The following is a 228,176-nucleotide window of genomic DNA, read 5'->3' as shown; positions in this document are numbered from 1 at the left end:
ACTATTGGCATGCACCGGGCAAGACGGCCTTTTCGCCCGGCCGCGCTCTCTGCGGGCCGCGTACCGTCGCCGTCACCGAGGACGGCAGGGGCTGCTCGGGTCCATTCCGACACCCGCGAGAGCCATGTAACGCGAACATGGCAGCCATACGAAGTCGTCATTGCCGCCTTCCGGAAAGGCGAACGCGCGCTTGACCCTTTCTTGGCGTCGTGGGTAGCTTCAGCGGCATGCCGACCTCTTCGCGGTTCACGCAGCGGCGCCCTGTCGATCTGATGCGCCTCACCGTCGCGCTGTGTAGCTGAACTCCAGTAGCGAACACGCCTCACTCGCGACGAATTCCGCCCCGCGACATCAATTGACTTCCGTACGCGCCGATGCCGTACGCCCTGCACCCGGGAACCCGTATGCCCAGGCACGCCCCGCTCATCCTGACCGCTCTGACCTGCACCTCGTTGCTGGTCGGCTGCGCCGAGAACACCACCTCACCGACCACCGCCGATAGTAAGAACCTCGCCCATATCAAGATTCCGGAGAAGGTGAAGGCGAATACGTCGATTACGGTCGGTGCGCCGGACACGCAGGTGGCACTGAAGCTCTCGGGGCAGATCGACAAGCTGCCCTTCAAGGTCAAGTGGGCCAATATCAGCGGCGGTCCGCAGTGCTCGGAGGCCTTCCGCGCGCATTCCCTGGATCTGTGCTCGTCGGCGGAGATCCCGTCGATACACGCCCACTGGACCGGTCTCGATACAAAGCTTGTGGCGGCGGAATTTCGCAAGGACCCGTTGCAGCACCCCGTCTACGAGCTCGGAATCGCTCCCGGTACGGACGTCGACACCCTGGCGGACCTGCGCGGCAAGAAGATCGCCTACAGCCCGGGGCAGGCCCAGGGCGCGCTCGTGTTGCGCATCCTGGCCAAGGCGGGGCTCACCAAGAACGATGTGCACCTGGTCGAGCTGCCCAGCACCGGGGATGTGTATCCGACCGCGCTCGGCAGCCGTCAGGTGGATGTCGCGCCCCTCGGCGGCGTCAACATCAAGCGCTATCCGGCGAAGTACGGCAAGGACGGCGGGAAGACCATCCAGCACGGCCTGCGCGACGATCCCGCGCATCTGTGGGCGCCGACCGAGTCCGTGAGCGACCCGCAGAAGGCCGCGGCCATCCGGGAGTTCATCACCTTCTGGGCGCGGTCGGAGGTCTGGATCGACCAGCACCCCGAGCAGTGGATCGACGGCTATTACGTCAAGGACCAGGGTCTCACTCGCACGGACGGGGCATACCTGGTCGAGCAGGCCGGCCACCCGGACATTCCGGCGGACTGGACGCCGGCCATCGCACGCCAGCAGAAGACCGTCGACCTGCTGGCGAAGGAGACGGGCCAGGAGAAGTTCGACGCGGGAGTCCTCTTCGACCGCCGGTACGAGTCTGTTGCCGCCGACGCGGTCGCGGAAGCGGGGCAGCCGCGATGAGCACGGACACCACCGGCGAGCGGCTGTCCCTCGTCACAACGGCGAAAGACGCCCCGGCGCCCCCAACCGTCCGGCGCGGGCGGGTGCGCCGCCGCCTCGGCCCCGGCCGGCCCATCCCGTACGGCAGGGCGATCGGCCCCGTTCTGCTGCTCGCCGTCTGGTCGGCCGGATCGGCCACCGGCCTCATCGACGCGCGCAACCTGTCCGCCCCCTGGACGGTGGTGACCACGGCCGGTGACCTCATCGCGGACGGCAGGCTCCAGTCCAACGTGTGGACCTCCGCCGTGCGGGCCCTGTCCGGCCTGGCGTACGGGACGGCCGCCGGGCTCGTGCTGGCGCTGATCGCGGGGCTCAGCAGACTCGGCGAGGGGGTGATCGACGGCCCGGTGCAGATCAAACGAAGCATTCCCTCCCTCGCTCTCATCCCGTTGCTGATCCTGTGGTTCGGCATCGGGGAGTCCATGAAAGTCATCACGATCGCCCTCGGTGCCCTCGTCCCGGTCTACATCCACACCCACAACGCGCTGCGCACCATCGACAGCCGGTACGTCGAACTCGCCGAGACGCTGGGGCTGAGCCGCCCGCGCTTTCTGCTGCACATCGTGCTGCCGGGCGCGCTGCCCGGCTTCCTCCTCGGGATGCGCTTCGCCGTGACCGCCGCCTGGCTGGCCCTGGCCGTCGTCGAACAGGTCAACGCCACCAGCGGGATCGGCTACATGATGGGGCTCGCCCGGACGTACGGGCAGACCGACATCATCATCGTCGGCCTCGTCGTCTACGGACTTCTGGGGCTGCTCTCCGACGGACTGGTACGGCTCGTGGAGAGGAAGGCCCTGTCATGGCGACGTACGCTGGCGGGCTGACGGTCACCACCCCGGAAGCCGGGGCGGCCGTCCGCATCGAGGGGCTCGTACGGGCCTTCGGCACGCGCAAGGTGCTGGACGGGCTCGATCTGAGCCTGCGCGCCGGGGAGTTCGTGGCCATGCTCGGCCGCAGCGGCTCCGGCAAGAGCACCGTGCTGCGGGCGCTCGCCGGAGTCGACCACGACGCCGGCGGCGAAGGCGTACTGAGCGCGCCCGCCCATGTGTCGGTGGTCTTCCAGGACGCCCGGCTGCTGCCGTGGAAACGGGTGCTGGCCAATGTCGCACTGGGGCTCACGGGCGCGGACGCCGAGGAGCGGGCACGCACCGCGCTCGCCGAGGTGGGTCTGGCCGGACGGGAGGACGCCTGGCCGGTGGAGCTGTCAGGCGGTGAGCAGCAACGGGTCTCGCTCGCCCGCTCCCTGGTGCGTGAGCCCGAACTGCTCCTCGCGGACGAGCCGTTCGGCGCGCTCGACGCGCTCACCAGGACCCGTATGCATACTCTTCTGGCCCGCCTGTACGAGCGGCACCGTCCCGCCGTGCTGCTGGTCACCCACGACGTGGACGAGGCGATCGCACTCGCCGACCGGGTCGTGGTCCTGGACGGGGGCCGGATCGCCGCCGACCTCGCCGTGGACGTTCCGGCGCCGCGTCGGCCCGCCGGTCCCGAATACGCCGCGCTGCGCGAGCGACTGCTCGCCCGGCTGGGCGTGGACCCGCCCATCGAGCGGGAGGAGACGGGTACGGCGTGACCGGGCCGACCGGGTCCGGTCATGACAGTCGCCCCCGTCGCCACCGGTCGGGCCGGGGCAACGGGGGCGGCGAGCTTTCCGGCGTCCGCTCGGGTACCGGTGTGCGGGATCAGTCGCCCGCGGCCGACCGGCGGCGGGTGGCCGGGTCGGTGAGCGACGGCGGCTGGTAGCCCTCGTCCGCCGGGCTGATCGTGGTGCCGGGCGGCACGATCTCGTCGATCCGGTCGAGCACGTCCTGCGAGAGACGGACGTCCGCGGCGCCGAGCTGGCTCGTCAGGTGCTCCTGGGTGCGCGGGCCGATGATCACTGTCGACACGGCCGGGTGTTCCAGCACGAACGCCAGCGACAGGTGGATCAGCGACAGGCCCGCCTCGTCGGCCAGCTCGGCGAGCTGTTCCGCCGCCTCGCGCTTGCGCTTGTTGGCCGCCAGCTCCGGATCGTGCCGGTGCGGCTGGCGCTCCAGACGGCTGGACACGGCGGGTGCCGTGTCCCCCTTGCGGTAGCGACCGGACAACCAGCCACCGGCCAGCGGGCTCCACGGCAGGACACCCAGCCCGTACCGCTCGGCGACGGGCAGCACCGCACGCTCCGCCGCCCGGGCCAGGATGGAGTACGGGGGCTGCTCGGTGACGGGACGCCGGAGGCGCAGTCGCTCGGCGATCCACTGGCCCTCGACGATCTGGTGGGGCTCGAAGGTCGTGGTGCCGAAGTAACGGATCTTGCCCTGCCGTACGAGGTCGTCGAGTGCGCCGAGCGTCTCCTCGAAGTCGGTGGCGGGGTCGGGTCGGTGGGCTTGGTAGAGGTCGATGTAATCGGTGCCCAGGCGGCGCAGGCTGTCCTCGACGGCCCGGTAAATCCAGCGACGTGAGTTGCCCTGGTGATTCGGGTTGTCGCCGATCTGGCCGTGGAACTTGGTCGCGAGGAACACCTCGTCACGGCGGCCGTCCGCGAGCGCCTTGCCGACGATCTCCTCGTTCTCGCCCTGGGAGTACACGTCGGCGGTGTCGATGACGTTGATCCCCGCGTCGAGGGCCTGGTGAATGATCTTGATGGCGTCGTCATGGTCACGGTTGGCCCAGGCGCCGAAGTTCATCGCGCCGAGCGTCAGGGGGCTGACCTTCACGCCGGTGCGGCCGAGGGTGCGGTACGTGGTCATCTGATCTCCTCTGAGGAAGCCCCGCCCTTCAGGGTGGGGAGGAATCGGGCTCTGGCGGAGTAGGGCAAGGAAAGCCGGTTCGTCGCCAGGGCGGACCGGCGTCCACCCCCAACACCCAGGCGTGGGCGCTGCGGCAGGAGCGGGTGAACTAGTCGCGGAAGAAGTCCCGCAAGTCGGCGGAGTACACCGCCAGCGCGTTCCGGTTCCAGGACGGGAAGCTGACTCGGGCGAAGATGACGGAGCCGCTGGCCATCGTGTGGTCCCGCCCCCTCCCAGAAGGGGCCGCGGCGGTCGGCGTGGACGCCGGGCTGGATCACCTGCTGACCCTGTCGACCGGGGGAAAGATCACCAACCCCCGGCACGAGCGGCACGACCGTGGACGGCTGGCCAAGGCGCAGCGGGAACTGGCCCGTAAGGCCAAGGGCGACGGAGCCAACCGGGCCAAGGCCCGCCGGAGGGTCGCCCGCCTTCACGCCCGGGTCGCCGACCGGCGCCGCACCTGGACCTGCGGCAGTTGTGGCGTCACCCACGACCACGAGGTGAACGCGGCGCGGAACATTCTGGCCGCCGGGCTGGCGGTGTTGGCCTGTGGAGCCGGTGTAAGACCTCAACGGAGTTCTCCGGGCGGGCGGTCGGCGATGAAGCAGGAACCTCTACGGCGCGAGCCGTAGGAATCCCCCTCCTTCCGGAGGGGGAGAAAGTCAACTCTTCGGTGTCTTCCTGTTCTTTCGGGATGTTCAGGACGTTCGGGACGTTCGGAGGAGAAGGGAGAGGTCGGGCCAGCAGAGGAACCCTGGGCGCGTTCAGCTCGCGAGTTCCCCCAGGAGCGCCCATGTGCGGCGCCGGGCGATGTCACCGGCGGCATCCGTCCCCGCGAACACCACCTCCGTCGCCCCGGCGTCCCGGTAGCGCCGCACCTCGGCGGCAACGGTCTTCTCATCGCCGATCACGGATACATCGACGGCCCGGGTGCCGCCGGAGAGTCCGATGACCCGCGCGTAGGAGGGGATCTGCTCGTAGAACGCGAGCTGTTCGGCCACCCTCTCGCGTACCGCGTCGGCCTCGTCGGTGACTACACCGTGTACGAGCGCCACGATGCGGGGCGCGGGACGGCCGGCGGCCTCCGCCGCCACGGTGACGGTGGGGACGATGTGCTCGGCCAGGGCGCGGGGCCCGGCGAGGTACGGCAGGATGCCGTCGGCCAACTCCCCGCTGGCCCGCAGCGCCTGCGGGCCCATCGCCGCGACGAGTAGCGGCACGCCGGTCTCGGCACCCGGCACGCGGGCGGGGATCGGCGTGGTCGCGGTGAGCAGTTCGCCGTGGAAGTCGGCGGCGCCGGTCTCGGTCAACTCCCGCAATGCGGTGAGGAATTCACGCAGGCGGGCGATGGGCCGTTCGAAGGGGATGCCGAAGCCCGCCTCGGTCAGGAGCTTGGTGCCGAGAGCGAGTCCCAAGTGGTATCGGCCGTGCGTGGCCGCCTGTGCGGTCTGGGCCTGGCTGGAGACGAGCAACGGGTGACGCCCGAAGACCGGGATCGCGGATGTGCCCACGTGCAGATCCGGTACTTCGCGCCCGACGATGGCCGCGAGCTGGGGCGAGTCGGCGCCGAAGGTCTGCCCGAACCAGGCGGACCGCAGCCCGGCGGCCGAGGCTTCCCTGGCGAGGCGCACGGTGGCATCGATCTGGTTGTCCGCATCTGCCGCGGTGAGTGCAACTCCTACAGTCATGTCTGCGCAAACTCCCCGGGTCGGCCGCACATTTCCGTTCGTATATGACGGCCATGTGTCGGCGGTGTTCTTCAGCGCGGTGCGTGCGCCACGGTGGCGTACCGTCGCTGGCCATTGGCCGCCGGGATCCGGGTGCCCACGACCAGGGCTCGGTGGCCGGGGCGTTCGGGATTCATCGTGAGACCTCGCTGAGGTGGCTGGTGGCTGGTGCGGGGAGCCGGGGCCCACCGCGCAGCGTGAGCGCGGGCTCAGAAGAACCCCGTCAGCGGCGGTGGTTCGGCGTTGAGGAGGTAGTCGCCCACTACACGTGCCTTGTGGGCGATCGGATTGTGGCTGACCAGGGTGCGGGCGTTACGCCAGTGGCGGTCGAAGTTGAACTCGCGCCGGGTGGCCGAGGCCCCGCCCACGTCGTACAGCCGCTCCGCGGCTCGCAGGGCCGCCTGGGCGGCCACCACCTGCGCCTGCGCCACCTCGGTGGCCGCCTCGGCGAGCGCCGGTTCGCCGCCCGCGATGCCGTCCTCGCCGCGGGGGCCGGCGAGGGCACGGTCGATGGCGGCGGCCGCGCGCAGCACGGTGGCCTCGGCCCCGTACCCGAGCGCCGCGATCTCGCCCACGGTGTGCTGCACGAACGGGTCCTGGACCGCGTGGTCGACGCCGCTGTGCCGGACCGCGCGGGCCCGGTCGCGCGCGTAGCCGATCGCGTCGCGGACCGCGTTCTTGGCGATGCCGGTCTCCACGGCGGCGAGGAAGAGCTGGTGGTACGCGCCGAGATGGGTCCGGCGCACTCCCACGGCCTCGTCCACGACGACCTCATGCGGGTACACCTCCACGTCGTCCAGCTCCGTGGTGCCGCTCGCCGTCATGCGCTGGCCCATGCCGTCCCAGTCGTCGATCAGCCGAAGCCCGGGGCGGCCGTGGGGGAGCACGACGCGGACGCGCTGGTCGAGGTGGTTCTTCGCGGCGATGACCACCCAGTCGGCGAACAGGCTGCCGGTGCTGTAGTACTTCGTGCCGCTCAGCCGGTAGCGGTCGCCGTCGGGCACCAGCGCGGTGTGGATGTCGCCGGGGTGCTTGGCGGTGGTCTCCCCGGTGGCGTTGCCGAAGAGTTCGCCCGCCAGCGCCGCGGCGAACCACCGCTCGCGGTCCTCCTTCCCACCGTCGCTGATGAGCTTCTCGAGGAAACCGAAGTGCGGGCGGAGCGCCTGTGCCACATTGGAGTCGGCCTCCGCGAGGTCGATGACGGCCCGGAAGACGTCCACGAGGCTCGCCCCCGGGCCGCCGTACGCGGCCGGGACCCGCAGACATCCGATGGCACTGGTCCGCACCGCGTCCATGGACCGGTACGGCAGTTCCCGCTCGGCCTCGCGGCGCGCCGTGTCGACGCAGAGGGAGGCGGTCAACTCCGGTACACGGTCGAGGACTTCCCGTACCGTGACGGTCCGTGCGGCCGTGGTGGTGTTCATCGGGCCGTGGCCCCTTTCCGTTCGGAAGACTCGTATGACGGTGCCGGTACGGGGAGTCCCAGGTGGTCGCGGAGGGTCGTGCCCGTGTAGCCGTGGCGGAAGACGCCGCGTTCCCGCAGGATCGGCACGACGTGGTCGACGAAGGTGTCCAGGCCGTCGGGCAGCGCGTCGGGCAGCAGGGTGAAACCGTCCACCAGACCGGCCGACCACCAGTCGGTGATGTCGTCCGCGATCCGTTCGGGGGTGCCGATGACCGACCGGTGGCCGCCGATGGTGCGTGCGGCGAGCCCGGCCAGAGACAGTCCCTCACGACGGGCGATCTCGGCATGGGTGCGGAAGAACCCGGTGGGCAGCCCGTCAGGCGGTGGCCCGGACAACTGGGCCTCGGTCAGTGGGGCTTCGGGGTCGGGGGTGGCGGGGTCGAGGCCGAGGGTACGGGCCACCCGGGCGATCTGCCGCGCGTCCTGGTGTACGCCCGCCTCGAGCGCGGCGAAGCGCGCGCGGGCCTCCGCCTCGGTGCTGCCGATCACCGGGGTGAGGCCGGGCAGCAGCCGGATGCCGGACAGGTCACGTCCGTACCGCCGCGCCTGTCCGGCCAGCCGGGCGCGGTAGTCGCGCGCCGCCTCGTGGTCGAGGAGCGGGGTGTAGACGGCCTCGGCGAAGCGTCCCGCGAGGGCCACGCCCTGTGGCGAGGCCCCGGCCTGCACCGTCACGGGACGGCCCTGCGGGGAGCGCGGCACATTGAGCGGCCCCGCGACGTCGAAGAACTCGCCGGTGTGGCCGGCGGAGTGAATCCGGCCGGGGTCGGCGAAGCGCGCGCCGTCGGTGTCCGCGATGAGCGCGCCGCCCTCCCAGGAATCCCACAGCCGGTGCACCAGGCCGATGAACTCCTCCGCCCGGCGGTAGCGGGTGCCGGGGTCGGGCACGGTGTCGAGACCGAAGTTCCGCGCCGCCCCGGGGAAGAAGGTGGCGACCGCGTTCCATCCGGCGCGCCCCCGCGAGGCGTGGTCGAGAGAGAGAACCCGGCGGGCGAGGTTGTAGGGCTCGTTGAAGGTGGTGGACCCGGTGAAGACGACCCCGATGCGCTCGGTGGTGGCCGCGAGGTAGGTCAGCAGCATCGAGGGTTCCAGGCCCTGCCCGGGGCCCTTGCCGATGTCGCCGTAGAGAGCGGGGATGTCGGCCAGGAACACCCCGTCGAGAGCGCCGCGCTCGGCGGTACGGGCCACCCGCAGATGGTGGTCCGGGTCGACGTAGGCGTCCGGAGCCCGGTCGGGCAGGGTCCAGGCCCCGGGGTGGTTTCCGACGCCGGTGATGTTCACCAGCAGACTGAGTCGGCGTGTCATCGGACCAGAACCTCCGCCGTGTCGGGTGCGTGCCGGGCGACCGGCGGCCGGGCCAGGCCGAAGTGGTCGCGCAGCGTGGCGCCCGCGTACTCGTCCCGGAACAGTCCCCGGCGGCGCAGCTCGGGGATGACGTGTTCGGCGAAGGCCGCGAGGCCGCTGGGGAGCACGTCGGGCATCAGGTTGAAGCCGTCGGCCGCCCCTGAGGTGAACCACTCCTCGATGGTGTCGGCGATGTCGGCCGGGCCGCCCGCGACGACGCGGTGTCCGAGTCCGCCCCCGAGCCGCCGGATCAACTGCCGGGCGGTCAGTCGCTCGCGCCGGGCGAGGTCGGTGGTGACGGTGAAGAAGGTCTGCAGCCCCTGGACGTTCCCGGCGGGGCCGATGAGGTCCCACGGCAGCTCCGCGTCCGGGTCGAGGGCGTCGGCGTCGATGCCGAGGAGGGCGGCCAGCCGGTCCAGGCCGTAGCGGAGCGGGATGAGGTCCTGGAGGCTGTTCAGCCGCTCCAGCGCCTCGTCGCGGGTGGCGGCGACCACCGTCGACAGGCCGGGCAGCACCACGATCCCGTCGGGGTCGCGGCCGAGCGCGGCGGCGCGGGACTTGACGGCCCGGTAGTACGTCTTGCCCTCGTCGAGGGTCTGGGCCGCGCTGAAGACGGCCTCGGCGTGCGCGGCGGCGAGTTCGATGCCGTCGGGCGAGCCGCCCGCCTGGACGAGGACGGGGCGGCCCTGCGGCGATCGTGGGGTGTTCAGCGGCCCCCGGACGCGGAAGAACTCGCCCTGGTGGTCGATGGCGTGGATACGGGCCGGGTCGGCGAACACACCGCGCGCGCGGTCCCCGATGAGCGCGTCGTCGTTCCAGCTGTCCCACAGTGCGCCGAGGACGCCGACGAACTCGCCGGCGCGCCGATAGCGGTCGCGGTGGGCGGGCGCCTGGTCAAGACCGAAGTTGCGGGCGGCGGCGGGACCGGCCGTGGTCACCGCGTTGAACCCGGCACGGCCCCGGCTGAGGTGGTCCAGCGCTGCGAACCGGCGGGCGATGTTGTAGGGCTCGTTGTAGCTGGTGGAGGCGGTGGCGATGAGGCCGATTCGGCTGGTGTGGGCCGCGATCCCGGCCAGGATCACGGTGGGTTCCAGGGCGTATTCGGGGCGGTGGGCGATATCGGGGGTGAGGACGGGGGTGTCGGCGAGGAAGACGGCGTCGAGCTTCGCGGCCTCGGCGATGCGGGCGGTGGTGATGTAGTGGTCGAGGGAGAAGGCGGCGCGCGGGTCGCCGTCGGGGGCGCGCCACGCAGCCGCGAAGATCCCGGACTGGAAGACGTTGACGTTGAGGTGCAGGTGTCGCCTGCCGGACGAGAGGGTCATGGGGCGGCTCGCTGACGCTGGTGGGTGGGGATCTTGGCGGGCTGGGTCTCCACGTCGAGGTTGTGCTTGATGAACCGGGCCACCCGGGGGTCGGCGAACGCGGCCTTGAGCCGTGTGATGGCGGGGTCGTCGGAGTAGGCGTTGCCGACGACGAGCTGGATGGCGAAGCGTTCGTCGGCCGGGGGAAGCAGGATGCGCCGCTTGATCGGGATCTTGGCGACCCGGAACTTGTAGGCGTAGTTGATGGCGGCGTCGACATCCGGGAGGGACCGGGCGATGGCGTCCAGGGACACCTCGTGCCAGTGGAAGTCGTGCGGGTTCTCGGCGATGTCGCCCAGCTGTGCGGTGAGCGGGTCCACCTCCTTCTTGAGCTTGATCAGCCCCACCTTCTGGAGGACCAGCAGCGCCTGGGTCTGGTTCGCCGGGTCGTTGGGCAGAGTGATCCGCGCACCGTGCGGGAGTTCCCGCACGCTGCCGTACTTCTGCGAGTAGAGGGCGAACGCCTGGGTGAAGACGGGCTGGACCGCTCTCGCCTGGTAGCCCTCGTTGGCCACGATGACCTTGAGCCACTCGGCGTGCTGGGTGATGTTCGCGGCGAGCTTGCCGTCCGCGGTCGAGCCGTTGACCTGGTTGGCGTCGTTGACGGGGTACGGCTTGACCGTGATGGCGTGGTCCTGGTCGACCTTGTCGGCGATGTACTTCACGATGGCGCTCTGCGGAATGCTCCCCTGGTTGTAGCCGACCTTCAGGGTCTTTCCCAGGGGCGGGTGGTCCTCGCCGCCCACCCGCGCGGCGGCCAGCGAGCCGACGGCGAGGGCGACGGCGCTGATCGCGGCCGTGACGGCGAGGCGGCGGGGCAGTCTGGACTTCAGCTCGAAGCCGTGGTCATGGACGAAAGGCATGAGTGTTCCTCGATGGGATGAGGAGGTTCGGGGGCGTGGCGGCCTCAGTGGCCTCAATGGGCCAGATGGCGCACGACGCGGTCGCCGGTGAACTGGATCACCTGCACCATGACGACGAGCGTGACGATCGTGGCGGTCATGACCGTCGTGTCGAAGCGCTCGTAGCCGTAGCTGATGGCCAGGTAGCCGATGCCACCGGCCCCGATGGTCCCGGCGATGGCGGAGAATTCCAGCATGCCGACAATCGCGATGGTCAGGCTTCCCGCGAGCGCGGGCAGCGCCTCCGCCAGTTGCACGGACACGATCACCTGAAGGCGTGAGCCGCCCGCGGCGCGCCCCGCTTCGGTGGCCTCGCGGGGCACTTCCCGCAGAGCCGTTTCCACCAGCCGTGTGAAGTAGGGGATGCCCGCGAGCGACATGGGCACGATCGCGGCGGACACCCCGATGGTCGTGCCCGCCACGTACCGGGTGAACGGAATGATCGCGGCCATCAGGATCAGGAACGGCAGCGAACGGCCCAGGTTGACCACCCAGCTGAGCGTGGCCCGCAGGGCCCGGTGCGCAAACAGCGCGCCGGGCGAGCAGTTGTGGAGCACCACGCCCACGGGAGTGCCCACGGCGACGACGATGAGCATGACGGCCGCGACCATCTGCAGGGTCTGCCCGATCGCGGGGAAGAGCAGCGGCCAGAGCTTGTCGAGGTCGGTGCTCATACGACCGCCTCCGCGACCGCTTCCGTGACCGCCTCGGACGCGCGTTCGTGGGGTGCCGGTTCTTCGGCCGGGGCGCTGTGGTCCCAGGGCAGTGGTTCGGCGTGGATGCCCCAGCCGTCCAGGGCGGAGGTCAGCTCGTCCGCCCGGTCGTGGCTGACCGCGACGGTCGCACGGCCCGCGGTCCGCCCGGCGATCTCCTCCACCGTCGCGGACAGCAGATGGACGTCGAGCCCGTGGTCCGCACCGAGCCGCGTCAGCCAGTCCGTGGGCACCGCGTGTCCCTGATAGGTGAGCCGCCATGTGCCGTGCCCCGGCCGGTCCAAGGAGACCGGCCGGTCGGGAAGCAGCGCGTTGCCGAGCGCGGAGTGCGGGTCGGCCACCAGCTGGTGGACGGGACCCGACTCGACGACGCGCCCCTCGCGCAGCAGGGCGGCGGTGTCCGCCACTTCGCGGACCACCTCCATCTCGTGGGTGATCAGGAGGATGGCCAGATCCAGGTCGGTGCGCAGCTCGCGCAGCAGGGCGAGGACGGACCGGGTGGCGGCGGGATCGAGACCGGAGGTGGCCTCGTCGGACAGCAGCACCTTGGGTCGCAGCGCCAACGCCCGTGCGATGCCCACGCGTTGGCGCTGGCCACCGGAGAGCTGGGCCGGGTAGTAGTCGGCCCGGTCCGTGAGACCGACCCGCTCCAGCAGTTCGGCGACGCGGAGCTTCTCCTCCCGCGCGGTCACGCCGAGATACCGCAGTGGCATCGCGACGTTCTCCGCCGCCGTACGCCGGCGCAGCAGATTGGCCGACTGGAAAACCGTTCCGATGGCCCGCCGCGCATGGCGCAGTTCACGTTCCGGGAGGTCCGTCACTTCGGTTCCGGCCACCAGGACCCGCCCGGATGTGGGGCGTTCGAGCAGATTGACGCAGCGGGCCAGGGTGCTCTTCCCCGCGCCGCTGGGGCCGACGACGGCGCCGATGGTGCCCTGCGCGATGTTCAGGCCGACGTCATGGAGCACCGGCCGCGCACGGGTACCGGTACCGAAGGTCTTGTGCAGTTTCTCTACACGGATCACCGTGTGTACTCCTCGACGCTCTGGGGAGGGTGCGGGCGGGCGCGCCGAAGGAAGGAGACGGGCCGGCCCCGAGCGGGAATGAGATCAGTGAGAGAAACAGGCGGCACTGGTGATCACCATGTGATCGACCGTGCGGCGGCGCGTGCAGAAGAGGGTCCGCGACATGGGATGGGATGCTCACACCGCTGTCTGCCGAGGTCAACAGCGGACCGCATGGTGAGATGCGCGGTGCGCCCGGCGGCCGTCCACCGTTCCGCACGCTGGTCGCTACTTGACCAGTACACGAATGCCGGTGTTGAGTGGCGCCCATGGCCTCCACGCTTCTGGTGCACCGCCACCACATCGACCTCGGTCGAGTGGTGAGCGCGCAGTGTTGTTGAGGCATTGACGGCTGCCCGCAGGGGCGCCTTCTCCCATCTGTTTCTCGCGTGTGATCCGTCTGCCCGTACGGGGCCGTAGTTCCGTGCGCCGTGGCGCATGACGGGTCGTCAACTTGCCTGCGTCGGCGTCGAAGAGCCCACGCCCCCCATGAGGAAACCACCGTGACCGACACGTTCCCGCGGGAGCTACGCCAAGCCCTCGCCGAGACCTCCGCACCACTGCTCGACGGAGCGGACGTCCTGCCGTACCTCGACGACCGCTCCGGAGCGGCCGGGGGCCGGGCGCTCGGCGTCGTACGCCCCGGCGACGCGGCCGAGGTCGCCACCGTCCTGAAACTCGCCCACCGGCATCGCGTCCCCGTGGTGACCCGCGGCGCGGGCACCGGCCTTTCCGGTGGCGCGACCGCCGTCGACGGCTGCCTGGTGCTCAGCACCGAACGGCTGAACCGCATTGTGGAGATCTCGCCCGAGGACGAGGTGGCCGTCGTCCAACCCGGGGTGATCAACGCCGATCTCAACACCGCGCTCGCCGGCCACGGCCTGTACTACGCGCCCGACCCGGCCAGCCACGCCATCTCCACCATCGGCGGAAACATCGCCACCAACGCGGGCGGGCTGCGCTCCGCCAAGTACGGCGTCACCCGTGACTCCGTGCTGGCGCTCGATGTCGTGCTCGCCGACGGAACCGCCCTGCGCACAGGCCACCGCAGCGTCAAAGGGGTCACCGGCCTGGACCTGACCGCCCTGTTCGTCGGTTCCGAGGGCACCCTCGGAGTGATCGTCGGCGCCACCGTGCGGCTGCGTCCGCTCCCGGTGGCCACCGCCACGGTCAGCGCGTACTACCCGTCCGTGCGGGCCGCGCTGGACGGCGTACGGCAGATCTCGCGCACCGGCGTCGTCCCGGCGGTCGCCGAACTGATCGACCACCCCAGCCTCCGCAACATCGACGAGAACAGCGGCTCCCGGCTCACCGACGGCGGCCATGTCCTGCTGCTGGTGCAGACCGATGGACACGCCGCCGTGGCCGAGGCCGAGGACACCGTCACGGCGCTGCGCCACACCGGCGGGGACGCACGCCGGGTCACCGATGAGGCGGAGGCCGAACGGCTGTGGGAGCTGCGCCGTTCCGGACGCGGCCGCACCCGCCCGCTGTGGACGGTTGGCGAGGACGTCGCCGTACCCAAGTCGAAGGTGGCGCGGATGTACGAGGAGGGGGAGCGGATCGGGCGACGGCACGGGCTGGACTTCGCGTCCGTCGCACACGCGGCCGACGGCAATCTGCACCCGGTGCTCTCCCGGCCGGTGCCCGAGTCAGTCGCCGCCACGGCCCCCGCGCCACCCGAACTGGACGCCGCCGCCGATGAGTTGGTGCGCGCGGCGCTCGCCCTCGGCGGCACCATCACCGGCGAGCACGGAGTGGGTGTCACCAAGCGGCGTTGGCTGGAGGACGAGCTCGGCGCGGCCGGACTCGCCCTCCAGCGCGGCATCAAGGCCGTCTTCGACCCGCTCGGCATCCTCAACCCCGGCAAGGCCCTCTGAAAACCGCCCGCCGAACCCGCCGACAGGCGCTCCGGCCACCCACCGACACACCCATCTGTTCTCTGGAGACACACCTCATGGCCCTCTCCCGCCGCGGTGCCGACACCACCGCCCTGGGCGGCTTCGGCGACCCGCCCCCGACCGGAGTCCCCGGTTTTCTCCCGCTCACCAGCGGCACCCCCGCCGCCGAGGCGCTGCCGGTCAAGGAGCTGGCCGAGGCCGCCGCCGACGTGCTCGGCGGCCCCGCGGCGGCCGATGCGCTCCAGTACTCCGGTGTGGAGGGGACACCGGAGCTGCGCGAGTGGATCGGCCGCCACGAAGGGGTCGCCGCGGAGCGGGTGCTCGTCACCAACGGGGCACTGCACTCGCTCTCCCTCGTCTTCGACGCGCTGCTCGACCCCGGCGACCTGGTCGCCGTCGAGGACCCGGTCTACCCCCTCGCGCTGCGCGTCCTCGGCCGGTCCCACGTCGGGTATCTGCCCGTCCCCACCGGACCGGACGGCCTCGACATCGACGCCCTCGCAGGGGCACTCGAAGGCGGCGCCCGCCCCAAGGTCCTCTACACGGTGCCCGACTTCCACAACCCCACCGGTGCGACCCTGCCCGCCCCCGCCCGGACACGGCTGGTCGAACTCGCCGAGACCTACGGCTTCACGATCGTCGCCGACAGTCCCTACCGCGAGCTGCGGTTCTCCGGCGAGCAGGTACCGCAGCCGAGCGCGGACAGCGATGCGGTGATCCGCGTCAACAGCTTCTCCAAAACCCTCGGCCCCGGCCTGCGCCTCGGCTGGATCGTGGGTCCGCGCCGGCTGCTCCCGGCGGTGACGCGGCTGCGCGCCAACCAGGACCAGCACTCCTCGACCTTCACGCAGGCCATCGCCGCCCGGCTGCTGACCACGCCCGGCTTGTTCGACCGCGTCACCGCCGACGCCCGGGCGCTGTACGGGCGCAGGGCTCGATCCCTCCACGCGGCGCTGCACACCGCTCTCCCGGGGCGCATCGAGGCCGCTCTGCCGGAGGGCGGGCTGTTCCTGTGGGCGAAGGTGCTGGACGACGATCCGGATCTGCACACGGCGCGCACCCGCGCCCACGCGCTCGGCACCGACTTCGGCGTCGGCGGCCACTTCTCCCCGCCCGGCGGAACCGGCTCCCCGGGCCACATCCGCCTCGGCATCGGCGCGGTGCCCGAGGCCGACGTGGCCACGGCGGTCGGCCGGCTGGCCGAGGCACTGCACCCGGAGACGGCCCGATGACCCATCCGCCCACCCCCGCCGCCGCACCCACCCCCGTGCTCGCGCCGGACGGACCCGTCCGCTGGGCGGCCCTGGGCTGGGACCATCCCGCCGCCGCCGAGCTCCGGGCCCTGATGGACGCGGAGATCAAGCCCCGCTATGCCGCCTACGGGCCGCGTCCGCATCTGCCGCCCCCGCCCGCCGCCGCCGAGATAGCCGTCACCTGGATTGCCTTCACCGGACCCGGTGAGCCCGTCGCGACGGCCTCACTGCACGCGCTGCCCGGCGACCGGTGGGAGATCAAGCGCGTCTTCGTCCGTGCCGACCACCGCGGCCGCGGGCTGGCCACGGCGGCCCTGGCGGCCGTCGAGGCGTCCGCGGCCGAACGGGGCGTCGTGGAGCTGCTGTTGCAGACGGGCGTCCGGCAGCCGGAGGCGGCCGCCCTCTACGCACGCGAGGGCTGGTACCGCATCCCGCCCTACCCGCCCTACTCCCGCGACCCGTACAGCGTCTGCTTCGCCAAACGGCTGCCCGCCACCGGCGGTGCGGAGCGGGGGAGCCATGCGTGACCCCCGGCGTCTGGCTGCCGTCGTGATCGCCCCGCTGCTGCTGGCCGGATGCGCCCCCTCCGGTGCCGGATCCCGCACCTCGGCCTCCGGCACCTCGCTGACCTGGGGTGTCACCACCGAGCCGCAGTGCTTCGACCCGCACCGCTCCACGCAGCAGAACGCGTTCATCATCATCCGCAACTACGTCGACTCCCTCGTCTCGAAGAAGCCGGACGGCACCTTCGCACCCTGGCTGGCCACGCGCTGGAAGATCTCCAAGGGCGGCACGGTCTACACCTTCCGGCTCCGCGACGATGTGACGTTCAGCGATGGCACCCGCTTCGACGCGAAGGCCGCGAAGGCCAATCTCGACTACGTCGCCGACCCGGCGAACGCCGCGGACGCCGCCAGCCTGCTCGTCAACTACAAGCGCAGCACCACGCCCGACCCGCGCACGCTGCGGGTCGAGCTGAAGAAGCCCGACTCCTCGCTCCTGGAGTCGTTCTCCAGCGTCAAGCTGGGCTTCCTGTCGCCCGCCTCGCTGAAGAAGGGCGACACGCTGTGCGACGCGAGCCCCTCGCTCGTCGGCACCGGCCCGTTCACCATCGACGGCTACACCCGTGGCCAGTCCGTACGCTTCCGCAAGAACCCCCGCTACGACTGGCCGCCCGGCTACTCCGAGCACCGCGGTCCGGCGTATCTGAACACCGTCACCTACCGCTTCCTACCCGAGTACTCCACCCGCGCGGGGGCCCTCTCCTCCGGACAGGTCGACGCGATCGAGGGCGTACAGCCCCTGGACGTACCGCTGTTCAAGGACACGAAGGGTTTCCAGTACCGCACCGGACCGTCCCGGCAGACCTCCTTCACCCTCAACGTCAACTACACCCGGGGCCCGGGCGCCGACATCCGGGTGCGGCGGGCGCTGCGCGACGGCGCCGACCTGGACGCGGTCGTGAAGGCCGTCTACCGGGGCACCGTGTCCCGGGCCTGGTCCAACATAGGCCCCGACAACTCCGACTACGACGCCTCGCTGAAGGGAAGCTGGGGCAACGCCCCCCAGAAGGCCAACCGGCTGCTGGACGAGGCCGGATGGACCGGACGCGACAGCGACGGCTACCGCACCAAGCACGGGAAGCGGCTCACGCTGGAGGTCGGATACCCCCAGCCATATGTGCGTGACAACCGCGATGTGCTGATCGAGGCGCTCCAGGCCGAGCTGCGGCAGAACATCGGACTCGACCTCGACCTGAAGATCAACACCGCCGGGGAGTTCACCGACCAGAAGGCCCACGGCACCTGGACCATCTACCCGAACACGCTCAACCCGCTGGACGCGGGCATGGAGCTGCGACAGGTCCTCGGCAGCACCGAGTTCCTCTACGGCAACGTCCGCGGCTACGACAGAAAGCTCGACGGCATGATCAACCGCGCCCTGGCCACCACTGACCTGGACAAGCGCCGCCCGCTGCTGGCGAGGATCCAGCGGCGCGCCGTGGACCGGGCGTACATCGTGCCGCTGTTCGCCCCGCACTACCAGATCGCCGCCACCGACAAGGTCCACGGCCTCGGCTTCGAGACCCAGCTCGACTCGCCCGCCAACAACTACGCGATACGGGTCGGCCGATGAGCGCCGCCACCGCCGCGGTGGAGCCCACCGGCGCCACGGGAACCCGAGCGAGCGCCATCGTGGCCTTGCGGCGGGCCGCCGCGCGCGTCGCCACCGGCATCGGCGTGATGTGGGCCGCCGCCACCACCGCGTATGTGGTGCTGCACACCATGCCGGGGAAGATCGAGGACATCCTGGTGGGCGACCAGACCTATCCGGGCGCGCAGGAGGCGGTCGCCGCGGAATGGGGCCTGGACCGGCCGCCGGTCGTGCAGTACCTCGACTATCTGTGGCGGCTGCCGCACGGCGATCTCGGCACCTCGTACGCGATGCGGCAGCCGGTCGCCTCCGTCGTCGGCGACCAGCTGTGGCCGACGGTCCAGCTCACCCTGGCGGCCGCGGGGGTGGCCGTCGGCCTCGCGCTGGCCGTGGCCGTCGGCACGGCGGGCCGGGCCCGACCGCTGCGCGCGCTCGCCTCCGTGGCCGAACTCATCGCCACCTCCATGCCGGTGTACTGGCTCGGCATTCTGCTGCTGATGGTGTTCTCCTTCGGCCTGGGCTGGTTCCCGCTGACCGCCGACAGCGGTGCGGCCTCGCTGGTGCTGCCCGCCGTCACCCTCGGGCTGCCCATGGCCGGGCTGCTGTCGCAGGTGCTGCGCGAGTCCCTGGAAGCCACGCTGGAGCAGCCGTTCATCACCACCGTCCGCGCGCGGGGTGTCGGCGAGACCATGGTGCGGCTGCGCCACGCCCTCAAGCACGCCATGGCGCCGGTGATCAACCTGGGCGGCTGGATGATCGGTTCCCTGCTCGGCGGGGCCGTCATCACCGAGACCGTCTTCGGCCGTCCGGGGCTCGGCGCCGTCACGCTGACCGCCGTGACCAACAAGGACGTGCCGGTCGTGCTCGCCGTCGTCCTGCTCGCCGCGTTCGCGTACGTGGTGATCTCCACGCTCGTCGACATCGTCAACCTGCTCATCGACCCGAGGCTGAGGACCCGATGACCACACGTCTTGGCCTGCTGCGCCACACCGGCACCGCCCTGTGCGCCGCGCTCATCGCAATACTGCTGCTCGCCGCCGCCTTCCCCGGTCTCTTCGGCGACGTCGACCCGCTGCGCTCCTCGATGCCCGAATCCCTGCAGGCACCCAGCGCGCGGCACTGGTTCGGCACCGACCTGCTGGGCCGGGACGTGTTCGCCCGGGTGGTGCACGGGGCGCGCTACTCCCTGCTGCTCGGGGTGGCCGCCATGCTCATCAGCCTGGTCCTCGGCCTGCTGACCGGTGTCCTCGCCGGGCTGTCCGGCCGGGCGGCCGACGAGGCCGTGGCGCGGCTGCTCGATGTGGTCTCCGCGTTTCCGGGCGTGCTGCTGGCGATGCTCGTGGTGGTCTTCACCGGGCCCGGTGTCCTCAACATCGCGGTGGCGATCGGCATTTCGGGCGTACCGAAGTTCGCCCGGGTGATCCGTGCACAGACCCGGACGGTGAAGGACGCCGGATACGTCACCCACGCCGTCGTGCAGGGCCGCTCCCGGGGCTGGAACCTGGCGCGCCACATCGCCCCCAACGTCCTGACCGCCGTGCCCGTCATCGCCACCATCGACATCGGCACCTCGATCGTGGCCGTGTCCGGGCTGAGCTTCCTCGGCCTCGGACCGCAGCCCCCGGTCCCCGAATGGGGCGTGATGCTCTCCGAGGGCCGCGACATCCTCCGTACCGCCTGGTGGGCCGGGCTCTTCCCCGGTCTGGCGATGACCCTGACGGTGATCGCCTTCACCGTCGTCGGCCGCAGGCTGCAACTCCTCCTGGAAGGCAGGACCCCATGACCGCACGTGACGCGGCGGCACATCGGCCGCTCGTCGAGGTGGACTCGCTCAGCGTCGCCTTCCGCGGCCGTACGGGGGCCGTACGGGCCGTGGAGGACGTCTCCTTCGCCGTCCATCCCGGCGAGTGCGTGGCGATCGTCGGGGAGTCCGGCTCCGGCAAGAGCGTCACCGCCCGGTCCCTCGTCGGGCTGAACGGCCGGGAGGCGATCCCCGCGGCCGCCGCCCTGCGGGTGGACGGCCGGGACGCGCTCGGCTTCTCCCAGCGGGACTGGCGGGCCGTGCGCGGGCGGTTCGCGGGGCTGGTCCTGCAGGACGCGCTGGTCTCGCTCGACCCGCTGCGCACCGTGGGCCAGGAGGCCGGCGAGGCCATCCGCCACCACCGGCTGGAGCCGCGCGGCCGGGTGCGGGACCGGGTGCTGGGCACCTTGCGCGCGGTGGGCATGCCGGACCCCGAACGGCGGATCGACGCGTATCCCCACGAACTGTCCGGGGGGTTGCGGCAGCGCGCGCTGATCGCCTCCGCCATCGCCGCCGAACCGCGGCTGATCATCGCGGACGAGCCGACCACGGCACTGGATGTGACCGTGCAGCGGCAGGTCGTGCAGGTGCTCGCCGATCGGGTGGCCGACGGCACCGGACTGCTGCTGATCAGCCATGACCTGGCCGTCGTCGCGGACATCGCCGACCGCGTCCTGGTCATGGAGCGCGGCCGGGTGGTGGAGGACGGGCCGGCGCGCGAGGTGCTGCGGCACCCCAGTGCCCCCTACACCCGACGACTGCTGGCGGCGATCCCCACGGCCGCCTCGCGCGGCGCACGGCTGACCGGCGACCGCCCGGCGACAGCGGCGTCCGCGACGTCCGCCACCGTACGCCGCCTTCCGCCCGGGCCCGGCGACGACGTGGTCCTGGAGGCGAGGGGCCTGACCAAGACCTACGCGGTGCGCGGCCCGAGCGGTGCGGGCGGCCGGCAGCGGTTCACCGCCCTGGACGACGTGTCCTTCCGGCTGCACCGGGGAGAGGCGCTGGGCATCGTCGGGGAGTCCGGCTCGGGCAAGACCACCTGCGCCGACATCGTGCTCGCCCTCACCCGGCCGGACTCCGGCGAGGTGCGGCTGCACGGCCGCCCCTGGAGTGCGCTGACCGAGCGGGAGCGCAGGGCCTCGCGCCGGCTGGTCCAGTACGTACCGCAGGACCCGCTGAGCTCCTTCGACCCGCGCTGGACGGTGGGCCAGGTACTGGCGGAGAACATCCACAGGGAGAATTCCCGCGCCCGGCGGCGCGATCTGGCCGTCGCCGCCCTGGAACGGGTGGGTCTGAGCGCCGGCCACCTCACCCGCCGGCCCCGGTCGCTGTCCGGCGGCCAGCGCCAGCGGGTGGCGATCGCGCGGGCGCTGATGGGCGAACCGGAGATCATCGTGTGCGATGAGCCGGTGTCCGCCCTGGACGTCCTCATCCAGGCCCAGGTGCTCGACCTGATCGCGGACCTGCGGGCCGAACTGGGCACCTCCCTGCTGTTCATCTCGCACGACCTGGGCGTGGTGCACCATCTCACCGACCGCGTCCTGGTGTTCAAGGACGGCCGGGTCGTGGAGCGGGGCGATGTCGACGAGGTCTTCACGGCGCCGAGCCATCCCTACACACGCGAACTGCTCTCCTCGCTCCCGGGGCAGGAGCTGCGGGCGTCGTGAACCGTATCCGCCTCGCGGCGGTCCGCCACGGCGGGCCGTCAGGCCCCGACATCCGTCTCGTCATCACCGGGAGTCCGGCATGACCAAACCCGCCAAGCAGGTGCACCTCGGGGCAGCCTTTCCCGGGGTGAACAGCCACACCGTCTGGAGCGATCCGCACTCGGGCAGCCAGATCGACTTCTCCTCCTTCCGCCATCTCGCGCGGACCGCCGAGCGCGGAAAGTTCGACTTCTTCTTCCTCGCCGAGGGGCTTCGGCTGCGCGAGCACCGCGGGAAGATCTTCGATCTGGACGTGGTCGGCCGACCCGACACCCTGCCGGTGCTGAGCGCGCTGGCGGCCGTCACCGACCACATCGGCCTGGCCGGGACCGTCAACGCCACCTTCAACGAACCCTTCGAACTCGCCCGGCAGTTCGCGACGCTGGACCACCTCTCCGGCGGGCGCGCCGCATGGAACGTGGTCACCTCATCGGACGCCTTCACCGGCGCGAACTTCCGCCGGGGCGGCTTCCTGGACCACGCCGACCGGTACCGCCGGGCCGCGGAGTTCGTCGAGGTCGCCCGCGCGCTGTGGGACGCCTGGGCCCCGGACGCGGTGGTCGCCGACCCCACCGCCGGGGTCTTCGTCAAGGACGGGGCAATCGCCGAAGTGCGCCACCGGGGCCCGCAGTTCGACATCACCGCGCGTCCGACGGTGTCGCGCGGCCCTCAGGGCCACCCGGTACTGATCCAGGCCGGAAACTCCCGCGACGGCCGTGAGTTCGCCGCCGCGACCGCTGACGCGATCTACACCATCCACGCCGAACTGGCGGCGGGCCAGACCTTCTACGCCGACGTCAAGAGCCGACTCGCCACGTACGGCCGTGCTCCCGGGGATCTGAAGATCCTGCCCCAGGCCACCTTCGTGCTGGGCGACACCGAGGCGGAGGCGCGTGAGCGCGCCCGCCACATCCGCCGCCAGCAGGTCTCCCCGCAGGGAGCGATCGCACAGCTCGAACAGGTATGGGGACGCGACCTGTCCGGCTACGACCCCGACGGACCACTGCCCGACGTCGAACCACGCGCCGATGCCGTCGGCATCACCCGCGGCCGGGCACGTCACCACCACGACCCCCTCGCGGTGGCACGCCACTGGCGTCAGGTCGCCGAGGCGAAGAAGCTCAGCATCCGCGACCTGGTCATCGAGCTGACCGGCCGCCACGCCTTCGTCGGCACCCCGGCCCGGGTCGCCGAAGAGATCAACACCTATGTGCACAGCGACGCCTGCGACGGATTCATCATCTCCGGGCACCTCACCCCCACCGGCCTGGACGAGTTCGTCGACACCGTGATCCCCGAACTCCAGGACCGCGGGGTGTTCCGCTCGGAATACCACGGCACCACCCTGCGCGATCACCTGGGCCTCGGCCCCGCACCCGCCCCGGTCCGATGAGCGACATCCGCATCCGCACCGCCCGCGCCCAGGAGCACGAACAGGTCGCGGCTCTCACCGTCGACGGCTTCCGCAGCCGCAACAGCGCACCCCGCCCCGAACGGCTGGCCCTGCTGAGCGATGCGCCCGGCCGCGCCGCCGCCGGAGATCTGCTGGTGGCCGTGGACGAACCGAGCGCCACACTGATCGGCACCGCGAGTCTGCTGCGTCCCGGCACCGCGTACGCCCGCCTCGCCCTGCCCGACGAGGCGGAGCTGCGCCTGCTGGCCGTCCTGCCCGAACACCGTGGTCGCGGAGCCGGCGGTGCGCTCCTCGCCGAGGGCATCGAGCGCGCCCGCTCCTGGGGCATGCGCGCCCTGGTCCTGGACACGGGCCGGGACAACCTCGTCTCCCAGCACGTCTACCAGCGGCTCGGCTTCGTCCGTCAGTACGCCCGCGAGGAGCGCGAGAACCGGCACAGACCGGTGAAGACCGCCGTCTTCTCCCATGACCTCGGCCGGGGCCGGGCCTGATGGCCGCCACCCGCTTCGACACCGGCCGACGCCGAGTGATCGCCGTCTGCATGGCCGCCGGAACGACCACCCTGCTGGACAACTCGGTTCTCAACATCGCGATACCCGCGCTGCGCGCCTCCCTGCACGCGGGCCCCACCGAAGTGCAGTGGATCGTGGCCGGGTACTCCCTGTCCTTCGGCCTCACCCTCGTACCCGGTGGCCGCCTCGGCGATGTGCACGGGCGCAAGACGCTCTTCCTCGCCGGTCTCGCGACGTTCACCGCGGTCGGTGTGGTGGCCGCCGTCTCCACCCACCCGTGGACGGTCATCGCGGCACGACTGCTCCAGGGCGCGGCGGCGGGCCTGGTCAACTCCCAGGTGATCGGCACCATCCAGGACGTGTTCAGCGGCCAGGACCGGGCCCGTGCCCTGGGCCTGTACGCGGTGACCAGCGGAGTGGCGGCCGCGCTCGGTCCGCCCCTGGGCGGGGCGCTGATCGCGGCCGCCGGGCCGGACGTCGGCTGGCGGCTCACCCTCCTGCTGACCGTCCCCTTCGGGCTGGCCACGCTGGCGCTCGCCGTACGGTATCTGCCCGCGCCCCGGCCGAACGCCGGCCACACCGACCTGGATCCGGTCGGCCTCGTCCTGGTCGGGGTCCTGGCACTGGTGGTGATGGTGCCGTTCATCCAGATCCCGTCGAACGGGGCGGCGGTGGCGGCCTGGGCGGCCACGGGCTGCGTCGTGGCCGGACTCATCCCGGTCTGGCAGCGCCGCTTCATCCGCTCGGGAGGCCGCCCGCTGCTTCATCCCTCGCTCGCGGGGTCCGCGCCGTTCGCGCTGGGCACGGCCGTGGCGATGGCGCAGTTCGGTGCCTCGATCGCCGGATCACTGGTGCTCACGATGTTCCTGCAGGACGGCCTCGGGCTGCCCGCCGTGGCCGCCGCCGTGGTCACCCTGCCCTCGGCGGTGGCGATGGGCATCTCGTCCGCACTGGCGTGGCGCATGGTGCGGCGATTCGGCCGGCACACGGTGACGCTCGGACTCGCTCTGGGCGCGTGCTCCTTTCTGACGAGCGGCCTCGCCGCGCTGCGCGCCCCGGCCTCCGCCCTGCCGGTGATCCTCGCGCTGACCCAGTTCTGCGCGGGCGCCGCTTCCGGGCTGATCGTCTCCCCGAACCAGGCGCTGGTGCTGCGCCATGCCCCGCGGGAGGCCGCCGGGGTGGCGGGAGGGGTTCTGCAGATGTCCCAGCGCATCGCGGCCGCCGTGGGTGTCTCGGCCATCTCCGGTCTCTATCTGCACACCGCGGCGCGGGGGACCGCCCACCACCGGTCGGCCTACTGGCACGCGAGCCTCACCTGCGCGGGCGTGCTGGCCGTCGCGCTGGCGGTATCCGCCCTGCGCGGCCGGCGAACGGACGACGGCGCACCCGACCCCCTCGAGCCGGCCCACGACGCCACGCCGCGGGCGGGGACATGGGGGAGACCGCAGCCCCACCCGTAGCCCGGCCCGTATCAGTGGCCGCGGCGGCTTGCGATGCCACGGTTCGTATGCGCGGTCGGTTATGTCCGTTTAGATGGGCAGTCCCACATTTTCGTCGGATGACATAGGGGCGTCGAGGAATATGCCGCAGCCCCGTCCGAGTTGACGATTGCGTGAGGTCACCGACCTCACGTAGCGTTCCGAGATATCACCCAGGGCCCGAAGGCCCGTCGAGAACGGGAACGGGAGGCGATGGTGTCGCGGCCGATGACCTGCCCGCCCACGCCGGCTCCGGCCCTCCGCGAGGGCGTCCGCCTGTACTCCCGGCACCACATCGACCTGTTGCGCGTTGCCGGCGCACTCTGTCGCCGCTGACCTGATCACCTCAAGTACACCGCGCCCTCCCGATGAGGTGCGGTGATCACCCATGGCCGACCAGGGAGGCACCCTTCGTGTCCGCGTCCTCATTCACGTCCTCATCCACACCCCTGCATCTCGCCGTCGCTCTCGACGGGGCGGGCTGGCATCCGGCCGCATGGCGCGAGCCGCACGCCCGGCCCCGGGAGCTGTTCGACGCCGCGTACTGGACCGATGTCGTCACCGAGGCCGAACGCGGTCTGCTCGACTTCGTGACCTTCGAGGACGGGCTCTCGCTCCAGTCCTCGCACCGCACCGAGCCCGACGGCCGTACCGACCAGGTGCGCGGGCGGCTGGACGCGGTGCTCATCGCCTCCCGGGTCGCACCGGTGACCCGGCACATCGGGCTGGTGCCGACCGTTGTCGCCACCCACACCGAGCCGTTCCACATCTCCAAGGCGATCGCCACCCTGGACTACGTCAGCACCGGCCGCGCGGGGCTGCGGCTCCGGGTGTCCAGGCGGCGCCACGAGGCGGAACACTTCGGCCGCCGCACCCTTCCGCGCTTCGGCCCCGAGGATCTGGACACCCCGGTGGTCCGGGAGCTGACCGCCGAGCTCTTCGAGGAGGCCGCCGACTACATCGAGGTGGTACGACGCCTCTGGGACAGCTGGGAGGACGACGCCGAGATCCGGGACGTCGCCACCGGACGCTTCATCGACCGCGACAAGCTGCACTACATCGACTTCCAGGGCAGGCACTTCAGCGTCAAGGGCCCCTCGATCACGCCCAGGCCACCTCAGGGACAGCCGGTCGTCAGCGCACTGGCCCATCAGAGCGTGCCCTACCGGCTGGTGGCAACCTCCACCGACATCGGCTACATCACCCCGCACGACACGGACCAGGCCCGCGCCGTCATCGCCGAGATCCGCGCCGCCCAGGCCGCGGCGGGCCGCGCGGCGGAGCCCGTGCACCTCTTCGGCGACCTGGTGGTGTTCCTCGACGACGAACCGGGTGCCGCGGCCGCCCGGCTGGAGCGCCTGGACGCCCTCGCGGGCTACCCGTACACCAGCGACGCCAAGGTGTTCACCGGGACCCCCGCACAGCTCGCGGATCTGCTGCTGACCTGGCAGCGGACCGGACTGTCGGGGTTCCGGCTGCGCCCCGGTGTGATCGGCCACGACCTCGAGGCGGTCACCCGCGGTCTGGTGCCCGAACTCCAGCGCCGGGGCGCCTTCCGCCGGTCCTACGAGGCCGACACCCTGCGCGGGCTGCTCGGCCTCGCCCGGCCCGCCAATCGCTACGCCACCGTCTGAGCGGGAAGGACCACCCGACCATGAGCACACCGCTCAAGCAGATCCACCTGGCGGCCCACTTCCCCGGTGTCAACAACACCACGGTGTGGAGCGATCCGCAGGCGGGCAGCCATATCGAGTTCAGCTCGTTCGCACACTTCGCGCGGACCGCCGAGCGTGCCAAGTTCGACTTCCTGTTCCTCGCCGAAGGGCTTCGGCTGCGTGAACAGGGCGGCAAAATCTACGACTTGGACGTGGTGGGTCGGCCGGACACCTTCACCATCCTCACGGCGCTGGCCGCCGTCACCGAACGGCTGGGCCTCACCGGCACCATCAATTCCACCTTCAACGAGCCCTACGAAGTGGCCCGCCAGTTCGCCAGCCTGGACCATCTGTCGGGCGGGCGCGCCGCGTGGAATGTCGTCACCTCCTGGGACGCCTTCACCGGGGAGAACTTCCGCCGTGGCGGCTTCCTCCCACAGGACCAGCGGTACTCCAGGGCCAAGGAGTTCCTGGCCACCGCCACCGAGCTGTTCGACTCCTGGCGTGGTGACGAGATCGTCGCCGACCAGGCGTCCGGCACCTTCCTCAACGACGCGCGGGCCGGTGCCTTCGCCCACCAGGGACAGCACTTCGACATCGCCGGGCAGTTCAATGTCCCGCGCAGCCCGCAGGGCCGCCCGGTGATCTTCCAGGCCGGTGACTCCGAAGAGGGCCGGGAGTTCGCCGCGGCCGGCGCCGACGCCATCTTCAGCCGGTACAGCACTCTCAAGGAGGGGCAGGCGTTCTACACGGACGTCAAGGGCCGCCTCGCCCGCCACGGCCGCACCCACGACCAGTTGCTGATCCTGCCCGCGGCCACTTTCGTCCTCGGCGACACCGACGCCGAGGCGCGGGAGCTGGCCCATGAGGTACGCCGCCAACAGGTCAGCGGCGCCACCGCGATCAGACACCTGGAGTTCGTCTGGAACCGGGACCTGTCCTCGTACGACCCGGACGGCCCGCTGCCCGACATCGACCCCGACCTCGGTGAGCACACCATCGCCCGCGGCCGTGCCCAGGTGCGGATGTACCGCGATCCGCTGGCCGTCGCCCGGGAGTGGCGGGAGCTGGCGGAGGCGAACAAGTGGTCCATCCGTGACCTGGTCATCGAGACCGGCAACCGCCAGTCGTTCATCGGCTCCCCGGCCACGGTCGCCGAGGCCATCAACTCCTTCGTCCAGGCCGATGCCAGCGACGGCTTCATCCTCGTCCCGCACATCACCCCCGGCGGCCTGGACGCCTTCGCCGACACCGTCGTCCCGCTGCTGCAGGAGCGCGGCGTGTTCCGCACCGAGTACGAGGGCGCGACCCTGCGCGACCACCTCGGACTGGCCCACCCCGGCACCGGGGCGCACCAGGAACGGGCCGCGTCATGAAGTTCCTGGCCATCACCCTCATCGTGCACGCCCCGGACCCGGTGACGGGGATACAGAAGCCGACCGGTGAGCGCTTCCGCGAGGTGATCGACAACGCCCTGCTGGCGGAGGAGCTCGGCTTCGACGGCTTCGGCGTCGGCGAACGCCACGAGCGTCCGTTCATCTCCTCCTCACCACCGGTCGTGCTCAGCCACCTCGCCGCGCTCACCTCCCGGATCCGGCTGTTCACCGCGGTCACCACCCTCAGTCTGCTCGATCCGGTGCGCGCCTACGAGGACTACGCCACCCTGGACCACCTCTCCGCCGGCCGCCTCGAGCTGATCATCGGCAAGGGCAACGGCACCGCCCAGCGCGAGCTGTTCCACGTCACTCCCGAGGACCAGTGGGACCGCAACGCCGAAGGCTACGAGTTGTTCCGCCGCATCTGGCGGCAGGACAAGGTGACCGCCTCACCGCGCTTCCGGCCCGCGCTGACCGACGCCGAGGTGTGGCCGAGGCCCCTCCAGCGGCCCATCCGGGTCTGGCACGGCAGCGCCACCAGCCGGGAGTCGGTCGACCTCGCCGCCCGCTACGGCGACCCGCTGTTCTCGGCCAACGTCACCCACCCCATCGAGCCGTACGCCGAACTGATCCGCCACTACCGGGAGCGCTGGGAGGCATACGGCCACGACCCCGCCCGCGCCGTGGTCGGCGCCGGGACAGCGGGCTACTACGCGGCCCGCACCTCGCAGGAGGCCATCGCCGTCTACCGCCCGGTGTTCGAAGGCCATCTCGCCTTCCAGAAGCAGCTCGGCCTCGAACCGGTGTTCCCGACCCTGGAGGACTTCGTCGAGCGCAGCTCGGCCCTGATCGGCAGCCCCCAGCAGGTCATCGAGAAGGTGCACCGCTACCACGAGGAGTTCGGACACACCGTGCTGCACCTGCACGCGGACGCGGGCGGGCTCACCGACGCCCAGCACCGCGCCTCACTCGAACTCTTCCAGTCCGACATCGCGCCCGTACTGCGACATGACATCCCGGATCCGCCCTTCGACTGGGCCCCGGTGCTCGGCACGCCCGAACCCGCCTCCCCGTCCGCCGACCGCTGAGGAGAACCCCGACCGTGTCCGGCATCCCCCTCGCCGTCCTCGACCTCGTGCCCATCTCCGCCGGCTCCACCGCCGCCGAGGCACTGCGCAACAGCATCGACCTCGCCCAGCAGGCGGAGCGGTTCGGCTACGCGCGCTACTGGTTCGCCGAACACCACCTCAACCCGGGCGTGGCCGGGACCTCGCCCGCCGTCGTCCTGGCCCTGACCGCCTCCGCCACCTCCACGATCCGCCTCGGCTCCGGTGCCGTACAGCTCGGTCACCGCACCGCCCTGTCCACCGTCGAGGAGTTCGGCCTGATCGACGCCCTGCACCCCGGACGGCTCGACCTCGGACTCGGCCGCTCCGGCGGACGCCCCACCGAGCGCACCGGCGACGCGCCGCCCACCACGACACCTGTCATCGACGGACGCACCCCGAACGGCCTGCGCATCCCACCCAAGTTCTCCTTCCAACGACTGCTCGGGTCGCCACGTGTCGCACTCCAGCGGCGGCTCCTCCAGCAGCCAGGCGCGGAAGCGCAGGACTACGGCGAGCAGATCGACGACATCCTCGCGCTCCTGCGCGGCGACTACCGCTCCGCCGACGGCGTCGAGGCACACGCGATCCCCGGCGAAGGCGCCGATGTGCAGGTGTGGATCCTCGGCAGCAGCGGCGGGCAGAGCGCCCAGGTCGCGGGCCGGGGCGGCGTGCGCTTCGCCGCCAACTACCACGTCAGCCCGGCCACCGTCCTGGAGGCCACCGAGGCGTACCGCGCCGCGTTCCAGCCATCCGACGTGCTCGACAAGCCGTACGTCAGCGTCTCCGCCGATGTCGTGGTCGCCGAGGACGACGCGACCGCCCGCGACCACGCCACCGGCTACGGTCCGTGGGTCCGCAGCATCCGCACCGCCGAGGGCGCCATTCCCTTCCCCGCCCCCGAACAGGCCCGGGCCCACGTCTGGTCCGACGCGGACCGGGAGCTGGTCGCCGACCGCGTGGACACCCAGTTCGTCGGCTCACCCGCGCGCGTCGCCGACCAGCTCGAACAACTCCAGGAAGCCACCAGCGCGGACGAGTTGCTCATCACCACCATCACCCACCGCCACGCCGACCGGGTGCGCTCCTACGAACTGGCTCGCAGAGGAATGGCAACGCCGCTGAGCCGAAGAGGCGGGGGCCGTAGAGCAGCCACGATCCGCACGGGGAGAAAGGCCGGTCACGGGGCGGAATCACGCAGCAGGGGCAGCAGTTGATCACCGATCCGGTTGATCTCCCGCTGATAGGGGGTGTCGGACAGGACGAAGTGGGTGATGCCGAGCTTGCGGTAGCCGTGCAGCGCCCGGGCCACGTCGTCGGCGGAGCCCACCAGCCAGGTGGTCCCCGCTCCGCCACCGCCGAACTTGCCCGGGGTGGTGTACAGGCAGGTGTCGAGAACCTCTCCGCGCTGGGCGAGATCGAGGAGCCGCTGCTGTCCGACCGCCGTCCTGCGATTCCCCGTCCACACGGTCTCGCCTGCACCGGACGCCATCTTCGCGACCTTCTCCTCGGCCGCGCTCCATGCTTCGTCGGTAGTGTCGCGCACCAGCGTCGTGATCCGCAGCCCGAACTCCAACGGCTTGTGCCGTCGGCCCACCTGCTCGCTCAGCGTTTTGAGCCGGTCGATGCGTCCGGCGATCCCGTCGAGTGGTTCACCCCAGAAGAGCTGGACATCGGCCTCGGCCGCCGACACCCGTTCGGCGGCCGAGGACGCGCCGCCGAAGTAGAGCGTCGGATGCGTCCTCTCGCCGGTGGGGTACGGGCGCGGCGCGACCGTTGAGCCGGTGACCTGGAAGTGCTCGCCGTGGAAGGTGACGTCCTCCTCGGTCCACAGGCGCCGCAGGAGATGCAGGAACTCCTCGGTGCGGGCGTACCGTTGTGGGGGTTCGACGTTGGTGTCGCCGTACGCGGCCGGGTTGTCCAGTCCGCTGACGATGTTGACGAGGACGCGTCCACGGCTGAGCTGGTCGAGGGTGGCCGCCGCACTGGCGAAGTTCGCCGGGTGCCAGTAGCCGGGACGGATCGCGATCAGGGGCTTGAACGTCGTGGTCCGAGCGGCCAGGGTGGTGGCGACGGTGAAGGTGTCCGGGCGTCCCCATCCGGTGCCGAGCAGCGCGCCGCCCCAACCGTGCTCTTCTGCCGTACGGGCAAGGTCGGTCGAGTACTCGATGGACCCCCAGCCGGATGTCGTGTCGTCGCCGCGGTGGCCCGGTTCGACGGTGTTGGGGATGTACCAGAGAAATTCCAGGCTCATGATGGATCCGATCGCTGCTTGGCTTGGGTGGGCACGACACGAGCCGGGCCGGTCATGGAGGGTGGGGGCCTGCGGGCGGACAGATCGAGGCCGGTGGCCCGGGCGAGGTCGGCGCCGCCGTATGTGAAGGTCCTTGAGGTCACCCATTGCAATCGTGTGCAGCCGGGCTCCGTGTCGCTTGCACGACTCCCCGATTCCGCCACGGCCGCCCGCCGGGTGGGGCCCGGCGGGCGGCAGGTGTGATCAGCGGCGGTCCGGTGCGCCGATCAGGGTGTCACTGCACGATCTTGAGCAGCTTGTTGGGGGAGCCCGAGCCGATGCCGGAGAGCGCCCCCGAGGTGGCCCCGTCCACCAGCGCGCTCCCCACCTCGGACGGGGACGCGGTGGAGTGGCCGGAGAGGTAGATCGCCGCGGCGCCCGAGACGTGCGGGGCGGCGAAGGAGGTCCCGGAGCCCGTGTACGTCGCGGTATCGGAGGTGTTCCAGCCGGCCGTGATGTTCGAGCCCGGGGCGAAGAGGTCCACGGTCGAGCCGTAGTTGGAGTAGCTGGCCCGCGCGTCCGTGTTGGTGGTGGCGCCGACGGTGAGGGCGGTCGGCACCCGGGCGGGGGAGTAGTTCGCGGCGTTGGCGTTGGAATTGCCGGCCGCGATGGAGTAGGTCACGCCGGACGCGATCGACTTGGTCACCGCGTTGTCGAGGGAGGTACTGGCGCCGCCGCCCAGCGATACGTTGGCGACGGACGGGCCGGAGTGGTTGGCGGTGATCCAGTCCACGCCCGCGATGACACCTGCCGTGGTGCCGGACCCGTCGTTGCCGAGCACCCGGACCGCCACGATCTTCGCGTTCTTGGCCACGCCGTAGGTGGTGCCGGCGGCGGTCGTGGCGACGTGCGTGCCGTGGCCGTAGCCGTCCTGCGCCGTGGTGTCGTTGTCCACGAAGTCGTAGCCGTATGACGCCCGGCCGCTGATCTGCGTGTGGGAAATCCGCACACCGGTGTCGAGGACGTAGACGGTCACACCACTGCCGGCACTGTCCGGATAGGTGTACGTGCCGCTGAGCGGCAGGCCGGACTGGTCGACGCGGTCCAGACCCCAGGGTGCGTTGGTCTGGGTCGCGTCGGCGTGGACCTTCTGGTCCTGCTCGACGGAGGCGACCGCCGGATCGGCGGCGAGTCTCCTGGCCTCGGTGGGCTCGAGTTTTGCCGCGTAGCCGTTCAGCGCGGCGGTGAAGGTCCGCTTCACCTTGCCGCCGTATCCGGATATGAGGTCCTTGCCCCGGGTGGATGAGGCTGTGAAGCCGGCGGTCTTCTTCAGGGTGACGATGTAGCTGCCCGGCACCGCTTCCGCGGCTTGGGAGTTCACAACCGTGCCTTCGGCCGGGGCGGCGTGGGCCGGGAGCACCGTGGCTGCTCCGATGGCCGCCGCGGCGGCGATTCCCGCGGCGATCCGCCGCTTGGTGGTACGCATCACTGCCATCGCGAGGGAGTCCTCCTCGGTCGGTGGCGCGCTGTGGCGCGTGCGCGCTCTGCGGGGTGTGGGCTTACGGGCTTACGCAGTTCGCGGGGAGCGCGTGGGTCACGCTTCCGGCTCGTTGAGGATTCGCCGGGTCGTGCAGGGGAAGCAAGAGATGGCATACGCATGACATGCACATGTTGCGGTGCGTCATGCGCCGTTACGGACGGTCAAACGCGTGCAATGACACGTACATACAGGGCACGCAGATCCGCGACGGCGCTTTCCGCGTGGTGTCGGTCGTCGAACTCCGAAGGTTGGTAACCCCGTTGCGGGGCTACCGAGAACGGTGATGGGCGCCAAGATCCGCCGCGCGGCGGGGGCGACCAGCGTGCGCACTATCCCTCTCCGGCGGGCTCTGGCCAGGGGCCCCGTGCGCGCTGACGATGCACCGCATCGGCCGCTCGATGCGGCGTACCGCCGGTGCGCGGGCCATGCCCTCAGCTGCACCACTGCCCGGGAAGCCGGGCACTCGCCGGGTACCGGCTGCGCAGCCGGTACGGGAGGCTGGGCACCGACCGCGCCGTCCGGTTCGGCGGCCTCGGCCCGCGGGTACCGGACCGCGCCCGGAAGACAGACCGACATGGCTGCGCCGGGGTGAGCGTTCAGGTGCCGCTCGGCAAGAGAGCCGTCGCGGAGGACGCGAGGGCGTTCTGTGTGTTCCGCGGCTGAAGACTCACGACGGCTGCCGGGCGTCGTACTCCTCGCGGGCCGCCAGGATGTCGTTCATCGAACCCTCCACACAGTGGATGAGGGCGAGCAGCCGCTCGGCGACCTGGCGGCCCAGGGGAGTCAGGTCGTAGTCCACGCGGGGCGGATTGGTCGGCTGGGCCTTCCGGTGCACCAGGCCGTCGCGCTCCAGCGCGTGCAGGGTCTGGGACAGCATCTTCTCGCTCACCCCCTCGACGCGGCGGCGCAGCTCGTTGAAGCGCAGCGGGCCCTCGTAGAGCGTGCCGAGCGTCAGTCCGCCCCAGCGGCCCGTGACGTGCTCCAGCGTGCCGCGCGACGGGCATCCCTTGTCGAACACGCTGTACGCGAGGTCGATCTGCTCCTGCTCCTCGGTCATGCCGCTCATGACGCAAGCGTACGCGAACGCAGCGCTATCGACCAGGTTGCGCTATCTGAAAGTTAGTGCTTTCCTGTGGTCACTGCTTTCGAGCTGCCCGTTCGGGCTATGCGAGTGCCCCCAGAGGAGTAATTCACCGTGACCACCCCTGTAGTGTCCATCGCGTACCACTCCGGCTACGGCCACACCGCCGTGATCGCCGAGGCCGTCCGCGCCGGCGCCGCCGAGGCCGGCGCCGAGGTGCACCTGATCAAGGTGGACGAGATCACCGACGAACAGTGGGAGACGCTGGACCGCTCCGACGCGATCGTCTTCGGTTCGCCCACCTACATGGGCACCGCGTCCGGCGCCTTCCACGTGTTCGCCGAGGCGTCCTCCAAGCGCTGGTTCCAGCTGGCCTGGAAGGACAAGCTGGCGGCGGGCTTCACCAACTCCGCCTCGAAGAGTGGCGACAAGCTGCACACCCTGCAGTTCTTCCAGATCCTCGCCGGCCAGCACGGCATGCACTGGGTCAACCTCGGCCTGCACCCCGGCTGGAACAGCAGCACGGGATCCGAGAACGACCTCAACCGCCTCGGCGTCTTCGCGGGCGCGGCCGCCCAGACCAACAGCGACGAGGGCCCGGAAGCCGTGCACAAGGCCGATGTGGCCACGGCCGGACACCTGGGACGCAGGGTGACCGAGACGGCCAAGGTGTTCGCGCGGGGGAGCGTCGCCGCGTAGGCGGGCCGCGGGTCCGAGCTGATCCCGGAGCTGTTCTCGTGCGCGATGCGCGCACATCGTCGTGACGCGCGCGCCGGCCTGGCGAGCGCGTCACCCTTCCGCTGCCGTCCCGAGCGGGCGCTGGAGCGTGCAGCATGTGCCCGCGCCCGCCGGAAGGAGGAGATCGCACCACCGGCCGCCCCCGGGGCCGAGGCGCTGGAGGCGGCCGATGAACTGGGCGGTCACGCGCCGGCCGTCGGGCAGTTCGACCCACACGGGCGGGCCGGGCGTTTCCGGGTGCGGGCTGTCGGGGGCGAAGGCGTAGGTCACCGCTACGCGGCGGGTGCGTGGACCGTGGGTGTGACGTGGAGGTGCTTGAGCATCGTCCGTGCGGTGACGCGGTCCGGGCCCTCCAAGGTGCTCCAGAAGGGGTGCGTGGCGATGTACTTGGCGGGCGCGCCGGGGGGCTTTCGGCCTTGGTCAAGTGATGGTTGGGCTGCGGCGTTCGATGAGGACGACGTCGCGCCAGGCGCCATGGTGGCGACCGATGCGTTCGCGGGTGCCGATGACGCGGAAGCCCGCCCGCTGGTGGAGGCGGAGGCTGGCGGTGTTCTCGGGGAAGATGCCGGACTGGATGGTCCAGATCCCTGCCGCTTCGGTAGACGCGATCAGTGCGTTGAGGAGGGCGTCCCCGACTCCTCGCCGACGGGCTTCGGGATGAACGTAGACGGAGTGCTCCACCACGCCCGCGTAGGCGCAGCGGTCAGAGACCTTCGTGGCGGCGATCCAGCCGAGGACCTGCCCGTCGGTGTCGAGCGCGACGTGCCGGTGGTCGGGGAGTTTGGCTGCGTCGAACGCTTCCCAGGTGGGTGCGGTGGTCTCGAAGGTGGCGTTGCCCTCGTCGATGCCGAGCTGGTAGATCGCCAGCACGTCTTGAGCATGCTCGGCGGTCAGCTCGGTGATCCGGAGGGTGCCGGTGGTCGCGGTCATGCGCGGTCACCTGGAGCGAGTTCGTTGATCAGGTTCTGGACGCGGGTGCGGATGTCGTCGCGGATCGGTCGCACCGCCGCTGTTCCTTGTCCGGCTGGGTCGTCGAGTTTCCAGTCGAGGTAGGTCTTGCCGGGGAAGACGGGGCAGGCATCGCCGCAGCCCATCGTGATGACGACGTCGGATGCTTGCACGGTCTCGGTGGTGAGGACCTTGGGGATTTCGGCGGCGATGTCGATGTCGACCTCGGCCATGGCCTCGACCACTGCGGGGTTGACGGTGTTGGCGGGGGCGGATCCGGCGGAGCGGACCGCGATGCGGTCGCCCGCGAGGTGGGTGAGGAAGGCGGCGGCCATCTGCGAGCGGCCCGCGTTGTGGACGCAGACGAACAGCACCGAGGGCTTTCGGGAGTCAGACACGGGCGGAACCTTCCGGAGCGGCGGCCGGGTCAAGGGTGTTGGTGGCGGGGGCGGGGAAGAAGCGGCGTGCGGCCAGGGCGACGTAGACCAGGCCGATCAGCACGGGGACTTCGATCAGCGGGCCGACGACTCCGGCCAGGGCCTGCCCGGAGGAGGCGCCGAAAGTCGCGATGGCGACGGCGATGGCGAGTTCGAAGTTGTTGCCCGCCGCGGTGAAGGCCAGCGTGGCCGCCCGCGGGTAGTCCAGTCCGACCGCCCGTCCCAGGGCCATGGATCCGGCCCACATCAGGGCGAAGTACACCAGCAGGGGCAGCGCGATGCGCGCCACGTCGACGGGCCGCGAGGTGATCGCCTCCCCTTGGAGGGCGAACAGCACGACGATGGTGAACAGCAGCCCATACAGGGCGAACGGTCCGATGCGCGGGATGAGCGTCGTCTCGTACCAGGTGCGCCCCCGGGCCTTCTCGCCCAGGCGGCGGGTGAGGAACCCGGCCAGCAGCGGGATGCCGAGGAAGATCAGGACGCTGCGGGCGATCTCCCACACGCTGATGTCGAGCCCGGTCTGTTCCAGGCCGAGCCAGCCGGGCAGGACGCTGAGGTAGAACCAGCCGAGCGCGGAGAAGGCGATCACCTGGAACACGCTGTTGAGCGCCACCAGGACGGCGGCGGCCTCGCGGTGGCCGCAGGCGAGGTCGTTCCAGATGATGACCATGGCGATGCAGCGGGCCAGGCCGACGATGATCAGGCCGGTGCGGTACTGCGGCAGGTCCGGCAGGAAGAGCCATGCCAGGGCGAACATCAGCGCTGGTCCGGCGATCCAGTTCACGGCCAGGGAGGGGATGAGCAGGCGGCGGTCGCGGGTGACGGTGTCCAGGCGGTCGTATCGGACCTTGGCCAGCACCGGGTACATCATCACCAGGAGGCCCAGTGCGATCGGCAGGGAGACACCGGTGATGGTCACCTTTGCCAGCGCGTCTCCCAGGCTGGGAATGAGCCGTCCCAGGCCGAGGCCGGCGGCCATCGCGAGCAGGATCCATACCGCCAGGAATCGGTCCAGGAACGACAGCCGGGCCGCCACCGGCCCGGTCTGCGGTGCTGGGGCGGTCACGACGCGGCCCCGGCGATGGTCTTCCCGGTCCGCTCGGGGAGCGGTGTTCCTGCGGGGCGGGTGAGGATGCCGGCGAGCCTGTCGGTCATCTCCGGCAGCAGCCAGTAGTACACCCACGTCCCCCGGCGCTCGCAGTCGATCAGTCCGGCCTGTCGCAGCAGCTTGAGGTGGTGGGAGATCGTCGGCTGGGACAGGTCGAAGGCGGGGGTCAGGTCGCAGACGCACACCTCGCCACCGGCCCGGGAGGCGATCATCGACAGCAGCCGCAGCCGGATCGGATCGCCCAGGGCCTTGAACACCTTCGCCAGCTCCACCGCTTGGTCCTCGTCCAGCGGGGCGGTCAGCAGTCCGGGGCAGCAGCCCTCGACCCCGTCCTGGCCGAGTACCTCAAGCTCTTGTTTCGACATGCTTCTATGTTGACGTTCTTCGATTCAAGATGCAACCTTGAATCGACAGGCATCGATACAACAAGGCCAGGGGGATCGTTATGTCCCGCGTTCAGCTTGCCCTCAACGTCGCCGACCTTGAGGGATCCGTCGCGTTCTACTCCCGACTCTTCGGCGTCGAGCCGGCCAAGCGCCGTCCGGGGTACGCCAACTTCGCCATCAGTGAGCCGCCGCTCAAGCTCGTCCTGATCGAGGGTGAGCCCGGCCAGGACACCCGCTTGGACCACCTCGGTGTGGAGGTAACGTCCACCGATCAGGTCTTCGCGGCCGCAGAGCGTCTGAAGGACGCAGGGCTTGCCACGTTCGAGGAGAACGACACCTCGTGCTGCTACGCGCTCCAGGACAAGGTCTGGGTCCACGGCCCCGGCAAGGAGCCCTGGGAGGTCTACACCGTCAAGGCCGACACCGAGCAGATTGGCCAGAGCCCTGCCATCGAGAACGGCTCCGGCGGCTGTTGCGGCGGGCAGGAGGACGGCGATAAGTCCGACGCGGTCGGTGCGGGCTGCGGGTGTGGCGCCTGAGGAGCGGTCTTCGGCCGATTCTGAAGACCGTCGATGATGGGTCCGCGGTCAGGTGTCGAGCTGCGCGATGAGCTGGCCGCGGTACTCCTGGAGTGCGGCATGGCCAAGCTGGTGAATCGGGCGGTGGCGTGCGCGCCGGTGGTCGGGGTTCTCTAGCCATAGGGATTCGCAGACGGCGGCATCCCGCACCTGTGTGGCCAGGGCCGCGCTGGCCACGGCGTCTGGTGGCGGGGCGTCGAGAGCCCGGAGGGTGGAAGCACGGTGGCCGCCCTGTTGGCGTTTGCTCACCGCTGTCAGGCGCTCTTCGACGTGTGACGCGATGACGTTGAGCTGGGGTGCGTCGGGGAACAGTTCCGCTGCGGTCGGCCAGGTACCGCAGATCAGCAGTGTGATCGCGCGGAGGTTGTTGAAGTTTGCTTCACCATGACCGTTGATCCGGCTGCGGCACTGGGCGGGGTGGAGGTTCGCCAGTGGGCTGGGCTGGCCGGACGCCATCGGCCCGCAGTACCGATGCCGGTGGAGAAGGCAGGATTGCCGAAGGCGGGGCAGTGCCAGTCGAGGAATCGGTGGTGTCGCAGGCAGGCGAAGGTCATAGGAAGCCGCCAGGTGCCGCTCCAGCAGCTCGCCGTGGCGGTGTCGTCTATGTCGCCCAGGCACTCGGGGCGGTAGCGGCTGAAGCGGGTGCACACCCATCCTTCGTTGACCACCGCCTCGAAAGGGCGCCCGGTGCTGAGGTAGTTGGGGTGCGGGGGCGGGAATCCGGGTGCTTGCCCGGCGAGGGTCAGGTTGTGGACCTCCTGGACGGACGGGCGGCAGATGCCCGCGATGTGGGCCGTGAGCTCGGGGGTGAGTCGCAGAAGATGACGGGGCGAGATGACGTTCCCTGTGCGGGGGACTAGGGTCCTTCTGACGGATCTCCGTGGGCGAAGGAGCGGCGTCCGGTGCGTGCTCTCGGCGTGCCGCGCGGAGGTCCTCGTGGCGGAGCTACTATCTACCTCCGCGGGCAGCAAGACCGGACCATCGCGACTCCGCTTCCGGACCGCTTCGCCGGGCGTTGCTCTCGCACGGAAATGTGGGACACCAGCCACTCGCCCTACCTGAGCCGCCCGGCCGCCGTGGCCGACCTGATCCAGCGTCAGCGAGCGGGCGACGGCAATTGAGCCCGAACCGAGGTGTCCGCCGCGACCACCCTGGACCTGTCTCCAGCCGCCCGGCCTCGTCAGCACAGACGCGGTACGGAACCAGAAGATCATCCAGTCCACAGGTGTGCGACCACACCGGCCCGAGCTCGACCTCGCAGGTACTGACTGACGGCCCCATGCAACCAGCACAGCGCTCACGGAACACGCGGTTGCCGATTCGCCCGAATCGGGAGCAGAGCCATGGTCCCGGCGCTACCCTGCCCGCCAACTAAGGCGCTCAGACTCGCCAACTACGGCGTTCAGTCACAGTCGTGTGACTGAGCGCTTCGCTTGGCGGGTTAGCGGTTTAACTGGCGGGTCAGAGCGCTTCAGCCGGCGGATTGCGACTTTTCCGGGCAGTGACACCTGGCCGCGATGGTTGGCGCCGGAGGTTGCCGGTGGCCCCGTTTCGAGGGAGCAGGCACTCACTCACCTCGGCCAGGAGCTCTGCGACCATGGGTCGAAGGCGGGTAGCGAGTGCGGAATCGGTTCGTTCCAGCTCGGCCACCGCGTGCGACGTTCATTCATAGTCGGCCATCCACCGGCGAAGCCGCCCAAACCTTGGCCGATGCGTTACAACCAGGGCATAACGCCCTACTGTCGTCGACATGACGGAGCCAGTGGCAGAGACGCACCCACACGAGAACGACCCCGGCGCGGCACGCTTGATCGTTCTGTCTGACGGCATCTACGCCATCGCGATGACACTGCTCGTCATCAACGTGGCGATCCCCGCACATCTGGAAGACGCCGCATTCCACAAGGCCCTGGGCGATGCGCTTCCCAACCTCGGCGCCTTCGCCCTCAGCTTTGCCCTCATCGCCGGATTCTGGCGTGACCACCGCCGCATCCTCACCGCACTGCCAACCGAAACGGCCGTGGTCACTCGCCTGATTCTCCTCGGCCTCGGCCTGGTCGCCCTGCTGCCCTTCCCCACCGCGCTGCTGGCCGAGTACGCCTCTCAGCCCGAAACCGTCGCCCTCTACGCGGGTGCCATGGCCGCGATCCATGCGGTGCACGCAACGCTGCTGGTGCTCACGCAACGCCAGGTGCACCCCTCGCCCGCATCATCCGCTGCCGCGGCCCGCCGCCTCTTCACCGCCCAACTCGGTTCCAGCGTCCTGATCTTCGGCCTCTCCGTTCCCTTGGCCTTCGTCAACACGGAAGCAGCCATGTGGTTCTGGCTCACGCTCATCCCCGCCCACTACATCCTCGGCCACCACCTCCGCCGACTCCCGCAACAGTGAACCGCCCGGTCCGGGCCTGAGCGCCGTATCTGGCGAAACCCGCCAACTACGGCGCTCAGTCACAGCCCTTTGCACCGCTACCTGAAGGGGTAGCGGCGCAGGGAGCCGGGGTGGCCGTCGCATACCTGCTATCGGCCCGTTCCCAGAGTCGTTGGGGCCCGAAGCCACCGCGCTCGCGGTCGGCTCGATTCGGCTACGCGTCGCGCCTGTGCAGCAGCAGGCTGCCGACCAGCAGCGCGGCCGCGGCCCACGCCGCGAGCACGCCCAGGCCGGCCCATGGGCCGATGGGCAGCTCGTGTAGATGGACGGTGGCTTGGACCGCGAGTCCGGCGGTCATGGGCGAGATCTGCTGGAGGTGGTGCTGCCACTCCGGGTCGTTGACCACCTGGGTGACGACCGGGAAGAGGTAGAGCAGCCCGAGCACGATCCCGATGGCGGTCGCCGCCTCCCGTACCGCCGTCGCCACGCCGAGGCCGATCAGGGCGATCAGGACGAGGTAGAGGACCGAGCCCACGGCCGCGCGCGGGGTCGGGCCGTCGGCCAGGGACAGCGGGGCATAGCCGTGCGCCTCGGTGAATCCGTTGCCGGGCAGGATGTAGCGGCCGACGAGGAGGGAGGCCAGGACGGCAGCCGTCCCGGAGGCCAGGACGACCGTGGTGAGGACCGTCGCCTTGGCGGTGAGGACGGTGAGCCGGTTCGGCACCGCCGTGAGCGTGGTGCGGATCATCCCGGTGCCGTACTCGCCGCTGACGGCCAGCACCGCGAAGATGGCGATGACCGCCTGCCCGACGGTGACGCCGGTCAGGGCGAGCTTGACGGCGTCCTGGCCGCACCCCGCGTCCGGGCACTTCACGGCCTTGGCGGTGCCGCAGCCGACGGCCACGGTCAGCGCGACGGCGAGCAGGAGCAACCTCCCCATTTCCCCTGCGGTGCGCAGCTTCGTCCACTCCGCGCGCAGGGCGCGGCCGAAGTCCCCTCGCCACGCGCCGTCCGCCGTGCTCGTGAGTCGTGCACCGCTCAGGAGACTCATACGTCCCTCCCGCGCAGCCGCACCACGGCCAGACCAAAGGCGAGCGCGGCGTATCCGCACAGCACGGCGAGGCCGGCCCATGGCGCCAGCGGGTAGTAGCCGGTCGACGGCTCGTACACGCTGAGCACCTGCGCGTACTGCGGCAGGGTCTGCTGGATGGCGAAGCCCGCAGACGGGGTCACCCGCAGCAGCCACTCCGAGACGCCCGGGGGCAGTACGCCGGAGGTGGCAAGCAGGAAGGGCAGCACGATCGACGCGATGACCAGGGCGACCGCCGTGCCGCTGCGCCGCAGCAGGGCACCGACGCCGAGAGCGAGCACGGCGGCGGCCGCGCAGAGCAGGCCGGTGCCGACCATGACGCGCACTTCGGTCGCCGACGTGACGGGGAAGACATGGAAGCCCCTGCCGCGCGCGCTGCGTTCCCCGATGGGAATGGTGATCGTGGCGGCCACCAGGCCGATGGCGAACGCGACGCCCCCGGCCACCAGCGCCTTGGCAGCAAGCACCCGGCCGCGCAGGGGAGTTGCCGCCATGGTCGTACGCAGCAGACCGCGCCGGTACTCGCCGGTGATGAACACCGTGCCCACGGCGATCACCACGATCAGCCCGGCGAAGGTGCCGACGAGGAAGTTCTCGACGGAGAAGCCGACGCCCATGACGGGCCCGCCGACGACCGGTGCGATGTCACCGGCCCCGGTCACGGTGAACCCGCCGTCGGCGGTCTGGGTGAAGCCGCCCTTGGTGGTGTTCGTGTAGCTGCCGGAGGTGCCCGCATCGCCGCCCACCTGTGTGCCGCTCCACGCGCTCTGGGACCAGCCGCCGGTGAGGCCGGGACGGCCGAAGGTGCCGGTGGCCACGGCGGGGCTGAAGCCCGTGCCCGCCGCGGTGTCCTGCTTCGCCTCCGGTGACGTCGCGAAGAGCCCGGCCTGCACGGTGCGCGCAAGCCCCGGCAGCTTCGCATGGCCGACCTTGGTCCAGTGGGAGCCGTCGGTGGAGGTGGAACCGGTGAGACTGTCACCGGAGCGGACCAGGCGCAGCCAGCGCGGGGACTCCTGGGAGACATTGCCGGAAGGGACCGCCGTGTCGTGCGTGTAGTCGTACTGCATGCGCACGCCGTGGCCGCCGGTGGCCATGACCGCCGCGTACGGGGATCCCTGGGTGAGGCTTTCCTTCACGATGATCCCGGCCTTCGCCCAGGGCTGGGCGCTCTGGGCTGTCTTTCCGGTCCCGGTGTCGGCCACACCAGTCAGCGACCGCAGGGGAACGGTGAGGGTGCCGTCGCCGGTGAGCGTCTTGCGGACGAAGTAGAAGCTGTCGTTGACGGCCTCGCCGCCGGGGCCCTTCGGGTACGAGGCGGAGTCGGCGCCGCGACCGCCGGGGGCGGGGGCGGCCGTGCCGAGCAGGCCGACCACGATCGTCACCAGGAGCGCCCCCGCCATGGCGAGGACCCAGCCGCGTACCGTACGGAACTTCGTCCACTCGGCGTGCAGCGTCCTGCGGAACCCGCCCCGCTCAGCGCGCCTCGTGGCCGGGGGGCGAGGGATGAGGGTGGCGGTCATCGCGTGGCCTCCCCCGCCGGGATGCCCCGGTACTCCACCGCGTCCCGGGTGAGCTCCATGTACGCCTCTTCGAGCGTTGCCCGGTGCGCGGACACCTGGGAGAACGGCACCTCGTTCCGGGCGAGCAGGGCCACGATCTCCTCGTCGGGCAGGCCCGTGACGTCGAGGGTGTCGGGGCCGGTGGCGAGAACGGTGGCGCCCGCGCCGTGCAGGACCTGGGCGGCGCGCGGAGGCGCGGAGGTACGCAGGGTGACCCGGCCGCCGGACGCCTCGGCGAGCAGTTCGGACACGCTGGTGTCCGCGACGACCCGGCCGCGGCCGATCACCACGAGATGATCCGCGGTGTCTTCGAGTTCGCTCATCAGGTGACTGGAGACCAGGACGGCGCGGCCCTGCCGGGCCAGCGACGACAGGAAGCCGCGCATCCACACGATGCCGTCGGGGTCGAGGCCGTTGAACGGTTCGTCCAGCATGACGACCGGCGGGTCGCCGAGCAGCGCCGCCGCGATCCCCAGGCGCTGGCGCATGCCCAGCGAGAAGCCGCCGGCCTTGCGCCGGGCCGCCGTGCCCAGGCCGGCCTGTTCGATGACCTCGTCCACCCGCCGGGCCGGCACGCCCTGTGAGTGGGCCAGCCACAGCAGGTGGTTACGAGCGGTGCGGCTCGGCTGCAGCGCGGAGGCGTCGAGCAGTGCCCCCAGTTGCCGAAGCGGGCGGCGCAGGGTGCGGTACGGCACCCCTCCGACCAGGGCCTTTCCCTCCTCAGCCGCGTCAAGGCCCAGGATCACGCGCATGGTGGTGGACTTGCCCGCGCCGTTCGGACCGACGAAGCCGGTCACCCGTCCGGGCCGCACGGTGAACGTCATCCCGTCCAGAGCCAACTGTGGCCCGAAGCGTTTACGCAGACCGATGACCTCGATCGTCGCCTTCGTACTCGCATTGTTCATGGGCCCCACCCTTTGACGGAGCGAGTTACAGGGGCCGAACGGCCGCTGTCATCTCGCTGTTAGGCGCCTGGGCTTAGCCTGGCCTGGTACGTGTCCTGGCGCGGTGGCGAGAGGGGAGCATGCGGATGGAATGGGGTTCGCCCCCACGGCTCGCGGGCCTGACCGCCCGGCTCGGCCTGCGCCGTGGCACTGCCCGCACCCGCTTCACCGCCTTGTACGTGACTCTGTTCCTTCTGTCGGGAACGGCACTGCTCGCCATCGCGGCCGTGGTGGCATCAGGCGGATCGCGCTCCAGCCAGACCGCCCCCGATGGCGGCACTCAGCCCGCCACGGCGGCACAGGCCCAGGGCCGCATCGATGACCTGGAGCAGCAGCTGGCTCAGGCGCACGGCACCCAGTCCCAGCAGATCCTGATCGGCTCCGCCATCGCCCTCGGCGTCATGGCTGTGATCTCGGTCGGCCTCGGCTGGTTCGTCGCCGGCCGGGTGCTGCGCCCGCTGCGCGTGATGACAGCGGCCACCCGCCGGATCACCGCCGACAGCCTGCATGAACGCCTGGCCATCGGCGGCCCCGGCGACGAGGTGAAGGACCTCGCCGACACCATCGACGACCTCCTCGGCCGCCTGGAGGGCTCCTTCGACGCCCAGCGCCTCTTCGTCGCCAATGCCTCCCACGAGCTGCGTACCCCACTCACCACGATGCGGGCCTCCCTGGACGTGGCGCTCGCCAAGCCGGGCCCTGTACCCGAGACCACGGCCACGCTGGCCGCCCGGATGCGCGCCGAACTCGACCAGGTGGACCGGCTGCTGGAGAGTTTCCTCGTCCTGGCTCGCACCCAGCACGGCGAGTTCACCGACTGGGCGCGCCTCGCCCTCGGCCAACTCGCGCTGACCGCCCTGACCGGACGGGCAAAGGACATCGCGGCCAAGGGCCTGACCGTGCGCGAAAACCGGATCGACGGCTCCGCGTGGGTGTGGGGCAGCCAGACGCTGCTGCGCCGCGTGGCCGACAACGTGGTCGACAACGCGATCGCGCACAACGACCCCGGGGGCTGGATCAGCGTCGCGGTACGGGCCGAAGGAGACGACGCGGGCGCAGTGTCCCTCGTCGTCGAGTCCAGCGGACTGGTCCTCGACCAGCAGCGGGTGGCGGACCTCGCGCAGCCTTTCCGCCGCCTTGGCGCCGACCGGACCGGCACCGGCCAGGGCAGCGGCCTCGGCCTCTCCATCGTCGCGGCCATCACCCAGGCCCACCACGGCACCCTGGACCTGCGGGCCCGCCCCGACGGCGGCCTACGCGTCACCATCACCCTCCCCCGTACGGACGGCAGGGCGACGGCGGAAGCCCTCGACACAGAGACGGGCGTGGCGCGTTGAGAGTCCTGGTGGTCGAGGACACCCGCCCTCTCGCCGAAGTCATCGCCGAGGGACTGCGCGACCAGGGCATGGCCGTGGACGTGGCCCACGACGGGCTCGACGCCGCGGCCAAGCTGGACGTCAACACGTACGACGTCGTCGTGCTCGACCGCGACCTGCCAGGCATCCACGGCGACACCCTCTGCCAGATGATCACCGAGCGGGACGGCCGCGTGATGGTCCTGATGCTGACCGCCGCCGACTCACCCGGCGACCGCGTCAGCGGCCTGATCCTGGGCGCCGACGACTACCTCGCCAAGCCCTTCCACTTTCCCGAACTCGTCCTGCGCATCCGCGCCCTGGCCCGCCGCCGCCCCGCCGCCCGATCCCGCACCCTGCGCACGGCGGGCATCGAACTCGACCCGATGCGCCACACCGCCAGCCGCGACGGTCGCCAACTCGACCTCTCCGTCAAGGAGTTCGCGGTACTCGAAGCCTTCCTGAACGCGAGCCCCGCCTTCCTCAGCACGGAGGACCTCCTCGAACAGGTCTGGGACGAACACGCCGACCCGTTCACCAACACCGTCACGGTGACCATCAGCCGCCTGCGCCGCAAACTCGGCGACCCCCCGGTCATCGCCACCACACCCGGCGTGGGGTATCGGATCATCGACCCGGCCGTCCCACCCGACTGAGCAGCCGACAGGGGCCGGCGGCCCGCGAGCGGAGGCCGTGCTCAGCACACCCGACTCCAGTCATCTGTGCAGCCGACCGCAGGTGGGCCGCCGGGCGTGCAGGTGTTTCACGAGCGATCACCTATGAAACAACCTCCGGGGGTACGAGGTCGTCCATCGCGAAGTCGGCGCCCCGCACCACCGTGTAAGGCACGGGCGCCAACAGGGATTGCCGTCGTCGGTGAGGTGGCTGAGGAGGCGGCGGCCAGGTGCAAGCCTGTGGTGGGCTTCTAGGACTCGCCGCGATTCAGCGGCCGATCCCTGGGCGCCCTTACCGCCGCGGGGTGGTCACTGATGCCGGCGGTGACGCCGTCGTTCCTCGGCGGCGTCGAGTGCGGGGATGAGTGGCGCGAGCGTGGTGCGGAGCAGGTCTGGTAGCGAGCTGGACGGCACGACGAGTCCGCCGGTCGCGCAGGGCGCGGCGGCCGTCTGCAGCCATTGTCCGAGTGCGATGCGGACCGCGGCGGCCACGCTCGCCGCGAGCACGCGGGCGGTGTGCCGCTCCGTATCGCCGAGGCGTTCGGCGATCGCGTCGGTGAGGGGATGTTCGATCGCGGTGGCGGTATCGACGAACGCGACGCGCAGCGTGGGGCTGGTGGTGATCAGCAGCAGTGCGCCGCGGCCGGGTTCGCCCGGGGCGGTGTACTGATCCACGATCGCCTCGATGACGGCGTCGGCGAGGCCGACGCCGTCGGGCCGGTCGGCCACCGCCGCGGCGACCCGCGCTTCCCGTTCGCTGGTGACGGCGGCGACGATCGCCTGCTCCCGGCTGGAGAAGTAGTTGTTGTAGGTCCTCGGTGAGACGCCGGCGGCCTCGGCGATGTCATCGACGCGCACGTTGTCCGGTCCGCGCTCAAGGGCCAGCCGCAGTGCCGCCGCGCGCAACGCCTCCCTGGTGGCCTGCTTCTTCTGCTCGCGCAATCCCGTTCGCCGTGTCGTCACCGTCTCAGCATCCCAGCTTCAATGCGTGCACGCAAACTTGCGTGCACGCATTTTTTGCTTCTACTCTGGCGCCTCACCCCGGCAGGAGGGACCAGGACCATGAGAGCCAAGGGCATCAGCTATGACACCGGCTTCGTCCGCAATGGAGAGATCTCCCGCGGGCGCTTCGACCCGGACGTGGTCAAGCGCGAGCTGGGCATCATCCGGAACGACCTGCACTGCACCGCGGTCCGCGTCATCGGAGGCGATCCCGAGCGCCTGGAGCTAGCGGCGGCGTACGCCGCCGACCTCGGCCTGGAGGTCTGGTTCTCGCCCTACCCTCTCGAGCTGACCACCGAGGAGATGCTGTCTCTGTTCGCCGACTGCGCCGAGCGGGCGGAGCGGCTCCGGCAGCGGGGCGCCGAGGTCGTCTTCGTCGCCGGCGCCGAACTGAGCCTGATGAACAAGGGGTTCCTGCCGGGCGAGACCCAGGAGGACCGGCTCGAGCTGCTGCTCAACGAGCGGGATCGCCTAGCCGACCAGGTCGGCCGGATCAGCGCACAGGTCAACGACTTCCTCGGCAACGCCGTGGCACTCATCCGCCGGCGATTCGGTGGCAGGATCACCTACGCCGCCGTACCCCTCGAACGCGTCGACTGGGCACCCTTCGACATCCTGAGCATGGATCTCTACCGGTCGGCCGAGATCGCCGATCAATTCGCCGAGGGCGTCCGCACCCTCGTCGCGCAGGGGAAGCCGGTCGCGATCACCGAATTCGGCACCGCCGCCTACCGCGACGCGGGCGACAGCGGCGGCCGCGTTCTGGAGGTCCTCGAGTTCGACAAGGACACCGGCGCGCCGCTCCGTTTGAAGGGCGAGTACGTCCGCGACGAGTCCGGTCAGGCCGCATACCTGCGCGAGCTGCTGGACATCTTCGACGCCGCAGATGTTGACAGCGCCTTTGTATTCCTCTTCGCGCTCGACAACTTCCCGCACCGCCCCGACGGCGACCCCCGCGACGACCTCGACCTGGCCAGCCCCGGCATCGTGAAAGTCCTCGACAACCGCCGAGGAAACACCTACCCCGACATGCCCTGGGAACCCAAGGCAGCCTTCACTGCCCTCGCCGAGCACTACCGCGGCTGACCACGGCACCCCCGGCAGCGAGCCCCTGCCCGCCAACTACGGTGCTCAGATTCGCCAACTACGGCGCCCAGCCACACGAGTGTGGCTGGGCGCCGTAGTTGGCGAGTGAGCGCTTTAATTGGCGGGCCCTGAGGTTTGTACTTGGCGGGCGGGGGGATGGCGGCTTCGTCTTGGTCAGGAAATGGTGAGGCTGAGTCGTTCGATGAGGACGACGTCGCACCAGGGGCGGGAGCATCGGGGTGGATGTGCCGCCTTCGGCATCGTGGGTGAGTGCGGGGTGCCGCAGTCGGTGCAGGGTCAAGCCGTCCAGGTCCTCAATGTCCTCGGGCGAGGCGAGCGGGTTGGCCAGCGGCCGGGCGATCTCCTCGAAAATGTCCTCAGCCCGGCGGTACGAGAGGCGCGCCCGGTCCGTCTCCGGGCACACGCCGAGCGTCGGCGTCCCGGCCGGTCCTCGCGGCCGGTGGGGAACAGTGGGCCACGCTGCGGTGGTCCCCTGTCAGGACGCCAGGCGAAACGCACCGTGCAGATGAGCTTTCCGCTGAGGTTGGCGTCCATCCCGGCCGGTCGGCGACGGCCTCTGCCAGACCTTAGGTTGCACCCTTGAGCCACTGCTGGGGCCTGCCTGATCTGGAGTCGAGTCACTCTTTCGCGGCATTGCCGGGACCCCCGAGCGCACGCATCGTGACGGGCGCCGTCTGGATCAACGACGGGCCACGCCTCGCCCCCGATCTGCCGTTCGGCGGCCACAAGGCCTCAGGACTCGGCGTGGAGAACCGGCGGCGGGCGTCCTCGAATACATGGACACACAGGTGCTCTGGTCCCGGACGGTCTGACCCCGCGACGGCCGCCCTCGGCTCCGGCCCATCGCCTCCCCCACGTGGCAGCGCTCACCCGCCCTGGGAACTCTTCGCGGGCTTCACGCTGGTGATGTGGCGACGGTCAGGAACCCGCGAATGTACCCGGCCACGGTGTCCAGATGGCTTTCGAGCAGGAAGTGTCCACCTCCGGGAACCAGGTGGATCTCCGCGTCCGGCAGGTCCCTTGTGAAGGCGCGTGCTCCGTCCGGGCCGAAGATCTCGTCGCCCGCGCCCCAGACCGAGAGGAGTGGAACCTGGCGTTCCCGAAAGTAGGCGTGCACCTGAGGGTAGAGGGGTGGATTGCTGGCGTAATCGCGAAACAGGGCGAGCTGCACGAGGTCGTTCCCCGGCCGGTTGACCTCGCGGTGGTCGGCGGTCCAGGTGTCGGGATCGACCAGCTCGGGTCGGTCCACTCCGTGCAGGTATTGCCAGCGGATGGCGTCGAGCGAGAGGGCGGCACGGACGGCGGGTTCGGTCTGGGGGCCCGGATTCTCGCAGTACGCCCATACGGGCTTCCAGAAATCCGGTACGAAGCCGTCCGCGTAGGCGTTGCCGTTCTGCGTGATCACCGCGGTGACCGCGTCCGGGGCGCGCAGGGCCAGCCGCCAGCCGATGGGTGCGCCGTAGTCCTGGACGTACAGGGCATAGCGGGTGACGTCGAGCTGGGCCAGCAGGGCTTGGGTGATGTCGGTCAGGGAGTCGAAGGTGTAGGTGAACGCGTCCACGGATGGGATATCGGAGTTGCCGAAGCCGAGATGGTCGGGGGCGATGACGTGGAATCGATCGGCCAGTGCCGGAATGAGGTGGCGGAACATGCGTGAACTGGAGGGGAATCCATGCAGGAGTACGAGCGTGGGCGCCTCGCGGGCTCCTGCCTCGCGGTAGAAGACGCGATGTCCCCGCACTGTCGCGTAGTGGTGGCGGATCTCAACCATGACTAACCCCTTCAAGGTCTTGTGGTGGTTATCTCTTGGCGTCCAGTAGACCGCCCTTGGAGTAACCTGTCAAACCACTTGATGGAGTTAGCTGGGAAGGTGAGGTCCGTGCTGGACGACCAAGCCCTCATGCAGGCGCTGAACAGCACCCCTGTCGTGGATGGCCGACGCCAGGACCTGTGGCGTGACGACGATGAGGTGGATAGGTGGGCGCGGGAGCACGGGGGTCTCGGCGGCGACGAGGAGCGCCGGTGGCTGCGCACCGCCCGGGACGCGCTTCAGGCGGTGGAGTCGGGCACGTCGGCGGAGCCCCGTCTGCGCCGAGTCCTCGCGGGTGTTCGCAAAGCCCCGCAGCCCAGCGCGTCCGGTATCGAGTGGCACTTGGAGGTGGAGCCGGAGCGCAGGCTCGCCGTGGAACTCGTGCTCGCGTGGGCGGACGTCAAAGAGCGCATGCCCGGCCGTCTGCGGCCGTGCGAGAACCCTGCGTGCCGCCTCTTTCTCTTGGACCGCAGCCGTGCCAACACCGCGCGGTGGTGCTCGATGAAGACCTGCGGGAACCGGCTCAAAGCCCGTCGCCACCAGGCTCGGGCACGGGAGGCCCCACGACCCGAGTAGAGCGCCGGCGAGTCGGCGCTCCCACGGGGGACTCGTGCCCGGAGCCCGGCTGCCCCGCTGTCCACGAGAAGGCCGTGCTCGAAGTCGGCGTCCACGGCGAGGGTGATCGCCGCGAGCGACAGGTGGCAGCCGCCGGCGCGGCCGAGGCGTCGCCGCCACCGGCGCCGTAGAACTGCACGTCGAGGCTATGCACTCTGCGCTGATTGCCGAATGATCAGATCGGTCAGCAGGGCCAGCGGGGGCCAGCTGTCGCGACCCCGGCGGGCGACGGCGAAGGCGCGCAGGACAACGTCCGGCGCGGTAAGCGGCACCAGGTGGACACCGGGCAACGTGGAGGTGCCCACCGGCAGCAGCCCCACGCCCATTCCTGCCGCGATCATGCCCTGTACGAGGTCGAGGTTGTCCGCCTGGTGAGTGAGGTGGGGGGTGAAGCCGGCCATGGAGGCGAGGGTCCGGATGACGGTCTCGTCACCGGTGTTGCGCGAGTTGCCGATCCAATCCGCCGTGCGGAACCAGCGGAAGACCTCCGGGGCGCCCGGCGCCGAGGGACGGGCGACGTTGTCGGGAATGCCCAGACCCCAGGGAGCGGTCCACAGCGGGGTGATCGCGACCGCGGGGTCCGGCTCGGCCGGTGCCAGGTTGTAGTCGTAGGTGAGCGCGAGGTCGGCCTCGTCGTTGGCCAGCAGATGGAGGGCTTCGGCTGGTTCGTGCTCACGGACCAGGATGCTGAGCTGAGGATGGTTCGTGGACAAACCGCTGATGATGGGCAGCAGTTGGGCTCGGATAGCCGTGGCGAAGCCTGCCACGCGCACTGTGCCGGTCGGCGGGGCGCCGGGGCTCAAGTCCCGCTGTGCGGCCTCGACTGCCGCAAGGATCGTCACGGCGTGTTCCGCCAGCCGGCGGCCCGCCGGTGTGAGCCTGACCCTGCGTCCATGCGGCTCGATCAGTGCCGTGCCCATGTCCTGAGCCAACGCGGCGATCTGTTGAGAAACCGTCGAGGTGGTAGCGCCGGTGGCCTCGGCCACCGCGCGCATCGAGCCTCGCCGGGCCAGCTCGGCCAGCATCTGCAGGCGGCGTGTTTCCATCCATCCATTGTCCATAAATTCCGAACGAATCATTCGGGATCGACACGTGGACGTGAACGGTGTCGAGGATCTGTACTGGAGCCCATGAACGCTCCCGAACCGCCTGAGGCTCTTCCTTCCCACCGCTCGCGCCATGCCGGCGCCGGGGCCGGTCTACTCATGGCTGCCACCTCGATGTGTACGGTGCAGCTCGGATCGGCTCTGACGGTTCCGCTTTTCGGACAGCTCGGCGCGCTGGGAACCGCAGGACTGCGCCTGGGCTGGGCAGGGCTGATTCTGCTGGTCGCCATCCGCCCCCGGCCTCGTGATTTCAGCTCCCGGGATCTTCTTGCCTGCATGGTGCTCGGTCTCGTGACCGCTGGAATGATGGTCTTCTTCATGCTGGCGATCGCCCGTCTCCCGCTGGGGACCGCAAGCGCACTGGAATTCCTGGGACCGCTCACCGTCTCCCTCTTCGGCCCGAGGAAGGGACGCCTCGTCTGGGCGGCCGCGGCGGCGACGGGCGTCGTGCTGCTGACCGAACCCTGGCATGGCGGCGCCGACCTTGTGGGGGTCGGGAGCGCGCTGCTCGCTGCGGGGTGCTGGGCCGCCTACATTCTGCTGACCCAACGGGTTGGTGATCGCGTCACCGGCCTGAAAGGACTGGCTGTCTCCATGCCGGTCGCCGCGGTGCTGGGGCTGGCTGTCGCTGCCCCGGACCTCGCCGAACGTCTCACGTGGCCGGCGCTGTGGACCATGCTGGTTCTGGCGGTGCTCAGTCCCGTCATCCCCTTCGCTCTCGAGTTTCTCGCCCTGCGTCGTCTGACCGCGTCCGCGTTCGGCACTCTGATGAGCCTTGAGCCCGCCATCGCCCTCATGGTCGGTCTGCTCGTTCTCGGCCAGCGCCCCGGGACGGCTGCGACACTTGGCCTGGTTCTCGTGGTCGTGGCCAGCGTCGGTGCCACCCGGGCCGGTGTCCGTCCCGAGGCATCCTCCCAAGAGGCACCAGCTTTCCGGTATGAGCCTGATCCGGAGCCTGCACGACGTGATCAGGACCGGGCTGCTGTGTGCCAAGGCAGCCAGCCGCTGTGATCCTCAGCGCCGCGGTAGCCCTGTTGCGCTTGCCCGAGTAGTACGGCCGGTCGGCGGCGATCCGGTCGATCGGCAGCAGCGTTCATTCAGGTGTCACCGAACATGGCAACCTACTCAGGTTGAACTCGTAGAGTCCGGTGGTCCGACCGCGTCGTCGAAATGTCACGTAGCGCCGCTGCTACCTCGGTTCGGCCGGCGCGCCATTGTTCCAGCAGTGCTGATCGCGGTTTGGCTGCTCCCACGACAGCGTCGAGATCGGCGTAGTGGCTGCCTGCGGCCTCTGCCTGCTTCTGCACAGCGTCGAACGCATGCTAGGGCGTCGAGTTCATCTCCTCCAGCCACCAAGTCGGGCAGGGCCAGGTCGTGCTCTACGCTGAGGCGGCCGTAGCCAACATCAGTGTCACCCTTGTTGTCGCCGGGGGCAGCACGCTGAAGATCTCCCGCTTTGCTTGGAGGGGACCATGTCCACATCCATCGGCATGCCCGCCGATCCGACGTTGAGCTACCGGGCCATCGAGAACTTGATCGCACGTTACGCCGAACTCGTGGACGACGGTGATTTCGCGGGACTCGGAGTACTTCTCGCCGAAGCCACCTTCACGGGCGTGGGCGAGCCGGTCAGCGGGCGCGACGCGATCGAGAAGATGTTCCAGGACACTCTGATCGTCTACGCCGACGGCACGCCGCGAACCCAGCATGTCACCACCAACGTTGCCATCGAGGTCGATGAACCGGCGGGCACGGCGGTCTCGCGTTCGTATGTCACCGTGTTGCAGGCGCTGCCCGACCTGCCGCTGCAACCCATCGCCGCCGGTCGGTACCGTGACCGCTTCGAGCGCCGTGAGGGGCAGTGGCGCTTCGTGGAGCGACGGGTCCGCATCAACCTGATCGGCGATGTGAGTCGCCATGCGCGCCAGGCTGCCGCACAGCGGTAGTCGCCCTGGCCGCACGCTGGAGGGGCCGCGCTCCCGGACAATGGGATCGCGGCCCCTCGCTCACCTCGACGGGCTTGGCTCGATTCCCAGCTCGCGTCGCCTCAGATCATGAGCAGCAGCCGCGTGTGCGGTATCAGCTTCCGGTTCACGCTGGTGCTCTGCACGAATATCGTGAAGTCGTCGTTGTGGTCCGGCTTCACGCGAACTTCCGTGTCGGGCAGGCCGAGCAGGGATCGGGCCTCCGGCCCCGTGTACACCCGGTCCGTCTTCTTCTCCAGCACCGCGATCTGCTTCCGCGCCTGGATCTTCTCCGATTTACTCAGCTGATAAAACGCACCACCGGTACGGTAGGTGTGCCCGCATTCGATGACCCATTCCCGGATTGCCGCTTCGCGAGCCACTGGAATCAGCTGGTACTCCGACGGATTCACCGGGGCGAGACCGGCTGCCTTGATGGTGTCCTTGTTGACCGCCTCCGCACCTGTGGAGAACACCGCCCGCGATCCCCGGATGCCCTGGGCCCGGCCCATCATAAAGTTCTCGGTGGCCTGCTGGATAACCTGCCCTGCCTCTTCCAGGCCCTGTGTGCTCGTGGCGTCCCAGATGGCGATGTTGTCCTTCGGGAAGCCGCACTGCATGGCCTCGCGCTTGCCCATCTGGTCCGGCACAAGGACGGCCAGTGTCCAGTTGTCCTCCTGCGTCTGCATCATCTTGGCCACGGCCTGAACGAGTTCGCGTGGATTTTTGGTGGGGGCATCCGGGCAGCGGTGACTCGCGTTCTCCTGGCCGTCCGTGAGTACGAACGTCAGGAAGCTGTGGTCGCCGTACAGTTGAGCAGTCTGCGCAAGCTCCCGCTGCGACTTCAGCGTGGCCGCCAGCAGAGCCGTCATTCCACCGACCTGGTAAAGCTGCTTCAGGGACGGCATACGCAGCACGTCCTTGTCGTAGATGACGCACTCCACCTTGTCCGCGAAGACGTAGACCGTGACGCGGGTTTCCTGGTCCAGTTCCTTCGACCGTCGGGCCAGATACGCAATCTGCTGGTCGGCGACTTCGACGACCTTGCCGCTCAAATGTGACATGGACGAACTCGCATCCAGCACAAGAGCAACGTGATTGATGTAGTTCTGGGCTCCGGACATGGAGGCTCCCCCTTTTCCTTTTCGATGCTCCTACCTTCTCACCCACCACTGACAATCGATCTTGGACTCCGATGCGTGCGAACGGTGCGTTGGAACGGGTGGGGCAGGCGCTGCGTGGCCGCCTCCCGGATCGCGGTGTCAGGAGGAGAAGCGCATGTAGTCGAAGCGTGCGGTCACTCCCTTACCGGCCAGGGACACGAGGCCGATGCGCGGGTCGGAGCCGGCGGGCAGATGCCAGACCCCACCCCAGATGTAGTGCTTCCCGTCCCGGCTCGTGGCCGACTGGAACCTGTGCTCGCCGGTCGTCGGATCGACGGTATGGCGCAGCCGCAGCCACATGGTGTCGGCCGACGGGCCCAGCTGCATCTCCGGCCAGCTGTCACGGTCCCGGCCGATCCACAGAAAAGCCTGCCGCGATGGGCCGGTCCGGGTCGGAGCCAGATGGATCGAGTCCTCCGGGCTCTGGAAGGCGATCAGCCCGGCCTGGCTGCGCCCGTCGGGGGCGTCGGTGATCGGGAAGTGCAGCTTGGTCTCGACCGTGTAGGTCCCGGTCGGAGCGTCACGAAGCAGCGCCGATGCCATGGTTCCCTTGCCGGAGAAGTCGGCATCCTGTGTCGGCCACACGTACTGGCCGTCGGCGACCTTTCCGTCGGCGGGGCCGAACCACGTCCAGCCGTCCAGCTGGTTGTCGTCGAAGTCCTCGTCGTACTCCGGCAGTCGGGCTCCGAGCCCAGGGTCCGGCTGTTTGACGGTCGTCGGCGTGTAGAGCCGGGTCACGCCGACGTTGTCCACCTCGCCGGCGCCGCGGGTCGAGGCGACACCACCGCGGCGCCAGTCCCTGGGTACGTCCACCTTCAGTTCGGCCAGGGGCATGTCGAGCATGGCCGAACTGACGTGTACGTGCGCCGCCCCGTCGCGGAGCTCGGCCGTGAGCGAGTGCCAGGTCTGCAGATCGGCGTTCACGTGCAGGCGAGCGGTCCGCTTCCGCACCACCTTCTGGTCCCGGGTGACCTCGACGGAGAGTGTGCCGGTGGAGTCCAGCCAGGCCACGGCGCGGTTGAACCGGCCCGCGGATGCCAGGACAAGGCCGACCCGGCCTTTGTCGTCGCGCAGCCGAACGTCTGCCTCGATCCTCACATCGCCGTCCGGGGCCCGTCGCGGCAGCAGCAGTTGCGGGACCGAGGCCCGGGACCGGCTGCGGGCGTACCGCCCCGAGTCCGGATCCGAACCCGTGGTCCAGGACCCGTGCCCGGCGGTGTCGAAGCCGGCGAGACCGTCGTCGAAGGTGCTGCCCGCGTCCCATGCGCTCGTCGGCGCGGTCTGCCGGTCCTCGCTGGTCCAAGCGCCCGCACGCACCGTCGGCCAGCCGTCGATCCAGTCGAGCCGGTCCATCATGGTGGGCCGTCCGCCCCAGTTGGGATCGGTCTCGTGGCGGTCGAATCCGTTGGTGAGGATCCAGTCCTGGCCGGACTTGTCCACGACGTTCGCCGAGTGGCCGGTCGCGACCCACTTGTTGCCGTTCGGCGCGTTGACGATCGTGCCGCCGACGTGCAGGTCGGCAAGGCCGACGCCCTCGGCGTCCTTGAACGGGCCCATCGGGTTCTTGGCCCGCCCGACGAACACCGGATAGGCGCCCTGGTCCCGGGCACAGCAGCCCAGGCCGGAGTAGAACAGGTAGTACCAGCCGTCACGCTTCACCACGTACGCGGCTTCGCCGCGCCGGGCGCCGACCACCTGCACCGGATCGCCGACCGGTGCGGTGCCCTCCTCGTTCAGACGCACCGCCTGGATTCCGCCGTCGCGGAACGAGCCGTAGTAGAGGTACTTCTGGCCGTCGGAGTCGACGAACACCGACGGATCGATCTGATTGACCGTTGTCCCGTACGGCAGTACGGGATGGCCGATGTCCTTCCACGGGCCTGCCGGATGGTCCGACGTGGCCAGCGCGATGGTGTTCTTGTCGCCGCCGGCGACCGAGTAGTAGAGGTAGTACTTCCCGTTGATGTAGCGGATGTCGGGCGCCCAGTAGTAGGTGGTTGCGAAGTCGCGCCACTCCGGGTGGTTGTCGGGCCCGAAGACGTCACCGACGTAGGTCCAGTTGACGAGGTCGGCCGAGCGCGTGATCGGCATGAAGTGCTGCGACTCCCACGGGCCTGACTGGTTGTCCCGGCGCATGCTGGTCTGGGTCGCATACGCGTACCAGTAGCCGTCCTTGCCCCGGATGATCGACGGGTCGGAGAAGGCGTCCGCGATGTTGTCCATGACGGGGTTCTGGTACGTCCCGGGCGGATCGGCGGGATCGGCCGCGGCCGATCCGGGCTGCGCACTGCCCAGGCCGAGGACCATGAGCAGGGCGAGGAGGAGGGTGCCGGGTCTGCCCCGGACCGCGCGAAATCGTGCTGACGTCGATGCCATGTCGGGAGCTCTCCTTCGTGGATACCGGATATGCCGGAGATATTGGAGATGCCGGGTCGCGGGCCGCGCCCGGAGGCAGGTGTACGGCGCGGGGGTGGGCTCAGACGATGACCAGGGCCGCGATGCGCCAGAGGCCGTTCAGCTTCGAACCGGTGATCTCCAGGTCGGCGGTGCGCCCGTCCGCTCCACCGTCGAGTCCGAAGGCGAACCAGACGAAGGCGCGGCTCGGCAGGCTGTCGTCGCCGGAGCGTCCGAGGACCGTGCCGTCCTCGGAGATGGTGGTGACACCCGAATCGGTGAGGGAGTCGCCGGTCAGCACCCACGCCGTGTGCTTGCCGGCCGGCACCGGGATGCGCAGGACGCTGGGCTTGCCCCTCTGCATGACGATGTCGCGGCGCAGGTCGTCGGCGTTGCCCCGGTCACGGGTGTTCGGCCGGTCGCCGATCCAACCGAAGCCGCGGTCGTCGGTGTAGTCGTCCTCGGGGGACAGCCTGGTGTACCCGGTCAGCAGTGGGCTGGACGGCGGGCCGGCGTCGAACGCCGTGGCCGCGTCATCGGGGTGTGGCGTGGTGACCACGGACACCGACCGGCCGCGCTCGATCTCCTCGTCGCCGCTGGTGAGCCGGATCTCGACGGTGGCGAATCCCGGAGTGGACACCGGGGTCCCGGTGACGGTCAGCTCTCGCTCGGCTCCGGCGGCGACCGTCACGGTCCGCTCAGTGCTGGACCAGCCCTCGGGGGTGACGAGGCGGGTGGTGACGTCGCGGTCCGCCGTGCCGGTGTTGCGCACCAGCACCGTGACCGGGTTGGCCCGGCCCGCCCACCACACCGGATCCGCCACCGCCCGCATGACGACGAGGGACGGCACCGGGGCGCCGGGGTCCGTGACGGCGAACGCGGACAGCCGCCACGGGCCGCCTACCCCCGTGAACGTGATGTCCGTGGTGCGGCCGGTAGCACCTCCGTCAAGGGGGAGCTCCAGCCAGGTGAAGGTTCCGCTGGGCTGCTTCGGACTGGTGGCGACGGTGGCCCCGTCCACCGCGACCCGGGTCGGCGAGGCCGTGGCACCGGTGTCACCGATCAGCACGTACCCGGTGTGCTTGCCGGCCGGTAGGGCGACGCGCAGCACCCGGGACGAGTTGTGCCAGAGGTGGTCGCGCAACAGGGGCTCGCCACCGCGGTCCCTGGCCGACGGGGCGGCGCCGACCCAGCCGTGGCCGGCCGACGCGGACCAGGCCGATTCGGGGGTCAGCGCGTCGTAGCCGGGCATCGAAGTCCCGTTCCGTGGACCGGCGTTGAGCGCCATGAGGCAGCGCCTGCCCTCGGGGGCGACGACCAGGGACGGCGGCCGGCCGTCGAGCCGGGTGAGCTTCGGCGCCACATCCAGGTCCAGGGCGGCGACGGTGCCCGACAAGGGGGGTGTGACCGGCAGCTCGAGCTCCGCGGTCGCGGCGTCGGCCGCGGACTGTGCGGCGGGCTCGGTGCGCCAGTCCGCCGACGGTGGCCGCAGTGCGACCGTGAGGTCGCGGTCCCGCGCCGAGGCGTTGGTGACGGTGACCGGCAGGAGGTTCGGCCGACCGCCGAGCAGCACCCGTGAGCCGTTCAGCGCCGCTTGCAGCCATTCCCGCTTCGCGTCGACGATGCGGCTCTTGTCGAAGAAGAATCCGACCACCGTGTCGCGCCAGAACCTCGCGTGCTCCCGCTGGGCCTCGAAGCCCGCCTTGACGGCGGCATGGCGCTGCCGGTCGATCTCCCCGGACAGCGTGCTCCACCGGGCGAGGTACCGGTCGATGCGGTCGACCCCGGTGAAGTGCGTGTCGTAGATATGCTGGATGACCGTCTTGCCTGAGCGCAGCCGATGGTCGTACGGCACCCAGTGCATGAACAGCAGCAGGTCGTCGGGACAGGTGGCCGTGGACTCGTAGTGCTTCTGCCACGGCCGCGGGTAGAGCCCGGTGAAGCCGCTGCCGGTCGCCTCGGTGCGGTCGAAGCCGGTGCCCTCGGTCGTGGAGTGGTGTGACTGGAAGAGGGTGCCCAGCGGGCTCGGGTCGAGATGGTCGCCACCGGGGTCGGTGAGATAGCCCATCCCCAGCGGCGAGGTGTAGTCCTCGTACGTCCGGCGTGAGCGCGTCAGGATGTCGGCCACGACCTCGGTGATCGCGTCGTCGTGGCCGAAGGTCAGCCCGGCCCACTCCGCGGCCAGGTCCCGGGGATCGGCGTCCGGGTTCCAGCACATCCTGCCGAAGGCGTAGGTGTTCGCCGCTCCCAGCAGATAGCCGGTCCAGTTGCGGGCATTGCCGAAGTTGCCGACCCCGGCGATGCCCGCCCGCGGCATACGGTCCGTGCCGTCCGAGAGGATGTCGGCGACGGTCGGTCCGGTGCCGGGCCCCTGCGTCGGGAAGGTCAGCACCTCCCGCCACAGCGGAGCCAGATAGGTGGTGTGGATCTCGTGGCCCGTGTACTCCTGGGTGAGCTGGAGTTCCAGTATCTGGTTCGTGTGGCGCATCGCGCCGAACAGGGGGTGTACGGGTTCGCGGATCTGGAAGTCGATCGGTCCGTACTTGGTCTGGAGGATGACGTTGTCGTCGAACGTGCCGTCCAGCGGGGCGAACACCCGGTACTGGTACTCCGCCCAGTCGCTGAAATCCTCGTGGACGAAGCTGCGCCAGACGATCTGGCCGTCGTGCGGTGCGACCATGCGGGCCAGCATGTTCGCGCCCTCGGCATGGGTGCGTCCGTAGTCGAGTGGACCGGGCTGCCCCTCCGAGTTCGCCTTCACCAGGAACCCGCCGAATCCGGGCAGGCTCTTGAAGATTTCGGCGCTCTTGTCCCGCCACCACTGCTGGACCCGTCGATCGGCGGGATCGGCCGTCGTGATCGGATCGGCGTCGTCCGCGGTCAGGATCATCGGGCCGGCGTAGTTGACGGACAGCCAGACAGAGATGCCCCACGAGTGGAGAAGCGCGGCCAGGGGTCTGAGTCTGGTCAGCATCTCGCTGGTGATGAAGTCGGCACTGGCGTTGACGTTGTTGAGCACCGAAGCGTTGATGCCGATCGATGCCATGGACCGCGCATAGTCGACCACCCGGCCGGAGATGTCCGGCAGCTTGTCCCACTCGAAGAGCGAAGTGCCCGCGTAGCCACGCTCGATCGACCCGTCGAAGTTGTCCCAGTGATTCATCATGCGCAGTGCGGTGCGCGGCCTCTCCAGGACGGACAGCTTGTGCAGCGGCCGCTCGAGCTGGAGCAGACGGATGAGATGGAAGACCCCGGCCAGCACGCCCCGATCACTGCGGGCGCCGATGACCAGTCGCCGCCTGCCCGGCGGGCCGGTCATCTCGATCACGAACCCCTGCTGGCCGATCAGGGCCAGCCGATCGGGACTCACCTGGGATCGCACAAGCGGCGACTCGTCCACCGTGCCGATGACAACGGAGGCTCGATCGGCGGGAACCCGGGCCGGTGCGCTGCCGATGAGGCCCTGGGCGGCCCGCCGCAGTTCCAGCTCGGCGTTCGCCATGACCCGGCCCTCGCCCTGACGCGCCAGGCCGGCCAGGGCCTTCCGGTACTCGGCGAGCCGCCGGGGATCGGCAGTGGGGCGGTAGCGCAGCCAGAGATCGTAGCCGTCCTCGTCGGGGATGCCCGCCGATGCGGCGAAGCCGGCCGCCGTGCCCCACGGGCTCAGCACGGTGGCGAAGGCGAGGGCGGATGCCTGGAGCACTCGGCGACGGCTGTACTCGTACTCGGATCGCGCCATTGCGGTTTCTCCTCTACGCGAGAACGAAGGGAATTGCACCGAGCCTCAGATGGCGGCGAGACCCGCTATGCACGGGTTCGGGTGAGAATTTCGCGCAGTTCGGCCAGGGGAATCTTCGGTTGGCGGTCCGGTGTGAGCAGGCCGTTGGTCTCTTGTTCCGTGTCGGTGAACTGGGTGTAGCAGAAGCCCGCGAGCCCGGAGTCCACCGCGGCGGCCACCAGGCCGGCGAGGCGATCGGCGAAGTCCTCCTTCGTGGCCACGGTGTCGTAGCCGAACCACTCGGCGCCCTCGGCCGGTTCGAAGGTCGCGCCGCCGAACTCGCTGAGGACGACGGGCTGCCCTTGGTGGCGGACGCCGTCCAGGGTCAGCCGTTTGGCGCCGGGCCACTGCTCGGCGAGCTCGCCCTGCCGCAGCGAGGCGTGGCCGTAGCGCTTGCGCAGTACGTCCCCGTGCTGGGTGTAGTCGTGGACGCCCCAGATGTCGGCGGCGGAGATCTCCCAGCCGTCGTTGGAGACGGCGGGGCGCGAGGGGTCCAGGGCCTTGGTCAGATGGTAGAGGGCGTCCATGAAGTGGCGCTGCGCGGGGACGAGCGCCGGGTTCGGCACGGACCAGGACTCGTTGATCGGGACCCAGGCGACGATTGAGGGGTGGCCGAGGTCGCGGGAGATGGCTTCGGTCCACTCGGCGATCACGCGTTCGACGGTCTGCGCGCCGAACTGGTACGCCGACGGCATCTCCTCCCACAGCAGCAGCCCGAGCCGGTCGGCCCAGTACAGGAAGCGCGGGTCCTCGATCTTCTGGTGGACGCGCAGCCCGTTGAGGCCGATCTCCTTCGCCAGTTCGACATCGCGGCGCAGTTCGTCGGCCGAGGCCGACAGATGCGATGCGGGCCAGTAGCCCTGCTGGAGCGCGAACCGGAGGAAGTACGGCTTGTGGTTGAGGAGGAAGACACCGTCGTCCCAGCCGATGTCGCGCAGACCGAGGTAGGACGTCACCCGGTCGACCGGTGTGTCCTCGGCCGCGTCGCGCAACTCCACCACCGCGTCGACCAGTTGCGGCCGCTCCGGACTCCACAGCAGGTCGTCGAGGTCCTGCCCGTGACGCAGGGCGGGCACCGCGACATCGAACTCCGCCTCCTGGCCCTCGATCAGCGTCCGCTGCTCGGCGAGCACCCGCTCGCCCCGCGTGAGGCGGGCCGTCACGGTGAGCGGGCGCCGCGGCCAGTGGCCGAGACGCAGCCGGCAGCGGACGCGGGCGTGGGCGACCTCGGGGGTCCAGTGCAGCAGCGAGATGTGCTCGGCCGGGACCTCTTCCAGCCACACCGGCTGCCAGATCCCGGAGGTGCGGTGGTACCAGATGACATGCGGATCCCGGCGCCAGTCCTGCTTGCCGCGGGGCTGCGCGGCGTCGAGTGGCTGGTCCTCGGCGCGGACGACGACGGTCTGCTCGCCGTCCCGGTCGACGGCGTCGGTCAGATCGCAGGTGAAGCCGGTGTGCCCGCCCTCGTGACGTCCCACCAGGCGGCCGTTCAGCCAGATCTCGGCCCGGTGGTCGACCGCACCGAAGTGCAGCAGGAGCCGCCGCCCGGCGGCCGGCCGGGCCACGTCGATCGTGCGCCGATACCAGAGCACGGGGTGGAAGGCGGTGTCCGCCACCCCAGAGGCCGCGGACTCGGGCGGATAGGGCACGGTGACGGTGCCGGTGAACGGTGCCGAGGTTGCCGGGTCCATCCAGCGGTCGGCGCGGCCGCGGTCCTCGTCGTCGTGGGCGAACTGCCAGGGACCGCCGAGGTCGCGCCAGTCGGGATCGCGGATCAGCTGCGGCCTCGGATGGCCTGCGGCGTTCAGGTGCGGGTGGGGCATGCGTGAACTCCGGTGGTGTGGTGCGTGGGTGGGGGACGGGGAGGTGGCGCGCTGCCGTTCAGTTCTCCTGGGAATCCGCGGGGGAGCGGAGGTCCACGACCGTGGCGGCGAACGCCAGCGGGCCCGGCAGCAGCGGAACCAGCAGCGGAATCGACCAGGCCAGGAGCCCGCTGAGGAGCACGGCACCGGCCAGGAGGAGACTGCCACGCGGGTCCGCGGCCGAGCGGAGCAGCGCCTCGCGTGCGGACAGCACGTGCGGTGTCTCCAGCGCGGTCGCCCGCAGCGCCACGACCGTGGCGCCCAGGACGAGCAGCGCGAGGGCGGGCGCCATGACGGCCGCTCCGGGCAGCGCGGCCCGCATCAGCGCGGCATCGATCAGGACGACCACCACGAGCAGCGGCGGCACCAGACCGAGGGCCGCCGACCGCGCGGACAGCCGGGCACGCAGATGAGCGCCGTACGTACCCGCCCTGACCTGAACGCCGTTGCCCGCGGCCTGCCGCAGCGTCGCGGACGCGGCGGCGAACGCGGCCGGGGCCGTGACGACCGGCAGGCAGGCGAGGCCGGTGAGCAGGCCGATGAGCAGCATGTCCGCGAAGAGGGTGAAGCCGGAGCCGAAGACCTCTCCGGGTTCCCGGCGCTCGCGCCGGGGCGCGATCGGTGCGTGAGCCATGGTGTGCCTCACCCCTTCAGTCCGGACGTGGCCATGCCCTGCACCAGGTAGCGCTGGAAGACGAAGAAGAACAGCACGATCGGCAGCACCGAGATCACCGACATGGCGAACATGGGCCCGTACGCGGAGGTGCTGGACTGGTCGACGAAGCTGCTGAGGGCGAGCGTGATGGTGTACTTCTCCGGCGCGAAGAGATAGATCATCTGCGTGAAGAAGTCGTTCCACGTCCAGATGAACGTGAAGATGGCCGTGGTGATCAGCGCGGGCCGGGCCAACGGCAGCGTGATCGACCAGTACGTACGGAAGGGACCGCAGCCGTCGATCCGCGCGGACTCCTCCAGCTCGCGCGGCAGGCCGCGCATGAACTGCACGATGAGAAAGACGAAGAACGCCTCGGTGGCCAGGAACTTCGGCAGGATCAGCGGCCAGTAACTGTCCACCAGACCAAGCCGGTTGAAGATGATGTACTGCGGGATCAGTACGACATGGTGTGGCAGCATCAGCGTCGCCACCATGAAGGCGAACATCACCTTGCTCATGCGGAAGCGCAGCCGGGCGAAGGCGTAGGCGGCCAGCGAGCAGGACAGGACGTTGCCGAGGACGGCGCCCCCCGCGATCAGCAGCGTGTTGCCGAGCAGGTGCGTGACGGTGACGCCCGAGACCCCGTCCAGGGCGGTCGTGTAGTTCGACCACTCCAGATGGCTGGGCCACAGGTCGAGGCTCGTCATCACCTCGTCGGCCGGCTTGAGCGAGGTGGCGAGCAGCCAGACCAGCGGATACAGCAGGACGAGCAGCGCGGCGGCCGAGATCGTGTGCGGCAGCCACCGCTTCGTGGCGATGTTCATCGGCCCTCCTCGTCCGCGTAGAAGACCCAGGACCGGGAGGTCCGGAACAGGATCAGGGTGATCGCGCCGATGGCGATCAGCAGCAGCCAGGCCATTGCCGCCGCGTATCCCATATGCGAGGCCGTGAAGCCGCGCTCGTACAGGTACAGCGTGTAGAACATCGTGGAGTCGGCGGGTCCGCCGTCGCCGCCGCTGATGGCGAAGGCCGGGGTGAAGACCTGGAAGGAGTTGATGACCTCCAGGACCAGGTTGAAGAAGACGACCGGGGACAGCATGGGCACGGTGATGGACATGAACTGCCGCCAGCGGCCCGCGCCGTCGAGCGCCGCGGCCTCGTAGAGGTCGGGCGAGATCTGCTGGAGGCCCGCCAGGAAGATCACCATGGGTGCGCCGAACTGCCACACCGTCAGCAGGACGACCCCGTACACCGCGAGATGAGGGTTGCCGACCCAGCCGCCGGTGTGGATGCCGACGGTGTCCAGGACGCCTGCGACGGTGCCGCCGTCGTTGAACAGCGCCTTCCACACCAGGGCGATGGACATGCTCGCGCCGAGCAGGGACGGCGCGTAGAACGCGGAGCGGTAGAAGCCCCGGCCCCGGCTGAGGTTCTTCAGCAGCATCGCCACGCCGAGTGCGAGGCCCAGCTTCAGCGGGACGGCCACGACGACGTACAGCATCGTGGTGCCGACCGACCGCCAGTAGCGGGGGTCCTCGGTCAGCATCTCCTGGTAGTTGCGCAGGCCCACCCAGTGCGGCGGATCGAACAGGTTGTAGTCCGTGAACGACAGGTACAGGGATACGGCCATCGGCACGAGGGTCAGCACGACCGCGCCGATCATCCACGGGGAGAGGAACACATAGGCGGGCCACTGCCGTTCACGCACCTGGCGCCGCTTGCTCTTGCGCGGGCGCGGATCCGTCGTGCGGACGGCGCGCGCGGGCGCCCTCGTCGTGGACACCGTGCTCATGACTCCAGCTCCCGGTTCGCCTCGTCGATGAGTTCACGTGCCGCCTCGCGCGGGGAGGCCATGCCGTAGATCATGCGCTGGTGGATGCGCTTGAACGCCGTCTGGATCGCGAGATCGCCGGGCGGCGGTGCGGTCGGCGGGATGTCCAGCCCGTACTTCTCCATCGTCTGCGCGTAGTCGTAGATCTCCCGCTCTGGTCCCTCGAGCGTCTTGGCGACCCGGGCGGCGATCTTGCGGTTGGGCGGGGTGGACCGGGAGAAGCCGAGGATGTCGCCGGCCCGTGGGTCGTTGAGGAGGAAGTCGATCAACTGGGCCGCCTCCTTGGGGTGCTTGCTCTGCGAGCCGATGCCGAGGAGCATGCTCGGCTTGAAGTACGTGCCCTGGTGGCCGCCGGTCGTGGGCACGGGGGCGAAGTGGATGTTCTCGCCGAGCAGGGCGGTGTATCCGGGGAAGGGCGCGTCCCAGGTGAAGTCGGCGGCCCCGAGGCGGCGGCCGATGGGGCTGGTCTCGGTGCTCTTGGCCTGCACGGTGTCCCGGGCCTGGGCGATGGCGCCTTCTTCGCGGAGTGTGTTGAGGAATGACCAGAAGGCGGTCAGGTCGTCCTCGGTGAAGCCGAGTTTCGTCTGGTCCGCGTAGAGGTTCTTGCCGCGGCCGCGCAGCCATGTCTCGAAGACGTCCTCGTTGCCACCGCCGTCGTTGGCGCCGGTGAAGGGACGTCCGTCGGGGGACTTCAGCCCCAGGGCGGCGATCTTCTTGTTGGCCTTCGCCCAGTCCTGCCAGGTCCAACTGGGCCCGGGCGTGGGGATACCGGCCTTCTTGTAGACGGCGGAGTCGTAGGCGTATCCGGTGATGCCACGCCCCATCGGCAGGGCGAACTGCCTGCCCTCGTAGGTGCCGGTGCGCAGGAAGTCCTTGTCCATGTCGGACGTGCGGATCGTCCGGTCCTTGATGACACCGTCCAGCGGCATGATCGCCTTGCCGCCCGCGTACTGGGAGATCTGCCGGTAGTCGAGCTGGACCACGTCGGGCACACCGCCGCCGGCGGCCTGTGTGGCCAGTTTCTGGAGATACGCGCCGAAGTCGCCGTTCGACGTGCGCACGGTGACGCCGGGGTGTTCCTGCTCGAAGAGGCGGACCGCCTTCTCGGTGCGCGCGGCACGGTCGTCGTTGCCCCACCAGGAGAATCGGAGGGTGACGCCGGACGTATCGCCGCTCGCGGCGGAGCACGCGGAGAGCGTGCCGGTCAGGGCGGTGCTGAGGCCGATGGCGGCGACGGCCAGGACGGCCCGGCGGCTCGGGCGCGGGAGCCGGCCGTCCTTGTCGCGCAGCCGGGACACGCCGACCGGCGCGGGGAAGCCGTCGTACGTCGCGCTCACCATGCGTGCCCGTCCAGGTGGGCCGTGACCTGCTCGCGGTCCCAGGCGCCGTCGGCGACGGTCACCCGGTAGCCGCGGGAGAGGGTGTCGCCGGGGGCGAGGACGAGCTCCTCGTGGAACGCCCAGGACGGCGCGACCGCGGCGAACGGGTCGCTGCGCACGAACCAGTGCGCCGGGTGCGTCCCCTTGTCACCCGTGTGGTCGTTGGCCGGGGCGTGCTCGAAGACGACCGTGGCGTGGCCGTCGCGACCGTCGTGCTCACCGACGTACGCCAGCCAGGGCGCCTGGCTGCCCATGAGGTCGCCGCCGTCCGCCTCGGCGGTGAAGACGTGGCCGTCGCGGAAGGCGCGCGGGCCCCGCCAGAACAGGCCGGTGTATCCGGCGGCCGGGCGGCCGTGGGTGGTGGGGCTGCCGAAACGCAGCGGTTCCCGCCGGCGGTTGGTGATCGCCGAGGTCCACGTCAACGACCAGCTGCCGGCCTGCGGATCGACGTCGCGCACCTCGATGCGGCGCTCCTCCTCGGCCCACAGTTCAGCGTCGTACGGATGCCAGGTCAGGCGCTCGGCGATCACGGCCCGGTCGTCCGCGGCGGCGACCTCCTCGAATGCGACGTGTGCCATCGAGCCGATCCGCTCGGGCAGCGCGACATACCCCTCGCCGTGGACATAGGTGTTCCCGCCCCACAGGTTCTGGCCCGACAGGTGGGAGGCCGTCAGCTGGAGCCCCTTGTGCCAGCGATGGTCGTTGGGGCGGTAGTCGGTGACGAGTCCGCCGGAGAGGGTCCGGACCGGGTGCAGATACGGCTTGGGGGCCTCCCACGGGGCTTCGGGGCGGTACACGTAGGCGAACAGTTCGGTGCCGGTCGCCTTGTGGGTCACGGTGATGCGGTCGCCGTGGGCATGGGTGAGTGCGAGCGTCATGCGTGGGCCTCTTCCTCGCGGGTGGTGTCCGGTGCCCAGCCCTGGGCGCCGCCGTGCAGCTCGGTGTAGTAGGGGTCGCCGGGGCCGATCTCCCCCGCGCGGACCGGGGTGTCGGTGAACGCGGACTTGTACAGGGCGGTGATGAACTCGAGCGTCTGCCGGCCGCCCGCGCCGCTGGTCGCGTGGCGCCGTCCCGCCCTGATGTCGGCCACCAGGGCATGGAGCTGGGCCAGGTGTGAGCTCGGCTCGTCCGTGCCGAAGTCGCGCCAGGCGGCCACGGTCTCCTCGGGGACACCGGGGGCCGGGGTGATGCGCCAGTCCGCGTTGCGGTAGCCGTAGAGGTGGGTCAGTTCGATCGTGGCGCGCTCGCAGTCGATGCGGATCCGGCTCACCTCGTCGGGGCTCAGCACGCTGTTGACCACGGTGGCCACGGCGCCGCTCGCGAACCGCACCTGCGCCGTGGACACGTCCTCGGTCTCGACGTCGTGCACGAGCCGCGCCGCCATTCCCCGCACCTCGCTCCAGGGCCCCATCAGGGCCAGGAGCAGATCCGTCTGATGGATGCCATGCCTCATGGCGGGCCCGCCGCCCTCGGTCGCCCACCGCCCGCGCCACGGAACGGAGTAGTAGGCGGCGTCCCGGTACCAGGTGGTCTGGCAGTGGGCGACCAGCGGGCGGCCGAACGCCCCCTCCCGCAGCAGCCGCCGCACATGGCGCGCGCCGGAGCCGAACCGGTGCTGGAAGACGATGGAGGCGTACGGTCCCGCCTCCCCGGGCTTCTCGGCGGTCTCGATGGCATCGAAGTCGGCGAGGGACGGGCACGGCGGCTTCTCGCACCACACCCAGGCGCCCGCCTTCAGCGCGGTCACCGCCTGGTCGCGGTGCACGGCGGGCGGTGTGCACAACACCACGAGATCGGGGCGCAGTTCGGCCAGGGTCGCGTCGAGGTCCGTCGAGGCGTACGGAATCCCGGCGCCATCCGCGAACGCGTGCACCGCGGCCGTGTCGACGTCGACGGCGGCGACGGTCTCCACCTCGCCCGCGTCGGCGAGCGTCCGCAGCGCGGGCAGATGGCTGGAGCGCGCGATGCCTCCGGTGCCGACCACGGCGGTGCGCAGTGGGGTGGTGGAGCGGTGCGAAGACATGCGGACCCTCTCATGAGATATGCGGTGAGCGCGGCGCCGTGGGCACGGGCGGGCAGCCCGGACCGTCCGACGGACAGCCGTCGGCCGCCCGTGTGACGCCCCCGGTAGCAACCGCTTGCTATCGATTGGTTCCAACGTTGTAACCGCGAGATCTCGCCACGGTCAACCCCTCGTCCGGAACGGGATTCCGAGCCGCCCCGGCGCTGACGGCCCGCCGAGGACCCTGCATAATGCAGAGAAACACAGGTGAGGAGGTCGGCCAGTGGCCGCGGTGACACTCAAGGACGTGGCGGAGCGGGCAGGGGTCTCGATCAAGACCGTGTCCAACGTTGTACGCAATGCTCCCCGCGTATCCGAGACCACGCGGAAGCGCGTGCTGAAGGCGGTGCACGAGCTCGGCTACCGGCCCAACCCGTCGGCCCGCCGCCTGCGCACCGGGCACAGCGGCCTGATCGGCCTCGCCGTCCCGGATCTGGCCACGCCGTACTTCGCCGAACTCGCCCAGCACGTACGGGCCGAGGCCGCGCAGCTGGGCCTGACCGTCCTGATCGAGGAGACGTTGGGCGACGCGACGGAGGAACTGCGCCTGGCCACCGGCGTCGGCGCGTCACTGCTGGACGGCGTGATCCTGTCGCCCCTGCGTGTCTCGCCCGACGAACTCGCCGCCGTGGCCAACGAGTTCCCGCTGGTCCTGCTCGGCGAGCGCAGCTACGAGCACGACCAGGTGGGGGCCGACCACGTCCTGATCGACAACGTCGCGGCGGCGCGTGACGCCACCGCGCACCTGTCCGGCCTCGGTCGTACGCGGATCGCCGCCATCGGCGTGGACCAGCAGGGGTCGGCGACCAGTCGTCAACGCCTGGAGGGCTTCCAACTCGCTCTGCACGAGGCGGGGGTGACCTACGACCCCCGGCTCGCGCCCGCCATCAAGGAGTTCGACCGGCGCAACGGCCTGCTGGCGATGCGCGCCCTGATCGCCCTGCCGGCCGGCGTACGCCCTGACGCGGTCTTCTGCTTCAGTGACCTGCTGGCCGTCGGCGCCCAACGCGCCCTGTTCGAAGCGGGGTTGAACATCCCGGACGACGTCGCCGTGGCGAGCATCGACGGCTCCGACGAGGCGCTCTACAGCACGCCGTCCCTCACGTCCGTGGTCCCCGACAAGACCGCCATCGCCTCACTGGCCGTGAAGTGCCTGGCGGCCCGCATCCGCTCGGACGTGCCCCTGCCGTTCGAGGTGCATACGGCTCCGCACTGGCTGCACGCCCGGGAATCCACGAACGGCGGGCGCCAACAGCTCTTTCCCTGATCCCTGCCGACTTTTCGCTGATCCGGACCGAGGGACCGCCAGACGAAGGACGGCCCCTCGGCGCACGAGCGCTCAGCCGGCCCTGGTGATGGTCAGGCGCCGCCCGCTCGCGGTCCCGGCGTGGCCACGTACCCCGACCGTCGAGGGCATCGGCCCCTCGCCCGGGTCGGACGCCCGCACGACGAATCCGGCCGCCGCTCCGCCGTCGATGCGCACATCGCCCGCGAGGCGGTAGTCGGTCCACCCCGTGGAGCCCGCGATCGACTTGTTCCCGCCGGTGCCCCCGCACGTCTCGGACAGGACACCGCCCGACGTCGTCCAGCAGCCCCCGTAGTCGACCCAGCCGGACCTCCCCTTCGCGAAGGCGTCGGCGTAGGGCAGAACACCGCTGTTGGCCACTGCCGTGGCTTCCATGCGGCCGGTCGGACCGGTGGCCGTGGCCGTGGCCGTGGTGAAGCGGACCGTCCTGCCGGAGGCGTCCAGGAGCAGATGCGGGCTGTAGCTCGTGCTGCAATTCTGGGCGGGGTCGACGACGGGCCCGATTTGGGCCTCGCAGTTGCGGCCCTCGCCGCAGATCTCGTACGCCAAGACCATCCGCTCGTCCGGCAGCGTGGCGACGGTCGGCATCCCCGGGCGGTCGGTGTTCACATCACTCCGGACGTCGACGACGAGGCCGGGCGCGAAGTTCGTGGAGCGGGCGGGATTCGGCATCGGGACGTCCCACCCGCGAACACCCCCGATCACCCGCGGACTGCGGCCGACCGCGGCGGGATCGATCAGCGCCCGGTAACCGCGGATGACCCCGGCTCCTCCAGCTGACGCAACACGCCGCGGGCAGGGTGACGGCGACAGCCCGACCCGGGCGGCGAGCTCGCTGTTGCTGATCCGACCGTGCTGTTCGAGCACGGCCAGAATCGACCGGCCTACTTCATCTGCGGTGGCAGATTATTGCTCCCGTGGCTTGACTACCACAATCATGCGCCTGCTCCGAGCGCAATGTGCTGCCAAAGTTGCCAAGATCCGGTCATGCGGGAGCGCCGGTCGGCCACGCTTCATGGCGTCACACCGACGGTCCACGGAAGGGCAGCCATGCCGGGCAAGAGCACCATCACCGTTCACGCCGATCGCGAAGTCCATCCCAGCCGTGCCGTGGCACCGCCCATCTACCAGACGGCGACGTTCTGGGCCGAGGACGGCGAGACGTTCGCGCAGGTCGCCGTCGACCGGCGGGGCAAGGACTTCTACACCCGCTTCGGCAACCCGAACCACGCACAGGTCGCCACCGTCGTCGCCGAACTGGAGCGCACCGAGGCGGCCATGGTCACCGCGTCCGGGATGGCCGCGCTGACAACCGCCGTGCTGGGCCTGGTGTCCGCGGGTGACCACGTCATCGGGCAGAAGTCCACCTACGGGGGCACGGCGTCGGTGCTGCTGAACATGCTGCCGCGCCTCGGCGTGTCGACCACCCTGGTGGACCAGACCGACCCGGAGGCGTTCGCGAAGGCACTGACCCCGCAGACCCGTCTGATCCTCGTGGAATCCCCGAGCAATCCGCTGCTGCAGATCACCGACTTGCGCGCCGTCGCGGACCTGGCCCGCGCGCACAACGTACTGACGATGGCGGACAACACCTTCGCCACTCCGCTGAACCAGCGACCGGCGGACTTCGGCATCGATCTGGTCTGGCACAGCGCGACCAAGTACCTCAACGGCCATTCGGACGTCTCCGCCGGAGTGCTGGCCGGGCCGGCAGAGCTCCTGGACCGCATCTGGGACGTCGGCCTGCTCACCGGTGCCACGCTCGGCCCGATCGACGCGTGGCTGCTGTTGCGCGGCATGCGCACCCTGCCGCTGCGGGTGCCGCGGCACAACGCCAACGGCCTGGCGCTCGCGGAGGCGCTGAACGAGCATCCAGCGGTGGCGAAGGTGCACTATCCCGGTCTGGCGACCCACCCACAGCACAAGCTGGCCGTCGGCCAGATGAGCGGCTTCGGCGGGGTGCTCGGCATCGAGTTCGCCGGCGGCTTCGAGACGGCCGACGCCTTCCTCGGCCGGCTGCGCTACCCCCGCCGGTCGGCCAGCCTCGGCGGCGTGGAATCGCTGGCCGTGCATCCGGCGTCCATGTGGCGCGGGATGCTCAGCGAGGAACAGATCGCGGAATCGGTTCCGCTGGGCCTGGTCCGGCTGGCCGCGGGCACGGAGGACACGGCCGACCTGGTCGCCGACGCACTCGCCGCGGCCGACGCGGTGGTCTCCACTGCCGTGGGTACCTGAGTGGATCGTTTGTGCCGTGGCCGCGTCAGGACACCGTGACAACGACCGATCTGCTGCAGGGCATGTGCTGCCGAAACGGTCCTACCCCTGTGCGACGAGAGCCCGCCCCTCGCCCACCGTGGTGAGATGATCCGTGGGGAGCGGCGTGGTGACTCCCCTCCGGCGGCGCGATCGAGATGGTCCGGCACTCACGGGGTGGGGGTGGAGAGCGTCTTCATGGTGACGTAGCTGTTCACCATGGCGACGCCGGGAAGGTCGGCCAGCCGGTTGGCGTGGAAGTCCTCATATGCGGTCAGGTCGGCGACCTCGACCTGAAGCAGGTAGTCGTAGTTGCCGGTGACGTGATGGACGTGAACCACCTCGGGCAGTTGGACGACCGCGCGTTCGAACGCGGCCACGTCGGCGCGTTTGTGCCTCATGAGCCGGACACCGGCGAAGACGCGGAGGCTGCGGCCGAGGGCCGCGGGGTCGATCTCCGCCCGGTAGCCGCGGATCACTCCTGCTTCCTCAAGCCGGTTCACGCGCCGCAGGCAGGGTGACGGCGACAGGCCGACCCGGGCGGCGAGCTCGGCGTTGCTGATCCGCCCGTGCTTTTCGAGCACGGCGAGGATGGACCGATCCACATCATCCATAGGGGCAGACTATTGCTCATTCGCCCCGCGTACCACAAGTTCATGCCCCACTCCAGCGCAATTTCCTGCCAAAGTTGCCGAGATCGGCTCACGTCGACGTGCTGACCAACAACCCTTGACCGAGTCATCAACTCGAACAGACAACCCCCTTTCACAGAGGAGTTTTCAGATGAGGATCCTGCTCACCGGCGGCACCGTGGTCAGCATGGACCCGGCCGTCGGCGATCTCGAACGCGGTGACGTGCTGATCGAGGACGGCGTGATCGTCGAGGTGGCCGAGGCGATCGAGGCTCCGGACGCCGAGACGATCGACGCGACCGACCGGATCGTCATGCCCGGCTTCGTCGACACCCACCGGCACACCTGGCAGACGGCGTTCCGAGGTATCGGCGCGGACTGGACGTTCCCCGAGTGGGCGGTGGCGATGCACGGCACGCTCAAGCCTCATTTCCGGCCCGAGGACGTCTACCTGGGCACCCTGCTCGGCCGCCTGGAGGCTCTGCACTCCGGTGTGACCACGATGCTGGACTGGTGCCACTGCGCGCAGAGCCCCGAGCACGCGGACGCCGCCGTCGCGGCGCTGCGCGACACAGCCGGACGGTCGGTCTTCTGCCACGGCGCGGGGTGGGGCACCACCGGCTCGGTCGAGACCGAGATCCGCCGTGTGCGCTCCGCACTTCCCGGGGACGGCCTGGTCACCATGTCGTTCGGGCTGCGCGGTGCGGAGGACACCTCCATGGACACCGTCGCCGAGGAGCTGAAGCTGGCGGCCGAACTCGGCCTGCGCACCAGCCTGCACGTCGAGTCCGACGGCACCCGCCGCCCGGTCGCCGACCTGCACGAGCACGGCCTGCTGCGGGACACCACGACGTTCGTACACGCCAACGGGCTCGGCGACGACGAGCTGCGGATGCTCGCCGACGCCGGCAGCTCGGTGTCGATCAGCCCGGACGTCGAGCTGAGGATGGGGTTCGGCTGGCCGATGACCGGCCGGATGCTGGCCGCCGGGCTGCGCCCGACACTCTCCATCGACGACGTCCCCTCCGTCGGCGGCGACATGTTCGCCACCATGCGCACCACCTTCGTGGTACAGCGCGGCCTGGACGGCGGCCTCAACTCCCGGGACCTGCTGGAGTTCGCCACCGTCGACGGCGCCCACGCGCTGGGACTCGCCGCCCGCACGGGCAGCCTCACCCCCGGCAAGGACGCCGACGTGATCCTGCTGCGTGCCGACGACATCACCGTGCTCCCGGTCACCGATCCGGTCGGCACGATCGTCGCGGCCGGTCACCCCGGCCTGGTCGACACGGTTCTCGTCGCGGGCCGCGTCGTCAAGCGGGACGGTGTGCTGGTGGGCGTGGACCTGCCCGCGCTCAAGGCACGACTGGTGGCATCCCGCGACCAGGTCGCAGCGGCCGCCGGCATCCCGCTCGACGGCACCTGGCGTCCACAGCCGAAGGCGGCGTAACCGCACGAACCGGAGTCCCCGCCCGCTCAGTTCCTCTCATGAAGCATGAGGCCGACCCGTGAAGCCGGTGACATTCACCGAATCCGAGCGCGTGGCGCTCGGCCGCATGGACAACGACGGCAGGGCGCCCGACCTCAGCGATGTGGTCGGCGCCCGCACGCTCCTCGAAGTCATCGACGCGTGGGAGTACCTCGGCCCCGTGATCGCCACGGCCGCCGGTCTGCCCGGCATTGGCCGGAGGCGTGGGAGACGCGTCAGGCCGGCGGGGGTGCTCTATGAGTCGTCCGGATTGAGCGTGATGGTGGCGGGTGTCGGACCGTCGGGGCGGACGGTGATCCCGAAGACGGCCGATGTCGGGACGGCGCGGAAGGAGGGGGTGAAGGCGGGCAGCAGGTGCTCCAGGAGGACGGTCATCTCGCGCATGGCGAACTGCGCGCCCAGGCAGGCCCGGGCGCCGATGCCGAAGGGGTAGTACGCGCCGTGCCGGGAGGGGCGGCGGTCCTCCTCCACGGTGGTGAACCGTTCGGGGTCGAACTGCTCGGGTTCGGGCCAGAGCGCCGGGTCGCGATGGGTGAGGTACGGGCACACGAAGATGTCAGTGCCGGCCGCGACGCGGTAGCCGGCGATGGTGTCGTCTTCGGTGGCGTGACGGGGGATCAGCCACGCCGCGGGATAGAGCCGCAGGGTCTCCGAGACGAGAGCCCGGATGGCCCTCTCGCGCTCGGCTGAGCCCGCGGCTCCCGCGCCCAGGGCCCAGTGGCGGGCTTCGGGATGGCGGTCGAGCAGCAGATACAGCCAGGACAGCGTCTTTGCAGTGGTCTCGTGACCGGCGGCGAGCAGGGTGACCAGCTCGTCGCGGATCAGCGGGTCGGTGTATTCGGGGCAGCTCTTTCCGGCGTCCACCAGGACGCGCAGCAGGCCGGGGCCTTCCGGTCCCGCCTCCCCTCGGCGGGCGGCCGCGATCGCCTGTTCGGCGACGGCGTCGATCCTCGCGAGGTCCGCGGCCACGGCGGCGCGCAGCTCGGCTGCGTCGGTGGACGCGGACGGCGTGGTCGGAAGGGCGGCGCCTACCGCCTCGACGGCGGCGAGTTCGCGGTTCGTGGTCTCGTCGAGGGGGTGGCCGGTCAGGGAACGCCAGATGGTGTCCAGGGCGAAGAAGCGCATGTCCTCGCCGACGTCGGTCGGTGTGCCGGTACGGGCGCACTGCGCCCAGTGGTCGGCGGCGCGGCGCGCGGCGCCGGCGATCCGCTGCTCGTAGCGACGGATCCCTGCGCCGGTGAACTGGGTCTGCAGCAGGCGGCGCTGACGCTTCCACGGTTCTCCGGTGGCCGAGAGCACGCCGTCTCCAACCAGCACGCGGGCCCGATGGGAGCGCTTGACGTAGCGGTCGGGATGATGGGCGAGGACGTGCTGTACCGCCTCTGGGGCGGTGACCAGCACCGTGGGGCGCGGGCCGAGGCGCACCGCGCTGACCCCGCCGAGCTCGCGCGCCTGGGCCAGCAAGTCGACCACCGCTCCCGAGGAAGAGCGCCATCGCTTGACGGCCGCCGGGTCGAGCTCTGGGGGCAGGGGCATGGCACCGGGTCCGGGTGGCGGGAGGGGGACGCCTTGCGGGGCTGCGCTGGCCAATGGGCTCTCCTGCTCGGTGACTGCATGGGCCGCGCCACGGCTGCGCCGGTGGCTCCAGGAATGGACCACCGAATGATGGCACAGCGGTCCGCCGACGCGGTTCGCCTGCCGCGTAGATGGGGCGCTTCCGGCACCGCCCGCCGGGGCCCTCCACCAAGCAGCCGCCGCCGTTCCTCAACTAAGGAGGTCACGCGTTGGGAAGGCCGGTCGCCGCGCACGAGCGCGGCCTGATCGGCGTTCAGTTCTCCGAGCTGGACGGTCGACCAGTTGCCGTTACCGTGGGGCGTGACGATGCGTCTGTATGGGTGTGGGCACGTGACCGTTGACCGCGGCACACCGGCGGGATCTGGCGAGTCGGCGCCATATGCCGCCCGACATGGTCACGGAGATGATCGCGGCCAGGCCCTGACGGTCACCCGTCCACCGGGCCATCGACGCCATCGGCCCACTGCCGCCGCTGGTACAACAGCCCTTGGATGACGCCGGGACGGTGGCGTGCCTGAAATAGGTTGTCGCGGAGGTCAGTACATGTTGCGGCTTACGGTCTCCGGGTGGATGACGATACGAACCCAGTCTGCGGGCAGGTTCCCGGCGCGGTCGTCGGCGCGGGCCGGGTCGTCGAGGTCCCAGTAGCGGGCGGCCAGGTCGTGTGCTCCGTCGGGTTCCACCGTGGTGTGTCCGGCGACCGACAGCCGGCGTTCGCGTTCACCCACGGGGGCGGTGACGACGATCGGGGCGCGGGGGTCGCTGCGCAGGTGCCGCACTTTGAGCGAGCCGGGGCCCGTGAACAGCCGGATCGTGCCGCGGCCCTGCGGGGTATCGACGAGTTCGGCACCCGGGCCGAACCGATCGCGTGCGGCGAGCACTGCGCGACGCCCGAGCGGGGCGGGACCTGGTACCGGCGCGGTTGGAACGCCCCGGGCGGGACGCCGGTGGCGGCCTCGGCGGGGACACCGGTGACGGCCGCGGTGCGACGACCCTGATCGTCGGCGCCTATCCCGTGCGCGGCGAGATCAGCCGCCGGCTGCTGGACGCGCTGCCCGTCGTGCTGCGTGTGGACGCCGGGGGCACGGCCGAGCCCGTGTTGGACCACCTCGCCGTCGACACACCGGGCCAGCAGGTCGTACTCGACCGGCTGCTGGACTGGATGATGGTCTGCACGCTGCGCGAGTGGTTCGACCGGCCCGGCGGCGAGCCCCCGGCCTGGTGGGCCCAGCGGGACCCGGTGGTCGGCGAACCCCCGCTGACCTGACTCACCCGCTGGCGCATGACGCTCACCCGCTGACTCGGCCCCGTAGGTGCCAAGCACCAGGTCCGTGCCGGGGCCGGCGGCCGCTGGCGCCGGCGGTCGCCTCGCCCGCCTGTTCCGCGGCCTGTTGGTCACAGGCCGTGCGTGGCCCGGAAGAACTCGTCGATCTCTCGACGGCCGGGGGCGGGGCGGGCGAGGGTTTCGGCGCCGGGAGCACGCAGCCCGTCCAGGAGGACGCCGATGTACCGGTCGGCCAGGTCGGACACGGGGCCGTCGTCGTCCGCCGTGTCGGTCGCGTGGCGCGGCGGGATGGAGTTGAGCATCAGGACGATGTCGTACGCGTTGACGTCGTCGCGCAGGACGCCCGCCTGCTGGGCCCGGGTCACCAGGTCTTCCAGGGCTGCCAGGAGGCGGGTGCGGACGTCGGCGAGTTCGGGCCCGGGGTCGGTGGCGCGACCGCGCGACACCGGGAAGAGCTGGCTGCTGCGCAGGCGCGTCATGTGGCGCATGACCTGGCCGAAGGCGGACCACGTGAGCGGTTCCTCGGCCAGGGCGCGCCGCACTTCGGTCAGGCTCTCCCGCATCACCTTGATCGCGATGTGTTCGACCAGGGCGGTCTTGTTGGGGAAGTGCCGGTAGATCGTGCCCATGCCGAGGCCCGAACGCCGGGCGACCTCCGCGATGGACGCCTGGTAGCCGAGGTCGGCGAAGACGGCTTGGGCGACGTCGAGGATCTGCTCGACATTCTGGCGGGCGTCGGCGCGCAACGGGCGGTCGGCGGGGGGCTTGGGCGGGCTCATTGGCTTGATGTTAGCCTCCCACAAGGTAACCGGAAATTGGCTTTCCGGTTATCGGTGTCTGATCACGTGCGCTCCCAGGAGGCCCGGCATGGCACTCTCCGAAGACCCCCACACCGACTTCCCCGACGACTTCCGCGGCACGCTGCTGCGTCCCGGCGATGACCGGTACGACAGGGCACGCGCCCTGTACCAGGGCCGCGCCGCCGACGAAGGGCCCGCGCTGATCGCGCGGTGCGCGAACGAGGACGACGTGGCGACCGTCCTGCGCCACGCCTTTGCCCGCCGTATCCCGGTGGCCGTGCGCGGTGGCGGGCACGGCTCGGACGGGTACGCCATGCCCGGTGGCACGCTGGTCGTCGACCTGTCGCCGATGAAGGCGATCACCGTCGACCCCCGCACCCGGGCGGTACGGGCCCAACCCGGTGTTCTGCTGGGTGAGCTGGACGCCGCGACCCAGCGGTACGGCCTGGCCGTGCCCGCCGGAACGGTCAGCACGACCGGTGTCGCCGGGCTGACCCTCGGCGGCGGTATAGGCCACTTGATGCGCCGCTACGGCGCCACCGTGGACAACCTGCTGGCATGCGAGATGATCGCCGTGGACGGCCGTAAGGTGCGCTGCGACGAGACCGAGAACTCCGAGCTGTTCTGGGCTCTGCGTGGCGGTGGCGGCAACTTCGGGGTCGTCACGGCATTCGAGTACCGCGCGCACCCGGTCGGCCCCGATGTCGTGGCAGGCGAGTTGATCTTCCCCTTGGACCAGGTAGCGGACATCCTCGGCAAGCTGCCGACCCACATGGCCACGGCCCCGCGGGAGCTGGGCCTGCTCGCCGCGATCGCACCCGCCCCCGCGCTGCCGGCGCTGCCCGAGGAAGCACACGGCGAACCTGTGCTCGTCCTCGTTCCCGTTTACACCGGAGACCCGGCTCAAGCCGACGAGGTCATCGAGCCGCTCACCGCGCTCGGGCGCCCGCTGGCCAACCTCGTCACGACGATGCCGTGGCCGCGTGCCAACCGCATGCTGGACGCCGCGGCCCCCCACGGCAAGCGCATGAACGCGCGCGGCGGCTATCTGCCGGCCCTGTCCGCCGAGGTCATCGACGTCCTCCTCGCGAACGCCGCCGCCGCGCCGTCCGGCCCCGGCGCGGCGACCACGATCAACCTGTGGTGCATGGGCGGCGCGATCTCCGAGGACACCGCCGAGGATGCCGTGGCCTTCGCCCGCGAGCGAGCCGCCTGGCTGTGGGAGGCGGTCGCCATGTGGAACGCGCCCGAGGACGACACGCGGTATGCCCAGTGGGCGACGGCCCTCGACGCGGATGTGCGCCCGCACTCCTTGACCAACGGCTACACCAACCTCACCGACGACCTGGGCGAGGACTGGCGCCGCACAGTGCACGGCAGCGCGGCCAAATACCAGCGGCTGCGCGCGGTCAAGGCCACCTGGGACCCCGACAACCTGCTCCGGTTACTGGCGCAGAGCAGTTGTTCCGCAGGTGTCGTATGCCTGGTCTCAGAGAGCGGGTGAATCCTCGGCTCGCTGAGCGATGCCCTGGGTTGAAGCGGACTGCTGAGCCGGTGGGGTCCATCGCGTTGCCGTCTTGATCGCTGCCGGGCCGCTGGCTAGCTTGACCGGCGTGATGGACCTCAGACCCCTCGCCTGGCCACCTGCCCCGATAAGGACCGAGCGGCTCGTACTCCGCGAGTCCGAGGGCCGGGACCGCGCAGCGGTCATGGAGCTGAACGCCTCGCCGGAGGTGGGCACCTACCTCTGTGGTCCGCGACCGCGTGCCGAGCTCGAACGCACGGTGCCCGAGGTGCCCGGGCGGCGCCCTGGCTTCTTCGTGGTCGAGCTCGATGGAGCGACGATCGGCACAATCCAGCTCGACCCGCAAGACCCCGAGCGTCCGGGAAACCGCCTGGAGGCAGGGGGGACCGAGCTCGGCTACCTGTTCCTGCCGGAGGCGTGGGGACGCGGGTACGCCACCGAGGCGTGCACAGCGGCACTCGACTGGTTTGCCGATGCGCTTCCCGGTGAGCCGGTGGTGCTCTACACCCAGACCGCCAACGTCCGCTCGATGCGCCTCGCGGCGAAGCTCGGGTTCACCGAGCTGGAGCGATTCGAGGCGTACGGCGCCGAGCAGTGGTTCGGCGTGTGGTCTTCGGTCGCGCCGCTCGCTTGAGCCTGTGCTCGACGGCGCGGATCTACGAGGCCAGGCGAATTTCTCCACTGCCGCGTACGGCGCAGTGGCGCGGATCAGCCGGGCGGGAGTGCGGGGGGTAACGGGTAGCGGGGGCGGCGCTGGGTGTATCGAGCGGGGTCCGTCGTCGCTTACACTCTGGGCGCTTCCGAAGAGCTTCAGCCGAAGCAGATTCCGCGCTTTTCCGAATATTTGAGTTCGTTCGCCACGCGACGACGAGGGGGATGACGTGTTGGGGATGCACAAACATCCAGGAAAGGCTTTATTAGCCGGTTTTGCCCTGCTTTTGCCAGTGGCTCTGGCGGGCTGCGGGGGCGACGAGAAGAGGACAGGACAGCCGACTACAAGTGCGTCCGCCACGCAGGGGGGCGGTACGGCGTCCGCATCCGGCGCGTCGGGGGCTCCTGCATCCGGGCTGCTCTACCAGGGCAAAGAAGTGACCCTGAGCAATGTCTGGGCCGTCAAGCACGGCTGCCCGACAAGTGTCTATGTCGAGTTCACCGATGGTGGGCCACGTGTTGCGACTCCCGAAGAGGGAAGCCCGCGTCACGAGGAAGGCTCGCCAGAAGAGGAAAGCCGGCCCGTTCTGGAATGGGCGCCCCCCTGCTCACGGATGAATTCCCAGATCGACTTCGACCAAGAGCCGGTCGCCAAGGTCACCGGGGAGCCGACACAGGAGAGTTGCCGGGACGCCGCGCAGGAAGCGCTCGGCAGCGGGACCACCCAGCAGGGGTACAACTCACGTGCCCTGGCGGTGGGGGACCAGTTCTGCGAGGACTTCGCACCCGGGGGGCGCGTGGTCCTCATGCAGGTGAAGAAGCTGAGCGGGACTCCGGTCGCCGAGATCACGTTGGCCATCACCGTGTGGGCGGGCCAGCCTGAAGAGAAAGGGAAACCCGCGCAGCCCGGTGAGATGGTCTACGCAAACAAGCCCTTCACCCTGGGCGATAAACTGGCCAAGGCGAACGACTGCGGTCTCGGATATGCCAACATCGCCTCCGACGCCCCGATCGTGAACTACAAGAAAGGGGTGGCATTCGGGTCATCCGAGGACATCACATACTTCCCATCCTGCCTGACCCATAACCCGAAAGTGCGCTTCGAGGGGTATGTGGCACGAGTCAAAGGCAACGCCGGCATCGACGTAACAGCCTGCCAGAACGCCGCTGCGGGGGGAGCAAGCGGCAGCCTCGACGTGCGCGTCTCCGAGCTGAAGACCGGAAGCCGGTACTGCCGGTACGACAGTCTCCTGGACAGTGTTGCCCTGGTGAAGGTGACCGCAGTCACGAGTACGTCCCCCGCCTCCGTACATTTCTCGGCGACTCGCTGGGAAGCGCCAGAGGCATCGTAGTCATGGCGCCGACGACCGCCAGAAAACCGGCCTGTAACCCCGTCGGTCCGTCGGCCAGGACCAGGGCCACCGGTCGGCGTCGCTGGGCGCGCCCCTCTGCTTATGGCGAGCAAGGCGATGTCCGCGACCGTCAAGGCCCTGCGGTCTCGAGGCCGGTTGCTCCCGCAGAAGGTCGAGGGACGAGCGCAGACGGTTCCGCCAGACGCCGACTTGTCCAGTTTCCGCTCACCCCGGCGGATGAGTGAAGACCCAGCCGTGCGTAGGCGGTGGGCGTTCACGTCAGCGGGTCGCGGCGTCCGCGAGGATTTCGGCGTGGTCGAACGCGAGGTGGGGGAGCGCGTCCAGGGGCCACCAGCGGGCGGCGGTGGCGTCGCCCCCTGCCATCGGCGGGACAAATGAGGGCAGGGTGGCCGTGTAGGTGACGCTGACGTACCGGCCGCGGGGGTCGCGGCCAGGGGCGTCGTAGGCGGCCACCTGCCGGAGGTCGGCGGTGGAGACAGTGATGCCGGTCTCCTCCTCCAGTTCGCGCGCCGCGGCGGCCAGACTGGTCTCCCCGGTGTCCACGAGACCGCCGGGCAGCCCTCAGCAGCCCTCAGCAGCCCTCATACGGGGCCCAACCCCGCTCGATCAGCAGGACGTGCCCAGCAGCAAGCAGGACGACGTCAGCGGTGCGGATCGTCTCGTCGGTGGTGTCGGTGGTCATGGGCTGGTGTCCTCTGGGATTAGGCGGCCAGACGCTGCGTGGCCGGGGAGGTCATGTAGGTGCCGGGGCTGGGCTCGAAGCCCTGGTGGCACGGGTCGCAAACGCCCTGGGTGCGCAGGGGTACTGGCGGGGAGTAGTTGCTCCTCGGCTGGCGTATTGCTTCCGAGATCGCGCGCTGGTCCTGGTGGGAGCGTCGCCGGGCCCAGCGTGTGGTGTGCTCGGATCCGATGGAGTTGATCAGCGCTGCTTGCGGCTGGCGAGGTAGTCGAGCCAGTCCCGCTTGGCGTATCCGGTCCAGCGGGTGGAGTTGCTGATGCTGGTGCCGGTGAAGTCGGCGAGGACGGATGCTGGCAGGTCGGTGGCCAGCGCGAGACGAGCACTGTTGCGGCTGGCGAGGGGCGCGATGCCGTGTCGGCGGAGCTTCAAGTAGAGGTAGGTGGCTCCGAGAGCGCGGGCGGGCTCCTGCCCGGGGAATAGCCACGGTGTTGTGCTGGCCGTCTGGTCGAGCTGCCAGCGTTCCTGGCGCTGGTCGCGCAGTGCGCGGACCAGCTGGGCGACTTCGGGCGGCAGCGGAAGACGATGACCGTCGAGGTTGAGCTCCACCACCGTGTCGTCGTCGATGACGTCGTGCACGGTGAGTTCGAGCAGTCTGGTGTGCTGCAGCCCGAAGAGGAGTGTCAGGGCGCCAGCCGTGCGGACATCGAGAGGCAGAGCATCGTCGCCGAGACACCGGTGCAGTTGTTCGGCCTGGTCCTCGTCCGTGATGAAGACGCTGGGTGCGGCGATGGGAGCTCGGGGGACTACGAGCTCGCCGACAAGGCCCCGGCCTCGCGCCCAGGTGACGAAGGCACGCACTTCACGACGCTTCTCAGCCCCTTCCTCCAGCCACATCTCGAGTTCTGGCTGTGTGAGCTCCCCAAGAGGGATGCCGTGCTCATCGAGCCAGTCGAGCAGTTCCAGGGCTCGGCGCAGTCGCGATCGCATCTGGTGCTGCGTGCTGGCGCGTATCGGGCGGTTCCGGTGGGCCCGGCGGATGCGGTGGAGCAGGTACCAATGGGTGAAGGGGGTGAGGAACTTGCGCCGGGGGAGCGGCGCCTGGGCCAGGAGAGCGTCAGCCCAGCGGGGCAGGGCCTCCAATCGGTGGTCCCGCGGTGGCAGCACCGCGGCGGCGATGAGGACGTCGCGGATGTAGCGAGTGGTCGGTGTGTTGGGCAGGTCGTCGAGCTGTTGGTGGGTGAACTTTTCATCAGAAGCGCCTAGTTGAGACAGGAGATCCGGCACTCCGTCGCGGGTGAGCCAATGCGCCACTCGGCGGGGGTGTCCGGCGGCGGCGAGAGCCGAGTAGAGATCTTGCCTCTGTGCGGGGACCGTTGGCCTTCTCCATCGAGCGCCTCGGCCAGTTGCTTCGTGGCGAAGCAGCGGGTGCACAACTGCTCGCGGAAGATCCTTTCGCTCGTGCCGCAGTGCTGGCACGCGTAGGTGAGCTCGACTCCGGCGCAGGGTCCGCAGATGCCAGTACCCGTGTCGGTGGAACCGACGAGCAGACGTAGCTGTTCGCACTGGGCGCAGGCGCCAGGGTGTTCGCGCACTGCCGCATAGCAGCTTTTGCAGACCGGGCCCATCGGCCAGCAGGCGTGGACAGGACGGTCGCGGAGACAGCGTGCGCATGGGCTCGACGGGCGGGGGTAACAGCTCTGGCAGAGCGACTGACCCGCCATCTTGCCCGCGCAAGGCCGAAGCCGACCGCAGGTGGAGCAGGCGACCGGCGGTGCGTGATAGCAGCGTGAGCACAGATCCGGTGTGCCATTGCCGCCGCGCCGGGCGACCTCGCGGACCTGTCCGCAGCTGCCGCAGCGGCGCTGGGGTTGCCGGTAGCAGTGGCGGCAGATCGGACCGTCCCCCAAGACTGCGTGAGCTGGGGCTTGGGCGCCGCAGCCGACGCAGGTGCGCTCGGGGCGTGGGTGGCACCGCTGACAGCGGACACTGCCGTCGGGCATGCGGACGCTCGCGCGGCGTACTCGCCCGCACTGCCCGCATGCGGTGGCAACGTGCTTGCCGTAGCAGGTGCCGCAGAGCGGACCGTTTGGGCCACTGGCGTTGATCCTCATCTGTCGGCCGCAGCCTGAGCAGGTCTTCGGCGGCCGCACCCGGTAAGCACAGCTCGAACAGCAGTGTCCGGCCGGGAGGCGATGCGTGAGTTCGCGCGAGGTCTTCCCGCAGCCGGCGCACGTCGGCAGGGTGATCAGGCCGTGTCCGGCGGCCGTCAGGGCATGCGCGAGCCTCACCAGATTCTGCGGAGGCGTCGGGCCCGGATTCGTCAGGGCGTCTTGGTGCTCCTGGAAATGGCGGGCAAGGCCGACGCAGGAACGTGCTGTGATCTTCCCGCGCTCCAGTGCCTCCGCCACCTGTTCGCCGGTCACCGCCGTGAGCCGGGAGGTCAGGTGGGCGACTACTTGTCGATGTGCCTCGTCGAGGCGGAGGGGAGCGGTCATTCCGGGCCTGGGCGCCGGATCGTCGTGCGACGCGCCTGCGGCCGGGACGCCGTCTGCTCGCCGGCGGTCTTGCGCACCTCAGCGTTGGCAACCTCCACCTGGATCAGGTCGTTGGGCTCACAGGCCAGGATGTCGCACAACGCGGCGAGCGTGTCCATGGACAGTCGCTGCGGTGTCTGGGTCACGAGACGAAAGACCTGCTCACGTGACAGATGCACGCCGCGTTCGGCCAGCAGCGGGACGAGTTCCGTGGTCTGGAACATGCCCTTCTCCGCCATCCGGATCCGTAGCTGCCAGTCGATACCCATCTTCCTGATCATGCTTCCTGCCCCCATAGATCGCCGTGCCGGGCTTGCAGTGAGCGTCGCAACAGCCGGTTTCGGAACTCGTCCGAGACGTGGCTGTAGATGGCCGTGGTGCTGGCGTAGGCATGGCCGACCTGGTCCTGGATTATCTTGAGTTCGCTCATGCGGCAGGCCGCTGACCTGTGTGTTTGCTTCGCGGTGGTTGTGCATGACGTAGCGGATGAGGGCACTGGGGTTCCTTTCAGCACGGGCCGATCGTTACCGACCTGGGATTGCTCGCCTCCGCTCGTGGCGGGCTTGTGCGAGTCGTTGCGGTGCGTTGTTCGCCGAGTGCGTGCGCGAGTTGCTGGCGAAGTTGCTGGTTCTCCTCGGTGAGCCGCCGGATGCGGGTGTTGGCGGCTTCGAGCCGCCGCAGCAACGAACCGTCGGAAGTGCGCTGACGTGCGGGAATGGGGGATGCGGGATCTCGACGGTGAGCTGCTCGCAGTCGCTCGATCTCCGCCCGCAGGTCCGGCTGGGCATACAGCCAGGACCGGGATACTCGGGCCCGCTTCGCGACTGTCTCGAAGGTGACCGGTTCGCCCTCTGCGTCGAGTGAACGCAGGGCCTGGACGGCCTTGGCGCGGGTGTACTCGCTGCGGCGGCGGGCGGCATCGACGATGTGCTGGCTGTTGTCAGCTCGCATCGGCGGTCCCCTCCGATTGCCCAGGGTCGGACTCCAGACCAGTGATGATCTTCTCCAGGTTTCCGAGGACTTGGCTGTTCATCTCGACCACGCGCGCTTGGCCACGGGCCTCGGCGGCGGAGACGATCTGCAGCAGCTGCTGCCGTTGCTCGCGATGCTGCGGCAGGAACTCGGGAGTGGTGACGAACATCGGGCATGTCAGGCAAGCGTTGGCATGCGGACAGACCTTTTGAACCGGCAGGCCGCAGAAGCCATTGGGCAGGGCCTGGGTCACGCGGCCGAGACGCTGCTTGGCCCAGGTGGCCTCGGCCAGCGGGCCTTCGGGATCGACGGTGACGCTCTCGCCCTTGATGTTGACCTTGCGGGCCTTCTCCCAGTGCCGGCGGACCGTGGTGTCGTGCAGCCGGGCATAGTGGGCGGTCATCTCGCCGGAAGAGTGGTCGAGAAGGACGCGTACGACTTCCTGCGGGACGTCCCGGTTGATCAGCCTGGTTCCAAAAGTGTGGCGCCATTGATGAGGCGTCAGATGGACGGCCCTGCCGTGTTCGTCACGCACGTCGCACCGCTCCAGCCAGCGATCGAGCTGCCCGCGGTAGGAGTGTGTGGTCAGCGGCCGGGTGCCATCGGGATTCATGCGGGGCGCTGGGAAGAGCCACTGGCTGCCGCCGGGCCAGCGGTCCAGGACGCGCTGCTGCTGGGCGGTGATCTCGTTCTCGACTTCCTCGTCGATCGGGACCAGGGCTTCGCGTTTCATCTTCCGGTTGAGGTAGCGCAGGTAGGCGGCGCCGTCGGCGTCCCGGATGAAGCAGTCGAAGGCCAGATTGCAGGCATCACCGACCCGCAGCCCGCAACGCATGAGGATCAAGGTCAGAACGCGACCGTCGGGATTGTGCCAGCGATCGAGGTTGGCGGGCTGCTCGACCTGGGCCATCACGTTCTCGGCCAGCCCCCGAGGCAGCCGCTTGTCAGGACGGGGGAAGTCGTCGGGATAGAAGGTCGCGTTCGCCGGGAGGCTTGGATCCCAGCCATGGCGGCGCACGGCGTTGAAGAACGCGTTCAGCGAGCCGATGTCCCGGCTGCGGGATTGGGTCGAGCGCGGATCCAAGGCCAGGTCGGCGAGGTAGCGTTCCAGCACGGTTCGGTCCACGCAGGCGGGCTTGTCGGCGGCGACGCGGGGGTCGGCCAGGAAGCCAGAGAACCGGTTGAGCGCCAGGATGTCGATGACAGCCTGGTTGACGCTGCGGCCGATGCTCAGCCGCCAGCGCACGAACCGTTTGGCCGGCTCGCGCAGCCACGGCTGGGTGATGCGGTTGAACCGCAGCCGGGCCCGGGTGCCCTCGATGCCGAGCCGACGCAGTTCCCACACGTCGCGCGGGAACTCGCTCTCCCAGCCGCTGCCGTGGACGAGGTCTTCCAGATGTGTGTACGCATATCGCAGGAAGGCCAGTTGCCCGTTCTGGCTGTGGCTGGCACCTCGCATCGCCGCGTAGTACTCGCTCCACCGCTCCATCGGCCATTCCAGCAGGGACGCGGTGCCGCTGGCGGCGGTCAGTCGGATTACCGGGGCGACGGCCGAGCTGTGGGTGTTGACCTGCCGCTCGTCGTGCCGGCACTGGAGCGCGTACTGCAGCTCCAGCCGCAGCTGCCTTTGTCTGTCCAACGGTCGGAAGTCGAACCGGTCGTCGCCGGCTGCCTCGCAGCGGCGCACGAACTCCTCGATCTCGGGACGGCCGACGGCCTGCCAGCGGGATCTGTGGTTGTGGCAGAACGGCGACTTGCCCTGGGCCCACAGGCTGCAGAACGACAGCCGGCAGACCTGGCGGCCTTCGTCTTCGATCACCGGCAGGCCCGCGGTCCAGGTCTCCTTGTCGGGCTTTCCTGCCCGCTCCCAGAAGCCCTGGTGGCTCACGCACAAGCCTTGGCGGGCCGCCCCGAAGCGGCATCCGACGATGGCGCAGGCCGTCAGTTCGGCCCGACCAACCGGGCCAGAGCCGGGATCGGCGATGAACTTTTCAACGTCCGGTTTCCCGTGTTGCTGCCAGCGGTAGTAGTGGCCGCGGCAGAGCTGGCGGGTGCGGGGCTGGCGCGGGCAGCCGGGAACCCGGCAAGCACCCAGACCGAAGATCAGTTGCCCGGGTTCGGGGATGAACACATCCACCCGAAACTCCGGCCGGACGGCAGCCATCAGCTTGCCCAGCAGCCCGGCGCCGGGAGCCGGAACGGCCGACATCGTCTCGCTCACCAGCGCACCTCCCGGCCATTCAGGAATCCCGCAGCCTCCAGAGCACGGCGAGCGTCCTCCACGGACAAGTGGCCATAGATATCGTGCGTGGTGGCGATCGAGGAATGTCCGAGCAAAGTGCTGACCACTTCGATCGGCACCCCCTGCCGCAGGAGCAAGGTCGCTCGGGTATGCCGAAACCAATGGGGATCGAAGTCGAACCCGGTGTCGCGACGCAGCCGCAGGACAAGATCGTAGACCGCCGCGTAGGTCAGCGGGCGCCCGTAGGAGCCGCCCCACAGGTTGACAAACATGTAGTCGCTGTCGAGGTCGCCGTACTCACCGTGCAGGTAGTCGGCGTAGAGCCGGACGATCTCGGGACCGACGGGAACAGTGCGGGGCGAGACGGACTTGGCCCGTGCCCGGTTGTCGTTGACACGCGGCGTGATGGTCAGCTCGCCTTCCGCCGCGGCCAGATCCTCGTGCCGCAGGCCCAGGGCCTCGCCGATCCGGATGCCGGTCTCCCACAGCAGCGCGAACAGGAACCGGTCCCGCAGCCGGGTGCAGGCGTCCAAGATCGCCTGGCCCTGGGCGGCGGTCAGGATCGTCGGATGCGTGCGGGGTGTCTTCAGCTTGATCGTGCGGCGCCGCTCCGGCTGGCCACCGGCCAGGTGGTAGAGGAACGGCTTCCAGCCCGTGCGCCGGGCGCGGACCGGCTGCAGCTCGGTGACGAGATCGCCGAGGTCCACACCGTGTCGTGCATGGAAGACGTACAGGCCGCTGACGGCGGACAGCTTCCGGTTGACCGTGGTGACCCCGCAGTGATGTTCCGCCGACGGCAGCAACGTCACACCACCATTCCGGCCCGCTGGCGGCAGCCGGAGCCAGGCAACGAATTCGCCCAAGTCCTCCAGCCGGACCTCACGCCAGTCCAGACCGCGCCGGTCGAGGAAGACGAACCAGTCCTTCAGATCGTGGGCGTATGCCTTGATCGTGTTCGGCGACCGCTCGATGTCGGTCAGGTAGGCCAGATAGCGCTCGACCGGCTCGACTATTCCGCCCTCGTCGCCGAGGACCGTCCACGACTCAAGCGACGATTCGGGCATCAGCACCCGTTGGACCAGCATCAAACCTCCTGGAGGACTGCGTGATGGACGGCGGTAGATAACCACCTCCACCACACAGATCTCCGCCCGCCCCAGGCTCGTGCTGCACGTCATGGACACGCCGCTGAGGACTCAAGAGAACCTGGACGAACTTCTCTGGATAACCGAACTCGATCAGATGGGTCACGTAGCTGTGCCGCAGCGAATGCAGATCCAGCTCCGCCGGCAGGGCGGCGGCCTGGCGTGCCGTCTCGAAGGCGCCGTTCAGCCGTCTCAGGGACATCCGGTCGCGGCGCTCGGTGATCCAGAACGCCGGGTGCTTGCCCGGCAAGAAAGCGGGGCGGACCTCGCTGACGTACTGGTCGAGAACGTCCACGATCCAGTCCATCTCCGGGACGGTCAGAACGCTGCGGCGCTTGGGAGGTCCGCCTTTGGACGCCTTGCCGTAGCGGACGAAGATCGCTCCGAAACGGCCATATTCGGCGACCTTGGGGTTCCGGCGCAGGTCGCACAGGTCCAGGCCGCACGCTTCCTGGCGCCGCAGGCCGAAGGCGTAGACCGTCTTCAAGAGCATGGCGTCACGAAGGGCCGCGAGGGAGCCCTTGCGTCGTCGTGTGCGGCCCTCCTCGACGCGGCGGCGGCGGCGTCGAAGAGGGCCTGGACTTCGTCGTAGGTGAGCGGACGGCGTTCGGCGGCTCCTTCGTACTCGCTGGAGTGGGTGATCGTGTTCCACTCGTGCAAGAGCTACAGCCGTAGGTCGTTCTGGTAGTTCCGTGCGGTCGACACCGCCAGCGGCTTTCCAGGCCGCCGGGTGCGAAGGTCGTCGAAGAAGGCCTCCACCTCGGCAGGTTCCCATTGCCACGGGTACTCATTGGTGAAGCGGGCCAGCCGACGCACCAGCGCGATCCGGGGATGGATCGTCGACTCCCTCAAGAAGCGCGTGCGCTGCTGCAGTGCCCAGCCCTCCAGCATCGCTTCCAGGACGGCGGGTTCGGGGTCCAGGTGCACGACTCCGTCGGCAAGGACCAGATGCGCGGCTCCTGGCATATCAACGACAGCACTCACGATGCATCTAACGCATCATCGTTGAGTTGGTAACGGGTGCCTGGTCCGAGCGACCCGACCAGCCACCAACCTGGCGTTAACCTGGGCCCAACTGCAGCTCAGACAGTTGGCCCAGCGCGACAAGTGTTGCATCCGATGCAATACGGCAGCCTGTCAACAAGAACATCCCCCCGGCCGGCACCGACTCCGCGACTGCCGGATGACGAAACATCGCCCCTCGGCCGCGGCGGTAACGGCGGGGCGGGGGGCGGCGGTTCAGGCCGTGGGGGCGGTCGGCACCGTGGCCATCCCGGCTGCCTGGCGCAGTGCCTCGACCATGCTGCCGGCCTCCGCCGTGCCCGTTCCGGCGATGTCGAATGCGGTGCCGTGGTCGACGGAGGTGCGGATGACGGGCAGGCCCACGGTGAGGTTGACACCCGCTTCGATGCCCAGGACCTTGACCGGGCCGTGGCCTTGGTCGTGGTACATCGCCACGATCAGGTCGTAGTCGCCGCGCGAAGCGAGGAAGAAGGCGGTGTCGGCGGGGAGTGGACCTCGGGCGTCGACGCCGTCGGCGCGCAGCTTCTCAAGGGCCGGGACGATCTTCTCGTCCTCCTCGCCGTAACCGAACAGGCCGTTCTCGCCCGCGTGCGGATTGATGCCGCAGACACCGATGACGGGGGCAGGGGTGCCGGCGCGGACCATCGCCTCGTGGCCGCGGCGCACGGTGCGCTCGACGAGGCCCGGCTCGATGCGGTTGACGGCGTCGATCAGGCCGATGTGCGTGGTGACGTGGATGACCTTCACCTTCTCGGTGGAGAGCATCATCGAGACCTCCTCGGTTCCGGTCAGGTGGGCGAGGAGTTCGGTGTGGCCGGGGTAGATGTGGCCCGCGGCGTGCAGGGCCTCCTTGTTGAGAGGTGCGGTGCAGATGGCGTGCGCCTCGCCCGCCACGGCGAGTTCGGCGGCGCGCTCGATGTACGCGTACGCGGCGCCACCCGCGACCGGCGACAGCTTGCCCCAGGGCAGGTCGGCGGGGAGCAGGCCGAGGTCGACCACGTTGACGCGGCCGGGTGTGAAGTCGGCGTCGCGCGGGTGGTCGACGGCGGCGATCTCGCAGTCCAGGCCGAGGATGCGGGCGGCCTCGCGCAGCCGCCGCGCGTCGCCGATGACGACGGGGCGGCAACGGGTCAGGACGGCGTCGTCGAGCAGGGCCGCGACGACGACCTCGGGGCCGATGCCGGCACCGTCGCCCATGGTGACGGCGATGAGGGGGAGGGGGGTGGGCATGAGAACAGCTCCTAGACGGGAGGCGGACGGTGACAGGTTCGGGTGGCTGCCGTGGAGGCGGCCAGGCGGGGCCGCAGCGCGACAGCGATGCGCAGCAGCGAGTCCTCGCCGCCATAGCTGCCGGGGCGGGTGACGACGTGGCGGCCGTCGGGGGTGCGGGAGTGGACGGCGCCGTGGTGGATCTCGCCGAGCGGTTCCAACTCCCGGATGCCCAGGGCGTCCAAGGTGGTGCGGGCGGTCTCGCCGCCGGTCAGGACGAGGTCGGGGCGGCCCGGGCAGGTGGCGGCGAGCGCACCCAGGGCGGTACTGAGGGCCCGCCCCGCGCCGGGGCGCGGGCCCGCTGAACCGTCGATGGACAACACGGTCACGGAGGGACCGGCGGCGGCAGACGGCAGACGGACCGTGCCCGCCGCCACGTCAGCCGGGTCCAGCGGCACGTGGCGCGCGCCGAGCACGGTGAGGCGCGCGATCTGCGCAACCGCGCCGGGCTCGGCGGTCCCCACGACGAAGAGCAACGGGGTGTGGTCCCGCTCGAGCATGGGCGGGGGTGCGGCGGCAGCGGGACGCGGCAGCGCGCGTCCGAGCGCGGCCGCCAGACCACCGCTGCCCAGGAGCCGGAAGCCGGGGCCGAGCCGCAGCGCCGCCGCGGCCACCGCATCCAGGTCGGCGTCGGTCTCGGCGTCCGGAGCGGGATGCGCACCGGACGCGGCGATCCGCCGGAACGCCGCGTCCAGTGCGGCGGGTGCGGACCGTACGACGTCGAGGGGGATCGTACGGACCGGCAGACCGGACAGTGCCTCGGGCAGCGAGCGGGGCGCGGACGCGCGTTCCGCGCGCCAGCCGTCCGTGTGGTGCAGTGGAACGCCGTTCATATGCACGACACCGCCGATCACGGTGCGCCGGGCCGCGGGCAGCGCGGGGGCGACGACGACGGCCTCGGCACCCTTGGCGTAGGCGGCGGCCTCCGCGGCGAGACGGCCGCGCAGCTGTGAGTCGACCTTCTTGTACAGCAGGGGAGGCGGGTCGGCCCGTGCCGCGCGCAGCGCCGTCCGCACGGCGTGTGCCGCGTCCGCGGGCGGCAGGTGCCGGGTGTCCAGGTCCACGACGAGGTCGTGCGCGGCAGCGGTCCCGGCCACGTCAGCGGCGTCGAGCGACAGACGGACGGGACCGCCGAGCGCGCGGGCGGTCTCGGCCGCGCCGGACACGTCGTCCGCGAGCGCGACGACGTACGGCAGCACGGGCGACGGGGCGGATGGAAGCGGCGGTGGGGGCGGGGAAGCCACGGGATCGAACCTCCTCGGGCGCGCCCGGCGGTAGGCGGCCCGGTGAGGATCATGACATATATTGCGTGAACTGCGCGATACATCTTGCGTGATTTACGCAACCGTGCGAGCGTTCCCATGGCGCCGACGGCCGTCACCCGTGGACCGTGGTCGCCTTCGTGGACGCGACGCGGACCGGCGCTTACACAGCACATCGCATCGCATCACACCCGGTCGCGGCGGAGCGCGTCGGCGGGAACCACCGCGGCGACCGGTCGAGGCCGGGTAGCCGTATGGTGCCACCCGCCATGCGCACATCACGCATGTGATCGCCTACGAGTACGACCGCATCACCCGCACGACCGGCACTATGCACGACCAGCACCACGCATCACCCGCAGCACCCGCACCACCCGCCTCGGAAGGAACCCGCCGTGACCGTCGGCCTCGCACTCCCGCACGTGCCCGTCCCGTTGTCCCCGCTCGTCCTCGGGACGATGACCTTCGGCGACACCGCCGACCGCGCGACGGCCGCCGCGATGGTGGACGCCGCGCTCGATGCGGGCATCACCGGCGTGGACACGGCCAACGGCTACGCGGGCGGTGAGAGCGAGCGCATCCTCGCCGAGCTGCTGCCCGGCCGCCGCGACCAGGTGGTCCTCGCCACCAAGGCCGGCATTCCGCACCCCGACCAGGGCGAGCACGCGCCGCTCTCCCCCGAGGGCCTGCGCGCCGCGCTCGACGGGAGCCTCAAGCGCTTGGGCACCGACCGCGTCGATCTCTTCTACCTGCACCAGCCGGACCGCAGGACACCGCTCACCGAGACCCTGGCGACCATCGCCGAGTTCGTACGGGCGGGCAAGGTCCTCGCCCTCGGCGTCTCCAACTTCGCCGCGTGGCAGATCGCCGAGCTGAACCGGGTGGCCGACGAGGTCGGCGCACCCCGCCCCGTCGTCGCCCAGCAGCTCCACAATCTCCTCGCGCGCCGTATCGAGGAGGAATTCACGGAGTACGCCGCCACCACCGGACTGCGCACGATGGTCTACAACCCGCTCGGCGGCGGCCTGCTCACCGGCCGCCACCGTTTCGAGCAGGCCCCGGGCGACGGGCGCTTCGGCGACTCCAAGCTGGCCGTGATGTACCGCGAGCGGTACTGGAACGAGGACTTGTTCCGTGCCGTCACCGACCTCACCCGCATCGCCTCCGAGGCGGGCCTGCCGCTGACCGACCTGGCCCTGCGCTGGCTGCTGTCCCGGCCCTCCACCGACGCGCTGCTGCTCGGCGGCTCCAAGGTCGAGCACCTGAAGGCCAATATCGCCGCCGCGTCCGCGGGCCCGCTGCCCGTGGATGTCGTGGCCGCCTGCGACGAGGTCGGCGCCCGCCTGCGCGGCCCGATGCCCGCCTACAACCGCTGACCCCGCCACCCACCTCGCAACGTCGCAAGGGAGACACCCATGGCCACCGGCCGCACCTCCGCCCAGTTCGTCGCCGCGCTGCGCAATCGCGAGCGGCTCATCGGCTACTGGTCGTTGCTCGACTCGCCGATCGCCGCCGAGCGCCTCGCCCGCGTCGGCTACGACTACCTGGCCTTCGACGCCCAGCACGGCCTCTTCGGCTACCAGGGCATGCTGCACAACCTCCTCGCCATCGACACCAAGGGCAGCACCGCCGTCGGCATGGTGCGCGTCGAGGCCAACGACCTCACCTACATCGGCAAGGCGCTCGACGCGGGCGCGAGCGCCGTGATCGTCCCGCTGATCGACAATGCCCGGGACGCCGCCGACGCCGTCGCCGCCGTCCGCTACCCGCCGCTGGGCCGCCGCTCGTACGGCCCGATGCGTGCCCAGCTGCGCATCGGCCCGAACCCGGCCGACACGCACGACCAGACCGCCGTCCTCGCGATGATCGAGACGGCCGACGGCCTGGCCAACGTCGAGGAGATCTGCGCGACCCCCGGCCTGGACGGCGTCTACGTCGGCCCGTCCGACCTGCGCCTGGCCATCGGCGGCGCGACGTCCACCGACTCCTCCGTACAGGACGAGTTCGAGCAGGCCCTCGCCCGCGTCCGCAAGGCGGCCGAGGCGGCGGGCATCGCGGCCGGCATTCACAACGCCGACGGCGAGAGCGCCGCCCGTCGCCTCGCCGAGGGCTTCACATTCGCCACGGTCGCGGCCGACGTCGTGCACCTGCAGCAGATCGCGACGTCCCACCTTCAGGCGGCACGCGGCGAGGCCCGCTGATGCCGACCACGCTCATCACCACGCCCACCTTCGCCCGGCATTCGGCGCGCCCCTGGCAGATCCTGGAGGAGGCCGGAGCGGGTCCCCTGCGGCCCCGCGAGGACGCCGCGCTGCCCACCGCCGAACTGCTTCAACACGCGGCCGAGGCGGATGCGCTGATCGTCGGCATGGACCCGATCACCGCCGAGGTGATGGACGCCGCGCCCCGCCTCAAGGTGATCGCCAAGCACGGCGTCGGCGTCGACACCATCGACGTGGCCGCCGCCCACGCGCGCGCGATACCCGTGGTGTGCGCGCCGGGCAGCAACTCGCGCGCGGTGGCGGAGTACACCTTCGGCCTGCTGCTGTCCGCGACCCGCTCCCTCGCCACCTCGCACAGCGCGGTGGCGGCGGGCGGCTGGCCGAAGCTGTTCGGCCCCGAGCTGCACGGCAAGACGCTGGGCATCATCGGCTTCGGCCGCATCGGCCGCCTGCTGGCCGGCTACGCCCGCGCCTTCGGGATGGAGCCGCTCGCCCACGACCCGTACGTCTCCGAGGCCGACGTCCGCGAGCACGGCGCCGAACCGGCCGCGCTCGACGCCCTGCTGGCGCGCGCCGATGCCATCAGCCTGCACACTCCGCCCGACCCGTCCGGCACCCCGCTGCTCGACCGCGCCCGCCTGGCGACGATGAAGCCGGGCGCGATCCTGGTCAACGCCGCGCGCGGCGGCCTCGTCGACGAACGAGCGCTCGCCGACCTGCTCGGCTCCGGGCACCTCGGGGCCGCGGCCCTCGACGCGTTCAGCACCGAACCCCTGCCCGCCGACCACCCGCTGCGCGAGGCCCCGCGCACCCTCCTCACCTCCCACATGGCCGCCTGCACGCCCGAGGCCAACCAGGCCATGGGCGCGATGGTGGCCGAGGACGTCGTCCGCGTCCTGGCGGGCGAGGAGCCGCACCACCAAGCGCGCTGAGACACCACCGCACACCGCACCACGACACGACCCCTTTTCCCCATTCCGGATACCGGCGATGGCGCCGGAAGATCCCCTAAGGATCCAATATGTCCACCACGACCGACGGTGCCACTGCGCCGCCGCCACCCGCGCAGGCCGACCCGTACGCCCTGCGCGCCGAAGACGCCCGCCCGGCCCCCGAGACCTTCCGCGGCCGAGTGCGCCACCTCGGCCCCGGGCTCGTGCTGTCCGCCGCCGTCGTCGGCTCCGGGGAGCTGATCACCACCACTTCGCTCGGCGCGAAGGCCGGGTTCGCGTTGCTGTGGCTGGTGATCATCTCGACCGCGGTCAAGGTGTGGGTGCAGATGGAGCTGGCCCGCTGGACCATCCTCAACGGCCGGCCCGCGCTCGACGGCTTCCGCGACGTAGGCCCCCGGATCGGCCGGCTGAGCTGGATCAACTGGCTCTGGATCGGCATGGACTTCGCCAAGATGTTCCAGCGCGGCGGCATCATCGGCGGCACCGCGGCGGCCTGCTCGATCCTGCTGCCGATCCACGGCGCGTCGCTGAGCACATCATCGCTGACGATCTGGGCCCTGATCGTGACCGGCGCCGCCATCCTCATCCTGCAGACGGGCAAGTACCCCGTCGTCGAGCGGGTCGAGGTCATCGGCATCACCCTCAAGACGATCATCACCGTCGGCCTTGCCCTCGCCCTGCCGTTCACCGCCTTCGGGTACGGCACCGAGCAGCTCGCCGGCGGACTGAGCTTCGAGATACCCGCGGGCACGGTCGGCATCGCGCTCGCCATGTTCGGCATCACCGGTGTCGGCGCCGACGAGATGACGACGTACACCTACTGGTGCCTGGAGAAGGGCTACGCCCGCTGGACCGGCCCGGACGACGGCAGCGAGCAGCGCGCCCGGCGGGCCGAGGGCTGGCTCAAGGTCATGCGGCTCGACGTGGGCGTCTCCTGGGTCGTGTGCACCCTCTGCACCCTGTCCTTCTACGTGATCGGCGCCTCGGTGCTCCACCCGCAGGGCCTGGTGCCCGAGGGCAACGACATGATCACCACGCTGTCGCACATCTACACCGACACGCTCGGCCCATGGGCGGAGTACCTCTTCCTGGCCGGTGCGATCGCCGTCCTCTTCTCGGTCACCGTCGCCTCGTCGGCCAGCGTCCCCCGCTTGTGGACCAACACCCTCGGTCTGCTCGGAGTGGTCGACTGGCACGACATGCGCTCGCGCACGCGCACCATCCGCATCCTCACCTGCTGCCTGCCCCCGGTGTGGATGTGCATCTTCCTGTGGGTCCAGTCCCCGGTCCTGATGGTGCAGATCGGCGGCATCGGCGGTGGCATCTTCCTGCTCGCGGTCGTGGTCGCGGTCTGGCGCCTGCGCTACACCGGCGTCCCGCCCCGCTTCCGCGCCAACCCCTGGCTGACCGCCGCCCTCGTCCTGAGCAGCGTGGCGATCGCATTCCTCGGGGTGTACGGAGTGCTCGACACGCTCGAGCTCACGCCCGGCAGCTGAACGGTGACGGGCCCTGGCCCGGTGAGGCCGGTGTGGGGCGGGCTCACGCGGCCCGCCCGGCCCGCATCGCCTCGTACAGGGCCGGGTCGTGGGCGCAGATGATCGTCAGGTCGGATTCCGCGCGCCGGTGCAGCTCGCTGAGGCGGGCGTGGTTGGCGCGGACCTGTTCCAGGTCGTACGCGACGGCTGTTTCCATGGCGCGGAGGGCCGCGGGCACGGGGGCGCGGCCGTCGAGGGTGCCGGGGTGGTAGAAGGCGTCGCCGGCGTGCAGGATCCAGCGGGTGCCGGTGTCGACCGCGACGCAGGCGTGGCCGCGGGTGTGGCCGGGGAGGGAGACCAGGACGATGCCGGGCGCGACGGAGTCGAGCTCCTTGGCGGCCGCGAATCCGCGCCACGCGTCGCCGTCCGGGCTGTGTTCGACGATGCTCGGGCCGTGGGCCCACTGGGCGGGGCGGAAGCGGAGGCGTTCGCGCCAGGAGGGGGCGTGGATCGCGCCGTGTGCCTCGGCCGCGGTGACGTGAACGGTGGCGTCCGGAAAGTCGGCGAGGCCGCCGATGTGGTCGGAGTCGAAGTGGGTGAGGACGATGTGGCGGACGTCGTCGCGGCGGAAGCCGAGCCGTTCGACCTGGCGGGCTGCGGTTTCGTCGGGGTCGAGGGCCGGTCTGATGTAGTGGCGGGCCGGGCCCACGCGGCGGCCGGGGGTGGCGGTGTCCAGGAGGCCGAAGCCGGAGTCGACGAGCACGAGTCCCTGTGCGTCCGTCTCGAGGAGGAGGACGTGGCAGACCAGCCGCGGTCCGCCGCGCAGGTGCATGGTGCCGCAGTTGAGGTGGTGGACCTTCACGACAGGTCGGTCTTCGGTGTGTTGACGAGGGCGGGGTGTGGGGTGCCGCCGGCTTCCTTGAGGAGTCCGCGCAGGCAGCGGATGGCCAGGAGCCAGTTGCGCGGATTGCGCAGGTTCAGGCCGCCGAGAAGCTGTTTCAGCAGCGTGAGGCTGTCGAAGTAGACCCGCTCGCAGATGAGGTTCTCGCCGCCGTCTCCGTCGTCGTCGAAGATGAAGTACGCGGTCATGCGGACCCGGAAGCGGTTTCCGGTGGGCGGGATCGCGCCCAGCGGGCCGAGGTGCGTGCCCAGCAGCCAGAATTCGACGATCACGGCGTCGTCGCTGTGGCGCAGGGCGATGATCTCGTGGTCCTGGTCGGGAAAGGCGTGGCGGCTGTCGCGGTAGTAGCCGCGTACGGCCGTGTCGCCGTCGTGGACCGTCATGGTGGGGATCAGTTCGTAGCGCGGATGCGGGAAGGTGGCCAGGACGTCGTCCCACTCCTGGCGGACCTCGTCGTGGAAGTGGTCCAGGACCAGCTTCTGGCGGGACGCGCGGATCTCGTCGCTGAGCACGGTGGTCATCGGTGTGTCACTGCCTTGTGGGTGAAGGTGGGGCTGGTGCCGGGGTTGGTCCAGGCGGCGGTCAGCTCGCTGGAGGGGAAGAACTGCAAGAAGCGGGGGTCGGCCTGGGAGCGGTCGACGAGCGTCTTCTCGATGACGAGCGAGTTGTACTGCTCGGCGGTCGTCTCGATGGTGTTGGCGTTCAGGACGACCTCCTGCTGCCAGGCGCGAGCCCAGCGGGCGATGCCGGGCATGCGAGAGTGCTCGGGGGTCAGGCACTCGGCGGCGATGGCGTTCTCGCTGGACGCCCAGATGCCGCTGGAGGTGTTCAGCAGGAGGGTCTGGTTGCCCAGAACGTGGCCGGGGGTGGCGATCACCGCGACACCGGGGCCGAGGAGCAGCGAGCCGTCGACGGCGAGAAAGGCTTCGGGCCGCACATCCCGGTAGGCATCGGGCTGGTAGCACGGCCGCTGAAGCGGGTGGAGCTCGGACATGGCCAGCAGTTCACGCCGTTGCACGATCACCTTGGCGTGGGGGAAGACCGGCTCGAGGGGACCGTCGCCGAAGTCCGGCTGCGGTGTGCTGGTGCCGATCCACCGGCGCAGGTCCTGGGTGTGCAGGTGGTCGAAGAGGAGATAGTCCACGTCCTCGGGCGCGATGCCGAGCCCGGCCAGATGTCCGAGGACCGTGCCGTGTTCGGTGACCATCAGGGATCGCACCGGGCCAGGTGTACGGCGGGACAGGGCGGCGAAGTACGGGGTGTTTCGGCCGAGTTGGACGTCGCTCGGCTCGAACAGGAGCACCCGTCGCCGCCCGTCGCTCTCGGTCCAGCGGACGATGAGCATGCGGTTGGTGATGGCGAGGAACGGGGCGATGGCCCGGGAGGCACGGAAGAGGCCGAACCTCGTCGGATAGGGCAGGGTCACCAGGTCGCAGGTGGTCACGCTGTCCGGGGTACCGGTCGCCGCGAACTCGGTACGCAGCGCCTTCGCCCGCGTACGGGCCCACGTGAGCTGTGCGCCGTAGCCGCCGGGTATGTCCTCGAGGCCGCCGAGCACGGTGATCGGGGTGCCGAGCGTGGGCATGTCGAGGACGTCGGTGTCCTGCCAGGCGAGCTTCAACGATCGGGTCCTTCCCTGGTCAGCTCGTGAACCCAGTGCGATCACTCAAAGTGACACTTGCACCGCACGTTTTGTGGGTCGGGACGCTAGACTTGCGACGCAAGTGATGTCAAGGGAAGGTGACGCATGACGGCGCGAGGAACCGGCCGTGGCAGGCGGCTCGGCCTGACCCGCGAAAAGGTGATCGCGGCAGCGGTGGCGATGATCGACCGCGACGGCCCCGACGCCTTCTCCCTGCGCAAGCTGGCAACCGAGCTCGACATCGAGAACATGTCGCTCTACAGCCACGTACCGAACAAGGGTGCCCTTCTCGACGGCGTCGCCGAAGCGCTGCTGGCCGGTATCGCCTTTCCCGAGCAGGAGGGCGGAACATGGCAGGAGCGGATCCGGGCCCACGCCGCCGCCTTCCGCGCCGCCGCCAAGCAGCACCCGAAGGCGTTCCCCCTGGTGCTGACCCGGCCCACGCAGTCGCCCGCCGCCCTGGAAGCCATCCGCTCCACGCTGTCCTGTTTCGACGAACTCCGCCTCGACCCCGAGGAGATGGTCCACGCCCTGCGCGGCTACACCGCCTTCGTGGTCGGCTCGATCATGCGCGATCTGGGGTACGCCATCTATCTGGGCGCCATGGACAGCGACCAGGTCCAGCAGCGCACCGAAGCCATCGCGGCCTCCGGCGACCCACTTCTGACCGCGACCGCGCCCCATCTGGCCGACAGCGATGACGACGCGGAGTTCCAGTACGGCCTGGAGCTGTTGATTTCCGGCCTGGCCGCCAGGGTCGGCGTTCCCTACGACGACGGCCGCGGCCGCCAGCTACCGTGAGGGCGGTTGCTCCTCGAGTCCCAATCCCAAGGCCATCGGTGAGGCGGGCAAGGGGCAGCACAAGCCCAAGATCAAGGTCAGCGAGGCCAAGCCGTGGAAGCAGGGGTGCCGTCGGGTTTCGGGTGCCGGACCCGGAGGCGGGTCCGGCTGCGCCCGAGGCGGTTCAGGCGGCGGCGCGGAGCGGCGCCAGGGCTCCGCTCCAGGCGACCACCTGGTCGAGCAGCGTGTTGAGCCCGTCCACGTTGTAGTCGCCGGGCTTGAAGACGCTGAAGTTCTCGAACTCGGTGATCAGTGAGAGCGCCACCTGCTGACGGACGTCGGCCATCTGCAACTCGCCGACGACAAGCCGCAGATGCTCCACGGCCCGGGCCCCGCCGACCCCGCCGTACGAGACGAAACCGACCGCCTTGTTGTTCCACTCCGCGTACAGGTAGTCGATGGCGTTCTTGAGCACGCCGGATGTGCTGTGGTTGTACTCCGGGGTGACGAAGACGAACCCGTCGAAGGAGGCGATCTTCGCCGCCCATTTCTTCGTGTGCTCCCCCTGGTACTGGCCCATCGTCGGGGGCAGCGGCTCGTCCAGATGCGGCAGCGGGTAGTCACGCAGGTCGACGAGTTCGAACTCGGTGTCGCCGCGCTGGGAGGCGATGTCGTGGACCCACTGGGCCACCTGCTCGCCATTGCGGTTGGGGCGTGTACTGCCGAGGATGATGCCGATCCTGGTCATGGGGTGTCCTTATCGGTGCGGTGTTCCGGGTTGTTACGGGGCCCTGAACCGGAGTTCAGGAAGCGCGCGGCTCTCCTGCGGGTGCCGTCAGAACGAGTGGGGCCCGAATCGACCCCAGGCCACGAAAACGGTCAGCGCCAGCAGCACCACGTTCATGGGGACCGACTTGGCCTCCCCGCGCCGGCTGTGGGTGATCGCGGCGCCGAACATGATCAGTCCCAGGCCGGAAGCGGCCAGCGGGACCAGCGCCGGGGCTATGCCGACCGCTGCGGGCAGAATCAGCCCGATCGCGCCGAGGGCCTCGAGCAGACCGATCGTCTTGATCACCCCTGGCGGGAAGTCCTCGGCCCAGCCCATGGACGGGCTGGCCAGGAGCTTCTCCTTCGGCTGAGCGAGCTTGGCAGCGCCGGCTCCGAGGTAGACCAGGGCGAGCAGGGCCGCGACAGCCCACAAGGTGACGTTCACAGGTACAGATACCTCTGGTGATCGGGTGGTGCGGAACCCGCTGGCGGGCCCACAGAGAACTAGTTGAACTATCATCCAACCTAGAAGAAGGTAGATGACACGTCAACCCGTGATCTCGGCGAGATGGGTCAGGCCGCGCGTTCGGCCGGGGTCCGTGCGCTGATCACGGCCCGTCCGCGCTCCGACTGCGGGAAGCGGTTGAGCATCGCGCGCAACTCCGCGGCGCCGACGTTGGCACCGAAAGGCTCCGTTCCCGGTTCGAGGCGTACGCCTTCGGCCAGCCCTCCGGCCGCGACGGGGTCGAAGCCGAGGGCGTCGACGAGGCGCGCCACGGTGGCGAGGTCGTCCGGATCGTCCCCGGCGATCGCGATCGCCTTGCGGCCCGGCGTGCCCGCGGGCCGGGCGCCGTCCTCGAGGTCGTGGTAGCCCATGTGGTTGAACGCTTTGACCACGCGCGCTCCCGCCAGGTACGCCTGCACGATCTCGCTCGAGGAGGTGAGCGGGTCGGTGAGGTCCTCGCGGCCGCCGTCGACCTCCCACCAGTAGTTCATCGCGTCGATGACGAGCTTCCCGCGCAGCACTTCGGCCGGGATACCGCGGTACTTGCCGAGCGGAAGCGCCAGGACGACGATGTCCGCCTTCGTCGCGGCCTCCTCGGCGGTCACCGCGGCCGCGCCGGGGGTCAGGACTTCGATGGTGAGGGCGATCTTCGCGGGATCGCCCGATCCGGCGATGAGCACGCGATGGCCGGCCGTCAGGGCCAGCCGTGCGAGCACGGTGCCGACCTTTCCCGCCCCCAGGATGCCGACGGTACGCACTGCGGTGGTGTGCATGTCTTCTCCGTTCGTGCGTCAGCCCGCGAGGATGTCGCGGACCATCGGGATCACCTTGGTGCCGTACAGCTCGACGGCGTGCAGGCGAGCGCTGACCGGCTGTGCGCCCGTGGTGTAGATGAGGTCGAACCTGCCCACGCCGAGTGCCTCGATGGCGCGGGCCATCTTTCGGGCGACGGTCTCGGACGAGCCGATGTAGAGGGAGCCGTGCTCGATCTCGGCCTCGTACTCCTCCTTGCGGATGGGCGGCCAGCCCCGCAGCGCGCCGATGCGGTCACGGATGACCTTGTAGTGCGGCCAGTGCAGCTCGCGGGCCTCCTCGTCCGTGTCGGCGATGAAGCCGGGGGAGTGCATACCGACCGGATGAGCGGTCGTGCCGAACTTGTCGGTGGCGCGGCGGTAGAGGTCGATGTAGGGCGCGAAGCGCTGTGGGGAGCCGCCGATGATGGCGATCATCAGCGGGAATCCGTACTGCGCGGTGCGGACGACCGACTGGGGTGAGCCGCCGACGCCGACCCAGGTGGTCAGGTGTCCTGACTCGGTCTTGGGGAAGACATTGGCGTTCTCCAGCGGGGCCCTCTTGGTGCCGCTCCAGGTGACGGGCTTCTCCTCGAGGAGTTCGGCGAAGAGCTCGATCTTCTCCTCGAACAGCACGTCATAGTCGGCGAGGTCGTAGCCGAAGAGGGGGAACGACTCGGTGAAGGAGCCGCGCCCGAGGATGACCTCGGCCCGGCCGTTGGACAGTGCGTCCACGGTCGCGAACCGCTGGAACACCCGGACCGGGTCGTCCGAGCTCAGCACGGTCACGCCGGACGACAGGCGGATACGGCTGGTGCGGGTGGCGATGCCCGCGAGCACGGTCTCCGGGGACGAGATCGCGAACTCCGGGCGGTGATGTTCACCGAGGGCGATGACCTCGACGCCGGTCTCCTCCGCGAGAACGGCCTCGTCGAGGACCTGCCGGATGGCCCGGGCGTCGGAGACCGGTCTGCCGGAGTCGTCTTCCGGCACATCGCCGAACGTGTCCAGTCCGAAGACGAGATCAGACATGGATGGGCTCCTTCGCAAGCAGTTCCCTCACGCGCGGGGCGACTTCGCGGCCCAGCAGCTCGATCGAGCGGGCACGGGCTTCGCGGGGCAGATTCATGACGTCGTACTTGAGGTCGAAACGGCTCAGGCGCAGATCGCGGGCCATCGTGGCGATCTTGCGGGCGACGGTCTCGGGCGAGCCGACGAAAAGAGCGCCCGTCTCGATCTCCGCCTCGTAGCGCTCGCGGGTCGGCTTGTAGAACCCGCGCTCCTGAGCCAGCCGGGCGACGGCCGGCTGCCAGTACCGCCACCAGGTCTCGACCGCCTCCTCGTCGGTGTCCGCGACGAGCCCCAGCGAGTGCTGGGCGACCGGCTGCCCAGCGTGCCCGTACTGCTCGAGTGTGCGGTGGTAGAGCTCGACGTGGCCGGCGAAGCGCTGGGGGCGGCCGCCGATGATGGCGAGCATGAGCGGCAACCCGTAGCGGGCCGCGCGCACCACGGAGTTCGGGCTGCCGCCCACACCGATCCAGGTGGGAATGCCACCGGGCGGCATCCGGGGGTGCAGTCGCTGCTCGACGAGCGGGGGCCGGAACCTGCCCGACCAGGTCACCGCCTCCTCGCGCTGGAGCCGCAGGAACAGATCCAGCTTCTCCTCGAACAGCTCTTCGTAGTCGGCGAGGTCATAGCCGAACAGTGGGAACGACTCGGTGGCCGACGCCCGCCCCAGCACGAGCTGGGCGCGGCCGTTCGAGACGGCGTCCAAGGTGGAGAACTCCTGGTACAGCCGTACCGGATCGTTCGTGCTCAGTACGGTGACCGAGGTGCCGAGCCGGATGCCTTCCGTCGCGGTGGCGATCGCGGCGAGCAGGACGGGAGTGGCGCTGTCGGTATGGCCTGGACGGTAGTGCTCGCCGAGGCTGAACACGTCGAGCCCGGCCGCTTCGGCGAGCTTGGCCTCCTCGACGAGAAGGCGAACGGTCTCGGCGTCGCTCAGCGGCCGGTCGCCGTCGGTCGCGACCTCGCCGAACGAGTTGAGCCCCACTTCGAAGGCTGTGGCCGTCATGGACCTCTCCTGATGCGCTCCCCGAGGGGATCTGGTTGACGTGTCAATCATCGATCCAATGTAATTGATATGTCAACCAAGCGGGTGGTTCGGTGCGAGGTCGGGCCCGTCGGGGCCCGTGTGGGTGTTCGGTGAACTATCAACTACGTTTACACTTTCTCCCATGGAAGAGACGGTGCGATGGCTGACGCCAGAGGAGCAGTGCGCATGGCGGAGCTTCATCCGGTTGCATGACAGGCTCCGGGCCCGGTTGTCGCGCTCGTTGCAGACGGAGTCGAATGTGTCGGCCGCGGACTTCGGAGTGCTGGTCGAGCTGACGGACGTACCGGACGGGCGGCGGAGGTTTCTGGATCTTGCCCGGGCGCTGGAGTGGGAAAAGAGCCGGATGTCCCATCACATCGCCCGCATGGTGAAGCGGGGGCTGGTGGTCCGGGACGAGTGCGCCGAGGATGGGCGTGGCGCGTTCGTCGTGATCACGGACGAGGGGCGCGCGATGATCGAGGCCGCTGCCCCCCGTCACGTGGAGGCGGTCCGCGCTCTGTTCCTCGACCACATCACGCCGGCGGAGCTGCGGACGCTGGCGCAGGTCTCCGAGCGCGTGGTGGAGAAGCTGGACGAGGAACCCTCCTGATCACGGCGACGACCGCGGACACCGTGGTCACCCGCTGGACCCTCGGCCACCTCGTCCGCGACCTGTTTCACCGCTGACCCGGCAGAATCCGGCTATGACCGGGCGTCACCACGGCGGCGCATGAGGAAGAACACCGCCGCGATCGCGACCACGAACAACCGTGGACAGACTTCCCGGAGGTCAGGGCATGCCGGGCCGGGCGCCGAACAATCCGGCTGGACGGGCGGCCCGGCCAGATGTCTCACGCGCACCACATCACCCGTGCGCGGGTGGACGATCCGGCTCCCGGCGGGAGTCATCAAGGGCTGAGGGCGGCCCGGGCGATGGTGTCGGCGTGGCGGAACAGATCGGCGTCGGCGCGCGCCCGCGCGCCGATCGCGGTGTTCCAGTGGATGCCCTCCGTCGGGATCCCGAACGCGTACAGCCGCCGGTGCGGCCGGCCGTCGGGGCGGCGCACCCGGTGCTCGGGCAGTTCGACGTCCAGGGCGCCACTGGCCGTGGCCGTCTCCGCGGCACCGCCCCGGTGCGGACGGGCCAGACCCGCGGTGAGCAGGCAGCGCAGCAGTGGGTCCGCGGTGGTCGCGAGGTCCGTGCCGGGCAGCCAGGCGTCGAGCAGCGCGCGTGCCCGCGCCGGAGGGCCGCCGGTGGTGGGGGACACGGCGTGGAAGGCGCCGTCGTCCCGGCGCACGGCCACCTCCGGGCGGGCCCCGAGGAACGTCACGACGCCCGCGTCATGGAGGGCGATCAGTTCCGCGATCCGCCGGGCCGGCGGGCCGCTGGACAGATGGGCGCCGAAGGCACGGAACCACGCCAGCGCACGATACGACGGACCGGTCAGCACCCCGGCGAGAACGACCCGCCGGACCTGCCCCTTCACCGCGGCCACCGCGGCCGCGGCGGCCTTCACGGGGCTGCGCCCGGGCGCCCGGGCCGCGTCCAGGTCCGCGCGCAGCCGCCCGGTCAGCCAGTCACCGAACGCCGCGCGGTCGTCGAACCGGAGGCCGTCCAGCGGCCGGTCGAGCGCCGACAGGTCGAAGCGGTCGGCCGGGTCGGGCACCTCCTCGTCGAGCAGCGCCGACCATGCCGCGGACCCATGCTCCACCGCCGCGTATCGCTCGGTGAACCCGGGCGCGGGCACGGCGCCGGGGCGTACCTCCAGCAGTGTCCGGTACCAGGCCGCGCCCGCCTCCTTGGCGATCAGCGGCCACACCTCGGTCATGAAGTCGACGGTGCCGGGCCGCCGCGTGGCGAGCCGCCCGACGGCGGCGCCGTCGAAGTGGCGCAGCGTGTGTCCGGCGGGCATCCGGCCGGGCTCCTGGCCCCGGGCCAGGTACGGTACGCCTCGGCCCGACCCGACGATCAGGTGCGGCTCGCGGCCGGAGGGAACGTAAGCCGGCCGGTCACCGTCGCCGGTGAACCGGCCGCCGCGCCCGGCGGTGAGCAGCGCCATGTGATCGAAGAAGTTGAGCGCCAGACCGCGTACCAGCACCGGCTCGCCCGGTGGCAGCAGATCGAGGCGCGCCTCGTGCGGCTGACCCGGTGGCAGGTGGACCAGACCCGACTCCCGTGCGCAGGAGGCGAGTTCGAGCTGATCGGGCGCGGCCCGCTGGTCGGTGTGACCGGTGGCGAGGACCACCGCGTCCACCAGCAGAGTGGTCCCGTCGGCCAGCCCCAGGCGCAGTCGGCCGCCCGCCGCCGCGTCCTCCTCGTCGAGCGCCACCGCCCGCACCGAGTGGTGGACCATGCGGACGTTCCCGGCGGCCGAGTCCACCATGCGCCGGTACGCCCAGGCCAGATAGCGGCCCATCTGCGCGCGTGCGGGATGGTCCCAGGGGCTCAGGCCCGGGGCGTGGTCGCGTGCCCAGTCGAGGAAGGCGGGTCCTTCGGTGGCGGGCCCGGCCATCCGCACACTGCGGTCGGGGAAGGCGGTGGCGTGTCCGGCGAGGGTGTTCATCAGCAGGTGCTCGGGCTGCCCGGGGTCCCACACCCGGCCGGCGCCGGGCAGGTGCGGCTCCACCACGTGCAGCCGTGCTGCCCGGTCGCCGAGGTTCGCGATCAGCCGTTCCAGGACGGCCGTACCGCGCGGTCCGGCTCCCACGACGGCGATGCTCACCGGACGTCCGGTCATGCCGCCGTGTCCCAGATGCCGGCGAGGGTCCGCTGAAGGTTGCCGCCGAGGACCTTGACGATGTCCGCGGCGGTGTAGCCGCGGCCCACCAGCAGTTCGGTGATGACGGGCAGATCGGCCGGGGTTCCCATGCCCTCGGGGTGCAGGCGGTCCAGGTCCAGGTCCTCCCCGGCCATGGGGATCTCGGGGTACAGGCGGCGCACCCGCGCCATGCCCTCACGGGAGTACTTGCGCTCGTCGCCGACGTCGGTGCCGACGATGACATGGTCGATGCCGACGAGCTCGACCAGATAGTCGATGTTGTCCGCGAAGACCTGCGCGCTCGGGCGGCGGGTCAGACCGTCCGGGTCCAGGAAACCGGACTTGGCCGCCAGCCCGAACACCCCGCCGCGCGCCGCCAGTTCACGCACCACCACGTCGCTCTTGTTGCGCGGGCTGTCGACGAAATGGGTCAGCCCCGCGTGGGTGACCAGAACCGGCTTGTCGGACAGTTCGATGGTCTCCAGCGTGGAACGCTCCCCGGTGTGCGACAGGTCGAGGACGACCCCGAGCCGGTTGCACTCCTTGACCAGCGCACGGCCGAAGCGGCTCAGCCCGCCGTTGGCGCTCTCCCCGCTGCCGTCGGCCGCGAAATTCCGGTTCTGGTAGGTGAGCCCCATGAACCGCAGACCCATCTGGTGGAAGGCCGCCAGCCGCCACAGGTCCTCGCCGACCGGCTTGCTGTCCTCGAATCCGGCGAACCAGGCGATGGAGCCGTCTGCCTTGGCCCGCGCCACGTCCTCGAGGCCGTATGCCTGGAACAGCCGCCCCCGGGTCTCGGCCAGGCGCCGCTGCCATCCGACCAGGGCGGCGGCCGCGGCGTCGTAATCCTGGGAGATGGACACCGCGTGGTTGATCGCCGTGACCCCGGAGGCGGCCAGCTTGCCGAGGTAGGTCTCGTCCGCCCAGGCCAACGGGGTGCAGTCGAGGGCGTTGAAGACCACGCTGTCGTGGTGCAGGGCGGCTGTGTCGAGGGACACGGTGGAACTCCTTGAAAGGTGAGGGGACGAGGACGTCAGCCGGAGCGCAGGGAGCGGCGCAGGCCGATCCCGCGCTCCACAGCGACGACCACGACCACGGACAACAGGACGAGCAGGACCGACAGCGAGGCGACCGACGGATCGCTGCGGTACTCGACGTACTGGAGGATGGCGACCGGCAGCGGCACGGTGTTCTGCCCGGAGACGAACAGCGAGATCACCGTCTCGTCGAAGGACAGCAGGAAGGCGATGACGCCGCCCGAGAACAGGCCCGGCCGGATCACGGGCAGCGTGATGCGCCGGAACGCGGTGAACCCGCTCGCGCCCAGCGTCCGGGCGGCCTCCTCCGCACTCGGGTCGGCGGAGGCCAGCGCCGCCGAGACGGTGCGCACGACATAGGGCACGGTCACACCGAGATGGGCCACGATCAGGCCCGGGTAGGTGTCGGTGAGCGGGATCGGCGCCAGGATCAGCAGCAGCGCCAGGCCCAGCACGATGTGTGGGACCAGCAGCGGCGACAGGAACGCCGCCTCGACGGCCGCCCGCCCGCGGAACCGCAGCCTGGTCAGCGCGAGGGCCGCCGGCACCCCCGCCACCAGGGCCAGCAGCGCGGTCGCCGCGGCCGTGACGGCGCTGACCTGGATTCCGGTGCGGAACGCGGCGTTGCCGAACACCTGCCGGTAGGCGTCGAACGTGAACCCCTCGGGCGGAAAGCGCAGATAGGTCGCGTTGTCGAAGGACTCCACCAGCACCACGAGGATCGGCGCGAGCAGGAACAGATAGAGCGCGACGAGGACCGTGCCCCACAGGATCCGGCCCAGCCGGGTCCGCCACGGCGCCCGGACTCCCGGGTGGCCGGTCATGAGCGTGCCCCCTGTGGTCCGGTGAAACGGGCTTCGAGCACCTTCTGGGCGCGCTGGTACACCACGATGACCACCCCGAACACGGCGAGCAGCAGCACGGACAGCACGGCGGCCACCGGCCAGTCCAGGGCCGTGGTGGCCTGGTCGTAGATCTCCGTGGCCAGCACGAAGACCCGGCCGCCACCGATCAGACGGGGTGTCACATAGCCGCTGAGGCTGAGGACGAACACCAGCAGCGCCGCGGTGAGTACGCCCGGCAGCGTGAGCGGCAGCACGACCCTGCGGAACACCGTGTGGCGGGGCGCGCCCAGCGAGGCCGCCGCGTGCTCCAGCTCCGGGTCCAGCCGGCCGAAGCCACTGATCATCGCGAGGATCGCGAACGGCATGTAGATCTCCGTCGAGGCGATCACCACCCCCGTGAGGTTGTTGGCCAGCCGCAGCGGCTCGTCGATCAGTCCGAGACCGGTCAGCGACTTGTTGACCAGGCCCTGGTTGCCGAGGATCGCCATCCATCCGAAGGTGCGGGCGACCGAGGAGATCAGCAGTGGGGTCACGGCCAGCGCGACCAGCAGGCCGCGCAGGCGGCTGGTGGTGCGGGCCAGGAACAGGGCGATCGGGTAGGAGACGACCAGGGTGCAGACGGTGACCAGGACGCCCAGCTCCACCGTCTGACCGATGACGTTCCACCAGTGGGCGCTGCCCAGGACCTTGGCGAAGGTGGCGAAGGACACCGTCTGCCGGATGGTGCCGCCCTGCCCCGACTCGTTGACGGACATCCGCACCACCCACAGCAGCGGCATCGCGTAGGTGAGCAGCAGTGCGACAATCCCCGGCGCGAGCAGGGCGAGAGCATGGCGTCCGGATCCGCGGGCCTTCACCGCGGCCGGAGCGGACACGGCGGGCGCGGCGGGTGCGGTCATGCCGAACCCACTACGATCCGGGGGGCCTCCGGGGCCCAGGAGAGCGCGACCTCGGCACCGGGGCCCAGTGCCTGGTGAGTGCCGGTGGGCCGTTCCACGTCCAGGACGGGCCCGTCGCCGCCGATCCGCACCCGGTACGCGACCGTCTCGCCGGCATAGGCGGCGGACAGTACCGTGCCATGGGGCGCGCCGGTGTCCGCCGAGGGCGCGAGGGCGATGCGGTGCGGACGCAGCAGCACCGTGGCCGGGCGGCCCGATTCCACCGGGCCCCCGGCCGCCGGTATCTTGCCGAGGCCCGGCAGCTCCACCACCGTGCGCTCTCCGTCGCGCCCGCGGGAGGTGCCCTCGATCAGGTTGGCCCGGCCCACGAAGCGGGCCACGAACGGGCCCGCGGGCCGCTCGTAGATGTCCTCCGGGGTGCCGGTCTGCTCGATGCGGCCCTCGTTCATCACGGCGACGGCATCGGCCATCGACAGGGCCTCCTGCTGGTCGTGGGTGACGAACACGGTGGTGATGCCGGTCTCGCGCTGGATGCGGCCGATCTCGTCCCGCATGGCCGTGCGCAGCTGGGCGTCGAGGTTGGACAGCGGTTCGTCCAGCAGCAGCACGGACGGCTCGACGACCAGGGCGCGGGCGAGTGCCACGCGCTGCTGCTGGCCGCCGGACAGCTGGGCGATCCGCCGCCCGGACAGGTGCCCGAGGCGGACCAGGTCCAGTGCCTCGCCGACCCGGCGCCTGACCTCCGCCTTCGCCAGCTTGCGCATCTCCAGGCCGAACGCCACGTTGCGGGCCACGTCCAGATGAGGGAAGAGCGCGTACGACTGGAACACCACGCCCATGTCACGTCGGTGCACGGGCACACCGGTCAGATCGTGTCCGTCGACCTCGACGTGTCCCGCGGTGGGCGTGACGAGCCCGGCGATCAGCCGCAGGGTCGTGGACTTACCGCACCCGGACGGCCCCAGGACCGCCAGCATCAGTCCGCGCTCCACGGCGAGGTCGACGCCGCGGACGGCCGCCCCGTCCGCGCCCGGATAGGTCTTGGCCAGCCCACGCAGCACCAGATGCGGTGCGTCAGCCACTGATGACCTCCTGCTTGATGCGGTCGACCCAGGCGGTGTAGCGCGTGGTGAGCCAGTCCCAGTCGATGGGGATCTGGTTCTTCCGCTGGACGTCGGACGCCGCCGTACGGTTCTTCACGGCCGGGGAGAGCCGCACGTCCCTGTTGACGGGCGCGTAGAAGGCCGCCTCGTCGAACGCCTTCTGGGCCTTGGCGCCGATGGCGTAGTCGATGAATTTCTGCGCGGCGGCGGTGTGCGGTGAGTTGCCGACCAGATTGATCGTGTTGATCTGGGTGACCGTGCCCTCCTTGGGCAGGACCGGCTGGACGACGCCCCCCGAGGAGTCCTTGTAGTACTGACCGCGGGCGTTCCAGCCCACGGCGACCTGCGCCTCGCCGGACTGGACCGCGGTGTACACGTCCGGCGAGGGCTGCCATGTCTCCACACCGGGGGCCAGCTTCTTGAGCTTGCCGATCGCCGGGTCGATGTCCTTCTTGTAGTCGCCGCCGAGGATCTTCTCCAGAGCGATGATCAGCGCGACGCCCCGGGTGTCCGCGATGGGCATCGCCAGTTTGCCCTTGTACGCCGGGTCCCACAGGTCGTTCCAGCTGGTGGGCGGCTGCTTGACCTTCTTGGAGTGGTAGAGGATCGACAGGCTGTCGAGGCTGAAGCCCGGACCGTAGCCGTCCTTGCTCCTCGCGGTGTCGACGAGTCGGCGGAGGTTGGGCACCTTCGCCGGGTCCAGCTTCGCGAACACCTTCTCCTTGTTGGCCGTCGGCGCCACGGAGCGGTCCATGAGGGCGACGTCGGCGACCGGCCGCGACTTGCTCGCCCGCAGTTTCGCCAGCACCTCGGCGGAGTTCTGGATGGGCACGTACTTGACGGTGATGTCCGGGTTGGCCTTCTCGAAGGGGTCGATCACCGTTTTGGTGAACTCGTCCTGGAAGCTGCCGTAGAAGCCCATGAAGGTGACCGTCTGCTTGCCCGAGCCGCCGCCGGAGGAGCCGGCGGGCGAGGCGGTGGAGGAGCAGGCGGTGGCCAGCAGCGCGGTGGCGGTCAGCGCGGCCGACGCGGCGAGGGCGGGGCGAGGGGAGGGCATGGCTGGTCTCCGGTGGATCCGGTGGAAGGTGTGCGGAGGAGCGGGGCGACGTCCGGCCCGCCGCAACCGTGTACGGCCGCGGGTGTCAGCCGGACGTCCCGCTACAGGACTCCCGGGCGTCGTCGGCCGGCCGCGCCGCCGGGTGGTACGGCGTTCCTTCCGACATGCGCTGGCCTCCTCACCGACAGGTCTGAGCCGACAGTGTGTCCACGAAGATGTTCGCCCGACGAGACGGGCTCATCGGCCGGAGCTGCAAGGTAGCCCGGCCCGACGCCGTGCGCAAAGCCCCTCTCGTCGGTAACGCGGCTGCTCAGAGGGCAGATGACGGGGCCTCCCGGCCTCCGTCCAGGGCGATGGCTGTTGCATCAGGTGGTCGGTGGATCGTGGCAGACTGCGAGGGAAAGCGGGTCGGCGGCCGCACTTGTTGCATCAGGCTCCGGGCGGTCCACCGGGTGGAGCCGTCCCCGTGGTCGGCCGGCCGGGCCGGACCGGCGCGAAATTTCTCGGATTCCGAGACGCTATCCAGGAAGTGAGACGGGCATGGGGGTCGCCGCCTACCGGACGGTCGCAGCCGATCTGCGCCGCCGGATCGAACAGGGCGAGTTCGCGCCGGGTGAGCCGCTGCCCTCGCGGGCCGACATCGCCCGCGCCTACGGCGTCGGCTCGAACGTCGCCGCCGCCGCGGTGCGGGCCCTGGTGGACGACGGTCTGGCGAAGGGGCGGGCGGGAGTGGGAGTCTTCGTCCGCGAGCAGCGCTCCTCGAGCACCATGGAGCGGTCCTGGACCCGTCAGCGGCTCCAGGGCAGGCTGGCGCTCAGCGAGGGCGGCCGGGAGGCGTCCGGAGCGGGCTCGGTGCGCGGCAGGCCACGGTCCCGGACGGAACCGGCCTCCCCGGAGACCGCCCGCCGCCTGGGCATCGCCGCCACGGACCCGGTGGTCCGCAGCGAATACCTCCTCACCCGGGACAGCAGTCCCGCCATGCTCTGCGTGAGCTGGGAGCCGCTGAGCATCACCGGCGGAACGCCGGTCGCGCTGCCGGGAGCCGGGCCCATGGCGGGCAGCAGTGTCATCGCCCGCATGTCCTCCATCGGGCTGCCGGTCACCCGCTCCACCGAGACCGTCACGTCCCGGTTCGCCACCCGTGAGGAAGCGGAAACGCTGGACATCGCCCCGGGCGCGCCGGTCGCGGCCATAGAGCGCACCTACTACGGGGGCGAGGGTCCCCTGGAGACGGCGGATCTGGTGATCCCCGGTGAACGCTTCCGCCTCGCCTACGAGATCCCCGCCGTGCCCGCCGACGGCCCCGGCCCGGCATGAGACGCCCGGGCACCGCCGTGGCCACCGGCCCGGCCGGGGCCCGGGGCCCGGGTGTCAATTGGGCGCCCCCGGCGGTATCCGGGGAAGCGGATCCGCCCGCACCGATGCCGCGTCGGTCAGATGGCCACGGATCAACTCAGCGGCCTCCCGCTCCTGAGGGCCGCCCACCCGCTCCAGTTCCCCGGCCAGTTGGCGCAGCACCGCCCGGATCTCGGCCCGGACCGGGGCGTGCAGCTCATCGGCGCCGAGCGTGCGGAGCAGGTGATGCAGCAGGACCCAGTTGGCGGTGTACTGGACGGCGGCACCCGCCACCACGTCCGGCGCGACCGGACCGGGCCGCCGCCAAGTGGCGGTCAGCAGCGCGTCCAGCAGGCCGGTGACGCCCGGCACGGCCGCATCGACGGCGTGCTGCCAGGCGAGGCGGTTCAGCCGCGCGGGCTCCAGCAGCGCCTCGGTCACCACCGCCGCGGCCGACCGCACCGCCGTGAACGGGTCGAAGACCCGGCCGCCGGCGGTGTCGAAGGACTGCGCGGTCCGCTCGTAGCGGATGGCCGGGGGAGTCACCGAACGCAGCGCCGCCCCGGGCAGGGCCAGTTCCTCGGCGCCCAGCAGGGATGCCAAGGTGTCCACGGCCCGCCACTGCGCGGCCCCCTCCACGGCCGTCGATCCACCCCCCGGCTCTCCGGCCAGGCCGTACGCGTAGTGGACGCCGCCGATCAGACGGGCGACGGCTGTCACCTCGTGCCGGTGGAGCAGGTACAGCAGCACCAGCCGCTCCTCCAACTCCCCGGTCTGCCTTCCGGGCGGCAGGACTCCGGGCGAGAAACCCGCCAGCGCGACGGCGCGCACGCGCAGGATGGCCGCGAGCGAGGCCAGGGCGTCCCCGTCCATGACCCACGGAACGCCCCCGGGGTGGGCCGCGCCCGGCCCACGGCCGTCCTCGTCGGTGACGTAGCTCAGCCCGGCCTCGGCGGCCTCGGCGCGCAGCCCCGCCAGCGAGCGGCCCTCGTCACCCTCCGGGAATTCGCCGTACGCGTGGGCGACGAGGAAGTGGTCCCACGGGCCCAGGCCCGGGCCGTACGCGGCGGACAGGTCCGGCTCTCCGTCCTCGGTGACGGAGATCCGCGCGTGGGGGTAGTCCATGACCGAGGGCCGGGGGTGCGATGTGCTGGCGAAGTTGTGCATGAAGCCGAGGGCGTGCCCGATCTCGTGGGCCGCGAGGTGGCGCAGCCGGGCCAGGACCAGTTCCTCGACGGCGGCGAGCCGCCGCGTCTCATCGGGGTGGCCGTAGGGGGCCAGCAGGGCCTCGCCGAGGGCGCGGACCTGTTCCAGGCGCTGTGATCCCAGCCGCACCCGCGCCGTGAGGATCTCGCCCGACCGCGGATCGGTCAGCGCCTGACCGTGCGACCAGCCGCGTCCGGCCCGGTGCACCCACACCACCGCGTTGACGTCCGGATCGTGCGGATCGAAGTCCGGCCCGCCGGCCTCCACCCGGTAGGCGTCCGGTATGCCCAGGCGGGCGAACGCCTCCCGCCACCAGTTGCCGCCCTCGATCACCGCCGCGCGGAACGGTTCGGGGATCGCCGGGTCGACCTGGAAGACGATCGGCCGCCGGACCCGGCCGGTGGCGGAACCGGTCCTCTCCAGCCGGAACCGCGGCTGGAACATGACCCGGGTGTCGCCCGTCCCGGACATCCCGTGATCGGTGTGGCCGATGCCGTAACCGCCCGATCCGGGGTGATAGCGCCGGGCGGCGAGCGGCCGCCGCGGCAGCCGGAACAGGATGAGGTGCTGGACGAAGGTCAGCGCGGACGGATCCGCGGCGACGCCCCGCACCGCCGCGCCCCGGCCGGCCCCCCGGAACGTCAGCAGGGCCGGCAGGCGGACGCTCCCGGGCCCGGTCCGCGCCTCGCCCGTCAGCGCGAGACTGGCCGAGGCGTCGAGTTCGTACTCGCCCTGTTCCCGCTCGTACAGGTGCTCCGCCAGCCGGTCGAGGTCCGTGACCACCAGGTCCGTGGCGTCCACGACGGCGGCACCCGACTCCTCGCGCAGCACCGGCCCGCTCCACAGCACGGCCGGTGCGAAGGACTCCTCACCGGCCCGCACGGCGGCCGGGTCACCCGTGGTCCGGTAGTGCTTGTTGCGCACCACGAACAGCACACGGTCACCGACCCGCCGGAACTCGGCCGCCCGTGCCTTGCCCAATCGCCCGCGGTCCAGGCCCAGCTCGCTGGAGCCCAGGCCCTGGGCGTGGGACACCACCAGAAGCAACGGGACGCCGAACTCCCGGATGCCGAGCAGCACCCGGCCGCCGTGGCCTTCGTCGCCGATCAGCACCACGGCGGCGGGATCGGTGGCAGGGAGGCTGGGCTCGGTGTCGGTCATACCGGTGTCCTCGGAAACGATCGGGTGGCCCATGGCGGGCGGGACGTGGCCGATCCTAGGGGCACGCGCCGGACCTGCGCATGGCTGTCGGACGTGGCCACCTGAAGCCCCGATGCCTCTCGTATTCCGACCGCGCCGCTCGCCCTTCCCGTGCGGGCCCAGGACCTCTCCCCGTCGCATACCGGAGAGAGGAGAGTGGTGACCGCGTGGCTTCATCGTCGGTTTTGGGCATCAAGGCCCGGTTGCCAGATAGTTCGGGCCTTGGCCCTGACGCGTGCGTTCGACGGCATCGAGACGGGCGAAGGGCGTCTCGCCCATGAGGCGTCGCCACTCGGCGAGATCATGGACGGCCCACAGGTCGTGCTCGGCCGGGTCGAGCCGGATGCGGCGCAGTTGCTCGGAGCTGAGTCGGCCGCCGTCGAAGACGAAGCCGATCTTGCCCAGTGGCCAGCGGGGGCCCGGGGGGCGGTAGTGCGTCAGCAGCAGGCGTGGTTGGCCCTGGCCGAGTTCGAGCCCGGTCTCCTCGGCCGCTTCCCGGCGTGCGGTCTCCAAAGGGTCTTCCCCGGCGTCGGTGTTGCCTCCGGGAAACTGCCACAGGCGGTCGCCGTACACGGAGCGCAGCTGAACCGGGCGATCGTGCTCGTCGCGGATGTACAGACAGCCGTACACCGTGTGATGGGGCACCGTCTGAACGTACTCCGCGGGAGTCAGGGGCATGGTGCGGCCGGGCCGTCCCGGACGGTGGTCGAACTCGAAGGCCAGGGCACCGAGGGCTTCCTTGTCCGGTGGGTAGATGCGGCGGAGGTTGGCGAGCTGCTCCTCGCGCGTGGAGCCGGAATCGATGCGTGCCGGATCCTCCGCGTCCAGAAGCTCGTCGAATGAGCTGTACGGGGTGATCCGCTTCGCGACGATGTCGAGTTCCCGCCCACTGTCCGGCTCGCGGAAGACGATTGTGTCCCCGGTTTCGACGGCCGCCCTCTTGGCTGTCCCGACGCGTACTTCGATCGTTTTGCGTCCGGATTCCACCTGGGCGTAGTAGCGCTCCCGCAGGGTGAAGTGGTGCTGTCGCGAGGTGGGCGTCGCGTCTCGGGCATTGGCGGGTGCGTGTTGCGTGTGGTTGGCCGACGGCGAGGACGGTGGCGTGGCCTCGACCGGGTGAGGGCCGCGCAGGACCACGAAGGCCAGCCCTTCGGCGTCGTGACGTTCGGTGGTGGACCAGCCGGCCCGCAGGTGGGCGAGTTCGTCCTCGTCGAGCGCGATGCCGCGCCGCTCGGCCGGAGTGTCGGCGGCGAGGGGGGTGATGACCACGATGGCGGCGCCAGGTCGCAGGCGGCTGCCGAGGGCCAGCATGGTTCGGTCGCGGTGCTCCAGGAAGGGATACACGAACCGGAGGGTGATCACGTCGTAGCCGTCGGCGTGCAGCGGCGCCCAGTCGTCCAGCTCGATGTCCAGCCGCAGCCACTGGGCGGCGTTTCCGTGCTGGGCGGTTGCCTCGGCGAGGGCGCTGTCGGACCAGTCGACGGCGTCGACGTGGTAGCCGAGCGAGGACAGGTGGGCTGCGAGTTCTCCGACCCCGCACCCGACGTCGAGGGCCTTGCCGTCGACAGGGGCGGGAAGGTGCGTGGCAAGCAGTGACCGCTCACGGTCGCTGAGCCGGCGATAGCGGCGGCCATCGGCGTAGCCGGCGTTCCATTCGTCCTGTGTGATGGACACGAGGGGTACGTCCTTCCCAAAAGCGACGGGTTCGAGGCGGTGGCGCAGAGGGTGTGAAGGGACCGGGGCGGCCGGCGCCGTGGTGGATGGGATCCTCTCCGCAGCGGAACGGGTGGGGAAGCGGGCCGCGGGCCGCGTCGGTGAGCGCGGTCCTTCGGCCGGCGCTGGTGGTCACGCGCAGCTGCCCGCCCGGCCGCCAGTGCGCTGCTGGAGTGCCCACAGGGACCTGAACAGCCGGGACAGGTTCCCGACCCGTTCTCCCCGACCAGCGCCACGATCTCGCCACGCCGCACCCGGAGGGACACCCCGCCGAGGCTGTCGTTCGCAGCGCCGTCGTACCGGTAGGTGACGTCGCGGACCTCGAACCGCTCCGGTGCCCCGGTGAGGGTCTTGGTGCCTCGGGAGGTCGCCATGGCCTGGCCGTGGGCGTTGTCGAGGAAGCTCTGCCAGTCCTGCACGTACCAGCCGGTGCGTACCAGCCGGGCCCCGCCGTTGATGATGCCGCGCACGGAGCCGGTCGCCGTTTGGAGGGCGAAGACCGCGCCGCCTCCGGCCGCGAGGTCCATACGACCGGAGGCCAGGAGCCAGAGCAGCGCGGCCCACACGGCGGCCGACGCCACGCCGCCGGCGACGGCGCCGGCCAGCCGCATCCACGCACCGGTGTCCGCGGCTTTGCGCTCTGCCGCGTTGACCGAGGCGGCGAGCCGCCGGTACCGGGTGATGAGGAAGGGGCCGGCCAGGCAGGCTCGCATCTCCTCGCTGGACTCCAGGTAGGCCATGTGCCAGCGGAGCTTGTGCAGCATCCGGCGCCGACCGGAGGTCTCCAGCGCCGCCAGGTACACCACCCGCGCGGCCCGCACATACGTGGCGGCCTGCGGCAGACACGCCAGCAGGAGCAGAGGAAGAAGTGCTGGGTGAAGCACAGTGAGAACGGTCGCGCCGGCGGCGAGCGTCGCCGTCGCGGCCAGCACATCCTGGGCCACGTCGACAAGGTCGGGAGTGGCCTGCGCGCCGCGGTCGGCGATGTCGTAGAAGTCGTTGCAGCCGGGCTTGTCGTTCGCCGCCAGCTCCGCGCCGAGCGCGGCCTCGATCATCGTCAGCATTGCCGCCCGGGCCAGTACCGGCCGCAGCCGCCCGGTCAGCCACGTCACCGAGATCCTCAGCAGGGCGCGCAGACCGGTCGCCGCGGCGATGACCGCCAGCTGCGGAGCCGCTTCCCATAGTCGCTCGGTGATCCCTCCTGCTGAGACCAGCGCGGTGATCGTCGCCGTGACCGCGAGCAGCCCCAGAGCGGCGAGCACACCTGTGCCGACCTGGCACGCCAGCAGTCCGAGCGTGGCGCCGCGGTCCACCTGCCACGCCATCTTCAGGGACCGCAGGACCAGCGCGGGCAGCCGCCGTGCCATCGTGCTGGTCGTCATCTGTGCGCCGGCCTGGAGTCTGGACTTGTCGCGGTACAGGAATTCCTCGTCCCGTGCGCTGTTCGCGTCGTCCGGCGTGCTTGTGCCCGATGTGTCGGGAGTTGGTTGTTCTTCTGTGCTGGCCGAGGTCAAGGTGGTCCCCCTTTGACGGTCGCGCGCGGCTGGCTTGTGAGGGTCAACGACCCAGCGGGAATTTCGAACACATGTGTTTCGGTCGGGCTTGAAACCCCGTGATTGAGCGCCTGCCGGAGCATGCGGATTGCACCGACCCCTGCCCTGCAAGGGCCGGGCCCGGAAGGGCGGTGGCCAAAACGCCGACGGTGCCGCTGAGACCCGCACGCCGCTCTTCGGCCGGACATGACGACCGGTGAGAGTCGGCCTGGCGCAGCAGCCGCCATACCCCGGCCACCGGCGGGCTGCTGCGGAACCTGTGCGCGATCACCGCTTGGACGGGAGCCTGCGCCGACCGTAAAGGCACGCAGTCGTATACGTCGGGCACTTCGTCCAGGCTGTCGATTGAGGCGTGGTCTCGTGCAGCTCGAGCATCTCGTCCAGGTCGATGCACTCGAACATGGCGAAATCGCTGGCCGCGACCAGATCCTCGACGGCTCGTCGCTGCTCAGCGGTGAGGGCTGTCACGAGCTTGTCCCTGGCCGTGGACAGTTCCTACAGGAACTTGGCCCGGCAGTCGGTCGGCTTCCGGGTCGTAGAAGGAGACCATCTGCTTCGGCGACGGCATCGGCGCCATACGCGCCGACGCCACTGGCCGGACGGAACGGGGGGCGCGTCGCCCACCCCCACGTTCGACCCGAACCTCTCGCTCTGAGGCCGGCCCCATGCTGCGGCCGCCGACACATACTCGCGCGTTGGCGGCCGCGTCGTGCCACCGCCCATTGCGACAGAGCGGGCAGAGCGAAGAGAACAAGCAGCAGGGCATCAGTCGCCGATGCGACACCAACGGGCGGTGGCCTGGAACGCCGGGTCTACGCCTTGCTGTCGGCGTGTAGACCGAACGCTTCGAGAGCCAGTTCCCTGTCGGTCGCCTGGGGCATGGTCGCCGACGGCTACCGCCCCGACCGCTTCGACATCATCGGCGCCCTGATCTGTCTCGCCGGAATGGTCGTCATCATGTACGCGCCCCGCGGTCACTGACCCCACCAGACGGCTCGCGAAGGCCAAGATCATTCCTTCGCGCCAACCACGGCTCCGCTGATTCCCGGACGCCGGCCAGGCTCGTGAATGCAAGGTTTCGTGAATTCAGGCTTCAGTGTACTGTCGCTGATGTGCTGACTCTCGCTGCTGACATCGAGGTGCTGGCGCGGTTCGGCCGTGCCCTCGCTGACCCGATCCGCTGCCGGATCCTCCTCGCCCTGCGCCAGGCCCCGGCCCATCCCGCCGACCTCGCCGACACCCTGGAGATCTCCCGGACCCGGCTGTCGAACCATCTGGCGTGCCTGCGCGACTGCGGCCTGGTCGTCGCAGTGCCGGTCGGCCGCCGCACCCGCTACGAACTCGCCGACGATCGCCTTGGCCACGCGCTGGACGACCTGCGCGTCGCCGTGCTGGCGGTCGAGGCCGACAAGACCTGTGTGGAGGCGGACGAGAAGGGCTGCTGCTGAGGTGACCGCCGAGATCCCTGTCGGCATAGGTCCGGCCCCGGCCCGCCGTGACGTCCTCGCCAAGCGGATACGGCTGCTGGTCGCGGCCACCATCACCTACAACGTGATCGAGGCGATCGTCGCGATCACCGCTGGGACGATCGCCTCCTCCACCGCGCTGATCGGCTTCGGCCTGGACTCCGTCATCGAGGTCTCCTCCGCCGCCGCGGTCGCCTGGCAGTTCTCCGCCCGCGACCACGCGGTGCGCGAAGCGCGGGAGAAGACCACCCTGCGGATCATCGCGGTGTCGTTCTTCGCGCTCGCCGCGTACGTCGCCTTCGACGCGGTCCGCGCCCTGGTCGGCGCCGGCGAGGCCGACAGCTCGATCCCCGGCATCGTCATCGCCGCCCTGTCGCTGGCCATCATGCCGTTCCTGTCCGCCGCCCAGCGCAAGGCCGGACGCGAACTGGGCTCCGTCAGCGCGGTCGCCGACTCCAAACAGACCCTGCTGTGCACCTACCTCTCCGCCGTTCTCCTGGTCGGCCTGGTCCTCAACGCCACCCTCGGCTGGTCCTGGGCCGACCCCATCGCCGCCCTCGTCATCGCCGCCATCGCCGTCAAGGAAGGCCGCGACGCCTGGCTGGGCAAGGGCTGCTGCGCGACACCCGCCGCCGCGGAGGTCCCTTCCGCCGGCACCGAGACAGACGCGTGCGGCTGCCGCCCCGGCTGCGACTGCTGCGGCTGAACCGACATCCGCACACGCACGCACAGGGCTCCGGCCATCACGTGACCGGAGTCCTGTGCCGTCCGCAGCCGCACGTCCGCCTCGGCGTCCGCGTCGTAGCGGACACCGGCGAGCGCGGCCGCTCGGTCGGGGATCGGTGAGTAGTTGAGGCGCGAGCCATCGCAAGAGCCGGCAGGCGAGCTGATAGATCAGACGTACCGCCACGACCCGAGGTCCGGTGCGGTTCGGCAGCGCCCCAAAGGGGCGCGGGGAACTGCGCGACCAGCCACGACGGACCCGCAGACGACGCACCGGACCTCCGGCGGAGCGCTCAGGCGTCCGTCAGCCGGGCCTCCTCCAGGTCCAGGGAGCGTTGCAGCCGACGGCGGGTCGTGTCGCTGATGCGGTGGTCGTCGTACAGGCGCTGGAGCTCGGCCTCCTCGACCGTGATCAGGTCGCGGCGGAGTTGGCGATAGGTGAGGTCGGCGGATTCCGTCGGGGTGCCGTCGCCGTTGGCCTGCGTGAGGCGGTCGCGGGCGTGGTCGAGTCGGGCCGTGAGACCGCGGCGGAGGCGGTCGAGGACGACGCTCGGGACGGCCTCCAGCTCCGAGATCTCGTCCAGGCGGCTGAGGCCGGCGTTCGCCAGGCTGCAGCGGGCCTCTGCCTCCTCGCGTTCCGTGTGGTCGGGTTCGAGGGCGATACCGGAGCGGCGTACGACCGGGGCGGAGGGTGAAGCCCTGGACGACGAGGGTGACCACCACGACCGAGGTGGTCAGGACCAGGACGAGGGGACGTTCCGTGAGCGCGGAGCCGTCGTCCGCCGCGACGGGGATGGACAGCGCGGCGGCCAGCGGGACCACGCCCCGGGTGCCCGCCCAGGTGAGGACCACCGGGACCCGCCAGTTCATGGGCTGGATGCCGCCCTTGCGCTGTACCACCGCCGACAGGGGCGCCAGCCACAGCATGCGCATGGCGATCAGGGTGGCGGCGACGGCGAGCGCGTACAGAGGCCGGGCTCTGTCGCCGTCGGACAGGGCGTGCACCTGCGCGGGCAGGGCGAGTCCGATGAGGCTGAAGACGACGCTCTCCAGCAGGAAGACCACGGTGCCGTAGACCGCGTGGAGCTGGAGGTCTCGATCTCCGGAGTGCCCGGTATGAGCGCGATGGCGAGGCCCGCGACGACGAGCAGGGAGGGGGCGGGGACGCCGACGGCGTGCGAACGTCGCCACCACTGTGGCGAGTACGACGAGGGCCAGGACCGTACCTACGCTGCGCATGCCGTCCCCTTGGTCTGAAAAGGAGACCGTGTGGCTCCCTGCCGACCAGACTTCCCGGCACACCTCCTTCACCCTATCGGGCCAGGGCCCGTCAAGGCAGTGTCAACGTCCTCGTGACCGGCGCCAAGGATGCGTCAAGGAGTGCGCAGAGCGCCTGGAACAAGCGCTTCGGTAGGGGAAGCAACCCTTCCCCTCGGGGAGTTGATCGCCAGTGAGCGGAGCGCGTCGGCTGCGATGAGTGACGTACGGACCAATGCGAGTGACGTACGGACCGTCGGGGGTGAGGTACGCCCTGGACGACTCAAGGTCTACCTCGGGGCCGCCCCGGGGGTAGGGAAGACCTACCGCATGCTCGACGAGGCGCGGCGCAGAGCGTCGCGCGGCGCCGATGTCGTGGTCGGGTTCGTCGAGTGCCACGGGCGGCCCGGCACGGAGGGGATGCTCGACGGCCTGGAGGTCGTCGAGCGAGCCTCGTGCGTCTACCGCGGCGGGGAGTTCGAGGAGATGGACCTCTCCGCCGTCCTGGCGCGCCGCCCCCAGGTCGCGATCGTCGACGAGTTCGCCCACAGCAACGTCCCCGGCGGCGACCGCAACCCCAAGCGCTGGGAGGACATCCAGAAACTGCTCGCGGCGGGGATCGATGTGATCAGTGCCCTCAATATCCAGCATCTCGAGTCGCTCAATGACGTCGTAGAGAAGATCACCAGGGTGCCGCAGCACGAGACGGTGCCCGACGAGGTCGTACGACGGGCCCATCAGATCGAGCTGGTGGACATCCCGCCCGAAGGGCTGCGCCGGCGGATGGCACACGGCAACATCTACGCACCGGAGAAGGTCGACGCGGCTCTCGCCAACTACTTCCGGCCCGGCAATCTGACCGCGCTGCGTCAGCTCGCCCTGCTGTGGGTCGCCGACCGCGTCGACGAGGCGCTGCAGTCCTATCGCTCGGAGCACGGCATCGGCGGGGTGTGGGAGACCCGGGAGCGAGTGGTCGTGGCCCTGACGGGCGGACCGGAGGGCGACACGCTGATCCGGCGGGCCGCCCGCATCGCCGACCGGTCGGCCCGCGGTGACCTCCTCGCCGTCCACGTCACGCGCAGCGACGGCCTGGCCGCCGGCGCCTCGCACGCCTCCCTGGCCCGGCAGCGGCGGCTGATCGAGGATCTCGGCGGCAGCTACCACTCCGTGGTCGGTGACGACGTCGCCACCGCCCTGGTGGACTTCGCCCGCGCCGAAAACGCCACCCAGCTCGTCCTCGGCACCAGCCGCCGTGGCCGGCTGGAACGCTTCGTCACCGGACGCGGCACCGGCGAAACGGTGGTCGAACTCTCCGGGGACATCGACGTCCACAAGGTCACGCACGAGCGCGCCGGGCGTGGCACGCTGCTGCCCTCACGCAAGCGCACGCTCTCGACCGTACGCAGCATCGCGGGTCCGGTCGCCGGTCTGCTGCTGCCGGTGGCGCTCACTTTCCTGCTGGATCTGGACGTGGCCAGGGACCGGCTCAACCTCACCAGCGAGGCCCTGCTCTTCCTTCTCACCGTGGTGGGGGTGGCCTGCATAGGCGGGGTCGTGTCGGCGGTGATCGCGGCGGTGACGGCGTCGCTGCTGCTCAACTACTGGTTCATCCCTCCCATCGGTCAGTTCACGCTCGACGATGCGAACGCGCTGCTGGCCCTGGCGGTCTTCGTGGTGGTGGCCGCCGTGGTGGCCGCTGTCGTGGACCGCTCGCTGCGCTTGTCGAGACGCTCGGCCCGCGCCACCGCCGAGGCGGAGACCATGTCCTCGCTCGCCGGCACGATCGTGCGGGGCGGCGCGGCGATACCCGCCCTGGTGGAACGTACCCGCGAGACCTTCGGCATGGACTCCGCGGAGCTGATGGACGAGTCGCCCGGAGAGGACGGCGTGACGGCCGTACCCGCGGGCCCCGGTGCCTTCCTGGTCCTGCGCGGTCGCACCCTCACGTCCTCCGAGCGGCGCGTGCTGGCCGCCTTCGCCGCGCACGTGGGGTCGGCGGTCGAGCGGGCCCGGCTGGCCGAGGCCGCCGCCGAGGTCGAGCCGGTCAAAGCCGCCGACCGGATGCGTACGGCTCTTCTACGAGCGGTCGGCCACGACCTGCGCACCCCGCTCGCCGCGGGCTGGGCGGCCGTCACCTCGCTGCGCAGCCGGGACGTGAAGTTCTCGCCCGAAGATCGGGACGAGCTCCTCGCCACCGCCGACGAGTCCATGGCCAGGCTGAACCGGCTGATCGAGAACCTCCTCGACCTCAGCCGCCTCCAGGCCGGCGCACTCACCCTCAACCTGCGCGCCACCACCCTGGAGGAGGTCCTCCCCGCGGCGCTCGCCGACACCCCCGAGGTCGAGGTGACGGACTTGGAGGAAGTTCCCGCGGTGCTGGCCGACCCACCCTTGCTCGAGCGGGTGATCGCCAACCTGGTCGGCAATGCCGCCCGCCACAGTCCCGCCGGGCGCAAGGTGCTGCTGACCGCCAGCGCCCACGCGGGCCGCGTCGAACTCCGCGTCGTCGATCGCGGTCCCGGCCTCCCACCCACCGACCGCGACCGGATCTTCGAACCCTTCCAGCGCCTGGGCGACACCGACAACACGACGGGCCTCGGCCTGGGTCTGGCTCTCTCGCGGGGCCTGACCGAGGCGATGGACGGCACCCTCACCCCGGAGGACACTCCCGGTGGGGGGCTGACCATGGCGCTGTCCCTGCCCTTCGCCGAGCGGGCGGAGCACGCCAGGGGTACGCAGAGCATAGGAGGCGGGCGTATGGGCTCCGAAGCGGCGTACGAGGGCCTGGGCTCCGAGGGCGCTGTGGTGGACGCGGAAGGTGAGGTCACGGCGTGATGACCGGCTATGCGCTCCGGGACCGGCTTGCCCTGCCGACGGGCTTCGAGGGACCGCTCCCGGTGGCACTCGTGCTCGTGCCCTTCCGCACCGCCTGTCCCGTACGAACGCCGCGCTGATTCTCCGTCGTGGCCGTTGTCGCGGTCGCCGCCCTCGGGAGCCGCGTGGCGGGCGCGCTCGCGGCGCCCGATTACGCTCGCCGATCAGACTGGCGTGGCCCTCGATGCGGCTGGACCGGTGCAGGACGGCTGATCCCGCGGAGGGGCTCCATCGGTCACTCACGGCGGCGTTTTCGGCGGACGCATACGGAACCTTGACGCCTGACCCCCACCGCATCCGGCACGGGGCCGGGATCGCCGCGCTGCACCGCGACCCGCACTCGCCTCGAACTGCTGGTGTCGGCGCACCCGGACGAGCAGACCCTGCGGGCCGCGGGAGTGCAGCGCTGGTGGCCGCCGCCACGGTCGTGGTGGGGTCAGGCCTTCACCCCGGCAGGAGTCGTGTGGGTCACACGACCGTCAAGACCGCGTCAAGGTTGAGGGCTTTGGCGCGAAGAAGCCGCAAGGAGCGGTCGGACATGGCCGGAATTGGACAGACCCTGGGGCACCGCGTATCGCCTCCCCGCCTGCGCGGGCCTTTGTCACGAAGGAGCACGTATCCCATGTCTGTCCTGACCGCCGGGCCGGGCGAGGCCCCCGCCGCCGAGGAACCGCCCGATACCGGTGAGCGCCACCGGCTCACCGCCGTCACCGGCCTGGCCGCCCTCTCGCTGGATGCCATGGCGTCAGTGGCGTATGGCCCCGAGGCGATCGTCCTCGTGCTGGCCGCCGCGGGCGCGCACGGCCTCGGCCTCACACTGCCGGTCACTCTGGCGATCGCCGGGCTGCTGGCGGTGCTGGTGGCCTCCTACCGGCAGGTCATCGCCGCGTTCCCGGACGGCGGCGGGTCGTACGCCGTCGCCAAGACCCATCTGGGGGCGAGGACGAGCCTGGTGGCGGCGTCGTCGCTGGTCCTGGACTACGTACTCAATGTCGCCGTGGCGGTCACGGCCGGTGTCGCTGCTCTGACCTCCGCCTTTCCCGAGCTGTACGGCGAGCGGCTGTGGCTGTGCCTCGTCGTGCTGGTGCTGATCACGGCGGTGAACCTGCGCGGGATCGTGGAGTCGGCGCGGGCGTTCATCGTGCCGACCGCGGTCTTCGTCGTCTCGATCCTGATCCTGATCGGGGTGGGGCTGTTCCGGTCCGCGCCCGTCAGTACCGAGGCCGCCGCGGGCCACGCCTCCGTGCTCTCGGACAACGCGACGACGGTCGGCGCGCTCCTTTTGCTGAAAGCCTTCGCCTCGGGCTGTTCGGCACTCACCGGTGTGGAGGCGATCGCCAACGCCGTGCCGTCCTTCCGCGTCCCGCGGGCGAAGCGGGCGCAGCGCGCGGAGGTGGCGCTGGGTGCGTTGCTCGGTGTGATGCTGATCGGCCTGTCCGTGCTGATCTCCCGTTTCCACCTCCAGCCGGTCGAGGGCGTCACCGTCCTCGCGCAGCTGGCCGACGCCTCACTCGGCCACAATGGGGCGTTCTACGTCATCCAGTTCGCGACCATGATCCTGCTGGCGCTGTCCGCGAACACGTCCTTCGGCGGGCTCCCGGTACTGCTGAAGCTGCTGGCCCGCGACAACTACCTCCCCCACGTCTTCGCCCTGAAGGCCGACCGCCAGGTCCACCGCCACGGCGTGCTCGCGCTGTCCCTGGTCTCCGCCGCGCTGCTGGTCTTCTCCGGCGGTGACACCAACACCCTCGTGCCGCTCTTCGCCATCGGCGTCTTCGTCGGCTTCACGATCGCCCAGGTCGGCATGGTCCGGCACTGGCGCGAGGAGCGGGGGAGGGGATGGCGGGGCAAGGCGCTGCTGAACGGGTTGGGTGCCGTGCTGACCGGCGTGTCGGCCGTGGTCGTGACGGCGACCAAGTTCGAGGACGGCGCCTGGCTGATTGTCATCGCCCTGCCGCTGCTGGTGGCCGCCTTCACGGCCGTGCACCGCGCATACGCCCGGATCGGCGAGCGCCTGGGCCTGGGCCGCATTCCCGAGCCACCGCATCGAGACCGCTCCGTGGTGATCGTGCCCGTGTCGAACCTGTCGCGGCTGACCGTCGAGGCTCTGAACGCCGCCGCCTCGCTCGGCGACGAGGTACGCGCGGTCACCGTCTGCCACCCCGACCCCGAGGACCGCGCGCAGACGCACGCCCTGGAGCGCGCCTGGGCGCGCTGGGACCCCGGGGTTCCGCTGATCCAGCTCACCTCCGAGCGCCGCTCCCTGGGCCGCCCGATCGCCGTGTACGTGGGCGAGACGGCCGCTGCCGGGCCCGGTACCCGCGTGACCGTGCTGATCCCCGAGGTCGAGCCGGACCGGCTGTGGCAGCGGCTGCTGCAGAACCAGCGGGGCGCCGTGGTCGCCCACGCCGTGCGGAAGGACACGGACGCGGTGATCTGCAGGCTGCGATTCCGCATCTGACCCCTCACCCCGGCGGCCCGCGCCTCACGGTCGTGGCCGACGGCGGCGCAAGGTCCGCAAGGGCGCGGCCGGTTCGGTCGGCGCCTGGGCCCGGGAACAAGGCGGCGAGGTGTCCGAGGATGCCGGCGCGCTCACCGACCGGATCTCCGAGGCGGGCGGTACGCCGCTGCTCGTGGCCGTCGAAGACACCGAAGGCGCGCAGGTGTTGGGCGTCATTCACCTGAAGGACATCGTCAAGGAGGGCATGCGGGAGCGGTGCGACGAGCTGCGCCGCATGGGCATCAAGAGCGTCATGATCACGGGTGACAACCCGTTGACGATGGTGTCTACGTCCATGAAGCCGCAGGCGAGCAGTGTGTGGGCCCGGGCTCGGAGGAAGGTGCGCCAGGTTTGCTGGGATGCGCGCTGTGGTGCGGGCGGTATGCCGGAGCGGCGCAGGATGCGGGGGATTGTGGCGCGGCGACCCGATGGCTGAGTCGGTGGAGTTCGCCGCACCCGCGTCGCAACGCCGTCAGTGCCCCCTCGCCGCTATGAACGCGAGTTGCCGAAGCCGGGAATGATCTTACTGGCAATGGTCGTTCCTCGCCGCGCCAGAACCGTCCCCGGAACAGTTCATCAACGCGGCACCGGCCAACCTGGTCGACTTCATGCTCGACTCGTGGTCCGAGGTGAAAGACGCTTTCCCGGCCGAGGTACGCGACGAGTACATCGAGAAATTTAGCCACCCCGATACGGTGCACGCCATCTGCGAGGAGTTCCGCGCCTCCCCGACCCTGGACTACGAGCAGGACGAGGCGGATCGCGGGAACCGGAAGATCTCCTGCCCCGTGCTCTTCCTATGGAGCCAGCAGGGTTCGGTCGCGAAACTTTACGACGATCCGCTCGCGATATGGCGGGAGTGGGCCGATGACGTTCGCGGTGGCCCGGTGCCGGTCGGTCACTTCATCCCGGAAGAGGCACCCGAGGAGACCACACGTCAACTGCTGGATTTCCTACAGTAGTGCCCTTCCGCGAATGGCTGCGGGACGGCAACGTCATGCCACTCCAGAATCAGACGATTCCGCAGACGTTTGCCGGCGTCGGTTCCACAAGAGACCGCGCCGGGCTGCCGCTCGAGGCGCGCGCGTCCCCACCCGGCAGCCGTACTCGCGCCGGGAGGTCCTGGACGGCGGCGTACAGGGTCGGGAGCGTTTGAGGGTCACCGACTGTCTCGGGCAGCACGTTGGGATTGCGGTCGAAGTCGAAGTCTTCCAGCCGTTTGGACCGGGGGAACTTCGCAGCTCTTCCTGGCCGAGGCCGGCAACCTCAGCGAGCCGGGCGCCGTCGTGCTCAGCGCCCGGCGTGACCACCGGAGGTCGTGGTCTCCTTCGTGCGCATCGGACCTATATTCCGTTGCTGCCTGAGCCCGCCTGCATGGCGGAGTTTCCGGTCATGTGGCCAGGTCCAGCCATTCCCCGACGGCCAGCACGTGTGCGCGCCGTCCGGCGTGCGTGCGGAACTCATTTTCCGGGTCGGAGACCTCGACGTAGCCCGCGATCTTGTCCGGCTGCTCCGCCTCGTAGTGGATCGGCACTGCGTACCGGGCGTCGAGGATCTCCGCGGCCGCGGCGGCCTGCCTCGGGTCCATCGCGGCGGGCAGCGGGCTCGGCGGCTGCAGGTGCGGCGCGTCGACCACCGCGCCGTTGGCGGGCAGGAACACCGCGTCGAACGGGCTGAACCGGCGCGCGATGAGCCACCAGTAGCCGTGGAACATCGTGTCGCCGCCGTGGAAGACCCGCTGCCCGTCGGCCTGCACCACCCAGTTCAGCTGCGGGTCGCCCAGCCCGTCGACGGAGGGGACAGCGGTGACGCGGAACGGCCCGATTTCGTGGGTGGACCACGCATCCACGACCTCGGCGGCCAGCCGGTGCAGGGCCAGCTCGCGCTCGGCCAGCAGCGTGGTCACGTTGTCCACGTCGTCGCCGTGGCCGGGCGCCGGTCGCAGCACCGGCGCCCCCGGCGTCAGCGCGTCCGCGAGCGCGGACGCGTCGGTGTGGTCCCGGTGCAGGTGGGTGACCAGTGCGGCGGTGACCTTTCCGCTCGGCACCGCCAGCCCCTCGCCGGGCTTCCACCCCGTGAACAGCGGTGAGAGGTCTCGCACGTAATCGATCACCAGTCGCTTGCCGCCTGCCTCGATCTCCAGTCCGGCCCAGCCCAGTCGTCGCACCCGCATCTCGCACTCCTTCGTCCCGGTGGTTGCCACGAAAGTTAGCGTACGGTCGTTCTCTAAATCAATAGCGAACGCACGTACGCTATCCTCGTCATATGTCACCACGACGCTCAGCGGCCGAAGCGCAGGCCACCAGGGGCCGGATCCTCGGCCGTGCCGCCGAGATCGCCTCCGAGGAAGGGCTGGACGGCATCACCATCGGCCGGCTCGCCGAGGAGCTGGAGATGAGCAAGTCCGGGGTGCACAAGCACTTCGGCACCAAGGAGACGCTGCAGATCTCCACGCTGGACAAGGCGTTCGTGGACTTCTGGCACCGGGTGGTCGAGCCCGCACTGGCCGAGCCGCCGGGTCTGCGGCGGCTGCGCGCGGTGTGCGACAACTCCGTGGGCTACCTGGAAGCGCCACTGCTGCCCGGCGGCTGCCTGATGACCGCGGCGCTCACCGAGTACGACGGCCGCCCCGGCCGGGTCCGCGACGCGGTGGCCGAGGTGTGGTCGCGCTGGCGGGAACAGCTGCGGGCGGACCTGACCGCGGCGGTGGAGATGGGCGAGCTACCCGGCGGGTTCGACATCGACCAGGCGCTGTTCGAGATTGTCGCCGCCGGACTGGCGCTGAACGCGGCCATGCAGCTCCAGCACGACCGGGCGGCCGCGGGCCGGGCCCGCCGCGCGATCGAACGGGCCTTGGACCAGTCCTGACCGCACGCCAGACCGGGCACCGGCCGAGCACGCCAAGCGAGAGGCCCACCCAGAGGCGATCGAGCAGGCCCCCGCCGACTTCGCCCCCCCCGGATACGAACCGCCTGCCGCGTTACTGCTGGTCAGCCCGTATCCGCCCGAAATTTCCCGAGTACTTACGGGGACCCCGCCCGGCCGGGCCGCGGAAGAGGGGCTGGCCGCCGTTGATCTGGACCTGCCGGGACGGCTGGACTTGGAAACGGTTAGCGATCCGCGACCGGCGGGTGGGGATCATCCGGGTCCACCGCGTCGGTGTTGGGCGGTGCGGGCTGCCTTGTGGGCGGCCGCCGGGTCGGTGTTTGGTCCCGGGGCTGGATGCCAGGAGCCGAAGTGGGTGATGTACATGCCTGTTTGGTGAAGAAGTCGATGAGCGTGCGGGCGATGGTGCCGGGCGCGCTCTCCATGGGGATGTGGTCTGCGTCGGGGATGCGTACGAGCGTGGTGTGCGGCATCTCCGCGGCGAACCGCTCGGCGTACGCGATCTTCTCGTAGCCGTCGTCCTCGCCCCAAAGCAGCAGCTTGGGCGTCGCCGATCGGCGCAGCGCGGGTACGAGGTCGAGGGTGTAGCGGCTGTCGGCTGCGCCCGCCAGGGCCGTCCAGGAGCGGCGTACCCGCGGGTCGGTCCACGGGGCCAGGTAGTCCGCGACGCGTTGCTCGGTGGCGGCGCCGGCCAGCGCCGCCGTCACCGCCTGTCGGCGGGCGGCGAGAACGTCCTGCGCAGTGGCACCCGGGCCGCGGAAGCGGGCCACGTGAGGCGCCGGCCAGGAGTCGTAGGTGACCGAGTTGACCAGGGCCAGCCGGGACACCTCCAGCCGGTCGTGAACGAGGAGATGCTGGGCGATGGCGCCGCCGATGTCATGGCCCGCCACGGGGACCGCTCCCCGGATGCCCACCGCGGACGCGAATCGCGCCACCCAGTCCGCGAGGGCCGGGACCGTGGCCGTTTCCGGGGTGAGCTCGCCTCCGGAGCGTCCCAGCCCGGGGAGGTCGACCGCGAGCGGCCGCAGCCCCGCGTCGGCGAGACGGGCCACCACCGGCAGCCAGACCCGGCTCCAGTACGTCCCGTGCAGCAGCAGCACGGCCGGGCCGTCCCGCTCCACGGTCAGGTAGCTGGCCGCCTCTCCGTCCACCTGAACCGCGGCCCTCAGCACTTCCGTTTCGGTGGTGTCACTCATGGGACCACTGTGACCGGGGCCGGTCTCCTTGGCCGAGAGTCCAGAAAGACGCTTACAGGTACATTCTTGCCATGAGCCTTCATCGGGTAGTGGCCCTGCTCACGGAGCCGCAGTCGCCCTTCGAGGTCGCCTGCGCCGCCGAGGTCTTCGGCGCGGACATCCCGGACGTGCCGGCCCGCTACAGCTTCGAGGTCTGCGCCGAGCGGCCCGGCCCCCTGCGGACCACCGTCGGCTTCTCGATGCTCGTCGATGCGGGGCTGGATGCCGTGCAGGAGGCGGACACCGTGCTCATCCCCGGCTGGCAGCAGCTTGCCGCGCCGGTGTCGCCGGCCGTCACCGAAGCGCTTCAGGCCGCCCACGGGCGCGGGGCGAGGATCGTCGCCATCTGCACGGGCGCGTTCGTCCTCGCCCGGACCGGACTGCTCGACGGCCGCCGCGCCACCACCCACTGGCGCAGCACGGCCCGGCTCGCCGCCGCCTTCCCCGAGGTGCGGGTGGACACCAACGTGCTCTTCGTGGACCACGGCGACGTGGCGACCAGCGCCGGCACCGGCGCAGGTATCGACCTGTGCCTCCACCTCATACGTACGGACCATGGCGCGGCCTACGCCGCCCGGATCGCCCGAAGCATGGTCCTGCCACCGCACCGCGAGGGCAGCCAGCTCCAGTACGCCACACCCCCCGTACCGGCCAAGGCGGACGAATCCCTGGCCCCGGTACTGGAGTGGGCCACCGCGCACCTCGGCACCCGACTGACCCTCGACCGCCTCGCCGAACGCGCGGGACTGTCCAACCGCACGCTTGCCCGCCGGTTCACCGAACAGCTCGGCACCAGCCCGGGACAGTGGTTGCTCACCCAGCGCATCAACGCGGCCCGGGTACTGCTGGAGCAGACCGACCTGCCGGTCGAAGCCATCGCCACCCGGGTCGGCCTCGCCTCGGCGGTCAACCTGCGCCGCCGCTTCAGGGCACACCTCGGCACCACACCCGGCGCCTACCGACGCACCTTCAGCGAAACGTGACGCTCTCGCCGCACACCTGCTCGCCCGTGTGCGCTCGCGCGTTGCTCTCGGCAGGGGATCGCCGCCCCGCAGCCTTCAAGGCAGCTGCATTGGCGGGCGCGGGCCCCCGGCCAGGGGTCCCGCCCTCACTGCCGCTCCTCGTCGAGGGTTGCCACGGCTCAGAGCCTGGAGCGAGCTGTACGCGAGCATCGTAGGGATACCTGGACTACGCGCCTTCCGGCGCGTAGTCCAGGCGCCTCGCTGTTGGCCAGTGATTCGTCCTACGAGACCTGGAGACGCCTGAGTCGGTGGCCCACCAGGGCTCCTCGTTCCCGTCAATGGCCTTCGAGGGCGCCTGATCCGGCAGGTTCTGGAAGGTGTTGCTTGCGGACGCGGTCGCCGGCCACGCGAGGTTGGTGCCGTACGTGAAGGAGTCCTTGGCGGTGTCGACGGGGCTGGTGCCGACGGTGGTGGTCCTGGTGACGTCGACAGTGCCGGTTCCCGCGGAGGGGTGACGGCGGTGAGCACCAACGACGTCCCGCTTTAAACGGCGACGTCGCCACAGCTCGCACCTGACCGGGCATCGGCCTCAAAGGCAGGGACCGCCCTTCAACGCGCCCGGCGCAGGAAGTCGACGACCAGGTCTGTCGTCGCCTGCGGCTGCTCTTCCGTGATCCAGTGCCCGCAATCCGGGATGACCGCATCCTCGACGTCATCGGCGACACACCGCAGCACCTCGCCGATCCCAGGGCCGAATGTAGCTTCGCCGCCGAAGGCCAGGACCGGCATCTGAAGCTTGCCCTGCGCGAGGAACGTCCTGTTGTCGGCCGCATCCTGGCTGAACGCCAGGAACTGGGCAAAGCTCGCTCGCATTGCGCCGGGTTGCGCATAGAGCTCCGCATAATGCGCTTCGACGAGAGGCCCAACCCACGCAGGTCGGGCGCGACAACCATGTGGTCTTCGATGAGTGCGCTTGCCAAATGACCCCACATGTCGCCCGTTGTGCCGAAGCCGTGCAGCATGACGACCGCTGGACCATGCCCGCCGACGCGTACGTGGATCTTGGCACCGTTGGTTTCGATCTCACGCGTCTGCATACCGGCCGGGAATGGGTAAATGCCATCCTGATGCCTGTTGTCGTTCATCGCTTTACTCCGGGTTTCGAAGGGAACATGGCTCCGACGGCGAGGACGGCCGGAGGGCTAAATCTGCGTTTGGGCATGGAAATCCCGCCTGGACGGCAGGACTCCCTGGCTGTACGCGCTCATGGAGCGCCTGTCTGAAGAACTGGATCAGAAGCGGTCGCGCATCCGCGCCACACCACCGAATTTAGCCGACCGGTCGACTAAATTCCGCCGCGTGCTGGACGCCGTTCCCCCTGGGCAGACCGCTGACCTGCGATGGAAGGAAGGGGCTATCAGCTGAGAGGAAGTTGGTCGTGATTTCGTCCCGCCCGGAGCTCAAGGTGACCCTCCCTATGGGCCTGGGGAGGGCCCCTATCGATCCGTCAACCGCGCGTTGTGTCCCATGCTTCTTGTGCTTGCCGGCGTAGTACGGCCGGTGGCTGGTCGGCGGCGATTCGGTGGATCGGCAGCAGTGTCCCGGCCAGGAATGCCTTGGCCGAGGCCTTCGTAATCGCCGTGGCGAGGTCGGGCGCCGGCGCCGGCAGCGCCTGGCGACTGGCAGGCAGCCGACGCCAACGCGTCCAACCGGCAGACATATCCACCAGGTTGGCCGTCGACCTCATCGCTGCGGGCTCTGTATAGGCTGGTGCGCGTGGATGTGACGGGGTGTCTTGGGTGTGACCTTCTCGCCGGGCGCCGGGAGTTGCCTGGAGGCGTCCTGCATGAAACCGCTGCTTGGGTGGTGAACCACGTCGTCGGTCCGATGAATCTCGGCACCCTGATCGTCGGTCCGCGAGAGCACGTCGTGGCCGTCGCGGAACTCGACGACACGGCAGCGGCGGAGCTGGGCCTCTTGCTGCGCGATACCGCTCGTGTCGTGGAGACGTTGTGCCGGCCCGAGCAGACGTACGTCTGCATGTGGTCGCACGGCCGCGACGCGCGCAAGCACCTGCACATCGCGGTCCAGCCGGTGACCGCGGAGGTACGGGCCCGCTACGGCGGGCTGCGCTCCGAGCAACTCCAGGCCCGGATGCTGGCGGACGGCGACGAGCCGGACATCGAGGAGGTCGGGCAATTCTGCGAGCGGGCTCGCGAGCTGTTCCGAGCGATCACCGATAGCAGTGCCGAAGACCGCAACTGATCACCGGGTGCCGGGCTGACGTCACGGCGTAGTCGGGCGAGCGCATGCAACGAAGTAGTGCGGTCCTCCCCATCACGCATCCTCAACCTGAGGTTGGAAGAGGCTCACTGACCGGATTATGGTCCGGGTGTCGTTGCGAGGGCGTTGACGCGGTTCGCGTACTCGCGGCGGGCCGGGATGCCCTGGGTGCCGTCGAGGGGCTGGCAGCGGGCGAGGAGCCCGCTATGAGCTTCCCTCCGGGGCTATCGACAGCACCGTGACGGCCGCTGAACAGAAGGCTGGGCGTGGCCATCTCGAGGTCCTGCCGTCGGTGCTTTGTGCCCGCCCGTCTCGTTCGTCACCGTGCTGTTGACGGTTCATCAGATGGTGCGAACTTGTGGTTGTCACTCGGTGGGGCCGGATGGGACGCGCATACGCTCTGTCGCGTCGTCCCCAAAGGGGGCGGCATCCGTCGGGCGCTGCCCGCGCCCCGACCGCCCCGGCCGTCCATGGGCCGGTGCGGATCGTGTTCTGGCAGTTCACATGTGGAGGGGACATGACCTCTTTGGGTCGTAAGGCTGTCGTGGTGATGGCTGCGGCGTTGGCGTCGGTGGGCGTGGGGAGCGGCGCCATCGCGTCTGCGACCAGCCTGCCGGCGGCGTCGTGCAGCGGTGGTGCGGATTGTTCCGCTTTGAAGCCGGTCAATATGGCCGCCAGTCAGGGCTCTTTGAACGTCACGCAGCTGCAGTTGGAGAACATCAGCGCGACCGTCGTCGACGCCGTCACCGGACAGCCCGTCCGCGGCGTGCAGGTCCATTTCTACGCCGCCGGCGGTCGACTGCTGGGGACGGCCTACACGAACTACAGCGGTATCGCCGCGATCGCCGCATCAGAGAACCTCGGCCCCGGCACGGTCCAGGAACTGCTGGCCGGCTACGAGGCCGTGCTGCTCGGGGACGGCGTCCACACCCCGGCCTCCGCGCACGGAGCGATCACCGTCGGAGACGACTTCGTGCCCCTCGGAAGTTTGCTTTTCAGTGACCGTACGCTCAAGCGGGACGTGGTCCCGGTCGACTGGAGCCGGTAGGGGTGTGGTTCTTCCGTCGGCGGTCCTGGGCGCCTGACCGAGGCGCCCCGGCTCGGCTTTCGGCCGAGGCGGGGGAGAGTGGCGGTGTGGCCCCGGTCGGCGCGGTCAACGGATACGCGGTCCTGCGAACCGTGGCCGCGCTGCCCGTCAGCACCTGGCGCTACCACTGGGAGCCCGAAAGCGTGCGTCACCTCGGGCCGATGGCCCAGGACTGGCACGCTGCCTTCGGCTTCAACCAGGACGACACCAGGATCCCCGTCGTCGACGGCCTCGGTGTCGCCCTGGTGTGCATCCAGGCGCTGCACCGCCGTGTGGAAGAGCTCACGGCCGAAGTGGATCGTCTGCGAGAGGCCGCGAGCGGGAACGAGCCCGAGGCCGTGCCGTAAGCGTTCGCGCAGTTCGGCGTGTGGTCATGCCGAGAGTCGGTCCCAGTGGGTCGGTCAGCCACGAGGGCAGTACAGGCACAGGGCCTCCGGTGATCAGAGAGCGTCACAACTCCATGATCGTCAGGACCTGCGCCTGTACTACTACCAGCGTCGCTCCTCACGCGCCTATCCGCGCGAGCCTAAGCAGACCAGACCAGACCAGGGCTGGGGCGAGGCTGAGGAAGGCCAGGTGGGCGGCGGTGGGGAAGCTGGTGCGGTCGCCGACGGTGACAGCAAGGTGGCGGCGGTCCCTGACCGCGACCCCCGGAATCGAGGTCAGGACCTTCGAAAGTGGGTGAGCAGGTCGCGTATCCGATTGGAGGTGCGGGTGGTCCCGGCCGCGAGATCCTGGTCGAAGCCGAATCGCGCTCTCAGTTGTTGTTGGGCAGCGGGCGCGCCACGAGCATGTGACGTCCCGTGCGTTCGGGGCGGCGTGCGGTGAGGATCAGGCGGTGGACCGCAGGACCCCATACGCGAGTGAAGGCGAGGTCAGTGAGGGATATGGTCTCCGCCTCGGCGGTGAATGCGGCGGTATCCCAGTTCAGGGCCAAGCCGCGTCCTGTCGGCGGGCTGACGGTGGCCCGGCCCTCGGGCCGCACCGACAGATCGCCGCTGATCAGCAGATGCAGGGCCAGGGATCGGGGCGTGGTCGCGCAGTGCCAGGTTTCGTCGATCTCGACGCGCTCGTCCGCGCCGCGCACGAGCCGGACGGTTCGCAGCCATGACGTGAGTTGTGCCTGCGGCGGGTAGGCGGAGCCCAGATCACACGTCAATTCATCGGTATCCGTGTTGTGGATGGCGGCCACATGGGCGGCCCGGAAGTCCGGTCCGGGCCGCTGGCCGACACCGTTGACGACGGGCACGTTGTGGTACTCGCTGGTCATCGACCAGATTCCGTAGCGGTCAGGGCTGAAGGTCTCCTTGCGGTAGGTGCCCACCCCGACGTCGATGAGCAGCGGGTGGGCGTCGATGGCGACGATGAAGGAGCCGACGTCGTTGTGGTTGTGGCTCTCGCCGTTGTGACCCGCCTTGGCCGCCACGAGCAGCCCGCGCGTGTCACCTGCCGAAGCGCGGGCCACGAGAACCTGCGTGTCCGGCAGCCAGGCGCGCGCGGGCAGCGGGAAGTCGGCGGGCCGTGTGGTGTGCCACTCGGTGTCGAACAGGGCATCCAACGTGCGGCGCAGGTCGAAGGGTTCGCCCTCGACGGGCAGTGCGGGGTCTGTGTCGGCGCGCAGGGCGCGGGCATGGGAGCTCACGTCGGGCTGGGCCGTGCGCCGGCCGTAGCGGAACAGCAGCGCCGGTGCGGTCTCCCGCGGACGGGCGGGGCCATCCGCAAAGTTGACGGCCCAGCCGTCGCCGATCCAGGTGGCCACGGGGTAACGCGCCATCGCACGGATCAGGGGGTGAGTGAACACGCCCGCGTCCATGTCCAGCAGAGAGGTGATGGTCTCCAGGCATTCGAAGAGGCTGGCTCCGGCACGCCACCAGTAGTGCGGGCCCTCGTCGCAGCCTCCGTCCGGTGGATGGGCCTTGAGGTAGTTCTCCAGGCCCTGGAGAATCCGGCACACCAGCACCGCGCGGAGGTCGGGGGACTCCTCGGTCAACGCGGTGGCCAGGAGCAACTCGGAGTGGATCCAAGGGTTCCAGTTGTTGAGTTTGGCGGTCGAGCCGTCGTACCAGCCCCATTCGTCCCGCTCCAGGTACGGGCTCAGGACGCGGGCGGAGACCTCGCGGCGCAGCCGGCGCCGCACCATCGGGTCGAGCAGGTCCAACTCGTCACCCGTGATCGCGTCGGTGAGAGCGAGCAGTACGGCCGTACCCGATGCCCCGAGGTCCAGGGTGGGGCGTTCCGGGTCGGGGAGCAGGCCGCGCCGGGAGTCCAGGACCCGGAAGTCGTGGGCGGGCCAGGCCCAGGTCGTCTCCTCGCACAACGCCCATACGCCGTCCATCACCTCGTCGAGGAAGGCCGTTCGGCGGTCGTCGGTGGTGGGACACAGGGCGGCGGCGAGGACCGCCCGGCCGAGCCGGGCCCGGCGGGCGAATACCGGTGTCTGGTAGCCCCAGCGGTCGCCGTCGCGGGCGAAGCGGGCGAACAGTGAGGCGGGCAGGTCGGGCCAGGGGCGATCGAGCGAGGCACTGGCTTCCTCGAGCGCACGGGCTCGCACACGCGGCGCGATCGCTTCCCACGCGCCGCGGTCGGTGGCAGGGGGCACAGGACTCCACTGACCTATGGGCGGCATGCGCGTGGCGACCAAGGACGGCGGGAACAGGCGTGTCAGGCGCGGGAATCCGGGGTCGGACGCGGGCTTCTCTGAGGTCATGCTCTCTTTTCCTCGGCAGGTCAGGAGCGTCTCGGCGACCTCCGCCACGGCGGCGGCCACGTCGCCTGAGGCGACACCATGTCCGGCGGTCCCCGATGCGGAGGACCGCCAGACCGTCTCAGGCGAGAGACGTCACGTGGTGATCGTGAACGTGTCCTTTGAATCGTTCTGAGTCGCGACCTGGCCCGGGCGCAGGTTCTTCACTGTGTTGTCCCGGAAAGTGCCGGTGCCGGTGACACCCGACGCGATCCAGATGCCCTGGTTGGCGGGGCCGTCGATGGTGTTGTTCGTGAGCGTCGCCCTAATGTTCTTCTTGTCGATGTACAAACCGGCACGCAGGGCGCCTTGCATCACGTTGTCGGTCATGGTGACGTTCGTGTATGCGTCAGGGAACTGTGACGTGGGGGTCGGGGAGCCGATTCGCACCCCGTGCCGGACGCCGTTCCAGCCGCCGCCACCGATCAGGACGTTGCCGCTCACCGTGGCGGACTCCAGTGCGTGCCCCGAGTCGCCGAACACGCTGATCTCCAGTGCGCTGTTCGAGGACACGCTCTTCACCAGGTTGTTCTTGAACTGGATGTCCTTGCCGCCGGCGATCCGCAGGCCGTTGGCCCACCAGGGTGCGATCGCGGTGTTGTTCAGCATCCGGGCGCCGCTCAACTGGCTGTTGTCATGGTTGGTGCCGGAGTCGGAGTACACGGCGAAGGAGTCGTCGCCGGTACCCCGGGCGAAGTTGTTCTGGACCGTGATGTTGTCGCCCTTTGTGTCCGGACCGGGCTTGTTGCTGTTGTTGATGTTGAAGCCGTCGCCGTACGAGTCCGCGGTCCGGCTGTCCCGGATGGTGCCGCCGGTGCCGGACAGCCAGTTCGCGTCGGTGTGCCGGGTCCAGATCCGCTCGACCAGCCAGCCCTTGGCGCCGCTGGCATTGATGCCGTAGTCCGCGCCGCCGGGGCCGCGGACATCTCGCCAGATGGCGTTGGAGTCGATCTGTATGTCGCTCAGCTTGGTACCGGAGCCGACCAGGATCTGTGTGCGCTGCTTGGCAGGCAGCGGGGGCCTACGGTAGATCGTCGAGTACCACATGCCGGCGCCGCGCACGGTCACGCCCGTGAAGTCCAGCGGCGCGGCCCCCTCGAAGCTGTTCGTGAGGTATGTCCCCTCCGGGATCCAGACCGGCTTGCCTTGTGCCCGGGCGGTGTCCACTGTCTTCTGGATGGCGGTCGTCGAGTCCTTCTCGAACGTCGGGTCCGCGCCGTAGTCGACGACGGAGAGCGAGTCGTCCGGCCGGGTACGCGCCGGCCCGACGTTCTCCAGGTCGACGGAGTCGACGGCGTAGAAGGTGGCCTTGTTGCCGGAGTCCTTCCGGAGCGTGACGTTGCTGCCCGCCGGGATGGGATCGCCCTTCACCCGGACGGGGAACTCGTTGTAGAAGCGGTAGGCCGCCCCGCCGGCGTTCGGGTCGTCCGGGTTGGTGCTCGCGCCCCGGTAGTTCCACGCCTGCTTGGAGCTCAACGTGATCGCCTGACGGTACGTGCCGTCGACGTAGAGGCTGAGCGAGGCGGTGATGCCGCCGCCATCCGGCGCGTCCGGAATCGAGGCACGCACCACGAGGGTGTTCGCTTGCTTGCCGGTCCTGTTCGGCATCGACACCGATTCGCCGGTTCTATCCAGCTTGGTATAGGCGTAGCCGGACGCCTCGGTCTCCAGCGTTGCCTTCGTGGGCGCTGGGTCGCCCGGCTTGATGGAGTGGATGTCGGCGCCGCCGGCCGGCTTGCCGGACTCGGTTTCGACGGTCGCAAAGGGTGTCTTGGCGCCGGCCGAGGCCGTCACCCCGGCGTTCGCGCCGATGGTGTCCGCGTGGCCTTCGGCCTCGGGCAGAACGGTCAGGGCGCCGGCGCCGAGTACGGCGGCGCCGAGAAACCAGACGGAGATCCGTCGGGTCCTGCGATGCATGTGTCACCTCTCGATACGGGATGAACGACGGGGTGGGCGTGGTGAGAGGCCCTGGTCATGCAAGGGGTGAGTGCGGGTGCACCAGTGCGGCAGCGGCAAGCGGAGCCGGGGGCTTTGCGCCGGGGACACGAAAGTCCATCGAATGGCCTTAGTCAATGCGCCGGACAAGAACCGACGTGATTTCACCGGGACTTGCCCCCTCGGGTTCATCGGCTGCGGTGCGCCGGGACCGAGGGTTCGTCCAACATATTGACAAACCGCGTTCGGCGTTCGTACGTTCACCTCGCACCGACCCCGACGACCAGCCCGAGCAGTAGCAACTCCCGCTGTTCCACGGCCGTTGGGTGCCCTCACCCCGAACCCCTACCGCCGCCCTACGCATATGCGGCGCCGATGGGAGTGTGCTTTCACCTTGACCAGCGACACCCGGCGGGCACTCGTCGTCCGTGGCGGTTGGGACGGGCACCAACCCGTGACGATCAGCGACGGATTCGTGCCCTTCCTCAAGGATCAGGGGTTCACCGTCGAGACCTCCGAGGACCTGGCGGTGTACGAGGACACGGAACGGCTCGCCGCCACCGACCTGATCGTGCAGTGCTGGACGATGGGGACGATCACCCCGCAGCAGCGCGACAACCTCGCCGCCGCGGTCCGCGCCGGCACCGGCCTGGCCGGCTGGCACGGCGGCATCGTCGACTGCTTCCACGACCACGGCTACCACCTGCTGACCGGCGGCAAGTTCGTGATGCACCCGCCGGGCTTCCACGACCACACCTACCAGCTGTCGCCCGAGCACCCCGACCACCCGATCATCGCGGGACTCGACGACTTCGCGGTCCACAGCGAGCAGTACTGGGTCCTCACCGACCCGCACATCGACGTCCTGGCCACCACCACCTTCCCGGCCGACGAGGTGCACGACCGGACCGTGGTGATGCCCGCCGTGTGGACGAGGACCTGGGGCGCCGGCCGGGTCTTCGTATCGACCATCGGGCACAAGCCCGACGACTTCGACGTGCCCGAGGTGCGCACGCTGACCGAGAGGGGACTGCTGTGGGCGAGCCGCTGAAGCCTCTGAAGTCGTCGAAACCTTTGAACATCGGCATCGTGGGCGCGGGCAAGATCAGCGGCGCCTACCTCTCGACGCTGGAGCGCCTGACGTCCGTGCGGCTGACCGCCGTCACCGACCTCGATCGGAGCCGGGCGCAGGCCGTCGCGGACCAAGCCGGGGGAGAGGTGGCCGTGGTGGCGTCCGTCGCGGACCTCGTGGCACGGGACGATGTGGACGCCGTCCTCAACCTCACCATCCCGGCCGCCCACGCGGACGTCGCCCTCGCGGCGCTCGGTGCGGGCAAGCACGTGTACGGCGAGAAGCCGCTCGCGGCGAACCGCGAAGAGGCCGACGCCGTGCTGATTGCCGCGCGCGAGGCGGGACTTCGCATCGGGTGCGCTCCCGACACGGTCCTCGGCACCGGGACGCAGACCGCGCGCAAGGCGGTCGACGACGGGCTGATCGGCAGGCCGGTCGCGGCGACGGCCTTCATGACGACCGCGGGCCACGAGAAGTGGCACCCGGACCCGGAGTTCTACTACCGGCCCGGCGGCGGCCCGCTCCTCGACATGGGCCCCTACTACCTGTCGGCCCTGGTGCATCTGCTCGGCCCGGTCGTCAAGGTGACGGGCGCGTCCTCCCGGCCGCGTACGGAGCGGGCCATCGGAAGCGGCCCGCGCGCCGGACACACCTTCCCGGTGGAGATCGACACCCACATCACCGGCGTCCTGGAACACGCGGACGGCGCCCTGTCCACACTGGTGATGAGCTTCGACATCAAGGCCGCGCGGCTGCCCCGCATCGAGGTGCACGGCACCGACGCCTCGCTGTCGGTGCCCGACCCGAACGGCTTCGACGGCACCGTCGAGATCCACCGCGGCGACGCGTGGGAGACCCTGCCGGTGTCCGCCGGTTACCCGGACGCGGGTCGGGGCGTGGGTCTCGCGGATCTCGCCGACGCCCTGGCCGACGACCGCCCGCATCATGCGTCGGCCGAGCTCGCCGCGCATGTCCTCGACATCATGCTGACCCTCATGGACGCGGCCGACCAGGGGCGCGCCCTGCCGGTGACCAGTATGTGCGAGCGCCCTGCCCCGGTGGGCGGTCACTGAGCGACGCCCTCGCCACCCCGCCCCGCTCGCAGCGACAGGAGACCCCTTTCATGCACGACGACCGGAAGCTGGTCGAAGCACGCCTGGAACGCGTCCTGAGGGAACGCATCCGGCCGGCCGTCCACCCCGTCACCACCCCCCTGACCGTGGAGATCTGGTCCACCGACGGCGAACCCGTGCCCGTGGCCGACGGCCTCGCGGCACCGACAAGCCCCATCGCCACCGGCACCCCGTGGGGCACGCCGTGGGGGACCAGCTGGTTCGAGGTGACCGGCACCGTGCCCGCCGAGTGGGCGGGCCGCACCGTGGAGGCCGTCCTCGACCTCGGCTTCACCCCGCGCACCCCCGGCTTCCAGTGCGAGGGCCTTGTGTACCGGCCCGACGGCACCCCGGTCAAGGGACTCCACCCGCGCAACAACCACGTCCGCGTGGGCGCACCCGTCGCGGGCGGGGAGCAGGTGCACTGGCGCGTCGAGGCGGCGTCCAACCCGGACCTCGAAGCGAGCGGGGTGCCGTTCCAGCCGACGCCGATGGGCGACAAGGCGACCGCCGGGGACGCACCCCAGTACGTGCTCGGCGAGATGCGCCTGGCCGTCTTCGACGAGACGGTATGGAACCTGGTCATGGACCTGGAGGTGCTCGGCGAGCTGATGACCGAGCTGCCCTTGGACGGGGCGCGCCGCTGGGAGATCCTGCGGGCGGTCGGCCGTGCCCTGGACGCCGTCGACCTGCAGGACGTGAACGGGACGGCGCAGGCCGCCCGCGACGAACTCGCCGATGTGCTCGCCACGCCTGCCGCCCCCGCCGCGCACCGCATCAGCGCCGTCGGCCACGCCCACATCGACTCGGCGTGGCTGTGGCCGCTGCGCGAGACGGTCCGCAAGGTGGCCCGCACGGCGTCCAACATGACGCAACTCCTCCAGGACGAGCCCGAGTTCGTCTTCACGATGTCGCAGGCCCAGCAGTTCGCATGGATCAAGGAGCACCGGCCCGAGGTGTACGCGAAGGTCAAGGAGGCCGTCGCGGACGGCCGGTTCGTGCCGGCCGGCGGGATGTGGGTGGAGTCCGATACCAACATGCCGGGTTCGGAGGCGATGGCCCGCCAGTTCGTGCACGGCAAGCGGTTCTTCCTGGCGGAGTTCGGCGTCGAGAACGACGAGGCGTGGCTGCCCGACACCTTCGGCTTTGCGGCCGGCCTCCCGCAGATCATCAAGGCGGCCGGGTCCAAGAGGCTGCTCACCCAGAAGATCTCCTGGAGCCGCACCAACTCCTTCCCGCACCACACCTTCCTCTGGGAGGGCATCGACGGCACCCGCATCTTCACGCACTTCCCGCCCGTCGATTCGTACAACTGCGAAATGAGCGGGCGCCAACTAGCCCACGCCGCACGGAACTTCAAGGAGAAGGGCGTTGCGACGCGCTCTCTCGCGCCGACCGGTTACGGCGACGGCGGTGGCGGCACCACGCGCGAGATGGTCGCGAAGGCGGCCCGGATGCGCAGCCTGGCGGGCGCGCCGGCCATCGAGTGGGAGGCCCCCGTCGACTTCTTCGCGAAGGCGGAGGCCGAGTACCCACAGCCTCCGGTCTGGGTCGGCGAGCTGTACCTGGAGCTGCACCGCGCTACCCTGACCAGCCAGGCGCAGACCAAGCGGGGCAACCGGCGCAGCGAGTCCCTGCTGACCGAGGCCGAGCTGTGGGCGGCGACGGCTGCCGCGCGCACCGGGTTCCCTTACCCGTACGAGGAGCTGGACCGGATCTGGAAGACGGTGCTGCTGCACCAGTTCCACGACATCCTGCCCGGCTCGTCCATCGCCTGGGTGCACCGCGAGGCGCGGGAGACGTACGCGCGCCTGGGCGGGGAGCTGGAGGACATCATCGCGGCGGCGCAGCGGGCGCTGGCCGGTGATGCCCCGGGCGGGCGGGAGCTGGTGTTCAACCCGGCGCCGCACAGCCGTGGTTCGATACCGGCCGGGGGTGCGTCGGTGCCTACGGGCGAAGGCGGGGTGGTCCCGGTCCCGCGTGACGGAGGCTACATCCTCGACAACGGCCTCCTGCGCGTCGAGATCGACGGACGCGGGCTGGTCGTCTCCGCGTACGACCGCGTCGCCGACCGGGAGGCGATCGCCCCGGGGCAGGTGGCCAACCTCCTCCAGCTCCACCCCGACTTCCCCAACCAGTGGGACGCCTGGGACGTCGATGCCTTCTACCGCAACGTCGGCAGCGACCTCACCGACGGCGCCACGCTGTCCGTCGAGGGCGGCGCGGTGCGCATCGCGCGGGCCTTCGGCGCCTCACGCGTTACGCAACTGCTCTCCGTTCCGGCCGACGCCAAGCGGCTCGACATCGTGACCGAGGTCGACTGGCACGAGACGGAGAAGTTCCTGAAGCTCGCCTTCCCGCTGGACGTGAAGGCCGACCGGTATGCCTCCGAGACCCAGTTCGGTCACGTGTACCGGCCTACCCACCAGAACACGAGCTGGGAGTGGGCCAAGTTCGAGGCGTGCAACCACCGTTTCGTACACGTCGACGAGCCCGGCTGGGGCGTCGCCGTCGTCAATGACTCGACGTACGGCCACGACCTCACCCGCACCGCGGACACGACCACTGTCCGGGCGTCCCTGCTGCGGGCGCCCCGCTACCCGGACCCGGAGACGGACCAGGGTGTGCACCGGTTCCGGCACGCGCTGGTGCCGGGCGCCACGATCGGCGACGCGGTCCGCGAGGGGTACCGGATCAACCTGCCCGAGCGCCGGGTCACCGGCACCGCCGCGGAGGTCGCCCCGCTGGTGACCGTTGACAACGATGCCCTCGTCATCAGCGCGGTGAAACTCGCCGACGACCGCAGCGGCGACCTGGTGGTCCGCCTCTACGAGGCGCACGGGGGCCGCGCCCGCGCCACCGTCCGCGTCGACGGCTTCGCGCCCGAACGGGCCGTCGCCACCGACTTGTTGGAGCGCCCGCTCGTCGACGCCGAGCCGCCCACACCGGTCGACGGCGGGCTCGTTCTCGCCCTGCGTCCGTTCCAGATGGTCACCCTGCGGCTGCCCCGCGCCTGATGGCGCGCCGCACCGGTACGGCGGCCGCCTCCCGTCTGCCGTACCGATGCGGTTCCCTGACCAGTACGTATCGAAAGAGGACCCAGGCATGACAGCCCGAGCAGAGTGCTCCGAACTCCCCGGAGCCGTATGCGTCATGAGTCCCGGTGTCGCCGATCTCGTACTCCCGAAAGAGCTCCGCGAACGGCTCGCGTCGCATGTGCGGCTCGTCTCCCGCGGCGACCGTTTCCAGGCCGGCGCGCTCGCCGACGCCGAGATCCTCATCAGCGGTTGGGGGTGCCCGCGCCTCACGGCCGACGTGCTGGCCGAGGCTCCCCGCCTGAAGGCCGTCATGCATGCCGCGGGCACCGTCAAGTCACTGGTCAGCGACGCGCTGTGGGAGCGCGGCATCGTCGTGTCCTCGGCGGCCGACGCCAACGCGGGCCCGGTCGTCTCGCAGACCCTTGCCCTCATCACGCTCGCCGCCCGGCGCACCCTGGCCATGGCGGCGGGCTACGCCGACGGCCGGCCGCCCACCGCCGACCGGCGGGGCGCCGACGGCCTCACTGTCGGCATCATCGGCGCTTCCCGCATCGGCCGCCGGGTGATCACCGAGCTGGTGCGCGCCGACGCCGGGTACGAGGTGCTGCTGTACGACCCGTACGTGACGGACGAAGAGGCACGCGGGCTCGGCGCGCACCGTGTCCCGCTGGCCGAACTGTGCCGCCGCTCACAGGTGGTGAGCGTCCACGCGCCGCAGCTGCGGGAGACGACGGGCCTGCTCGACTCCGGGATGCTGGCGCTCCTCCCCGACGGAGGCGCGCTGATCAACACCGCCCGGGGTGCGATCGTCGACACCGACGCCCTGACCCGGGAGTGTGCCACGGGTCGCCTCGAGGCCTACCTCGATGTGACGGATCCCGAACCCCTGCCGCCCGGCCACCCGTTGCTGTCCCTGCCGAACGTGCTGGTGACCCCGCAGATCGCCGGCGCACAGGGCTCCGAGATCCGCCGGCTCGGCGAGTACGCGACCGCCGAGGTCGCGCGGTGGGTATCGGGCGAGCCACTGCTTGGCGAGGTCACCCGCGAGGCGCTCGCGCGCCTGGCCTGAGCCGCTGTCGCGACGGGCCCGAAAGGGCCACATGCCCATCAACCCACGCCCCCACGGAAGCTGATTCACCTATCGCATCATCCCCATATTGCCGACCCCGAGAGGCGACCGACGGCGCCTGCCTCCCGCTGAAAGGGCCGTACACCATGACAACGCTTGATCAACCGGCCGCCTCCACCGCGGCCGAGAAGGGCAGGTCGGCGGGCCGGGGTGGACCGCGACGACCGCGTCGCCGCCGGGACAGGGCCCTGTTCTGGTTCGTGATTCCGGGCCTCGTTGTCCTGCTGCTGTTCCACTACATCCCGCTGCTCGGCAACGTCATCGCCTTCCAGGACTACCAGCCGTACATCGGCATCCTGCACAGTCCGTGGAGCGGGCTGAAGAACTTCGACGTGCTGTTCAACGGCGACGAGCAGTTCGTGCACGCGCTGGTGAACACCCTCGAACTCACCCTGATCCAGGTCGTGTTCGTGTTCCCCGCGCCGATCCTTCTCGCCCTCGCGCTGAACAGCCTGGTCAGCGAGCGCGTAAAGAAGTGGATCCAGAACGTCCTGTACCTGCCGCACTTCCTGTCGTGGGTGGTCGTCGTCGCGCTCTTCCAGCAGATGCTCGGCAACACCGGTGTGCTCAACCTGTTTCTGCAGGCCCACGACATGGGCACCTGGAACATCATCGGCAGCCCCGAACTGTTCAAGTCGCTGCTCACCTCCCAGGTCATCTGGCGCGACACCGGCTGGGGCACGATCCTCTTCCTCGCCGCCCTCTCCCGCGTTGACAGCGACCTCTACGAGGCGGCCGCCATGGACGGCGCGAGCCGCCTGCGGCAGACCTGGCACGTCACGCTTCCGGCGCTGCGCGGCCTGGTGGTTCTGCTGCTCATCCTGCGCCTCGGCGACGCCCTCTCGGTCGGTTTCGAGCAGATCCTGCTGCAGCAGGACGGCGTCGGCCTCGACAACAGCGAAGTGCTCGACACTTACATCTACAACCACGGCCTCGTCGCCGGTGACTGGGGTGTCAGCGCCGCCGTCGGCCTCGTCAAGGGCCTGGTGGGCGTAGCGCTCGTGCTGGGCGCCAACAAGTTCGCCCACTTCTTCGGCGAGGAAGGTGTCTACCGGAAATGACCACCCTCAATCCCGCGCACCCGGTGCGCCGCAGGCCGCACAGGTCCTACAGCGCCATCCCCGGCGAGACCCCCGGCTCCCCGCCGTGGCGTGTGCTCAAGTCGTTGATCCTGCTGGTCTGCGTGGTCCTGGTCCTGCTGCCGTTCCTCGCCATCATCTCGACCTCGCTCGCCGACACCGTGCAGGTCACCAAGGCCGGCGGCTACGTGATGTGGCCGGATCACCCGTCCTTCGACGCATACAAGGCACTGCTGAACGGCGGCCTGGTCTCCCGGGCCATGCTCGTCAGCGTCGGCATCACCGTCGTCGGCACCGCGCTCAGCCTCTTCTGCTCGATCATGCTGGCGTACGGGCTCAGCCGGCCCGGCTCCTACGGGCACCGGCCCGTGCTGATGCTGCTGCTGATGTCGATGCTGTTCGCACCCGGCGTCATCCCCAGCTACCTGATGATCAAGCAGCTCCATCTGATCAACAGCTACTGGTCGTTGATCCTGCCCGGCCTGATCAACGGGTTCAACGTGATCGTGCTGCGCGCCTTCTTCATGGGCATCCCCAAGGAGCTCATCGACTCGGCGCGCATCGACGGCGCCTCCGAATGGAAGATCCTCACCCGGATCGTGCTGCCGCTGTCGAAGGCGTCGGTCGCCGTCATCGGCCTGTTCTACGCGGTCACGTACTGGAACGCCTTCTTCAACGCGCTGCTGTACATCAACGACGCGGCGAAGTGGCCGATGCAGATGGTGCTGCGGACGTACGTCATCAACAACGCGCAGCTCAGTGGCGGTCAGGTCGACGTCGCGGCCGGTGCGCCGCTGCCGCCGTCGCAGTCGCTGCAGGCGGCGATCCTGGTTCTGTCGATCGTGCCCATCGTGGTTGTCTACCCCTTCCTTCAGCGGCACATGAACAAGGGCGTGATGGTCGGGGCGGTGAAGGGATGAACACCCCTATGGACGACACTCCCTTGAACAACAGCCCTCTGAGGCGACCCCTGAGCAGGCGCGGCTTCCTCGCCTCCGCCGCCGGTGTCGTGGCGGGCGTGACCCTCGCCGGCTGCGGCGACTACAAGCCTCCGTCCACCGCCGACGCCAACAAGGTGGCCCGGCTGCCCACGTACATCCCGTACAAGGGCGTCGAGACCTCGATGCCGGCCACCACGGACGGCGTCGCACCCGCCTATCTGCACTACCCGGCCGATCCGGTCACGGCATTCCCCGACGGGCCCCCCGCCAAGGGCCCGGCGATCACCATCCAGACGCTGATCTTCAACCCGGTGCCGCCACCCGTGGACCGCAACGTCCTGTGGCAGCACCTGAACAAGAGCATCGGCTGTGACCTCAACTTCGAGATCACGCCCGTCGGCGACTATCCGCCGAAGTTCGCCGTGACGATCGCGGGCGGCGATCTGCCCGACGCGATGCTGATGCTCAGGCCGGACCAGAACTCGGCGGCGACCCCGGACATGCTGGACACCCTCTTCGAGGACCTCACCCCGCATCTGTCCGGCGACAACATCCGCGACTACCCGTACCTGGCGAACATCCCCACCGCGTCCTGGGCGCCGTGCGTGCGCAACGGCGGCATCTACGCGCTGCCGATGCCGCGCCCGCTGTCCGGCGGCCCCATGTACACCCGCCTCGACCTCATCAAGAAGAGGGGCCTCGACCCGAACCCGCAGTCCTGGGACGAGTTCGCCAAGCTGTGCAAGGACGTCACCGACGCCAAGCACAACCAGTACGCCCTGGGCGACAGCGTCACCGCCTGGGAGTTCGTCATGAAGATGCTGTCGGGACCCAACAAGTGGCGTGCGGAGGACGGCAAGTTCACCTGGTACTTCGAGAGCGAGGAGGCCAAGCAGGCCCTCGACGCGGTCCGCCGGCTCACCAAGGCCGGGGTGATGCACCCGGACACCTACAGCGTCAACAACAAGTCGAAGGACTGGTTCGGCGGCGGGCAGAACGTCATGCGCCCCGACGCGCCCGCCGCGTGGAACGACTTCTACACCACCTACGCGCCCGCCACGAAGGGCTTCGAACTCGGCTACATGATGGCGCCGGGCTTCGACGGCGGCGAAGGCAGCCAGTGGCAGGGAGATGCCAACTACGCCACGCTCATCATCAAGAAGGCCCCCAAGGCGCGCATCCAGCAGATCCTGCGAGCCATGAACGCGCTCGCGGCCCCCTTCGGCACGGACGCCTACCTGCTGCGCAAGTACGGAGTGCCGGGCCCGGACCACACCATCAAGGGCACCGACCCGGTCCTCACCCCGCAGGGCCAGGCGGAGAACACCCTGCCGACGATCTTCGCGACGGACGCGCCGTTCACGCTGTACTACCCGGCCAAGCCGGACATCGTTCACACGCAGTACGCCTTCCAGAAGGAAGCCGTCAAAAAGCTGATCCCCAACCCGGCGGAGCCGCTGTACTCACCGACCGACTCCAAGAAATCCAAGCTCTTCGGCACCCTCCTGGACGACACCCGCAAGGGCATCATGCAGGGCCGCGTCCCGCTCAAGGAGTGGGACGACGCGATGAGGAACTGGCGCAAGGAAGCCGGGGACCAGATCCGCCGCGAGTTCGAACAGGCATGGGAGACCCGTACCTCATGACCCGGACCACCCGCACCGCCCGCACTCCGGCCGAGGACCGCGCCCACTGGGAAGGGACCGCGGACCGCATGCTGCTCGCCGTACGGCCCTACGCGCGCGACGGCCACGCCCTGATCGACCTGCCCGGTGTGCCGAGCCACAACGGCGTACTGAGCGACGGCCTCGAAGGCTTCGCCCGCACGTTCCTGCTGGCCGGCTTCCGGCTGGCAGGGGCGGGCGGGGCCGACCCGCATGACCTGGCCGGCTGGTACGCGGCGGGACTCGCCGCCGGAACCGACCCGGGCAACCCCGGCCGCTGGCCCACGTTCGCCGAGTCCAACCAGGCCAAGGTCGAAGCCGCGTCCATCGCGCTCGCGCTGCACGAGACCCGGCCGTGGATCTGGGACCGCCTGGGGGCGAAGGTCCAGCAGCAGGTGCTGGACTGGCTCGCCGACATGGTCGGCAACCTGATGCCCGGCAACAACTGGGTCTGGTTCCAGGGCGTCACCGAGGCGTTCGCCCGCACCGTGGGCGGCGCTTGGCTCCACACGGACCTCGACCGGACCATCGCGCTGACCGACGGCTGGTACGCGGGCGACGGCTGGTACTCCGATGGCCTCACCGGCGCCGGGCACCGCAACTTCGACCACTACAACGGCTGGGCCATGCACCTGTACCCGCTGTGGTTCTGCCGCATCCTCGGCGACGCGGCGCCCAGCGGCCTGCTCGACCGGTACCGGGCCCGGCTGCGGCGGTTCCTCGAGGACCAGCGGCTACTGGTCGGCGGGAACGGCTCGCCGCTGATCCAGGGCCGCTCCCTCACCTACCGGCACGCCGCACTCGCGTCGGTGTGGACCGGCGCGCTCTTCGACGCCACCCCACTGGCGCCCGGGGAGACCCGGGCGATCGCGAGCCGCATGCTCGACCACTTCACCGGGCACGGGGCCGCCGACGCGGAAGGGCTGCTCACCCTCGGCTGGCACCGGCCCTTCCGCGGCGTGCTTCAGGTGTACTCGGGTCCTGCCTCTCCGTACTGGGCGAGCAAGGGCTTCATCGGCCTCGCCCTGCCGCCGGACCACCCGGTGTGGACCGAGGAAGCGGTGCCACTCGCTGTTGAACAGGGCGATTTCGAGCGGGCGTTGGCCGCGCCGGGCTGGCTCGTCTCCGGCACGGCTGCCGACGGTGTCGTACGCGTCGTCAATCACGGCGGCGACCATTCCGACCCCGCCCGGCCGCACGCCGACGATCCGAGCTACGCGCGGTTCGCCTATTCCACGCACACCGCGCCGGAGACCCCCGGCGACCCCACTGTCCGCGGCGGCAGCGCGGACGCAGACCCGCTCGACAACGCGGTCGTGCTGCTCGACGAGGCCGGGCGGGCTTCGCACCGTCGCCCCGCCACAAGAATCTCCCTGGACGGCACCACAGCCGTCTCACGCTCTCGCGCGCACTGGCTCGACGACGCCACCTGGGACGTGTTCGGCGGCCCCGACGCCCCGTACGTCTTCGGCCCCTGGATCACTGTCGGCTCGGCGCTGCGCGGCTCGGTCGAGGTCCGGGCCGTACGCGTCGACCCCGCCACAGAAGACGAATCCGCCGATCATGTGCTGCGCGTCGGCGGCTGGGCGCTGGCGCTCGACAAGGCGCCGGAGGAGAGTGGGACCGCCCGGGTCCGCGGCGCGGACGGACTGGTCTCTCTTGTCGTGGGCGCGCGAGGACTGCCGCACGCCCGCACCGTCACCGGGGCCGAGAGCAACGCCCTCGGTCCCCTCTCTGCCACCCCCGTAGTGGAGACCGAGGGACCGGCAGCCCATGGCACCCTCCACGTCGCCCTGATCCACCTCGGTGGCACCGATCCGACCGCCCTGCCCGACGTCACCACCCGCGCCGAAGGCACCGACCTGCTCGCGGACGTGACCTGGCCGGACGGCGGACAGGACACCATCCGGCTGCCCGCCCCCAACGCCTGAACGTACGACCTCTGGAAGGACCACTTCCGTGCATGACGACCGCCGGATCATCGAGGCCCGGATCCGCAAGCTGCTGGACCGGGTGATCCGTCCCGCCCTCTACAGCGACGTACGCCCCCTCTCGCTCAGCGCGTGGTACGTGGACGGCGAGCCGGTCCCGGTGAGCGATGCGCTCACCGCCGACTACCAGCCGTTCACACTCGGTGCCGCGTGGGGCAGCCCCTGGGCGACGACCTGGATGCGGGCCCGCGCCGAGATCCCGCAGGAATGGTCGGGGCGCCGCGCAGAGGCCGTCTTCGACCTCGACTTCGACCTGACCAAGGGGCCCGGCGGCCAGGCGGAGGGTCTGGTCCACGACGCCCAGGGCGCGCCGCTCCAGGGCCTGCACCCGCACAGCCGCAGCGTCCTCCTCGCCGATTCGGCGACCGGTGGCGACCACGTCGACCTGCTGATCGAGCTGGCCGCCAACCCGCCCATCACCGGGAGCGCCGGCCTGAACACCCACCACGGCTCGCTGGAGACCGCGGGCGACGCACCCCTCTACCGCCTCAAGCAGGCCGAGATCGCGGTGCGCGAGGACGACGTCTGGCACCTCATCCACGACATCGAGGTGCTCGATGAGCTGATGCACGAACTGCCGCTCGGCTCCACCCGGCGCCACGAGATCCTCTACGCGCTGCGCCGGGCCGCCGATGCCGTCGACCCGACCGACGTCGCGGTGACGGCGGCCCGGGCCCGGGCACAGCTCGTCGACGTACTGTCCCGGCCCGCACATGCCTCCGCGCACACCCTCGCCGCCGTCGGCCACGCCCATATCGATTCGGCCTGGCTGTGGCCGGTGCGGGAGACCGTGCGCAAGTGCGCCCGCACCTTCACCAACATGACCACCCTCGCGCAGGAGTACCCGGAGCTGGTCTTCGCCTGTTCCTCGGCGCAGCAGTACGCGTGGATGAAGGAGCAGAGGCCAGAGATCTTCGCCCGGATCAAGAAGGCGGCGGCGGAAGGGAACTGGGTGCCGGTCGGCGGCATGTGGGTCGAAGCCGACGGCAACCTTCCCGGCGGAGAGGCCCTGGCCCGCCAACTCGTCTACGGGCGGCGCTTCTTCGCGGAGGAGTTCGGCGTCGAGCAGCGCGGCGTCTGGCTGCCCGACTCGTTCGGCTACACCGCCGCCTACCCGCAACTCGCCAAGCTGGCGGGGGCGGAGTGGTTTCTCACCCAGAAGCTCTCCTGGAACGAGACGAACAAGCTGCCGCACCACACCTTCGCCTGGGAAGGCATCGACGGCACCCGCATCTTCACCCACTTCCCGCCGGTCGACAACTACAACGCCTCCCTGACGGCACGCGAGAACGTCCACGCCGAAGCCAACTTCAACGACAAGGGGGTGGCCACCCGCTCTCTGGTTCCGTTCGGATACGGCGACGGCGGTGGCGGCCCCACTCGTTCGATGCTGGAGAAGGCCCGCCGCCTGCGGGACCTCGAAGGCTCGCCGAAGGTCGTCATCGAATCGCCCGACGCCTTCTTCGCGGCGGCCCGCACCGAGCGTGAAAGCAGTCAACTGCCAGTCTGGCGGGGCGAGTTGTATTTGGAAACCCATCGCGGCACGTACACCAGTCAGGCCCGCACCAAGCGCGGCAACCGGCGCACTGAGGCGCTGCTGCGGGAGGCCGAGCTCTGGGCCGCCACCGCCGCCGTCCGGGCCGGGGCCCCGTACCCGTACGAGCGTCTCGAATCGCTGTGGCAGCGCGTGCTGCTCAACCAGTTTCACGACATCCTGCCCGGCTCGTCCATCGCCTGGGTGCACCAGCAGGCCGAACGTGAATACGCCGAGATCGAAGCTGGACTGGAGACGCTGATCGCCGACGCGGCTGGACAGTTGCCGGGCCGGCCCGCGCTGCTCAACGCCGGGCCGTACGCGCGCCGCGAGGTCGCCGTCCTCCGTGACGGAGCCGGGGAGTTCGCCGGGGCGCAGCCCCTGTCGGACGGACGCACGGCTGTCCTCGCCGAGGTCGGTGCCCTCGCCTCCGGCGGCACGGTCGATGCCCCCCGGGGTTCTGTCACCGGAACGGCAAAGGACGGCGGCTTCGTCCTCGAGAACGGGGTCGTGACCGTCGTCGTCGACCGGCGCGGACTGATCACCTCGGTCTACGACCACGCCGCGCAGCGCGAGGCGATCGCCCCCGGCACCGTGGGCAACCTCCTCCAGCTCCACCCCGACGACCCCAACCTGTGGTCGGCCTGGAACATCGACATGTACTATCGCGACGTCGTGCACGACCTCGACGAGGCCGAGTCGGTGACGCTCATGGACGAAGGGCCGCTGCTCACGTCCGTGCGAGTCGAGCGCGTCCACGGCGAATCCCGGTTCATCCAGCACATCGAACTCGCCGCCGAGAGCCACCAGGTCACCGTCCGCAACGACATCGACTGGCAGCAGCGCGACACCGTACTGAAGGCGGCCTGGCCGCTCGACGTGCACGCGGAGCGGGAGAGCGCCGAGATCCAGTTCGGCCACGTACAGCGGCCCACGCACGAGAACACCAGCTGGGACGCGGCCCGCTTCGAACTGTGGGCACACCGCTGGGTGCACGTCGGCGAACGGCACTGGGGTGCCGCCCTGCTCACCGACTCCACATACGGGCACGACGTCCGCCGGGACACGCGCGAGGACGGCGGGGCCACCACGACGCTGCGGCTCTCCCTCCTCCGCGCGCCGCACAGCCCCGACCCGCAGGCCGACCGCGGGCAGCACAGTTTCACGTACGCGCTGCTCGCCGGCGCCGGGATCGAGGAGGCCATCGCGGGCGGCTACGCGCTGAACCTTCCCCTGCGCCCCGCACCGGCCGCGCTCGACGCCCTCGTCTCCGTCGACACCACCGACGTGGTGGTGGAGTCGGTGAAGTTCGCCGACGACCGCGGCGGCGATGTCGTGGTCCGCCTGTACGAGGCGTGCGGCGGGGCGGTCGCGGCACGGCTGTCCGCGGGATTTCCGATCACCGCCGCCCTGGACTGCGACCTCCTGGAACAGCCCCATGGGGAACTGCCCTCGTCCGACAGCGACTCCTTGGACCTCCAGTTCCGGCCGTTCCAAATCCGGACCCTGCGTCTGCGGCCTACGATGCCTCGGAAGGAGGCAAGTTGACGACGGTGAAGACCGAGAAGTGGGCAATCCGGCGCGGCACGAACCTGCCGCGCATGGGGGACTTCAACGAGTCCGTGATCCTCGACGCCATTCGCAGGCACCCGGCGGGCCTGAGCCGGGTGGAACTCGCCAAGGCCACGGGTCTGTCGGCGCAGACCGTCTCGAACATCACGCGGCGATTGCTCGACCAGGGCCTGGCACGCGAGTCGGGGAAGCAGAACATCGGCAGTGGCAAACCCCGCACCCTGCTGGAGATCGTGCCGACTTCTCGCTTCGCCGTGGGCGTCCACCTCGATCCCGCCGTGATCACCACGGTCGTGGTGGACCTCCATGGCACTGTGGTGGCCCAGTGCCACCGGCAGACCCCGAGCGGTGGTGACACCGACCAGATCGCCGCCGACATGGCGGCCTCGGTGTCCGCACTCGTGACGGAGTCGGGCATTGACGATTCCCGGGTCCTGGGCCTGGGCATCGCCGCGCCAGGCCCCATCGACGCGGCCGCCGGATGGGTGGTGGACCCACCGGAGCTGCCGGCCTGGGGCCGCTACCCACTCCGCGACCGGCTCAGTGAGGAAACCGGCTTCCCGGCCCTGCTCGACAAGGATGTGACGGCGGCGGTGGTCGCCGAACGGTGGGCGGGCGCGGCCACCGACAGCCGAAACCTGCTCTTCTTCTACCTCGGGACCGGTTCCGGTATGGGCCTGGTCGTGGAAGACACGGTGCTGCGCGGCTCCTCCGGCAACGCGGGCGAGGTCGGCGGCCTCGGCGCCGCCTGCTCGGCTCGGGCCCTCGTGGACGAGGCCATCGCCTTGGGCGTGCTCGGCGCCGAGTACACCTGTCTCGACCCGGCAGACGCCCAGCGTGGTCTGGTGCGCCTGGCGGAACTCGCTGCCGAAGGCGAGCCCCAGGCGGACGGCATCATCGAGCGACTGGCCATCCGTATCGGCCGGGGCGTCTGTGCGGCGGGGACGCTCCTGGACGTCGACACCGTCGTATTCGGCGGCCCGATCTGGCAGTTGTTGGCCGACCGTCTCCTCGCCACCATCGAGCCGATGGTGGCGCGCTCCCCGTTCGTCAGGCCCACCCACCCGACGACGGTCACGTCGACCACGCTCGGCGAAAACGTGGCCGCGATCGGCGCTGCCTCCCTGGTCCTCGATCACGCCCTCTCTGCCCAGCCGAGGTCTCTCCTGCTGGCCGACCGGGGCATTGCTGGTCAGGGCACGCGATCAGGGAGCGAGACGAGGGAGAAGTCGTCTCGGATGACGTAGTGAACGAGGTGAGGGTCTTCCGCTGCCGGCGCGGACGCCGGCAGCGGGCCCAGCCGGTCTTCCCGGCCGCCGGTCGGGGCTGTGGCAGGGCATTCTCCGGCCCGCGGCTGGGTCAGCTCCTCGACCGGACCCTCGCCGCCGTCGGGTCCACGCCGTTCAGGCGTCTGTCGGCGACGTCCTTGCGGACCCGGGCCCGCAGTGTCTCCCCGGTGGTCCCGAGGATGGTCGACTCGGTGAAGTAGCACATCGCATAAGCCGAGTCGGTGGCGTGGGCTGTTCCGGCGCCGAGGGCCAGTGCGCCGGACACCGTCAGGGGAGTGGCGGCGGCCATGCCGAGGAAGCGGCGGCGGGAGGGCTGGGGGCCGGGGCAGGTCATTGCGCTCATCTTGGTCTCCAAGGGAATTTATGAGGCGCGGAGCCGCTCGTCCGGCTCGGCGCTGTCGAATATGGCCGCACGCTTCCTGCCGGACCCGGCTGGTCCGGGCAGACCGTGCCCGGGCTGCCGCGGCCACCGGGGCCGGCGGAGGCCCTCGCGGTTGTGGAAGCGGTCGCATCCGGGTGAGGTGTCGTCGCCGGTCGGCCCTCCGGCCGAGGCGGCTCCTGGCATAGGCGGACGGAACGTGATCAGCTGGACGGGCGTGTCAAGCGCTCGGATGCTGTCGTCTGGGGTGTGACAGCCGTGCAGGGCGCTCACGGTACGGCTGTCACACCCCAGGGCAAGCCCGAGGACGCGGCCCGACCTCCGATGGAACGGGTGGACGCCTCGAAGGAGGACCATGACCGTTCATCACCGCGGGACGCGGGCGCCGGGCACGGTCGTGGTCGGCGCCGGTCTCGTCGGCCTTGCCTGCGCCCTGGACCTGAGCCGAGCTGGACGGCGGGTGGCTCTGCTGGAGGCGTCCGACGGCCATGGTCGGCCGGAGCCCGACGCGGGCACGGCCCCGCCGATGCCCTCGCGAGGAGACCCGCGCCAGGTCGTCAGGGCCGTCGCCGATGCGCCGGCGGCGGACGCCGAGCTTCTGCGTACGGCCCCGGACGGAACGCCCGTCGTCGAGCGGCGGGTCAGGTGAGCCGACGTGCCTCAGGCTTCGTCGCCAGGTCCGAAGTGGTCATTGTGGGCGGCGGTGCGGCCGGACTCAGCCTCGCGCACAGGCTGACGGAGACCGGCTCCACCACCGTGACCGTGGTGGAGCCGCCGGACGGTTCGTTGCGGCCGCCAGAGCGGACCTGGTGCTACTGGGACCGGGGCCCCGGCGACTTCGACGAAGCGGTCAGCGCATCCTGGTCCCGGCTGCGCGTCCACGGCGCCGACGGCAGCGAGGTCACTGTTGATCCGGCCCCGCTGCGCTACCGCATGTTGCGGTCCGCGCAGTTCGAGCGGCTGGTGCACTCCCGGATGGCCGGTTTCCCCGGTGGGCGTGTCCTGCGCGCGACGGTGGACGCGGTGCGGGACGTGGCTGACGGGGCGGAAGTTCACTGCACGGCACCCGACGGCCGGGCGCTGACGCTGTGCGCCCGCCATGTGTTCGACTCTCGTCCCCTGCGCGTCCTGCCGCCGGCCCGGACGCTGCTGCTGCAACACTTTCGCGGCTGGTTCGTGCGCACGGCCGCGAACCGGTTCGATCCCGCGGTCGCGGACCTGATGGACTTCCGGGTGCCGCAGCCGCGTCACGGGCTCGCCTTCGGCTACGTCCTTCCGCTGGCGCCGGACCGGGCTCTGGTCGAGTACACCGAGTTCTCCCGGTCTCCGCTGACCACCGCAGCATACGGGGCGGCGCTCGGCCACTACAGCCGCGAGATCCTGGCCCTCGGTGCCTTCACCGTGGAAGCGGCGGAACAGGGTGTCATCCCCATGACCGACGCGCGCTTCCCCCGGTGCGTCGGGGCTGCCGTCTTCCGTATCGGGACCGCGGGCGGCGCCACACGCCCGGCGACCGGCTACACCTTCGCCGCCGTGCAGCGGCAGAGCAGAGCCATCGCCGCCGCTCTGCGAGAGGGGCGCAAGATCGTGCCTCCGCCGCACGGGCGGCGTGCGCTGGCCATGGACGCGGTGCTGCTGCGGGCCCTGGACACCGGACGGATCGACGGCCCCGACTTCTTCACCGGCCTGTTCCGCCGTACGCCCCCGGAACGTCTGCTGCGCTTCCTCGACGGCGCCACCTCGCCCTGGGAGGAGTGGGGAATCGGACTGCGTACCCCCGTCGGCCCGATGCTCCGGACCGCCGTTGAACTCCCCTTTCTGCCCCGCCGCGCCCGCCCCGCCCCACGAATCGGAGAGAGGCACCCATGACACTGCTGCGCGACCACGATCTGGCACGCGCCTTCGACCACGCCTCGCACACCTACGACCGCCTCACGGCCCTCAACCCCGGCTACCGCACCGACCTCCTCCGCTCGGCCCGCAGACTACGGCTGCCCGGAGACGGAGCAGGACTCCACGTGCTCGACCTCGGCTGCGGCACCGGCGCCTCGACCCGGGCCCTGCTACGGACCGCGCCCCGCGCCCGCATCACCGCCGTCGACGCTTCGCCGGGGATGCTGCGACGCGCGCTGGCCAAGCCGTGGCCTGCACGCGTGCGCTTTCTGCATGTGACGGCAGAGGAAGTGGCGACGGCCGGGGAGGGTCCCTTCGACGCGGTCTTCGCCGCCTACTTGTTCCGCAACGTCACCGACCCGGATCGGGTCCTCGCGGCCGTCCGGGCACTGCTGCGACCGGGCGGACGACTCGCCGTCCACGAGTACAGCCTCAGCGGCTCGGCCGTCCACCGCGCCCTGTGGACGGCCGTGTGCCATGGGGTGATCATTCCGATGGGCACGCTCAGTGGTGACCGTGCCCTGTACCGCCACCTCTGGGGCAGCGTCCTCGCCTTCGATACCGCACCCGCCTTCACCGACCGTCTGACGCGTGCGGGCTTCACGGACGTGCGCGCCGTCCCCGTCGCCGGGTGGCAGACCGGCATCGTGCACACCTTCCTCGCCCGGGACGGCTCCGCCGCCGCAGGGGAGCACGCCCGGTGAGCGCCCGCCCGCACGGTAGCGCCCGGCGGGGCCGCGACCGCAAGGCCGGGGTCCTGATGCCCGAACCCGGCCGGGCCAGGTTCGAGTACGGGGACGCACCGTCCGCCGCCGTGGTCGGCGGCGGCATCGCCGGTCTCTCGGCGGCCACCCTGTTGGCCGAACGCGGCTCCCGCGTGACCCTCTACGAACGGGAGGAATCACTCGGCGGCCGCCTCGCCGGCTGGCGCACCCGTCTGGCCGACGGATCCGAGGCGACCATGAGCCGCGGTTTCCACGCCTTCTTCCGTCAGTACTACAACCTGCGCGGCCTGCTGCGGCGGACCGACCCCGGCCTCACAAGGCTCACTCCGCTGCCCGACTACCCCCTTCGGCACAGCGGCGGCCTGACGGACAGTTTTGCCCGTGTCCCGCGCACACCGCCGTTCAGCGCACTCGGTTTCGTCGCCCTGAGCCCCACCTTCGGCTGGCGGGACCTGGCCACCATGGACGTCCGGGCGGCGCTGCCGCTCCTCGACGTCCGGGTGCCCGAGGTCTACCAACGCTTCGACCAGGTCAGCGCGGTCCGTTTCCTGGAACGTGTCCGCTTCCCCGAGGCCGCCCACCACCTGGCGTTCGAGGTGTTCTCACGCAGCTTCTTCGCCGACCCGCGCGAACTTTCCGCCGCGGAATTGCTGCTGATGTTCCACATCTACTTCCTCGGCTCGGCCGAGGGCCTGCTCTTCGACGTACCGGACGAACCCTTCCCGCAAGCCCTGTGGGGGCCGCTCGGCGACTACCTCCAGCGCCTCGGAGTGGTCGTCCGCACCGGCACCTACGTGCACGACATCCACCCGTGCGACGGTGGGGGAGTCGCGTTGCGTACCGACACCGGCGAGGACCGGCACGAGGCGGCGGTGCTCGCCCTCGACACCAGGGGACTGCGCCAGGTCGTGGCCGCGTCACCCGGCCTGGGCACCGCCGCCTGGCGCGACGGCATCGCCGCTGTGCGTACCGCCCCACCGTTCCTCGTCTCCCGGCTCTGGCTCGACCGGCCTGTCCGCCCCGATCGCCCCGGATTCCTCGGCACCAGCGGGTACGGCGGCCTGGACAACATCAGTGTCCTGGAACGCTACGAGGGCGAGGCCGCCCGCTGGGCCGCCCGGAACGGGGGCACGGTGGTGGAACTGCACGCCTATGCCGTCGCTGCCGATGCGGAACGGGAGAAGGTGCAGAGCATGCTCGTCGACCGGTTGCGTCAGGTGTACCCGGAGACGCGCGAGGCGCGCATCGTCGACGCCCGGCACGAGTGGCGCTCGGACTGCCCGCTCTTCCCGGTCGGTTCCCACCACCGGCGTCCCACCGTGCGGACCCCCCACCCGTGGCTGACGCTGGCTGGTGACGCGATCCGCTGCGACCTCCCGGTGGCGCTGATGGAACGCGCCGCCACCACCGGATTCCTGGCGGCCAACGCTCTGCTCGCCGCATGGGGCGTCCGGGGCCAGGTGCTGTGGACGGTCCCTCGGACGGGCCGTTCGCCCGCGCTGCGGGCACTTGGCGCACTCGCGGGACGTTGATCCGAGCGCCGGGGAGCGCACCGTGCGACCACGGAGCCGCCGTACCCGACACGTGCCGACGCCGGACGGACCGGGCGCCCGACGGCCGGGCCGGCGCGGAGCCCGATCGGCAGACGGCCGGGCTCGGTGCTCATCCCTCGCTGGTCACCCCGGGAACCGTCCGGTGCTGCGCAGCGTCCAGCGTCGCTCGGCGTAGGCCAGGTCGTCGCGCCACAGGCGCCCGGCCGTGCGACGCATCAGCGGGCGCAGCACTGGGGCGGCGGCCCGGGCCGGCTTGAAGCCGCGCCGGTCCGAGGTGACGACGACCGCCTCGACCACGGCGGTCCGTGGCTGTTCATCGGCCTCACCGGTGAGCGGCGTGGCATGGGTCTCGACCACGGACGTCGCTCCCTCGCCGTCGGTGATGCGCATGACGACCGTACGCGGCTCCGGCGCGGTGAACTCGGCCCGGACCGGGACCACCAGACGCCCCGCCACGCGGAAGGAGACATCGACGACGAAGGCGTCATCCTCGTCACCCCGCGGCTCCCGCGCCACCGTCAGGTCGACGAACGAGTACGGATGGAACCACGAGCCGTGCCACGGGTCGAGACGGTTGGCGACCACGTCCTGCGGTTCGCACCGCCCCACCGCGGTGAACACCGCGTCCACCCCGCTGCCCATCGCGGGACGCACCGGCACCACAGGGCGCTGCGATGGTTCCTCGCCGCCGACCGCGTCCAGCCGCACCCATACCAGCAGTCCGTCGTCGTGGACGGGGTACGGCTCCCAGCTTGCGAAGGCGGTACCGTCCAGGGCCAGTCCGTGCCAGTGGCACACCAGCGTGCCGCACACCACCCGGCTGTCGCGCAGGGGAGCACCGAGATGGGGGCAGGCGCCTGGACCCGCGTGCAGCTCACCCGTATCCGAGCGCCACAGCACGACCTCGACGCCGCCCACCGTCCTGCCGCACGGGTGCCCGCCGGCGCGCACCTCCCGGGAGCCACCGACGACGAACCAGTTGCCCGAGGGACGTGCCAAGCCCCGCTTGAGTGCGTCGGCAATCAGCGCCGGCCGTGCTGCCCGCCAGGTCGGTTCCTGCGCGGCCGCCGGGCCGCGGCGCCGCCGCAACGGCGGTGTCCAGCGGGCCTTGTCCGCTCGATCGCTCACTACCCGGGCCCCTTCCACTGGAGTGCCGCGCCGCCTTCCGCGGGTGCCGGACGTGCGACGCGGGCGCGCCACCGCGCGCCGATCACCTGTACGGCTCCGGCCGCGGCGGTGGCCGCACGCCGTCCGCGTGACACCATGGCCCGCTGATGCAGCACGATGTAGTCGTGGTGCGCGATCGCGTCGAGAATGCCGCCGTACAGGGTGAACGCGGTGCGGATACAGGGGCGCACCCGTGGGTCGAGCATGTCGATGCCGGGTTCCGCCGCACGGTACACGTCCCTGGTCATGGCCTCGGCAGCGACGAGCGCCGCGCGGATCCGCGGGTCGCGGTGCCCTGTGCGGCGGCTCCACTCCAGCAGCGGCCGGTCCACGTCGTGGGCGGCGAGCAGGTCCGCCGGCAGGTAGACGCGGCCCCGGTCCAGGTCCTCACCCACGTCCCGCAGGAAGTTGGTGAGCTGGAACGCCACCCCAAGGGCCGCCGCGTGCGGTGCCGCCTCCTCGCGGGCGACGACCGTGCCGAGCACCGGCAGCATCTGCAGACCGATCACCGCCGCCGAGCCGTGCATGTAGGAGCGCAGGGCGGCGTAGGTCGGATAGTCCGTGACGGTCAGATCGCTGCGCATCGAGGCCAGGAAGTCGGCGAACAGCGTGTGGTCGATGCCGTACCGGTCGGCGGTGTCGGCCACGGCCCGGACCACGGGCTCGTCCCCGCCGCCGGTGCGCAGCCCGCGCGCGAGGTCGCTCTCCACGCGCCGCAGCAGCCAGTCGCGCTCGTCGGGTGTCCGGCGCCGGTCGAGGTCGTCCACGATGTCGTCCGCCCAGCGGGCGAAGCCGTACAGCGCGTGCACGGCCGAGCGGCGTTCCAGCGGCAGTAGACGGGTGGCCAGGAAGTAGGTCCTGCCGTGGCGGGCGTTGAGCCGCCTGCATCGGGTGTAGTCGGCGCGCAGCGCGGGATCGGTGATCCCGGCGGCGTCCAGTTCACGACGGGTCACCGGCACCTGCCGAAGCCGGGGTGTGGGGGACCTGAGCGCCGGCTGTGGTCGGCCGGGTGTGTGGTGTGCGGCTCCCGACGCAGCCGGTGACACGGGCGGCGGCGAGTTTGCCGCTGATGAGCACCGTCGGTACGCCGACGCCGGGGGTGGTCCCGCAGCCGGCCAGCACGACGTTGTCCAGCCCGCGTACCAGGTTGCGCGGCCGGAACGGGCCGGTCTGGGCGAACGTGTGGGAGACCGAGAACGGGCTGCCCGCCGCGTGGCCTTGTGCCGTCCAGTCCAGCGGAGTCACCAGGAGCTCCTCCTGGACACTGTCCGCGAATCCGTCGAGGCCCCGGCGCTCCAGCTCGGCGACCAGCCTGTCGCGGTAGCGCGGGCCCAGGTGCCGCCAGGCGGGCGCGGAGGGGCCGACGATGGTGTTCGGGCAGGGGGCCAGGACGTAGTGGAGGTGGCCGCCCGGCGGCGCCAGGGTGGGGTCGTGCGTAGTCGGCCGGGTGATCAGCAGGGAAGGGTCGCTCATCAGCGCTCCCGAGCGGGTCAGTTCATCGAACGTGCGCTCCCATGCCGCGCCGAAGGAGAGCGTGTGATGGGCGAGACCGGGCCACGTGCGGTCGGTCCCGGCGTGCAGAATCACAGCGGACGGTGAGTGACGCAGCCGCACCGGGCGGCGGGGTGCCCGACCCAGGAGCCGGTGCGCGGCGGACAGTTCACAGGTGAGCACCACCGCGTCGCACCGAATCCGCTCACCCGACGTCAGGCGTACGGCACGTACCCGGTCGACCGAGCGCTCCAGCCCGCTCACCTCCGTCGACCACCGGAGGTCGGCACCGGCGCCGGCCGCCGCGTCGGCCATGGCGCGGGGCAGCGCGTGCATCCCGCCCTTGGGAAACCAGACGCCGGCCACGGTGTCCATATAGGCGATCACGGCGTAGGCCGCGAGGGCCCGGGCGGGGGTTACTCCGGCGTACAGGGCCTGGAAGGAGAAGACTCGGCGCAGGCGGGTGTCGGAGAGAAAGCGGCCGATCTGGTGGTCCAGACGCCCGAACCCGCCGAGCGCCGCCAGGCACGCCAAATCCGGGTGCAGGAGCTGGAAGGGGGAGTCGAAGTTCGTGTCGATGAAACGTCGCATCTGTGCCCGGTACAGCCGCTCCAGCCAGTTCCGCAGCCTGCGGTAGCCCGCGGCCTCCGACGGTCCGGCGAATCGACGGACCTCCGACTCCATCGCCTCGCTGTCGGTGTGGACGTCGAGCGAGGTCCCGTCCGCGAAGCAGGCCCGGTAGGCCGGGTGCAGGGCCACCAGCTCGACGTGGCGGCCGAGGCTGTCGCCGACGGCCGTGAACGCCTCGTCGGCCAGGTGCGGCATGGTCAGCACCGTGGGGCCGGTATCCACCTGGTATCCGCCGACCTGTACGCGGCCGGCCCGGCCGCCCGGACCGGCGTCCCGTTCGACGACCGTGACCCGGCGGCCGGCGCCGAGCAGGTGCAGGGCGCAGGCGAGGCCGGACAGTCCGGCGCCCACCACGACGACATGGTCCGTCGGTCCCGCCACCGTCCTCACGCGCCCTCCCCGGTGGGCCCCGGGGCGACACCCGACGCTCGTTCGACCAGTGCGGCGAACTCCCGCCGCAGACCCGGACCGGCGCCGATCGTCGCGAAGTGCCGCAGACTCGTGGCTGCCAGTTCCGCGATCTTCGACTCCACGATGGTCCGGGCTCCGGTCCGCTCCAGCGCCGCCCGCATCCGCTCCACGGTGTCCTCCGACCGGTGGGCCGCGCCCGGGGCGAGCACAGCGGCGGCCTCCTCGTCCCCGGCGGCGCCGGCGAGCCTGACGGCGACGGCGAGCAGGTAGGTGAGCTTGCGCGTCCGCAGGTCGTCGTCGGCCGGTTTGCCCGTGAGCGCCGGGTCGCCGAAGGCGCCGCAGAGGTCGTCGCGGAGCTGGAAGGCCAGCCCCGCGCACCGGCCGGCGGAGCGCAGCGCGTGCAACGTGTACTCGTCGGCGTCGGCCAGCGCCGCGCCCAGCGCCATGGGCCGCTCGACGGTGTACAGGGCGCTCTTGAGCGTGGCGATGGTGAGCGCCTGGTCGACACCGGACGAGGCGGCTGCCTGCGCGTAAATGTCGCGGTACTGCCCGGCCATGATCTCACCGCGCATCGCCTGCCACTCGAGGAACAGCCGTCGACCGTGCGGTGAGCCGAGTGCGGTCTCCGTCAGCAGATCGTCCGCCCACGCCAGTGCCAGATCGCCGGCGAGTACCGCGGCTGAGGTGGCGAATGAATCCGGTGGGCCGGTCATCCGTGCGGCCCGGTGCATGCGGGCGAAACAGACGTGCGCAGCCGGCGCACCCCGACGCAGCGGCGACCCGTCCATCAGGTCGTCATGTATGAGGGCGCATGCCTGGAGGAGTTCGAGGGCGGCTCCCGTGTGCAGGAGCGCCGTGGCATCGCCCGAGCCGCCCGCCGCCCGCCAGCCGCACCACGCGAACGCCGTGCGCAGCCGCTTCCCGCCGCGCTGGACGAACGCGCTGACACGGCCTGCCACGTCGCGGGCGAACAACGGGTCCACATCCCCGGCCCGGCCCAGTGCCGTATCGAGGTGATGCTCCAGTACCGTCTCGACGGCCCTGGCGGCGTCGCGGGCCGTGCGCGGTTCCTCGACGAGTCCGGCCGGGTCCGCCACCGTCGGCTGCACTCCAAGCATCCGCAACCTCTTTCACTCTCGGTCACCTGCACACCAGTGCTTCCGCCGTCGGCCCGTGCGCGGATGCGTTGATCTGTGCCCGGCGTGGGGCCGGTTGGGAAACTTTTCACTCCACCGGCCCATCGACATGGGTCTCATGGCGGTGCGTCACCGCGTGTGCGCTCCTGCCGGCGGACCTCAGCGAGGTCGGTGGGCCGGTCGAGCTGCCGCACCGCCCGGGAGGTGGGGTGGATGCCCGCGAACCGGTCCCGGTGCCGGTCGTAGAACGTCCTGTGGCCCGCGGTGTAGGGGCAGGCGCGCTCGCCGGTCCGGTCGCCGGCCGGTAGGCGCACGCCCGCGGAGGTCGCGCATGCGGTGCACGTAGGCGCCGCCTGACGGGTACGGTTTGGTCGTCTCCGGCCGCCTTCGGCGTACTGGGACATGCCGACGACGTTGCGCACGATGACCCAGTCGTATCCGTCCACGAAACAGCGGTGGAACCAGTCCATGACCGCGGAGGGGCCCCAGCCTCGCTGGAGGGCGTGGCCGCCGAGGACGATCAACCGGGGAATGTGGTGCGTCCACCCCGTGTCACGTACCTGGGCCGGAACCGCGTGCGAGCAGCGCGCTCTGACCAGGTCGTTCCACCACCCGGGCAGCGGGGCGGTGTGGCGCAGGACGTTGGAATGCCGGCACTCCTCGCCGAAGTACCAGTACAGCTGCCACACGTACTCGCGCCAGCCGGGCGATCTGCCGTACGAAGCCCTCCACGCCGTTCAGCGGTGCCCGTCCGGCGCGCCACGCCGCTTCGCGCCCGCTCGACACACCCGGCGGGGTCGAGCAGGCCGAGGTTGAGCGGGACGGACGGCAGACTGTGGCTCATGACCGGGTCGGCGGCGAGCACGGCCTCCTCGTACGGGCCGAAGGCGGCGAGCAGGTGATCGACGAAGCGCCGCAGCGCCGCTCGCGCCTCGGCAGGGGGCCGGGAAACAGTCGTGGCCCGTCCCGTTCGACGAAGGACACGTCGCCGTCCCTCTCCCAGCGGTCGAGGTCATGGCGGACCTCCTCGTCGATCTCGTCCTCGTGTGGCCGGCCCCACCAGCAAGGGACAGACCCTGCTGGACCATGCGCTGGAAGATCGCCCTGAACGCCTTCGGCGTCACATTCGACGGACGTCTCTCAGCACCCCGTCACGCACCCCAGCTACACCGTTCGTGACAGACCCGGTCCGGGGGGTGACCATCGTGCGGGTGCGGGCGACAAGCCGGAACTGGTGGGTCAGACTTTCACCAGAGGCGGGATTTCACCCCCGCCCGCGTAAGGGGCCTTTCGTGCTCGATGTGCCGATGTGGCTGTGGGCGGCGTTCGCCGTCACCGTGATCGTGTCGCTGGCTGTGGACCTGCTGGCGCACCGGGAGGCGCACATCATCGGGTTCAAGGAAGCTGCCGCCTGGAGCGGGGTGTGGGTCGGTCTCGCCCTGATCTTCGGGGTGGTCATCTTCCTGGTTCTGGGCACGACGCCGGGGGTGGAGTACACCACCGCGTGGCTGCTGGAGAAGAGCCTGTCGGTCGACAACCTGTTCGTCTTCGCGCTGATCTTCGCCTACTTCAAGGTGCCGCGCGCCTACCAGCACCGCGTGCTCTTCTTCGGCGTTATGGGCGCGCTGGTGTTCCGAGGCATCTTCCTGGCCGCTGGAGTGGCTGTGGTCAGCCGGTTCACCGCGGTGCTGTTCGTCTTCGCGGCCGTCCTCTTCTACAGCACCTACAAGATCCTCAAGGAGGAAGAGGACAGCTTCGACCCGGGCAAGAGCATCGCCGTGCGGCTGTTGCGCAAGGTCATGCCCGTTCGGGATGAGTACGCCGGGATGAAGTTCTTCGTCACAGAGGCCGGCAAACGCGTCGCCACCCCGCTGCTTGCGGTCGTCGCCGCGATCGAGGCAGCCGACCTGATCTTCGCCGTGGACAGCGTGCCCGCCGTTCTCGCGGTCAGCGACGACGCCTTCATCGTCTACACCAGCAACGCCTTCGCCATCCTCGGCCTGCGTGCCCTGTACTTCCTGCTTGCCGGACTGCTGGACCGGTTCCATTACCTCAGCAAGGGCCTTGCGCTGATCCTCTCCTTCATCGGCGTGAAGCTGATCCTCCAGGCGTCCCACAAGTTGTTCAGCAACAGCATCCCGGAGATTCCGTCACCCGTCAGCCTGGCGGTCATCGTCACGGTCCTGGCAGTGTCCGTCGCACTGAGCATTCGGCACCCCCGCCCGACCGCCCCGGAAGGGACCGCTCCGGCCGCACGGGAGGAGAACGACGTTGCCTCGGGCCCGACTGGTGCACGCCCCCCGGCGCAGGAGACACGGAAGACGGACGACCCACCGCAGGACAGCTGACCTGCATGCACCTCCCGTTGCGGCATTGCCGAACCAGCCTCACCCGACGCTCTCCATCACCGCCACCGGATCGGCCGGGGTCCGGTCCGAGACTTCACCGGCCTCCACCCTCGCAAAGAACATCCCATTTTATTGCAAAGTAACTTATTCTGTATATATGCACAGTGTGGAGCGTGCGACGGCACCGCAGACCGGGCGTGTTTGCCCCGCCTGCCACCACCCCGTGAGCGCAAAGATCACGCGACACAAGACCATGGGAATCTTCGTTCCTCTATGGAAGCCGGGCACCTGCCACAACCCGATCTGCCCGAAGCACGCGCAGGGAGAGAAGAGCCCAAGGAGCAGCGGGGCGAAGCCGTAACTCCCCGGAACGGTACGGAACTGAGCGGCTGGCGGCGTCTCGCGGCATGGTCGGCTAACAACTGTGTGCCCTATCGCACCGACTCGTCCATCGCCGCACGCAGGCACACCTCCAGCACCCGCGTGCCACCCGGTGTGGACAAGGCTTCCGAACCGCCCGCCCCCAGACTCATCAGCGAGACGGCGCCCGCGCTCACCGCCTGCCTCCGGGGCACGGGTTTGAACCAGCTCCCGCCGTCAGTGGACAGTTGCATCAGCCATACCCCCTCGTCGAAACCATCCGGCTGGGCGGGCTTGCATGTGCGTCATCTGCGAGCCAGAGCAGTTGCCCACAAGAGGTCCGGCTGGATCACCTCTCGGCCGTCGCCGCCGAGAAGCAGTGTCTTCGACAGTGGGTTCGAGGTAGGGCGCCGCCGCGCCTCATCTGTCTGAAGACAGCCGCATCCTGGTCGAGTAGGTCAAGAGCTCGGTGGCGATGCCAGGGGATCGCGGCACCACGCCCCGCCTTGAACGCCGTGACGGTCGTGTGTCGTCTCGAGCCGTACGACAGCCGTCCCGGGTTTCACGGCCTGGTGGACGGCGTCCGGCAGGAGCCTGGTTCCACGCGGGGAGCCGGAGACATCGCACTCGCCTGCCTGCTGCTCCTCGGGGGGCTGTCGCCGACGGAAGTGAGTCGCGTCCAGAGCGGCCCGTTCGGCCTCGTCGGGGAGTAGCGTGAACTCATCGGGAGTATTTCGCACACCGGCCCCGATGCCGGTGTCGTTCCTGGTGAGCAACGACACCGGCCAACTGCCCACGTGCAGAGGTCCGGAGACGGGTTCGCGCGATGTCCGTGACCACCGATCATCCCCCGCTACGGGCCGTGCCCTTCAGAGCCCCGACCGCACGCCTCGCGCTGAAACCCCTGAGTCCTTCACCAGGGCACGTCGAGTTGGACGGAGCCTGGTGGCCTCGTTCACGTGACATGACACACGAACTCGCCGCTCTGGCGGACGTACTGGATCCGCTGTGGGGACGGATCACCCGTATCGCCGTCAACCCGCGCTACTGGTCGATCATCCCGCACAAGATCTTTGTCAACGGCCATGTGGTGAAGGTCGGTTGGTTCACGTCGGAGCAGGATCCGCACAAGATCCGGCTGCTGTCCTATACGGCGGGCCGCTGGGACCTCCTGGTGATACCCCCGGAGACCAGTGCCCCCTCGGCGGCCCGGCTGATGGCTGCCGCGTCCGACTACGACGGCCCGCCACTGACTGCGAGCGCGCTCATCGCCGCGGACGAGGCCGGGCACGCCGTCTCCGCGGCCGACCAGCCACTGGACCCGGACGAGACATGGGAGTACGAAGGCGGCGCCTCCGCGGTGTCCGTGGCCGTTCCGGAACAAACCGGTCCGTCCAGTCAGACCAGTCGCTTGATCGTCGGTATGTGAGGTGGCAGCCATGAACGCCTTCATGACAGTCGCCGCCTTCGTCGTTCTCATCGCAGCGGCGGCATACGTGATCCACCGGCTCAACACCCAGCATGCCGACAGAATCGCCGTGCACCGGTACAGCGCCGCCCTGCCCGGCCGCCGCGGCACGCCGCAGCCCCCGGTGAGACCGGACCGGTCCGAGTCGCCGACTGCCGGCGAACGACGGGACCACCGCGACGGGGGCCGTGGCCGCTTCCCGCCGCGCCGCCGCCATACCACTCACCACAGGTGACCAGCCGGTTTCCGTCACCGGCCTTGTGCACGGACCGTCGACTCGGTTCGTACCGATGCGTGCGTCCGGGAACGTACACCCGGGCCATGGACCGCGCGAGGAGCGGCCGGGATCCTTGAACCGAGGCGTCATGACTCTTCCGCAGCTGAACATCTACCGGCACGACCGGGGCAGGCGAGCACTGATCACTCTGGCCGGTGAGATCGGCCCGGCCACGGCGCCCCAGGTGCGCACCGCTCTGGAGCGGTGCCTGCAGGACGGCATCACCACCATCGACGTCGACCTGACCACCGTCGGCCTCTGCGACAGCAGCGGCCTGCGCGTCTTCCTCGACGCGTCGCAGCACGCCGCCGAGACCCACGCCTCCGTGCGACTGCACTACCCGTCCCCGCAGACCGCACGACTCCTCGCGGACACCGGCTCCGATCGCATGCTCCTGCGATGGACCGGGTTGGAACAGCGAGGATGAGGAGGGGAGTCGATCAGTCGGCCCTCCTGAACGCGATCCGCCTGCGACGGCTGAGCCGCGGGCAGGCCGAGAGCCTGCGTGAGGTCCTCGCGGACCTGTACGTGAAGTCCGTTGTCGGGGCGGGCGGCGAGGAGTACCGCGACAGGTCTCCTGCGTCGTCTGGCGGGTGATGCCCGGCGTCCGGGCTTCGCCCTGCTGGTCGCGGAGACGACGTCCGCCGCCCCCTCCACGGCACTGCCGCCGTCCGTCCCCGACCGCACGGACAAGGCACTCAGGCCGACTGCCGCACCCGGCACGGCAGCGTGACCGGTGCCGCACCCAGGCATCGCCCGTAGACACAGTGCGTACCGCGACTCGCGCTCCTTACTCGCATCGAAGAAAGTCTCACTCTGACGCCGCGCCCCGCGCTCGGGCGCCCGCCCGGGACCCGGTCGCGCATGGCTCCCACGGTGCGGGTGAATCCGCCGCCCAGTGCGTTGATTCCCGGGACCTCCCGTGCGGCGACCCCGGCGATCTTCTCCACCACCCCGTCCGCGATGGTTGTTTACCACGGGGCTCCGACGCAGCCGGAAGCGCCGTGCCCAGGCCGGTGCGGGACTCATCCGGATCGGGCTTCCGCAGAGTTGAACTGTTCGGCTCCGCATGCGAGCCACGTCCTGGGGCGGTGCACGGAGTGCCGTACTCGGGCGGCCGTCATGAGCGCTTCACATTCGAGTACCGTGCGGCGCCTCGGATATGTACTGGCCCTCCACGTGGGCGACGGCGGCGCCCGCCAGGTCGGCGGTGATCGGCAGGTTGCCGTCGGCCATCTTCGAGTCCTGCATCACACAGGACTGGACGTTGTAGTTGGCCAGGACGGCAATCGGATTGCCGTCGAGGTCGTTGAAGCGGGCGACGTACACCCCGTCGTCCGAGATGCCCTGCTCGTTGACGCCCAGCCAGTATCCGTCCGCGGTGCGGACGTTGCGGTTGACATTGACGTCGGCGGAACCGGAGCCGTACCCGACCTGGGCGTCCTGGAGGTTCTTGACGGCATCGGCCACCACGGTCTCGGTCGCCGCGGCGATGCTCTGCACATAGGCGGCGGCGCCGGCCGATGAGGTGCTCGCCGCGACGTGCGGTGCGGAAAAACAGTGGGTCACCGTGACCAGGATGTCCGCGGAAGCGATGCCGGTGGCCGCGGTGATGGCGGTACGCATCAGCGCGATGGCCTCGGCGCTGATCGAGGTCAGGTCCAGGACCGCCAGCGCGAAGCCGCGGGAGCCGGACTCCACCAGCAGGACACGGACATACAGGTCGTCGTGGACGGAGGTGAAGGTGTCCAGCGGCAGGATGGAGGCTGCCGGTGTGAACGCGGCCTTGCCGGTTCCCATCCGCAGGACGGTCTTTGACTCGGCGGCCCCGGCCTCGGCCGCGGCGCCCACCACCGTGGTCGCCGCTGTGGCCAAAGCCGTCGCCGCCACGAAGGTGCGACGACTCACGTCCCCGGAAGAGCCGGATTCCTCGATCTCATTTGCGTGTCGCTCAAGCATTCAAGTCCTCTACAAGATAAATGGGTCCGTTCGCGCGCCGATTCCGCTGCCGCACGCGCAATGATCCGTCACGTCGGCAGCGGCGCCTAACACGGTGAGCATCACAGCGGTTTCGCCCAGCAGCAATTCGCAGGACGCAAGCTTAGATTTCACGCGCCGCATGTTGACGCAAGGCGGCGCCTCGTAGACTCTTCTCGCCGCGGCACACGAAAGAGAAGTGGGGCGGGCGCCTGTTCTCCTTGGGTGGGGCATATGGAATTCACAGGGAGTTCAGCGGGGTCTCACAGCACCGTCATTGTTTCCGGCGTTTTGGCAAATGGATTCGATGAGGCGTATGTGTGGACAATGCCCCTTGTTCGCCGACGTGAACACCGACACGAAAGGAGCCACTCTTGAGAAGCAGGCGCGCATTTATCGCGGGATCCGTGGGAACCGGAATCGCGGTCGCCGGTGGAGCTGCCTTCCAGGCATCCGCGGTCGCCGGGGAGCACATGCAGTCCACCACCGGTCATGGGCACATCCGGAGCGTCACGGCGATCACCCATGTCTACGGGGATGGCCAGAAGTTCGTGGCCGTGGCGGTCGAGTACGACCTCGACGTCATCGACCGTCGTCTGACGACGTCCACGTTCGCGGTCGAGAGCCGGACGATCACCCGTGTGTACGCGAACCGCGCCACCGAGCGCGCCGACCACGGCGCAAACGGCCATTTCGTGATCATCGAATTGCCTCCCGACGACACCGACGCGGCCCTATGGGCGACAGGAGGGGGCGGCGGGGCGCCTTCCGCCTCGCCCAGTGCACCCGCTTCGGCGAGCGCCAAGCACGGAGCGGCCCGACCATCCGCACGCCGTCGGCCACCGTGACGCAGACGAGCACTGTCTATACCACCGCCGGTCGCCGCTACGAGGCCGACGGGACCGTCCTGAGCACCAACCGGGTCGTCAACCCGATCGTGGACATCCCACCGCCCTGTTCGACGCCACCATCAATCTCATCGAACATCTGTCCGCCGCTTACGGCATCGACCCGAAGCGCCGCTACACCACGGGCCAGTCGATGGGCGCCATGATGTCGCTGGGCTTCGGCATCCGCTACACCGACGTCTTCGCGGCCCTGTACATCGTGGCCGGCCAGTGGCCGGCCGAACAGGCCGCCCCGTTGGCCACGAAGAAGATGTGGGTGCACGTCTCCGAGGGAGACGCCAAGGCGTTCCCCGGAGAGAACGCCATCATGCAGGTCGTCAAGGCGGAGGGCACCAAGGTTGCCACAGCGGCTGGATGGGACGCCCAGTTCACCCAGGCCGAATACGCCGCCGCCGTCCGTGCCATCGAGGCCCAGAAAGCACCGGTGCAGTACACCACGTTCCTCACGGGAACCGTCGCCGGAACCGGCGGCAACGCCGGTTCCGAACACATGGGGACATGGCATTACGCCTACGGCATCCCCGGAATTCGGGACTGGGTCTTCCGCCAATCCTTGTAGACCACCGTCGAACCCTTGACGCTCCGACAGCCGCGCGCCCGGCGAGGCCCGGCGCGCGGCACCATTGGTTCAGGAGCCGGGCGCGTCCGGGGCCTCCCGGTCCGAGGCCGGCCAGATGTAGGGCAGGTCGTCCGGCACGCCGGGGAAGCGAGGGGCGTACACCCCGGGGTCCTTTCGTACGAGTGCCAACTGGTGGCTGCGGTGGAAGGCGGCGTCACCGAGCCACGGCGGCAGTTCCCCGGCTCCTGCCAGTTCGGTCTGGTCGCGGACCGGGAGGCCGGGGCGGTGTGCGGCGAGGTCGGCGACCAGGGAGGCGGCGCAGCTGTCCTGATGCCCCAGCTCCCGCCACCCCCGGCACATCTCCAGCCCGTACCGGACGAGGGCCTCTTCGTATCCGGTCCACATCTGCACGGCGGGGTGCCGGCGCCAGCCGTAACCGGGCACCGTCAGGCCGCGTAGGACCTGAAGGGCCCCGACGCGCTGCTTGCCCAGCCGCCGCCGGTCGAGCTCACGCGCCGACCGCCGGAAATCGGGATGGGGCAGGAACGTCTGCATCTCAACTCGTCCCCATCTCATCTCTTGCGCGGCGCGGACGGCTGGCGCACCGCCGAGCCGCCGGGGGCCGGCGCCAGGCGCCGCGTCGGGCGGCCTCGCGTGCCAGTGCCGCGCCGATGCCGCGCGCGGCTCCGGTCTTTTCCGCATGGCCGGTGTGGGCCTTCAGCTCCAGCCCGGGGCCCTCCTCACAGCGGCGGATGACCGTCTCGTCGGACAGCCGCAGGCGACCGAGGCGGACCTGATAGCGGAGTGCCGGGCCGGGTCGCGGGCGCTGCCCGCCCAGCGGCTCGACCGCCGAGGGCCCCACCACCCACTGCGGGTACTTGTTGCCGTCGGCCAGGACCGCCCGCACGTCGTTGGGGTTGGCTTTGAGTAGACGATGACGAACGGCCACGTACACCTCCGTACTCGCGGGAGCGGCTGTCAGACTGGCCTCGCCGAGTGCCCCCGCATCATCGGTCGAACCGGCCTGCAGCCCACCCTGTGGTACTTCATTGATCCTCGCTGGCCACGGGGCCTGGCCGAGTTCTGGAACACCACAACCCGCGATGCTCGCGAAGTCCGCGGCCGGACTCGACGTTCTCGCCCCCGGGCGGGTCCAGCTCGGACTCGGTACCGGAGCCTTCTGGGACGCGATCGCGGCCATGGGCGGACCGCGCCGGGAGGCTAAGGAGGCCGTGGCAGCGCTCGACGAGGCTATCGAGATCATCCGGCTGATGTGGAGCGTGAGCCATCGGTGCGTTTCCGGGGCGAGCACTACTCGATCAGCGGAGTGCATCCGGGGCCGGCCCCCTCGTCGGACCTCGGCATCCAGGGTATGGCGCGGCAGTGGGCCGACCAGCTCGTCTCCGTGGTGCGCGACTATGGGATGAACGGCTTCGTCTACTGGCCCGACGCCGACCATCAACGCCAGATCACGGAGTTCGCGCAGGAGGTCGTACCGGCGATGCGCGCCGCGCTGGCACAGGGATGCTGACCAGGCGTTGTCCGAGGGGCGCGCAGTCCTGACCGTAAGCGGCTGTACCCGTTGATACGGCTGACTCAGCTCTTTGCGTGAGAGAGGAAACGGACCGGGGTGACCTCTTGGGTGTGGAGGATGATGTCGAACAAGTCTGTGAGCGACCCGCCGGAAAGGTGGTACGCGGCGTTGTCCTCGGGGTCGTAGTGAGGACCGATCAGGCGCGTCCTGGTCGGCGTATTGAGCCAGGTCCGGATAGGGGCTGGGCCATCGGCGTGCAGGTCCAGAAGATAGGCATCCAGTCCAGTGCCCCCCAGGACCGCGTCAGCGAACTCCGCCGCCGGGGCCGGGACAGGGTAGGGAGCCATGCCGTGGTGGAAGGTCAGGCCGATGGACAGCCGGCTCCGAAACGCTCGCGGAGGTAACTGCCCGCGTTACGGTGCGTCATTGACGAGGACGCGAGAGGGACGGTCCGCGGATTGCCGTTGGTGGTATGCGCGATGCCACCGCAATAGACAATCTTATCCGCGGTGCGTTCATGCCACCGGATCGTGTCCTCGGCCAGACTCAGCTCAATGCCGGCAAGGTCGTCGAGCCGGGGGGCCTGTCCCTGGGGAGAGCGGACCGCCCCCGCGAACTGAACCGGGTCATCGGGGTGGTGACGGTTGAAGGAGCGCATCCAGCGAATGACGTCGAGGGTCTCCTCGGTCTGCCAGAAGGACCGGGCCTGGGCCAGCAGGACCCGCGGGTCCCCCGTCCCTGTTCTGATGTACTCGTCGAGTCCGACCCTCGACGCGTCGTCCCCTTCCAGCATGAGTGAACGGAATCCCAGTTCCTCGACCAGCAGCCGGACGAGCCTGTGCGAGAGGGCGGACAGTTCGTGGGCCTGGCGGGTCGAGGCACCGACGGCTACGACCTTGGCATCGCGCACGATGCGGGCCAGTGGCAGGAGATCGGTCAACGGGGCTTGGGGATCGAGGGTGGTGAGGCGATGGGCGTGCTGCCTGATCCACTCGGTCACCGTCTCGGTCATGGCCAGACCTCCTTGGTCGGAGTGGTCGGTCCAGGGATGTGTCCCTGCTTGCGGCCAGCGCCGCACACGCAGCCTCAGACATGAACCGTGGTTGAGGTCAAGCCGACGCAGGCAGCGGCACCGGCCGTAGGGCCAAGCCGCCAACCGGCATCCAACGCGCACTAGGCACGGCCCGGGGAGACAGCGCTCCTGGCTCCTCAGATGTGTGGGCCGACGCCGGATCTCCACGGCCGACCGGGCCGAGATCCTCGCCAGCCGTGGCGATCCCTGCGGCCGCAGCGATCTGCGAAAAGGCCGCGGACTCCCATCTCCGGGGGCGGGTACTTCGTCAGTGAGCTCGGTACGGACGTGAGGCCCCCTGGCCGCCTCACCCAGGCGAGAACGCACGAGCCGTCGGCGATCAACCGTCGGCGGCAAGGCGGTTCAGCCACAGTGGAGTCCGGCCAGATCGAGCTGCCTGTAGACGGCCCGGTCAGCTGGACCGCGCACGCCGACCTCGCCGACGCAGCCGCCGCCAGCCGTGCCGGCGAGTTTGCCGCCGTCGACCCGACACTGGCCGCCCTGCTCGGCCGCGTCGCGTTCAGCGGTCCCAGCACGTACCGCACGGCTCTCAGCTCGGGAAACGGGACGGGTCCCGGCAGGCTCGCGATACACCTGGGAACTGTCACCGAGGCGGGAGACGGCTGAGGGGACCGGCCGCTCGTGCGGAGGGAACCCGAACGCAACTCGTTGCTCCGCCACACCGATCCGTACCTCCCGAAAGGAACGATCGTGGCACGAATCTCGCGCATCCTCATGCTCACGGCCTTGTTCGGCGCGGCCGCCCTCGTCGTGCCGGGCGCCGCCTCGGCGGTCCCGGCGACCGTGACGGCCGAGACGGCCTATAACACCAAGACCCAAGAGCTCACGGACAATCCCAACAGCGGCATGCCGGAGTCCTGCGTCGAACGCCGCATGTCTCTGGCGACGGGCACGTACGACTGGGCCCAGATCGGGGGGTTGGGGGAGCGCTCCAACCTCTCCGTCGGCCAGGGCTGGTACACATGGAAGGACTGCCTGGACCCGGGTAATGGCTCCTACGACCACACGACGTGGCTGAACCCCGACAACCCTGACTGGGAGACGATCGAGCTCCACGGCGAATGGAAGCCAGAGGTCCCCGGCAACTGGAAGTGGGGCTCCTTCCTCGACCCGCGCTTCTGACAGCGCATCACATCTGGTGCCGGGGTTGTCCTTGTCTCTCCGGCACCACCGCCTGCCTCGGTGCCGCAACACGGCACCGCAGGACCGGCGCGCAGCCCCAGCAGGCTGTCACGGAATGGGCCGAGCGGAACGGGCTGAAGAAAGCACCGTGGGTTGCTGCCCACTGTGGCTGCCGCGTCGCACGGGCCTGTGCCGCTCGAAAAGTCATCGCCGCAGGCCGCGCGCGCAAGCTCGTCATTTCCCAGGTCTCCGTGGACCGGACAGCAAGCGGTCCCGGGCTTCTCGTCAGTGAGTACGGCACGAGCGGCAGCCCCCGGCTGGTCCGCTGGCCCTTCACGGGAGGCGCTCTGCGGCCCCGGGCCGAGTGGGCGCACGCGGTGCCGAAGGGCGCGAACACGCAGGGCGCGGTCAAGGTCGGCTCCACGTACTACCTGACCACCAGCCACACCTCCAGGAAGGCTGGTGAGCTGCGCAGGTGGAAGGAGAACTGGGCGGCGGGTCCCAGGCACAGGTCCCGCTTGAACATCGGTGTCGAGGACCTCAGCTACGACGGCTCCGGCTCCGGCTCCGGCGCGCTCTGGACGCTCGGTGAGTACGCGAACGATGAGAGTACCGATCCCAGGGGCACCCTTCAGCCGGTACGTGTGCGCCGTGCGGCCGTAGCCGCGCGCCCCTGCCCGAGTCGGCCAGCGGGCCCTCCGGCTCGGGCAGCGCGGCTCAGCAGTCAGATCACCTGCCGTACGTCTCAGCGCCGGAGCCACCCGATCCTGTCCTTGCGCTCATCAGGGTGTGAGGTAGCAGGTCTTGCTCACGCCGGGCAGCGGATCGGTGCCGATTGCCGCCGTCGTACAACTGGTGCCGCTGGTGAACGACTTGTAGACGAAGCGGCCCCGTGCGCCGTAGGCGACGGTCCGCTGTCCGCCGAAGGCGCACGTGCTGCCTTCGGCGGAGCAGGCGGTGGCGTAGCCGGGAGGGCCGCCGGTGGCGGTGTAGCAGGCCTTGGACTCGCCGGGTATCGGGTCGCCGAACGTGGCGTCGGTGCACGGGGTGTCGCCGGTGGCCGTGCTCGTTGTGAACGCGCCGAAGGCGCCGTACATCACCGGCTGTCCCGCGGCGGCCGGGCAGGTGCCGTTCTGGGAGGCGCACTTGGTCCAGCCGCCGGGCGGACCTCCATCGGGTGGCAGGTAGCAGGACTTGGCGACGCCGTCGATGGGATCGCCGAAGTGGGCGTTGGTGCAGGCGACGGAGCCGTTGGTGACCTGATGGGCGAAGTTGCCGTTGCCGCCGTACGCCACGTCGCGGTTGTAGCCGGGAACGGAGCAGGTGCCGCCCTCGGCGGCGCAGACGGTGTATCCGGGCGGGCCGCCCGCGTCGGCGACATAGCAGGACTTGACGAGATTCGACGCCGGGTCGCCACCGAATGAGGCGCTGGTGCAGGCGGTGCTGTCGGTCGCCGTCTTGTACGTGTACGTCCCGGCCCCGTAGGCCACCGAGCGGGTGCCGCTGAAGGAGCACGTACCGCCCTCGCCTGCGCACCGGGTGAAGCCCGCACGCAGGGCGCTGGTACCCGGCTCGGCAGGCGCGGGAGGATTGCCCAGTCCTGTGGCGTTCACGGTGTAGCTGCCCGGGGCGACGCCGGTGAGGTAGACGTAGGCGTCGTCCTGGCTCGCGCCGGTGATTCCTGGGGTGGGCGTGAAGGTTCCGTTGCTCCAGACGACGGTGCCGTTCACGGACACCGAGATGTTGCCGCCGCCCAGCTTCGGGACGCCGATGCGGCCGGTGGTGCCGGAGGGGCTGGTGAGGTGCGCCGCATAGGTGCCGGCGGCGGGGACGCGGGACCAGGATGCGTTGATGGCGCCCTGGGGCATGGTGATGCGGCCCTCGGCGTTGGTCAGCTCGCCGGGGTGCGGGACGAAGCGGTACGCGCCGGTCGCCGACTCCGGTGCGGTGCCGAGCACGTCGAAGGTGAGGGTGGAGGTGGGCGCGGTGGACCAGCCGTGGGCCAGGCTCATGAACGAACCGCCGTAGGCGAGGCCGCCGTCGGCCTTGATGCCCTCCCAGAAGGTGCTCTTGGTGCCGATGTCGCTGTTCAGCATGTGGCCCCAGGTACGACGGATCTGTGCCAGGGCGGTGTAGTCGTCGTTGGCGGTGAAGCGGGCGTTCAGCTCCATACCGCCCACGAAGGGGGACACGTTGCCGCCCCACTCGGGGGTGGTGGGGCCGTAGGCGCCCCAGCGGGTTCCGAGCCGGGTGACGATGCTCCGGGACTTCGCCGTGGTGTCGGTGAGCCCGTACCAGACGGCGAGCGAATTGCCGTCCTGCGGGTACAGGCCGCTGGTGGGGTTGTCCTTGTACATGCCCTTCGAGGCGTCCCACAGGCGGGAGTTGGCCGCGGTCTTGATGGCGGCCGCCTTGTCGGCCCAGCTCGCGGCGAGCGCGCTGTCGCCTTCGACCGTGGCCAGAGTGACACCGGCCTTGAGCGTGGCGTACAGCAGTGCGTTGGCGGAGATGTTCTCGCCGCCCTGGCCGGCCCGGGCCCAGTCCTGGGTGCGGGTCACATTGAGGAGGTTGTTGCCGTCGATCTTGTTGGTGATGAAGGCCATCCCGCGCTTGTAGTTGGCCCATTGGGAGTCCAGCCACGCCCGGTCGGCCGAGTACGTGTAGTACGTCGCCGTGCCCAACAGCGTCCAGGTGTGGTAAGTGTCCGAGCCTTTGAGGTTGAACGGCGGTCCTGACCAGGGGATTTCACCCTCGGCGGACTGTGCGTTGTACATCGTGGTGAGCGCGTTGCGCGTTGAGGTGAGGTCGCCTGAGTAGGCGTACTGCGTGGGTACGGCGATGCCCAGGTCACCGGGCCACACCGTACGGTCGCGCTTGGCCCCGTCGACCAGGACGGAGTCGCCCACGCCGATGGTGGCGCTGTTGTCCCACTCCGTGGCCGGTGGGGGCCAGGCGCGGCCCTGGTCGGGGGCGATCGTGTTGAGCTGCACGGTGTACGCCCCGGCGTACCAGATGCGGTTGAGCAGGTCGTCGCTGGAGTGGAAGTAGTTGGCGTAGTCGGCCGGGTTGGCTTTCCCCGGAGCCGCGGTGAATTCGAGGCTGACGCCCTTGAGGTCCACCCAGCCCGAGGTGTCGAGGAAGACGGTGAGGTAGCGGAAGCCACCCCGCAGTCGCGCGGCGGGCGTTGTGTAGGTGCCGTTGGCTGAGGCTGTGGCGTAGAGCGCTCCGTCCTCGCCGTCGCGGCCGCTGCTCCTGTCGCTGCCGGTGCCCGCGTACAGGGACGACTCGCTGAAGGCCAGGCCGACCCGTTGGCCGCTGCCGCTGGTGTCACCGAATGACAACGTTGCCAGGCCGCCGACCTCTTTGCCGAAGTCGAGGGTGATGGCCGACCGTGAGCCGGAGATCCGTGTCGGCTGCCCGCTGAGGACGTTCTGCGGGTTCGCGACGCTGCCGGACGTGGAGTACACGGCGGTCGGCTTGAGGGTGCGGGAGGTCGGCGAGTAGTTCAGGTCGTCCAGTGCGGCCTTGCGAAGGCCCGTCGCGGCCGTCGAGGCCGCCGCGGATACGGGAGGAGCGGCGTCCGCGGACGGGGCGGGACCTGCGGTCAGCACGGCGGCCGCGACCAGGGCGCGGCCGAGTAAGTGGCGCCGACCTGGCGATCTGCTCAACGGGATACGACGACGCATGGAATCCTCCCGGATCAGGTGCGGGAACACGGAAACGCGATATATGAATCGATTCAAGAATACGGCCCACGAGCCCCAGTGGCTGATCGGACAGTTGGATACACGAGGAGCCTCGTCGAAGTCCCACCGATGATGGGCGCCCGAAAACAGGGTGTCAACCCGTCACGGCCACCGCGAACTACCCGGGAAGAGCCTCCTCTTGAGGATGTTGACAGGGCCCCGCCCAGCCGGTTCACTGCTCCGGAGACAGGTATGGACCAGTGCTCGATTCCCGCCCGGCTCGATGCGAGCCGTCGGCCACTGGCCGAGTTCGGGAGCACCGTAGGCGCTCAGCCGGCGTGGACGTGAGGGCAGCGGGTGCGGTCGAGCGGCACACGACGAAGACGACGCTGGCCAGTGCGTTTGCCGGAAACCTCATCCGTGCAGGTCGCGCTGCATGCCGATACTCGTTGAGGCGGGCGCGATGAGAGTTGTAGAAATGCTCGAACTCCCGTAGCGCGTAGAGCGGGTGCCGCTGGTTCCAGATCAAGGTCCGGTCCAGCAGTTCACGTCGGCAGGTCTGCACCCAACCGCTCCATGACCGAGTTCCTTCTGCACCGGCCCCCATCAGGGCGGAGATTCCTTTCGGCGAGCGATGAGTTCCGTGGGGCAGCGCGGTCCATCTCTGTGAAAGGCCACAGACGAAGGAGACGGCCCGTGTACCAGCAGATGATCTTCGTAAACCTCGCGACGAACGACCTGGAGACGTCGAAGAAGTTCTTCACCGAGCTCGGCTACTCGATCAACCCGCAGTTCACGACGGATGACTGCGCATGTGTGGTCATCAGCGAGACGATCGTCGCCATGCTGCTCACCAGACAGCGCTACCAGGACTTCACCAACAAGGAGATCGCGGACTCCACCAAGACCTCCGAGGTGCTTCTGTGCCTGAGCGCGGAGAGCCGCACGAAGGTCGACGAGCTGGTGGACAAGGCACTGGCCGCGGGCGGCGCGCCCGCAGGAGAACCCCAGGACCACGGCTTCATGTACGGCCGGTCCTTCCAGGACCCCGATGGTCACACCTGGGAAGTGGTGTGGATGGACCCGTCAGCTGTCCAGAGCTGAGCTGCCCCGGAGCGCCTGGCGGCCGGACGCGCGCCGACGCGGCCGACCGGCCGTACGACGTCGTACGGCCGGTCGGCCCGGGGTGGTGTTCTGCCGAGTGGCAGGCTCAGGCGGCAGCGAGGCCGGCCTTGAGGGCGGTGGTGATGCGCACGATGCGCTCGGCCTGGACGCGGGCGGCGTCGCGGGTGGCCTGGTTGACGGGGTTGGCGCCCTGGGCGTCGACGTGGGAGGTGCCGTAGGGGTTGCCATCGGCGAACTTGGCGGGGTCGGTGTAGCCGGGGGCGACGACGATGCCGCCGAAGTGATGGAAGGAGTTGTACAGGGCGAGCAGGGTGGACTCCTGGCCGCCATGGGTGGTGGAGGAGGAGGTGAAGCCGCTGTAGACCTTGTCGGCGAGCTTGCCCTGGGCCCACAGGCCACCGAGCGTGTCGATGAACTGCTTCAGCTGCGAGGTGATGTTGCCGAAGCGGGTGGGGGAACCGAAGATCACGGCGTCGGCCCACTCGATGTCGGCCGGGGTGGCGTCAGGGATGTCGGCGGTGGCGGCGGCGTTGGCTGCCCAGGCAGCGTTGGAGTCGATCGCCTCCTGCGGGGCCAGTTCGGTTGCCTTGAGTAGGCGGACCTCGGCGCCGGCCTTCTCCGCGGACTGGGCAATGTGCTTGCTGACCTCGGCGATCGTGCCGGTGGAGGAGTAGTAGACGACGGCTACCTTGATCGGGGTGCTCACGGTTGCGGTCTCCGTTCCGTCGGTGTCGTTCGTTCGGTTGCGGCTGAAGATGCCCATGGCAGATTTCATCCTTGGGGTCCGTGCCCGCCGATCGGACACTAGTTGAACCGTAAACCATATGGAAGTCGATCGACCCCCATGGGGTGACGGGAATGGTCCTGCCCGCGGTGTTGTGCAACATTCAACTACATGCCCGGGTTGGCGCCCCGGCCGCATGAACAGCAAGGGCGGCAAGGCTGCAAGGGCGGCGCCATGGCCCTCCTCCTCGACATCCGGCGCGCCAACGAGAGATTCCACACCCGTGCCGGCTGTGTTGGCCCGGGTGCTGGTTGGGTGCGGGGTCAGGCCAAGCGCGGCGGCGTGACAGCGTGATGCCGCCGCAACGGCGCCGACCGGAGGCTGTGGCCACCTTCGCGGTGAACCGTTTCTGGTTCGACACCTGCCGGTAATCCATGTAACACGCGGGCCGAGGCGGCGTGGTATCGGATGCGAACGTTCCACCGCAGGTCAGGGCCGTGATGGTTGTGGCCCTCCCCGGTGTCGCCGGAAAAGACCCGTGTTAACTCCGGGGCCACCCCTTGCCAAGCGGAGATAGTACGTGTTCGGATTATCTCCGTCGGCCGGACAACGCAACCGGTCCGAGTCCACTGTTCGCCATGGGCGGCGAGGGCCCTGCGCCCTGCCCGCTCTTCGCCATTCCCCTCGACCGCCGCCTTCAGAGCCTGGCCGCGGCATGCCCGCCGTCACCACAAGGCCGCGGTCGGTACCGCAAGCGACCTGGGAGGAAAACGTGTTCGATCTCTCTTCCGCCGATCTGCTCGACGCCTTCACCCGCGAGTTGCGACTGTGCAAGGTCCGCGAGGGCGAGCACGTGGTCGTGCTGTCGGAGCCCGGCAGCCGGGGCGACTACGTGGCGGCGGCCTTCGGCGCGGCCAAGGCGTGTGGTGCGCACGTCATCGCGGCAACCGTTCCCGGGGGCAGCCCCGCGCCGATGCCGAGCACACACACCGGCGCGGGCCCCGGGCTGCTCTCCGTCCTCAACGACAGCACCGCCCAGGACCTGCTGAAATCCGCGGATCTGGTCGTCGACCTGACCCGCGAGGGCTTCATCCACGCGCCGGTACAGCAGGAGATCCGGCGGGCCGGCACCCGCATCATCTTCATCTGCGACGCGCCCGACGTGCTCATTCGCAATCTGCCCAAGGAAACCGACAAGGCGGAGGTGCAGGAGGGCGTCGACCTGCTGGAGAGGTCGTCCGTCATGCGGGTCACCTCGGCCGCGGGAACCGATCTGACCGTGCAGCTCGCGGGCGCCAAGCCGGAGTTCCAGTGCGGCTTCGCCGACGATCCGGGCCGCTGGGACCACTGGCCGAGCACCATGGTGCTGTGCTGGCCGGAGATCTCCAACGGACAGATCGTGCTGGATGAGGGCGACATCCTGCTGCCCTTCAAGGAGTACGTCAGCAGCCCCGTCACGCTTCAGGTATCCGACGGCCACATCGAGAAGGTCTCCGGCGGAGCCGATGCCCGGATGCTGTCGACGTTCTTCGACGACGCACAGGACCGTTGGGCACGCAGCCTGTCCCACATGGGCTGGGGGCTGATGCGTACGGCCGACTGGTTCGCCACGGCGATGTACGGCAAGGACGACCTGATGGGCATGGACGCCCGCGCGTTCGCGGGGAACTTCCTGTGGTCGACGGGTCCCCACCCGGTCCTGGGCCGCGAGTCGTACGCCCACCTCGACATCGCCATGCGGGGCTGCACCGTCTCGGTGGACGGCACCGAGGTCGTCACCGCCGGGACGCTCACCGACCGCTGAGCGCCTCCGGGGCGAGCCGCCGTCCCGCCGCGCTGCACACAACACCATGACGCGCCCGCACATTGGAGGAAGAGTGGCGTCCAGTCAGTCGTTCGAAGTCACCGTCGTCGGGGGAGGACTCGGCGGTCTGACCGCAGCCCTCGCACTGCGCCAGCGCGGCCTGCGGGTCACCGTCCTGGAACAGGCCGCAGAACTCGGCGAGGTCGGCGCGGGCATCCAGACCGCGCCCAACGCCAGCCGCGTCCTGATGGGTCTCGGGCTGCGCCGGCAGATGGAGGCCATCCGCACGGAGCCGCTCGACCAGGTGCGGCGCCGGTGGACGGACGGCCGGATCGTCGGCCTGACCTCGCTCGGGCAGCGCTGCAAGGACGAGTTCAACGCCCCGTACTGGCACTACCACCGGGCCGATCTGCACCGCATGCTGCTGGACGCCTGTGCGGACCCCGCGGGCCCCGGGCCCGTCGTGGCGGTCCACACTTCCAGCAAAGTCGTCGAAATGGACCGCACCGATCCCGTGCGGCCGGTGGCGGTCACCGAGGACGGACGGCGCCACGGCGCCGATGTGATCATCGGCGCCGACGGCGTCCGATCCCGGGTGCGCGACCTCATGGGCGCCCCCGACACGCTGCTGTTCTCCGGCGAGATGGCCTACCGGGCGCTGATCCCCGGTGACCTCATCGCGGCCGACCCGGCCACCCGCTGGCTCGTGGACCGCTACCAGAGCACCATCTGGTACGGGCCCGACCGGCACCTCGTCCACTACATGATCCGGGGCGGCGACTACCTGAACGTCGTGGCGTGCGTCCCCTGCACGGACGCGGTCCGCGAGAACTGGACGGTTCCCGCCTCCGCGCAGGACCTCGTCGACGCGTTCCCCGGCTGGGACGACCGTGTCCCGGCGATGCTGTCCAAGGCGAAGGAGGACGTCCTGGCCTTCGCCCTCTACTACCGGCGCCGCGACCCCGTATGGCTTGACGGCCGCGTCGCCCTCCTGGGCGACGCCTGCCACGCGATGCTCCCGTATCAGGCGCAGGGCGCCTCGCAGGCCATGGAGGACGCGGCCGTACTCGCCGAGGAACTGGGTGCTGTCACCGCCTCCGGCATAGAAGGGGCGCTGCGCCGCTACGTCGACCGGCGCGCCAAGCACGCCGGCATGGTCCAGGACGCGTCGCTCGCGAACAAGACCTTCTACCACCTGGCCGACGGCCCGGAGCAGCGGGCCAGGGACGAGAAGCTCAAGAACTTCGACGGCGAGTCGGACGTGTCGTACGACTGGCTGTGGAGCGGAACACCACTCAACGACCCGGATCTGGGGGCGTTCTCCTACCAGTTCGCCCGCTGAGCCCACCGCCCGTGGCGGGAGCCCCCGGCACTGACGACCCGCACGCCGAGCCGTGTGTACCACACCCGCAATGGCGCGGCATGTACCCGATACGCGACCACCGTGGAGCGAACATGAAAACCGGTGATCAGATCGTTCAGGAACTTCCCTGGAGATGGGGCGTCCAGGGCCGCATTTTCATCATCGGAGGTCTCGGCTACCTCTTCGACGCCTACGACATAGCCCTGAACGGTTTCCTCATGCCGCTCCTGGGCTCGCACTTCGACCTCTCGCTCGCCGGGCGCGGGCTCGTGGCGACCGCCAACCTCGTCGGCATGGCCGTGGGGGCCATCGCCTGGGGCGCGGTCGCGGACCGCATCGGACGCACGAAGGCGTTCAGCGTCACGCTGCTGATCTTCGCCCTGTTCTCGGTGCTGGGCGCCCTCGCGCCCACCTACCCACTCTTCCTGGCCCTGCGCTTCCTCGCGGGTGTGGGGCTCGGCGGCTGCATCCCCGTCGACTACGCCCTGGTCGGTGAGTTCTCGCCGCGGGCGTACCGCGGCCGGGTGCTCACCGCGCTCGACCTGTGGTGGCCGGTGGGTGTGACGCTGTGCGGCCTCGTCTCGACGGTGATGCTCCCGCTCGACGGCAACTGGCGCTGGATGCTGGCGACCATGGTGCTGCCCGCGCTCCTGCTGTTCTGGGTGCGCCGGGGCATCCCCGAGTCACCGGTCTACCTGACGAAGAAGGGACGCGAGGCCGAGGCCAGGGCCGTCATCGACGACCTCGTCGCCCGTACCGGCGCTCCCGCCGAGCCGTACGTCATCCCGGAGCCCGTCGCCGGGACCGGCCGACGCGGTGTGGCCGCCGCCGTGGAGCAGTTGCGCGACATATGGGCGCACAGCCCGCGCGTCACCTCCGTGGCCTGGTCGCTGTTCGCCACCGTGATGCTCGTGTACTACGCGGCTCTCAGCTGGATGCCCTCCATCCTCAAGGAGGAGGGCCTGGGGGACACCGCCACCTTCATGAACACCACCGTGATGAGCGGCGTCGGCATCCTCGGCGTCCTCGTCTCCACCGCCCTGGTGGACGTGGTCGGCCGCAAGTGGCTCATCGGGGTCTCGGCTCCGGTCGCCACCCTCGCGCTGGTGGTGTTCGCGCTGGTGATGAGGGCGCCGACCGGGTCCGTCGTGGCGATCGCCGTGTTCGGCTTCGTCATGCAGCTCGCCATCCCCGCCATGTACGCCTACGTCTCCGAGCTGTACCCCACGCCTCTGCGGGCCAGCGGCTTCGGCTGGGCCTCCTCGGTCAGCCGGGCACTCACCGGGTTCGCGCCGCTGCTGTTCGGGTCGGTGATGTGGCCGGCGCTCGGGCTCGCCGTGACGTTCGCCGTGCTCGGACTCGCGGTGCTGGCCGCCGTCATATGGATGGCCATCGCGGCGCCGGAGACCAAGGGCCGGGCCCTGGACGGAGACACCGCGGACGTCCGGGCTCAGGACCCTCACGCGGTCCGCGAACAGACGGTGGTCTAGGCCGCCGGGACACGCACGGAACCGCACACGAGGCGACCCCACGCAAGGGAGGACAGGAAACCCATGAAGCCCGCGCCCTTTCAGTATCACCGGGCCCGTGACGTAACCGGCGCCGTACGGCTGCTGGCCGAGCTGGGTGACGACGCCAAGGCCATCGCGGGCGGACAGAGCCTGGTCGGAATGATGAACTTCCGGTTGGCCCGCCCGCATCACCTCGTCGACATCGGCGGCCTCCGGGAGCTCGACCGCATGCACCGGGATGCCGACGGCGCTCTGCGGATCGGGGCGCTCACCACCCACCACACGGTGGAGACCGACCCGGCGGGCACACTCGCGGAGGGCTTCGAGGTACTGCGCCGGGCCATGGCCTGGATCGGGCATCTGCCGATCCGTACCCGCGGCACGGTCGGGGGCAGCATGGCACACGCGGACGCCACCGCCGAATGGTGTCTGCTCGCGCTGCTCCTGGACGCCGAGTTCGTCGTACGCGGCCCGCTGGGCGAACGCTCGATCGCGGCCGGGGACTTCTTCCTCGGCTACTACACGACCGCCCTCGCCCCGGACGAACTCCTGGTGGAGATCGTCTTCCCACGGACGGCGCCGCACGCGGCGCTCACCGAGTTCGCCGAGCGACGTGGCGACTTCGCGATCGTGGCGGCGGCCGTGGACCTCGACGTCGTGGACGGCGCGGTACGCGGCGGCCGGGTGGCGCTCGGTGGTGTGGCGGCAGCGGCGATCCGCGTTCCGGAGGCGGAGGCGGTGCTGACCGGCGGCGGCTCCTTCGAGGCCTGTGCGTCCGCCGCGGCGGCGGCTGTCGACCCCCCGGGCGACGCGTCCTGCGGCCCGCACTATCGCAAGGAACTGGTCCGGACCCTGGTCCGGCGCGCCTGTGAGGAGGCGATGTCCCGATGACACGTCAGGAACAGGGGCGGCCGCTGGTGGGCCGGTCGGTCCCGCGCCGGGAGGACCGGCGGCTGGTGTCCGGGCGCGGCCGGTTCGTAGACGACATCGCCCTGCCCGGCATGCTGCACGCGCAGTTCGTGCGCAGCACGGTCGCACACGGCGAGATCGTGTCCGTGGACCTGTCGGCGGTACGCCGTGTCCCGGGCGTCGTGGCGGCGTTCACCGCGGACGACCTGGCCATCGGAGACATCACCGCTCAGCTGGGACGGCCCCGGTCGCAGTTCGTGCCGACCGCCATGCCGGTCCTCGCCCGCGACAAGGTCCGCTACGTCGGTGAGCCCCTCGCGATCGTCGTGGGCCTCGACGCCTACGCCGCGGAGGACGGCCTGGAGGCGGCGCATGTGGAGTACGCCCCGCTGCCACCGGTCCTCGGCGAGGAGACCGCGCTCGCCGACGACGCGGTGCTCGTCCACGACGAGGCCGCCCGCAACACCCTCGTGGACGTCTCGCTCTTCGCGACCGACGGGATCGACGACATCTTCGACGCGGCGCACCGCGTCGTCGAGGTGGACGTCACGACCGGCCGTCAGAACGCGCTGCCGCTGGAGACCCGCGGCGTCGTGGCGCACTGGGACGACCGCGAGGAGCAACTTCTCCTCCAGACCTGCACCCAGATCCCGCACCAGGTGAGAACGGTCGCCTCGCGCTGCCTGCGCCTCGACGAGCGAGCCGTGCGGGTCGTGGTCCCCGACATGGGCGGCGGCTTCGGCCAGAAGTGCGTGGTCGGACGCGAGGAGATCGCGGCCGCCGCCGCCGCGCTGAGACTCGGGCGGCCGGTGAAATGGATCGAGGACCGCAAGGACGCCCTGTCCGCGTCCTTTCTCGCCCGCGAGCAGCACTACCGGGCGCGCGCCGCCTTCGACGCCGACGGCCGGATCCTCGCTCTCGACGCGGACGTGGTGTGCGACATGGGCGCCTACTCCTGCTACCCGTTCACCGCGGGCATCGAACCGCTGATGGCGTCCGCCGAGATGCCCGGGGTGTACAAGGTGCCCGCCTACCGGGTCCGCGGCCGGGCCATCACCACCAACAAGGCGCCGACCGCACCGTACCGGGGCGTGAGCCGCCCGCAGTACGTGATGGTCGTCGAGCGGCTCTTCGAGCGCGCCGCCCGCGAACTCGGCCTGGACCCGGTGGAGATCCGCCGCCGCAATGTCATCACCGACTTCCCCTACACGGGCGTCAACAACATCACCTACGACCCCGGCTCGTACCTGGAGTCCCTGAACCTGTGCGAGCGGGTCGTCAGGGACGAGGGCTGGTACGACACGCGGACCGCGGCGGCGGCCGAAGGACGGCACATCGGCATCGGCTACGCCTGCTTCAGCGAGCGCACCGGATACGGCACCTCGGCCTTCGCACAGCGCAAGATGCAGGTGGTGCCGGGCTTCGACATCTCCGAAGTACGGATGGACACCAGCGGCGCGGTGACGGTCACCACCGGCACGATGAGCCACGGGCAGAGCCACGAGACGACAATGGCGCAGATCGTCGCCGACGCACTCGGCCTCGACATCGCCCGGGTCAGGCTCCACCAGGGTGACACCGACCGTGTCACCTACGGCTGGGGCACCTTCGCGAGCCGGTCCATCACCGTCGGGGGCAGTGCGGTGCGCCTGGCCGCCGAGCGACTCGGCGACAAGCTGCGCGCCATCGCCGCGGCGCTGTGGGACACCGAGCCGGAGGAGGTGGAGCTGGCGGACGGCCAGGTGCGCCGCCGAGGCGGCGACGGTGCCCGTGATGTGCTCACCCACCGGGAGATCGCCGACGTCGCCTACCTCCGGGCGGACCTGCTGCCCAAGGACATCGAACCGGGTCTGACCGCGACCGCCACCTTCGACGTCTTCAACGACGGCACGTTCTCCAACGCCACCCACGGTGTGGTCGTCGAGCTCCATCAGGACACCGGGCAGGTGGAGATTCTGCGATACGTGTGTGTCGAGGACTGCGGCGTCGCGATCCACCCGCAGGTCGTGGAGGGACAGTGCCGGGGCGGGATCGCGCAGGGCATCGCCGGTGCCCTGTACGAGGAGGTGACCTACGACGCGGTCGGCGAGCCGTCGGCGACGAGCTTCATGGACTACAAGGTGCCCACGGCCCACGAGATCCCCGAAGTGTCGATCCACCACCTTGAAACCCCTTGCGCATTCACCGCCACGGGAGCGAAGGGCGCCGGAGAGGGCGGCACCATCGGGGCGCCCGCCGCCGTCCTCAACGCCGTCAACGACGCCCTGCGCCCCACCGGCACCGAACTCGACCACACTCCCATCACGCCACAGACCGTGCACCGCGCCCTGAACCCGGAGCCCGTTCCATGACCGATGACACCTTCATGACGCCGCGGGAGCCACAGCTCATCGCGTTGAATGTCAACGGCGAGCAGCACGAGGTGATCACCGAAGCCCGCCGTACCCTCGTCGATGTGCTCCGCCACGAGCTGCGCCTGACCGGAACCCACGTCGGGTGCGAGCACGGCATCTGCGGCGCCTGCACCGTGCTCGTCGACGACCGGCCCGTACGTGCCTGCCTGATGTTCGCGGCACAGGCCGAGGGCGCCCGCATCCGTACGGTGGAATCCCTGGCCGACGGCAACCGGCTGAGCGACCTCCAGCGGGCGTTCAGCGAGCACCACGCCTTGCAGTGCGGTTTCTGCACACCTGGGTTCCTCATGCTCGCCGAGGGCTTCCTCGCCGAGCGGCCCGAGGCGACCAAGGAGGAGATCCGGGAGGTCGTCGCCGCCAACATGTGCCGGTGTACCGGCTACCAGACCATCGTCGAGGCGATCGACGCCTGTGCGACGGCCCGCCGCCGGGCCTGCGCGCGGGCGTGCGACAGCAAGGAGAACTGACCTATGCGGCTGACCAACTCCATTCCGGTCAAAGCCTCACCCGATGACGTCTTCGCCTTGCTGAACGACGTCGAACGGGTCGCCTCGTGCATGCCGGGCGCCGCGCTCGACGGGCAGGACGGCGACACCTGGAAGGGCAGCGTAAAGGTCAAAGTGGGGCCGATCACGGCCGCGTACGCCGGCACGGTCCGCTTCCTGGAAGTCGACTCCGAGCACCGGCGGCTGCGAGTCCACGCCCGCGGCGCCGACACGCACGGAAGCGGCGACGCGGAGGCCGAAGTCGTCCTCGATGTGCTGGGCGCACCCGAGGGCGCGCTGCTCCAGCTCGCCACGGATCTGGTGATCCGGGGCAAGATCGCTCAGTTCGGCAAGGGGGCGATCGGCGCCGTGTCGGAGCGGATCCTGCGGCAGTTCGCGCAGAACCTGGCCGGTCTGCTCGATCAGGACCATGCCGCCGGGCAACCCGGTCCGTTGTCCGCGGTGCCCGCCGCCCCTTCAGCCACCGCTCCCGCCGCCGCGTACCCCGTCCGCACGTCGGCCGCTCCCGCTCAGCAATCCGAACTCGACGGCCTGTCCATGGTGTTCGGCCCCGCCGCCGCCAAGTACGGGATGCTCGCCGGGGCGTTCGCGCTCGGTCTCGTCCAGGGCCTGCTCGTCGGCCGGATGCGCGCCCAGTCACGCGAACTGCGCGCCCTGCGGAGGTCGTTGTGAACCAGGCGCAGTACGGGCAGGACACGGAACGCACCTACGACCGGGCGGGCTTCGGCGCGCCGGTCCGGCGTGGCGACCGGCCGGCGATCGTCGTGGTCGATCTGACGCGCGGGTTCACCGAGGACCGGTTCCCGTCGGGGGCCGATCTGACCGCGGTGGTCGATGCGACGTCCGCGCTCATCGAGGCGGGCCGTCCCGCCGGAGTGCCGGTCGTGTTCACGACCATTGCCTACACCGCGGCCGAGGCGACCGGAGACGCGGTGACCTGGCTGCACAAGGCGCGGGGCATGCGGGCCCTGGTCGAGGGCAGCGAGGAAGTCACGATCGATCCACGGCTGCCGCGTGGGGCACCGGACCACGTGATCGCCAAGAAGGGCGCTTCCGCGTTCTTCGGCACGACGCTGGCCTCCTTGCTGACCGGGCTCGGCCGCGACACCGTGCTCGTCTGCGGGGCGACGACCAGCGGCTGCGTGCGGGCCACCGCGGTCGACGCCGTGCAGTCCGGGTTCTCGGTGCTGGTTCCGCGCGAATGCGTCGGCGACCGCGCGGCGGGTCCTCATGAGGCGAACCTGTTCGACATCCAGGCCAAGTACGGCGACGTGATCGGCCTCGAGGACGCCACCGCCTACCTCTCAGCGCTCCCGGGCCAAGCGCCATGACCTTGCCCTGCCCGCACCACCCGCCGTTGGAGGCCGCATGACCCCGCACCCGCACCCGTCCCCGGCTGCCCGCCGCCTGTCGCAGAGCGCGCTCGCCGATCTCGCCGATGTGCCCGCCACGAGCCGCTGGGTGCGCTCGGGCGCCACCCGCCTGCACGTCCTCGACTACGGCGGCACTGGTGTCCCGCTCCTCGTCCTGCCCGGCATCACCAGTCCCGCGATCACGATGGACTTCGTCGTGCGTGAGCTGACCGACCTCGTACGTCCGGTGGTCGTCGACGTCCGCGGGCGCGGGCTGTCCGACGGTGGCGGCGACTACGGCCTGGAGGAGTACGCGGAGGACACGGAGGCCGTCGTCATGCGGCTCGGGCTCGACCGGCCGGTGCTGTTCGGGCATTCCATGGGCGCACGCATCGCCGCGGTCACCGCGGCGCGGAACAAGGTCCCGCTCCGGGGCACGGTCCTGGGCGACCCGCCCATGAGCGGCCCGGGGCGCGGACCCTACCCGACACCCGTGGACGCCTTCCTGGACCAGCTGGCCCAGGCCGTACGCGGCACCACCGCCGCCGAAGTGGCCGGGGCGTGGCCACGGTGGCCGCACCGGGAGCTGGAGTTGCGGGCCCGGTGGCTGGCCAGTTGTGACGAGGAGGCCATCAAGGCCACCCACCGCGGTTTCGAGAGCGAGGACTTCTTCGACTGGTGGCCCTCCGTACCCGGCCCCACGGTGCTGCTGTACGGCGCGGACAGCCCCGTCGTCACCGAGGCGGGCGCGGCAGAGGCGGCCCGGAAGAACCCCACAGCCTCACTGAGCCGGATACCGGACGCCGGTCACATGCTGTTCTGGGACAATCCTCCCGCCGCCCTCGCGAGTCTGCGGGAGGCACTGCGCCCGATGCTCGCCTGACCGGTGGCCCCTCGATTCCCAGCCACTCGATCCCCGCGCCGGGGCGATGACACGGCGTGCTTAAGTAGGCGCCATGGCTGACGAAACCGCACCCTCGACCTCCGCGCGGCCCCGGCCACCCGCCGCGCTGACGACCGCGCCCGGGTACCAGGTCCGGCGCCTGTACCAGGCATACCTCGCCGTCTGGATCAGGACGGTCGACCCGCTCCTGACCGGGCCGCAGTTCGCGGTGCTCCAGGTCGTGGACGCGAGCCCGGGGCACGACCAGCGATCGCTGGCGTCAGCGGTCGCCCTCGATACGTCGACCATGACGGACGTCGCCCGCCGACTGGAGAAACGCGGCCTGATCGTCCGCAGAACGGCCGCCGACGACGGTCGGCGCAAACTGCTCTACCTGACGGAGGAAGGCAAACAGACCCTCGACGACGCGAACCGCCGCGCCCGCCTGCTCGACGAACAGCTCCTGGAGCCGTACGGACCACAGCAGCGCGACGACATCACACACCTGCTCGCATCCCTCGCCGACCACTGGGAGCAACTGACCCAGGACGGGTGAACCGCCGTGGCACGGCAGGCCACGGGAACGGGCCTCGGGGGCGTCGGCGAGCCCCGTACACCGGACAACCGGAGGATTCCGTGACCGACCACCACATCGGCCTGATCGTGCCCAGCTCGAACCTCACCATGGAAAAGGAGTTGCCCCGGATCCTGCGGCTGCGCGAATCGGCAGTCCCCGAGGACCGGTTCGTGTTCCACAGCAGCCGGATGCGCATGCAGCATGTGACCCCCGAGCAGCTGCGCGCCATGAACGCGCAGACCGAGCGTGCCGCGCTGGAACTCGCCGACGCACGGCCGGACGTGGTCGCCACAGCCTGTCTCGTCGCGATCATGGCCCAGGGCGCGGGGTACCACTGCACGGCGGAGGACGAGATCACCACTGTGCTGCGCGCCCAAGGCGCACAGGCACCCGTGGTGTCCAGCGCCGGTGCCCTTCTCGATGGCATCAAGGCACTCGGGGCCAAGCGGGTCGCGATCATCACGCCCTATATGAAGCCGCTCACAGGGCTGGTCGCGAACTACATCGAGGACGCGGGCATCGAGGTCGTGGACGCGCTGAGCCTGGAGGTACCGGACAATCTCGCCGTCGCCCGGCTGGACCCGGCGGATCTGCTCGACCACTTGCGGCGCCTGGACCTGTCACGTGCCGACGCCCTCGTACTGTCGGCATGCGTCCAGATGCCGTCATTGCCGTCGATCCAACCGGCCGAGGACGCGGTCGGCCTGCCCGTCCTGTCCGCAGCCACCGCCACGGCGTACCGCATCCTCACCGAACTCGGCCTGCCCCCGCACGTGCCGGGCACCGGCAGTCTCCTCGGCGGCCGCCTTCCCGCCCCTGCCCGTAGCGCTCCGGAATAGCTTCACCTGAGCACGGCCATCGTCTCCGATAAACCCTTCGCGCGTGCCGCCGTCCGGATGGTGAGGTGGCATGGTGACCAACCACGATGAGGCGGCTGCTGTCCGACCGTTGACCCTGGCTTGGGTGAGCCGGCACCTGGAGGTCGGTGAACGGATCGTCGGAACCGAGGCGCTGCACGGCGGCATTACTGCCGAAATGCGGAGGCTGACCATCGGCACGCGGGACGGAAGCACCCGTGACCTGGTGCTGCGGACCTTCGTCAACGTGGAGCACGCCGAGGACTGGCTGAACAGGGAGGCCGGCGCCCTGACCCTGCTCACGGGGACCGGCGTGCCGGCTCCTGGGCTGGTCGCGGTTGATCCGACCGCCGCGCGTTGTGAGTATCCATCGCTCCTCATGACACATCTGGCGGGCCGGACGGCCCTGGACGATGAGGGATTGGAGGCGCGCGTCCCTGTGCTGGCCCGTCAACTCGTGGAGATCCACGCGGTGCGACCCGCCGTGCGGCCCCGGGAGTATGTGGCGTTGACGACCGCCGACACGGTCGTGACTCCGAAGGGCGCCGACGCGGCGGCATGGGCCGCGGCGATCGACGTGATCCGCAAGCCCGCGCCGCCCTATGAAGGGCGATTCCTGCACCGGGATTTCCACCCCGGCAACGTGCTGTTCGACGACGTGCTGTCCCCGGGGCCGGCAGGTGTCCGGATCACCGGTGTCGTCGACTGGGCAGCGGCCTCCTGGGGCCCGGCGGATCTCGATGTGGCGCACTGCTCCACCAATCTCGCGCTGCTGCACGGTCCGGCGTGGGGTCTGCGGTTCGCCGAGGCGTATGAGGAGGCCGGCGGGGTGCTGGCCGCGGCCGCGAGCGAGCGGCTGTACTGGCGGGTGCGGGACGGGCTGGTGTTCTCGGAAACAGTGCGGTTGGTGGCGCAGTCATGGCGGGAGGCGGGGAGGACGGAGCTGGCGACACGAGCCGTGGAGGAGCGGCTGGATGCCTATGTGACCGCCCTGATGGACGCGCTGGGCTGAGCCAAGGCGATCCGGGGCGGGCGAGGCCCCGGCCTCATCGTTCACCGCTCAAGGGAACCGACAGATGGCGTCCCCGTCCGCGCCTGACCGCTGCCGGACTCCACCGGGCCGTGGCCGTCAACGGGCCGTACGGGTCAAGAGCTCCACGACAATGGCGCGCACCGCGTCGGGGCACTCGTACATCGGGCTGTGCCCCGCGTCCACCGTCTGCAAGGTGGCGTTCGGGAACGTCTGAGCCATTGCCGCGGCGTCTGCGGTTGTGCGTACCGGGTCGTGCCGTCCGTGGACGACCGCGACCGGTACGTGGATCGTGGGAAGGACCGCCGTCAGATCGGTGTCGCGCTGGCTCGTCAGCGCCTCCACGGCTGACCGCGTGGGGATGGCGCTGCCGTAGGCGAGGAAGCGCTCCAACTCGGCTGCGGGCGGGGGGACCTTGAACGAGCGCTGCATCACACGCCGCGTCATGGCCTCGACTCCGTCCGTTGTGATGGCGTCGATCAGGGTGTCCACATCTCCGTGCCCCCGCATGTGGGGGCCGGTGTTGATCAGTACCAGACCTCTCAGCAGCCCGGGGTGGTGTGCGGCGGTTTGGAGGGCGATCGCCCCGCCGGTGGAATGCCCGATCAGGACCACCGGCTCGCCGCTGTCCGCCCTGATGCGGCCGGCGACCCACTCGGCGAGCGAGGGGATGCGGCACGCGTCGGCGTCCGTCATCCACGACAGAGCCCGCAGTCGGCAGTGTCCCGCCAGCGCGTGTCCGAGTCCGTCGAATATCGCCGGGGCACAGAAGGTTCCTGGCAGCGCGATGGCAAGCGGGGCCGTGCCCGGCGTCGTACACCTGCCGGTGTCGCTGGACGGTACACGCGATTCTGTGTTGTGGGCACGATGCATGGCTCTGTCCGTCACTTCGGCGGCCCATTCCCGTCGGCTGCGGCCAGGTCCCCGCCCGGCTGTACATTCAGCCGGCCCGGCGGCGGTCGCTTGACCAGGCCGCTGGTCCTCGAGCGCTCGACCTCGGTGATGCGCGGCTCGCACCCCTGTCCGCCGAGATCTTACAGGGTGGTTCGGGGACTCTTTCAGTGGTTCTGTGGTCGCCTGATGGTGTGGGTGTGGGCGGAGTCCACTGGTCCGCCGCCTGCGGTCTGTTGGGGCGGTGGGGTGAGTGAACGCAAGCCGTATCCGAGTGACTTATCGGACGAGCAGTGGTCGTTGATCGAGCCGGTGATCAGCGCGTGGAAGGACCGGCACCGAAGCAGTGACCGGCCGAGCCACGTGGTGAGGATCAGTGGGCCTTGTCAGCCGGCCGGCGGGGTGAGGCTGGTGCGGTCGAACGGGCCGCCGTGCGCGGCGGCGTACGCGATGGCGTCGTTGACGGTATCGAGGCCGAACGACCGGACGTGTTCGGGGGCGAGATCCAGCGTGCCCGAGGCGAGGAGCCGGATGATGCCGACGTTGGCTGTGCGCGGGTACATCCACTGCCCACGTACGGTGACCGAGTTGCGCATGATCCATGGGTAGGGGAGTGCGAGGTCGTCGCCACCGAGCATGCCGACGCCGCCCATGAGGACGACGCGGCCGTACTCGCGCACGGTCATGGCCGCCGCGCGCGACACCGAGCTGGGTGCGCTCGGCGGGAGCAGGTCGATCACCATGTCGATCGGGCCGTCGGCCGCCGCGGACATCGCCGCTCGGTCGGTGGCCTCGTCTCCGGTCAGCGGGACCGGGCGCAGACGCGGACCGAACCGGTCGGCGAGGAGGTCGAGCGCGGCTTGGTTGCGGCCCGGGGCGACCACGCGGCCCGCTCCCATCGCGAGCGCGACCGCGACCGCGCTGCTGCCGAGGTTGCCGGTGGACCCGCTGACGAGCAGCGTCTCGCCGGCCGCGAGCCCGCCTGCCAGCAGCCCGCCGTAGGGGATGGTGTGCACGCTGAGTGCGGCCCAGCGGGCCGGATCGTCCCCTGCCACGGTGGGCAGCGGGAAGACGTTCTCCGTCGGAACCCGCATGAGCTCGGCGAACGAACCGTCGTGCAGGTACCGGGCCAGCCGCGCGCCGCCCTCGCCGCGCGAGCTCCAGCCCTGGAGCGTGATGTCGGGCGTCAGGGCGTCGTCCCGCGAGCGCACCGTCGAGTCGCACCACACCAGGTCGCCGGTGCGCAGCCGGGTGGCGTCCGGACCGACGTGGACGATCCGCCCCACGCCGCCGATACCGGGCACGACAGGAGGGACGAGGGGGTAGTTCCGCTTGCCGCCGAAGACCTCGGCCGCGTAGGGCGCCACGCAGGTGGCGAGGACCTCGACCACCACCTCACCGCCCCTGGCCTCGGGGTCGGGCACCTCCCGCACCGTGAGCGGGGCGCCGAACTGCGTCAGAACTGCTGCTCGCACGTGATGACCTCCGTGTTCGTCCGTGCTCGTGGGATCGACACTAGGAGCTGGGTGAGCATGCGGGAAGCGAAGATCTGGCATCCGTGGTATGCGTATGCCGCATGGACATCTCCAGCGCGGGACTGCGGGTCCTGCGGCAGATCGCTGAGTCCGGCAGCTTCACCGCGGCAGCCGCCCGACTCGGCTACACGCAGTCGGCCGTCTCACGCCAGGCCGCCGCCCTCGAACGCAGCGTGGGCACCACCCTGTTCGAACGCCGCCCGGACGGGGTACGGCTCACCCCCTCCGGCTTGACCCTGCTGCGGCACGCCCATACGGTCCTGGCCTCGCTCGCAGCGGCCGAGCGTGAGCTCACCGGCACCGTCCCGCGGACCGAACTGGTGCGGCTCGGGGTGTTCCTGAGCGCGGGCGCGGCGATGCTGCCCGCCGCACTCGCACACCTCGCGGCGGCCGGCCCGCAGATCACGGTCACCACCAGCGAGGGCACTACGCCCACTCTGATCCGGGCGCTGCGCGCGGGCTCGCTCGACCTCGCCGTGCTGACGTCCCGCCCACCCCACCGGCCCTTCGACGGCGACTCGCCGCGCCTGCACGTCGAGACCGTCGCGGACACCGAACTGGTCGTGGCGGTGCCGTCGACCGGAGAGTTCGCCGGACGCACCACGGTGGACGTCGACGAGCTGGTCGACGCCGCGTGGATCGCCACCCCGTCAACGAGCTCCGAGCCGCTGCTCGGCGTCTGGCCCGGCCTGCCCGGACGGCCGCGCATCATCCACTCCGCGCGCGACTGGCTGACGAAGCTCCAGCTGGTCGCCGGCGGCTTCGGTGTGACGACGGTGCCGTCCCGGCTCTCACCGGTGCTGCCGCCCGGGGTAAGCCTGCTGCGCGTCGACGGCGCACCCCCCGAGGCCCGCCGGGTGCTCGTGGCGCGCCTCCCCGGCCACCCCGCCCCGGCGATCACGGCCGTCACCCGAGCGATCACTTCGACCGCCTGAACCGCCGCCAAGGCCGCGCACGATCGCGTGTGCCAAGCTGCGCTGATCCCGCTCCTTCAGGCCGTGCCGCCGGTGCCGGGCAAGCGCGGCCGGCCCCGCGGCCGCCCGGACGTGATCCTTGCTGACCGCGGCTACGAACACGACAAGTACCCCCGTCTGGTCCGGGGCTCGGCGTGAAGCCGCTGATCGCCCGCCGCGGCACCGAACACGGCTCCGGACTCAGGTCGTGGCTTCCTTTGACGCGGGCGATCAGGGCCGTACGGCGACGCTGATCGGCCCGGTGGGTGCTGCCTTCTCCCTGTGGCAACCCCATAGGTTCACCGGGTGGAAGTTCCCGCCCCGCTTCGTAGGCGCCCCACACCACATGGTCCTGGCCTGCGACCAGCCAGACCGGGCCCGGGACTTCTACTACCAGTTGGCAGGTACTCCTCTGGTGGCTGCCGCATTCATCGTGACGCGCGAACCTATCGCTACCCCGCAGTGGGAACTCTCCGCCGGGGTCGATGATCTGGATGGCGTCATCTCCCGCGTTCAGGTCGGTGGCCAGAGTCTCGCTACCTGGATCCGAGAGACCGACCACTTCATTCTGAGACTGCACAGCCCAGAAGGGCTGTCATTCCGAGTTCACCCTCTGGGGCAATGACGCCAGCACGACCACACCATGCCGTCGGGCCACATTGAGCCGACGGCACCTCATTTCGTTAGCGGTTCATAGCAGTCACGGGGCATCGTCAAGGGTTCACTTGCGTTCGCTCGTCCAGCCTTCCCCTCACCTGTTGCTCCCCGATGGCCGGGGCGCCCTTGGGCTTGAACGCTCCGTTTCACTGGCTTGGTGATGGGATCGGCTCGACAGGGGGTACGCGGCCGCCCCGCCGACAGCGGCTCCCACGCGGTGCGGCGGCCGCCCATCAACTAGCCGTATCACCGGTGCGGAAGATTCGGTTCAGATGGTGGTCCAGGACTGTCGCGGCGGACTCCGGGCTGCGCTGGCCGACGAGGATGCTGGTGCCGAGTCCCGCAGACATGGCAAGCAGGCCGGCTGCCTCCAACCGTGCGTCCACACCAGGCTCAAGCAGAGCTGCCTCTTGCGCCTGCCGGAGGAGTTCGGTCAGGGCGTCTTCGGCGGCATCGGGGTTCTTGATGAAGGGCTGGGCTGCGAGCGCCGGGTCGTTCACGGCCAGAACAGCGTATGACGTGTAGAGGTGGTGGAAGCTGCGGCTCTCTTCGTCTGTCGGCAGCGCCGCCATCAGCAGGGCCTCGACCATCGCGCGCGGACCAGGACTGTCCCCGGCAGCCCGTACACGGGCGGAGACCCGCTCCCCGAATCTCTCCGCCAGATGCTCGAGCCCGAAGAGCAGCAACTTCTCCTTGGTCTGGAAGTAGTACTGCACCAACCGCAGTGATACGCCCGCCTCCGCTGCCACATCGCGCATCCCCACGGCATGCAGCCCGCGTTGTCCAGCGACCCGGACGAGCGCCTCGGCGATCTCGGTGCGCCGTTCTGCGTGGTTCACGCGCTTGGGCATCGGCCGGTTCTCCGCTCGTTGTTCCTGCTATGGCCCCAGCGGGGCCTTTTGATGATACAGCTGTACCAACATCGTGGTACGTTCGTATCACAAAATCGAGATCTCGGAGATGGCCATGCCCGAAACCGCTGCCCGCACCCAGGCCGATGTCGGCCGCTACGTGAGCGATGCCTGGCGGGAGCGCTACTTCACGGCCTGCGATGCGGTCTACGCACTGGGAGCGCCCGCGCTCGCGGAAGAGGACGTGGAGACGTCCTTCGGCACCACGCACGTTCACAGCTACGGCCCCGCGAACGAGGCTGTCCGATCCAGCACCCCCGTCGTCCTGGTGCACGGGGCGGGCTCCTGCTCCGCCATGTGGTACCCGAACACCCCCGCCCTCAGCACAGACCGCCCGGTCTACGCGATCGATACCCTGGGCGACCCCGGCCGCAGTGTGCAGCGCGAGCCGATCCACCACCCCGAACGCGCCGCACAGTGGCTGGACGAGACACTCGCCGGACTCGGCCTCGATCGCGTACACCTCGTGGGCACTTCCTACGGCGGATGGCTCGCCCTGAACCAGGCGCATCGCAGGCCCGGTCGCCTCGCCTCGGTCACGCTGCTCGACCCCGGCGGCCTGGAGAAAGTGGGGCTGCGCTTCTTCGTCTGGCTCTTCGCCGGCCTCTTCGCGACCTTCGCGCCCAAGGCGCTCCGCCCGCGGCTGGCGGCCTGGCTGCAACAACCGGTCCTTGTCATGCCGGAACTGCGCATGATGATCAGGACGGCCGTTCGTGCCTACCGCATACGCCGCCCGGCTCCGCTTCCCCTGTCCGAGGAGGAGCTGTCCACCATCCGGACTCCGCTCTATCTGGTGCTCGGCGAGCGAAGCCTCCTCGTACACCCGCAGCGGCAGGTGGAGCGTGTGCCGCGCCTGGTCCCCGGCGCCCGAGCCGAGATCATTTCCCACACGGGCCACGGGCCGCAGATTGACCACGCGGAGGAGATCAACCGCAGGATGCTGAACTTCATGGCGTCCGTCGACTGACAACCGCCCAGCCGACGGGGCCAGGACAGTGTCGAGGGATGGCCCGGGCCGAACCACGCCGCCGTTCTTCACCGGCGGCACGGTCGGCGATGAGGGCGGTGGCGATGGAACTCGGCGGGCGCCCCCCTGCCCGCCCGACTGTCGTCGCACCATGCGGCGACGTTGATCCGGAACGCTCTGCCCGGGAGGGGATGCCGGGCGATACCGCGAGTCCCGGCGCCGGCTCGGTCAGTAGTGCGCCGACGGCTTCGTTCTTCTGCTTGACGTCATCAGCAGCGGCTGTCGGTTCTGCAAGGACGCGAGCGATGTCGCAGCAGCACGCAAGCGCGCCCCAGCGTCTCCGCGAGACCCGTATCAGGCGGCACCTGCGCGCTGCGGGCCAGGGCGCGCGTGTGCGTTGCCAGTGCACCGTAGTGGGCGAGGCGGCGTGCGCCGGTCCGGCTGAACGGGAGGTCTACCGGAACGACGCCATGTTGGCCGCGAACCAGCGTCACGGCCGTGTCCAGGAGATCGCCGACGGCGTGGAACATCGCGCGACGGGCGGCATGGGTGGCGGCTGCGGTTCGGGTCGGTGGAACAGTGAGGACGACGGCGGAGCTGATGACGGTTCCTGTGGCCGTCTCCGCGCCCCGGAGCAACATCATGTGGTCGCTGAAGGCGCCAAAGTGCGCTGTATAGCGGACCGAGGGCGACGGTCAGGCAGATAATGGTGATGCCGTACGAGAATTGAATGACGCCAATGCTGAGCGCAATCACGGCCACGATAATGATGGTGGTCATGACCGGGTTCACACTGGCGATGCCGGCGATGGCGATGCAGGCAGCAGGCCCATGGCGGTTACCACCATGCGGTGGATTGACCTCGTGACGGTCTGTGCGCCGGTGGCGGTGCCATTGAAGACGACCAGGCAGCAGGCGGCAGCCCAGAAGAAGTAGTGCTGGTCCAGCGCATGACCCACGAGGAGGGCCAGGGCCGAAGCGATGCCGGCTTGGATGGCCTGCCGGGTAGTCAGCCGCAGCCGGAAGAAGAAGCGGAGCGGACGGGTCACCCGTCCGGTCAGCGCGGCTGCTCGACGAACGGCAGGAGCTCGTTGCCGTAGCCGAAATCGAGAGGAAGGGCTATGCCGGGCCCCGCGGGGGCGTGCACCAGGCCCTGGTCGTCCACGTGGCGCTCACGGACGACGTTCACCGAGGTCACCAGGGACTCGTAGTAGGTGGTGTTGGAGATGGCCATGCACAGGTGGTGGTTGGGAATGTCCGAACCGTGCACCTCGGCCCGCACACGGTAGGCGTCGGCGAGATGGGCGGTGCGCATGGCGCCGGTGATACCGCCCCGGAGAGTGGTGCCGACCCGAACACCGAAGGTGGCGGCACCGGCCCCGATGAAGTCCGCCGAGTTCATGTGCGCTCCGTCGGAGGTCTCGGCCACCAGAAGCGGTACGTCCACGGCCTCGGCAAGCCTCTGATAGGCCGAAATGCTGAATTCGCGGATCGGCTCCTCGTACCAGAGATAGTCGGCCTCGGAGAGTGCCCGCCCCAGCCGGATCGCGTCGGGCAGGTCGAAGCCCGCTGATCCGTCGTACATGAGAGGGACGCTCGGACCGACATGGTCGCGCAGGGCCAGGCACAGTTCCGCGTCACGGCGGGCGTCGCCCCAGGCGTGCAGTTTGATACCGCGATACCCCAGGGCCAGGCACTGGTCCGCCACGTCGAGGAACTCCGCGATGCTGGAGAACGTCGAGGTGGAGGCGTAGGCGGGGATGGCTTCTCTGAAGCCGCCGAGCAGGCGCCAGACCGGCTGGCTGTGGTAGCGGCCGGCCAGGTCCCACAAGGCGATGTCGATGAGGCCCAGGGTGGGAAGCGGGAGTTCGTGGATACGGTCCAGCTCCCACACCCGGTGCCACAACCATTCCCGCAGGAACGGGTCGGCTCCCACCAGTTCCGCACGAAAGACCCGGTCCACCAGGTCCTGCAGGGTGGAGTGGGCGCCCGGACGAGCGAACACCGCCACTCCCTCGGCTCCCTCATCCGTCCCGATGTGCAGGACCGCGCCGTCGCCCACCGGAGCGCTTCCGCTCAGCCCGTCGCGCCAGCGGAAGGGCGGACTGGCTGCCGGCACATCGATCCGGTGTACTTCGACATGGGTGATTTTCATCCTGGCTTTCGTTTTCTGTATGAAAGATGTCGGCTCGGAAGCGGGAGTGCTCAGAAGCCGCCGTACACCTGGAGCTCGTAGATGCTGCCGCCGTTCGAGCTGGAATCGGTGACGGTCAGCCGCACGAAGCGGCCGGCGACCGGATCGTCGGTGTGGGCATAGTCGGTCGTCGTGGTGGTGTTCGCTGTGGTGTGGTCCACAAGTGTCTTCCAGCGGACCTCGTCGGGTGACACCTCGATGCGGTACTTGTAGCCGCTGCTCTTCTCGAAGGTGGTGATCGCACCGTTCACGTCGTACGAAGCGCCGAGGTCGACCTGGATCCAGGACGGGTCGGGCAGGCCCGCGCCCTGCGCCCAGCGGGTGGAGAGATCCCCGTCCACCGCCATCTCAGGCGCGTAGTCGTTGGCGTACGACGACGAGGCGGTGACCGGCTTCCTCAGTGCGAGGTCGGAGCCGGAAGGCATGGTGACCGTCAGCACCTGACTGGGCTCGGACTCGTTGCCGGCGGCGTCACGGGCGGTGATCCGGAAGGTGTACGTCTTCCCGGCGGTCAGGCCGGGCAACCGGACCGAGGTCTTTCCGGTGGCGCTGATCAGCGTGCCGTCGCGGTAGACGGAGTAGCCCGTCACGCCGGTGTCGTCGGTGGACGCGGGCCAGGTGAGGTCTGCGACGGTCGGGAAGTCGGTGACCGCGGTCGGAGTGCCGGGCTCGGTGGGCGGCCGGTGGTCGGTGACCTCCGGGCCCGGGTCGAGGTGCCGGTATCTCGGCTCGAGGCCGGCGTCGTCCACGATGGAGGCGGGCAGCTGGTCGCAGGAGTCGACGCTGATGTTGCCGCTGATGTTGCTGCCCGTGCTGTTGGCCTGGGTGGAGTAGGCAGGCTGGGTGGTGAAGTTGCCCATGGCATCGATGTCCATGCCGTGGTTGAGGAACAGCCACTGGTATGCGACGTCGCACAGAGCGTTGCCGGTGTTCGTCCAGTACCGGCTGCCTTCGTCGTGATAGACGGCGCCGTAGGCGGGCATCGGCGTGCCGTGGATGTAGTTGCCGGCCACCACGCCGCCGGGGTTGGAGCTGAGCGTATAGACGGCACCGCCGTCGGCCTGCGACGTCATGATGTCGTAGATCTCGTTGTCCGTGACCTTGGTGTCGCGGCTGGTCGTGGGCGTATCCCAGACCGGTACGCCCAGATTCCCCGGGTAGTTGCTGTTGCCGCCCTTGTCGGTGAGGCCCCAGCCCCAGCCGACGGAGATGCCGGTGTAGGGCAGGTCGTAGACCTTGTTGTGGGTGATAACGGTGTGGTCCGTGTAGCCGGCCAGGATGCCGACGGAGCCGTTGTACTGGTCGGCGACCTTGGTGACCACGTTGTTGTCGACCCTGGTGTCCTTGGTGATGTCCCGGGAGTCGTCGGGGTGAGCGTCGATCACCGCGACCCCGCCGATCTGGATGCCGGTGGCGGCGATCTGGCGGAAGACGTTGCCCGTGATGTCGGAGCCCTGGGTACCGGTGTTCAGGTTGAGCCCGACCGCGCCGAGATGGGTGAAGGTGTTGCCCTCGAAGCCGATGCCGTGGCCGTAGCTCACGTTGACGGCGCCGGGTGTCTTCTGCCACTTCAGGCGGGTCGCGTCGAAGTCGGGGTCGTTGCCGACCATCCGGAAGCCGGCCTGGCCCTCGATGAGGCCCTCGGAGGAGCTGGGCGCGAGCCAGGTGGAGTAGGAGAAGGTGATGCCCCGGAAGGACACGTTGCTGACCGGGTTGGTCCTGGTGCCGTTGAGGTCCACCAGGTCCTGCACGAGCGGCACGGTGACGGTCGCGGTGGACAGGTTCTGGTCGGCTTCGGGCATGTAGTAGATCTCGCCCTCGCCCTTGTCCAGGTACCACTCACCGGGCGTATCCAGCAGCTCGCGGGCGTTCTCCAGCCAGGTCGGGTTCTGGATCTCCTGGCCCTCCTGGAGATGGGCGTTGTGCCAGCAGGGCTGCTGCACCCTCATCTTGTTGTCGGCGATCGACCGCACGGGGCAGCGCATCAGCTTCCAGCCCCAGGAGCTGACGACCTCCAGGTCCGAGGGACGCTTGTAGGTGTTGAGGCCGGGGTCGGTGAAGGTGTAGCCGGAGGACGTCTTGCTGAAGCCGGAGGGGTTCTTGCCGCTGCGCGCCCGGGTCTCCAGTTCGCCGTCCACATAGAGCTGGCGGGTGTCGATGTCGCCCACCTTGGCTTTGTAGACCCGTCCTGCTCCGTCGGCCGGAACCCAGCCGGTGATCCGCTTGCCTCCGCTGATCACCGGGTGTGCGCCGGGGGCGGCCTCGTAGACGATCTTGTGTCCGTCGCGGCCGGAGTCCCGGGCGGTCAGGGCGAACGTATGGCTGAGCCGGTAGGTACCGGACATGAGCCGGATATGGATGTCGCCTTTGGCGTTCTGCCTGACGTCGCGCACGTAGTTCCGCGCGTGGTCGAGCGTCCTGAAAGGGTGTGCGGCGCTACCTGAGCCCACGTCCCGGCCGGTTGGAGAGACATAGACGTCGAGGTCCGGCGATGGGGGAGCCGCCTGGGCCGGCACGGCATTCAGCAGGGCTGCCACTGCGGCCACCGAGAGGGCGGCCGTGAAACTTCTTCGCAGCGGCGCGAAGACGCCCCTGCGCGCAGACGGATGAGACACACGTATCCAATCGCCTGAGGGAGGTTGATACCCGGGAGTCCCGGTCGTCCACCGGGACACCAGGGCGTTGGGCGGCTCGGCCGCTGTGCTGCGGCGCATGCGGGGTCCGGCCGGGTTACGAGGCTGCTGCCTCCGCGGACGGCGGTGGAGCCCCGGTGCTGCCGCTCCTCGAATGCCCCGGAGGTCCCTCGGCGGCCGCGTGGGCGCCGGGACTGAACAACCGGTCGCGAATCTTCTTCTCGAACTGGCCCTGTGTGGTGGCGATGTGTTCCACCATCAGCCGCTCGGCGAGATCGGCCGCCCCCGCGGCGACCGCCTCCGCTACGGCCACATGCTGACGTGCGGCGACTTCCAGCGATCCGGGCACGTCACCGTGGAAGAGCAGCACGTCGGACTGGGATGCCAGGCGCCTCACGCCGGCGACACTCGCCCTCAGGAACACGTTGTGCGAGGCGGCGCCCACCGAATCGTGGAAGGCCGCATCAGCCTTGGCGAAGGTGTCCACGTCGTTCATCGTGGCCGCTGCCAGGGAGCTCTCCGCGCTCTCCCGTATGGCCCGGACCTCGATCGGGGTGGCGAGAGAGGCGGCACGGCGTGCTGTCTCCGACTCGATCACCTTGCGGTAGTCCAGGAGCATTCGGACGTCTTCCATGCTGGTCGGCCGGAAGTGCGAGAGTCCGTCGTCCAGTAGCCCGCCGACCGAGGCGGCGACGAAGATACCGGCGCCTCGCCGCACATTGAGCCGGCCGATGGCGGCCAAGACCTTCACGGCCTCCCGGGTGACGTTGCGGGATGCTCCCAGGATCTGGGCCAGGCCCTGTTCGGTGGGGAGGCGGTCGCCGGGCCGTAGGTTCTCCTGGGCGATGTAGTTCAGCAGTTGTTCCGCAACCAGTTCATACCCCGGACGGTAGGGACGTGACGTCGCATCACCTTCCTTGCCAGGAGTCCGTGTTGAGTCGCCCAAGGTGAGTGAACCCTCTCTTGCGCCACGAATTAATCTGGTTCATTTGTGGTGGCCAATATGACACTGACGCTGCGCGCTGGGAAGAGATCAGACAGATTTTAGGAAGAATCCCTGCGTAACTCCCATCGAAACGGAAGAAACTGCGCATTCCTGCCAGGATGTTACGCAGAATGGATCCCATTCATAGCCTCCCCGTTTCGCTTCGGATGGCGGGGGCGCTGATGGCGGTGGACTGGTGGTGTCGGTTGCTGGGTGCTGGGTGCTGGGTGCTGGGCGGGCGTGGCTTGGGCCCGGCGCTCGGTGCTCCAGGGTTCCTCGGGCCGTGGGCGGACAGGTTCGGTGCCGCAGGCGAGCAGGTCGGTGGCGGTCAGCTCGAGCCACGCTCGGTTGAGAGCGAAGTGACGGGAGGGGAAGCGGTCAGCTGTTGTGTCGTGGCCCGTATTCGATGACGTGCGTGGGGACCACCGTGCGCCGTGCTGGAAGGGGGTGGTCGGAGCTGGGGCGGATGCGGTCGATCAGCATGCGGGCTGCGCGGCGTCCGACTTCGTCGGGATCGTAGGCGGCGATGGTCAAGGGGATGCCCAGGACGTCGGCGAGTTCGAAGTCGTCGAAGCCCGCCAGCGCGGTGGTGCGTGCGGAGCTTCGCACGGCACGTACGGCCCCCTGGGTCAGCCGGTTGTTGGTGCAGAACAGGGCGGTGGGCGCGTCCGGTCCGTCGAGCAGTTCCTGGGCCGCTTTCTGGGCTGTGGCAGGGTCGCGCAGGCCGCGGCGTACGAGCAGTTCGTCGGGCTCCAGGCCGGCTTCCTCGTGTGCGGCCCAATAGCCGCGGAAACGTTCGGCTCCGGTGTACAGGGCAGGGGGATTGCCCAGGAAACCGATATGGCGGTGGCCCGCGGCGATGAGGCGTGCGGTGGCGTCCCGTGCGCCGCCGAAGTCGTCGACCAGGACGCAGTCGGTGTCGATGTCCAATGGCGGGCGGGAGGCCAGCACCAGCGGCATTTTGCGTGCGGCCGCCGGGGCGAGCGGCTCCTGTCCGGTGCCTGCCGGGACCAGCACGATGCCGTCGACCTGCCGGGCCAGCAGATCGTCCACCAGCTCCTGCTCGCGGTCGGTGTCCTCACCCGTATTGACCAACAGGACACGCAGACCGTGTTCGCCCGCCACTTCCTGCACGCCCAGCGCCAGCCGCGAGTAGAACGGGTTCGCGATGTTCGTGACGACCAGACCGATCAGGCCGCTGCCGCCCAGACGCAGGCTGCGCGCCGTTTCGTTGAGTCGGTAGCCCAACTCCTCGACAGCGGCCAGGACCATGGCCCGAGAGCGGTCGCTGACCCGTGGATCCCCTTTCAGGACGCGTGACACGGTCATGGCGCTGACGCCTGCCTGCGCGGCCACGTCCCGCATGGTCGGTGCGCCGCCGCTTGAGGCTGGCTGAGCCATTGCACGTCCCCGAATCCTCGCTGTGCCCACGCCACGTCGCGTGCCTGCGGGGGCTGAGCGGATCCCGCCCATCCTATGGGGTCACCGGCTGCTGTTCGGTGGCCGTGGCGCGGGCCCAGTAGGCGGCGCCGACCAGCGGAGCCTGATCGTCCCACTGCTCTCGCCCTGCCGGACAGGCCACTGGTCCTGGCCGTCGACGGACCGGCCGCGCTTGATCTGCAACGACGACGGCTCTGGTATCGATAACACGCCTGCTCGAAACATGTCACCACCTGAGTGACAGTTCGATGACGCCACCCTCCCGGTTCAAATCCGTTCTCTAGTGCACATATGACAGTCCATTGACACCGTCGAGGAAAGTTGATCGCGCTTCCGGGGGTTCCATTCAGGTGAGATATCGATAACATCCATCGCGGCCGGCGCGCCCTGGTCGTCCGGGCCGCGCTTCACCGATCTGGGTTCCAGGACGAGGAGGCCCATGACTTTCGCCAACCGCACCAGAGGGCGCCGCATGCCCGTGGTGGCCGCGGCCTTGTCGGTTGTGCTCGCCGCCGGGACGCTCGCGCTCGCACCCGAGCCCGAAGCCACCGCGGCCTCCGGGGGATCGCCGCCGGTCACGCAGCGGCAGGACGGTGTGCCGGCTCCGGTGTTCACCATCGGCGCCGCCGACCAGTCCGACAAGGGCTTCGCCCTGGCACCGGGCAGCTACAAGGACTACCCGAAGGCATTCCCCTCGGACGTCGACTACACGGTCGGTGAGAACACGCCTGCCGACTGGCCCTACGTCCAGCCCGGCCCGGACGACGCCTGGGCCGGGAGCAAGGCCCATCCGTTCACCGTGCACTACCGGTTGACGAGCGATCAGGTGCGCGACCAGATGCTGCGGATCGACCTGCTCGACACGCAGAAGAGTCCGTCGGTCCGCGTAGCGTCCAACGGCCGTGACCTCGCGACTGCCTCCGCACCACAGGGCAACGGCGCCGGCGTCTACGGCCTGAGCGACGCGAGCGGGACCACCTCGGCGATGACACACCCGCGCCAGATGGGATTCGTCGTCCCGAAGCAGGATCTGCACGTCGGGGACAACACCCTGACCCTCACCAACGTCAAGGGCTCGTGGAGCGTCTACGATGCGCTGTCGCTGGCGCCGGCCCCTGACGGGCTCGGCCCGGTGCACGTCCTGGCCACCGAGCCGACACCGTTGTTCGTCCGCGACCACGGGTCCGATCGGCAGCTCGTCGACGTGTCCGTGGACAACACCGCCGCCGCCGGGGCGGCCACGCTGACCGCCACGGTCGGCGGGAAGCAGACGACGACCCGCATCGATACGCTGCCGGCCGGGCGCTCCACCCAGCGCATCAAGGTCCCGCCGACGGCGTACCCCGGCCCCGGCCGCCTGGCCATCCGGGCGGGCCTGGGCGGCGACTCGGCCACCTATCCGTTTTCCCTGCCCTACCAGCGGCGCTGGCAGATCGACATGGTGGCCGGCAGCCACCTGGACATCGGCTACCACTACGACCAGGACACGACGCGCCAACTGCAGGACGCCTACCTCGACCAGGCGGTGGCCCAGTGCCGCGCCACGGCCGACTATCCCGACGCGGCCCGCTTCCGCTGGGTGATCGAGCAGTCGTGGATGGTGGAGCACTATCTCAAGGACCGTTCCCCGGCCGACATCGACAGGCTCAACGGCTGCCTGAAGTCCGGACAGTTGGAGATCACCGCGGGACGCAACAACAACCTGCAGGACCTGGCGAGCACCGAACAGCTCACCCGATCCCTCTACCAGGGCACCCGGACCTTCCCGGACAAGTTCGGCGCCACGGTGGACACCGCGGTCCAGGACGACATCTCGGGGGTGAGCGCGCAGTACATTCAGATGCTCTCCCAGCAGGGCATCAAACTGCTGGTCAACGGGACCAATCCGGATCACACCACCCGCTGGAGCGTCCCGCACACTACTCAGGACGCGCCGGCCCTGTTCAACTGGCAGGCCCCCAACGGCAGCAAGGTCCTGACCTTCTTCGGCGCCAACAGCTACAACGAGGGCTACGCCGTCGCCCCCGACCTCAAGTGCAAGCTTGCCCCCTGGCCGTCGGGCGACTCCTGCCGCACGGACAAGGGCGAGAGCGACAATCCACTGCCCTACACCCCCGTGCCGCCACCCGCGCACCCCGAGTCCTTCGTGCCCGGTCTGGCGTCCGGCGTGGCCAACCAGCTGGCCGGTCTGCAGGCGTCCCGCTACCCGCAGTCGGTCTACCCGATGATGTTCGCGCAGGACAGCAACCCGCCGATGAGTGGCATCTCCGACGTGGTTCGCTCCTTCAACCAGAAGTACAGCTGGCCCAAGTTGGTCCAGTCCACCTCCTCGCGCTACCAGAAAGACGCCACCACCCGCCACGGCCAGACCTCGCCCTCCGGCTACCGGCCCGATCCCACGTCGAAGGACGTCGACCAGCTGCCCGTGAAGAAGGGCGACTACACCGACTGGTGGTCCGACGGCGCGGGTTCGTCCTCCGCGGAGACCGGTGAGACGATGCGCGCCCAGTCGCGGACCACCGCCGCCGAGAAACTCGCCACCCTGGCCTCCGGGCCGAAGGCCAGCACGCCGTGCCGTACCGACGAGGCGTACGCCCAGGCCGATCTCTACACCGAACACACCTGGGCCAGCCCCAGCCTCATGGAGAACGACCCGCAGTGGACCGTGAAGAAGTCACGGGCCGACCAGGCGAGCGCACTCAGCACCAAGGCGATGCACTGCGCCGTGCATGCCATGGGCCAGAGCATCGACGGGCCGGCCAAGACGCCGGGAATCGCCGTGCTCAACTCCCAGTCCTGGAAACGCACCGACATCACCACCGCGACCGTGCCCCGGCACTGGAACGGCCGCCTGGTGGACACCTCGACCGGCCGTCAGGTGCCCTACCAGCACACCGGCGCGCGCACGATCCGGTTTCAGGCCGCGCAGGTGCCCGCCCTCGGCTATCGCACCTACGCCCTCGAAGCCGGGAAGAACACCGCCGCCGCGCCCGATCCCGATCTGCGGTGGGACCAGAACACCGGCACCCTTGAGAACTCCTACTACCGCGTCAAGATCTCGCCCCGAAGCGGTACGGTCACCTCGGTGTACGACAAGGGTGAGCGACGCGAACTGGTGGATGCCAACTCGCCGTTCAGGCTCAACCAGTACGTCTACCGGCCCAACCCCGCACGCAACAGCGCCACCACACCAGACCGGCAGTGGTCGCCGAGCGACGCCAGGATCTCGGTCGCCGAGCACGGCCCGCTCAGCATCACCATCAAGATCACCTATTCCGCCACACCCGGCGGCAAGGACGCCGAAGGCAAGGCCACCGGGGTTGAATCAGCAGGCGCCACCCTCACCCTGGACGCCAACACCCGGCGCCTGGACATCGCCGACACCATCGACAAGACCAAGGTGTCCACACCCGAGGAGGGCTACTTCGCCTTCCCCTTCAAGCAAGACAACCCCACCGTCACATACGGCGGTACGGGTGGCCCGGTCGCGCTGGTGGACGGACAAGCACCCGGTGCGGCGATGGACTGGCAGGCCGTGCGTGGCTATGCCGACGTCTCCGGCCCGGGCGGCGGTGTGACCCTGTCCACCAGCGACACACCACTCATGGAGTTCGACCACATCCGCAGCATGGAACTGACCGGGCGGCCCGGCCGGCTGGACACCGCCGACGACCACCCCGACCTGGACAGCGTGCGGCCCAAGAACGGATCAGTTTTCTCCTACGCATTCAACAACCTCTGGGGGACCAACTACCGCCAGTCCCAGGACGGTTCGATCACCTACCACTACACGGTGAGCAACCGCAGAGGCGGCTTCGACGCGGCCGCCGCGACCCGCACCGGCGAGAGCACCGGCGACCCGCTGCGGTCCGTGTCCCTGGCGGCCGGTCACAAGGGGGGCCGCCCACAGGGCAGTCACTCCCTACTCTCCCTGGACGCCCCCGGAACCATCGTCCAGACCGTCAAACCCGCTTACCGCGACGGCAACAGCGGTGAGGCACGCCTGCCGCTGACCATCCGCCTACAGGAAGTGGCCGGCACCGACGGACCGGTCAAGCTGCACCTGCCCTATGCGGTATCGGCCGCCCAGCTGGAAAACCTGACCGAAGAACCAAGGCGCGACGGCCAGCTGTCCGTACGCAGGGACGGCCACGGTTCGGTGGTGACCGTGCCCGTGCACGCCCACGACATCGTGACCCTCGGCCTTCGCCCCTCGGCCGACTGACCGTCCTCCTATCCGTGGGCACGGCCGCGCCGTTCGCGGCCGTGCCCACGGTCCCGCCATCCCAGTCCGCCCGCCCTCAGCGGCCCCTGTCGGAGGTCTGCCATGAAACGGTCCGTTTCATCCGCCGACGCCCCCACCACGATCCGCGCGGGGCAATCCGCCTCCCTCACCGAACCCGGCCTGCCCCGCAGGAAAGCCACCGCGCATACGCGCATGGCCCGCTCTGCGACCCCGCCCTTCGTGCCCAGTTGCCGTCGCAACTGTCCGGCGGCCAGCGACAGCGTGTGGGAATCGCCCGCGCCCTGGCCGGCCGACCCGACGTGATCATCGCGGATGAGATCACGTCGGCCCTGGATGCCTCCGTCCAGGGATCGGTGCTCAATCTGGTCCGAAATCTGCAAGCCACGCTGGGCGTGGGCATGCTCTTCATCTCGCACAACATGGCAGTGGTCCGTTTCGTCGCCGACACCGTCGCTGTCATGCGCCATGGCCGGATCATCGAGAGCGGCCCGCGGGACCAGGTATTCACCACACCCGCGCACCCGTACACCCAGAAGCTGCTCGCCGCCTCACGCTTCGAACTCGACACCGGCCCGCGGCCGGCGCGGACGCCCCCTCACGGTCCTGAGCACGGCAGCCGGGGACGGACGGAGGAGGACGGCAGCCGGGGACGCAGCATCCGGCGAGGACACTGCACACCTCGGGATCGGACTGCCGGATCAACTTCGCTGGCCGCACGATCTCCAGATGCGGGAAGGCCGGCGCAGACACCTGTACCTCGCCCAAGAGCCTGTTGCTCTGTCGATCTTGGTGGGTGGTAGTCGAAACTCATCGCTGTCTGACGGCGGACGTGTAAGAAGCTGTTGTCCTGAGGGGTGTTCGTCGAACGGGAGTCTCTATCGGGTGATCGCGGCGGGGGCCGGGCATGGAAGCAGGGCCTGCTGGTAGCTCGGTAGGTGCGATCCATCCGAGTCCCGGGAGGCCCTGTTGTCGCAGTTGTACGCGTCCTCCCGGGTGGAGTTCGACTCGACCGGCTCGTCGTGTGGCTGCCTCGCCCCCAGTACGGCAACGCCGGTGACCACGCCGAGCGTGAGCGGCGGTATCCGTCGGACATGACGGAGGCCGAGTGGGCCCAGACCCGGCCGCTGCTCCCGGTGCCGGGCCGGAGTGGGTACGATTCCCGCCGGCATGGACGGACCTCGTGGCCCCATGTCCCATCCGCGCGAGCGCGTACAGCAGGTTTGGGGTCAGGAGCGGGTCGAGTCCTTTGAGCGAGATGGATCAGCTTTCCGTGACCGAGGATGAGCGGGGGCCGGAGTCGAAACCGTCCGGGGACGCACCGAGGTCCGCAGTCGCGAGCGCGTGGCTCACCAGCGGCGGCGCGAGCAGCCCGCACGGCTCGGGCTCGGCGCGGAGCCCGGTCCCGGCGTAGTAGCGGTTGGCCGCCGACGGCGCGACCCGGATGCGGAGTTCGTTCCCCCCGACCCGCAGGGCGTCGGCGGGGATCGTGACGCGGTACGGCGCCCAGGCGCGCTCGCCCACACGCACGCCGTTCACGGACACCGCCACAGCTCCGGCGACGGCCGGGAGCATCAGTTCCAGGCGGACCGGCGCGTCGAGCTCGATCTGCCGCACATAGTCGGCGGTGCCCGCGAACGCCGGAAGGCCCTGGCGTTCCCAGCCGCACGTCACCGCGATGTCGCGGCGGGTACCCGCCTCCTCGTACGCGTCCTTGGCGACCTCGAGCAGCCAGCCGGACTCGAGCGCCTCCGGCGCCGACCATTGCGGTGTGCCGTGACCGGCCGCGGCCTCGGAGTCTTCTGTGGCGTCCGCCCAGCCTGAAGCGGGCTCTGCGCCCCTGTACACACGCAACAGGCGCAACGCGTTCTGCTCCAGCCGCAGCGCGACCGGGTTCTCGGCTGCTTCGAGGGTGCGCACGGTACCGTCGGCGGCCTGCCACTCCTCGATGTGCCAGGGCCCGTCGGGCAGCAGGAGCTCCACCGTGCCCTCGGTCTCGGTGAAGCACGCGAAGCGGAAGCCGTCGGCCGCGTCCGGGCCGCCGCGCCAGCGCACCGCCGAGCCCGCGGGGGCGCGCAGCGTCGGCTCAGTCTGCCCACGCTGTGCGGCGAGCCCGCGCAGGACCGCCTTCTCGGGGACCGTATGGAACATCTCCACGGCGGGGGCGAGGTCTGCCCAGTCCTCGGCGGCGGTTTGTGGGCCCTCCTGGTAGACGGCGGGCGTCGCGCCGCTCGCGAGCACCCGTACCCCCGATTCGGCCAGGCGGCGAAGCCGGCGCAGCGATGCGGCCGAGCGCAGCGTTGTCACGGCGGGAAGCACGAGCGCCCGGTACCGGCGGTCCCCGAAGCACACCGCGCCCTCCTCCACGGCAGCGGCCTCGAGATCACGTTCGTCCACGAGGTGGAAGCCCACCCGGGACTCGGTGAGCGCGCGGGCCCACTCGCCCATCGCCGACGCCTGCTCGCCGAGCTGACCCGCGGTCCAGACCGTACGCAACGGGTACAGGACCGCCACGTCGCTCTGCGGTGACACCGGCTCGAGGAATTCGCTCAGCCGCGCGCTCTCGAGCGCGAACCGCAGGTGATGATCGGCGAACCACGGCTCGAAATTGATGCCCGGGGGGAAATCGAAGCGCGGATTCCGCAGCGACTCGTGATCGTCGTCATGGCCGTGGGTCTGATAGAAGCCGTGGAAGATCATCTGTCGCATGCCCTGCAGATGGTGGTTGATCGCCGTTGTACGCAGTTCCTGCAGGGTCAGCCCCCAGTGGCCGGACCACGGGGTCCCGCCTTCGGGCGGGGTGACGAAGTACTGCTCGACCATCGTCCCGCTGCGGCCGTGGTGGCGGGCGACCGAGTCGCCGAACACGGGACTGAGCTGCACCAGGGCGTCCTGCGCATCCACTGCGGTGAGGTCGCGGTAACCGTCCACGCCGAAGTGGTCGAGTCCGAAGTTCACGCGCAGGTCCCAGTTCGCGAACGCGGTGTCGAGCGCCCAGCCACCGACGTGCCCAAGGACTTCATGGCCGGACTGACGCAGACCGTGGGCGTGGCTCCAGGTGCGCAGCTTGCCGAGGAACGTCTCCATCGCGTAGCCGCTGAAGTGCTCGTAGAACTGGGCGCGAAGGCTCAGCCGCTCCGGGTCGTCCCCGTCGAGCACGGCGGCGAGCACCTGGGGGGTCCGCCCGCCCCAGCGCTCCCGGATCGAGACGGCCAGGCTCTCGTGGAAGGGCATAGCCGAACGCAGGTCTCCTCTGCGCTCCGCCCAGTCGTAGTACACGGCGTGCGGCTGGTCGAAGAACATGTAGGCGACGGTGGAGCCGAAGAAGTCGCCCAGGGCGTCGGCGAAGGGCTGGTAGCCGGCCTCGATGAAGCGATCGACCGCGACCGGATCGACGGGGTTCACGATCCGGGAGGTCGCGCAGCGGGCGGAGACGAATACGATCGCCTCCGTGCCGTCGGGCACGGGCTCGACGAGGTGGACATGGCACTTGGCGGCGGCGCCGTCCACGCGGTCGACGAGCTCGGGCCGCTCGACGGCCGCGCCCTGCTCCTCTGCCACGACCAGCGCATACTCGACCTGCCAGTCGGCCCAGGCAACGACGCCGCCCTCGTAGTGCCAGTCCATCGCGGCCGGGCCGAGGTTCTCCGTCGCCGAGCGGATCCCGCTGAGCGAGCCGTCGCTCGCGCCCGCGGGGATGCGCACCCAGAACAGGTGCCGTTCACGCAGCTCGTCGTGCCCGGCCACGGCGCGGCCCGCAGCCTGACCGGTCTGCCAGTTGTAGTCGTCGTAGATGCCGACGATCATGCCGAGCTCGGCGGCCGTCTGGACGGCTGTACGGCACGCGGCGAGGTAGTCGTCGTCCAGGTAACCCCCGATCGGGTACGACAACCGCGCCTGCACCTGGAAGCTCCGGATCCCGGCGTCGTGCATCTGCCGCACCTGGGCGCGGATCGTGTCCTCGTCGGGTAGCCGGTGCCAGAACCAGTAGGCGGCGGGCGCATGCCAGGGGTCCGGGTTCCGGAATCGGTGCAGCGCGGTCTCATGTGCGGACAAAGCGGACAAGGGTGTCAGCTCCTCGAGCGGCGGCGAGACCCGCGCGGGCCTCGCCGCCACGGGTCGGTCAGCGTTCGGTGCGGTCGGACGCATGCCCGCCGGCCGCGTCGGGAGTCGGGGCCTCGAGCCCGCCCTTCCCGCGAGCGGCGTCTCCCGCGGTCACGAGCGAGTAGTCGGGCTTCGGGTCCAGCCGGAGCCCGAACGTGAGGATCGCGTAGAGCGCGGCACCGAGCGCCAAGGCGATGACGATGCCGAGCCCGCTCGACCCGAACACGCCGGTGCGGCCGTTCTCGGTGAGGAGGAATCCCGTGATCTTCCCGAAGTTCGGGTCGGAGCTCGTCACGAGGCCGAGACCGACGACGGTTCCGATGATCAGACTCACAATCGCCGTCCAGCGCCCGTCGCGGCCGCCGTGGCCACGCGGGTTCGCCATGTCGGTGTTCCAGCCCATGCGGCGCTGCCGGACGAAGTCGACGAGCTGGATGCCGCCCATGGTGCCCATCATCACGGCGATGAGCGACAGGAACGACTGGAACGTCGCGAGGAACGAGGTGGAGATGAACAGCAGATAGAAGGCGCCCGCCGCGATGATGATCGCGTTGATCGAGGTCGTCACGGAGCGGCGCAGCGGTACGCCGACCGCCATGAGCGCGAGGCCGGAGCTGTACATGCCGGTGATGGCGGCCGAAACGAGCGAGATGACGATCACGATGGAGAAGGGAACGAAGAACCACATCGGCAGGAGCGCGGTGAGCGCCCCGATCGGGTCGGACGCTGTGGCGGCACCGAGCTTCGAATCGCCGCCGACGAGAAGCCCGCCGACGACGAGGAGGATGACGACCGGCAGGCTGAGCCCGGCGACCGTCCAGCCGATCACGCCGCGCGCCGGGGTATCGCGCGGGAGGTAACGGGCGAAGTCGCCGCCGTAGTTGAGGAAGCCGAGGCCGACGAGGGTCATCGCCATGATGATGCCGCCGATGAACACCAGCGGTCCGCCCGCAGGGGTGTCACCGAGGTGTGCCCACTCGATCTCGGGCACCATGAATCCGAGGAATGCGACCGTCATGATGCCGGTCACCCACGAGATCCAGACCTCGACCTTCATGATGAACTCGTGGCCGAGGACGGAGACCGCCATCGTCACGGCGAGCACGAGCACGAACCACAGCACGATCGTGGCTGTGGCGCTCGACCCGTCCGTGTCGGCGAACACCGACGGCCACAGCTTCGCGAACAGGTTCGCACCGGTGGTCGAGGCAAGGGTGATGATCGTCACCTTCCAGCCCATATTGGACAGGTAGGCGAAGAACGCGGGGATCCTGTTGCCCTTCATGCCGAACGCGAAACGCGTCTGGGCGAGGGTCGGCAGTCCCGTGCGGGGCCCGCCGACCGCGAGGATGCCGACGAGGGTGGCCGAGATGAGGTAGCCGACGGTCCCGGCGACGATCGTCTGCCAGACGTTCAGACCGAGGCCGAAGACGAAGATGCCGTAACTGATGCCGAGGATCGAGATGTTCCAGGCGAACCACACAGCGAACAGACCGCGCGGCTTCCCGCGCCGTTCGGCATCGGGAACAGGGTTGACGCCGTTCGATTCGACGGCCGTGCCTCTACGACCTTGCTGAGCCTCATTGCTCATGGAAGGGCGCCTTTCGATGTATGGCGATGTGGGGAGGGGCGGATGGTTGAGTTCGGGGGAGTCGTGGGTTCGCGTTCGGCAAGCGTGTCGACCGCGTCCGGGGTCGAGACGGGTCCGTGTGCGCCGTGCGCGGTGACCGGTACTGGTGATCGCCATCGCGCCCGCGGCGGGAGGTGTGTACGGCGGTGAGGCGGAGGGCTAAGCGGCGGGGCGGACCGCTAATCCGCCCGTGAGAGAGGAGGGGAGCGCGCCGGGGATCGCGTCGCCGGCGCCAGCCGTGTCGATCGCGTGGACACGGAATGCGGGCACATGTGTCGTGGCACCCTGCACGAGGACCACAACCCCGCCGGAGCTGAGCGAGACGAGGCTGTCGCCGAGACCGGAACGTTCGAGGGCGGCAGCGACGGCGCCGGGGGCGGCCGGGGCCGGGTCGAGGGCGAGCAGACCGGCGAGGGCTTGGTGCGCGCCCTTGTCTTCGCCCGCCTGAAGATGCCTGGTGGTGCGGATCTGCTCAGCACCGCGCGGCAGGCGCGGGAGTGTGCGGCCGAGGCCGGGGTTCACCGATCCGACGACAAGCACCCGTCCGCTGCCCACCGGGGCCTGCGGCGGGTGGTCATGCGGTACTCTCATCGTCGGGAAAACCATTTCCGAACCTAAGCACGCCAGCCCCTGCCGCGTCAACGGGTCGTCGAGACCGTCCTGATAGCATCGGCGGGCAGGAAGCAGGGGAGATCAGGATGGGCGCGCGCATCGGCTTGAAGGACGTGGCGTTGCGCGCGGGGGTGTCAGTGCCGACGGCGAGTCGTGTGCTGTCCGGTGTTCAGCGCAATGTCGATCCGGAGCTGGCGCTGCGGGTGCGGACCGCATGCGAGGAACTGGGCTACAGGGTGAACGCGGCGGCGCGGGCGCTGCGGATACAGTCGACGGATTCCTTGGCGCTTGTCGTTCCGGCGATCGCGAACGCGTACTTCGCGGAGCTGGTGTCGGCGTATTCGCGCCACCTGGATCTTCAGGGCAAGCGGCTGGTGACGATCGACACGGGCGAGAGCCCGGAGACCGAGCAGCGCCAGCTCGGCGCCATGGATCGCGTCTTGGTGGACGCGGTGCTCGTGGTGCCCGCGGCGTTCGAGCGGAGTGGCGCGGCCATCACGGAGCTCGCCCGGTCCAACCGTGTCGTGCAGGTCGACCGCCGCGCACGAGACGTCGAAGCGCCGTCGGTACGGCTCGACAACGCGGCGGGGGTCCGCCTGCTCGTGGATCACCTGCGGGCGCGGGGCCGCCGCAGCATCCTGATGGTCGACGCCCAGGAAGACTCCTCGTCGAGCATCGAGCGCACAGCCGCGTTCCGCGCGCTCGCTGGGCCGGACGACCGGGTTCTGGAAATGCCGAACTTCACAGTGGCGAGCGGCATCGACGCGGCGAAGCTCCTGCTCGCGAACCCCGGCGACACAGACGCGATCATCTGCACCGCTGACGCTGTCGCGCTCGGCCTGCTGACGGCGCTTCAGCACGCCGGTAAACGCGTGCCTGCTGAGTACGCGATCACGAGCTTCGACGGCACGTACATCTCCGACACCGCCGCGCCGGGGCTCACCACCCTGGGCTCGACCGCCGAGCGCATGGTCGAGGCATCCCTCGCCCTCCTCGACGGCGACAGCGGTGATGTCGTCCTGAAACCCGAGCTCGTGGTCCGCGGTTCCAGCGGCTGACTGCCAATCCAGCGTCGGGTCTGGGTTGTTGCCTTTCGGGTACCCGGCATCCGGGCAGTACCTCTGAGCGTCACCACTGCGACGGCCAACGAACACCTGGCAATCCTGCGAGACGCCGGGTTGATCGATAGCATCCGGGCCGGTCGCACGGTCACGCACGAGCTCACCAAAGCTGGACGTGCTCTCCTGGACGCGGCCTCGCCGCGACCAGGCCCGATACCCCGCGCTGTTGACTCACCACCGTTTCCCGCTGGGCGCCTCCTGCCACCGCCCGGTGGTCTGGGGTCACTCGCTGCGGGCTCCGAGCCGGGCGAGCGCGGCAGCGCTCGGACTGCCCGGTTCCGCGGTGTACATCGCCAACTGGAGGTCGGTGCCGGGCAGCAGCAGGGTCTGGCAGACCACCTCCAGTTCGCCCAGCTCGGGGTGGCGCAGGTACTTGCGCAGCGTCGGTATAGGCCGTACGTCGTGGTCGCGCCAGCCGGCGGCGAATTCCGGGCTGTGCGCGGCGAGCTCGTTGACCAGTTCGCCGAGGACGCGGTCGGCCGGGTAGCGGACGCTGGCCGCGCGCATCTGGGCGGCGAACTGCCGGGCGAACTCGCCCTCCGCCCCTGCCGGTGCCCAGCAGAAGGTGCCGCCCAGCCGGATGGCCAGCCGCACGGTGTTGCGCTCCTCGGCGGGCAGTAGCCCGAAATCGGTGATCAACGCGGATGCCGCGCTGTTCCAGGCCACGATGTCCTGCCGCTCATCGACCAGGTAGGCGGGTATCGGCCCGAGCCGGTCCAGCAGCCCGTGGGCCTCGGCGGGCACCGGCCTCCGATCGGCGTCCGTGCCGGGCGGGACCTGCCCGGCCAGCCGCGCCAGGTGCTCGCGCTCCGCGGCAGTGAGCTGCAGCGCCGTACCCAGTACTGCCAGTACCCCCGGGGACGGGCGCGGTGCGCGGGCCTGCTCCAGCCGTTCGTAATAGCTGACCGACATCCCGGCCAGTGCGGCCACCTCTTCGCGGCGCAGCCCGGGAGTGCGCCGGGCGCGTCGGCCCGGCGGGTGGATCGCCGTGGCCGGCACTTGGGCTGGGCGCAGTGCTTCCCGTCGGCGGCGCAGAAAGTCGGCGAGTTCGGCTCTGCTCACCCCGCCCATGCTGGCACGGAGCGTCCGGCTTAGCCACGGACTGGCGGTCCGGGGCTCAGCTGTCTGTTCCCCGGCGGCGGGCCCGCGTCCAGTCTGAACTGGTCACACCTCGTCGAACATTGGAGGACACCGTGCCGAGCACTCCCGAGGAAGCGTTCCGTCGGCTGCTGGATCTGATGCTGGTCAAGGACACGGACGCCGTCGCCGACCTATGGGCGGAAGACGGTACCGCCGAGTTCCCGTTCGCCACGGGAACCTCGCCGCGCCGGCTGACCGGGCGGGATGAGATCCGCAGCTACATGCGCCGCCTACCGGAGCTGATGGACGTGCGAGAGATCCCTGCGGTCACCGTGCACCACACGCAACGGCCGGACACCATTGTCGTGGAGTTCACCGGGACCGGGCACACGGTGCGCACTGGAGAGCCCTATCGGCTGGACTACATCGCGGTGATCACCGTCCAGGACGGTCTGATCACCCACTACCGGGACTACTGGAGCCCGCTGGCCACCGCCTCGGCGGCCGGCACGCTGCCCGAGCTGCTCGACTCGGTGCGTTCCGAGGCCGCCCGATGACCGGTGTGCTGGTGACCGGTGGCACCGGGAAGACCGGGAGCGCGCTGGCCGAACTGTTGCGCGGCAACGGCGTGCCGGTCCGGGTGGCCAGCCGCAACCCGTCTGCCGGTGATCCTGACGCGGTCCGGTTCGACTGGGGTGACCCGGCAACCCATCCGGCCGCGCTGCGCGGGATGGACCGGGTCTTCCTGGTGCCTCCGACGAACACGGTGGATCCGATGCCGCTGGTTGGGCCGTTCCTGGCCGAGGCGGAACGGCTCGGCGTGCCCCGGGTGGTGCTCCTCGGCTCCGCCATCGTGCTGCCGAACGCTCCCGGCGCGCTGGAGCTGGCCGCGCGGGTGCGGGCCCGGCCCGGGTGGTCCGTGCTGCGCGCGTCCGGGTTCATGCAGAACTTCCTGGGCACACACCCGCTGGGCGAGCGGATCCGGCGGCACGGCGAGATCCGCACCGCCGCCGGTGACGGCCGAGTCGGCTGGATCGACGCGCGGGACATCGCGGCAGCCGCCTCCGCCCTGCTGGCCGACCCCGGCGTCGAGCCTGGCGACCAGCGCGACTACCTGCTCACCGGGCCGAAGGCATTGAGCTACCGGGACGCTGCGGCGATCCTCACCGCCCGCACCGGACGGCCGGTCCGGGTGGTGCACATCGGGACCGACGAGCAGGCGGCCAACTACCGGGCCGCTGGCATGCCTGCCGAGTTCGCCGCCGCCCTCGCCGCTGTGGAAGACGGCATCAGAGCCGGCCGGGAAGATCAGGTCAGCACCGCGGTGCTGGACCTGACCGGTCGCCCGCCCCTCCCCTTCGCCGAGTTCGTCCAGGACCACGCAACCGAGTGGGCGAACATTGGGTTGCCCGAGGGCTGAGCTTGTCGCGTATCCGAAGAGGTCGGAAGGGGCCTCGTCCTGGGCCACTCACCCGGTCATTCATCGGTCTCGGAAGGGGCCTCGGTCTGATCATGTACTCCGATCAGGAAACACATGATCCGACCGGGGATGCGGAGACGACCCGCCGTGCGGCCCGGATCGACCATGTCGGACCGCTGACCATCATCGAAGGCACGGTCTCCGCCTGGTGGTCGAGAAGCTGCCCAGTGGCGGGGCAACAAGCCGGTCTGGCTGTGGTGGTCGGGCGCTGACGCCCACCGGGTTGGACGTTGACCCCTGCTGCCAGTCCTTCCTGCGCAGATTCGACATCGAGCGCACGTTACGCCTGCTCAAACAGACCCTCGGCTGGACAAAGCCGAAGTTCCGCAGTTCCGAGGCGGCGGACCGCTGGACCTGGTTGGTGATAGCCGCCCACACCCAGCTCCGGCTCGCCCGTTCGCTCACCGTCGACCTGCGGCGGCCGTGGGGCGAAGAGGACCCGAGCCGAACAAACTCACCCCGGCCCGAGTCCGTCGAGGGTTCCGGAACCTGCACGCGAAGACCCTGTCTCCAGCACGTGCAGCACAACCTCCGCGGCCCGGCCCCGGGCGCCAGTACTGGGGGTCGTGAAAGCCGGGATGGGGTTCGACGGGTCACGGGAGGCGGTCGCACAGCGCCTTGAGGGTGTGGACGACTTTGTGAAGCTCTTCCCGCGCGGTGAGTAAGTCCTCGGTGAACTCGTAGGCTCGGCCATGACTGAACCATAAACTGTTCGATTTCTGGGGGTGATGGGTCGATGCCCGGAGTGTCGTCGCTCCTGCGCCTGCTCATGCCGGCAGTGGAGGTAGCGGGCGTGCCCGCGTTCGGACTTGACGTGGTGGGTGGTCATCCCGTCCATCCGGTGTGGTGCAGCCAGTCCTCGAAGGTCATCAAGTCGGGGTGCAGGCGGCGCAGGAGGTCGATGTCCCGGTCTCGGGCGTAGAGATCACGGTCGGCGAAGAACTGGAACATCGCTGCGTAGTCGTGGCCGAAGTCGGGGACGGCGGCGCGCAGGTCGTCATGCGACATCGGGATGTAGGTGCTGGGGGTGCCCGTGACCTGCGCGAAGGTGGCGGCGATCTCGTCGCCGGTGAGGCTGTCGCCGATCACCGCGAGGTCGCGGGCGCCCCAGGACTGCCAGTTGTCGAACATGTGGCAGGCGAACCAGGCGATGTCGTCGAGGGCGACGAGTGGGTAGTGGGCGGCGCCGAGGGGGAGCCTGAAGGTCAGGCCGCCCCGGCCGTCCGGTCGGGGGGTGAGTCGGTCGCGCAGGTTCTCGAAGTACGGCGCCGTGGTCAGTACCGAGACGTGGTCCGTGTACCAGCCGTCGGTCTCCTTGCGGAGCATTTCCTCCGATCGCATCAGGTCGATGTGGGCGGCGACGGCGGCTTTGCTGTCGAAGTGCGGGACGGGGTGGCCGGTCAGGGACACCGCGCTGTCCAACGAGGACCAGATGAAACGCTCCACGCCGGCCCGCTCCGCGGCGGCCAGCAAGTGCAGCCCTTGCCGATACTCACCCACGGCGCTGCCCGTCGCGAAGAAGTCGGTGTTGGCGAACACGCGGTCGGCCTGCCCGATCAGGACCTCGAGGGCCGCCGAGTCGGAGCGGACCAGTCGCACGCGGTCGGGCGCGGTGGCGGCGAGTTCGGTGGCGTGGGCGGACTCCGGGTGGGGACGGTGATGGTTGCGTCGGTGGTGGCCAACAGGTGTTGGATCACATGGCTGCCCATGGCTCCGGTGCCGCCGACGACGAGGACGTGGGTCATGGCGTTCTTCCCTGGTGTGTGAGGACGTGTTCGGCCACCTGGGCGTGGGTGGCAACCCAGACGTCGCCGGACTCACGGATGTGGTCGAGGATCTGGCCGACCATGCCCGCGAGGAGCGGTCGGCCTCCGACGTGGGCGTGGATGGTCAGGCGGAAGACGCCTGGGCCGGGGGCGGCGAGCATCTGGTTCAGTAGCTCACGGTGCAGGTCGCGGTAGGCGTACGGGCCGGCCGCAGTGTCGCGGACGTCGGAGTAGTCGCTGTGCATGAGGGAGACCAGAGGACCGTGAGCGGTGGACAGGAGCTGCGGGAGGTCGTGGTCGCCGTGGTCGCCGGTCCAGCGGTAGCCGGCCTCGGCGAGCAGGTCGACAGTGTGCCTCGAACCGGTGGCGCGTGGGCTCATCCACCCCGTCGGGCGAACGCCGGTGACTCGGCGAAGGATGTCGGTGCAGCGACGCATATTGGTCCGCTCGGCATCGACATCGAGCAGCGCGGGCACCACGTCCTGGGCCCAGGAGTGTGCGGCGATCTCGTGACCCGCCTCGTGCACTGCCATGACGGTCTCAGGGTGCCGCTCGGCCACCAGTCCATTGACGCCGACGGTGGCGGGCAGGTCACCGAGGACGTCGAGCAGCCGCCAGATGCCGGTGGTGACGCCGTAGTCCGCCCAGGAGGTGCTGTGCGTGTCGTCGATGCCGGACAGCGGCCACGCCGCGGCCATCGGCGCGTAGGCGGGCCAGTGCCCTGGTGACCACAGCTCCAACGCGACTGTGACCAGCGCGACGACCTTCCGCCCGCCCGGCCAGTCGATCTCTGCCCTCATTCGGTTCCCCTGCTCGGTAGCTTCCGCCGTGACGCTAGTGAGGCGGTAGGTACCTCCAGGTTCCTGGCAGCGGGCTAGGGTCCGTCTTCAAAGATCATCGGATAGTGGATCATGGCTGGGTGATACGCCGCCATGAACTCACCGATCAGGAGTGGGAGTTACTCGCTCCGCTCATACCGCGGGCCGTGACGGGACGGCCAC

At 70.1% G+C, this 228,176-nt stretch carries 190 protein-coding genes and 19 pseudogenes; 103 read left to right on the top strand and 106 right to left on the bottom strand.

What is annotated here, in order from left to right; translation table 11 throughout:
• The first annotated feature begins 404 nt into the window (after positions 1-404).
• The 3 genes from J5X86_RS27920 to J5X86_RS27910 are packed head-to-tail and all read left to right on the top strand — an operon-like array spanning position 405 to position 3,078.
• Complete coding sequence (locus J5X86_RS27920; RefSeq protein WP_208519455.1) at positions 405-1,466, top strand: ABC transporter substrate-binding protein; 1,062 nt, start codon at positions 405-407, stop codon at positions 1,464-1,466.
• A complete protein-coding gene (locus tag J5X86_RS27915; protein ID WP_208519454.1) occupies positions 1,463-2,329 on the top strand; it encodes an ABC transporter permease in 867 nt (288 codons plus the stop codon). Before J5X86_RS27920 ends, J5X86_RS27915 begins: the two co-directional genes overlap by 4 nt.
• Complete coding sequence (locus tag J5X86_RS27910) at positions 2,305-3,078, top strand: ABC transporter ATP-binding protein (protein ID WP_208519453.1); 774 nt, start codon at positions 2,305-2,307, stop codon at positions 3,076-3,078. The genes J5X86_RS27915 and J5X86_RS27910 overlap by 25 nt, the downstream gene beginning before the upstream one ends.
• 109 nt (positions 3,079-3,187) lie before the next feature.
• On the opposite strand, the gene J5X86_RS27905 is transcribed toward J5X86_RS27910, so the two are convergent.
• On the bottom strand, positions 3,188-4,234 hold the full coding sequence (locus J5X86_RS27905) for an aldo/keto reductase (RefSeq protein ID WP_208519452.1): 1,047 nt from the start codon (positions 4,232-4,234) through the stop codon (positions 3,188-3,190).
• Positions 4,235-4,386: 152 nt separating this feature from the next.
• Between J5X86_RS27905 and J5X86_RS27900 the strand changes: the two are divergent.
• Positions 4,387-4,905 (top strand): annotated as a pseudogene (locus J5X86_RS27900) (transposase); the annotation flags it as partial.
• 132 nt (positions 4,906-5,037) lie between these two features.
• Here J5X86_RS27900 and J5X86_RS27895 read toward each other — a convergent pair.
• The 7 genes from J5X86_RS27895 to J5X86_RS27865 form a co-directional block, all read right to left on the bottom strand.
• Complete coding sequence (locus J5X86_RS27895) at positions 5,038-5,961, bottom strand: LLM class F420-dependent oxidoreductase (protein WP_208519451.1); 924 nt, start codon at positions 5,959-5,961, stop codon at positions 5,038-5,040.
• Between the two features lie 248 nt (positions 5,962-6,209).
• Complete coding sequence (locus J5X86_RS27890; RefSeq protein ID WP_208519450.1) at positions 6,210-7,424, bottom strand: acyl-CoA dehydrogenase family protein; 1,215 nt, start codon at positions 7,422-7,424, stop codon at positions 6,210-6,212.
• Positions 7,421-8,767: an NtaA/DmoA family FMN-dependent monooxygenase gene (locus J5X86_RS27885; RefSeq protein ID WP_208519449.1), complete on the bottom strand. Its 1,347-nt coding sequence runs from the start codon at positions 8,765-8,767 to the stop codon at positions 7,421-7,423. Before J5X86_RS27885 ends, J5X86_RS27890 begins: the two co-directional genes overlap by 4 nt.
• Positions 8,764-10,128, bottom strand: a complete 1,365-nt coding sequence (locus J5X86_RS27880; protein WP_208519448.1) for an LLM class flavin-dependent oxidoreductase — start codon at positions 10,126-10,128, stop codon at positions 8,764-8,766. The genes J5X86_RS27885 and J5X86_RS27880 overlap by 4 nt, the downstream gene beginning before the upstream one ends.
• On the bottom strand, positions 10,125-11,030 hold the full coding sequence (locus J5X86_RS27875; RefSeq protein ID WP_208519447.1) for a MetQ/NlpA family ABC transporter substrate-binding protein: 906 nt from the start codon (positions 11,028-11,030) through the stop codon (positions 10,125-10,127). The genes J5X86_RS27880 and J5X86_RS27875 overlap by 4 nt, the downstream gene beginning before the upstream one ends.
• Before the next feature lie 53 nt (positions 11,031-11,083).
• The gene (locus J5X86_RS27870; RefSeq protein WP_208519446.1) at positions 11,084-11,743 is read right to left on the bottom strand and encodes a methionine ABC transporter permease; all 660 of its coding nucleotides are present in this window, start codon (positions 11,741-11,743) and stop codon (positions 11,084-11,086) included.
• Positions 11,740-12,807: a methionine ABC transporter ATP-binding protein gene (locus J5X86_RS27865; protein WP_208519445.1), complete on the bottom strand. Its 1,068-nt coding sequence runs from the start codon at positions 12,805-12,807 to the stop codon at positions 11,740-11,742. Before J5X86_RS27865 ends, J5X86_RS27870 begins: the two co-directional genes overlap by 4 nt.
• Before the next feature lie 542 nt (positions 12,808-13,349).
• Between J5X86_RS27865 and J5X86_RS27860 the strand changes: the two genes are divergently transcribed.
• From J5X86_RS27860 to J5X86_RS27795, 15 genes and pseudogenes are all read left to right on the top strand, one after another.
• Positions 13,350-14,726, top strand: coding sequence for an FAD-binding oxidoreductase (locus tag J5X86_RS27860; RefSeq protein WP_208519444.1), 1,377 nt, complete (start codon positions 13,350-13,352; stop codon positions 14,724-14,726).
• Between the two features lie 77 nt (positions 14,727-14,803).
• Positions 14,804-15,979: a PLP-dependent aminotransferase family protein gene (locus J5X86_RS27855; RefSeq protein ID WP_208519443.1), complete on the top strand. Its 1,176-nt coding sequence runs from the start codon at positions 14,804-14,806 to the stop codon at positions 15,977-15,979.
• A complete protein-coding gene (locus J5X86_RS27850; protein ID WP_208519442.1) occupies positions 15,976-16,527 on the top strand; it encodes a GNAT family N-acetyltransferase in 552 nt (183 codons plus the stop codon). The genes J5X86_RS27855 and J5X86_RS27850 overlap by 4 nt, the downstream gene beginning before the upstream one ends.
• Positions 16,520-18,136: an ABC transporter substrate-binding protein gene (locus J5X86_RS27845; RefSeq protein WP_208519441.1), complete on the top strand. Its 1,617-nt coding sequence runs from the start codon at positions 16,520-16,522 to the stop codon at positions 18,134-18,136. The genes J5X86_RS27850 and J5X86_RS27845 overlap by 8 nt, the downstream gene beginning before the upstream one ends.
• Positions 18,133-19,116: an ABC transporter permease gene (locus J5X86_RS27840; RefSeq protein ID WP_208519440.1), complete on the top strand. Its 984-nt coding sequence runs from the start codon at positions 18,133-18,135 to the stop codon at positions 19,114-19,116. Before J5X86_RS27845 ends, J5X86_RS27840 begins: the two co-directional genes overlap by 4 nt.
• The gene (locus J5X86_RS27835) at positions 19,113-19,937 is read left to right on the top strand and encodes an ABC transporter permease (RefSeq protein WP_208519439.1); all 825 of its coding nucleotides are present in this window, start codon (positions 19,113-19,115) and stop codon (positions 19,935-19,937) included. The genes J5X86_RS27840 and J5X86_RS27835 overlap by 4 nt, the downstream gene beginning before the upstream one ends.
• Positions 19,934-21,625 carry an ABC transporter ATP-binding protein gene (locus J5X86_RS27830; RefSeq protein WP_208519438.1) on the top strand — a complete coding sequence of 564 codons (1,692 nt, stop codon included), beginning with the start codon at positions 19,934-19,936 and terminating at the stop codon, positions 21,623-21,625. The genes J5X86_RS27835 and J5X86_RS27830 overlap by 4 nt, the downstream gene beginning before the upstream one ends.
• A gap of 79 nt (positions 21,626-21,704) precedes the next feature.
• Positions 21,705-23,057, top strand: a complete 1,353-nt coding sequence (locus J5X86_RS27825; protein WP_208519437.1) for an NtaA/DmoA family FMN-dependent monooxygenase — start codon at positions 21,705-21,707, stop codon at positions 23,055-23,057.
• Positions 23,054-23,569, top strand: coding sequence for a GNAT family N-acetyltransferase (locus tag J5X86_RS27820; protein ID WP_208519436.1), 516 nt, complete (start codon positions 23,054-23,056; stop codon positions 23,567-23,569). The genes J5X86_RS27825 and J5X86_RS27820 overlap by 4 nt, the downstream gene beginning before the upstream one ends.
• The gene (locus J5X86_RS27815) at positions 23,569-25,050 is read left to right on the top strand and encodes an MFS transporter (RefSeq protein WP_208519435.1); all 1,482 of its coding nucleotides are present in this window, start codon (positions 23,569-23,571) and stop codon (positions 25,048-25,050) included. Before J5X86_RS27820 ends, J5X86_RS27815 begins: the two co-directional genes overlap by 1 nt.
• Before the next feature lie 231 nt (positions 25,051-25,281).
• Complete coding sequence (locus J5X86_RS52990) at positions 25,282-25,404, top strand: putative leader peptide (protein WP_374229300.1); 123 nt, start codon at positions 25,282-25,284, stop codon at positions 25,402-25,404.
• 77 nt (positions 25,405-25,481) lie between these two features.
• Positions 25,482-26,702 (top strand): LLM class flavin-dependent oxidoreductase, encoded by a 1,221-nt coding sequence (locus J5X86_RS27810; RefSeq protein WP_308124753.1) that lies wholly within the window; start codon positions 25,482-25,484, stop codon positions 26,700-26,702.
• Positions 26,703-26,722: 20 nt separating this feature from the next.
• Positions 26,723-28,099, top strand: coding sequence for an NtaA/DmoA family FMN-dependent monooxygenase (locus tag J5X86_RS27805; protein WP_208519433.1), 1,377 nt, complete (start codon positions 26,723-26,725; stop codon positions 28,097-28,099).
• A complete protein-coding gene (locus J5X86_RS27800) occupies positions 28,096-29,187 on the top strand; it encodes an LLM class flavin-dependent oxidoreductase (RefSeq protein ID WP_208519432.1) in 1,092 nt (363 codons plus the stop codon). Before J5X86_RS27805 ends, J5X86_RS27800 begins: the two co-directional genes overlap by 4 nt.
• Before the next feature lie 14 nt (positions 29,188-29,201).
• Positions 29,202-30,330 (top strand): annotated as a pseudogene (locus tag J5X86_RS27795) (LLM class flavin-dependent oxidoreductase).
• Positions 30,331-30,385: 55 nt separating this feature from the next.
• On the opposite strand, the gene J5X86_RS27790 reads toward J5X86_RS27795, so the two are convergent.
• From J5X86_RS27790 to J5X86_RS27780, 3 genes are all read right to left on the bottom strand, one after another.
• Complete coding sequence (locus J5X86_RS27790; RefSeq protein WP_208519431.1) at positions 30,386-31,459, bottom strand: LLM class flavin-dependent oxidoreductase; 1,074 nt, start codon at positions 31,457-31,459, stop codon at positions 30,386-30,388.
• A 274-nt stretch (positions 31,460-31,733) separates the two neighbouring features.
• The gene (locus tag J5X86_RS27785; protein WP_208519430.1) at positions 31,734-32,933 is read right to left on the bottom strand and encodes a S8 family peptidase; all 1,200 of its coding nucleotides are present in this window, start codon (positions 32,931-32,933) and stop codon (positions 31,734-31,736) included.
• Between the two features lie 712 nt (positions 32,934-33,645).
• Complete coding sequence (locus J5X86_RS27780; RefSeq protein ID WP_208519429.1) at positions 33,646-34,044, bottom strand: helix-turn-helix domain-containing protein; 399 nt, start codon at positions 34,042-34,044, stop codon at positions 33,646-33,648.
• A gap of 129 nt (positions 34,045-34,173) precedes the next feature.
• Between J5X86_RS27780 and J5X86_RS27775 the strand changes: the two genes are divergently transcribed.
• Positions 34,174-34,758 (top strand): flavodoxin family protein, encoded by a 585-nt coding sequence (locus tag J5X86_RS27775; RefSeq protein ID WP_078638178.1) that lies wholly within the window; start codon positions 34,174-34,176, stop codon positions 34,756-34,758.
• A gap of 459 nt (positions 34,759-35,217) precedes the next feature.
• Here J5X86_RS27775 and J5X86_RS27770 read toward each other — a convergent pair whose 3' ends face one another.
• The 4 genes from J5X86_RS27770 to J5X86_RS27755 are packed head-to-tail and all read right to left on the bottom strand — an operon-like array spanning position 35,218 to position 37,658.
• The gene (locus tag J5X86_RS27770; protein ID WP_208519428.1) at positions 35,218-35,727 is read right to left on the bottom strand and encodes a GNAT family N-acetyltransferase; all 510 of its coding nucleotides are present in this window, start codon (positions 35,725-35,727) and stop codon (positions 35,218-35,220) included.
• Positions 35,724-36,143, bottom strand: coding sequence for an arsenate reductase ArsC (locus tag J5X86_RS27765; RefSeq protein WP_208519427.1), 420 nt, complete (start codon positions 36,141-36,143; stop codon positions 35,724-35,726). Before J5X86_RS27765 ends, J5X86_RS27770 begins: the two co-directional genes overlap by 4 nt.
• Positions 36,136-37,251 (bottom strand): ACR3 family arsenite efflux transporter, encoded by a 1,116-nt coding sequence (arsB, locus tag J5X86_RS27760; protein ID WP_208519426.1) that lies wholly within the window; start codon positions 37,249-37,251, stop codon positions 36,136-36,138. Before arsB ends, J5X86_RS27765 begins: the two co-directional genes overlap by 8 nt.
• Entirely contained in the window at positions 37,248-37,658 is a 411-nt protein-coding gene (locus tag J5X86_RS27755; RefSeq protein ID WP_208519425.1) for a helix-turn-helix transcriptional regulator, read from the bottom strand. Before J5X86_RS27755 ends, arsB begins: the two co-directional genes overlap by 4 nt.
• 80 nt (positions 37,659-37,738) lie before the next feature.
• Between J5X86_RS27755 and J5X86_RS27750 the strand changes: the two genes are divergently transcribed.
• The gene (locus J5X86_RS27750) at positions 37,739-38,218 is read left to right on the top strand and encodes an ArsI/CadI family heavy metal resistance metalloenzyme (RefSeq protein ID WP_208519424.1); all 480 of its coding nucleotides are present in this window, start codon (positions 37,739-37,741) and stop codon (positions 38,216-38,218) included.
• Positions 38,219-38,266: 48 nt separating this feature from the next.
• Here the strand turns inward: J5X86_RS27750 and J5X86_RS27745 are convergent, their stop codons facing one another.
• Together J5X86_RS27745 and J5X86_RS52985 are read right to left on the bottom strand one after the other, a co-directional pair.
• Positions 38,267-38,713, bottom strand: coding sequence for a hypothetical protein (locus J5X86_RS27745; protein WP_208519494.1), 447 nt, complete (start codon positions 38,711-38,713; stop codon positions 38,267-38,269).
• Positions 38,599-39,471 (bottom strand): TniQ family protein, encoded by an 873-nt coding sequence (locus J5X86_RS52985; RefSeq protein WP_374229301.1) that lies wholly within the window; start codon positions 39,469-39,471, stop codon positions 38,599-38,601. Before J5X86_RS52985 ends, J5X86_RS27745 begins: the two co-directional genes overlap by 115 nt.
• A 536-nt stretch (positions 39,472-40,007) precedes the next feature.
• Between J5X86_RS52985 and J5X86_RS27735 the strand changes: the two genes are divergently transcribed.
• Positions 40,008-40,646, top strand: a complete 639-nt coding sequence (locus J5X86_RS27735; protein ID WP_208519422.1) for a TMEM175 family protein — start codon at positions 40,008-40,010, stop codon at positions 40,644-40,646.
• A 193-nt stretch (positions 40,647-40,839) separates the two neighbouring features.
• Here J5X86_RS27735 and J5X86_RS27730 read toward each other — a convergent pair whose 3' ends face one another.
• The 3 genes from J5X86_RS27730 to J5X86_RS27720 are packed head-to-tail and all read right to left on the bottom strand — an operon-like array spanning position 40,840 to position 44,179.
• The gene (locus J5X86_RS27730) at positions 40,840-41,676 is read right to left on the bottom strand and encodes an ABC transporter permease subunit (RefSeq protein WP_208519421.1); all 837 of its coding nucleotides are present in this window, start codon (positions 41,674-41,676) and stop codon (positions 40,840-40,842) included.
• Positions 41,673-43,235 (bottom strand): ABC transporter permease subunit, encoded by a 1,563-nt coding sequence (locus J5X86_RS27725; RefSeq protein ID WP_208519420.1) that lies wholly within the window; start codon positions 43,233-43,235, stop codon positions 41,673-41,675. The genes J5X86_RS27730 and J5X86_RS27725 overlap by 4 nt, the downstream gene beginning before the upstream one ends.
• A complete protein-coding gene (locus tag J5X86_RS27720) occupies positions 43,232-44,179 on the bottom strand; it encodes an ABC transporter ATP-binding protein (protein WP_208519419.1) in 948 nt (315 codons plus the stop codon). The genes J5X86_RS27725 and J5X86_RS27720 overlap by 4 nt, the downstream gene beginning before the upstream one ends.
• A gap of 125 nt (positions 44,180-44,304) precedes the next feature.
• Between J5X86_RS27720 and J5X86_RS27715 the strand changes: the two genes are divergently transcribed.
• Together J5X86_RS27715 and J5X86_RS27710 are read left to right on the top strand one after the other, a co-directional pair.
• Complete coding sequence (locus J5X86_RS27715; RefSeq protein ID WP_243981595.1) at positions 44,305-45,555, top strand: cell wall metabolism sensor histidine kinase WalK; 1,251 nt, start codon at positions 44,305-44,307, stop codon at positions 45,553-45,555.
• Positions 45,552-46,229 carry a response regulator transcription factor gene (locus J5X86_RS27710; protein ID WP_208519418.1) on the top strand — a complete coding sequence of 226 codons (678 nt, stop codon included), beginning with the start codon at positions 45,552-45,554 and terminating at the stop codon, positions 46,227-46,229. The genes J5X86_RS27715 and J5X86_RS27710 overlap by 4 nt, the downstream gene beginning before the upstream one ends.
• 327 nt (positions 46,230-46,556) lie before the next feature.
• On the opposite strand, the gene J5X86_RS27705 is transcribed toward J5X86_RS27710, so the two are convergent.
• The gene (locus J5X86_RS27705; protein ID WP_208519417.1) at positions 46,557-47,210 is read right to left on the bottom strand and encodes a TetR/AcrR family transcriptional regulator; all 654 of its coding nucleotides are present in this window, start codon (positions 47,208-47,210) and stop codon (positions 46,557-46,559) included.
• Between the two features lie 99 nt (positions 47,211-47,309).
• On the opposite strand from J5X86_RS27705, the gene J5X86_RS27700 reads away from it, so the two are divergent.
• Both J5X86_RS27700 and J5X86_RS52980 read left to right on the top strand, forming a co-directional pair.
• Positions 47,310-48,335 (top strand): hypothetical protein, encoded by a 1,026-nt coding sequence (locus J5X86_RS27700; RefSeq protein ID WP_208519416.1) that lies wholly within the window; start codon positions 47,310-47,312, stop codon positions 48,333-48,335.
• Positions 48,336-49,016: 681 nt separating this feature from the next.
• Positions 49,017-49,109 (top strand): annotated as a pseudogene (locus J5X86_RS52980) (aldehyde dehydrogenase family protein); the annotation flags it as partial.
• 142 nt (positions 49,110-49,251) lie between these two features.
• On the opposite strand, the gene J5X86_RS27695 reads toward J5X86_RS52980, so the two are convergent.
• Positions 49,252-50,127 carry an alpha/beta fold hydrolase gene (locus tag J5X86_RS27695; protein WP_208519415.1) on the bottom strand — a complete coding sequence of 292 codons (876 nt, stop codon included), beginning with the start codon at positions 50,125-50,127 and terminating at the stop codon, positions 49,252-49,254.
• Between the two features lie 108 nt (positions 50,128-50,235).
• On the opposite strand from J5X86_RS27695, the gene J5X86_RS27690 reads away from it, so the two are divergent.
• Positions 50,236-50,742 (top strand): CGNR zinc finger domain-containing protein, encoded by a 507-nt coding sequence (locus tag J5X86_RS27690; RefSeq protein WP_208519414.1) that lies wholly within the window; start codon positions 50,236-50,238, stop codon positions 50,740-50,742.
• Between the two features lie 185 nt (positions 50,743-50,927).
• Here the strand turns inward: J5X86_RS27690 and J5X86_RS27685 are convergent, their stop codons facing one another.
• Positions 50,928-51,827, bottom strand: a complete 900-nt coding sequence (locus J5X86_RS27685; protein WP_208519413.1) for a LysR family transcriptional regulator — start codon at positions 51,825-51,827, stop codon at positions 50,928-50,930.
• Between the two features lie 159 nt (positions 51,828-51,986).
• Between J5X86_RS27685 and J5X86_RS27680 the strand changes: the two genes are divergently transcribed.
• Both J5X86_RS27680 and J5X86_RS27675 read left to right on the top strand, forming a co-directional pair.
• A complete protein-coding gene (locus J5X86_RS27680) occupies positions 51,987-52,898 on the top strand; it encodes a DMT family transporter (RefSeq protein WP_243981594.1) in 912 nt (303 codons plus the stop codon).
• Between the two features lie 461 nt (positions 52,899-53,359).
• On the top strand, positions 53,360-53,833 hold the full coding sequence (locus tag J5X86_RS27675) for a nuclear transport factor 2 family protein (RefSeq protein WP_208519412.1): 474 nt from the start codon (positions 53,360-53,362) through the stop codon (positions 53,831-53,833).
• 101 nt (positions 53,834-53,934) lie between these two features.
• Here J5X86_RS27675 and J5X86_RS27670 read toward each other — a convergent pair whose 3' ends face one another.
• From J5X86_RS27670 to J5X86_RS27625, 10 genes are all read right to left on the bottom strand, one after another.
• A complete protein-coding gene (locus tag J5X86_RS27670; protein WP_208519411.1) occupies positions 53,935-54,975 on the bottom strand; it encodes a vWA domain-containing protein in 1,041 nt (346 codons plus the stop codon).
• A 138-nt stretch (positions 54,976-55,113) separates the two neighbouring features.
• Positions 55,114-57,390, bottom strand: coding sequence for a family 43 glycosylhydrolase (locus J5X86_RS27665; RefSeq protein WP_208519410.1), 2,277 nt, complete (start codon positions 57,388-57,390; stop codon positions 55,114-55,116).
• Between the two features lie 100 nt (positions 57,391-57,490).
• Positions 57,491-61,147: an alpha-glucuronidase family glycosyl hydrolase gene (locus tag J5X86_RS27660; RefSeq protein WP_208519409.1), complete on the bottom strand. Its 3,657-nt coding sequence runs from the start codon at positions 61,145-61,147 to the stop codon at positions 57,491-57,493.
• 65 nt (positions 61,148-61,212) lie between these two features.
• Positions 61,213-63,009, bottom strand: a complete 1,797-nt coding sequence (locus J5X86_RS27655) for a sugar-binding domain-containing protein (protein WP_208519408.1) — start codon at positions 63,007-63,009, stop codon at positions 61,213-61,215.
• A gap of 58 nt (positions 63,010-63,067) precedes the next feature.
• Positions 63,068-63,682 (bottom strand): hypothetical protein, encoded by a 615-nt coding sequence (locus J5X86_RS27650; RefSeq protein WP_208519407.1) that lies wholly within the window; start codon positions 63,680-63,682, stop codon positions 63,068-63,070.
• Positions 63,683-63,690: 8 nt separating this feature from the next.
• The gene (locus J5X86_RS27645) at positions 63,691-64,527 is read right to left on the bottom strand and encodes a carbohydrate ABC transporter permease (RefSeq protein ID WP_208519406.1); all 837 of its coding nucleotides are present in this window, start codon (positions 64,525-64,527) and stop codon (positions 63,691-63,693) included.
• Positions 64,524-65,495: a carbohydrate ABC transporter permease gene (locus J5X86_RS27640; RefSeq protein ID WP_208519405.1), complete on the bottom strand. Its 972-nt coding sequence runs from the start codon at positions 65,493-65,495 to the stop codon at positions 64,524-64,526. Before J5X86_RS27640 ends, J5X86_RS27645 begins: the two co-directional genes overlap by 4 nt.
• Complete coding sequence (locus J5X86_RS27635) at positions 65,492-66,874, bottom strand: ABC transporter substrate-binding protein (RefSeq protein ID WP_208519404.1); 1,383 nt, start codon at positions 66,872-66,874, stop codon at positions 65,492-65,494. Before J5X86_RS27635 ends, J5X86_RS27640 begins: the two co-directional genes overlap by 4 nt.
• Entirely contained in the window at positions 66,868-67,791 is a 924-nt protein-coding gene (locus J5X86_RS27630; protein ID WP_208519403.1) for a PmoA family protein, read from the bottom strand. Before J5X86_RS27630 ends, J5X86_RS27635 begins: the two co-directional genes overlap by 7 nt.
• A complete protein-coding gene (locus tag J5X86_RS27625; protein WP_208519402.1) occupies positions 67,788-68,936 on the bottom strand; it encodes a Gfo/Idh/MocA family protein in 1,149 nt (382 codons plus the stop codon). The genes J5X86_RS27630 and J5X86_RS27625 overlap by 4 nt, the downstream gene beginning before the upstream one ends.
• A 262-nt stretch (positions 68,937-69,198) precedes the next feature.
• On the opposite strand from J5X86_RS27625, the gene J5X86_RS27620 reads away from it, so the two are divergent.
• Positions 69,199-70,242, top strand: a complete 1,044-nt coding sequence (locus tag J5X86_RS27620; protein ID WP_208519401.1) for a LacI family DNA-binding transcriptional regulator — start codon at positions 69,199-69,201, stop codon at positions 70,240-70,242.
• 72 nt (positions 70,243-70,314) lie between these two features.
• On the opposite strand, the gene J5X86_RS27615 is transcribed toward J5X86_RS27620, so the two are convergent.
• Entirely contained in the window at positions 70,315-70,953 is a 639-nt protein-coding gene (locus J5X86_RS27615; protein WP_208519400.1) for a hypothetical protein, read from the bottom strand.
• Positions 70,954-71,049: 96 nt separating this feature from the next.
• Positions 71,050-71,163 (bottom strand): annotated as a pseudogene (locus tag J5X86_RS52975) (AsnC family transcriptional regulator); the annotation flags it as partial.
• Positions 71,164-71,331: 168 nt separating this feature from the next.
• Here J5X86_RS52975 and J5X86_RS27605 point away from each other — a divergent pair.
• Positions 71,332-72,516, top strand: a complete 1,185-nt coding sequence (locus J5X86_RS27605; RefSeq protein WP_208519399.1) for a PLP-dependent aspartate aminotransferase family protein — start codon at positions 71,332-71,334, stop codon at positions 72,514-72,516.
• Between the two features lie 188 nt (positions 72,517-72,704).
• Here the strand turns inward: J5X86_RS27605 and J5X86_RS27600 are convergent, their stop codons facing one another.
• Entirely contained in the window at positions 72,705-73,148 is a 444-nt protein-coding gene (locus J5X86_RS27600; RefSeq protein ID WP_078638161.1) for an Lrp/AsnC family transcriptional regulator, read from the bottom strand.
• A 169-nt stretch (positions 73,149-73,317) separates the two neighbouring features.
• On the opposite strand from J5X86_RS27600, the gene J5X86_RS27595 reads away from it, so the two are divergent.
• A complete protein-coding gene (locus J5X86_RS27595; protein ID WP_208519398.1) occupies positions 73,318-74,616 on the top strand; it encodes an amidohydrolase family protein in 1,299 nt (432 codons plus the stop codon).
• Positions 74,617-74,889: 273 nt separating this feature from the next.
• On the opposite strand, the gene J5X86_RS27590 is transcribed toward J5X86_RS27595, so the two are convergent.
• Together J5X86_RS27590 and J5X86_RS27585 are read right to left on the bottom strand one after the other, a co-directional pair.
• Positions 74,890-76,191: a cytochrome P450 gene (locus J5X86_RS27590; protein ID WP_208519397.1), complete on the bottom strand. Its 1,302-nt coding sequence runs from the start codon at positions 76,189-76,191 to the stop codon at positions 74,890-74,892.
• Between the two features lie 575 nt (positions 76,192-76,766).
• Positions 76,767-77,111 (bottom strand): pyridoxamine 5'-phosphate oxidase family protein, encoded by a 345-nt coding sequence (locus J5X86_RS27585; protein ID WP_243981663.1) that lies wholly within the window; start codon positions 77,109-77,111, stop codon positions 76,767-76,769.
• On the opposite strand from J5X86_RS27585, the pseudogene J5X86_RS27580 reads away from it, so the two are divergent.
• Positions 77,064-77,482 (top strand): annotated as a pseudogene (locus J5X86_RS27580) (cupin domain-containing protein); the annotation flags it as partial. The gene J5X86_RS27585 and the pseudogene J5X86_RS27580 overlap by 48 nt on opposite strands.
• 143 nt (positions 77,483-77,625) lie before the next feature.
• On the opposite strand, the gene J5X86_RS27575 reads toward J5X86_RS27580, so the two are convergent.
• The gene (locus J5X86_RS27575; protein ID WP_208519396.1) at positions 77,626-78,294 is read right to left on the bottom strand and encodes a TetR/AcrR family transcriptional regulator; all 669 of its coding nucleotides are present in this window, start codon (positions 78,292-78,294) and stop codon (positions 77,626-77,628) included.
• 88 nt (positions 78,295-78,382) lie between these two features.
• On the opposite strand from J5X86_RS27575, the gene J5X86_RS27570 reads away from it, so the two are divergent.
• The 3 genes from J5X86_RS27570 (at position 78,383) to J5X86_RS27560 (ending at position 81,843) form a co-directional block, all read left to right on the top strand.
• The gene (locus J5X86_RS27570; RefSeq protein WP_208519395.1) at positions 78,383-79,819 is read left to right on the top strand and encodes an FAD-binding oxidoreductase; all 1,437 of its coding nucleotides are present in this window, start codon (positions 78,383-78,385) and stop codon (positions 79,817-79,819) included.
• A gap of 112 nt (positions 79,820-79,931) precedes the next feature.
• Entirely contained in the window at positions 79,932-80,474 is a 543-nt protein-coding gene (locus J5X86_RS27565; protein ID WP_243981593.1) for a GNAT family N-acetyltransferase, read from the top strand.
• Positions 80,475-80,928: 454 nt separating this feature from the next.
• Positions 80,929-81,843, top strand: coding sequence for a hypothetical protein (locus J5X86_RS27560; RefSeq protein ID WP_208519393.1), 915 nt, complete (start codon positions 80,929-80,931; stop codon positions 81,841-81,843).
• Positions 81,844-82,122: 279 nt separating this feature from the next.
• Here the strand turns inward: J5X86_RS27560 and J5X86_RS27555 are convergent, their stop codons facing one another.
• The 11 genes from J5X86_RS27555 to J5X86_RS27510 form a co-directional block, all read right to left on the bottom strand.
• Positions 82,123-82,407, bottom strand: a complete 285-nt coding sequence (locus J5X86_RS27555; protein WP_308124752.1) for an NUDIX domain-containing protein — start codon at positions 82,405-82,407, stop codon at positions 82,123-82,125.
• 376 nt (positions 82,408-82,783) lie between these two features.
• The gene (locus tag J5X86_RS51025) at positions 82,784-83,827 is read right to left on the bottom strand and encodes a hypothetical protein (protein ID WP_243981592.1); all 1,044 of its coding nucleotides are present in this window, start codon (positions 83,825-83,827) and stop codon (positions 82,784-82,786) included.
• 1,207 nt (positions 83,828-85,034) lie between these two features.
• Positions 85,035-85,358, bottom strand: a complete 324-nt coding sequence (locus tag J5X86_RS27545; protein ID WP_031116469.1) for a helix-turn-helix transcriptional regulator — start codon at positions 85,356-85,358, stop codon at positions 85,035-85,037.
• Entirely contained in the window at positions 85,355-85,507 is a 153-nt protein-coding gene (locus J5X86_RS27540) for a hypothetical protein (protein WP_243981591.1), read from the bottom strand. The genes J5X86_RS27545 and J5X86_RS27540 overlap by 4 nt, the downstream gene beginning before the upstream one ends.
• A 77-nt stretch (positions 85,508-85,584) precedes the next feature.
• Positions 85,585-86,028 carry a DUF6262 family protein gene (locus J5X86_RS27535; protein WP_208519392.1) on the bottom strand — a complete coding sequence of 148 codons (444 nt, stop codon included), beginning with the start codon at positions 86,026-86,028 and terminating at the stop codon, positions 85,585-85,587.
• Positions 86,018-88,270 (bottom strand): site-specific integrase, encoded by a 2,253-nt coding sequence (locus J5X86_RS27530; protein ID WP_308124751.1) that lies wholly within the window; start codon positions 88,268-88,270, stop codon positions 86,018-86,020. Before J5X86_RS27530 ends, J5X86_RS27535 begins: the two co-directional genes overlap by 11 nt.
• The gene (locus J5X86_RS27525) at positions 88,267-89,376 is read right to left on the bottom strand and encodes a tyrosine-type recombinase/integrase (RefSeq protein ID WP_243981590.1); all 1,110 of its coding nucleotides are present in this window, start codon (positions 89,374-89,376) and stop codon (positions 88,267-88,269) included. The genes J5X86_RS27530 and J5X86_RS27525 overlap by 4 nt, the downstream gene beginning before the upstream one ends.
• Positions 89,336-89,929, bottom strand: a complete 594-nt coding sequence (locus J5X86_RS51020; protein WP_243981588.1) for a tyrosine-type recombinase/integrase — start codon at positions 89,927-89,929, stop codon at positions 89,336-89,338. The genes J5X86_RS27525 and J5X86_RS51020 overlap by 41 nt, the downstream gene beginning before the upstream one ends.
• A 170-nt stretch (positions 89,930-90,099) precedes the next feature.
• Entirely contained in the window at positions 90,100-90,420 is a 321-nt protein-coding gene (locus J5X86_RS51015) for a phage integrase N-terminal SAM-like domain-containing protein (protein WP_308124750.1), read from the bottom strand.
• 255 nt (positions 90,421-90,675) lie between these two features.
• Positions 90,676-91,689, bottom strand: coding sequence for a 4-hydroxythreonine-4-phosphate dehydrogenase PdxA (gene pdxA, locus J5X86_RS27515; RefSeq protein ID WP_208519391.1), 1,014 nt, complete (start codon positions 91,687-91,689; stop codon positions 90,676-90,678).
• A gap of 11 nt (positions 91,690-91,700) precedes the next feature.
• Entirely contained in the window at positions 91,701-92,972 is a 1,272-nt protein-coding gene (locus J5X86_RS27510) for a four-carbon acid sugar kinase family protein (RefSeq protein ID WP_208519390.1), read from the bottom strand.
• Positions 92,973-93,385: 413 nt separating this feature from the next.
• On the opposite strand from J5X86_RS27510, the gene J5X86_RS27505 reads away from it, so the two are divergent.
• The 4 genes from J5X86_RS27505 (at position 93,386) to J5X86_RS27490 (ending at position 97,661) form a co-directional block, all read left to right on the top strand.
• Complete coding sequence (locus J5X86_RS27505) at positions 93,386-94,366, top strand: aldo/keto reductase (RefSeq protein WP_078638157.1); 981 nt, start codon at positions 93,386-93,388, stop codon at positions 94,364-94,366.
• Positions 94,367-94,405: 39 nt separating this feature from the next.
• On the top strand, positions 94,406-95,191 hold the full coding sequence (locus J5X86_RS27500; RefSeq protein ID WP_208519389.1) for an HpcH/HpaI aldolase/citrate lyase family protein: 786 nt from the start codon (positions 94,406-94,408) through the stop codon (positions 95,189-95,191).
• Positions 95,191-96,144, top strand: coding sequence for a phosphoglycerate dehydrogenase (locus J5X86_RS27495; protein WP_208519388.1), 954 nt, complete (start codon positions 95,191-95,193; stop codon positions 96,142-96,144). The genes J5X86_RS27500 and J5X86_RS27495 overlap by 1 nt, the downstream gene beginning before the upstream one ends.
• 89 nt (positions 96,145-96,233) lie before the next feature.
• Positions 96,234-97,661, top strand: coding sequence for an Nramp family divalent metal transporter (locus J5X86_RS27490; RefSeq protein ID WP_078638154.1), 1,428 nt, complete (start codon positions 96,234-96,236; stop codon positions 97,659-97,661).
• A 43-nt stretch (positions 97,662-97,704) separates the two neighbouring features.
• Here J5X86_RS27490 and J5X86_RS27485 read toward each other — a convergent pair whose 3' ends face one another.
• From J5X86_RS27485 to J5X86_RS27475, 3 genes are read right to left on the bottom strand one after another with little or no spacing between them, the layout of a single operon-like run.
• Entirely contained in the window at positions 97,705-98,502 is a 798-nt protein-coding gene (locus J5X86_RS27485; protein WP_208519387.1) for an MBL fold metallo-hydrolase, read from the bottom strand.
• Entirely contained in the window at positions 98,499-99,062 is a 564-nt protein-coding gene (locus J5X86_RS27480; protein ID WP_243981586.1) for an ester cyclase, read from the bottom strand. Before J5X86_RS27480 ends, J5X86_RS27485 begins: the two co-directional genes overlap by 4 nt.
• On the bottom strand, positions 99,059-100,162 hold the full coding sequence (locus tag J5X86_RS27475) for a hypothetical protein (RefSeq protein ID WP_243981584.1): 1,104 nt from the start codon (positions 100,160-100,162) through the stop codon (positions 99,059-99,061). The genes J5X86_RS27480 and J5X86_RS27475 overlap by 4 nt, the downstream gene beginning before the upstream one ends.
• Positions 100,163-100,288: 126 nt before the next feature.
• Here J5X86_RS27475 and J5X86_RS27470 point away from each other — a divergent pair, with 126 nt between their 5' ends.
• Positions 100,289-100,984, top strand: coding sequence for a TetR/AcrR family transcriptional regulator C-terminal domain-containing protein (locus tag J5X86_RS27470; RefSeq protein WP_208519386.1), 696 nt, complete (start codon positions 100,289-100,291; stop codon positions 100,982-100,984).
• Positions 100,985-101,147: 163 nt separating this feature from the next.
• Here the strand turns inward: J5X86_RS27470 and J5X86_RS27465 are convergent, their stop codons facing one another.
• From J5X86_RS27465 to J5X86_RS27445, 5 genes are all read right to left on the bottom strand, one after another.
• Positions 101,148-101,711, bottom strand: a complete 564-nt coding sequence (locus J5X86_RS27465) for an NADPH-dependent FMN reductase (protein ID WP_208519385.1) — start codon at positions 101,709-101,711, stop codon at positions 101,148-101,150.
• 87 nt (positions 101,712-101,798) lie between these two features.
• On the bottom strand, positions 101,799-102,176 hold the full coding sequence (locus J5X86_RS27460) for a DoxX family protein (protein ID WP_208519384.1): 378 nt from the start codon (positions 102,174-102,176) through the stop codon (positions 101,799-101,801).
• Between the two features lie 128 nt (positions 102,177-102,304).
• Entirely contained in the window at positions 102,305-103,009 is a 705-nt protein-coding gene (locus J5X86_RS27455) for an NADPH-dependent F420 reductase (protein WP_208519383.1), read from the bottom strand.
• 18 nt (positions 103,010-103,027) lie between these two features.
• Entirely contained in the window at positions 103,028-104,059 is a 1,032-nt protein-coding gene (locus tag J5X86_RS27450) for an LLM class flavin-dependent oxidoreductase (protein ID WP_208519382.1), read from the bottom strand.
• On the bottom strand, positions 104,052-105,101 hold the full coding sequence (locus tag J5X86_RS27445; RefSeq protein WP_243981582.1) for an LLM class flavin-dependent oxidoreductase: 1,050 nt from the start codon (positions 105,099-105,101) through the stop codon (positions 104,052-104,054). Before J5X86_RS27445 ends, J5X86_RS27450 begins: the two co-directional genes overlap by 8 nt.
• 163 nt (positions 105,102-105,264) lie before the next feature.
• Here J5X86_RS27445 and J5X86_RS27440 point away from each other — a divergent pair, with 163 nt between their 5' ends.
• Positions 105,265-105,732 carry a MarR family winged helix-turn-helix transcriptional regulator gene (locus tag J5X86_RS27440; RefSeq protein ID WP_208519381.1) on the top strand — a complete coding sequence of 156 codons (468 nt, stop codon included), beginning with the start codon at positions 105,265-105,267 and terminating at the stop codon, positions 105,730-105,732.
• A gap of 298 nt (positions 105,733-106,030) precedes the next feature.
• Here J5X86_RS27440 and J5X86_RS27435 read toward each other — a convergent pair whose 3' ends face one another.
• The 6 genes from J5X86_RS27435 to J5X86_RS27410 are packed head-to-tail and all read right to left on the bottom strand — an operon-like array spanning position 106,031 to position 112,822.
• Complete coding sequence (locus J5X86_RS27435; protein ID WP_208519380.1) at positions 106,031-107,860, bottom strand: FAD/NAD(P)-binding protein; 1,830 nt, start codon at positions 107,858-107,860, stop codon at positions 106,031-106,033.
• Positions 107,857-108,879, bottom strand: a complete 1,023-nt coding sequence (locus tag J5X86_RS27430) for a dipeptidase (protein WP_208519379.1) — start codon at positions 108,877-108,879, stop codon at positions 107,857-107,859. Before J5X86_RS27430 ends, J5X86_RS27435 begins: the two co-directional genes overlap by 4 nt.
• A 35-nt stretch (positions 108,880-108,914) precedes the next feature.
• On the bottom strand, positions 108,915-109,742 hold the full coding sequence (locus tag J5X86_RS27425) for an ABC transporter permease (protein ID WP_243981581.1): 828 nt from the start codon (positions 109,740-109,742) through the stop codon (positions 108,915-108,917).
• Positions 109,739-110,662 carry an ABC transporter permease gene (locus tag J5X86_RS27420; RefSeq protein WP_208519378.1) on the bottom strand — a complete coding sequence of 308 codons (924 nt, stop codon included), beginning with the start codon at positions 110,660-110,662 and terminating at the stop codon, positions 109,739-109,741. Before J5X86_RS27420 ends, J5X86_RS27425 begins: the two co-directional genes overlap by 4 nt.
• On the bottom strand, positions 110,659-111,744 hold the full coding sequence (locus tag J5X86_RS27415; protein ID WP_208519377.1) for an ABC transporter ATP-binding protein: 1,086 nt from the start codon (positions 111,742-111,744) through the stop codon (positions 110,659-110,661). Before J5X86_RS27415 ends, J5X86_RS27420 begins: the two co-directional genes overlap by 4 nt.
• Positions 111,737-112,822: an ABC transporter substrate-binding protein gene (locus J5X86_RS27410; protein WP_208519376.1), complete on the bottom strand. Its 1,086-nt coding sequence runs from the start codon at positions 112,820-112,822 to the stop codon at positions 111,737-111,739. Before J5X86_RS27410 ends, J5X86_RS27415 begins: the two co-directional genes overlap by 8 nt.
• 540 nt (positions 112,823-113,362) lie before the next feature.
• Between J5X86_RS27410 and J5X86_RS27405 the strand changes: the two genes are divergently transcribed.
• The gene (locus tag J5X86_RS27405; protein WP_208519375.1) at positions 113,363-114,139 is read left to right on the top strand and encodes a GntR family transcriptional regulator; all 777 of its coding nucleotides are present in this window, start codon (positions 113,363-113,365) and stop codon (positions 114,137-114,139) included.
• A 54-nt stretch (positions 114,140-114,193) separates the two neighbouring features.
• Here the strand turns inward: J5X86_RS27405 and J5X86_RS27400 are convergent, their stop codons facing one another.
• The 4 genes and pseudogenes from J5X86_RS27400 to J5X86_RS27380 all read right to left on the bottom strand — a co-directional run bounded on the left by J5X86_RS27400 (position 114,194) and on the right by J5X86_RS27380 (position 120,297).
• A complete protein-coding gene (locus tag J5X86_RS27400) occupies positions 114,194-116,524 on the bottom strand; it encodes a zinc-dependent metalloprotease (RefSeq protein WP_208519374.1) in 2,331 nt (776 codons plus the stop codon).
• A 231-nt stretch (positions 116,525-116,755) separates the two neighbouring features.
• Positions 116,756-118,237: an NUDIX domain-containing protein gene (locus J5X86_RS51010; protein ID WP_308124749.1), complete on the bottom strand. Its 1,482-nt coding sequence runs from the start codon at positions 118,235-118,237 to the stop codon at positions 116,756-116,758.
• A gap of 245 nt (positions 118,238-118,482) precedes the next feature.
• A pseudogene (locus tag J5X86_RS27385) lies at positions 118,483-119,790 on the bottom strand (ABC transporter); the annotation flags it as partial.
• Positions 119,791-120,096: 306 nt separating this feature from the next.
• The gene (locus J5X86_RS27380) at positions 120,097-120,297 is read right to left on the bottom strand and encodes a hypothetical protein (protein WP_208519373.1); all 201 of its coding nucleotides are present in this window, start codon (positions 120,295-120,297) and stop codon (positions 120,097-120,099) included.
• Positions 120,298-120,693: 396 nt separating this feature from the next.
• Between J5X86_RS27380 and J5X86_RS27375 the strand changes: the two are divergent.
• The 3 genes and pseudogenes from J5X86_RS27375 to J5X86_RS27365 all read left to right on the top strand — a co-directional run.
• A pseudogene (locus J5X86_RS27375) lies at positions 120,694-120,810 on the top strand (hypothetical protein); the annotation flags it as partial.
• A 131-nt stretch (positions 120,811-120,941) separates the two neighbouring features.
• Positions 120,942-121,277, top strand: coding sequence for a helix-turn-helix transcriptional regulator (locus J5X86_RS27370; protein ID WP_208519372.1), 336 nt, complete (start codon positions 120,942-120,944; stop codon positions 121,275-121,277).
• 1 nt (position 121,278) lies between these two features.
• Positions 121,279-122,001 carry a cation transporter gene (locus tag J5X86_RS27365; protein WP_208519371.1) on the top strand — a complete coding sequence of 241 codons (723 nt, stop codon included), beginning with the start codon at positions 121,279-121,281 and terminating at the stop codon, positions 121,999-122,001.
• Positions 122,002-122,311: 310 nt separating this feature from the next.
• Here J5X86_RS27365 and J5X86_RS52970 read toward each other — a convergent pair.
• Positions 122,312-123,116, bottom strand: a pseudogene (locus J5X86_RS52970) (cation:proton antiporter); the annotation flags it as partial.
• A 375-nt stretch (positions 123,117-123,491) separates the two neighbouring features.
• Here J5X86_RS52970 and J5X86_RS27355 point away from each other — a divergent pair.
• The 4 genes and pseudogenes from J5X86_RS27355 (at position 123,492) to J5X86_RS27340 (ending at position 129,611) form a co-directional block, all read left to right on the top strand.
• Positions 123,492-126,110 (top strand): ATP-binding protein, encoded by a 2,619-nt coding sequence (locus tag J5X86_RS27355; protein WP_208519370.1) that lies wholly within the window; start codon positions 123,492-123,494, stop codon positions 126,108-126,110.
• A gap of 661 nt (positions 126,111-126,771) precedes the next feature.
• Positions 126,772-128,610: an APC family permease gene (locus tag J5X86_RS27350; RefSeq protein WP_208519369.1), complete on the top strand. Its 1,839-nt coding sequence runs from the start codon at positions 126,772-126,774 to the stop codon at positions 128,608-128,610.
• Positions 128,611-128,656: 46 nt separating this feature from the next.
• Positions 128,657-128,929: pseudogene (locus J5X86_RS27345) on the top strand (HAD family hydrolase); the annotation flags it as partial.
• A gap of 328 nt (positions 128,930-129,257) precedes the next feature.
• Positions 129,258-129,611, top strand: a complete 354-nt coding sequence (locus tag J5X86_RS27340; RefSeq protein WP_208519368.1) for an alpha/beta fold hydrolase — start codon at positions 129,258-129,260, stop codon at positions 129,609-129,611.
• A 428-nt stretch (positions 129,612-130,039) separates the two neighbouring features.
• Here J5X86_RS27340 and J5X86_RS27335 read toward each other — a convergent pair whose 3' ends face one another.
• Positions 130,040-130,822, bottom strand: coding sequence for an MBL fold metallo-hydrolase (locus J5X86_RS27335; protein WP_208519483.1), 783 nt, complete (start codon positions 130,820-130,822; stop codon positions 130,040-130,042).
• A 92-nt stretch (positions 130,823-130,914) separates the two neighbouring features.
• On the opposite strand from J5X86_RS27335, the gene J5X86_RS27330 reads away from it, so the two are divergent.
• Positions 130,915-131,517, top strand: a complete 603-nt coding sequence (locus tag J5X86_RS27330; RefSeq protein WP_208519367.1) for a TetR/AcrR family transcriptional regulator — start codon at positions 130,915-130,917, stop codon at positions 131,515-131,517.
• A gap of 242 nt (positions 131,518-131,759) precedes the next feature.
• Here J5X86_RS27330 and J5X86_RS27325 read toward each other — a convergent pair whose 3' ends face one another.
• Complete coding sequence (locus J5X86_RS27325) at positions 131,760-132,731, bottom strand: alpha/beta fold hydrolase (RefSeq protein ID WP_208519366.1); 972 nt, start codon at positions 132,729-132,731, stop codon at positions 131,760-131,762.
• 71 nt (positions 132,732-132,802) lie between these two features.
• On the opposite strand from J5X86_RS27325, the gene J5X86_RS27320 reads away from it, so the two are divergent.
• A complete protein-coding gene (locus J5X86_RS27320) occupies positions 132,803-133,753 on the top strand; it encodes a GlxA family transcriptional regulator (RefSeq protein WP_208519365.1) in 951 nt (316 codons plus the stop codon).
• Between the two features lie 588 nt (positions 133,754-134,341).
• On the opposite strand, the gene J5X86_RS27315 is transcribed toward J5X86_RS27320, so the two are convergent.
• Positions 134,342-134,605: an alpha/beta fold hydrolase gene (locus tag J5X86_RS27315; protein WP_208519364.1), complete on the bottom strand. Its 264-nt coding sequence runs from the start codon at positions 134,603-134,605 to the stop codon at positions 134,342-134,344.
• Between the two features lie 71 nt (positions 134,606-134,676).
• Positions 134,677-134,724, bottom strand: a pseudogene (locus tag J5X86_RS52965) (hypothetical protein); the annotation flags it as partial.
• On the opposite strand from J5X86_RS52965, the gene J5X86_RS27310 reads away from it, so the two are divergent.
• Positions 134,713-135,015, top strand: a complete 303-nt coding sequence (locus J5X86_RS27310; RefSeq protein ID WP_208519363.1) for a hypothetical protein — start codon at positions 134,713-134,715, stop codon at positions 135,013-135,015. The pseudogene J5X86_RS52965 and the gene J5X86_RS27310 sit on opposite strands and share 12 nt — an antisense overlap.
• A 238-nt stretch (positions 135,016-135,253) precedes the next feature.
• On the opposite strand, the pseudogene J5X86_RS27305 reads toward J5X86_RS27310, so the two are convergent.
• Positions 135,254-135,401: pseudogene (locus J5X86_RS27305) on the bottom strand (IS5/IS1182 family transposase); the annotation flags it as partial.
• Between the two features lie 218 nt (positions 135,402-135,619).
• On the opposite strand from J5X86_RS27305, the gene J5X86_RS27300 reads away from it, so the two are divergent.
• The 3 genes from J5X86_RS27300 to J5X86_RS27290 all read left to right on the top strand — a co-directional run bounded on the left by J5X86_RS27300 (position 135,620) and on the right by J5X86_RS27290 (position 137,449).
• Complete coding sequence (locus J5X86_RS27300) at positions 135,620-135,997, top strand: hypothetical protein (protein WP_243981579.1); 378 nt, start codon at positions 135,620-135,622, stop codon at positions 135,995-135,997.
• A 496-nt stretch (positions 135,998-136,493) separates the two neighbouring features.
• On the top strand, positions 136,494-137,063 hold the full coding sequence (locus J5X86_RS27295; RefSeq protein ID WP_308124748.1) for a hypothetical protein: 570 nt from the start codon (positions 136,494-136,496) through the stop codon (positions 137,061-137,063).
• Positions 137,064-137,149: 86 nt separating this feature from the next.
• Positions 137,150-137,449: a tail fiber domain-containing protein gene (locus J5X86_RS27290; RefSeq protein ID WP_243981577.1), complete on the top strand. Its 300-nt coding sequence runs from the start codon at positions 137,150-137,152 to the stop codon at positions 137,447-137,449.
• 187 nt (positions 137,450-137,636) lie between these two features.
• Here J5X86_RS27290 and J5X86_RS27285 read toward each other — a convergent pair.
• From J5X86_RS27285 to J5X86_RS27275, 3 genes and pseudogenes are all read right to left on the bottom strand, one after another.
• A pseudogene (locus J5X86_RS27285) lies at positions 137,637-137,789 on the bottom strand (IS110 family transposase); the annotation flags it as partial.
• Positions 137,790-137,859: 70 nt separating this feature from the next.
• A complete protein-coding gene (locus J5X86_RS27280; RefSeq protein WP_308124747.1) occupies positions 137,860-139,653 on the bottom strand; it encodes a heparinase II/III family protein in 1,794 nt (597 codons plus the stop codon).
• 288 nt (positions 139,654-139,941) lie between these two features.
• The gene (locus J5X86_RS27275; RefSeq protein WP_243981573.1) at positions 139,942-141,762 is read right to left on the bottom strand and encodes a glycosyl hydrolase family 28-related protein; all 1,821 of its coding nucleotides are present in this window, start codon (positions 141,760-141,762) and stop codon (positions 139,942-139,944) included.
• Positions 141,763-142,174: 412 nt separating this feature from the next.
• On the opposite strand from J5X86_RS27275, the gene J5X86_RS27270 reads away from it, so the two are divergent.
• The 10 genes from J5X86_RS27270 (at position 142,175) to J5X86_RS27225 (ending at position 158,159) form a co-directional block, all read left to right on the top strand.
• Positions 142,175-142,831: a ThuA domain-containing protein gene (locus tag J5X86_RS27270; RefSeq protein WP_374229299.1), complete on the top strand. Its 657-nt coding sequence runs from the start codon at positions 142,175-142,177 to the stop codon at positions 142,829-142,831.
• Positions 142,816-143,925, top strand: a complete 1,110-nt coding sequence (locus J5X86_RS27265; RefSeq protein WP_208519359.1) for a Gfo/Idh/MocA family protein — start codon at positions 142,816-142,818, stop codon at positions 143,923-143,925. Before J5X86_RS27270 ends, J5X86_RS27265 begins: the two co-directional genes overlap by 16 nt.
• A gap of 50 nt (positions 143,926-143,975) precedes the next feature.
• Positions 143,976-146,981, top strand: coding sequence for a glycoside hydrolase family 38 C-terminal domain-containing protein (locus J5X86_RS27260; RefSeq protein ID WP_208519358.1), 3,006 nt, complete (start codon positions 143,976-143,978; stop codon positions 146,979-146,981).
• An 88-nt stretch (positions 146,982-147,069) separates the two neighbouring features.
• The gene (locus J5X86_RS27255) at positions 147,070-148,071 is read left to right on the top strand and encodes a hydroxyacid dehydrogenase (protein ID WP_208519357.1); all 1,002 of its coding nucleotides are present in this window, start codon (positions 147,070-147,072) and stop codon (positions 148,069-148,071) included.
• A gap of 146 nt (positions 148,072-148,217) precedes the next feature.
• Positions 148,218-149,192: a sugar ABC transporter permease gene (locus J5X86_RS27250; protein ID WP_208519356.1), complete on the top strand. Its 975-nt coding sequence runs from the start codon at positions 148,218-148,220 to the stop codon at positions 149,190-149,192.
• A complete protein-coding gene (locus tag J5X86_RS27245; RefSeq protein ID WP_208519355.1) occupies positions 149,189-150,130 on the top strand; it encodes a carbohydrate ABC transporter permease in 942 nt (313 codons plus the stop codon). The genes J5X86_RS27250 and J5X86_RS27245 overlap by 4 nt, the downstream gene beginning before the upstream one ends.
• A gap of 8 nt (positions 150,131-150,138) precedes the next feature.
• Positions 150,139-151,797 (top strand): substrate-binding domain-containing protein, encoded by a 1,659-nt coding sequence (locus J5X86_RS27240; protein WP_243981571.1) that lies wholly within the window; start codon positions 150,139-150,141, stop codon positions 151,795-151,797.
• Positions 151,794-153,746 carry a DUF2264 domain-containing protein gene (locus J5X86_RS27235; protein ID WP_208519354.1) on the top strand — a complete coding sequence of 651 codons (1,953 nt, stop codon included), beginning with the start codon at positions 151,794-151,796 and terminating at the stop codon, positions 153,744-153,746. Before J5X86_RS27240 ends, J5X86_RS27235 begins: the two co-directional genes overlap by 4 nt.
• A gap of 28 nt (positions 153,747-153,774) precedes the next feature.
• Positions 153,775-156,888 (top strand): glycoside hydrolase family 38 C-terminal domain-containing protein, encoded by a 3,114-nt coding sequence (locus J5X86_RS27230; protein ID WP_208519353.1) that lies wholly within the window; start codon positions 153,775-153,777, stop codon positions 156,886-156,888.
• A 53-nt stretch (positions 156,889-156,941) separates the two neighbouring features.
• Positions 156,942-158,159 carry an ROK family transcriptional regulator gene (locus J5X86_RS27225; RefSeq protein ID WP_208519478.1) on the top strand — a complete coding sequence of 406 codons (1,218 nt, stop codon included), beginning with the start codon at positions 156,942-156,944 and terminating at the stop codon, positions 158,157-158,159.
• A 214-nt stretch (positions 158,160-158,373) separates the two neighbouring features.
• Here the strand turns inward: J5X86_RS27225 and J5X86_RS27220 are convergent.
• A pseudogene (locus tag J5X86_RS27220) lies at positions 158,374-158,535 on the bottom strand (alpha-L-arabinofuranosidase); the annotation flags it as partial.
• A 400-nt stretch (positions 158,536-158,935) separates the two neighbouring features.
• On the opposite strand from J5X86_RS27220, the pseudogene J5X86_RS27215 reads away from it, so the two are divergent.
• From J5X86_RS27215 to J5X86_RS27200, 4 genes and pseudogenes are all read left to right on the top strand, one after another.
• A pseudogene (locus tag J5X86_RS27215) lies at positions 158,936-159,073 on the top strand (FAD-dependent oxidoreductase); the annotation flags it as partial.
• A gap of 191 nt (positions 159,074-159,264) precedes the next feature.
• Complete coding sequence (locus J5X86_RS27210) at positions 159,265-160,449, top strand: lycopene cyclase family protein (RefSeq protein ID WP_308124746.1); 1,185 nt, start codon at positions 159,265-159,267, stop codon at positions 160,447-160,449.
• Complete coding sequence (locus tag J5X86_RS27205; protein ID WP_208519351.1) at positions 160,446-161,177, top strand: class I SAM-dependent methyltransferase; 732 nt, start codon at positions 160,446-160,448, stop codon at positions 161,175-161,177. Before J5X86_RS27210 ends, J5X86_RS27205 begins: the two co-directional genes overlap by 4 nt.
• A 56-nt stretch (positions 161,178-161,233) precedes the next feature.
• Positions 161,234-162,730: an FAD-dependent oxidoreductase gene (locus tag J5X86_RS27200; RefSeq protein ID WP_208519477.1), complete on the top strand. Its 1,497-nt coding sequence runs from the start codon at positions 161,234-161,236 to the stop codon at positions 162,728-162,730.
• A 144-nt stretch (positions 162,731-162,874) separates the two neighbouring features.
• Here J5X86_RS27200 and J5X86_RS27195 read toward each other — a convergent pair whose 3' ends face one another.
• The 5 genes and pseudogenes from J5X86_RS27195 to J5X86_RS27175 form a co-directional block, all read right to left on the bottom strand.
• Positions 162,875-163,879: a DUF5914 domain-containing protein gene (locus tag J5X86_RS27195; protein ID WP_208519350.1), complete on the bottom strand. Its 1,005-nt coding sequence runs from the start codon at positions 163,877-163,879 to the stop codon at positions 162,875-162,877.
• Positions 163,879-164,871: a phytoene/squalene synthase family protein gene (locus J5X86_RS27190; RefSeq protein ID WP_208519349.1), complete on the bottom strand. Its 993-nt coding sequence runs from the start codon at positions 164,869-164,871 to the stop codon at positions 163,879-163,881. Before J5X86_RS27190 ends, J5X86_RS27195 begins: the two co-directional genes overlap by 1 nt.
• Positions 164,858-166,429, bottom strand: coding sequence for a phytoene desaturase (locus J5X86_RS27185; RefSeq protein ID WP_208519348.1), 1,572 nt, complete (start codon positions 166,427-166,429; stop codon positions 164,858-164,860). Before J5X86_RS27185 ends, J5X86_RS27190 begins: the two co-directional genes overlap by 14 nt.
• Complete coding sequence (locus tag J5X86_RS27180; RefSeq protein WP_208519347.1) at positions 166,426-167,568, bottom strand: polyprenyl synthetase family protein; 1,143 nt, start codon at positions 167,566-167,568, stop codon at positions 166,426-166,428. The genes J5X86_RS27185 and J5X86_RS27180 overlap by 4 nt, the downstream gene beginning before the upstream one ends.
• 134 nt (positions 167,569-167,702) lie before the next feature.
• Positions 167,703-168,639: pseudogene (locus tag J5X86_RS27175) on the bottom strand (cryptochrome/photolyase family protein); the annotation flags it as partial.
• Positions 168,640-168,878: 239 nt separating this feature from the next.
• Here J5X86_RS27175 and J5X86_RS27170 point away from each other — a divergent pair.
• Positions 168,879-169,934: a TerC family protein gene (locus J5X86_RS27170; protein ID WP_208519346.1), complete on the top strand. Its 1,056-nt coding sequence runs from the start codon at positions 168,879-168,881 to the stop codon at positions 169,932-169,934.
• Between the two features lie 431 nt (positions 169,935-170,365).
• Here J5X86_RS27170 and J5X86_RS27165 read toward each other — a convergent pair whose 3' ends face one another.
• Positions 170,366-170,548, bottom strand: coding sequence for a hypothetical protein (locus J5X86_RS27165; RefSeq protein ID WP_208519345.1), 183 nt, complete (start codon positions 170,546-170,548; stop codon positions 170,366-170,368).
• 572 nt (positions 170,549-171,120) lie between these two features.
• On the opposite strand from J5X86_RS27165, the gene J5X86_RS27160 reads away from it, so the two are divergent.
• The 3 genes from J5X86_RS27160 (at position 171,121) to J5X86_RS27150 (ending at position 172,466) form a co-directional block, all read left to right on the top strand.
• Positions 171,121-171,723 carry a DUF5994 family protein gene (locus J5X86_RS27160; RefSeq protein WP_208519344.1) on the top strand — a complete coding sequence of 201 codons (603 nt, stop codon included), beginning with the start codon at positions 171,121-171,123 and terminating at the stop codon, positions 171,721-171,723.
• A 10-nt stretch (positions 171,724-171,733) separates the two neighbouring features.
• The gene (locus J5X86_RS27155; RefSeq protein ID WP_208519343.1) at positions 171,734-171,997 is read left to right on the top strand and encodes a hypothetical protein; all 264 of its coding nucleotides are present in this window, start codon (positions 171,734-171,736) and stop codon (positions 171,995-171,997) included.
• Between the two features lie 130 nt (positions 171,998-172,127).
• Complete coding sequence (locus J5X86_RS27150) at positions 172,128-172,466, top strand: STAS domain-containing protein (protein WP_208519342.1); 339 nt, start codon at positions 172,128-172,130, stop codon at positions 172,464-172,466.
• Positions 172,467-172,845: 379 nt separating this feature from the next.
• On the opposite strand, the pseudogene J5X86_RS27145 reads toward J5X86_RS27150, so the two are convergent.
• Positions 172,846-173,087: pseudogene (locus tag J5X86_RS27145) on the bottom strand (Asp23/Gls24 family envelope stress response protein); the annotation flags it as partial.
• Between the two features lie 83 nt (positions 173,088-173,170).
• A complete protein-coding gene (locus J5X86_RS27140) occupies positions 173,171-173,947 on the bottom strand; it encodes a hypothetical protein (protein ID WP_243981567.1) in 777 nt (258 codons plus the stop codon).
• Between the two features lie 476 nt (positions 173,948-174,423).
• Between J5X86_RS27140 and J5X86_RS51005 the strand changes: the two genes are divergently transcribed.
• Together J5X86_RS51005 and J5X86_RS52960 are read left to right on the top strand one after the other, a co-directional pair.
• Positions 174,424-174,864: a hypothetical protein gene (locus tag J5X86_RS51005; protein ID WP_308124745.1), complete on the top strand. Its 441-nt coding sequence runs from the start codon at positions 174,424-174,426 to the stop codon at positions 174,862-174,864.
• Between the two features lie 193 nt (positions 174,865-175,057).
• Positions 175,058-175,483, top strand: coding sequence for a hypothetical protein (locus J5X86_RS52960; protein ID WP_374229298.1), 426 nt, complete (start codon positions 175,058-175,060; stop codon positions 175,481-175,483).
• 69 nt (positions 175,484-175,552) lie between these two features.
• Here J5X86_RS52960 and J5X86_RS27130 read toward each other — a convergent pair whose 3' ends face one another.
• Together J5X86_RS27130 and J5X86_RS27125 are read right to left on the bottom strand one after the other, a co-directional pair.
• On the bottom strand, positions 175,553-176,038 hold the full coding sequence (locus J5X86_RS27130) for an MSMEG_6728 family protein (RefSeq protein ID WP_208519341.1): 486 nt from the start codon (positions 176,036-176,038) through the stop codon (positions 175,553-175,555).
• A 1-nt stretch (position 176,039) separates the two neighbouring features.
• Positions 176,040-176,432, bottom strand: coding sequence for an SRPBCC family protein (locus tag J5X86_RS27125; protein ID WP_208519340.1), 393 nt, complete (start codon positions 176,430-176,432; stop codon positions 176,040-176,042).
• A 154-nt stretch (positions 176,433-176,586) separates the two neighbouring features.
• Here J5X86_RS27125 and J5X86_RS52955 point away from each other — a divergent pair, with 154 nt between their 5' ends.
• Entirely contained in the window at positions 176,587-176,910 is a 324-nt protein-coding gene (locus tag J5X86_RS52955; RefSeq protein WP_374229297.1) for an LLM class flavin-dependent oxidoreductase, read from the top strand.
• The gene (locus tag J5X86_RS52950) at positions 176,889-177,014 is read left to right on the top strand and encodes a hypothetical protein (RefSeq protein ID WP_374229296.1); all 126 of its coding nucleotides are present in this window, start codon (positions 176,889-176,891) and stop codon (positions 177,012-177,014) included. Before J5X86_RS52955 ends, J5X86_RS52950 begins: the two co-directional genes overlap by 22 nt.
• 65 nt (positions 177,015-177,079) lie before the next feature.
• On the opposite strand, the gene J5X86_RS50990 is transcribed toward J5X86_RS52950, so the two are convergent.
• A complete protein-coding gene (locus tag J5X86_RS50990) occupies positions 177,080-177,364 on the bottom strand; it encodes an erythromycin esterase family protein (RefSeq protein ID WP_243981563.1) in 285 nt (94 codons plus the stop codon).
• A gap of 14 nt (positions 177,365-177,378) precedes the next feature.
• The gene (locus tag J5X86_RS27115; protein ID WP_243981562.1) at positions 177,379-178,029 is read right to left on the bottom strand and encodes an erythromycin esterase family protein; all 651 of its coding nucleotides are present in this window, start codon (positions 178,027-178,029) and stop codon (positions 177,379-177,381) included.
• 432 nt (positions 178,030-178,461) lie between these two features.
• On the opposite strand from J5X86_RS27115, the gene J5X86_RS27110 reads away from it, so the two are divergent.
• Positions 178,462-178,716: a hypothetical protein gene (locus J5X86_RS27110; protein WP_208519339.1), complete on the top strand. Its 255-nt coding sequence runs from the start codon at positions 178,462-178,464 to the stop codon at positions 178,714-178,716.
• Positions 178,717-178,800: 84 nt separating this feature from the next.
• The gene (locus J5X86_RS27105) at positions 178,801-179,232 is read left to right on the top strand and encodes a hypothetical protein (protein WP_208519338.1); all 432 of its coding nucleotides are present in this window, start codon (positions 178,801-178,803) and stop codon (positions 179,230-179,232) included.
• Between the two features lie 782 nt (positions 179,233-180,014).
• Here J5X86_RS27105 and J5X86_RS27100 read toward each other — a convergent pair.
• Positions 180,015-182,918, bottom strand: coding sequence for an alpha-L-rhamnosidase (locus tag J5X86_RS27100; protein WP_243981561.1), 2,904 nt, complete (start codon positions 182,916-182,918; stop codon positions 180,015-180,017).
• A gap of 696 nt (positions 182,919-183,614) precedes the next feature.
• Between J5X86_RS27100 and J5X86_RS27095 the strand changes: the two genes are divergently transcribed.
• Positions 183,615-184,022: a VOC family protein gene (locus J5X86_RS27095; RefSeq protein WP_208519337.1), complete on the top strand. Its 408-nt coding sequence runs from the start codon at positions 183,615-183,617 to the stop codon at positions 184,020-184,022.
• A 106-nt stretch (positions 184,023-184,128) separates the two neighbouring features.
• Here J5X86_RS27095 and wrbA read toward each other — a convergent pair whose 3' ends face one another.
• Positions 184,129-184,749 (bottom strand): NAD(P)H:quinone oxidoreductase, encoded by a 621-nt coding sequence (gene wrbA, locus J5X86_RS27090; protein ID WP_208519475.1) that lies wholly within the window; start codon positions 184,747-184,749, stop codon positions 184,129-184,131.
• A 790-nt stretch (positions 184,750-185,539) separates the two neighbouring features.
• On the opposite strand from wrbA, the gene J5X86_RS27085 reads away from it, so the two are divergent.
• The 12 genes from J5X86_RS27085 (at position 185,540) to J5X86_RS27030 (ending at position 197,955) form a co-directional block, all read left to right on the top strand.
• The gene (locus J5X86_RS27085; protein WP_208519336.1) at positions 185,540-186,571 is read left to right on the top strand and encodes a hypothetical protein; all 1,032 of its coding nucleotides are present in this window, start codon (positions 185,540-185,542) and stop codon (positions 186,569-186,571) included.
• A 73-nt stretch (positions 186,572-186,644) separates the two neighbouring features.
• Positions 186,645-187,913: an FAD-dependent monooxygenase gene (locus J5X86_RS27080; RefSeq protein ID WP_208519335.1), complete on the top strand. Its 1,269-nt coding sequence runs from the start codon at positions 186,645-186,647 to the stop codon at positions 187,911-187,913.
• A 113-nt stretch (positions 187,914-188,026) separates the two neighbouring features.
• Positions 188,027-189,424, top strand: coding sequence for an MFS transporter (locus J5X86_RS27075; RefSeq protein WP_208519334.1), 1,398 nt, complete (start codon positions 188,027-188,029; stop codon positions 189,422-189,424).
• A gap of 63 nt (positions 189,425-189,487) precedes the next feature.
• Positions 189,488-190,336 carry a xanthine dehydrogenase family protein subunit M gene (locus tag J5X86_RS27070; RefSeq protein ID WP_208519333.1) on the top strand — a complete coding sequence of 283 codons (849 nt, stop codon included), beginning with the start codon at positions 189,488-189,490 and terminating at the stop codon, positions 190,334-190,336.
• Entirely contained in the window at positions 190,333-192,705 is a 2,373-nt protein-coding gene (locus J5X86_RS27065) for a xanthine dehydrogenase family protein molybdopterin-binding subunit (protein WP_208519332.1), read from the top strand. The genes J5X86_RS27070 and J5X86_RS27065 overlap by 4 nt, the downstream gene beginning before the upstream one ends.
• A complete protein-coding gene (locus tag J5X86_RS27060; RefSeq protein WP_208519331.1) occupies positions 192,702-193,235 on the top strand; it encodes a (2Fe-2S)-binding protein in 534 nt (177 codons plus the stop codon). Before J5X86_RS27065 ends, J5X86_RS27060 begins: the two co-directional genes overlap by 4 nt.
• 3 nt (positions 193,236-193,238) lie before the next feature.
• Positions 193,239-193,946 carry an SRPBCC family protein gene (locus J5X86_RS27055; RefSeq protein WP_208519330.1) on the top strand — a complete coding sequence of 236 codons (708 nt, stop codon included), beginning with the start codon at positions 193,239-193,241 and terminating at the stop codon, positions 193,944-193,946.
• Positions 193,943-194,605 carry an isochorismatase family protein gene (locus tag J5X86_RS27050; RefSeq protein ID WP_208519329.1) on the top strand — a complete coding sequence of 221 codons (663 nt, stop codon included), beginning with the start codon at positions 193,943-193,945 and terminating at the stop codon, positions 194,603-194,605. Before J5X86_RS27055 ends, J5X86_RS27050 begins: the two co-directional genes overlap by 4 nt.
• Positions 194,606-194,642: 37 nt before the next feature.
• Positions 194,643-195,509: an alpha/beta fold hydrolase gene (locus J5X86_RS27045; protein WP_208519328.1), complete on the top strand. Its 867-nt coding sequence runs from the start codon at positions 194,643-194,645 to the stop codon at positions 195,507-195,509.
• Positions 195,510-195,582: 73 nt separating this feature from the next.
• The gene (locus J5X86_RS27040) at positions 195,583-196,065 is read left to right on the top strand and encodes a MarR family winged helix-turn-helix transcriptional regulator (RefSeq protein ID WP_208519327.1); all 483 of its coding nucleotides are present in this window, start codon (positions 195,583-195,585) and stop codon (positions 196,063-196,065) included.
• Positions 196,066-196,145: 80 nt separating this feature from the next.
• Positions 196,146-196,925, top strand: a complete 780-nt coding sequence (locus tag J5X86_RS27035; RefSeq protein ID WP_208519326.1) for an aspartate/glutamate racemase family protein — start codon at positions 196,146-196,148, stop codon at positions 196,923-196,925.
• Positions 196,926-196,995: 70 nt separating this feature from the next.
• Complete coding sequence (locus tag J5X86_RS27030) at positions 196,996-197,955, top strand: phosphotransferase family protein (RefSeq protein ID WP_208519325.1); 960 nt, start codon at positions 196,996-196,998, stop codon at positions 197,953-197,955.
• Between the two features lie 117 nt (positions 197,956-198,072).
• Here J5X86_RS27030 and J5X86_RS27025 read toward each other — a convergent pair whose 3' ends face one another.
• Positions 198,073-198,846, bottom strand: a complete 774-nt coding sequence (locus J5X86_RS27025) for an alpha/beta fold hydrolase (RefSeq protein ID WP_208519324.1) — start codon at positions 198,844-198,846, stop codon at positions 198,073-198,075.
• A gap of 267 nt (positions 198,847-199,113) precedes the next feature.
• Here J5X86_RS27025 and J5X86_RS52535 point away from each other — a divergent pair.
• Positions 199,114-199,209 (top strand): annotated as a pseudogene (locus J5X86_RS52535) (transposase); the annotation flags it as partial.
• Between the two features lie 41 nt (positions 199,210-199,250).
• Here J5X86_RS52535 and J5X86_RS27015 read toward each other — a convergent pair.
• Positions 199,251-200,339 (bottom strand): alcohol dehydrogenase catalytic domain-containing protein, encoded by a 1,089-nt coding sequence (locus J5X86_RS27015; protein WP_208519323.1) that lies wholly within the window; start codon positions 200,337-200,339, stop codon positions 199,251-199,253.
• 101 nt (positions 200,340-200,440) lie between these two features.
• On the opposite strand from J5X86_RS27015, the gene J5X86_RS27010 reads away from it, so the two are divergent.
• Positions 200,441-201,334 carry a LysR family transcriptional regulator gene (locus J5X86_RS27010; protein WP_208519322.1) on the top strand — a complete coding sequence of 298 codons (894 nt, stop codon included), beginning with the start codon at positions 200,441-200,443 and terminating at the stop codon, positions 201,332-201,334.
• A 42-nt stretch (positions 201,335-201,376) separates the two neighbouring features.
• Positions 201,377-201,555: pseudogene (locus J5X86_RS50985) on the top strand (IS5/IS1182 family transposase); the annotation flags it as partial.
• 687 nt (positions 201,556-202,242) lie between these two features.
• Here J5X86_RS50985 and J5X86_RS27005 read toward each other — a convergent pair.
• On the bottom strand, positions 202,243-202,860 hold the full coding sequence (locus J5X86_RS27005; RefSeq protein WP_208519321.1) for a TetR/AcrR family transcriptional regulator: 618 nt from the start codon (positions 202,858-202,860) through the stop codon (positions 202,243-202,245).
• A 115-nt stretch (positions 202,861-202,975) separates the two neighbouring features.
• Here J5X86_RS27005 and J5X86_RS27000 point away from each other — a divergent pair, with 115 nt between their 5' ends.
• Positions 202,976-203,887, top strand: coding sequence for an alpha/beta fold hydrolase (locus tag J5X86_RS27000; RefSeq protein WP_208519320.1), 912 nt, complete (start codon positions 202,976-202,978; stop codon positions 203,885-203,887).
• Positions 203,888-204,675: 788 nt separating this feature from the next.
• Here J5X86_RS27000 and J5X86_RS26995 read toward each other — a convergent pair.
• From J5X86_RS26995 to J5X86_RS26975, 5 genes are all read right to left on the bottom strand, one after another.
• A complete protein-coding gene (locus J5X86_RS26995) occupies positions 204,676-204,936 on the bottom strand; it encodes an FUSC family protein (protein WP_208519319.1) in 261 nt (86 codons plus the stop codon).
• A gap of 8 nt (positions 204,937-204,944) precedes the next feature.
• On the bottom strand, positions 204,945-206,042 hold the full coding sequence (locus tag J5X86_RS26990; protein ID WP_208519318.1) for an enolase C-terminal domain-like protein: 1,098 nt from the start codon (positions 206,040-206,042) through the stop codon (positions 204,945-204,947).
• Positions 206,043-206,092: 50 nt separating this feature from the next.
• Positions 206,093-208,474 (bottom strand): discoidin domain-containing protein, encoded by a 2,382-nt coding sequence (locus J5X86_RS26985; RefSeq protein WP_308124743.1) that lies wholly within the window; start codon positions 208,472-208,474, stop codon positions 206,093-206,095.
• Positions 208,475-208,811: 337 nt separating this feature from the next.
• A complete protein-coding gene (locus tag J5X86_RS26980; protein WP_208519317.1) occupies positions 208,812-209,660 on the bottom strand; it encodes a FadR/GntR family transcriptional regulator in 849 nt (282 codons plus the stop codon).
• Between the two features lie 417 nt (positions 209,661-210,077).
• Positions 210,078-211,064: a LacI family DNA-binding transcriptional regulator gene (locus J5X86_RS26975; protein WP_208519474.1), complete on the bottom strand. Its 987-nt coding sequence runs from the start codon at positions 211,062-211,064 to the stop codon at positions 210,078-210,080.
• Positions 211,065-211,578: 514 nt separating this feature from the next.
• Between J5X86_RS26975 and J5X86_RS26970 the strand changes: the two genes are divergently transcribed.
• Positions 211,579-215,364, top strand: coding sequence for a polysaccharide lyase family protein (locus J5X86_RS26970; RefSeq protein ID WP_208519316.1), 3,786 nt, complete (start codon positions 211,579-211,581; stop codon positions 215,362-215,364).
• 14 nt (positions 215,365-215,378) lie between these two features.
• Complete coding sequence (locus J5X86_RS50980) at positions 215,379-216,185, top strand: ABC transporter ATP-binding protein (RefSeq protein WP_308124742.1); 807 nt, start codon at positions 215,379-215,381, stop codon at positions 216,183-216,185.
• Positions 216,186-216,645: 460 nt separating this feature from the next.
• Here the strand turns inward: J5X86_RS50980 and J5X86_RS26960 are convergent, their stop codons facing one another.
• From J5X86_RS26960 to J5X86_RS26950, 3 genes are all read right to left on the bottom strand, one after another.
• Entirely contained in the window at positions 216,646-219,447 is a 2,802-nt protein-coding gene (locus J5X86_RS26960) for a hypothetical protein (RefSeq protein WP_243981558.1), read from the bottom strand.
• A gap of 58 nt (positions 219,448-219,505) precedes the next feature.
• Positions 219,506-221,077: a cytosine permease gene (locus J5X86_RS26955; RefSeq protein WP_208519315.1), complete on the bottom strand. Its 1,572-nt coding sequence runs from the start codon at positions 221,075-221,077 to the stop codon at positions 219,506-219,508.
• Positions 221,078-221,275: 198 nt separating this feature from the next.
• The gene (locus tag J5X86_RS26950) at positions 221,276-221,707 is read right to left on the bottom strand and encodes a PfkB family carbohydrate kinase (protein WP_208519314.1); all 432 of its coding nucleotides are present in this window, start codon (positions 221,705-221,707) and stop codon (positions 221,276-221,278) included.
• A gap of 107 nt (positions 221,708-221,814) precedes the next feature.
• Between J5X86_RS26950 and J5X86_RS26945 the strand changes: the two genes are divergently transcribed.
• Positions 221,815-222,786, top strand: coding sequence for a LacI family DNA-binding transcriptional regulator (locus J5X86_RS26945; RefSeq protein WP_208519313.1), 972 nt, complete (start codon positions 221,815-221,817; stop codon positions 222,784-222,786).
• A gap of 285 nt (positions 222,787-223,071) precedes the next feature.
• On the opposite strand, the gene J5X86_RS26940 is transcribed toward J5X86_RS26945, so the two are convergent.
• Complete coding sequence (locus J5X86_RS26940) at positions 223,072-223,920, bottom strand: helix-turn-helix transcriptional regulator (protein WP_243981557.1); 849 nt, start codon at positions 223,918-223,920, stop codon at positions 223,072-223,074.
• A gap of 122 nt (positions 223,921-224,042) precedes the next feature.
• Here J5X86_RS26940 and J5X86_RS26935 point away from each other — a divergent pair, with 122 nt between their 5' ends.
• The 3 genes and pseudogenes from J5X86_RS26935 to J5X86_RS26925 all read left to right on the top strand — a co-directional run.
• Entirely contained in the window at positions 224,043-224,486 is a 444-nt protein-coding gene (locus tag J5X86_RS26935; protein ID WP_308124741.1) for a nuclear transport factor 2 family protein, read from the top strand.
• Entirely contained in the window at positions 224,483-225,349 is an 867-nt protein-coding gene (locus J5X86_RS26930) for an NAD-dependent epimerase/dehydratase family protein (RefSeq protein WP_208519310.1), read from the top strand. The genes J5X86_RS26935 and J5X86_RS26930 overlap by 4 nt, the downstream gene beginning before the upstream one ends.
• A gap of 140 nt (positions 225,350-225,489) precedes the next feature.
• Positions 225,490-225,961, top strand: a pseudogene (locus J5X86_RS26925) (transposase); the annotation flags it as partial.
• Between the two features lie 273 nt (positions 225,962-226,234).
• Here the strand turns inward: J5X86_RS26925 and J5X86_RS26920 are convergent.
• Complete coding sequence (locus tag J5X86_RS26920; RefSeq protein WP_308124740.1) at positions 226,235-227,008, bottom strand: NmrA family NAD(P)-binding protein; 774 nt, start codon at positions 227,006-227,008, stop codon at positions 226,235-226,237.
• Positions 227,009-227,150: 142 nt separating this feature from the next.
• Positions 227,151-227,975: a polysaccharide deacetylase family protein gene (locus J5X86_RS26915; RefSeq protein WP_208519309.1), complete on the bottom strand. Its 825-nt coding sequence runs from the start codon at positions 227,973-227,975 to the stop codon at positions 227,151-227,153.
• Positions 227,976-228,176 lie beyond the last annotated feature (201 nt).

The organism is Streptomyces sp. NEAU-YJ-81 (genome assembly GCF_017592595.1).
GTDB classification, from domain to species: Bacteria; Actinomycetota; Actinomycetes; order Streptomycetales; family Streptomycetaceae; genus Streptomyces; species Streptomyces hygroscopicus_B.
This window is presented reverse-complemented; position numbering and strand designations above follow the sequence as displayed.

What these genes read in the sequence shown, in the direction of transcription:
- J5X86_RS27920 (WP_208519455.1), top strand. Translation starts at nt 405, where the DNA reads ATGCCCAGGCACGCCCCGCTCATCCTGACCGCTCTGACCTGCACCTCG.
- J5X86_RS27915 (WP_208519454.1), top strand. Translation starts at nt 1,463, where the DNA reads ATGAGCACGGACACCACCGGCGAGCGGCTGTCCCTCGTCACAACGGCG.
- J5X86_RS27910 (WP_208519453.1), top strand. Translation starts at nt 2,305, where the DNA reads ATGGCGACGTACGCTGGCGGGCTGACGGTCACCACCCCGGAAGCCGGG.
- J5X86_RS27905 (WP_208519452.1), bottom strand. Translation starts at nt 4,234, where the DNA reads ATGACCACGTACCGCACCCTCGGCCGCACCGGCGTGAAGGTCAGCCCC.
- J5X86_RS27895 (WP_208519451.1), bottom strand. Translation starts at nt 5,961, where the DNA reads ATGACTGTAGGAGTTGCACTCACCGCGGCAGATGCGGACAACCAGATC.
- J5X86_RS27890 (WP_208519450.1), bottom strand. Translation starts at nt 7,424, where the DNA reads ATGAACACCACCACGGCCGCACGGACCGTCACGGTACGGGAAGTCCTC.
- J5X86_RS27885 (WP_208519449.1), bottom strand. Translation starts at nt 8,767, where the DNA reads ATGACACGCCGACTCAGTCTGCTGGTGAACATCACCGGCGTCGGAAAC.
- J5X86_RS27880 (WP_208519448.1), bottom strand. Translation starts at nt 10,128, where the DNA reads ATGACCCTCTCGTCCGGCAGGCGACACCTGCACCTCAACGTCAACGTC.
- J5X86_RS27875 (WP_208519447.1), bottom strand. Translation starts at nt 11,030, where the DNA reads ATGCCTTTCGTCCATGACCACGGCTTCGAGCTGAAGTCCAGACTGCCC.
- J5X86_RS27870 (WP_208519446.1), bottom strand. Translation starts at nt 11,743, where the DNA reads ATGAGCACCGACCTCGACAAGCTCTGGCCGCTGCTCTTCCCCGCGATC.
- J5X86_RS27855 (WP_208519443.1), top strand. Translation starts at nt 14,804, where the DNA reads ATGGCCCTCTCCCGCCGCGGTGCCGACACCACCGCCCTGGGCGGCTTC.
- J5X86_RS27850 (WP_208519442.1), top strand. Translation starts at nt 15,976, where the DNA reads ATGACCCATCCGCCCACCCCCGCCGCCGCACCCACCCCCGTGCTCGCG.
- J5X86_RS27845 (WP_208519441.1), top strand. Translation starts at nt 16,520, where the DNA reads ATGCGTGACCCCCGGCGTCTGGCTGCCGTCGTGATCGCCCCGCTGCTG.
- J5X86_RS27840 (WP_208519440.1), top strand. Translation starts at nt 18,133, where the DNA reads ATGAGCGCCGCCACCGCCGCGGTGGAGCCCACCGGCGCCACGGGAACC.
- J5X86_RS27835 (WP_208519439.1), top strand. Translation starts at nt 19,113, where the DNA reads ATGACCACACGTCTTGGCCTGCTGCGCCACACCGGCACCGCCCTGTGC.
- J5X86_RS27830 (WP_208519438.1), top strand. Translation starts at nt 19,934, where the DNA reads ATGACCGCACGTGACGCGGCGGCACATCGGCCGCTCGTCGAGGTGGAC.
- J5X86_RS27825 (WP_208519437.1), top strand. Translation starts at nt 21,705, where the DNA reads ATGACCAAACCCGCCAAGCAGGTGCACCTCGGGGCAGCCTTTCCCGGG.
- J5X86_RS27820 (WP_208519436.1), top strand. Translation starts at nt 23,054, where the DNA reads ATGAGCGACATCCGCATCCGCACCGCCCGCGCCCAGGAGCACGAACAG.
- J5X86_RS27815 (WP_208519435.1), top strand. Translation starts at nt 23,569, where the DNA reads ATGGCCGCCACCCGCTTCGACACCGGCCGACGCCGAGTGATCGCCGTC.
- J5X86_RS52990 (WP_374229300.1), top strand. Translation starts at nt 25,282, where the DNA reads ATGGTGTCGCGGCCGATGACCTGCCCGCCCACGCCGGCTCCGGCCCTC.
- J5X86_RS27805 (WP_208519433.1), top strand. Translation starts at nt 26,723, where the DNA reads ATGAGCACACCGCTCAAGCAGATCCACCTGGCGGCCCACTTCCCCGGT.
- J5X86_RS27800 (WP_208519432.1), top strand. Translation starts at nt 28,096, where the DNA reads ATGAAGTTCCTGGCCATCACCCTCATCGTGCACGCCCCGGACCCGGTG.
- J5X86_RS27790 (WP_208519431.1), bottom strand. Translation starts at nt 31,459, where the DNA reads ATGAGCCTGGAATTTCTCTGGTACATCCCCAACACCGTCGAACCGGGC.
- J5X86_RS27785 (WP_208519430.1), bottom strand. Translation starts at nt 32,933, where the DNA reads ATGGCAGTGATGCGTACCACCAAGCGGCGGATCGCCGCGGGAATCGCC.
- J5X86_RS27780 (WP_208519429.1), bottom strand. Translation starts at nt 34,044, where the DNA reads ATGAGCGGCATGACCGAGGAGCAGGAGCAGATCGACCTCGCGTACAGC.
- J5X86_RS27770 (WP_208519428.1), bottom strand. Translation starts at nt 35,727, where the DNA reads ATGACCGCGACCACCGGCACCCTCCGGATCACCGAGCTGACCGCCGAG.
- J5X86_RS27755 (WP_208519425.1), bottom strand. Translation starts at nt 37,658, where the DNA reads ATGTCGAAACAAGAGCTTGAGGTACTCGGCCAGGACGGGGTCGAGGGC.
- J5X86_RS27750 (WP_208519424.1), top strand. Translation starts at nt 37,739, where the DNA reads ATGTCCCGCGTTCAGCTTGCCCTCAACGTCGCCGACCTTGAGGGATCC.
- J5X86_RS27745 (WP_208519494.1), bottom strand. Translation starts at nt 38,713, where the DNA reads ATGGCGTCCGGCCAGCCCAGCCCACTGGCGAACCTCCACCCCGCCCAG.
- J5X86_RS52985 (WP_374229301.1), bottom strand. Translation starts at nt 39,471, where the DNA reads ATGATCTTCTGGTTCCGTACCGCGTCTGTGCTGACGAGGCCGGGCGGC.
- J5X86_RS27735 (WP_208519422.1), top strand. Translation starts at nt 40,008, where the DNA reads ATGACGGAGCCAGTGGCAGAGACGCACCCACACGAGAACGACCCCGGC.
- J5X86_RS27730 (WP_208519421.1), bottom strand. Translation starts at nt 41,676, where the DNA reads ATGAGTCTCCTGAGCGGTGCACGACTCACGAGCACGGCGGACGGCGCG.
- J5X86_RS27725 (WP_208519420.1), bottom strand. Translation starts at nt 43,235, where the DNA reads ATGACCGCCACCCTCATCCCTCGCCCCCCGGCCACGAGGCGCGCTGAG.
- J5X86_RS27720 (WP_208519419.1), bottom strand. Translation starts at nt 44,179, where the DNA reads ATGAACAATGCGAGTACGAAGGCGACGATCGAGGTCATCGGTCTGCGT.
- J5X86_RS27715 (WP_243981595.1), top strand. Translation starts at nt 44,305, where the DNA reads ATGGAATGGGGTTCGCCCCCACGGCTCGCGGGCCTGACCGCCCGGCTC.
- J5X86_RS27700 (WP_208519416.1), top strand. Translation starts at nt 47,310, where the DNA reads ATGAGAGCCAAGGGCATCAGCTATGACACCGGCTTCGTCCGCAATGGA.
- J5X86_RS27695 (WP_208519415.1), bottom strand. Translation starts at nt 50,127, where the DNA reads ATGGTTGAGATCCGCCACCACTACGCGACAGTGCGGGGACATCGCGTC.
- J5X86_RS27685 (WP_208519413.1), bottom strand. Translation starts at nt 51,827, where the DNA reads ATGGAAACACGCCGCCTGCAGATGCTGGCCGAGCTGGCCCGGCGAGGC.
- J5X86_RS27680 (WP_243981594.1), top strand. Translation starts at nt 51,987, where the DNA reads ATGGCTGCCACCTCGATGTGTACGGTGCAGCTCGGATCGGCTCTGACG.
- J5X86_RS27675 (WP_208519412.1), top strand. Translation starts at nt 53,360, where the DNA reads ATGTCCACATCCATCGGCATGCCCGCCGATCCGACGTTGAGCTACCGG.
- J5X86_RS27670 (WP_208519411.1), bottom strand. Translation starts at nt 54,975, where the DNA reads ATGTCCGGAGCCCAGAACTACATCAATCACGTTGCTCTTGTGCTGGAT.
- J5X86_RS27665 (WP_208519410.1), bottom strand. Translation starts at nt 57,390, where the DNA reads ATGGCATCGACGTCAGCACGATTTCGCGCGGTCCGGGGCAGACCCGGC.
- J5X86_RS27660 (WP_208519409.1), bottom strand. Translation starts at nt 61,147, where the DNA reads ATGGCGCGATCCGAGTACGAGTACAGCCGTCGCCGAGTGCTCCAGGCA.
- J5X86_RS27655 (WP_208519408.1), bottom strand. Translation starts at nt 63,009, where the DNA reads ATGCCCCACCCGCACCTGAACGCCGCAGGCCATCCGAGGCCGCAGCTG.
- J5X86_RS27650 (WP_208519407.1), bottom strand. Translation starts at nt 63,682, where the DNA reads ATGGCTCACGCACCGATCGCGCCCCGGCGCGAGCGCCGGGAACCCGGA.
- J5X86_RS27645 (WP_208519406.1), bottom strand. Translation starts at nt 64,527, where the DNA reads ATGAACATCGCCACGAAGCGGTGGCTGCCGCACACGATCTCGGCCGCC.
- J5X86_RS27640 (WP_208519405.1), bottom strand. Translation starts at nt 65,495, where the DNA reads ATGAGCACGGTGTCCACGACGAGGGCGCCCGCGCGCGCCGTCCGCACG.
- J5X86_RS27635 (WP_208519404.1), bottom strand. Translation starts at nt 66,874, where the DNA reads ATGGTGAGCGCGACGTACGACGGCTTCCCCGCGCCGGTCGGCGTGTCC.
- J5X86_RS27630 (WP_208519403.1), bottom strand. Translation starts at nt 67,791, where the DNA reads ATGACGCTCGCACTCACCCATGCCCACGGCGACCGCATCACCGTGACC.
- J5X86_RS27625 (WP_208519402.1), bottom strand. Translation starts at nt 68,936, where the DNA reads ATGTCTTCGCACCGCTCCACCACCCCACTGCGCACCGCCGTGGTCGGC.
- J5X86_RS27615 (WP_208519400.1), bottom strand. Translation starts at nt 70,953, where the DNA reads ATGCCGAATCCCGCCCGCTCCACGAACTTCGCGCCCGGCCTCGTCGTC.
- J5X86_RS27605 (WP_208519399.1), top strand. Translation starts at nt 71,332, where the DNA reads ATGCCGGGCAAGAGCACCATCACCGTTCACGCCGATCGCGAAGTCCAT.
- J5X86_RS27600 (WP_078638161.1), bottom strand. Translation starts at nt 73,148, where the DNA reads ATGGATGATGTGGATCGGTCCATCCTCGCCGTGCTCGAAAAGCACGGG.
- J5X86_RS27595 (WP_208519398.1), top strand. Translation starts at nt 73,318, where the DNA reads ATGAGGATCCTGCTCACCGGCGGCACCGTGGTCAGCATGGACCCGGCC.
- J5X86_RS27590 (WP_208519397.1), bottom strand. Translation starts at nt 76,191, where the DNA reads ATGCCCCTGCCCCCAGAGCTCGACCCGGCGGCCGTCAAGCGATGGCGC.
- J5X86_RS27575 (WP_208519396.1), bottom strand. Translation starts at nt 78,294, where the DNA reads ATGAGCCCGCCCAAGCCCCCCGCCGACCGCCCGTTGCGCGCCGACGCC.
- J5X86_RS27570 (WP_208519395.1), top strand. Translation starts at nt 78,383, where the DNA reads ATGGCACTCTCCGAAGACCCCCACACCGACTTCCCCGACGACTTCCGC.
- J5X86_RS27565 (WP_243981593.1), top strand. Translation starts at nt 79,932, where the DNA reads ATGGACCTCAGACCCCTCGCCTGGCCACCTGCCCCGATAAGGACCGAG.
- J5X86_RS27545 (WP_031116469.1), bottom strand. Translation starts at nt 85,358, where the DNA reads ATGATCAGGAAGATGGGTATCGACTGGCAGCTACGGATCCGGATGGCG.
- J5X86_RS27540 (WP_243981591.1), bottom strand. Translation starts at nt 85,507, where the DNA reads ATGAGCGAACTCAAGATAATCCAGGACCAGGTCGGCCATGCCTACGCC.
- J5X86_RS27535 (WP_208519392.1), bottom strand. Translation starts at nt 86,028, where the DNA reads ATGCGAGCTGACAACAGCCAGCACATCGTCGATGCCGCCCGCCGCCGC.
- J5X86_RS27525 (WP_243981590.1), bottom strand. Translation starts at nt 89,376, where the DNA reads ATGCTGGTCCAACGGGTGCTGATGCCCGAATCGTCGCTTGAGTCGTGG.
- J5X86_RS51020 (WP_243981588.1), bottom strand. Translation starts at nt 89,929, where the DNA reads ATGCTCTTGAAGACGGTCTACGCCTTCGGCCTGCGGCGCCAGGAAGCG.
- pdxA (WP_208519391.1), bottom strand. Translation starts at nt 91,689, where the DNA reads ATGCCCACCCCCCTCCCCCTCATCGCCGTCACCATGGGCGACGGTGCC.
- J5X86_RS27500 (WP_208519389.1), top strand. Translation starts at nt 94,406, where the DNA reads ATGGCCACCGGCCGCACCTCCGCCCAGTTCGTCGCCGCGCTGCGCAAT.
- J5X86_RS27495 (WP_208519388.1), top strand. Translation starts at nt 95,191, where the DNA reads ATGCCGACCACGCTCATCACCACGCCCACCTTCGCCCGGCATTCGGCG.
- J5X86_RS27490 (WP_078638154.1), top strand. Translation starts at nt 96,234, where the DNA reads ATGTCCACCACGACCGACGGTGCCACTGCGCCGCCGCCACCCGCGCAG.
- J5X86_RS27480 (WP_243981586.1), bottom strand. Translation starts at nt 99,062, where the DNA reads ATGACCACCGTGCTCAGCGACGAGATCCGCGCGTCCCGCCAGAAGCTG.
- J5X86_RS27470 (WP_208519386.1), top strand. Translation starts at nt 100,289, where the DNA reads ATGACGGCGCGAGGAACCGGCCGTGGCAGGCGGCTCGGCCTGACCCGC.
- J5X86_RS27465 (WP_208519385.1), bottom strand. Translation starts at nt 101,711, where the DNA reads ATGACCAGGATCGGCATCATCCTCGGCAGTACACGCCCCAACCGCAAT.
- J5X86_RS27455 (WP_208519383.1), bottom strand. Translation starts at nt 103,009, where the DNA reads ATGCACACCACCGCAGTGCGTACCGTCGGCATCCTGGGGGCGGGAAAG.
- J5X86_RS27450 (WP_208519382.1), bottom strand. Translation starts at nt 104,059, where the DNA reads ATGTCTGATCTCGTCTTCGGACTGGACACGTTCGGCGATGTGCCGGAA.
- J5X86_RS27445 (WP_243981582.1), bottom strand. Translation starts at nt 105,101, where the DNA reads ATGACGGCCACAGCCTTCGAAGTGGGGCTCAACTCGTTCGGCGAGGTC.
- J5X86_RS27440 (WP_208519381.1), top strand. Translation starts at nt 105,265, where the DNA reads ATGGAAGAGACGGTGCGATGGCTGACGCCAGAGGAGCAGTGCGCATGG.
- J5X86_RS27435 (WP_208519380.1), bottom strand. Translation starts at nt 107,860, where the DNA reads ATGACCGGACGTCCGGTGAGCATCGCCGTCGTGGGAGCCGGACCGCGC.
- J5X86_RS27425 (WP_243981581.1), bottom strand. Translation starts at nt 109,742, where the DNA reads ATGACCGGCCACCCGGGAGTCCGGGCGCCGTGGCGGACCCGGCTGGGC.
- J5X86_RS27420 (WP_208519378.1), bottom strand. Translation starts at nt 110,662, where the DNA reads ATGACCGCACCCGCCGCGCCCGCCGTGTCCGCTCCGGCCGCGGTGAAG.
- J5X86_RS27410 (WP_208519376.1), bottom strand. Translation starts at nt 112,822, where the DNA reads ATGCCCTCCCCTCGCCCCGCCCTCGCCGCGTCGGCCGCGCTGACCGCC.
- J5X86_RS27405 (WP_208519375.1), top strand. Translation starts at nt 113,363, where the DNA reads ATGGGGGTCGCCGCCTACCGGACGGTCGCAGCCGATCTGCGCCGCCGG.
- J5X86_RS27400 (WP_208519374.1), bottom strand. Translation starts at nt 116,524, where the DNA reads ATGACCGACACCGAGCCCAGCCTCCCTGCCACCGATCCCGCCGCCGTG.
- J5X86_RS27355 (WP_208519370.1), top strand. Translation starts at nt 123,492, where the DNA reads ATGAGTGACGTACGGACCAATGCGAGTGACGTACGGACCGTCGGGGGT.
- J5X86_RS27350 (WP_208519369.1), top strand. Translation starts at nt 126,772, where the DNA reads ATGTCTGTCCTGACCGCCGGGCCGGGCGAGGCCCCCGCCGCCGAGGAA.
- J5X86_RS27340 (WP_208519368.1), top strand. Translation starts at nt 129,258, where the DNA reads ATGCTCGACTCGTGGTCCGAGGTGAAAGACGCTTTCCCGGCCGAGGTA.
- J5X86_RS27335 (WP_208519483.1), bottom strand. Translation starts at nt 130,822, where the DNA reads ATGCGGGTGCGACGACTGGGCTGGGCCGGACTGGAGATCGAGGCAGGC.
- J5X86_RS27330 (WP_208519367.1), top strand. Translation starts at nt 130,915, where the DNA reads ATGTCACCACGACGCTCAGCGGCCGAAGCGCAGGCCACCAGGGGCCGG.
- J5X86_RS27325 (WP_208519366.1), bottom strand. Translation starts at nt 132,731, where the DNA reads ATGAGTGACACCACCGAAACGGAAGTGCTGAGGGCCGCGGTTCAGGTG.
- J5X86_RS27320 (WP_208519365.1), top strand. Translation starts at nt 132,803, where the DNA reads ATGAGCCTTCATCGGGTAGTGGCCCTGCTCACGGAGCCGCAGTCGCCC.
- J5X86_RS27315 (WP_208519364.1), bottom strand. Translation starts at nt 134,605, where the DNA reads ATGCGAGCGAGCTTTGCCCAGTTCCTGGCGTTCAGCCAGGATGCGGCC.
- J5X86_RS27310 (WP_208519363.1), top strand. Translation starts at nt 134,713, where the DNA reads ATGACCCCACATGTCGCCCGTTGTGCCGAAGCCGTGCAGCATGACGAC.
- J5X86_RS27300 (WP_243981579.1), top strand. Translation starts at nt 135,620, where the DNA reads ATGAATCTCGGCACCCTGATCGTCGGTCCGCGAGAGCACGTCGTGGCC.
- J5X86_RS27275 (WP_243981573.1), bottom strand. Translation starts at nt 141,762, where the DNA reads ATGCATCGCAGGACCCGACGGATCTCCGTCTGGTTTCTCGGCGCCGCC.
- J5X86_RS27260 (WP_208519358.1), top strand. Translation starts at nt 143,976, where the DNA reads ATGCACGACGACCGGAAGCTGGTCGAAGCACGCCTGGAACGCGTCCTG.
- J5X86_RS27255 (WP_208519357.1), top strand. Translation starts at nt 147,070, where the DNA reads ATGACAGCCCGAGCAGAGTGCTCCGAACTCCCCGGAGCCGTATGCGTC.
- J5X86_RS27250 (WP_208519356.1), top strand. Translation starts at nt 148,218, where the DNA reads ATGACAACGCTTGATCAACCGGCCGCCTCCACCGCGGCCGAGAAGGGC.
- J5X86_RS27245 (WP_208519355.1), top strand. Translation starts at nt 149,189, where the DNA reads ATGACCACCCTCAATCCCGCGCACCCGGTGCGCCGCAGGCCGCACAGG.
- J5X86_RS27240 (WP_243981571.1), top strand. Translation starts at nt 150,139, where the DNA reads ATGGACGACACTCCCTTGAACAACAGCCCTCTGAGGCGACCCCTGAGC.
- J5X86_RS27235 (WP_208519354.1), top strand. Translation starts at nt 151,794, where the DNA reads ATGACCCGGACCACCCGCACCGCCCGCACTCCGGCCGAGGACCGCGCC.
- J5X86_RS27225 (WP_208519478.1), top strand. Translation starts at nt 156,942, where the DNA reads ATGGGGGACTTCAACGAGTCCGTGATCCTCGACGCCATTCGCAGGCAC.
- J5X86_RS27205 (WP_208519351.1), top strand. Translation starts at nt 160,446, where the DNA reads ATGACACTGCTGCGCGACCACGATCTGGCACGCGCCTTCGACCACGCC.
- J5X86_RS27200 (WP_208519477.1), top strand. Translation starts at nt 161,234, where the DNA reads ATGCCCGAACCCGGCCGGGCCAGGTTCGAGTACGGGGACGCACCGTCC.
- J5X86_RS27180 (WP_208519347.1), bottom strand. Translation starts at nt 167,568, where the DNA reads ATGCTTGGAGTGCAGCCGACGGTGGCGGACCCGGCCGGACTCGTCGAG.
- J5X86_RS27165 (WP_208519345.1), bottom strand. Translation starts at nt 170,548, where the DNA reads ATGCAACTGTCCACTGACGGCGGGAGCTGGTTCAAACCCGTGCCCCGG.
- J5X86_RS27160 (WP_208519344.1), top strand. Translation starts at nt 171,121, where the DNA reads ATGTCCGTGACCACCGATCATCCCCCGCTACGGGCCGTGCCCTTCAGA.
- J5X86_RS27155 (WP_208519343.1), top strand. Translation starts at nt 171,734, where the DNA reads ATGAACGCCTTCATGACAGTCGCCGCCTTCGTCGTTCTCATCGCAGCG.
- J5X86_RS27150 (WP_208519342.1), top strand. Translation starts at nt 172,128, where the DNA reads ATGACTCTTCCGCAGCTGAACATCTACCGGCACGACCGGGGCAGGCGA.
- J5X86_RS52960 (WP_374229298.1), top strand. Translation starts at nt 175,058, where the DNA reads ATGGGCGCCATGATGTCGCTGGGCTTCGGCATCCGCTACACCGACGTC.
- J5X86_RS27130 (WP_208519341.1), bottom strand. Translation starts at nt 176,038, where the DNA reads ATGCAGACGTTCCTGCCCCATCCCGATTTCCGGCGGTCGGCGCGTGAG.
- J5X86_RS52955 (WP_374229297.1), top strand. Translation starts at nt 176,587, where the DNA reads ATGCTCGCGAAGTCCGCGGCCGGACTCGACGTTCTCGCCCCCGGGCGG.
- J5X86_RS50990 (WP_243981563.1), bottom strand. Translation starts at nt 177,364, where the DNA reads ATGGCTCCCTACCCTGTCCCGGCCCCGGCGGCGGAGTTCGCTGACGCG.
- J5X86_RS27115 (WP_243981562.1), bottom strand. Translation starts at nt 178,029, where the DNA reads ATGACCGAGACGGTGACCGAGTGGATCAGGCAGCACGCCCATCGCCTC.
- J5X86_RS27100 (WP_243981561.1), bottom strand. Translation starts at nt 182,918, where the DNA reads ATGCGTCGTCGTATCCCGTTGAGCAGATCGCCAGGTCGGCGCCACTTA.
- J5X86_RS27075 (WP_208519334.1), top strand. Translation starts at nt 188,027, where the DNA reads ATGAAAACCGGTGATCAGATCGTTCAGGAACTTCCCTGGAGATGGGGC.
- J5X86_RS27070 (WP_208519333.1), top strand. Translation starts at nt 189,488, where the DNA reads ATGAAGCCCGCGCCCTTTCAGTATCACCGGGCCCGTGACGTAACCGGC.
- J5X86_RS27065 (WP_208519332.1), top strand. Translation starts at nt 190,333, where the DNA reads ATGACACGTCAGGAACAGGGGCGGCCGCTGGTGGGCCGGTCGGTCCCG.
- J5X86_RS27060 (WP_208519331.1), top strand. Translation starts at nt 192,702, where the DNA reads ATGACCGATGACACCTTCATGACGCCGCGGGAGCCACAGCTCATCGCG.
- J5X86_RS27055 (WP_208519330.1), top strand. Translation starts at nt 193,239, where the DNA reads ATGCGGCTGACCAACTCCATTCCGGTCAAAGCCTCACCCGATGACGTC.
- J5X86_RS27045 (WP_208519328.1), top strand. Translation starts at nt 194,643, where the DNA reads ATGACCCCGCACCCGCACCCGTCCCCGGCTGCCCGCCGCCTGTCGCAG.
- J5X86_RS27040 (WP_208519327.1), top strand. Translation starts at nt 195,583, where the DNA reads ATGGCTGACGAAACCGCACCCTCGACCTCCGCGCGGCCCCGGCCACCC.
- J5X86_RS27030 (WP_208519325.1), top strand. Translation starts at nt 196,996, where the DNA reads ATGGTGACCAACCACGATGAGGCGGCTGCTGTCCGACCGTTGACCCTG.
- J5X86_RS27025 (WP_208519324.1), bottom strand. Translation starts at nt 198,846, where the DNA reads ATGCATCGTGCCCACAACACAGAATCGCGTGTACCGTCCAGCGACACC.
- J5X86_RS27010 (WP_208519322.1), top strand. Translation starts at nt 200,441, where the DNA reads ATGGACATCTCCAGCGCGGGACTGCGGGTCCTGCGGCAGATCGCTGAG.
- J5X86_RS27005 (WP_208519321.1), bottom strand. Translation starts at nt 202,860, where the DNA reads ATGCCCAAGCGCGTGAACCACGCAGAACGGCGCACCGAGATCGCCGAG.
- J5X86_RS27000 (WP_208519320.1), top strand. Translation starts at nt 202,976, where the DNA reads ATGCCCGAAACCGCTGCCCGCACCCAGGCCGATGTCGGCCGCTACGTG.
- J5X86_RS26990 (WP_208519318.1), bottom strand. Translation starts at nt 206,042, where the DNA reads ATGAAAATCACCCATGTCGAAGTACACCGGATCGATGTGCCGGCAGCC.
- J5X86_RS26975 (WP_208519474.1), bottom strand. Translation starts at nt 211,064, where the DNA reads ATGCGGGACGTGGCCGCGCAGGCAGGCGTCAGCGCCATGACCGTGTCA.
- J5X86_RS26970 (WP_208519316.1), top strand. Translation starts at nt 211,579, where the DNA reads ATGACTTTCGCCAACCGCACCAGAGGGCGCCGCATGCCCGTGGTGGCC.
- J5X86_RS26955 (WP_208519315.1), bottom strand. Translation starts at nt 221,077, where the DNA reads ATGAGCAATGAGGCTCAGCAAGGTCGTAGAGGCACGGCCGTCGAATCG.
- J5X86_RS26950 (WP_208519314.1), bottom strand. Translation starts at nt 221,707, where the DNA reads ATGAGAGTACCGCATGACCACCCGCCGCAGGCCCCGGTGGGCAGCGGA.
- J5X86_RS26945 (WP_208519313.1), top strand. Translation starts at nt 221,815, where the DNA reads ATGGGCGCGCGCATCGGCTTGAAGGACGTGGCGTTGCGCGCGGGGGTG.
- J5X86_RS26940 (WP_243981557.1), bottom strand. Translation starts at nt 223,920, where the DNA reads ATGGGCGGGGTGAGCAGAGCCGAACTCGCCGACTTTCTGCGCCGCCGA.
- J5X86_RS26930 (WP_208519310.1), top strand. Translation starts at nt 224,483, where the DNA reads ATGACCGGTGTGCTGGTGACCGGTGGCACCGGGAAGACCGGGAGCGCG.
- J5X86_RS26915 (WP_208519309.1), bottom strand. Translation starts at nt 227,975, where the DNA reads ATGAGGGCAGAGATCGACTGGCCGGGCGGGCGGAAGGTCGTCGCGCTG.